The following is a 228497-nucleotide window of genomic DNA, read 5'->3' as shown; positions in this document are numbered from 1 at the left end:
ATACCTCTTCCTTTTATGAGCTATGGTAGAACATCTTTGGTGATTAATTTTATATCTATTGGATTCGTATTATCTATACTGAAACGCTCTAGATCATTAAGAAATTGATGAAATCAAAAATTACTATAAAAAAAATTCAAGACCTTTTAATTAAAGGATTTCAAACTATAAATGTCGATGATGATACCTCTAGAAGAATGTGGTGGGCCTCTTTAGAAGTAATTCAAAAAGAGTTTCTTTCTCAGAATTGTCAACAGGGAGGTATTTGGGTTGCCTCTCCTTTGCCAGCTCTAAATGATAAAAAATTTTTTAATCAACTTCATGGCTGGTTGTGGTCACCAGAGGGTTTTCCATATTTTCAAAAAGATAATGCAGGTTTTTTACCAGGTAATAACCAAGCCAAGGTAAAAAAAGATTTTGATTTCATTAGTAATTACAAAGTCTTAAATCTCAGTCAAAAAGATGGATATGAACCTTTTTTGATGATAATTACCCCAAATTTTCAATGTATATTATCAATCGTAGGAGAAAAAGATAAGAAAATCCTATTAATGAAATGTGATGAAGAAAGCTTAAAAATTTCAATTGAATTAATGCATGCGAAATTAAAGCAAGAAAATTATGAGGAAGGAGTTAAATTTCGTAATGCAATCAATAATTTAGGTAATCTTAATATTAATAATCATTTTGAGAAAAATTTTTGGCCAATATTATCGGCAAAATTGGCAAATTTGGGACCAAACCATAACATAAAGAATTCTGAAAGAAACGATAAAAAAAATGTACAAATAACCGAAGCAAAATTGTTAAGTGCCATTTCTCATGAAGTAAGAACCCCCTTAGCCACTATAAGAACATTAATAAGTTCTACTTTAAAGAAATACAATATGGATGAATCAATGAGAAATCGTTTAATTCAAATAGATAATGAATGTAATGAACAAATTGATAGGTTCGGTTTAATCTTTAATGCGGCAGAATTGGTAAGTAATGAAGTTCCTTCATTAAATAACTTGGCAAAAATTAATTTAGCCGAAATTTTTAAAAAACTTGCTCCTGTATGGAATCAACAATTAAATCGACGTGGTATTTCTTTAAAGATCGACATTCCCAGTCAACTCCCCCAAATCTTAAGTGATTCTGAAAAATTAGAATTAATGTTAAGAGGTTTAATTGATAAAAATACTAGAGGGTTGAAAGAGGGTAGTACATTAATTTTAGAATTAAGACCAGCTGGCCAAAAGCTCAAACTTCAACTAAAAGTACAAAAATTAGATAATAAGAAAAAAGAAAGACCAAGAAGAGAAGATGGTTCTGATTTAGGTCCTGTTTTAAATTGGAACCCTCAAACAGGTAGTTTACAACTCAGTCAAAATGCTACTCAAAAGTTGTTAGCTAGTTTAGGAGGCCATGTCACGCAAAGGCGTGATACGGGTTTGACAGTATTTTTCCCGATTTCAGATTCAAATTAAAACGAGAAACAAGTTTTACATTTATTAAATAATGTAGAAACTTTTCTATAAATTTTGAATTTTGTAAAATATGAATGCTAATTTCTTATTATAAATAACTCAAAATCTAGGATGACTGAAACTTTAGTTGGTCAATTTCCAAAGCATATAGGAAGTACTGGGGGTTTATTAAACTCAGCAGAAACCGAAGAAAAATATGCGATTGTATGGAATAGTTCAAAAGAACAAGCATTTGAATTACCCACCGGTGGTGCAGCTATTATGCATGAAGGTGATAATTTAATGTATTTTGCAAGAAAAGAACAATGCCTTGCACTAGGTACACAATTAAGAGCTTTTAAACCAAGAATTGAGGACTTTAAAATCTATAGAGTGTTCCCAAGTGGTGATACTGAATTCTTACATCCAAAAGATGGTGTGTTCCCTGAGAAAGTTAATGAGGGCAGAGAAAAAGTTGGCCATAACTCAAGGAGAATAGGTGAAAACCCTAATCCAGCTGGGTTGAAATTTACAACTAAGAATACTTTTGATTAAATACCTCAAAGTTGATATAAAAGAAGAATATAATTATAATTTGGGTTGACATTATTAGTATGATCAGCTCACAGAAAGATAGTTTTTACAAGTCTCACAAAGAAGGTAAGAATTTTATACCTATCACTCAAACATGGCCGGCAGATTTAGAGACTCCATTGTCGACGTGGTTAAAATTATCTGAAAAAGATTCGCATGGTGTTTTTCTTGAATCTGTTGAAGGTGGGGAAAGTTTGGGTAGATGGAGTATTGTTGCTACTAAGCCTCTTTGGGAAGCCGTTTGTTATGGAAAAGAAATAGTTAAAACCTGGAATAATGGAAAAACTGAAATATATAAAGGAGATCCCTTTAATATTTTAAGAACTTGGACAAAGGAATATAAGTCATCTATGCTTGATGACTTTCCATCAATTGGACAGTTATATGGTTCCTGGGGTTATGAATTAATTAATCGAATAGAACCAAGTGTCCCAATAAATGAAATAGAAGAAAATAATATACCTTATGGCTCCTGGATGTTTTTTGATCAGTTAGTTGTTTTTGATCAAACAAAAAGATGTATTACCGCAGTAGTTTATGCAAACACAACTGCTTCAAAAGATCTTTCTATTGAAGCAGTTTATCTAAACTCAATCTCTAAAATTAAGAAAACTAGAGATTTAATGAAAGTTCCTCTGAAAGAAAAAGAGTTTTTAGAGTGGAATGAAAATGAGAATTTGAATTTAGATATTAAAAGTAATTGGAAGAAAAAAGATTTTGAGGATGCAGTTCTCTTGGCAAAAGAATATATAAGAAAAGGAGATATCTTTCAAATCGTTATAAGTCAGAGATTTCATACTAAAGTCAATAATGATCCCTTTAATTTATACAGAAGCTTAAGGATGGTTAATCCATCTCCATATATGTCATTTTTTGATTTTGGCTCATGGTATCTGATAGGTTCTAGTCCTGAAGTTATGGTTAAAGCTGAAAAGAATAAACAAAGTCAGATTGTTGCAAGCTTAAGACCAATAGCTGGTACAAGACCTAGAGGCAATGATCCTCAACAAGATCTGGAATTAGAAAAGGATTTATTAAAAGATCCAAAAGAAATAGCAGAGCATGTAATGCTTATAGATCTTGGGAGAAATGATCTTGGAAGAGTTTGTGAAATTGGTACTGTGGAGGTCAGAGATTTAATGGTTATTGAAAAATATTCACATGTTATGCATATAGTCAGTGAAGTTGAGGGAATCTTAAAAAACAATACTGATGTATGGGATTTGTTAAAGGCATGTTTCCCAGCTGGAACAGTTACTGGGGCACCAAAAATAAGAGCTATGCAATTGATTAAACACTTTGAAAAAGATGCTAGAGGACCTTATGCTGGTGTTTATGGATCGATTGATATTAATGGTGCTTTAAATACAGCAATTACAATAAGAACTATGATAGTTAAACCCTCAAAAGATGGAAAATATGAGGTATCAGTACAAGCAGGTGCTGGAATAGTTGCTGATTCTTCTCCTGAGAATGAATATCAAGAAACAATTAATAAAGCTAAGGGGATACTAAAAGCATTAGCTTGTTTGGATAAATAAATGAGTAACGTGAATCTTTATAAAGGTTTTGAAGTGGAACTTTTTACAGGTTCTTTTGATTCTCATATTGGTGTTTCAGCTGATATTGAAAAAAATTTTTCTAATTTTGTGAAAGAGCCAGATAATAGAAATGTTGAATACATAACAACTCCTGAAAAAGACTATAAGTTTTTATACGAGAAATTAATAACTCCAAGAAAAAAATTAAGACATTGGTTAAATAATAAAGGTTTAACAATCATTCCTTCATCTACGCTTTGTTTTAAACACGATATTCAATTTCAAAGATCTGATATTGATAATGTTTATCATCAATTTATACAAGATAATTATGGAATCTCTATTGCAACTTCAAGTGTCCACATAAATATAGGAATAGATGACTTAGATAAGCTTTTTGCTGCTATAAGACTTATAAGATCTGAGGCTGCTTTATATCTAGCAATAAGTGCTAGTTCGCCTTTTTTAAACAATAAAATTACTGAAAATCACTCCCAGAGATGGATTCAGTTTCCTAAAACACCAAGTAAGGTACCTTTTTTTCAAAATCATGATTCCTATATCGATTGGATCGAAGAAAATATAGCTAATAAAAACATGCAAAATATCAGGCATTTTTGGTCTTCAATTCGACCAAATGGTCCCCAAAGGCCTTTAATTCTTGATCGTTTGGAATTAAGAATTTGTGATTTTGTTCACGATATTAATTTGCTATTAGGGATAACGGCTATGCTAGAACTCAGGATTTTAAATCTTTTTGAAAATATAAATACTTTAGACCCTTTGAATGCAAGTATTTTTTCTAATGATGAATTATCAGCAATATGTGACCAAAATGAAATTAATGCTGCTAAAGATAGTCTGAATTCAGAGTTAATTCACTGGCAAGATGGCAAAAAAGTTGTTTGTAGAGAATGGATTCAAAACTTATTATCAGATTTATCAACCAGCGCAGAAAAATTTAATATGAAACATCTTTTGAAACCTATTTATAAAGTTCTTGAAGAAGGGAATCAATCTATGAAATGGATAAATCAATATGAAAAAGGTTTTTCTATTGAGCAAATAATGAAAATTTCTATCGATGATATGATCAAGAATGAAGACAAGAGTATTTGATTATTTAAACAAACATTTGATCTGAATATTTTTACTTGTGACATAATAATTATATGGAATCTTTTCAACAGATTAAAAATAATAATGTGGATCTGATCAGTAACAATGATCCACTTGATAAAAATCGTCTTTTAATAGAGGATTTATGGGAATCTGTGCTTAGGGAAGAATGCCCAGATGATCAGGCAGACAGATTGATACAGCTTAAAGAATTAAGTTATTCAAAACAAATTGATGGTGATAGTTCAAAAACTTTTAAAAATGAAATAGTTGATATTGTGAATTCTATGGATTTAGCAGAATCCATTGCAGCAGCAAGGGCTTTTTCATTATATTTTCAACTAGTGAATATTTTGGAACAAAGAGTTGAGGAAGATAGATATATTCAAAGCTTTACAAATAAGAATGTTCAAAAATCGCCCGATAATCTTGATCCTTTTGCCCCAGCATTGGCTAGGCAAAATGCTCCAGTAACTTTTAGAGAATTATTTTATAGGCTTAGAACATTAAATGTACCTCCAGGAAAATTAGAGGAGTTATTGCAGGAAATGGATATTCGTTTAGTTTTTACTGCACATCCGACTGAGATAGTAAGACATACGATTAGACATAAGCAAACTAGAGTTGCAAATTTATTGAAAACAATACAGGTTGAGCAATTTTTAACTAGCGAAGCAAAAAATTCTCTCAAAATCCAATTAAAAGAAGAAGTAAGACTTTGGTGGAGAACTGATGAATTGCATCAATTTAAACCTTCAGTTTTAGATGAAGTAGATTATGCCTTGCATTATTTTCAGCAAGTTTTATTTAATGCAATGCCTCAATTGAGAGGCAGAATCGCTGAAGCGCTCACCGAGAACTATCCAGATGTTCAGATGCCCCCAGAATCTTTTTGTAACTTCGGTTCTTGGGTCGGCTCCGATAGGGATGGTAATCCATCGGTCACTCCTGAGATAACATGGAGAACTGCTTGCTACCAAAGACAGTTGATGTTGGAAAGATATATTATTTCAGTATCTAATCTTAGAGATCAATTAAGTGTCTCAATGCAATGGAGTCAAGTGAGTTCTTCTCTATTAGAGTCATTAGAAACAGATAGGGTTAAGTTTCCAGAAATCTATGAAGCTAGGGCTACAAGATACAGATCAGAACCTTACCGACTGAAATTGAGTTATATTTTAGAAAAATTAAGGTTAACACAAGAAAGAAATAATTTATTATCTGATAGTGGGTGGAAATTTGACTTAGAGGGAGAGATGGATACTAAAAATATAGATAAAGTTGAAAACTTATATTACAAATCAGTAAACGAATTTACATATGATCTTGAACTAATTAAAAATAGCCTGATTAGTACGGATTTAACTTGTGAAGCTGTAAATACTTTACTTACTCAGGTTCATATTTTTGGATTTTCTTTAGCAAGTTTAGATATTCGTCAAGAAAGTACAAGGCATAGTGACGCAATACAAGAGCTCACAAATTATCTTGACTTACCTGTACTATATGACCAAATGTCTGAGGAAGAGAAAATTAAATGGCTTGTGGACGAATTAAATACAAAAAGGCCTTTAATTCCTTATGAAGTTAACTGGACAAAAAATACAGAAGAAACATTCTCAGTTTTTAAAATGGTTAAGAGACTGCAGCAAGAATTTGGAAGTAGAATTTGTCATTCTTATGTAATTTCAATGAGTCATAGTGCATCTGATTTGCTTGAAGTGCTCTTATTGGCAAAAGAAATGGGACTTCTTGATCAAAATTCACAAAAGTCAAAATTATTAGTCGTTCCTCTTTTCGAAACTGTTGAAGACCTTAAAAGAGCACCTGAAGTAATGGAAAAGTTGTTTAAATTAGATTTTTACAGATTATTATTGCCAAAAGTTGGAGAATCATTTAAACCTCTTCAAGAATTAATGCTTGGATATTCTGATAGTAATAAAGATTCCGGGTTTGTTTCTAGTAATTGGGAAATTCATAGAGCCCAGATAGCTCTTCAAAATCTTGCAAGTAGAAATAATATATTGCTAAGACTATTTCATGGACGAGGCGGTTCTGTAGGTAGAGGGGGAGGACCAGCCTATCAGGCAATATTGGCGCAACCAAGCGGGACTTTAAAAGGGAGAATAAAAATAACAGAACAAGGTGAAGTTTTAGCTTCAAAATATAGTCTTCCTGAACTAGCTTTGTATAACCTTGAAACTGTCACTACAGCAGTTATTCAAAATAGTTTGGTCAATAATAGACTTGATGCTACTCCAGAATGGAATCAATTAATGTCTAGGCTGGCAGAAACATCAAGGGCTCACTATAGAAAATTAGTGCATGAGAATCCTGATTTGTTGAATTTCTTTCAAGAGGTCACGCCAATAGAAGAGATAAGTAAATTACAAATATCTAGCAGGCCTGCGAGAAGAAAGAAAGGTGCGAAAGATTTGTCAAGTTTAAGAGCTATTCCATGGGTATTTGGATGGACACAAAGTAGATTTCTTTTGCCAAGTTGGTTTGGAGTAGGTACTGCATTATCATCTGAATTAAATTCAGACCCACAACAAATTGAATTATTACGAGTTCTCCATCAAAGATGGCCATTTTTTAGAATGCTTATATCCAAGGTAGAAATGACATTATCTAAAGTGGATTTGGAAGTTGCTAAATATTATGTTGACACTCTTGGTAGTGAAGAAAAGAAAGATTCTTTTGATGTTATTTTTGAAGTAATTTCTAAAGAATATAATCTTACAAAATCTTTAATACTTGAAATAACTGGTAAAAATCAGCTCCTTGAATCTGATAGAGACTTGAAATCATCAGTAAGCTTGAGAAATAAGACAATCATCCCATTGGGATTTTTGCAGGTTTCACTTTTAAGAAGACTGAGAGACCAAACAAGACAACCCCCAATTAGCGAATTTCTTATTGATAAAGATGAATCTAGAAGAGCTTATAGTAGAAGTGAGCTATTGAGGGGGGCACTTTTAACTATTAATGGAATAGCAGCTGGCATGAGAAATACAGGTTGATAATTGCAATATTTTTCTACAAAAAAACTTGTTATTCCAGAGGGTTATTTTGTAAACTCTTCTCAGATTCCATTAGCTAAAGAAGTTAACAGACTTTTAGCTAATTGTGGTTGTGAGACATTTCCAATAAAACCCCTGTCTGAGGCTATTCAGAAAAGTAATTTCTTTTTTACCATACAAAATGAATCAAATAATAAATTATATGGCTTTGTAAGGGTTACATCCGATAAGGGATTGAATGCTAATTTATGGAATTTAAGTGCAGCACCAGGTAATAATCAGAAACTTTATTATTCAATATTGCTTCAATTAACTCTTGAGAAAATAAATAGAGAAATGCCTGGATGCAGTATTTCTGTACAGGCTCCATTGTCTTCATTTAAAAGTTTAGAAGAAAGTGGATTTATACTAGATCCAAATGGAATAAGAGTAATGGGATATAAACTTTAAAAATGATGATACGAGCATGGAGGGATTCGAACCCCCGACTCTCAGAACCGGAATCTGATGCTCTATCCAACTGAGCTACATGCCCTTTAATTTTTCAATTTCTTTAAAGAAAATCTAAATATTTTAAACTTAGCTAATTTAATTAATGAATGCATAAAAAACATTTTTTTAAATAAATTAAAAATTAAAAATTTTCGGAACCATAAAAGTTTTGAACTTGATCTAAAAGAGCAAAGAACAATTGTTCTTGGTTGTAATGGTATTGGCAAGTCAAATTTACTTGAATCGGTTGAATTTTTAAGTCAATTAAAATCTAATAGAGCATTAAGTGATAAAGATTTAATAGAAAATGATAGTGATATGTCAGTAGTCATGGGACAAATAGATTTTAAAGATGATTTGGAGTTAAATCTATTTCGAAAAGGCCCTAAAAGAATTTATGTCAATGAATCAATCTTGAAAAAGCAGAGTGAAATAAAGAATTATATTCGGAGCGTATGTTTCTGTTCAAATGATATAGATATTGTTAGAAGTGACCCGAGTTTTCGAAGAACATGGATTGATAAAGTTGTATCTCAGCTTGAACCAGTATATTCAGAATTGATAGTTAGATTTAACAGGCTTTTAAAACAAAGAAGTCATTTTTGGCGTTCAGAAAGCTTCCTGAAAAACCAATCCTCAGACATTGTTGAAAGCTTTGATATTCAGATGTCAATAATAGGTACAAGAATTTTTAGGCGAAGAAGAAGGGCTTTATTAAAAATAAAACCATATGTTGAATACTGGCATAATCACTTAAGTAAATCTAAAGAGCAAATAGGTATAAATTATCTTTCAGGGATAAAAAATATAAGTCAAGAAGAAGAAGAAGAAAAAGTTATTAGTAAGAAAATAGCAGAACAACTATTAGAGCAGCGTTCAATCGAAGTATTGACTGGTAAATGTAATTTTGGACCTCATCGTGATGATATTGAGTTTCTAATTAATGATATTTCAGTTAGAAAATATGGTTCATCCGGTCAACAAAGAACTTTTATTTTGGCTTTAAAGATGGCTGAACTAGATTTATTAACTAAAACATTAAATGTCCCTCCAATACTTATATTGGATGATGTCTTGGCGGAACTAGATATAACTAGGCAAAATTTGTTACTAAATTCTGTTGGCAAAGATAGTCAATGTTTTATAAGTGCAACACATCTTGATAACTTTAATAAGTCTTTTTTAGGCTCTTCACAAATGATTTACTTATAATTCTAAAAGTTACGATTTTTAGCTAATCTTGTATTCATATAAATTTATTTAATGGAAGTCCCAAAAAAGAATCTAATTTTAAATTCGTTTGGTAATGAACAAAAATTAAGTCATCAAAGTAAACACCTGTTGTTGGAACTTTATAGATGTGATTACGAAAAATTAAATGATGAATCCTTTTTGCGTTGTACATTAAACAGAGCTGCCAAATTGGCAAAGGCAACAGTTCTGAATTTGATAAGTAATAAATTCGAACCTCAAGGGGTTACAGCAATTGCATTACTTTCTGAATCCCATATTTCAATCCATACTTGGCCCGAATCTAATTATTCTGCAGCCGATATCTTTACATGTGGTCAAAATATGTTGCCAGAACTTGCTAGTCAATATTTAATTGAAGCTTTGAAGGCTGAAGAACATTTCTTGCGTGTTATTGATCGAAATCCACCTGCAGCATTTCATAAACAGATGAGAACGGTTGTCTAACTTGTAATATTTATCTATTTAATTTTCCGCTTATTAGTCCTTCAAGATCTAAGCTTGTGCAATTAAATCCTAAATTCGAAAAAAATTGAACTAAATCACTAAAATTATATTTTTTAAAAAAATGCTTTAATTCATCTTGTGGAATTTCTATTCTTGCGGTTGACCCTTGGCATCTAACTCTAACCTCAGATAAACCACCTTCTTTAAGGTATTCTTCTGCTCTCTCAACCATTTTAAGCCTCTCACTGGTTATTTCATGGCCATAAGGAAATCTTGATGACAAGCAAGGCTGAGCTGGTTTATCCCACCAAGGAAAACCTAATGCTCTTGATATATCCCTAATATCTTGTTTTGAGAATTTGAATTTTGCAAGGGGAGAAACAACTCCTGCTTGTTTTGCGGCTTTTATACCTGGCCTGTAATCTTTAAGATCATCCAGATTGACTCCATCTAAAACAATCTTGTAATTAAGTTTTTTAGATAAATAGGTTGTATGTTTATGAAGCTCTTTTTTACATGCAAAGCACCTATCTTTGGGATTTTCACTATAACTTGATTGGTCTAATTCTGATGTTTGAATTTCTAAATGCTTAATTCCAATCCATTTTGCTTGACTTCTTGCTTCTTCACGAAGTGTATTGGCTAATGCAGGAGAAATACCAGTAATTGCGATAGCTTTGCTACCTAATTGCTCAAATGCTAATGATGCGATTAATGTACTGTCTACTCCTCCTGAATAAGCAATACAAACACTATCAAGATTCTTAATGTATCTTCTAATTGTATAAAGCTTTTCACTTTGTTCATCAGAGAGAATTTCTAGTTGATTGAACATGCTAATTACTTTAAAATTCAAATTACCTATTATATAGGTTGAATTTATTATTATATTTATAATAATATTCTTCACTGTATCTTAGATTAAATTCATTCACCTTGTTCAATTGACGAATATAAGTAGAAATAGAGGCATTGGAATTGTCACAGCAAGTGACAGTCAAGAGAGATCAAAAGGTCAATTACATATTTATGATGGGGAAGGTAAGGGTAAAAGTCAGGCTGCTTTGGGTGTTGTACTCAGGACAATAGGATTAGGAATATGCGAAAAAAGACAGTCAAGAGTTCTACTTCTCAGATTTTTAAAAGGTCCTGAGAGGTCATATGATGAGGATTCGGCCATAGAGGCCTTACAAAGAGGTTTTCCACATTTAATTGACCATGTAAGGACAGGAAGATCCGAATTCTTTACTGCTGAACAGGTGACAAAGTTTGATATAGGTGAGGCTGAAAGAGGTTGGAATATTGCTAAAGGAGCAATTGCTAGTTCTCTTTATTCTGTAGTTGTTCTTGATGAGTTGAATCCAGTGCTTGATTTGGGCATGCTTGATATCAAGGAAGTAGTTGATTCGCTTCAAAATCGTCCTGATGGAATGGAAATAATTATTACCGGAAGGGCAGCCCCTACTTCTTTGGTAAGAATATCGCAACTCCATTCAGAAATGAGACCACGTTCTACAGGAGACTTATCAAAAACATATGGACAAAGAAGATGCAATGGTGGAATTGAAATTTATACAGGTGAAGGAAAAGGTAAATCCACAAGTGCACTTGGCAAGGCTCTTCAAGCTATTGGTAAAGGAATATCTCAAGATAAAAGTCACAGAGTTCTAATATTGCAGTGGTTAAAAGGTGGAAATGGTTATACCGAAGATGCTGCTATAGATGCTTTGAGAGAAAGTTACCCACATTTGGTAGATCATTTGCGCTCAGGCAGAGATGCGATCGTGTGGAGAGGTCAACAACAGCCAATTGATTATGTTGAGGCTGAAAGAGCATGGGAAATTGCTAAAGCTGCTATTTTGAGTGGTTTATATAAAACAATTATTTTGGATGAATTGAATCCAACTGTTGATTTAGAGCTTTTACCTATGGAATCAATACATCAAACTCTCCTAAAGAAACCAGCAGAAACTGAAGTGGTTATTACTGGTAGATGCAAAAATGAACCTTCATACTTTGAACTCGCCGATGTTTACTCTGAAATGGTCTGTCATAAACATTACGCAAATGTTGGAGTTGATCTGAAAAGAGGTGTAGATTACTAAATATTCTTCAAATTATTAATTTCATAATATTCCTCTTCCCTTTTCAATTCCACCCTTAATTGATCTCGATTGAATTTTGAATTTAGATAAGATTTTTGAAGCTTTAGCAGATCGTTTACCCGATTGACATATGGTAAAAACATCTTTAATTAAACTTTCTTTTTGAATAAATTCTATGTAAGATTCTTCATTCAAATGATTGAGAGGGATAGATATAGAACCCTCTATAGCAAAAGTAGAAAATTCTTCATTTTCTCTAACATCAATTAATAGTATTTTATTGGGTTTTGCTTTGTATAATCTATTAAAATCATGAGCATTAATTATATCTATTGAATTACTTTGCTCAGAACATTGTTCTTCACTATAAAAGTCCTCAAACTGAGAAAGATTTTTTATTGGCTTATTTATCTGATCACTTTTTAAATGGAATTTTTTCATATTTATATTTAACAGATCAAAAATTAAAAGTTTTCCATCTAAAATATCACCTTTTTTTAGAATGATTTTGATAATTTCATTCACTTGAAGAATTCCTATTAACCCTGTTGATACACCAACAACTCCATATTCTTCACAAGTAGGGACAGCATTTTTCGCAGGTGATTCTGGAAGCAAGTCTCTTAAATTAGGACTATTTTTATGTAAATTAAAAACACTAACTTGGCCTTCAAAGCCTTGTACACTTCCAAATACTAGTGGTTTATTTAGTATTAGGCACGCATCATTTATCAAGTATCTAGTACCGAAATTATCTGAGCAATCACAAATAACATCAAATTCTCGTATTATTTTCAGGGCATTCTTAGGGTTAATTCTCTCTGCGAAGGTTAATAATTCACAATTAGGATTGAATTTTGTAATTCTTTCCCGGGCAGAATCAATTTTAAGATTCCCAATAGTATTTGTTCCATGAATTATCTGTCTTTGGAGATTAGATTTCTCAACAGAATCATTATCTGCTATTCCAATTTTCCCAATTCCTGTTGCTGCCAAGTAAATCAAAACAGATGATCCAAGACCACCTGCTCCAATACATAATACTGAACTATTTTTTAGAGCTATTTGACCCTCATAACCTATCTCTTTGAGGGTTAAATGCTTTTGATATCTTTCTTGTTCATCTGCGTTTAAGAAATTAAATTTGATATCTTTGGACATATAGATTTTTTGATTGTGCAAAATAAACTATGAAAATATAATAATTTAAATAAAAATTTTAGCCTTTTAGATTTTTTCTATTTCTGAGATTTATTAATGTTTTATTAATGTTTTTGTTAGAAGTAGATAATAATGTGAAGTTTTTATAAAGCAAATTTAAGTTTAAATATCTCCATAATCTAAATATATCAATTGATCTAAAAAATACAAAATGTTTCGGTTCGGAATTTTGCATAACAAAAAGGTAGTCAACGGGCGTTTTTTCCGATACTGTCTGGTTCATATATATAATTTGCAGCCTGAATGTTCATGAGTGACAACACTTCTGAGTCAAATCAAGACTCTGGCTCCGATACAAGCGCCGACACCAAAAGTTTTTCAGAGAAGTACTCTGATGTAATGGGCAAAGTCAACGAAACACTTGGAAATGTTGATTGGACCCAAATGGGGAAATACGGTAAAGCCGCAGGCATTATTGCCGTTGTGATTATTGCTCAAATAATAATTAAAGTTGTTATTGACACGATAAACTTTTTCCCAATTCTTCCAGGCTTACTTGAACTACTTGGAGTAATTGTTGTAGGTCAATGGAGTTGGCAGAATCTTCGTACCAGTGAAAATCGTGAAGCTGTTTTAGATAAGGTACAAAATCTTAAAAAGACATATCTAGGATAGTTGAAGATTACATATTGATTATTGCTTTTACGTAATTTTTGACTTGATTAAAATATGATCCTCCGAACATATTGGCATGATTCAATATGTGGTAAAAATTATAAATAATAATTCTCTTTTCAAAATCTTTTTGTATTGGAAAAATTTTATGGTACTCGTCATAAAATTCTTTTCTAAACCCTCCAAATAATTTTGTCATAGCTATATCGACTTCATTATCTGCCCACCAAGATGCCGGGTCAAATATTACGCCCTTACCACTGTTGTCCATTCCTGCATTTCCTGACCACAAATCACCATGAACTAGAGCATTTATTGGTTTATGATTAAGTAATTCTGATTTAATTTTTTCTTTTACTTTATTTATAGTTTCTTTCTCTAAAATCTTTGAATTAAGGATTAATAATTGAGGTATTATCCGTAAATTTAAAAAACAATCTATCCAATTATCTTCCCAGCCTTTCTTCTGACCTGTTGTTCCGATAAAACCCTCAACCGGAAACCCAAACATTTTTGGATTAGATTCAGCTGATTTTAAGTGCATTTCTCCTAAACCTTTTCCAAGCTTTTTTTGGTCAAAGTTTTGTATGTCAATCCATTCGATTAAAAGAATCTCTATGTTTTTTATATTTTTATATGCAATCACTTCAGGAATAACTAAGTTTTCTTGATTAATATACTTTCTCAAATTTTGAAGACAATATTTTTCAAATTCAAGAAATTTTTTGTTTCTAACATTTCTTTTAAGGAATAATTTTTTGTTTGAGAATTCGATTTGCCAGGCACTATGAATATCACCCCCATGTACTTGTTCAATACTTTTTGGATAGGTTTCACCTAATTCATCACAAATTTCGCTAACTTCAAGAGAGGATAATTTTTGCATTTTCATGAGAAAGTCCGAAATTGTTGTTGTTGGCGCTGGTATAGCAGGACTCACTTCTGCAGCAATTTTATCAAAACAAGGATTATCAGTGACTTTAATCGAATCTCATACTCAATCAGGAGGTTGTGCCGGTACGTTTAAAAGAAAGAATTATATTTTTGATGTTGGTGCAACTCAGGTTGCGGGTTTAGAGAAAGGAGGAATACATTCTAGGATTTTTGATTTTTTAGATATTCCATCCCCTGAAGCCACAATTTTAGATCCTGCTTGCATTGTTGATTTAAATGATGGTAGTAAAGCTATATCTATTTGGTATGAAAAAAGTAAATGGATTGCTGAACAAGAAATGCAGTTTCCTGGGAGTAGTAGATTTTGGAAACTTTGTACCCTCCTTCATCAAAGTAATTGGATATTTGCTAATAATAATCCTGTATTACCAATAAGGAATTTTTGGGATTTTTCTCAACTTCTTAAAGCACTAGTACCTTCAAACCTTGTTACAGGTCTCTTACTTAAATCTACTATCTTTGATTTATTGCGCATATGTGGATTGTCAAAGAATCAGCGCTTGATTAAATTCTTAAATCTTCAACTAAAACTTTATTCTCAAGAGGACGTTTATAATACTGCAGCATTATATGGATCTACTGTTCTTCAGATGTGTCAACAGCCACATGGTCTTTGGCATCTAAAAAAATCTATGCAGTCTTTGAGTGAAGCATTAGAAAGTTCATTGAGTAAAACTGGAGTAAAACTGATTTTTGGACAAAAAGTAAATTCTATAAATTTTGATGACCTGAATATGTGTTGGAAAGTATCTGCTAATTCGAAAAAAAATTCTTTTATTTACCAAGCAAAAGATTTGATTTATACCGCGCCTCCTCAATCTTTGCTCAAGCATTTGAAAGATCCTTTAAAAAGAAAACTAAGTTATAAAAATCGACTTAATAATTTACCTGATCCAAGTGGAGCTTTAGTTTTTTATTCAGCATTAAAAAAAGAACATATTAAAAAAACTTCCTCCAATCATTATCAATTTGTTTCGAATGAAGTTGGTTCGTTATTTGTATCAATTAGTGATGATGGTGATGGAAGAGCACCAAAAGGTGAGGTTACTTTAATAGCGAGTATTTTTACTAAGACAAAAGATTGGTTTGATCTAGATAAAAAAATTTACTTAAAACAGAAAAAGGATTTCATGAAAAAGATATCACTGGAATTGGAAAGTCAATTTGATATTGATCCTGAAAATTGGCTACATCGGGAATTGGCAACTCCATTGGGGTTTGAAAAATGGACAAATAGACCTAATGGAATGGTAGGCGGGCTTGGTCAAAATCCAAATATTTTTGGACTATTTGGATTATCAAGTAGGACTCCTTTTGAAGGTTTATGGCTTTGTGGAGACTCAATTTATCCAGGAGAGGGCACTGCAGGTGTTAGTCAGTCTGCATTAATGGTTGTAAGGCAAATTTTAGCTTCCAAAGGCATAGAAAATTTTAATTTATAAAATTTTCTCTGATTTCTTTTGCTTCAGCAAGTTTGGTAGAAAGTAACTCCCAATTTTTTCCTTTTATAAGAGATTCCAATGTATTAAGTTTATTTTTAAAGTTATTAATGGCATTTAAAACATTAATCTGATTATTCATAGCTAAATCTAGGCCTAGTTTTTCATTACCGCCGCCAACTCTCGAAGTATCAGCAAATCCTGTAGCTGCAAGCCTTTGTGTGAGATCTAATAAAGATTGATTATTTTTTGTATGTACAGTGTCAATTAGGGCAGAAGCTAAAAATATAGGCAAATGAGAAATTAGAGATACTGCTTCATCATGCTCTTTTGGTGAAGCTTGGCAAATTTCACAATTCATTGACTTTATTAACTTGGAAATAGTTCTTACTGCATTAAAATCACTATTTTGTGTAGGTGTAATAATCCATTTTGCATTTTTAAAAAGACCTTCAAAACCTGAATTAACTCCTTTTTTTTCTGTTCCTGCCATTGGATGTGATCCAATAAAGAGAGGATGTAAATTTTCCCATGTATTTACAATTGGCTCCTTAACAGAGCCTACATCAGTCACTATTGTATCTTGAGGTATTGATGCTACTAATCGTTGAGATGGATTGATCAAATCTTCGATAGGTAATGCCAAAATTATGAGCTCACATTTTTTTAATAAGCTAAGATCACAGCTAACAAAATTTGCAAGCTTTTTTTCCTTAGCTTTTTTTTCATTAAATTCATTATTTGCTATTCCATAAATTGTATGGTTTAAACTTTGGAGTTTTAATCCTAAAGAACCGCCAATTAAACCTAATCCTACTATTCCAATTTTCATAGATTGATTAATTCAAGACCCTCTTATATTGATACCAATTTTTTGTATATTAGGTTCATAAATTTTGTATGTATTGGAAATTAAATTAATTATAAATGCTTGAAATTTTAAGTCATCAATATTTGAAAAATTTTTTGAGAGATCAAAGTATTAATTGGGAACAAATATATTCTTTTGGGAGGATAATTTCCAAGTGTATTGAAAATGATTCTACATATCTAATTAATTCAGAAATTTTCTCTAGCCATGATTGGTTACCTCCAATTTTGATTTCTCTATTTTTAAAGGAAGAGGATTCAACTTTTATTTTGTCTAAAGAAAAAATTCAATTTTTAAGCAAATTTCAGATTGATTCATTGAAAAACCTAGGTTTTAATTTTATTTTAAAAAATAATCAACTTATTTTTGCAAATCATCATGTTCGCTTAATCACAATCCAAGATTTACTTAATGATCCCAATTCTCTTAATCTTAGAAACCATCGAATAGTTTATTCTGGAATTGAGGATATAAAACAGGATTTAAAAAATCATTTTAGAATTTCTTTACTTAGAAAGGATTGGACAAAAAATTCTAAAGAATTTGAATTAATCAATCGAAAATTTATAAAATTATATGATTCGTTGAAGAAAAAGTTCTTCATGAGAAAGATTTTAGGAAATAGTTATATTAATTTAGATGAAAAAGAGATTAGTTTTTTTTCAAACTTTTTTCATCAAAATTCCTTTTTTTCTGATAAATTTTCAAGCGTTAACAAAGCATTATCTCAAGGTTGGGCATGCTGGGTACAATTAAATGAAACAAATTTAGATTGGAATTTGTATTTGCAGCCAATAGATGAACTTTCTCAAATTAAAGCATTTTTTTCAAATAATAAATTTGTTTTTTTATCAGCATTGAGAAAAGATAATTTTTTCCAAATTTATCTTAAAAAGCACAGTTTAGATCTTGACTTGGTCATTAATTTTAAAAGTAATTTTGAAGAGAAAAAGATTTCATTATATATACCCTCTAAACAGTTGCTTCCTAATAATCCTCTTTTTACAAATTCAATCTTAGATAAATGCAAAAAGTTAATACTTTTTAGAAAGGGTTTAACTTTAGTATTGTCTGACGATATTTTTTTAAAAACGAACCTTGCTACAGAATTAGCCTCGACGTACGGGAAAAGGGTATTGCTAGAGACAATTCCCTCTCGTAATAATGAAATCCTTTGCTCTAGTTATGATTGGTGGATTATGAATTCTGATTTAATACAAATTCCAGAACTAATTATCATTCCTTTACTTCCGATTCCGAATATGTCAGAACCTATTAATGCAATTACAGTCTCTCATAACAAAAAGCTTTCTCAGGATTGGTTTAGAGACTTCTTTCTTCCTCAAGCCAGAATAAAACTTGAAAGAGCTATTGCTCCTTTAAGAAGAAATTCAGGTAAGTTAATAATTTTAGATGGGAGAGCAAATAAAAGAAACTGGGGAAGATTACTTTTGCAAAACATTCAACCCTCAAAACAAATTAACTATGTGCTACCTTTTGATTAGGTTATGATTCTGAAAACTAACTAAAGAAATATGGGAGAAGCAAAAAGACGTAAAACACTCGGATTACCTACAAAAAAAAATAATACTAAAACTAAATTTGATGAGTCTCCAAGATTATTTGAATGGCTTCCCTTTACAATCAATCAAAAAGATAACCTAATTAAATTAAGTATTAAGGCCAGTTGGTTTGGAATCGGAGGGTTAGTAATCTTATGGATTGTTGTGAGATTTATAGGCCCTGCTGCTGGGTGGTGGACTTTGGCTGATTCTTTATAAATCTAAGCTACCGTTTTTATATCATTAACAGCGATTGTATTATTAGGATTGGTATTTAATGCTTTCATTGAATTAGCACTGACTTCAGTACCTTCTGTTAATTTCTCTTTAACTATAGATTCTACTTTATTCCTAATTTCTAAGTTTTGATCAAGCCAAATAATTGTATTATCTCTTCCTTGTCCGATATTTTCTCCTTCATAACTATACCAAGCACCTCTCCTGATTATAATATTAGTCTCTTCTGCTAAATCTAATAAACATCCTGTTGTACTAATACCTTTTCCGAAGAGAATATCAAACTCTGCAATTCTAAATGGTGGTGCAACTTTGTTTTTTGCTACTTTCACTTTTGCTCTTATGCCATATTCTTCAGTACCTCTTTTAAGAGTTTGAATTCTTCTTATATCAAGTCTCACTGAGGCATAAAATTTTAATGCATTACCTCCTGTGGTTGTTTCAGGATTGCCGTATGTAACGCCAATTTTGAGGCGCAATTGATTCAAGAAAATTACCGTACATCCAGATTTCCCAATATTTCCTGTTATTTTTCTCATTGCTTGACTCATTAGCCTTGCTTGGCTTCCAATCACGTGATCTCCCATCTCTCCTTCTATCTCGGCTCTTGGAGTTAGTGCTGCTACCGAGTCAACAACAACAAGATCTACTGCACTCGATCTTATAAGTTGGTCAACTATTTCTAGAGCCATTTCACCAGTATCTGGTTGTGAAACTAACAAATTTTCAACATCAACTCCTAAAGAGGCTGCATAAACTGGATCGAGTGCATGCTCAGCATCTACAAATGCAGCTACTCCTCCATTTCTTTGGACTTCCGCAATCGCGTGAAGCGTTAATGTAGTTTTTCCTGAACTTTCTGGTCCGTAAACTTCTACGACTCTTCCTTTTGGATAGCCTCCTCCTAATGCTAAATCTAATGTGAGCGCTCCAGTAGATATTGTTTCTACTTTCATTCTTGAGGCGTCACCAAGTCTCATTATTGATCCCCGTCCAAAATTTCTTTCTATTTGACCTAAGACGAGACTTAATGCCTTGTCTTTTTCTTTTGATTCAGTTTTTTTCTTTTCTTCAAGACTCATTGTTTGATTTATCGGTTAAAGTTCTTGTAATTATTCTAGATTTGGAAATTTCTATTTAAACCAAACTTCATAAATACAAACTATAGTACATGCGTACTCTAACCGATTATCTTTAAATTGCAACTAATTTCTCTATGTTACCTAATTTGAGCAATTTGATTTCATTACTTAAATTATATCTATCTGATTCTTTTAAATATCCCCAATCAGCTAGGAAGCATGGAATATGAGAGGTTGCTGAATTTTGTTTAATATCAATTAGAGTTTTTTTTCTATCTTCTATAAAACCTAAAATTTCATAAGTTTGTGTAAGCTTTTCAGATATTTTAGTTTTTGTTCCGGATTCATAACCAAAAATAAATTCTGGAAAAATATTTAATTGTATAAGAATTTTTTCTGCAAATATCTTCCCTTTTGTTGTTATTATTCCGGTTTTTATTTCCTTCTTCCTTAATTCTTTCATAAAATTTATAATTTCAAAAAATGGATTGTGTAAATTCACCCAGGATTTAAAATCTTTATCAATTTGGTACTTGCGAGACTTATCTAATATTTTTTGTAAATCTTCGGCATTCCAGGAATTATCTTTTAATATCCTCTGGCAATTTTGATGATAATTATTTATGAAATCATCTTTATTAATATTTTTAATTGGATTTTCTGTTTTTATGATTTCGTGAACAATTAGAACCATTTCCCAACCATATTTAACCCAAGGCCTAATTTCTTTGAAGGTATTTGGTACTTTTTTATAAAGTTTTTGATCAAAAGAAATGTACGGTGAATTTAAATATTTTTCGCAGGCCAGCAAAGAACTATGCCAATATTCATGCATTCCATCGACTATAACTCCATCAAAATCAAATAGAAATATTTTTTGAGAAGACACCAATTGAATATTAGAACTGGGCCGCTAGGATTCGAACCTAGGAATGTCGAGACCAAAACCCGATGCCTTACCACTTGGCGACGGCCCATTGAACTTCTAGTTTAATACATCAAAAGATTTTTTTCTATCAAAAAAATACAAAGTTTTTATAAACACAGCGCAAGTTTTTAAAAATAAAAATTTTACTTGAATTAGCTAGATTTCCATGGCTCTAGAAATTTCCGAGCTTTTTTGATTGCAAAAGCCATTGTTTCAGGATACTCATAGAGTCTTTTGTTATTTTGGTGAGCAAATTCAATAAGGGGCTGCATAATTTTTCTTGCAGCACTTCCAAATGCTATTCCGTCTGGAAAATTGTTTGACTTTAAAAATTCATGAGTTTTTTCATTTGTACCTCCTGCTAATTGAATTAATCCTGGTGGAAGATCTGAACCGATTTTTTCAAACAACTTAACTGCATCTCTACTTGTTGCTGGAGCAAGATCACCAGACATTGGCCTTCCATCTAGCTGCCAAATAAGGGGAATATTAAGTTCACTCAGAATTTCATATCTTTCCCAAAGAGCTTTCAAAAGATCTTCAGGCTCTTGTGCTTTTTTGACAGATTGATTTAATCCACAACTGATAGAAATCTTGTCTAATTTCGTTTCAGAACTTTTAAGGATACTTACAACTTTTGTAAAAGAATCTAGGCGATTGATTTCTGTATGAATTTCTACTGCATTAGGCTTTATTTTTTGAAGTGTTGATGCTAAATCATCTTTTGACAAATTATATTCATATTCACTAATTAGATTTAGGGGACAGCTATTTAAACATCTTCCACATCCATAACATTTACTCTCTTTGATCCCAGAATTATCAATTGCAAAGGTGGGGCATACTTTTTCGCACGGTCTTGGACAATGAGGCGGACATTTTAATGGATCAAATTTTGCTTTACGAAAGTGGATATCATTACCATCACTAATGCTTATCATTAAACCAGGAGAGTTTTTAAAGACTTTTTTTGCCCACTCGATTCCTTTTTTTGCTGCATGAACTATTGATTCTTCTGCGGCAACATCTATGTAGTCGACACCAGCAGCAGTATAAATTGCACATAAATCTTCGATAGCAATAATATCTTCATTACTGGCACCACAAATTAACTTAATCCATTTATCTTTTTTATTCTTGGTTTTAATCAAACAATCTAACTTTCAAATTCATCCAAAATATAATCACTTAATGGCTTCCATTCAAGTTTTCTTGAACCACCCATTTCAACAACAATTGTTAGTTTGTTATCTTTAGTGCAAATTTCTATTAAGCTCTCCAATTCAGATTGAGACAATACTTGACCTTCTAACAACCAAAGTAATTTATTTTTCTCATTTTCATTAAATAACTCAGAAGCTTGTGGGATTACTTGTTGAACTTCCCCTAGCGCTCCATTTCTGCCCACGCTTAGATGTCCAAGGTGAGGTGGTCTAACGCCATGCAATTTGAGCAAGAAGACTTCTGGATCTCCAAGCCCTCTTGCTGAGGTTATAAAAGTTTTAAAGCCCTTGGCCCTCATTCTCCTTAAAAGACGAGTTTCATAACCACCTTCAAGAGGAGCAAAGATTGCAAGACATTTGTTAGTTTTTAAATCGTTATGAAACTTTTTCCCGGTGAGAAGTAATGGCATAAAAATTTCCTTTAATTCTATTTTATTTTATTTTATGGTACTTGATGATGTACAATTGTTATTCAGTGAATTTTTAAGCTCGCAAGCTAGCCGAGCCTCTACAAAATTTCACATTTTTTAGCGATTCGTTAAAAAATTCAGGTAGGTTTATCCTATGAGAAACTATCTAAGTTTTTAGATAAGTCTCAACCTTCTTAATTGTTTTTTTATTAACTTCTCCTTAATAACTGAAAGGTTTAGATAATTAAAAAATCATTACGAGCTAGCCTAATTTAGTCTTATGTCTATAGGAATTTTAGGAAAGAAATTGGGTATGTCCCAACTTTTCGACGACAAAGGTAATGCTGTACCAGTTACTCTGATTGAAGCTGGCCCTTGCCGTGTCACACAATTGAAAACTACCGCTTTGGATGGTTATACTGCTGTTCAGATAGGTTATGGTTTGTCCAAAGACAAGCATATAAGTAAACCTGAAAAGGGACATTTGTTGAAATCAGGGGAAGAACTTTTAAAGCATTTGAAAGAATATAGAGTTGAAGAAACTTCATCTTATGAAATCGGAAATCAAATAACTGTAAAAAACTTTGAGGTAGGTCAAAAAGTTGATATCAGTGGTAAATCTATGGGTAGAGGTTTTGCTGGTTACCAGAAAAGACATGGTTTTAGTAGAGGTCCTATGAGTCATGGTTCAAAAAATCATAGAGCTCCAGGTTCTACAGGAGCAGGAACAACTCCAGGCAGAATTTATCCTGGTAAAAGAATGGCAGGAAGATATGGAGGAAAACAGATAACTACGAAAGGTTTGTTAGTTCTAAAAATTGATGATCAAAAAAATTTGATTGTAGTAAAGGGTTCTGTCCCAGGTAAGCCTGGCTCAATTGTCAATATTAAGCCAAACAATGTTGTAGGCAAAAAAGGAGGTGAAAAATCATGACAACACTCGAAACTCTTAAGTGGGATGGTAAAAAATCAGGCAAAGTTACTCTTGATTTGGCAATTGCTAAAGAAACTTCTTCTGCAGACTTAATCCATAGAGCAGTTCTTAGGCAGCTAGCAAATAAAAGACAAGGCACAGCATCAACTTTGACAAGATCTGAAGTACGCGGCGGCGGTAGAAAGCCATACAAACAGAAAGGTACAGGAAGAGCTCGTCAAGGATCAATCAGGACACCCTTAAGACCTGGGGGAGGAATTATTTTTGGACCGAAGCCACGTTCTTACAATCTTGATATGAATCGTAAGGAACGTAGATTAGCTCTTAGAACAGCACTTATGTCTAGAATATCTGATGTGAAGGCTGTTGAAGATTTTGGATCTACTCTAAAGCAGCCTAAAACAAGTGATATCATCAATGGCCTTGCCCGATTAGGCATACAAAAAACTGAAAAAGTTTTGGTTATTCTTGATAGTCCGTCTGATTTAATAAAAAAATCCATAAATAATATTGAAAAAGTAAAATTAATCTCCGCCGATCAATTAAATGTATTTGATATTCTGAATGCTAATAAGTTGGTAATAGGGGAATCAGCAATAAATAAAATTCAGGAGGTTTATGCATCATGAGCAATTTATTTGATTCTCGTTTAGCTGATGTAATTCGAAAGCCAATTATTACTGAGAAAGCTACAAACGCATTAGATATTAATCAATATACTTTTGAAGTAGATCATAGAGCGGCAAAGCCAGAAATAAAGGCAGCTATTGAAGCCTTGTTCAGTGTTAAAGTCATAGGAGTTAACACGATGAATCCTCCTAGGAGAACAAGAAGAGTCGGGAAATTTTCCGGTAAACGTTCTCAGGTCAAGAAGGCAATTGTACGTCTTGCTGAAGGAGACAAAATCCAACTATTTCCAGAATCTTAAGGAGTTTTAATCATGGCAATTCGTAAATTTAAACCTTATACACCTGGCACTAGACAGAGAGTAGTTACTGATTTTAGTGAAATAACAAGTACAAAACCTGAGAGATCACTAATAGTCTCAAAACATAGAGTTAAAGGCAGGAATAATCGTGGAGTTATTACTTGTCGTCATCGTGGAGGTGGTCACAAAAGGCAATATAGATTAGTTGATTTCAGAAGAGATAAAAGAAACATTAATGCTAAAGTTGCCGCTATCCATTACGATCCTCACAGAAATGCAAGGCTTGCACTTTTATTTTATGAAGATGGAGAGAAAAGATATATTATCGCTCCAGCTGGAGTAAAAGTCGGCCAAAATGTTATTTCTGGAGAAAGTGTTCCAATTGAAGATGGAAATGCAATGCCACTCTCTGTCATGCCATTAGGATCAAGTGTTCATTGTGTTGAGTTATATGCAGGAAGAGGTGCTCAGATGGTTAGATCCGCAGGAGCTAGTGCCCAAGTTATGGCAAAAGAGGGAGATTATGTTGCTTTAAAACTACCATCTACTGAGGTAAGACTTGTTAGAAAAGAATGTTACGCAACTCTTGGAGAAGTTGGTAACTCAGAAATAAGAAATACTAGCTTAGGTAAAGCAGGAAGAAGAAGATGGCTTGGAAGAAGGCCTCAAGTAAGAGGAAGTGTAATGAACCCATGTGATCATCCACATGGAGGAGGAGAGGGAAAAGCACCAATTGGTAGAGCAGGTCCTGTTACTCCATGGGGTAAACCAGCTCTTGGGTTAAAGACACGTAAAAAGAACAAACCAAGTAATAAATTAGTAGTTCGAAGGCGTCGTCGCGTTTCTAAGAGGAGTAGAGGAGGAAGAGACTCTTGATTAATTCATTTATTAATTTCATTTCTATTTTATAAACATGGGACGTTCACTAAAAAAAGGACCTTTTATAGCAGATAGCTTGCTCAAAAAGGTAGAAAAACAAAATTCTGATAATGACAAGTCTGTTATTAAAACTTGGTCCAGATCCTCTACGATTCTACCTGTAATGATCGGTCACACAATTGCCGTACACAACGGGAAGACTCACATTCCTGTATTTATAACCGAACAAATGATTGGCCATAAACTCGGTGAATTTGCTCCTACACGCACTTACCGAGGTCACATAAGAGATAAGAAAGGAGCAAAATCATGACAAAAACACCTGAAACAACCAAAACAGCCATTGCTCATGGAAATTATGTTCGCGGATCAGCCTCTAAAGTGAGAAGAGTTTTGGATCAAATAAGGGGTAGGTCTTATAGAGATGCATTGATTATGTTGGAATTTATGCCTTACAGATCTACTGATCCTATTACTAAAGTTCTAAGATCTGCTGTTGCTAATGCAGAACATAACCTTGGAATGGATCCATCAACCTTAGTTATTTCCTCTGCATGGGCTAATAGTGGTCCAGTAATGAAAAGGTTTAGGCCTAGAGCTCAAGGTAGAGCCTTCTCTATCAAAAAACAGACTTGCCACATAAGCATTTCTGTTGAATCTGCTCCTACTCAAACTAATACGGAGGTACAAAACTAATGGGACATAAAATACATCCCTCTGGACTAAGATTAGGAATTACTCAAGAGCATCGCTCCAAATGGTTTGCTACTTCCAAGACATACCCAATTCTTCTCCAAGAAGATTATAAAATTCGTACTTTCATACAGAAAAAATATGCTTCAGCAGGAATTAGCGATGTTTTAATAGCTAGAAAAGCTGATCAGCTTGAACTGGAATTAAAAACAGCAAGACCAGGAGTGATAGTTGGAAGACAAGGTAGTGGAATTGAAGAATTAAGGTCTGGAATTCAGAAAACTATAGGTGATAGGACCAGGCAAGTTAGAATAAATGTTGTTGAGGTTGAGCGAGTTGATGCGGACGCTTTTTTACTTGCTGAATACATAGCGCAACAACTTGAAAAAAGGGTTGCTTTTAGAAGGACTATAAGGATGGCTTTACAAAGAGCTCAAAGGGCTGGAGTTTTAGGTCTTAAAATACAAGTAGGGGGAAGGTTAAATGGCGCTGAAATTGCTAGAACTGAATGGACTAGAGAGGGTAGAGTTCCTTTACATACCTTGCGAGCTGAAATTGACTATGCAATACGTGAAGCTAATACAACTTATGGTGTCCTAGGAATTAAAGTTTGGGTTTTTAAAGGTGAAGTTCTTCCTAAAGAAGAACAAAAAATCCCTGTGGGTGTAAACCCTAATAGGAAAGTTAGTCGAAGACCTCAGCAATTTGAGGATCGTTCAAATGAGAATTCATAGGAGGTATAAAAATGCTTAGTCCAAAACGTACTAAATTTCGTAAACAACACAGAGGCAGAATGAGGGGGGTAGCCTCTAAAGGGAATACTATCGCCTTCGGTCAATTTGCCCTCCAAGCTCAAGACTGTGGATGGGTAACTGCTCGGCAAATTGAGGCAAGTAGACGAGCAATGACTAGATATATCAAACGTGGAGGTCAAATCTGGATAAGAATATTTCCTGATAAACCTGTCACTATGAGGCCTGCTGAAACCAGAATGGGTTCTGGTAAAGGTAATCCTGAGTTTTGGGTTGCAGTTGTAAAACCAGGTAGGATACTTTTTGAAATGGGTGGAGAGGATATTACTGAGGAAATTGCAAAAGAAGCTATGCGTCTAGCTCAATACAAACTTCCTGTAAAAACAAAATTCATCTCGAATGATAAAAATCTAGAACTTTCCTCCCAACAAAATTCACAAAATAATAAGGAATCTCAAGAGGAGGTTAAACAATGAAAAACTCAGAGTCACTTAAAGAATTTAAAAAATTAAATTCTGATCAAATTACTGAAAAGATTGACCAATTACGAAAAGATCTTTTTGACTTGAGATTCAAACAAGCTACTAGACAGCTTAATGAAACTCATAAATTCAAAATTATTAAGAAACAAGTTGCGCAATTACTAACCCTCAGTAAAAGTCAATCTGCTTCTCAAACAACTTCTGATTAATTATTTAGTTATGGCACTTAAAGAAAGAATTGGTACTGTTGTCAGCGACAAGATGGATAAAACAGTTGTTGTTGCTGTTATTAACAGATATCCACATCCCACTTATAAGAAAATTGTAAGTAGAACCACAAGATATAAGGCACATGATCCTGAAAATACATGTGTTCTAGGTGATCGAGTTAAAATTAGAGAAACTAGACCGCTTAGTGCTCATAAAAGATGGGCAATAGAGGAGATCCTTAATAATAAAATCCAGACTAAGGAGGTTAAAAAATGATTCAACAAGAAACTTATTTAACAGTCGCTGATAATAGTGGAGCAAAAAGACTCCAGTGTATTAGGGTTTTAGGATCTAATAGAAGATACGCTCATGTTGGGGATGTAATTGTAGCAACAGTAAAAGATGCTCTTCCGAATATGGGAGTTAAGAAATCTGAAGTTGTAAAAGCTGTCATTGTTAGAACGAAAGCAACATTAAGAAGAAATACGGGTAATTCGATCAGATTTGATGATAATGCTGCCGTTTTGATTAATGAAGATAAAAATCCTAAAGGGACTAGAGTTTTTGGTCCTGTAGCTAGAGAATTGCGGGATAAAAATTACACTAAGATTGTTTCTCTTGCTCCGGAGGTGATTTAAATGTTGGATTCATTAAAACAAAAGAAAAATTTCCAAAGAATAAAAATGAGATTAAAAACTGGAGATTTAGTAAAAGTAATTAACGGAAAGGAAAAAGGCAAAACTGGCGAGGTTTTAAAAACTATCCCTCTTGAAAATAGAGTAGTTGTTAAGGGAATCAATCTTAGGACAAAACATGTAAAACCAACTCAGGAAGGTGAAACTGGAAGAATACTGACAGAAGAAGCATCTTTACATGCATCAAATGTAATGTTCTTTTCCAAGGATAAAAATCTTACAAGTAAGATTGAATACTTTATTGATAAAGAGGGAGTTAAGAAAAGAAGATTGAAGAAAACTGGTGAACTAATTGATTAATTTTTCATCAGACAAAAGATTTAAACTTTTTCTAATTTATCAATTCTGACAAAGACCAGAATTACCAAAAAATTATGACTCTAAAAAATCGCTACAAAGAATCAATTAGACCAAAACTTTTAAAGGACCTTGGTCTTAAAAATATTCATCAAGTACCTAAAGTTGTAAAAGTCAACGTTAACAGAGGTCTTGGTGAAGCCGCTTCTAATTCAAAAGCTCTAGAAGCTTCTTTAAATGAAATGGCAACAATTACAGGACAAAAGGCCTTAGTAACTAGGGCTAAGAAAGCTATCGCGGGTTTTAAAATTCGTGAAGGGATGCCAATTGGTTGTACTGTAACTTTGAGAGGAGACAGGATGTATTCCTTTTTAGAGCGATTTATAAATCTAGCTTTACCAAGAATAAGAGACTTTAGAGGCGTTAATCCAAAAAGTTTCGATGGGAGAGGTAATTACACCCTAGGAGTTAAAGAGCAATTGATTTTTCCTGAAATCTCTTTTGATAAAATAGACTCAATAAGAGGTATGGATATAACTATTGTCACAAGTGCAAGATCAGATCAAGAAGGTAAAGCTCTCTTGCAAGAGTTAGGTATGCCTTTTAGTAAGAATTAAATTACAACCATGTCAAATCACGATCCTATTTCAGATATGCTTACTCGGATTAGAAATGCGAGTCAAAAAAAGCATACAACAACAACAATCCCAAGTTCAAAAATGTCCTTAAGTATCGCCAAAGTGCTTCAAAAAGAGGGTTTCATTTCTGATATTAATGAAGAAGGTGAAGGTTATAAATCACAAATAATACTTGGACTCAAATATAGTGGTAAAAATAAATTCCCAACTATTCGATCTATGCAAAGAGTTAGTAAACCTGGTTTGAGAATTTATAAGAATACTAAAGGCTTACCAAAAGTTCTTGGAGGTCTTGGAGTTGCTATTATCTCAACTTCTAAAGGCGTTATGAGTGATCGCGATGCCAGGAAGCAAGGTATAGGTGGCGAGATCCTTTGCTATGTTTATTAAGGAGAATTAATTATGTCAAGAATCGGAAAAACACCAGTACCTATTCCAGAGAAAGTCACAGTTGATTTTGATGGGTTAACGGTTACAGTTAAAGGCCCAAAGGGTGAGTTAAAACGTCTAATGCCTGAGGGAGTTAGTTTTGATAAAAAGGATAATACTGTTGTTGTAATACCTACTACAACTAAAATACATTCCAGGCAAAGACATGGTTTATGTAGAGCCTTAATTGCAAATATGGTTGAAGGGGTTAGTCAAGGTTTTTCAAAAAAACTTGAAATTGTAGGCGTTGGATCAAGAGCACAAGTAAAAGGTAAAAATCTAATTGTGAGTGCAGGATATAGTCATCCGGTAGAAATGATCCCCCCTGATGGTATAACATACAAAGTTGAGAGTAATACAAACGTTACAGTATCTGGAATTGATAAGGAAATTGTTGGCAACGAAGCAGCAAAAATCAGATCAATTAGACCTCCAGAGCCTTATAAAGGAAAAGGAATTAAATACCATGATGAGAGAATTCTCAGAAAAGCTGGTAAATCTGGCAAAAAATAATTCCACTTAAAAAAATGACCAAACTTTCCAGGAAATTACAAACCCAAAAAAGACATAGAAGATTAAGAAGATTCTTAATTGGTGATGAAACACGTCCAAGATTGTCTGTTTTTCGCTCTAATAACCATATTTATGCACAGGTTATAGACGATAGTGTTCAAAAAACTATTTGTTCTGCTTCAACTGTTGATAAAGAACTCAGAGAAAAATCAGAGAAATTACCTTCTGATTGCAATTCTTCTTCTATTGTTGGAAAACTATTAGCAAAGAGAGCAATAAAAAAAGGTATCAAGCAAGTGATTTTTGATCGTGGAGGCAATTTGTATCACGGAAGAGTTAAGGCTCTTGCGGATGCTGCTCGTGAAGCTGGCCTAAAATTCTAACTTTAAATTTTTTACTATGACTGACACTCCACTAAAACAAGAAGCTCAATCAAACACTGATAATGTTCCTAGTGCTAACCCTAGAGATCTAAAAAAGAATAATCGTAATAATGATCGAAAAAGGAATAGAAGAGGTGATTCAAAAAATCTAGAAAGGGATTCTGATTGGCAAGAAAGGGTTGTTCAAATCAGACGTGTGTCTAAAACTGTTAAAGGTGGAAAAAAAATGAGTTTTAGAGCAATAGTTGTTGTTGGTAATGAGAAAGGTCAAGTTGGAGTTGGAGTTGGTAAAGCTGGCGACGTCATTGGTGCGGTCAGAAAGGGAGTTTCAGATGGTAAAAAGCATCTTGTTAGGGTCCCCTTAACTCCAAATAATTCAATACCAACTTTATCTAATGGTCGAGATGGTGCGGCTAATGTACTTATTAGGCCAGCCGCTCCAGGTACAGGTGTAATTGCTGGGGGTTCAATTAGAACAGTTTTAGAATTGGCGGGCATAAAAAATGTCTTAGCAAAAAGATTGGGAAGCAAAACCCCTTTGAATAATGCAAGAGCTGCTATGGTAGCTCTTGCTCAATTAAGAACACACAAATCTGCCTCTAGGGAGAGAGGAATCTCACTTGAACAGCTCTATTCTTAAAAATCATGACTTCAACATTAAATAATCTTAAATCAAACTCTGGCTCTAGAAAGAAAAAATTAAGAAAGGGTAGAGGTATTGCTGCCGGGCAGGGTGCTTCATGTGGTTTTGGAATGAGAGGACAAAAATCACGTTCTGGAAGACCCACACGTCCAGGGTTTGAAGGTGGCCAAATGCCTCTATATAGAAGAGTTCCTAAATTAAAACACTTCGAAATAATTAATCAAAAGAACTTTTCCATAATAAATTTAGATAAATTAAATGATTTCAAAGATAACGATACTGTTAACCTAGATTCACTAGTTAAGAAAGGATTGATCTTTAAGCCAAAATTCCCTTTAAAAATTCTTGGTAATGGAAAAGTGAATGTAAAGTTAACAGTGCAAGCTCATGCATTCACAAAAGTTGCAAAACAAAAGATTGAGGATGCAGGTGGATCTTGCGAGCTTATAAATAATAAATAAATTTACTAAAATATTTAGGTAAGTCTCAAAATGTTTGTTAAAAAAAGTCGAAATCCAAGCGCTTCTGAAATACTTTCCCAATTATTTTTAAATAAAGAACTAAGGAGTAGAGTTTTAACAACTTTAGGACTTCTTCTTTTAGTAAGACTTGGTATCTATATCCCCATGCCCGGGATTGATAGGGTTGCGTTTAAAAGTTTTATAGATCAAGGTGGCCAATTAATAGGTTTTTTAGATATTTTTACTGGCGGAGGAATCTCAACCCTTGGAATATTTGCATTGGGTATACTTCCTTTTATAAACGCATCAATTATTATTCAACTTCTTACAGCTTCATTGCCTGTGCTTGAAGATTTACAAAAAAATGAAGGAGAAGCTGGCAGAAGAAAAATTGCTCAAATAACAAGATATGTTTCCTTAGGATGGGGTTTTCTGCAGAGTATTATTTTTGCTTTAATTCTTAGACAATATGCAATTCAGGGGATAAGTGAAACTACATTTGTCTTGCAAACCTCTATAGCCTTAGTTACTGGCTCAATGTTAGTGATGTGGTTTAGTGAAATCATTACAGAGAAAGGAATAGGTCAAGGCGCTTCATTGGTGATTTTTCTGAATATTGTCGCGACTCTACCAAAGGCTCTGAGTTCAACCATTGAAAAAGCTCAAACTGGTGATCGGGGAGATGTTTTAGGTATAGCAGTTTTACTTGGAGTATTTTTGTTAACAATTGTTGGGATAATTTTTGTCCAAGAGGGAGCCAGAAGAATCCCTATTGTTAGTGCAAAAAGACAAATAGGAAATTCAACATTACTTCCTACAAGGCAAAGTTATTTACCCTTGAAATTAAATGCAGGAGGAGTAATGCCCATTATATTTGCATCTGCTTTAATTTTTTTACCGATAACTATTGCAAATGTTACGGGCAATCCTGTCTTAATCAAATTAGCGAGTAGTTTAAATCCTGGATCCTCAAATCCATGGCCATATGCTCTTACGTTTTTCTCCTTGATTTTGGGATTCTCATATTTTTATGCATCCCTTACAATTAATCCAGTTGATGTGGCTTCAAATTTAAAGAAAGGAGGAGTAGCAATACCAGGAGTTAGACCAGGAACTAATACAGCAAACTACCTATCAGGTATACAAAATAGGTTGACATTATTAGGAGGATTATTTCTGGGTTCAGTAGCTATAATTCCAGCTGCAGTAGAAAGAGCGACAAATGTACAGACCTTTCAAGGTTTAGGAGCAACATCATTACTAATTCTTGTGGGTGTGGCTATTGATACTGCTAAGCAAATTCAGACTTATGTTATTTCTCAAAGGTATGAGGGACTAATTAACAATTAATGAAAAAACATTTACTATTTTTAGGAGCTCCTGGAGCTGGGAAAGGCACTCAGGCGGAATTATTGAGCCAAACCAATTCTTACTTGCACCTTTCCACAGGTGAATTATTAAGAAAAGAAATTGAAATGGATACTATTCTTGGTAGACAGGTAAAGGATATTATTATCCGGGGAGAACTTGTTAGTGACGAACTTGTATTAAAAATAGTAAGGCAAAATTTAGATAAGGATAATAAAGGTTGGATTCTAGATGGATTCCCAAGAAATTTATCTCAAGCGAATTCATTGAATGAGGTCTTAATTGATATAAATCAACCTTTAGAGGTAGTTTTTTACTTAGATATTCCAGAAGAAGTTCTAATTAAGCGTTTGCTTTTAAGAGGAAGAAAAGATGATACTGAAGAGACTATTAGAACAAGAGTTGACATTTATAAAAAAACTACAGAACCATTGATTCAATATTTCAAAGATCTTTCATTGCTGGAGTATATTGATGCTGATAGAGATTTAAAAACCATTTCCTCTGATATCAAACAAAAAATGGCTTGATGATGATGTAGAATATAGTATTAACGTTTTATTTGCAAAACCCCTATGAAGGTCAGATCCTCAGTCAAAAAAATTAGTCCTGACGATCAGATCGTGAGGAGAAGAGGTAGAATCTATGTTATTAACAAGAAAAGACCTCGCAATAAACAGCGTCAGGGTTAAATTTCAACCCTTATAATTCAAACTTTTTACTTACTCAAAACACGTGGCCAGGATTGCAGGAATCGACATACCTCGCGAAAAGCGAGTTGAAATCTCACTTACATACGTCTATGGAATTGGTTTGACAAGATCAAAGCTAATTCTTGCTAATACAGGCGTAAACCCAGATACTCGTGTAAAAGATCTTTCAGATTCTGATGTACAAAAACTAAGAGGTGCAACAGAGGAATTCACTTTAGAAGGAGATTTGAGAAGAAAAGAGGGAATGGCCTTAAAACGTTTACAAGATATAGGTTGTGTGAGAGGAAGAAGGCATAGAATGAGTCTTCCAGTAAGAGGCCAAAGAACTAGAACTAATGCAAGAACAAGACGGGGTTCAAGAAAAACAGTTGCTGGAAGAAAAAAATAATTAACTAAATCTATTCACAATTTCCAGTATCAAATTAAAACATCATGGCAGCTCCAGTAAAAAAAACAGGTTCAAAGAAATCTAAACGTAATGTACCTAATGGTGTGGTACATATTCAAAGCACATTCAATAACACTATCGTTTCAATTACTGACACTTCTGGCCATGTAATTTCTTGGTCTTCTGCAGGTGCCAGTGGATTTAAAGGCGCTAGGAAAGGCACGCCATTTGCTGCTCAAACAGCAGCTGAAGCTGCGGCTAGGAGAGCACTTGATCAAGGTATGAGACAAATAGAAGTATTAGTTAGAGGACCAGGCTCAGGTAGGGAAACGGCCATAAGAGCTTTACAAGTGGCCGGTTTAGAAATAACTCTAATAAGGGATGTAACTCCATTACCTCATAATGGATGTAGAAGACCTAAACGAAGACGCGTTTAGATCTTAATCATTCTCCACCCCCCCCCCAAAAAAAAACTTTAACCTTATTTTTTTCCGTTTTGCAATACCAGATTGACAGAATCGACCATCAAATAGCAGATGATCGCTCCCAAACAGGAACTTTTTTAATTGGCCCTTTAGAAAGGGGACAAGCTACAACTTTGGGTAATTCTCTTAGAAGAGTCCTTATGGGAGGACTTGAAGGAAGTGCAGTTACTGCAGTAAGAATAGCAGGAATTAATCACGAATATGCAACTATCCCTGGAGTTAGAGAAGACGTTTTAGACATTCTTCTCAATTGTAAGCAACTATCAATTAATAGTTCTAATCCAGATCTGGAAATCGGCAGGTTAGTAGCAAGCGGTCCAATGGATGTGAAGGCAAATGATATTCAATTCTCCTCTCAAGTTGAAATTGTTGATGGCGAAAAACCGATCGCAACTATTCAGGACGGTCATAACTTAGAGTTGGAAATCCATGTCGAAAGAGGTGTTGGATATAGACCCGTTGATCGCAAGAATGAAGAGACAACTGCTATTGATTTGCTTCAAATAGATGCTGTATTTATGCCAGTCAAGAGAGTGAATTTTACGATTGATGAAACTGCTGTAGCAGAAGGCGGAGCAGGTAGAGAAAGATTAAAAATGGAAGTAGTAACAGATGGCTCAACATCTCCTGATGATGCTATTGCTGAAGCTGCAAACCAGTTAATAGAACTCTTTCAGCCTCTTGCTACTGTTACAATGGTTGAGGAAATTCCTGAGGAACCTGAACCATCTCCTGAGGCTCAAATCCCTCTTGAGGAACTAAACTTGTCCGTTAGAGCATATAATTGTTTAAAAAGAGCGCAAGTTAACTCAGTTTCGGATTTAATGGGCTTTAGCTATGAAGATCTTCTTGAAATTAAGAACTTTGGCTCTAAATCTGCAGATGAGGTTATTGAAGCTCTTGAGCGCATTGGAATTTCTATTCCACAAAGCCGAACCTCTGTTTAACAATTTTTAAGATTATGAGACACCAACTTAGAATTCCATTATTGAGTAAACCTGCTGATCAGAGGAAAGCACTTCTAAGAGGTTTGACTACACAATTAATTAAGGAAGGTAGAGTAACCACAACAAAAGCCAGAGCAAAAGCTTTAAGAAACGAAGCGGAAAGGATGATTTCTCTCGCTAAAGAGGGAAGTTTGGCTTCAAGGAGAAGGGCTATTGGATATATTTATGATAAGAAATTAGTTCATTCATTATTTGAAAAAGCAAAAGAAAGATATGGAGATAGAAAAGGGGGTTATACACGTATAGTCAGAACCGTCTCTAGAAAAGGTGATAACGCTCAGATGGCTATCATTGAACTTGTTTAAGTTAGTTAGAAAAGGGGTTTTTTATTTTGAAAAAAACTTTTGAAAAGGGTAGCATTACTAGTTCAATATAATGGATCGAACTTTTCAGGTTGGCAAAGACAAAAAAATGCAACTACTATTCAGGAAATTCTAGAGAAAGCGCTTTTTGAAATTTCCCATAATTACGTAAAGACTTTTGCCGCAGGTAGAACTGATGCAGGAGTTCATGCATCAGGTCAAGTAGTACACTTTGATATTGATTGCGTTATTCCAGGAAATCGTTATTCAGATGTACTAAATAATCTTTTACCCTCATCTATTAGAATCTTGGAATCTGTTGAGGTTAAAGATAGTTGGCATGCATGCTATTCAGCAATGTATAGACATTATCGATATGTCATTAATAATAGTAAATTCCCTAACTTGTTTATAAATAATTGGTCATGGCATAGGTACCAAAAAGATCTGGATGAAGGGTTAATGTTAAACGCATCAAAAAATATGGAAGGAGAGCATGACTTTTTTGCTTTTCAGAAAAGTGGAAGCAACAGGACAACCTCTATTACAAAAATAAAAAATATAGATATTAAAAGAGTAGAGGATTTGATTTTAGTAGATATTAAAGCGACTGGTTTTCTCTATGGAATGGTCCGTTTAATTGTTGGTCAACTAGTTTTAGTTGGAGAGAAAAAAATATCGCCAGAAATCTTTAAAGATAGATGGGTCAATAAAAAGAAAAATGATGTTAAGGAATCTGCTCCAGCTAAGGGGTTATGTTTTGTAAATGCTGTTTATGAAGAAAATGTGTTTAAAATGATCAATAACAACGATTTTTTTCCAGTTTTTTTAATTAAAGGTTTTTCTTAATTAAATTTTATTAAAGCTAGTTATTTGTGTGAATAATCCAAAATTTATTGTTTAATACTCCTCTAATAAGGTAGAATTTTAGAACTGAATTTAAATTTATTTGCAGAAATTTGCTAAATGAATAAAACAATTACACCGTCTTTGGAAACTATTGAAAGAAATTGGTTTTTAGTTGACGCAAAAGATAAGACGCTTGGGAGACTTGCTACAGAAATTGCAACTGTTTTAAGAGGAAAAAATAAACCAACATTCACTCCTCATTTAGATACAGGTGATTTTGTCATTGTTGTAAATGCCGAAAAAGTTGAGGTAACAGGTAAAAAAGCATCACAAAAATTATATAGAAGACATTCTGGTAGACCTGGAGGAATGAAAATTGAGAAATTTGAGTCTCTTCAAGAAAGAATTCCTGAAAGAATTATCGAGCAAGCTGTTAAGGGTATGCTTCCACATAATTCTTTAGGAAGACAGCAATTTAAAAAACTAAAAGTTTATAAAGGGGCTGATCATCCTCATGCAGCACAGAATCCTGTATTATTGAATAGTTAATTTATAAAAATGAATAGTCAAATAAAAAACAAAGCTGTTTATTGGGGAACTGGAAGAAGGAAAACTTCAGTCGCTAGGGTACGCTTGATTCCTGGAAATGGACAAATTAAAATTAATGGGCGTTCCGGTGATGATTACTTAAACTTTAATCCTCTGCATTTAAATTCAATTAAAGCACCTTTGCATACTTTAGGCCTAGAAAATTCTTATGATATTTTCGTGAATGTTCATGGTGGTGGATTGACAGGCCAAGCAGACGCTATTAAACAAGGGGCAGCAAGAGCCCTTTGCGAATTATCTTCAGACAACCGAAAACCACTAAAAACTGAAGGCCATCTCAGTAGAGACCCAAGAGCAAAGGAAAGAAGAAAATATGGTCTTAAGAAAGCAAGAAAAGCCCCACAATTCTCTAAACGTTAAAGGAATTTAATTATGCCAAAATCAGAAATCCACCCAAAATGGTATCCAGATGCAAAAGTTATTTGTAATGGAGAAGTTGTAATGACGACAGGCTCTACTCAGCCTGAACTACATGTCGATGTATGGAGTGGTAATCATCCTTTCTTTACTGGAACTCAAAAAATTCTTGATACAGAAGGTAGAGTTGATAGGTTTATGAAAAAATATGGAATGGGTTCAGCTAATTCAGCTACATCAAAAGAGAAAAAAGAAGAAAAAGATTCTAATAAATAGAATTTTCAAAAATTAAGCATAATTTCAATTGGAATACTCAACACTAATTGCAAGGTTGAAAACTGCTTCAGATAGTTTTGAAAATTTGGAAGTGCAGCTTGCAGATCCTGACATAGCAAATGATCCTAAAAAATTAGAATCAATAGCAAGAGAAAGGTCAAAGTTGGAACCTTTAGTAATTGATTTTAATAAGTTGCTTGATACTGATAAGGAAATTAAAGATTCGAAAAATTTATTGAAAGAGAATAAAAATGATAAAGAGATGGAATCATTAATAAATGAGGAGTTAATTAATCTAGAGGAATTTAAGAATGAACTAATTCATAAAACCACAATCGCCTTATTACCTAAAGATCCAAGAGATGAGAGAAGTGTAATGTTAGAAATTAGAGCCGGTGCTGGAGGTAACGAGGCTTGTATTTGGGCGGGTGATTTAGCAAGAATGTATGAAAGATATGGACAAAAAATTGGATGGTCTGTAAAACCTGTTAGTGCTTCTGAGTCAGATATGGGAGGATTCAAAGAATTAGTTATCTCCGTTAAGGGAGATTCTGTATATAGTCAACTTAAATTCGAAGCTGGTGTACATAGAGTCCAAAGAGTTCCAGCTACTGAATCTCAAGGTAGAGTTCACACTTCTACGGCTACAGTTGCGGTCATGCCTGAAGCTGATCCTGTTGAGGTTAAGATTGATCCAACCGATTTAGAGGTTGGTACAGCAAGATCAGGAGGAGCCGGGGGGCAAAATGTTAATAAGGTGGAGACTGCTATTGATCTTCTTCACAAGCCCACAGGGATAAGAGTTTTTTGTACTCAAGAGAGATCACAATTGCAGAATCGTGAACGAGCAATGGAAATTTTGAGAGCTAAATTATATGAAATTCAATTAAAAGAAGCTAATGCCAAAGAGAGATCACAAAGGCTTTCACAGGTGGGAACAGGGGATAGGAGCGAAAAAATTAGAACTTATAATTTTAAAGATAACAGGACAACTGATCATAGATTGGGAACCAATTTTTCACTAGAACCTATTCTCGCTGGTCAATTGGACGAAGTTATTGATGCATGTGTAGCTCAAGAACAAAAGAGAATGATGGAAGATTTTAATAACGAAGGCAATTGAGATTTTGATTTTTAGATTGCAACGCCTATTACGTATTTACTCCATTCTTTATGCCTGCCAGAGTCAATTTGTCTTGTAGCCTCAAAATTAAGATTACTTAGTGGTCGGTAGGGACTTCGTTTTAAAGGCATATTTGCTTCTTCAGGGGTTCGGTTACCTTTTGCTACATTGCATCTAAGACATGCTGTAGTGACATTTTCCCAGTTATCAGTTCCACCTCTACTTCTCGGTAAAACATGATCTATTGATAAATCACTACCTCGGTAGTTACAGTATTGGCAACAATTATTATCTCTGAGAAGTATATTTTTTCTCGTTAGAGAAACTTCCCTAAATGGAATTTTCACATAATAACGAAGTCTTATAACTGTAGGTAATTTTCTGCCGCAATGTATTGAATAAGATTTATCCTCCTCTAAGCTTTCTGCTTTACCTTTGATCATTAAAATAACAGCCCTTCTCCAAGAAGTGATGTTTAAAGGTTCATAAGAAGCATTTAAAACTAGAGTCTGGCTCATGCCAAAATACTATTTACATGTCATGCTAACTGTATATTTAAATAAGCGCATATAATTGCGCAAAGTTAATGCAAATTCGGCAAACAAATCAGGGATTTAATTTTGATACATATCCAACTTTTGAAAAAGATATAGATCCAAAACAAAGAGCATGGATTGAAGTTAGAGCGAAAGCAATAGAAACAAATGTAAGGCAGTTAAGATCCAAATTAAGTAAAAGTTGTGAATTTATGGCAGTTGTTAAAGCTGATGGATATGGACATGATGCGAAATTAGTATCTGAATATGCTATCAAAGGTGGAGCTTCGCAATTAGGAGTTGCCACATTAAAAGAAGGGATTAAGCTTCGTTCTTCAGCGGTTAAAAAACCAATTCTTATCCTCGGAAATCTATATTCGAAAAGGGATTTAATAATATGTTTTAAAAATGATCTTATGCCAACTATCAGTAGTATAAGAGAATGTTTAATTTGCAATAATATTGGGAAGCACTTTGGGTTGAAATTTGCTTTACATCTTAAAGTTGATACTGGAATGTCAAGATTAGGATTTGAAATTAATAAATTTGTTCAGCAATTTGCAAAAATAAAATCTTTTGAAAATATTTCTATAGAAGGAATATATAGTCATTTATCATCTGCAGATGAACATAACTCATTAGATCCTAAAAGTAGGACACAATTACAGAGGCAGAAGTTTCAGGAATTATTAAATCAAATTAACGTTGATAGAAATTACAAAATCAAGATTCATTTGGCTAATTCTGCGGGCATGCTTCTTACTAAAGATTTTCATTTCGATATGGTACGTGTTGGGCTATCTATGTATGGATATAGTCCTATAGTAAAACTTGATAAAAATTTATCGCTTAAACCAGCTTTGTTTTTGAAGGTCAAAGTAGCTTTTATAAGAATTATTGATGAAGGAGTAAGTGTAAGTTACGGAGGAAAATTTGTAAGTAGTAGAAAAACTAAGTTAGCTGTATTAAGTATTGGTTATGCAGATGGAGTCCCAAGAAATCTTTCAGGCAAGATACACGTTATACATAATAAAAAACTTTATCCCCAAGTTGGATCTATTACTATGGATCAAATGATGGTGGACATAACAGATTCAAATGAAATTGAAATTGGTAGTACCATGGTATTACTAGGATCTGATGGAGACAAAACAATTTCTCCTGTTGATTGGGCAAGAGAATCTAACACTATCCCGTGGGAAATTCTTTGTTCTTTTAAAAATAGATTGCCAAGAGTTCAAGTTGATTAGACATTGCGATAAAATAAAAAATTTTGAATATTTGCAAAAAAATTGATAATGTATAAGAACTGGAGAGGTGGCTGAGTGGTTGAAAGCGGCTCCCTGCTAAGGAGTTACAGGAGGTAACTTTTGTCGAGGGTTCGAATCCCTCCCTCTCCGTAGAATTAGAAGTTCAAGTAGTCCAATATTGTCCAAAAACAGATGAAATTCCCAAAAATAGGGGATTTTTTTCCTAGAGGTATTCATATCGTCCCATATGAAAATTAAATTAGGGGTAACGGTTAGGGTCACGGAATACGTAATTTCACCAAAAAATTGCTTTAGAAGTGTAAATAAGTAATTTAGAAGAGTAGAGGTTATTTATTTAGGTTCATTGTCTTTTTCCCGACTTATTTCTTAGTGGTAACTAATATTACCTTTTAGGTATATTTTAAGATTTATTTTAATTATATAAATTTACTTCTGCTAAAGTTATCAAAAAAAATTATGGTTAATCTCGTAATTACTAAAGATTAATTAATAAAAGATTTTGTTTTAATGCAGGAGAAAGCATTTACTAATTTGAAAATTCTATTAATTGTTTTAGATGAAAAATTTTACAAGTAATAATTTTAAAATAATAACTGGAACTACAATAGTTCTTTTAGGTTTTCTTTTTGATACGAACCTTGTAGTTAAAGCTAATACTTGTCAGGAAAATCCAGATACTTTTCCAAGTAGTTGTATGAAAACGCCAGTAATTTATAAAACCAGAATTTATGAACTTGGATTATGTACTGATGACCCTCTATCAGGTACAACAGGAAGCGGCAACAATATTACATCAGATTATGAAATTGATTTATCAACTTGTGCTAAAACATTTGAGGCAGAGAATGGAACCTTGGTTGACCTCTCAACAATAGGAGCTCCACAAGCTCTTATTGGCAAGGATACAAGACCACCTGTTGGAAATTATCCATATGCATATGTAAAATTAAGTAATACCTTTGTTCTTAAAGGTAGTCAATTAATAAATGATGTACCCTTTTATTCTAGTTCAGATGGAACTGCAACTAAAGTTCTTTCAGAATATACAGAATGGGGTAATAAAGTAATAGATTTTGAAAAAGGGGTAGAATGTGAACCCCTTGCAAATAATAGGAAAATGGCTTCAGTGGATACTTATACTTCTGGTGATGTGGTAGGAACAGTGAAAGCTGTTCTTTCTCATATAACTAGTGGAAATTTTGTGGCTACTACTCCAGAACAATGTGGAACTTCTAATCGAGTTTTTGGTAGTTTTAAACCTACAAATCCAGTAATAATAACTACCTCAACTAAAGGGTTAGAAGTAAGCTTTACTATCAAAAACAAAGGGTTAGCCGTTGTACCGTGGAGCGGTATGGATGATAGTGAAGTGGGATATTTTAGTACAGGTCCATTTTTACCTTCTTTTACTACATTTGAATAAATAATCATCTTTGATATATAACTTTTAAGTCTGAAATCATCAACTTTTGAAGTCATATTAAGGGTAACGAATGGGGTAACAGAACCTCTAAATTTCTAAAAAATCGCACTATCTTGTCCCATTTCATCCCATTTTGTCCAAAACAGACAGGCTTCCCTTCACTCCCTCTCCGTATTTTATTAGTTTCAGATAACGTCAGAAAGGGTCAAAATAATTGCAGTTAAAAGAATTAGAGCAACTTATGATTTGTTTTTTATAGGTTAGATTGTTAATCCAAACCCAAATTTGTTGTCGGAAATGTTATCGGAAAAAAATTTGCACAAAAAACCCCACTACAGACGCAGTAGTGTGGTGTCCAGATTTAATTGCAAAAAGTTCGATATTTAGATTTTCAAAAAAAATCTCACAAAGTTGAAGTGCAAATTGTTATGCGTTATAAAAGAATTGAGAACTTAAGTGATCATCTACAAAGCAATTTTCACAAATAAGAATGACATTATTTAATAAATTCTCGATTAACGAGATCTTACTCTCAAGCAAAGAGGCATATCAAAAGGAACTCAATAACAAAGATGTGGTTTCACAAATAGGAAAGTCATTATTTAATAAATTCTCGATTAACGAGATCTTACTCTCAAGCAAAGAGGCATATCAAAAGGAACTCAATAACAAAGATGTGGTTTCACAAATAGGAAAGTCATTATTTAATAAATTCTCGATTAACGAGATCTTACTCTCAAGCAAAGAGGCATATCAAAAGGAACTCAATAACAAAGGTGTGGGTTCACAAATAGGAAAGTAATTAGATTGCCTCCTTAAAGAATGGTTCAAGTGTTGTCGGAAAAATGTTATTTTCTCTATCTTCTATTATGACTATCCTTGCAATACCTAGACATAGAGGTGTTCGCATAATCCATCCCTCTCCGTAATTAATTTAGAAGAATTTCTTAATTTATTTTTTACAATAAGTCAAGATTAATATTTTTAAGGTCATTAATAGAACTTAAAATTATGTCAGCACCAGCTTTTTCTAGATTTTTTTCGTATAAATTACGTTCTTTTGATAGGGTTTTTAAATGTAAATGAGGGGGAGATATGCCAATACTTATGAATTTCTGAGATGGTATTTCCTTTCTAGCGTTTATAACTGTATTTATATCTGCAATAGTATCTCCTACATATGCAATGGGAATATTAGATGCGCCAAGTTTATCTCCAAGAAGCTTTTTTGATAAATTAATAAAACCTCTTGGATCAGGCTTATCAGGGGCATCTCCCATAGAGATTAATGGTGGTGATTTAAGTCCAAGTCTTTTTTCTAAAACAAATTTTGCTGAAGCAGACTCTGCACCACTCACAAAACCCCAAATTATTCCATTGCTTTCTAATAAATCAAAAAACTTTTTATCTACTAATAACTCCTCATTCGTTATAAATCCAGACCAATACTTACTATCTTTATTTGGATCTCCTCCAAAGTAAAACTTTTCAAAACATTTAACGATTTCTTCTCTTGGGGGTATTTCAAGGTTTAAATTCTCCTTTCTTTTACATCTTTTTATAAGCTCTAAACTTAAATCCCAGTCATTATTCCAAATCCCTTCATTTTTGGCATTATCAATATCTACATAACTTGGCTCCCACCCAGAAAATTTGTAAACTGTTTTTTTTAATGCAAGTCTATAACTATTCTCAACGCTGCGTATAACACCATCTATGTCAAATAAAATTAAACCAATATTTTTCAATGAATTTTTATTCCTTTTTATAAAAGATTAGTATTCTTATTAAAAAAAAGCAAAAACAAATGTTTAGCTAATTTACTTTTTATCTAAACTTAATTTTGTAAATATCCTCTGGGAGTGAGAAATATTTCATCTACTAACTTAGTTTGAGAATTGCCAATAATAATGATTGATAACATATCAACCTCTTTAAAAGGAATTCTGTTTAAAGTAAAAAATTTTTTGGATTGGTTTTCTCTCCCAACTTGTCTAGCTATTAAAACAGGAGTATCCTCATGCCTAGATTTCAAACATATATCTATTACACTTTTTAGCTGCCAATTTCTTTCAATAGATTGAGGATTAAATAAAGCTATTACAAAGTCACCTACCAGAGCTCCTTCAATTCTTTTTTCTATTAACGACCATGGAGTTAATTTATCACTTAAGCTTATTGAACAAAAGTCATTCATTAGTGGTGCTCCACTAAGAGCAGCCGCTAATTGAACGCTACTTATACCAGGATGTACTTCAAAGTAAGGTCTATATTCTTTTTTGATTTTTTGAAGTAACTCCAAAAGTAAACCAGCCATTCCATAGAATCCCGATTCACCTGACGAAATTAAAGCTACTTTTATTCCTTCCTCGGCTAATGTAATTGCTTTAACGCATCTTTCCTTTTCCTGAGTAAGTTTACTTTCAACTAAAACTTGGTCACTCCTTTTTAAGGGTTTAATCAAATCTAAATACATCTTATATCCAATCCAAACAGTACATCTTGAAAGTGCTTTTCTTGCATTATTGGTTATGAAGGAGATATCTCCAGGCCCACTTCCAATAATATGAATTTCGCCATTTGTTGGATAATATTGATTTTTTGATTCTGCTACAGCGATAGTTACTGCACCTGATTTAATTGTTGGAAAATCTTTACCTTTAAAGATTCTTTTTTCTTCTAGTAATTTTGATTCTCCTCCTGCTGCCAGTAAGCAAGAAGCTTCTGCTACAGAAGGGGTGCCAATTTCATTTTGCACAACAATTGAAGGATTTGGAACAATTATTTTTGAAAGATCTTCTTTAGAAAAAAACTTGATAGGTAACTTATTTTCCTCAGCAAGTTCTAAAATTCCTTTCTCATCTTTTTTAATATCAACAGTTGCAAATCCCGCAATTGAATGCCGTGATAAATTTCTTGACTTCAAGAAATTATTTAATGAACTTGCTATTAATTCTTTGCTGGTATTTCTCTCACAACCAATGCCAATCCATAATACGGGAGGATGCCAAGTCGTTTCATGATTTTCAAATATGCTCACATGAAATGTAGAATCTGGTTTTTCGGCTTCTTTTATACAAATTTGATTAATAGTCTCTCCTGATTCTGAAGTTTTCCATAAATTATTACCAGATAATTGTTCGCAAAATATTTCTTCGTTCTTAGCTTGATTTATTACTAGTTTTGACCAGTCCTGTATTTTCCCTGATCTTTTCCAACCCCATTGATTCCCAAATGAATCAAGACTTAAGAAGCTTTGATCATTTGAATTATTAGTTTCAATAATTTGGCCCCCAAATAAATTAGAAATTTGATCCGCGATATTTTTTGTATTTGATTGATGAGAACCAATTAAAGGGACTATCTTAGAACATTTGTTATCTATGACGATCACGCCCGGATCTTGCTCTTTAGAGGTTAAAAAAGAATTTATTAAACGTATTGATGCACCAATTGAGCCTATGAAAATTATTAAATCTAGTTCTGGCCATTTTTTAAGTAAAATTTCCTTAGGCTTTTGTATTTTTACAAGATCATTTTCTATATCATCATTTTTTGAAGAGCTTGCTATATATATCTCGTTAACAAATTCGGTTTTTTGAAGTCTTTTTAAAATTTCTTTTGAATTACTAGATAGACCTATTGCGATTCCTTTCAAATCAGAAATTATTGTTTGTTATGTTGCAATTATATACTGTCAATGTATTTGAAAAATTTTATGAGAAATATAAAAAAAAAATTAAGAAATTTATATAAAATCTGAGTAGCAATACTCATATTTCACTCATAGAAAAGAATTTAACAAAATATTCATATAGTAACAATCATTAGAACATTTGTTACGTTAATGCATAACGAAAGATCTTTGGCTTATTATTTTTGAAACGAATATCTAAAGTTCCGAATGATTTCGTTTTCTTGAACCTTATTATTAAAAATAAGTGCAAGAATCAATCTATCGGCTTTAATGTCAATTATTTTCGAGGTGCTAGATGACCATCAGCCCACCAGAAAGTGGAGAAAAAAACAAGAAAGTTTTGGAAGATCCTGTAAAGGCTGACCCAAGACCTATTGATTTTGCCAAATTAGATAAGCCAGGTTTCTGGTCAACTAAATTATCTAAGGGTCCAAAAACCACAACTTGGATCTGGAATTTACATGCAGATGCACATGATTTTGATGTGCATACAGGCGATGCTGAAGAAGCAACAAGAAAAATCTTTTCAGCTCACTTTGGACATCTTGCAATCATTTTTATATGGATGAGTGCTTCTTTTTTCCATGGAGCAAGATTTTCAAATTACACAGGCTGGTTAGCTGATCCAACTCATGTTAAACCAGGCGCTCAGCAAGTTTGGGCAGTTGTTGGCCAAGAAATGCTTAACGGTAATCTTGGTGCGGACTACAACGGGATCCAAATAAGCTCTGGAATTTTCCATATGTGGAGAGCTTGGGGTATTACTAACGAAAGTGAGTTAATGGCTCTAGCTATTGGTGCAGTAATAATGGCTGCTCTTATGCTTCATGGAGGAATCTATCATTATCATAAGGCGGCACCAAAAATGGAATGGTTCCAAAATGTTGAGTCAATGCTTAATCATCATATTGCAGGTTTGGTTGGGCTTGGATCATTAGCTTGGGCAGGTCATTGTATTCATATTGGCGCCCCAACAGCCGCATTGCTTGATGCGATTGACGCTGGATCTCCTCTAGTCATTAATGGTAAAGAGATAGCAACTATTGCTGATATGCCAATGCCTCACCAGCTTTGTGATCCACAAATAATTGGTCAGATTTTTCCTGGTTTAGCTAGTGGAGTTGGTAATTTCTTTAGTCTTAATTGGTTCGCTTTCTCAGATTTCTTAACTTTCAAAGGTGGTTTGAACCCTGTTACTGGAAGTTTGTGGATGACTGATATTGCACATCATCATTTAGCTTTTGGTGTAATTGCGATAATTGGAGGTCATTTATATAGAACTAACTATGGAATTGGTTCAAGTATGAAAGAGATATTAGAAGCTCATCAAGGAGATCCAATATTATTCCCGGCACCAAAAGGTCATCAAGGTCTTTTTGAGTTTATGGCTGAAAGTAGACATGCACAGCTATCTGTAAACCTTGCAGCTCTAGGTTCTCTTAGCATCTTGATTTCTCATCATATGTATGCGATGCCTCCATATCCTTATATAGCGACTGATTATATGACAGTCCTAGGTTTATTCACACATCATATGTGGATAGGAGCTTTATTTATAGTTGGAGCTGGAGCGCATGCTGGCATAGCGATGGTTAGAGATTATGATCCAGCAAAACATATTGATAACGTTTTAGATAGAATTTTAAAAGCTAGAGATGCCTTAATCAGTCATCTTAACTGGGTTTGTATGTGGCTAGGTTTCCATAGTTTTGGACTTTATATTCATAACGATACTATGAGAGCTTTAGGTAGACCTCAGGATATGTTTAGTGATACTGCAATTCAACTTCAACCAATATTTGCTCAATGGATTCAAAGTATTCAAGCTTCTGCTGTAGGAACTTCAATCTTAGCTGGTACTCCTGAGGGACTACCTCAAAAAGCTTTAAGTGAAGTTTTCAACGGAAGTTTAGTTGAAGTAGGTGGAAAAGTAGCAATAGCTCCAATTCAACTTGGCACTGCTGATTTGATGATCCATCATATTCATGCTTTCCAAATACATGTAACCGTTTTAATACTACTTAAAGGAGTACTTTACGCAAGAAGTTCAAGACTCATCCCTGATAAGGCTTCGCTTGGATTTAGATTTCCTTGTGATGGACCTGGAAGAGGTGGTACATGTCAAGTCTCATCTTGGGATCATGTATTCTTAGCTCTTTTCTGGATGTATAACTGCATATCAATAGTTATATTCCACTTCTCTTGGAAAATGCAAAGCGATGTTTGGGGACTAACAGGAGGAAACTTCTCTCAAAGTGCTATTACTATTAATGGCTGGTTAAGAGATTTCCTATGGGCTCAATCATCTCAGGTACTTACTAGTTATGGTGAAGCTATTAGCATGTATGGATTGATGTTCTTAGCAGCACACTTCATATGGGCATTTAGCTTAATGTTCTTATTCAGTGGAAGAGGTTATTGGCAAGAATTATTTGAATCAATAGTATGGGCTCATAACAAGCTTAAAGTTGCCCCAACAATACAACCAAGAGCTCTTTCAATTACTCAAGGTAGAGCTGTTGGTGTAGCTCACTTCCTTCTCGGAGGTATAGCAACTACTTGGGCTTTCTTCCATGCACGACTATTTGGCTTAGGCTAAATAACCTGAACTTCACCTTTTTAATTCAATGGCAACAAAATTTCCATCATTTAACCAGGGTCTAGCTCAGGACCCTACAACCCGCCGAATATGGTACGGAATAGCAACAGCTCATGACTTTGAGAGTCATGATGGAATGACCGAAGAAAAGCTTTATCAAAAGCTTTTCTCAACACATTTTGGTCATCTGGCAATTATTGCCCTTTGGGTAGCTGGTAACCTATTCCATGTAGCTTGGCAGGGTAACTTTGAGCAATTTGTACTTGATCCAACTCATGTCCGTCCAATTGCCCATGCAATTTGGGATCCTCATTTTGGAGCAGGAATAACTGAAGCAATGACACAAGCTGGAGCTAATGGCCCAGTTAACATAGCTTACTCAGGCCTTTACCATTGGTGGTACACAATAGGTATGAGAACTAACGAGCAACTTTTCCAAGCTTCAATCTTTATGAGCATTTTAGCTTGTTGGGTTTTATTTGCTGGTTGGTTACATTTACAACCTAAATTCAGACCTACACTTGCTTGGTTTAAAAACGCTGAGGCCCAGTTAAACCATCATTTATCTGTTTTATTTGGTTTTAGTAGTATTGCTTGGACAGGACATTTAGTTCATGTAGCTATTCCTGAATCAAGAGGACAGCATGTTGGTTGGGATAATTGGTTAACAGTTCTTCCTCATCCTGCAGGCTTGGCTCCTTTCTTTACACTTAATTGGGGAGCATATGCCCAAAATCCTGATTCTTTAAATCAAGTATTTGGAACTTCAGAAGGTGCTGGAACCGCAATCTTTACTTTCTTAGGAGGACTACATCCTCAAAGCGAAGCTTTATGGCTTACTGATATTGCACATCACCATATTGCAATTGGTTGTGTTTTTGTAATTGCAGGCCATATGTATAGAAATACTTTTGGAATAGGACACAGCCTCAAAGAAATTACTGAAGCTCATAATACTAGACACCCAAATGACCCTCATAAAGGTAGTTTTGGAATTAGTCATGATGGAATTTATGAGACAGTAAATAACTCCCTACACTTTCAATTAGGTTTAGCTTTAGCATCTCTTGGTGTTGCCACTTCTCTAGTTGCTCAACATATGGGAGCTCTTCCTTCATATGCTTTTATTGCGAGAGATTACACTACACAGTCAGCTCTATATACTCACCATCAATACATAGCTATGTTCTTAATGGTTGGAGCTTTTGCTCATGGAGCTATTTTCTTTGTACGTGATTATGATCCAGAATTAAACAAAGATAATGTTTTAGCTAGGGTTTTAGGAACCAAAGAAGCACTAATAAGTCACTTAAGTTGGGTAACAATGTTGCTAGGATTCCATACTCTTGGAATTTATGTTCATAACGATGTAGTTGTAGCTTTTGGAAATCCAGAAAAACAAATTCTAATTGAACCTGTTTTTGCTCAGTTTGTTCAAGCTGCTCAAGGTAAAATGATGTATGGCTTCGATGCTTTATTATCTGATCCTACGAGTTCTGCAACAATAGCAGCAAACTCTATGCCAGGAAATCACTATTGGATGGATCTAATTAATAGACAAGATGCTTTAAGTTCTTTCTTACCAATTGGTCCAGCTGATTTCTTAGTTCATCACGCTATTGCACTCGGACTACATACAACAGCACTAATACTCATTAAAGGAGCATTAGATGCTAGAGGTACAAAATTAATTCCTGATAAAAAGGATTTAGGATATGCTTTCCCTTGCGATGGTCCTGGAAGAGGAGGTACTTGTGATAGCTCTTCATGGGATGCTATGTACCTAGCAATGTTCTGGGCATTAAATCTCATGGCATGGGTCACTTTCTACTGGCATTGGAAGCACCTAACAATTTGGCAAGGTAATGTGGCTCAATTTAATGAATCAGGGACCTACTTAATGGGTTGGTTTAGAGATTATCTATGGCTCAATTCCTCACAGTTAATTAATGGATATAATCCATTTGGAGTTAATTCATTATCTCCTTGGGCCTGGATGTTCCTATTCGGCCACCTAGTTTGGGCTACAGGATTTATGTTCTTGATCTCATGGCGTGGTTATTGGCAAGAATTAATTGAAACATTAGTTTGGGCTCATCAGCGCACACCGATAGCAAACCTTGTTGGATGGAGAGATAAGCCAGTTGCTCTATCAATTGTTCAGGCAAGATTAGTAGGCTTAGCTCATTTCACGATTGGAAACATACTTACATTTGGTGCATTTGTAATTGCATCAACTTCAGGTAAGTTTGGTTAAAATCTCTTTAAATAATACAAATCACCACATTTGTGGTGATTTTTTTTTGTTTATTTTCTTTTTCTAAATTAAGTTAAAATTATAGAATTATTATCAAATAAATATGTCAAAAATAAACCAATTCATCTCTATTATTATTCCCGTTTTCAATGAAAGTGAGAGTATTGTTTTTTTATTGGATGAAGTTAAAAGTGTAATGGCAACTAATAAATTAAATTTTGAATTGATTGTTGTAAATGATGGTTCTCAAGACAATACTCAAAGAGTATTAGAAGAACTAACTCTAAAAATCAAAGAATTATCAGTTATTTGTCTTCGCAAAAATTATGGACAAACTGCAGCAATGGCTGCAGGTTTTGATAATTCTAAGGGTGATATTGTCCTTACTTTAGATGGTGACTTACAAAATGATCCAAATGATATTCCTAAATTGATTGCTGAAATTAATTTAGGCTACGATTTGATATGTGGATGGAGGTTTGACCGAAAGGATAAATTGCTTAATAGGAAGATCCCATCAAAAATAGCAAATAAATTAATAGCTAAGGTAACAGGTTTAAAGTTGCATGATTATGGATGTTCATTAAAAGCTTTTAAAAAAGAAATAATAGATGATATTAAACTATATGGTGAACTTCATAGGTTTTTACCAGTTTTAGCAAATATTGAAGGAGCTAGAATTAAAGAAATTAAGGTTAATCACAGAAGTCGAAAATATGGATCTAGTAAATATGGAATTGATAGAACTTTCAGAGTTTTAATGGATTTATTAACTGTTTGGTTTATGACTAAATTTTTGACTAGACCTATGTATGGATTTGGTTTTGTTGGAATTATAAGTATTTTTATAAGTCTTTCAATGACTTCTTACTTGTTAATTATAAAAATATTGGGAGATGACATTGGAAATCGCCCTATGCTTATGTTTGCACTCATATTAGGAATTGCTGGGGTTCAGTTATTTAGCTTTGGATTATTAAGTGAACTTTTAATAAGAACATATCATGAAAGTCAAGATAGACCAATTTACAGAATTAGAGAAATTCAAGGTAAAACTAAAAATGCAACTCTTACTTAAAATTTCTTATTAAGTTAGCTGAAATCTCAACTACTTCAGGAGAAGTATCTTTTAAACCTCTTCTAAGAATAGGCAATATTGATTTGTCATCTAATTTCTCTGCAATTTTTAAAGCTTTTAATTTATCTTCTTTATGGCTTTGAAAAAGTTTAAACATTGTATTTCTTAGAGCCTTTTTATCAAATGCTGAGTATATGTTATCTTCACGCTTGTAAGAAAAACTATTCTTTTTAGATATATTATTTTTATTATTATTTATAAGTTTATTTGAAGATAAGTTTTTAAAATTTATTGCATTTTTAAACTGTCTTTTTTTAAAAATTAATAGTAAAAATACAATAAAAATAATGAGTAATATTGCGAAAAAATTTAACATGTAAAAAGTTAATAATTTTTATATCATCCAGTAATAAAATTAACACTATTTATCAGATAAATACTAAAGTGTTTAAAGATGTTAAACGAATTATGTCATCTGAATTTTCAAATCTTCTGCCTTCGGTCTTTGTCCCCATGATTGGCTTGGTAGCACCTGCTATTTTTATTGTTTTAATAGGCAGATTTATAACGGCTACTGAATAAAAATTAATTATCACATTATCCTTTTTTTAAAATGAGCGATTCACAAACACCATTAGGAGCCAATCCTAAATTTCCAGAAAAATATATAGATCAAAGTGTCCTGCCTACAGATATTGGTATCGCAGAACAATGGGCTGTTAAAACTGTTGCTGATCCGTTTGTTGGGAATTTGGCTACCCCAGTTAATAGTGGTTATTTTACCAAAGTTTTTATAAATAATTTACCTTTTTATAGAGAAGGTATTTCTCCAAATTTTAGAGGTTTAGAAACTGGAGCAGCTTTAGGTTATCTCTTATATGGTCCATTTACTATGACTGGTCCTTTAAGAAATTCTGATTTCGCATTAACCGCAGGATTACTTGCTGCTATAGGCGCGGTTCATATTTTGACAGCACTTTTAGTTCTTTATAACGCCCCAGGTAAAGCACCTAATGTGCAACCTCCTGATGCTACTGTTAATAACCCTCCTGCAGATTTATTTACTAGAGCAGGGTGGGCTGACTTTACAAGTGGATTTTGGCTAGGCGGTTGCGGTGGTGCAGTTTTTGCATGGCTTCTTGTAGGAACACTGCATTTAAACAACATCATGCAATTAATTCAAAATATTTGGACTACTGGTTAATTTGAAAATTTAAAAGAAGCTATTATATTTAATATTTTAATTTGATAAACAGACTGCTATCTAATAGTTCTATCCCATCTATATCTTCTTACTACTCTTCCTGCTGATATTAGTTTGGATTGATAATGTAATGAAATTGGATCATTTGTATCTTTTATGGCATCTAATCCTATTCCATTTCTTCCAAACTCTTTCCCAGAGCTGTGATAATATAATCCATCTCCTTTGTAGATTCCAACGTGATCACATTTTTTCTTGGTTCCGAAGAACAAGAGGTCTCCTGGTTGAAGTTTTCTGTTAAATTCTTTGAAATAAAAAAGGTGTTTACAAAAACTTTTTATTTGATAAGAGTCTCTAGGTATATGAATATGATGCGTGAAAAAAGCAGTCTGAATTAAGCCGGAACAATCAAAATTTGGTCCTAATGTACCTCCCCAAAGATATTCATTAGTTAACTTAGATTGATCTTGGATCCATTTTAGAATTAAGGGAACTTTTTGTTTTATAAAGGAGTATTCATGGTTTATATTCTCAGATTTTCTTAATTCGCATTTCTCAATAATTAATCCATCTAAATTTATCCAACAGACGTAACCATCTTCATATAGTTGAACTAGGATCCTTGATATTTTTTTGTTTTCTTGATGAATATTTGGATAAAGCAGCTTAAAAATTCTATTTTTACAAATTTCAGTTACTAATTTATTTTCTGTTTCATTTTGATATCCAGAAATGTTAACTTTTAATTTCCACCAAATAGTCTTTGAAAAATTAGTTTGTTTAAATAGTGAGGTAGGGTCTTTATAATTTTCCATAAAATGTCCTTCTACTATTTAAATAAAGAGATGGGTCTAGCCTTAAATGAAATTTTAGGGAGAGTATGCACTCATAATAAATATTTTTCAAGAGAAGATATTGCCATAACTTGGATTAATTACAAAAGTGAAAATAAGGTCGTATTTAAAGGTTTTGGATCAGGGATTAATAATAAGAAAATGTTTTATCCTGCCAGCGTAGTCAAATTAGTTTATGCTCTTGCTGCATATCATTGGCTTAAAAAAGGAAGTTTATTATTATCAGATGAGATAATTGATGCTGTGAGGAAAATGTTATCTTTCTCGAGTAATAATGCTACAAGCTTTTTAATTGATTTACTTACTGGAACCACAAGTGGACCATGTATTGAGGGAGAATTATGGAAAATTTGGAAATATCAACGAGGGATAATAAACGATTGGCTGCATGATTTAAATTGGGAGGAACTGATTGGTATAAATTGCTGTCAGAAGACCTGGGATGATGTACCATTTGGTCGTGAAAAAGAATTTTATGGATATGAAAATAAAAATAGGAATGCAATGACTACTGATTCAGCTGCAAGGGTTTTGGAGGAAATTATGATTCATATTGATTATCAAAAAAATGACTTAAATTTAAGAAGTTTTTTAAAAAGAAATTTAAATAAAGTTGTTCTTAAAAACGATTCTATTAATCAAATAGATGGCTTTTTAGGTGCAGGATTACCAGAAAGCATTAATTTATGGAGTAAAGCAGGCTTAATGTCTGAAGTTAGACATGATTCTGCTTGGTGGATTAATAGTCAATCTCTACAAACTTTATTAGTCGTTTTTTGTAATGGAGAAAAATATTCCAAAGATACTTCCTTCTTACCATTAATAGCAAAAGAAGTATATGAATTTAATAAGAAATATACTATTGAGGACTACAGTTAATCATCTAAGAAATTAAAATCTAATTTATCAGTATAGGCTTCATAAGGTAACATCATTACTTCTTTAGAATTTAAATCATTCATAATCCATTCTCTATATTCTGCTAATAAACTTTTTCTATCTTCATTCTCTAATTCATAAATACGCAATGCTGTATCTTTAAGATTTTCTTTAATTAAATTTTCAATTTCTTTATCCCTCATTTTAGGTTAATTTTCCCTCCAAAATTATTCTTCTTATTGTTGACAATGCAATTCCTGTTTGTGATCTGATTGATCGATATGAATATCCCTCATTACGCAATCTGATAACTAGAGATTCTTTTAAAGTACTTATCTTGGGCCTTCCTCCCAGATTATTTCCAGATAATTTTCTACGTAATAGTTTTTCTTTTTTTCTTTCATCTAAACTGCTGTCTTCTAAATTATCTAATTCATATAAAATCTTAAAAATTGAAGAATTTTTGTTAGAAGATGCATTAGCCGCGAAAAAACCAGTCAAAGTACGCAATTTAATATCATTATTAATGAGTTTATTTATTGTGACCAAACATTCTTTTTTATTTTTAAATGCTCGATCAAGCTGAGTTATTATTAATTCATCGCCTTTAGATAAACAATTTATAGCTTTATTGAGTTGAGGTTTGATTCCTTCATCTAAACTTATAAATTCAGAAAATATTACACTGCAACCCTCTTCCTTTAATTTTTTTATTTGCTCCTCTAAATATTCAAATTCATTATGAGTAGCTCTAGCATATCCAATGGATTTAGAGTTTTTATTTTTTTTAGATAGTAAAAGCCGTTTTCTTTTGAATTTAAAAGTCAATGTTTTATTACATATATTTTTTACTGTACCAATAAATAAATAAAAAAACACTTTTTAGTACAAAAATCTTTAATTATAACAATGATTTATTAATCACGTGTTTAATTAATATGTCCTGATATCAGTATTAAAAATAACGTTCTAAATACTGTTTTATGTTTAGTTGATAGAACAGAAATATTTTGTAATTAGTAACTTGAATTAGGATTTTTTAAATTTTCAATGGACTATTTAAATTCATTTATTTTTTGACTTCTTTTGAATAGGCTTCATTTTTGAAATTATTAATAGTTAATTCAAATTGTTTTTAGTAAAATAAAATTACAGGCCAGAACAATTAATTTGACTAATAATCCTAATATTTTAATTTCAAAACCTGATTGGTTAAGAGTAAAAGCTCCGCAAGTTGAGAGAATTGGGAATACTGCAAATTTGTTAAATGATTTAAATCTCAATACTGTATGTCAAGAAGCAAGCTGTCCAAATATTGGTGAATGTTTTGCTAGTGGAACAGCCACTTTCCTAATAATGGGTCCTGGCTGTACTAGGGCATGTCCATATTGCGATATTGATTTTGATAAATCTACAAGAGAATTAGATCCAACAGAATCATATCGTCTAGCAGAAGCCGTTTATAGAATGAAGCTTAAACATGTTGTAATCACATCAGTTAATAGAGATGATCTTGAGGATGGTGGTGCATCTCAATTTTTTGAATGTGTTTATCAAGTAAGAAAAAAATCTCCTGAAACTACTATTGAGCTTTTAATTCCTGATTTTTGTGGTAACTGGAAAGCTCTTGAAAAAGTTCTTGATTCAAATCCAAACGTTTTAAACCATAATATTGAGACTGTGACTTCGCTATATAAAAAAGTTAGACCTCAGGGTAAATATGAGAGAAGTCTTGAGTTACTTAAAAGAACCAGAGAATATTCTCCCAAAGTTTATACAAAGTCAGGCTTTATGCTTGGTTTAGGGGAAAAAGATGAGGAGGTCTTAAGTCTTCTTAAGGATTTAAAAAGTAATTTTGTTGATATTGTTACTATTGGTCAATATTTATCTCCTGGCCCTAATCATTTACCTGTTCAAAGATTTGTGAGTCCCTCAAAATTTAATTACTTTAAAGTTTTCGGGGAAAAAGATTTGGACTTTATGCAAGTAGTTAGTTCTCCTTTAACTCGAAGCAGTTACCATGCTGAAGAGATTCAAAAACTTATGAAAAAGTATCCAAGATAATTATTTTCATTTATTTGAGTCTATCCACTGATTTAATTTCCATTCAACTAGATCATTTTTAATCATTGGATCATTCTTAATGATTTTTAGTGCATTTTTATAATTATTCATCTCAAGAATTAGTAATCCTCCTTCACCTGGCCTATTTAACTCATCTACCAAAAAACCACTTTTTATATTAATTCCCTCTTTTTTTAATTTTTTTATCCAATCAATATGTTCGTTAATTATTTTTCGTTTTAAATCATTATTAATTAAGTATTCTTTTTTTATAATTTCAGTTTTTACAAAGAAAGGCATTTACATTTTCTTTATGCCAAGCATCTCTTCTTCGCTTGGGGGAACAATTAATTTGAAAGTACTCTTGAAATGAGACCAATTTTCAATTATTTTGGCAGCCTTTAAGCTATTTGTTTTTGCTCGATATTCTCTAATAATGTCAAATAAGATATCTTCCTGCTTTGATGAAGTTATTTTATGAATGCTAACTATTTCCTTATTAACTTTATTACTTAAATCATTATTCTCATCGATTATAAAAGCTATTCCACCAGTCATTCCCGCACCAATATTTCTTCCTGTGGAACCTAGAATAACTACTTTCCCACCAGTCATGTATTCACAACAATGATCACCTGCTCCCTCTGTTACTGCTGTGGCACCACTATTTCTTACCGCAAATCTTTCTCCCGATTTTCCTAATGCAAATAATTTCCCACCTGTTGCTCCATAAAGGCAAGTATTTCCCAGGATGACTTGTTCGGAGGAGGTTTTATCTATTTTTGGTGGAATTATTGTGAGTATTCCTCCATTCATTCCTTTACAAACATAATCATTAGCTTCTCCGATTAGTTGAACATTCATTCCCTTCAATAAAAAGGCACCAAAGCTTTGTCCTGCATATCCTTTGAAATTTAAGTTGAGTTCGCCATTGAAGCCAGTGTTGCCATGAATCTCTGCAATTTCGCCAGCTATTTTCGCACAAACACTTCTATCTGTATTTTTTATCTCAATTTCTTTGGTTAATTTTTCATGATTTTTAATTGAATCTATAAATTCAGTATCAGACAAAAACTCATCTTCTAATACAGAACCATTACTATGAGCATTTTTTGAATGTTTTAACCATGATCTATCAGTGGTTGGTTGTTTATTATTTACTAAAGAAGAAAGATCGATATTAGAAGTTTTTGGAAGAGAGATATTTCTTGCAGAAAGGAATTCTTGATTACCAATCAGTTCTTCCATATTAGAAACACCGATACTACTCATTATCTGTCTTACTTCTTCAGCAATATACAAGAAAAAATTGACAACATTTTCTGGAATACCTTTAAATCTTTTTCTTAATTCTTCTTTTTGAGTGGCAACTCCAACAGGACACTTGTTTGTATGACAAACCCGAGCCATTATGCATCCTTCAGCAATCATCGCTACAGAACCGAAACCGTATTCTTCAGCACCAAGTAAAGCTGCAATAACTACATCCCATCCTGTTTTAAGACCTCCATCAGTTCTCAAAATTACTCTTTCACGTAAGTTATTCTCTAAGAGAGATTTATGAACCTCAGCAACACCTAGTTCCCATGGTAAACCTGCATGTTTAATAGAACTTAGTGGTGAAGCACCTGTACCTCCGTCATGGCCTGAAATTTGAATTACATCTGCATTAGCTTTGCTTACTCCGGCAGCAATAGTGCCTATCCCAATTTCAGAAACAAGTTTAACGCTCACTTTTGCTTTTGGATGAACTTGGTGTAAGTCATGGATAAGTTGAGCTAAATCTTCAATTGAATAAATATCATGATGCGGGGGAGGAGATATTAGAGCTACTCCAGGTTTACTATTTCTTAGTTTTGCGATGTAAGAATCAACTTTTGGACCAGGCAATTGTCCCCCTTCTCCAGGTTTTGCACCTTGAGCCATTTTAATTTCGAGTTGTTTACCACTTCTTAGATATTCAGGTGTAACTCCAAATCTACCTGATGCTATTTGTTTAATAGCTGAGCATGCGGTGTCTCCATTTTCTAGACCTTTAATAAAGGGCAATGTCGCTGATTGAGTATTTTCATCGATATCATTTAAAACATTAAAACGAGCTGGATCTTCTCCCCCTTCTCCACTATTACTTTTTCCACCAATTCTATTCATTGCAACTGCTAACACTTCATGTGCTTCTCTTGATAAAGCACCCAAACTCATTCCTCCAGTACAGAACCTTTTGCAAATTGATTCAACACTTTCAACTTCCTCTAATGGAATGCTTTTTCTTTTTGAATTAATTGTTAGTAAATCTCTTAGAGATGTTGTGGGTCTATTACTAATGAGTTTTTTGTAAGTTTCAAAATGATCGTATCCTGGTCCTTGTTTTACAGCTGAATGTAAAACTTTGGACATCTCCGGGTTATTGGAATGATATTCTCCATTATTTCTAAATTGTACAAATCCTAAGAATTCTAATTTCTTTAAATCGATCTCTGGGTAGGCTTTAGTATGTATTGAAAGTGTTTCATTAGTTAATTCTTTTAATGTTATGCCAGCGATACGGCTTGTTGTACCATCAAAAGCAATTCTTATTAAATCTGATCCAAGGCCTACAGCTTCAAAAATTTGTGCGCCATGGTAACTAGATAAAAGTGAAATACCTATTTTTGAAAGAATTTTTCTTAGACCGTCTTCTAAAGCTTTTTTAATATTTTCTTGAACGTTAATTATTGATAATGGATTTATTTTTTTGCTATCAATGAGTTTTTGTGTTTTTGGATGTTTTAACCAGTGTCTACCTGCTTCGAAGGTCAACCAAGGGCAAACAGCGCTTGCACCATAACCAATCAAACAAGCCAAGTGATGTGTACTCCAACATTGACCTGTTTCAATAATTAGTGAAGCTTTTAGCCTGATTTCTTTTTTTAGAAGATAATGATGAATTGCTCCAACAGCAAGTAAAGGAGGAATAAAAGTCTTTTTAGGATTAATTCCCTTATCAGAAATAATAATTAAAGAGCAACCTTCTTTTATAGAGAGCTCACTCTGTTTACAAATTGCTTTTAATTGCTTCTCTAAGCCTTGAACACCTTCCTCAATATCAAACAAACTTGAAATTTTTTGAGATTTAATTTTTGATTTTTCAATGGAAATGAGTTCTTCCTCATTGAGTATTGGACTTTGTAAATGAACAAAAGGTTTAGGATCTTTAATCTCAAATGGTGTACATCTTTCTCCAAGATGCATCTCTAAACTCATTACCAGTTTTTCTCTCAGAGGGTCAATAGGAGGATTTGTGACTTGCGCAAATCTTTGCTTGAAATAGTCATATAAAATATGTGGCTTTGAAGAAAGCACTGCTAATGGAATATCGTCGCCCATGCAATAGGTAGGCTCTTTGGCTAATGAAGACATTGAATCTAAGATAAGATCATTATCTTCTGCTGAAAAACCGTACGCAGTTTGTTGTTGTAACAACTCAAGGTCTTTTAGTTTGCAGTCTTTAAACCATTCACTATTCTCAATTTTTATAGTCCTATTACTTAGTAAATTTTTATAATCATGCCTTTGAGCTGCTTCAGATTTTACCTCCCAATTTCTTAGGATTTTATTTTTATGAAAATCAACTGCCAACATTTGTCCCGGTCCTAATCGACCTTTTTCTATGATTCTTTCCTCTTCAATATCTACTACTCCTGTTTCAGAACCCATTATTACAAAACCATCATTTGTGATTGAATATCTTGCTGGTCTTAGGCCATTCCTATCAAGTGTTGCTCCTACAAAATTTCCATCAGCAAATACAAGGAGTGCGGGGCCATCCCACGCTTCTTGTAGGCTTGCAGAATATTCATAAAAAGCTTTTATATCTCCTCTCTGTTCAAGTTCTGGTTGATCTCTAAATGCTTCAGGAACAAGTTTTAATAATGAATCAGTGATTGGTTGGCCTGATCGAATATTGATTTCAAGGGTTGCATCAAGATTTGATGAATCACTTTTATTTATATCTACGATTGGTTTAATTTCGTTAGATAACTCTCCCCAAAAATCATCTATGTGTGTTTCTGAAGCTTTAGCCCAGTTGATATTACCTAAGAGAGTATTAATTTCTCCGTTATGACCTAAGAATCTCATCGGCTGAGCTAGTGGCCATTTTGGAAGTGTATTAGTACTAAACCTCCTATGGTAAACGGAAAATGAGACTTTAAAACTCTCTTCTTTTAAGTCTTGATAAAACTCAGATAATATTTCAGAACGAACCATACCTTTGTATACAACTGTTTGAGAACTTAGTGAGGCAAAATAAAATTCACAATCCCCAACATGGTTTTTAAAACTTTCTCTTATCTTTTTCTCAATTCTTTTCCTTAATTGAAATAAAAGCCTTTCAATATCATTGTTATCTTTTTTATCTATGAATAAAATCCACTGACTTATGAATGGGGCATTTGCTTTAGCTAAAGGACCTAATATTTCATTATTAACAGGTACTGTTCTCCAAGATGTATTGCTGAAGCTTAATTTTTTTGCTTCCTCCTCACATATTGATTTACATTCTTCAATTTTCTCTTTTTTATTAGGCATAAAAACCATGCCTAAACCTCTATAACAGTCTTGTTTATTTTTAATATTCATTTCTTCTTCTAACAATTTCCATGGAATTGAACATAAAATGCCTGCTCCATCTCCTGAATCACTATCTCCTCCACAACCTCCTCTATGCTCCATGCAGTTAAGGCCCTTCAGGGATTGTTTAAGGATCCAGTTGCTTTCTATCCCTTTAACATTTGCTATGAAACCAACTCCACAGGCATCTTTCTCACCAATTATTCCATTTGGGGAATAACTATCTTTATATGGTCCAACGATTCTTTTGATACCCTCTCCCATAGATTATTAAATTCTATTTAGTTATTTACATATTTCCATTATAAAAATAAATATGAAAATAAATCTAAAGATAATGAATATTTACCAAAGAATTTTAATTTCACAAATTTTAAAAAAAATATGATTAAAAACTTTAAGTTTGTGCTCGTAAAAGGTTATGATGAATAAATGTTTATTTTTATCTAAATATAATAGATGCCCACCATCTCACAATTAATAGGTTCAGAAAGGAAACGTCTGACTAGGAAAACAAAATCACCTGCATTAAAAGCCTGCCCTGAGAGGAGAGGGGTATGTACAAGAGTTTATACATCAACACCCAAAAAACCTAATTCAGCTCTAAGAAAAGTTGCAAGGGTAAGATTAACTTCCGGTTTTGAAGTAACGGCTTATATTCCGGGAATTGGACATAATTTGCAAGAACACTCTGTAGTACTACTTAGGGGTGGAAGAGTTAAGGATTTACCAGGAGTTAGATATCATATAATAAGAGGAACTTTAGATACGGCTGGAGTCAAAGATAGACGTCAATCCAGATCTAAGTATGGAGCAAAAGCTCCAAAAGATTAATTTGTAAACAGCACTTTTTAAAAACATGTCACGTCGTAATGCAGCAGTAAAAAGACCAGTTCTTCCAGATCCTCAATTTAATAGTCGCTTAGCTTCAATGATGATTTCTCGATTGATGAAACATGGTAAAAAATCTACAGCTCAAAGAATATTGTCTGATGCTTTTTCTATAATAAGCGAGAGAACTGGCGCGAATGCAGTCGAATTATTTGAAACAGCTGTTAAAAATGCTACTCCCCTTGTCGAAGTAAGAGCTAGAAGAGTTGGTGGTGCCACATATCAAGTACCTATGGAAGTACGCCAAGAGAGGGGTACAGCTATGGCATTAAGATGGCTTGTTACATTCTCACGTGCAAGAAATGGCAAAAGTATGTCCCAGAAACTTGCTGGTGAGTTGATGGATGCAGCAAATGAAACTGGTAGTGCTGTTAAAAAAAGAGAAGACACTCATAAAATGGCTGAAGCTAATAAAGCTTTTGCACATTACAGATATTAATTTCGTCAAAAAGGTACTTAAGTAGTTTATTATTATAAAAGTTTACTTTTAGGGTGAACTATAATTATCTAAAAATTATTTTATTTGGAGTTTTAAAATTGGCACGCGACTTTCCCCTACAGCGAGTAAGGAATATAGGTATAGCCGCTCATATTGATGCAGGTAAGACAACAACTACTGAAAGAATCTTGTTTTATTCAGGTGTCGTCCACAAGATAGGAGAGGTTCATGATGGTGCTGCCGTAACAGATTGGATGGCTCAAGAAAGAGAAAGAGGAATAACTATTACTGCTGCTGCAATATCTACTAGTTGGCAAGATCACAGAATTAATATTATAGATACTCCAGGGCACGTTGACTTTACCATTGAAGTAGAAAGATCAATGCGCGTCTTGGATGGAGTCATAGCTGTATTTTGCGCGGTAGGTGGAGTGCAGCCTCAATCTGAAACAGTTTGGCGTCAGGCAGATAGATACTCTGTCCCAAGAATGGTTTTTGTTAACAAAATGGACAGAACTGGCGCAGATTTTTTAAAAGTTAATAAGCAAATTAAAGATCGACTAAAGGCAAATGCACTCCCAATTCAGCTACCTATTGGAGCTGAAGGTGATCTCACAGGCATTATTGATTTAGTTGCTAACAAAGCATATCTTTACAAAAATGACTTGGGTACTGATATTGAAGAGGCACCAATTCCATCTGAAATGGAGGAGGAAGCTGCTGAATGGAGAAATAAGTTGATGGAGAGTGTTGCAGAAAATGATGAAGATTTAATTGAAATATTTCTCGAAACAGGAGAATTATCTGAAGAACAACTTAAAAAAGGTATAAGGGAAGGGGTTTTAAAACATGGATTGGTACCTGTATTGTGTGGGTCGGCTTTTAAGAATAAAGGTGTTCAACTTGTTTTAGACGCTGTTGTTGATTACTTGCCAGCCCCAGTTGATGTAAAGCCAATACAAGGTGTTTTACCAAGTGGTAAAGAAGATGTTAGACCTTCAGATGACAATGCTCCTTTCAGTGCATTAGCTTTCAAAGTAATGTCAGATCCCTATGGGAAATTAACATTTGTGAGAATGTATTCAGGCGTTCTTTCAAAAGGAAGTTATGTCATGAATTCTACTAAAGACGCTAAAGAGAGAATTTCTAGATTAGTTATTCTAAAAGCTGATGAAAGAGAGGAGGTTGACGAATTGAGGGCTGGAGATTTAGGAGCTGTATTAGGTCTTAAGAACACAACAACTGGTGACACTTTATGTAATACAGAAGATCCTATAGTCTTGGAGACATTGTTTATTCCAGAACCAGTTATATCCGTGGCAGTTGAGCCAAAAACTAAAGGTGATATGGAAAAATTATCAAAAGCTTTAACAGCTTTATCTGAAGAGGATCCAACCTTTAGGGTAAGTACAGATCCAGAGACAAATCAAACTGTAATCGCTGGTATGGGAGAGTTGCACCTAGAGATCCTTGTTGACAGAATGTTAAGGGAATTTAAAGTTGAGGCTAATATTGGTGCTCCTCAAGTTTCTTATAGAGAAACTATTAGGTCTAGTTCTAAAGGTGAAGGTAAATATGCGAGACAAACTGGAGGAAAAGGTCAATATGGTCATGTAATAATTGAAATGGAACCTGCTGAAGTTGGTAAAGGTTTTGAATTTGTTAACAAAATTGTTGGTGGAGCTGTACCGAAAGAGTATATTGGTCCTGCATCTAATGGAATGAAAGAAACTTGTGAATCAGGTGTTCTTGCCGGTTATCCACTCATTGATGTAAAAGTAACACTAGTCGATGGTTCATTCCACGATGTAGACTCATCTGAAATGGCCTTCAAAATTGCAGGTTCCATGGCTTTTAAAGATGGGGTTAAAAAATGCAATCCTGTCCTCTTAGAGCCTATGATGAAAGTTGAGGTCGAAAGTCCTGACGACTTTCTTGGATCTGTAATTGGTGATCTCTCTTCTAGAAGGGGTCAAGTAGAAGGACAATCTGTTGATGATGGATTGTCTAAGGTACAGGCCAAAGTGCCATTAGCCGAAATGTTCGGCTATGCCACTCAACTCCGATCAATGACTCAAGGTCGGGGTATATTTTCAATGGAGTTCGCAAATTATGAGGAAGTTCCTCGTAACGTTGCTGAAGCTATCATTTCCAAGAATCAGGGCAACTCCTGATCTCTAAACTAAAACACTCTTAAACCCTCGATTCTTTAATTCAAAATGGCTCGCGAGAAGTTCGAAAGGAACAAACCACATGTCAACATAGGTACTATTGGCCATGTTGATCATGGAAAAACAACACTTACTGCTGCTATTACAAACGTACTAGCAAAAAAAGGTCAAGCTCAAGCTCAAGACTACGGAGACATTGATGGTGCTCCTGAGGAAAGAGAGCGCGGCATTACTATTAATACGGCTCACGTCGAATATGAGACTGAAGGCAGACATTATGCTCATGTCGATTGCCCTGGACATGCTGATTATGTAAAAAACATGATTACAGGAGCAGCTCAAATGGACGGAGCAATTCTAGTTTGCGCAGCTACAGACGGTCCTATGGCGCAAACAAAAGAGCATATTCTTTTAGCGAAACAGGTCGGAGTCCCTGCTCTTGTAGTAGCTCTAAATAAATGCGATATGGTCGACGATGAAGAAATTATTGAACTTGTTGAAATGGAAATCAGAGAACTATTAGATAGTTATGACTTCCCTGGAGATGATATTCCTATAGTTCAAGTTTCTGGTTTAAAAGCTCTCGAAGGTGATTCTACTTGGGAATCAAAAATTGAAGAACTAATGAAAGCAGTTGATGCTAGCATTCCTGAACCAGAAAGAGAAGTCGACAAACCATTCTTGATGGCAATTGAAGATGTTTTCTCAATTACTGGTAGAGGTACTGTTGCTACTGGAAGAATTGAGAGAGGTAAAGTTAAGGTTGGAGAAGAAGTGGAAATAGTTGGAATAAGAGACACAAGATTAACAACTGTTACTGGAGTTGAAATGTTCCGCAAACTACTTGATGAAGGTATGGCTGGCGATAATGTTGGTTTGCTTTTACGTGGTGTTCAGAAAGAAGATATTGAGAGAGGAATGGTACTAGTTAAGAAAGGATCTATTACTCCTCATACTCAGTTTGAAGGAGAAGTTTATGTTCTAAAGAAAGAAGAGGGCGGCAGACATACGCCTTTCTTCGCAGGATATAGACCACAATTTTATATCAGGACAACTGACGTGACAGGTCAAATTACAGCATTTACATCTGATGATGGCTCTAATGTTGAAATGGTTATGCCAGGCGACAGAATCAAAATGACTGGAGAATTAATTTGTCCAGTGGCTATTGAACAAGGTATGAGATTCGCAATACGTGAAGGAGGACGTACTATTGGTGCTGGAGTTGTCTCTAAAATTCTCAAATAATATTTTTTGAATTTTAAGAATTTAACCTCAATCACTTAATATAGGTTAATTGATTCGGGTCATTGTTAATCAATGGCCCCCAACTAGAAGTTATTTTGAAATTATGACTGCATCAATTGCACAACAAAAAATAAGAATTAGACTCAAAGCGTTTGATAGAAGAATGCTTGATTTGTCTTGCGATAAAATAATCCAAACTGCCGATACTACTTCTGCTTCAGCCATAGGCCCAATACCTTTACCAACAAAAAGGAAAATTTATTGTGTTCTAAGGTCACCACATGTTGATAAAGACTCTAGAGAGCATTTTGAAACAAGAACTCATAGAAGAATAATTGATATTTATAGTCCCTCGGCAAAAACTATTGATGCTTTAATGAAATTAGATCTTCCTAGTGGTGTCGATATAGAAGTTAAACTATAAGTAATCCCAAAAACGACTTAAATTGATTAATATAAAAAGATGTAAATGAGGTTTAAATGGGAGAGCTCTCAGTAAGGGAATTACCTTTATTTCCTTTGCCGGAGGTAGTTCTTTTCCCTCAAGAGGTATTGCCTTTACACATTTTTGAATCTAGATACAGAATTATGCTTCAATCTGTTCTAGAATCTGATTCTATGTTTGGAGTTATAAAGTGGGATTCAAGTACTAAAAGTATGGCAAATGTTGGATGCTGTGCCCAAATAATAAAACATCAAACTGCGGAGGATGGGAGAAGTAATATTATCACTCTTGGACAACAAAGATTTCAAGTCTTAGAAGTTATTCGTTCAACTCCATTTTGTTCAGCTATGGTAAGTTGGATTAGCGATGATAATATTGATAACCTTCAAAAACTAGATTCTTTAAAAGACTTAGTCACAGAGGCACTTAATGATGTTATTAATCTTACAAGTAAATTGACAAATACCAAGAAAACCCTACCTGATAAATTGCCTGATAATCCTATGGAATTATCATTTTGGATAGGGGCTCATTTGGGTGGTCCTGTTGCGCAGGAACAGCAAAGACTGCTAGAGGAAAGAAATACTTATACCCGTTTGCAAAGGGAATATGAAATGCTTGATCATACAAGAAAACAACTTGCAGCAAGAACTGCCTTGAAAGAAAGTTTTCCTGATATAAAAGAAAATTAAATGTTTCAATTATTATTGCCTTTTTTCTTACTGGCTTTATCCCTTATAGCTTTATCTATCATCTGGAGAATTAATGCTAGAAAATATATTTCTTCTAGTACAGTGGCATCTGCATATGATGCTTGGACTCAAGATAAATTACTTGAGAGATTGTGGGGAGAACATATACATTTGGGCTTTTATCCAACAGTGAAAAATAGGATTGATTTTAGGAAGGCTAAAGTACAGTTTGTCCATGAGTTAGTCAAGTGGAGCGGTTTAGATAAATTACCAAAAGGGTCCAGAATACTTGACGTAGGTTGCGGAATAGGAGGAAGTTCTAGGATTCTTGCAAAATATTATGGATTAAATGTTACTGGAATTACAATTAGCCCTGCTCAAGTAAAAAGAGCAAGAGAACTTACTCCTGATGGACTTAATTGCAACTTTCAAGTTATGGATGCATTGGATTTAAAATTCGAGGATGGATCATTTGATGGAGTTTGGAGTGTTGAGGCTGGTGCACATATGAATGATAAAACTAAGTTTGCAGATGAAATGCTTAGAACTTTGAGACCTGGAGGGTATTTGGCATTAGCTGATTGGAACTCAAGAGATCTCAGGGAATATCCGCCATCATTTTTTGAGGATTTAGTTATGAAACAATTGCTTGAACAATGGGTACATCCTAATTTTATTAGCATTAACGAATTCGGTGATATTCTTAGAACTAATAAAAATAGTTCAGGAAGAGTTATTTCTGAAAATTGGAATTCCTATACTAATCCTTCCTGGTACGACTCAATTATTGAAGGCATTCGAAGACCTTTCGCAATTTTGTCCCTGGGCCCATTTGCGATAGTGAAGTCAATTAGAGAGATTCCAACAATACTTCTCATGAATTGGGCATTTAGAAAAGGTTTAATGCAGTTTGGAGTTTACAAATGTAGAGGATAAATTAATCTAGTTCAACATTTTCAGAAAAATAACTTCCAAAATCTACAAAATTCTTACAAATTGGCTTTAGCTTATTTTTTAATTGAAGAAAATTTTCAATGTTATTTTTATTATTTATTTCTAGGTCAATGTAAATTATATATTCGCCTAACTCTCTTTTAGAAGGTCTTGATTCTATCTTACTCATATTAAATCCAAAATCTGCAATATTATTTATAGCTTTAAGCAAAGCACCAGGTTTATTTGATATTAATGAGAAAGCAAAACTGGCAATATTAGCTAAATTTGAATTTGATTCCTTGCTCAATAAGACAAATCGAGTGCAATTACCTGGAACATCATTAATAGGAAAGGCTAATTCTTTCAGTCCTTCGATCTGAATTAATGATTTTGAACCGATAGCAGCTCTGAATTTACTCCCCTTAACCATATTGACAGCTTCTGATGTTGAATTTGTTGGCAGAGGGATTGCATGTGGAATATTTTCAGATAACCATTCTGAACATTGAGCTAATGCTTGAGGATGAGATAATACTTCTGAAATATTTGAAAGTTCTCCATCACTTATTAGTGCATGTTTTATGGGTAAAACAATTGCTTTATTAATATATATATCGGGAAATTTCCAGAGGGCATCTAGAGTAGCCGTAACTCCCCCTTCTACTGAATTTTCTATGGGAACTACAGCAGCATCACAATTGTTGTAAGCTATTGATTTAATGACCGAATGTAACCCATTACATGGTACAAATATAGGTGTCTGAAAATTGGCAAGCTTTGATAATATATGAGCTGCTTTTTCTGCGTATGTTCCTTTAGGACCTAAATATGCAACTTGTTTGCGCATGATTAATCGTAAAAAAAAAAGAGATCAAATAAGCATTGGAGGAATATAGAACATGCTATTGTCTTTTGATGCTAAACAGAAACTAAAGCTTTCTGTAACGCGTAATAAAGAATATCTTTCTAAATATCTTTTGGAAGAAGAAAGAGTTGTTGGAGCAATGCTTGACTCCAACAAATTAGTACCAGAAGGAGAAGGTAGGTATAAGTATACAGTAACAAGTTTTAAGGTTTTTCAATTAGATATTAACCCTGTTGTCTCAATTGCGGTAGAAAATAAAGATGGAATTTTAAAAATGAGTGCCCTTGAAAGTACTTTGGATGGTTTGGGGATAATTGATGATTTTAATCTTATTTTGAAAGCGAATTTGGAAGCAACTGATATTGGATTAGAAGGCGAGGCGCTGCTTGGGGTATCTGTAAGCCAACCCCCTCTACTGAAGCTGGTACCAAAGAAAATTTTGGAATCTACTGGTCATTCGGTATTAAATGGGATTCTATTGGGTATAAAGTCAAGAGTTCAACAGCAATTAGTTAAAGATTTTTTAGATTGGTGTGAATTAAACAAGATTTGATTTTCTTAAAAAACTTTTCCTATGAAGATTAGTTATGCCATTTTTTTTGATAAATGAAATATGCTCTCTGGTTCCGTAACCTTTATTTTTAAATATTAAGTACCCTGAGTATTTTTTTTCTAATCTTTCCATTAATTGGTCGCGAGATACTTTTGCAACTATGCTTGCTGAGGCTATTGCGGTAAATTTCAAGTCTCCTGATATAATATTTTTTTGAATTCCTTTCCATGGCCTTAATAATAAGGGGCCATCAATTATTATTTCAGATGGTTTCTCTTTTAATTTTTTTAAAGCTCTTATCATTGAAAGTTCAGTTGCAACCCTAATACCGAGCTGATCTATTTCTCTGGCCGAGGATTGCCCAATTCCATAATCTGAAGAAAGTAATAAGATTTTCGGTAAAAGTAATTTTCTTTTTCTGGGAGTTAATTTTTTACTATCTATTACACCAAATCGTTTTAAAGTTAATTTATTTTTTTCAGTTAATACTACAACTGCTGAGAAAACTGGACCAAAAACTGCTCCCCGTCCAACTTCATCTATTCCAACTTCGGATACTTTATTCAATACTTGCTGAAGATCTTCTTCTTGTTTTTCTTGCATTATTTATCTCATCTGTTATTTCAGTTGCATCATTCTTATTTAGCAATACTACTTCTTCATTCTCATTAGTTTTTTTGGTTGATTTAACTTTGGAATTCGCGTTTTCTTCAATATTAAGCTCACTATTGTTTGCTTCTTTAGATTTAGAGATTTTTTTTACTTGTTTTGCGTTCGTTTTTTCATTATCTAAAATTTTTTCTTTTTCATTACTTTCGTCCTTTATTCGTACAAAATTATTGCTAGTGAGATATTCCTTACCTAACTTTAATAGTGGATTAATACCTAATTGACTGAAAACAATTTTTTCATCATTAGTAAGATCAACAGTTACTATATTTTTTTCTTTTGCATTTATTATGTTGTAATCATCTTTATCATTTTCTTTTTTATTAGAAGAGTCCTCCTTATTTAGGTTCTTGTGGGTAAGAAATTCCTTCTCAATTATTTTATCCTGCTTATCAGATGATTTAGAGTAATCTATATCTATTGGTTTTATACTTTTTGGCCTATCAGTTTTTTCTTCAATATTTTTAGTTTGTAGATTAGAAATTTCATAATTCAATTGATTTTCGATATAGCCTGTTCCATTGCACGAGGAACATTTTTTACCGAATAATTCATATAAATTTTGACCTTGTCTTTTTCTGGTTAACTCAACTAAACCTAATTCAGTAAGTTGAGCTATCTGAGGCCTAGCAGAATCATCTTTGATTGCTGAAGTAAAGTGCTCAAGCAACTGGAATTGATCTCTTCTAGATTCCATATCAATAAAATCTACTACGACAACCCCACCAATATTTCTTAATTTCATTTGTCTTGAAATTTCAACTGCTGCTTCGCAATTCGTCCACAAAACAGTTTGTCTTGAGTTGGCGGATCTAGTAAATGATCCAGAGTTTACATCAATTACTGTTAAAGCTTCTGTTGGTTCAATAATTATGTACCCACCGGAAGGAAGATCTACTCTCGGTTGAAGAGCATTTTGAATTGTTTTCTTAATTTCGTACTTTTCTAAAATATGTTGGTTTAAATCGTTATCGTGGAATTCAATATCTAAATTAGATTCATAATTTGTTAAAAAATCTTTTGCCCTTTCAACTGAAAATTTACTATCGATAATTATTTTTTTAGTTGAAGATTTAATATGATCTCTCAAAATCTTAAGAGAGAAATCATCATCTCTTTTAATTAAATGTGGTGGATTAGAAGTCTCAGAAATCTTTAAAATATTTTCCCATTGTTGAATTAAATTTTCAAGATCTTCAATAATTAGCTCTTCTTTTATCTTTTCAGCTTCTGTTCTAAATAGTAAACCTGTGCTAGGTGGTTTTATTAATACTCCAAGAGCTTTTAAACGGCTTCTTTCCGTTTCTGTATTGATTTTTCTGGAAATATTTACTCCTTGACCATATGGCTGTAATATCAAGTACTTCCCAGGTATTGAAATACTTCCTGTGAGTCTAGGTCCTTTAGATCCTGTGGGTTCCTTCATTACCTGTACTAAACCTTTTTGTTTTGGTTCTAGTAATTCAGTTATTCCAAATATTCCTTTTTTGAGTCTTAATGGACCTAGATCTGATACATGGATGAATCCATTTTTATCACTTTCACCAATATTTATGAAAGCGGCGTCAATGCCAGGTAGAACATTTTCAACTGTTCCTAAAAAAATATCGCCAATTTGATATTGACCTTGTGCGACGATTAATTCATCAACTCGATCATCTGTGAGTAGAGCTGCAATTCGAGCCTGCTCAGCGATGATAATTTGCTGACACATATAATTGATTCTGAATGGTTTGTATTTTGAAAATAATCTAAAGTAGAAATTAAATTTTTTAACTTTTAAGAAAGCAATTTTTTATAGCTAGTATTTATTTACTTTTTAAATTAAACTTAATAGCAATTAGATTGTGCTATGTATAAAGCTTTAGACGACTTTCAAATTATTTGAAATTGAATTCATAAGCTATGATTTTTTCTTGATTTAATCATAACTACAATAATATTAACATCTAATCACCACTAAAGCACGTTGATCCATTATCCTTATAATGGTTAAATTTTATCTAAAGTGGTACAAGTAAACGAAGATTATTTGAAACTTAAAGCAGGCTATTTATTTCCTGAAATTGCTAAAAGGGTAAAAATATATTCTCACTCTAATAAGAGTTCTGACATTATAAAACTTGGTATAGGAGACGTTACAGAGCCATTACCTAAGGCTTGCATAGATGCTATGGGTAAAGCTTTAAATGATATGGGGACAACTGAAGGTTTTAAGGGTTATGGACCAGAACAAGGTTATTCTTGGCTAAGAGAGAAAATATCTGAGAATGATTTTATTGCAAGGGGGTGCAAAATTTTACCTGAAGAAATATTTGTTTCCGATGGTTCGAAGTGCGACAGTAGCAATATTTTAGATATCCTTGGCAAGGATAATTCAATTGCTGTAACTGATCCTGTTTACCCTGTTTATGTAGATAGTAACGTTATGACGGGAAGAACTGGAGATGCTCTTGAAAATGGTACTTATCAAGGGTTGACATATTTAGCGATAAATGAGGAAAATAACTTTTTGCCAGAACTACCTAAAAATAAAGTTGATATTATATATCTTTGTTTTCCAAATAATCCAACTGGAGCTACGATAACTAAAGAAGAATTGAAAAAGTGGGTTGACTATGCTCTTCAAAACAAATCTTTAATACTTTTTGATGCAGCTTATGAAGCATTTATTCAAAATAAGGATATTCCGCACTCAATATATGAGATTGAAGGAGCTAAGCATTGTGCTATAGAATTTAGATCTTTTTCTAAGAATGCAGGATTCACAGGAGTAAGATGTGCTTATACAGTAATACCTAAAAATCTCTCAGGTTTTAGCTCAACAAGCGAGGAAATAGACTTATGGCCTCTATGGAATAGACGACAATCTACAAAATTCAATGGAGTAAGTTATGTCGTTCAGAGAGGGGCAGAGGCTGTATATTCTCTTGAAGGTAAGAAAGAGGTGAGAGGTTTAATTGATTTTTATATGGAAAATGCAAAAATTATGAAAAATAAACTTCAGACTGCAGGATATAAAGTTTATGGTGGAGATAATGCTCCTTATATCTGGATCAAAGTTCCCGATCAAATGACATCTTGGGATTTTTTTGATTTTCTTCTTCAAAAAGTTAGTGTCGTAGGAACACCTGGAAGCGGATTTGGATTATCAGGAGAGGGTTATTTTCGTTTGTCAGCATTTAACTCACGATCAAATGTCATTGATGCAATGGAAAGAATAATTAATATATAATAAAAGATATTATTTAGATTCTAAAAAAGTTAATGCTATCCATAAAGTTAGAAAAAAGTATAAGTAATACTTCAGCAGTGATTGAAAAGAAACCTGCTGAGTTGAAAAATAAATCTCCAAAATATAAGGTTTTACTTCATAATGATCCAGTTAATTCTATGGAGTATGTCACCCTTTCACTAAGAGAAGTTGTTCCTCAATTAAGCGAGCAAGATGCTATTGCAATAATGTTAGAGGCACACAATACAGGGGTTGGATTGGTAATTATTTGTGATCTAGAGCCAGCAGAATTTTATTCAGAATCATTAAAATCCAAAGGAATTTCTAGTTCAATTGAGAAAGAAGATTAATAACGGTTGAGTTTATTATTTTGAATAAACTAATTTTCTTTCTGATAGAGGACGAACTTTCAGAGATTCTTGTAAGGAGGACTTACCATATTCTCTCTCAAGAATGTTGATAACTGTTTTACCAAATTCATCTTCTTTATTATCAAAAGCTTCTAAGCAAACTTGACCAAGTTTTTTTCCTAAGGAGCCTGGATTCCATAAAAGTTTTCTGGCTGTCCAGGGCATCATGCTCATCGGATTATAATTCGGCTTCAAAATTTTTTGATCTAAGGCGTATTTCTCAAGAAGAGTATGAGGTTGTAAACCTATAAAAAATATAGCAGGGTCAACTAATCCTTTCCCAAAAATTTTTTCTAATTCTCTGTGGTAAGCAATAGTTTGTCTTATGGTACTTGGCGTTTCATCAAAAACATTAAATGAATAGTTGACTGAAACATGATTTTTGAAACCTGATTTGACTAGCATTCTGCAATTATTTAATACCGTTTTAAGGTCATATGCTAACCTCATTTTTCTAACTAATTCTTGCGATCCTGAAGTGATACCTATTTCAAAATAACTCATCCCTGTATCAACCATAAGCTGAGCTAGCTCAGCATCAATATTATCTGCTCTAATGTATGCAGCCCAATTAATGTCGTCCCAGCCTTGATCCTTAATAGCTTGCAAAAGAGTTTTTGCATCCTCAATATGTTTTTTGGATGGAATAAACTGTGCATCTGTGAACCAAAATCCCCTGACTCCGAGATCATATAATTGCTTCATTTCTTTGATAACTTCGTTAACAGGATTAACACGCACCTGCTTGCCCTCTACAACCGTATAAACACAGAAACAACAATTATGAGGACAACCTCTTTTTGTTTGGACTCCTACATAGTAATCTCTACCTTCGATATACCAATTGAATTCCGGCCATATTGTTTTAATGTATTTATAGTTGCAGGAAGTTTTAATAGTTCCTAAAGGTTGTTCATGAATTAGTTTGTTGCGGGGTTTTTGTCCAGCAAGGTAACATCTTTCTTCCTCTATTGAATCGCCCTTAATAATTTTCTCTATAAGATTTTCTCCCTCTCCAACAGAAACAACAGTTCCTTTTGGAAGTAGATTTCCTAATTGTTCATAGAAAACACTAACAGCTCCACCTCCTAAAATTACTTTTACATCTTTGTTGTATTTTTCTGCTCTTTTAAGTCCCATCTTTACTAAAGAAGTATTTCTATAGATTTCTCCATAATGAGATGCAATTAATTTTAATCCTCCCCAAGAACCTCTAATTTTTTTAAGGATATTTTTTGAGTAGAAAACCTCAAAAGAGTTTTGTAAGGGATTTCCACTTCTGCCATCGACAGGTGCATAAATTTGTATATCTCTCCATGAAAAAATAATTAAATGTGGTCTAAATTCATCAATTTTTCTACATAAATATTTGGAAACTTTATTAGATGGAATTATTGCTAGATCAATAAATTGCTGCTCTATCTTTGGAAAACATTTATGAATATGATCAGCTAAATAAATAGGCCCTATTGGAAATATTGGATTACATGGAAGCCTTACAGTAAGAATTTTCCCATAGTGCTTTCTGTTGAAATTTTTTTTATTTAATTTTTTGAACTCGAAATTAAAATTCATGCCAAGAAATTTTAATGAATTTATATTCATTAAGAATCTAACTACTTTATTACTAATTTGGCGAAATTAAAAATCTTTGGAAAAATACTTCTGAAAATTTATATAAATTCAAATATCGGAAATCATATAAATCCAACATACTTTGAGTAGTTTAAATCCATCAATCCATCTAGATATATTTGGTGCTCCAGATTTTCTAGCGTAATATCTAACAGGATAATTAAGTATTTTAATGTTATTGTTTGCTGCTTCAAATATTATTGTGAAGTCTCCAAAAGGGTCAGACTTAGAATCCCAAATCCCATTGCCTTTCATAAGTTTATAGAATTTCCTTGAGAAAACTTTTGTTCCACAAAGTGAATCTGATACGGGCTTATTTATGAGAATTGATAAAAATATTGCAAAGAGTCTATTTCCTATATAGTTAGCCCATCTCATTGCATCTTTTTCCATTGGGAAAGTTGTGCGGGCACAATTAATTAAAATATTTTCATTTTTAGTTGATTCCATAATTGCTGCAATACTGTCATCAATATCTACAGTGAAATCACTATCAACTATTGCGAGGGTTTCACCTTTAGAAATATTAAATCCTTCTACTACTGCATTTTTCTTTCCTTTAGAAGTTTGTTTTAAAAGAGATATCTTGAAGAATTCTGAGTAATTTTCTTTTAAATCTTGCAGCATTTCATATGTTTTATCATTGCTATGCCCTTCAACAAATATAATTTCTAATTTATTGGGTATTTTTTTGAATTTATTTAAAGCGTTTATTAAAAGTTCTTTATTACCAGCTTCATTTCTTGCAGGGATTACGATTGATATTAAATGGTCTGAAGCATTTTCATTATATTTATAAAAATATATTTCTAGTTCATAGGCAAGTTGTTTTATTATGGGAACTTTGCGAAAAATATTTTTTAAAGATTTTGGAATGAGTTTGGTTGGCAAAGGTGTTAATTTTTTTGCTTTCCATCTAATAGATCTATAATTATAAATTTCTGCCAGAGATTCAATATCGCATAAAGTTATTCTTGCTTTGCTAGTAGTTTCTCTGAAAACTCTTGAATCTAATTTTAGCCATCTAGTTATAGGCTCCCAAGTATTACCCCTAACTTTAATTGCAATAAATTCGTTATTATCTTTGAATAATTGATGAAGTTTATTATTTGTTAAATTCCAAGTATTAAAAGATTTCATTTCTTTATGAAATTTGATAAATATACTTTAGTACATAGGGATTATTTATTTTTTTAGTATTAATTTCCATGGCTTCAAAATATCGTTTTCATATATAACTTCATAAGAATCATTATTATTTTTTATTTCTTTAAACTCAGTTGTCCATGCCAATTCTGACTTCTTTAACTGATCAATTCTCTCTAAACCTTCACCTAGTATCGGAGTTGATAAACCAATTCTTATGATTTTTGAGTTAGATTGAGAACTGTTCATTCCACTTTTATCAACCTTTATTGGTTGATTTTTAACGATATCAAGAGATGATACATATTCCATTTTTTCTCTTAGTTCTCTTGATCTATCAGTGAATAATCCTGATTGCAAAATAAATGATGTGAATAGGTAAGGACCAATTATGAGAGTTATTAATATTTCTTTAAATGAGTTTTTAGTTTTTATAAATGACCATGATAGTCCAAAAAACAACAATCCAAGACTTAGAAATGTATTCTCCCTAAAGTTAAAGTTGCTTATATTTTTAAATACAAAATAATATGTGAAGGTTAAAGAGACTAAAAATAATGGAACTATTTTTGAAGTGATAAATATAAAAATTAGTTTATATCTTTTGGAATTAAATAAATATTTTATTCCTACATAAGTATTAAGTGTAAAGATTGCTGAGATTTGTAGAGTATAGTAGGGCGTTTTCGTAGAAAAAATACTAAGAATTCCTACCAAAATTAAAGGGAAAAAGGAAAGTAAATATTTTTTCTCTTTACTGGCATATAAATTCAAAATTGTGCCAATAATGGCAAATATACTCCAAGGAAGGAATGTTGCTGGTATATTCCAAAAATAATAATAGAACGGATTCGTAAAAGTATTTTTATTAGAGAGACTATTAAACTTTTCAAACAAATAAAAAATAATATTTTTCTCTAAATAAGGATTAATAGATAATGCCCATACTAAATACGGAATAAATCCAATGATTAGTCCAAGCCAAAAGAATTTACTGAATAAAAGATTCTTTTTTATATATAAATATGGTGATAGTGATAATAGAGGTACAAATACTAGGAAAGTTTTCATCATAAAAGATAAACCAATCCAAACACCAAAAAGAATAATATAGAATTTGTTTTCTTTACTTTTAATTTTGACTAAAGAAAATACTCCAATAGTTACTAAACATGAATAAATGATATCTTGAGTTGCTAAGTGTGAGTAGTCAAACCACAGATATGTAGTAGAAAGTATTAGTGGAGATATAATTGCATATTTTTTATTAAAAAATTCTTCGTGTAATTTGTAAGTTATGAATAGCATAAATATTGCAGCAGCAGTTGTTGGTAGATATGCGAAAAAAATATTTCTTCCAAATATTTCTTGTGACTTTGCAATTAAAAACTGTAAACCTATTGTTCTATCTAAAACATAATTATCCCACCAAAGAGGAATTGTCCAGTTACCTTTATCCAATATCCATCTAGCTTGTAGTGCATAAAACCCTTCATCAAAAGCAATATAACTTCTTTTGCCAAAATAAAATATGAGAGGAATAAAAATAAGTATTTGAAAAAAATATTTTAATTTTTTAATTCTATTAATCATTCTTGTTTTTAATTTGATTTCGAAATGCCGATAATTGGAATTGAACCAATGACCTACTGTTTACGAGACAGTTGCTCTACCTCTGAGCTATATCGGCAATATTAAAATATTGATATTTTCATATAGACTTAATTTTATAATTTAAAGAATTTATGTCAAAAATAGATCCTGAATTAAAAAAGAAATTATTAAATGAATCCCAGGCTCCTTTCAAGGGATTAAGGAGAATATTGTGGATAGCTTTTAGTGGTTCGGCATTCTTGGGACTTTTAATAATGCTTTCCAAAATCGCAAGTGGAAGTGAATTACAACAGAATAACCTTCTCATACAACTTTGTGCGTGTATACTATTTCCTACTTTATTATTCCTTGAAAGGAATAAAGATTAATAAGTTAAATATTTTCTTATTGTGTTAATGTTCTTTTTTTAGTAACAAATTTGAAGGCTTGGATTATGTCTCCTTCAATCCAAGAAGAGAATTTATCGCAGCCAACTCCACATTCAAATCCTGTATTTACTTCTTTTACATCATCTTTAGACCTTTTTAGAGAGTCTAAATTACCCTCAAAAATTACTTTATCTGATCTCATAACTCTTAGAGAACAATTCCGTTGTAACTTGCCAGTTTGTATATAACAGCCTGCAATAGCTCCTTTCCCAACTGCGAAAGTTGCTCGAACTTCGGCTTTACCTAGTGATTCTTCTACAAGATCAGGTTCAAGTAGACCTTCCATAGCCAACTGAATATCTTCTAAGAGTTTATAGATTACTTCATATTCTCTTATATCAACATCATTAGCATCAGCGGCTCTTTTTGCTCCAGATGCCAATGAGGTGTTAAACCCAATAATTACTGAACCTGATGCAGCTGCGAGATCTATATCTGTCTCAGTAATTTCTCCAGGAGCAGAGAGTAGAACTCTGACTTGAACTTCATTTTTTGGTAATTGTTCTAATGATCCCAATATCGCTTCAACACTACCTTGAACATCCGCCTTAAGAATTAAGTTCAACTCTTTTAATTCTCCATCATTTGCTTGAGTTGATAGGGAGGATAAACTAACTCTTTTAGAGGCCATTTGCTGAGCTAATTTGGTGGCTCTAGCATCTGTCGCTCTATCTCCGACAATAGCTCGAGCAGTTTTTTCATCAGAGTAAACTTCGAATTCATCGCCTGCTGTTGGCACTTCACTGAATCCTAGTGCTTCCACTGGGAATGATGGTCCTGCTTCTTTAATTCTATTGCCATGTTCATCAACCATTGCTCTAATTTTCCCAAGGACTGAGCCTGCAGCTAAAACATCCCCAGATTTTAAGGTACCGTTTTGTACTAATAAAGTTGCTACAGGACCTTTGGCTTTATCCAGGTGGGCTTCAATAACAGTGCCTTTTGCGAATCTGTCAGGGTTGGCTTGTAGATCTTCAACTTCTGAAACTAATAGGATCATTTCGAGTAATTTATCAATATTTTGCTTTTTGATTGCACTTACTGGAACCATTACAGTATCTCCTCCCCAATCTTCAGCAATTAAATCCTTTTCTGAAAGTTCCTGCTTTACTCTTTCTGGAGATGCCCCTTCTTTATCAATTTTATTAATTGCAACAATAATTGGTACCTTGGCAGCTCTTGCATGACTAATGGCTTCCAGTGTTTGAGGTCTGCAACCATCATCTGCTGCAACTACAAGAACAGCCACATCAGTAACTTTTGTACCCCTTGCTCTCATTGCTGTAAACGCTTCATGCCCAGGAGTATCAAGAAAAGTTAATTTTTTCTTTTTAGAATCATGTTCAAATTCAACTTGATAAGCTCCTATATGTTGAGTTATCCCCCCTGCTTCTCCCGAAGCTACTCTTGATTCTCTGATGGAGTCTAAAAGACTTGTTTTGCCATGATCTACATGACCCATTACAGTAATAACAGGTGGCCTTTTTATTAGACTATCAATATCATCAGATTCAATCATATCAACTGTTTTCTCAGCGGCTTCTTGGATATCATCTTGCAAAACAGGCACTCCAAATTCTTCCGCTACTGTTTCGATAGTCGCTAAGTCAAGAGATTGAGTTACAGTTGCAGTTATTCCTTTAAAGAAAAGAGATTTAATTATTTCAGAACTTTCAAGACTTAATTTATCAGCCAATTCTTGAACTGTTAAATTATCTTCGGGAACTACTATCATCTCTGGTCTTACTTGTTTAGCTTCTTTAGCAGCCTTTAATTCCATAGCTCTTCTTTTCTGCCTTTGCCTGGTGGTCTCTTTTTTCTTCTTCTTGAATTGCTTTATAGATTTTTGAGATTTAGTTTCATCAGATTTTTCTTTCTTTGGACGTGCCAAACTAGCGGATAATATTGAAATTTTCTCGCCAGAGTAGCCACTTGTTTCAGATGTTAATGAATCATCATTCTCACCGATAATGTGAACTTTCTGCCTTTGTTTTTGGGGATTTTTATTTCTTAATGCTTCTAGTTTTGCACTATCGTCCCAATCCTTCCTTCCTGGTTTTCTTGAACTATTTGAAAATGCTCTATGAGGTGTTTTTTTCGCACTCGGGGCGGCATTTAGACGGCTATTAGGAGCTTTTACCTTTTGTTTAGGTGATTCAATATTTTGTTTTTCTTTATTCTTTATACCAAGGTTGTCTTTCTCAGGTTTATTAGTTTTTTGAAGTTGTAAAAGTTCATTAGGTGAGACTGGTTTCCTAATCCCAGACGACCTTTGGCCATTAAATTTAGCACCAGGCCTGTTGGGCATGCCAGGTCTGTTGGGCATACCAGGTCTGTTGGGCATACCAGGTCTGTTGGGCATACCAGGTCTGTTGGGCATACCAGGTCTGTTGGGAGCAGCAGCTCTATTTGGATTGGCTTGTCTATTAAATGAGCCAGATCGCCCTTGATCTGATGGTTTGTTTCTTAATCCCGGCCTATTGGGCATACCAGGTCTGTTGGGAGCAGCAGCTCTATTGGGATTGGCTTGTCTATTAAACGAGCCAGGTCTGCCTTGATCTGATGGTTTGTTTCTTAATCCCGGCCTATCGGGCATGCCAGGTCTGTTGGGAGTATTTTGTTTAAAAGAAATATTTTTATTATTATTATTTTGCTTACTAGTATTGTCTCTTCTTATCGGAGCTCCTACGAGCTCAGGGGTGTTTAATCTATTATTCAAATTTTTTGTTTTAAGTTTATTCGAATTTTGATCAGGTTTGTTTGTTATTAGTCTTTTGTCCCCTGAATTGTTGATATTCTTGGAAGATTCATTAGATTTGACATTATTATTTATATTTTTAGGCTTTGCAATTAGTTGAATAGGCGGTTTTGCGGGACTTTTGATAGGTGGGATTGTGTTATTTCGGAAAGTTTTTTTATCTTGGTTGGAATTTTGTGAGTGCTTACTCTGTATATTTTGTTTCGTAAGATTTTCTTGAGATTGTGAACTGTTAATAATATTGGGTTTATTGTGATTTTTAGGTTGATTTGAATGTATTTTTAAACTCTCAGGCTTATTAAGAGGTTTTATCAATAATGGCTTTTTGTTTGAATTATCCTTGAGAGGTATTCCTTTTACAGAAGAAATAACAGGAGATTTATCTCCTTTGTTCTGTTTGGAATTATCTTTTTTAATTGAAGGTTTATTAATGGAAAGAATTTTTTTATCTGAATTCTTTTTATCAGAATTCTTTTTATTAATAAGATTTTTTATTTTTTTTGCGTCTTCTGCACTAATAGAACTGCTATGACTTTTTACTGTAATTGATAGTTTTTGAGCGGCATCCAATATATCTTTATTTTCCAGATTTAAGTCTCTGGAAAGTTCGTAAATTCTGATTTTATCGCTGATAGTCATTTAATCTGAATTGTACTCTTTTTAAATAAAAGAGGATTTAAGTTAATTATATTCCCTTATTGGGATAGTCATTGTAGCTTGTAATTTCTTTTTCAAAAATATCAATAAATTCAGGTTCTAAAAATGTTTTTAAAGCTTTTTGAAGCTTTTTTTTTATCTTGGAATCTGAGTAACATATTTTTGACTTGCAAATGTAAGCTGATCGCCCCATTCCCTTTTGAAACATGATCCCTTGCTGATGATCTTTGGTAATCTTTAAAAGATGTTTCCTGTCATATGTTTTTCTACATGAAATGCATATGCGCATAACAGGGGTTTGTTGTATCACCGTTTTCTCTCCTCTTTGGCGGATAGTTGACTATCTTGAATAGTCTCTATTTCATTATTATCTGAAAAGTCTTCTTCTTGGTATTGTTCTTCTCCATATTCTTGATCATCCTCAGGAAGCGGATAAAGCTCTCTTAATCTTGCATCTTCTGCAGCACGCTCAGCTTGTTCTGCTTCTACTCTTAGCTCAGCTTCTCTTTGGAGCTTCTCTTCATCTTCCCTTTGAATGATTAATTCAGAGACTGCAGCATCTTCTGATTCCTGATCATATTCATGTGAATTTTTAACATCAATCTTCCAACCAGTTAATCTTGCGGCAAGTCTTACATTTTGACCTTCTCTACCAATTGCCAGACTCAATTGATCAGGAGGAACTAGTACGTGCGCATGTTGCCCTTCTGGGTCAACTAGTCTTACTTGATCGACTTTCGCAGGACTTAAAGAGTTTAAAATATACTGTATTGGATCAGATGACCATTTAATAACATCAATTTTTTCTCCTCTTAATTCATTAACTACTTGTTGAATTCTTGCTCCTCTAGCTCCAATACAGGCGCCTACAGGGTCCACTTCTTGTTCAACACTGTCAACAGCTACTTTTGTTCTTGGACCAACTGCTCTTGAAGGAGGGTTTGCTTCTCTTGAAACAGCAACTATTTTTACTGTACCTTCTTGTATCTCTGGCACTTCATTTTCAAATAAATAAACTACCAAACCTGCATTTGCTCTACTTACAAAAAGTTGTGGTCCTTTTCTAGCTATTTCGCTAACTTCTTTCAAAAATACTTTGAAAGTTGCATTTGCTCTGTAGTTATCATTTGGTAATTGATCTCTCTTGGGAAGTTCTGCCTCTACTTCAGGTCTGCCAATGCCAGAACTAACACCCATAATGACTGATTGCCTTTCAAATCTTATAACTCTTGCAGTTAAAACAGGATCCTCCAGATCTGCAAATTCTTCTTGGATCATTTTTCGCTGCTGATCTCTTAACTTTTGGGCTAAAACTTGCTTTGTTGTTGAAGCAGCCATTCGCCCAAAGTCCTCTTTTTCAGGAGTGACGTCTAAAACTACTGTGTCACCTATTTGAGCATCATCAGCTACTTGCTTGACTTCCAAAAGAGATATTTGATGATCATCGCTCTCAACTTCTTCAACGATTATTTTACTTGATAATATTCTGTAACCTTCTTCATCAAGATCTAATCCAACATCAAAATTACTAAAATATTCTTCATCAAATGGATCTTCGTTAACTCCAATGTAAAAAGTTCTTCTATATTTTTCGTATCCTTTTAACAAAGCTTCGCGCAAGGCTAATTCTACGATATTAGGAGGTAACTTCTTTTCCTCACTAATGTCTTCAATGAGATTGTTTAAACCGGGGAGAATAACTAATGCCATCTATGATGGGAAATTGAATAATGGTGGAAAAATAATTAATCTTTTAATGTGCAAAGACTAATCTTTAGTACTTCATCAAAAGGTATTTTTTTTATCTTACCTTTTATGTTAATGGCTAAATAATCTTTAGACTTTTCATAAAGCAAACCATTCAGAAATTTTAATTTTGAACTCTTTTGGTTTAACTCAACATTAACTGGAAAACCCTTAAAAGTTTTGAAGTCTCTTTCTGAGGTTAATTCATCACTGACCCCTTGACTACTAATTTCTAAGACATATGAACAATTTAAAAGATTTGATTTTTCTATTTCATCAGATGCTGGAGTATTAAAAAGCGCACAATCATCTAATGAAATGTCATCCCCATTAGCTTTTTTTAAAATTATTTCGATAACAATTGGATTTTTATTAGTTTGTATATTTAAACTACAGATTTCGAAAGCAAAAGCATTAGCAACTATTTTTATTAAGTTTTCCAGTTTAAGTTTGTTTTCTTTATTCAAGTTGAATTACAGAAATATCTAATTAAATTTATTTTCACACATAAAAAAGTTTTTAAAAAAATTTTTCGGAAATTTGTATTTTAAGGATGTAAACAAAAATTCAACAATTATATAAATCTTCAATTAGATTTATTTGATAAATAAAAAACTTATAAATAAATGAAATTTCTTAAGATTAAATTTACTAATTTAATCCAAATATTCATTATTGCTTGTTTAGTTAATTTTTCTCAACAAGCTGAGGTTTTAGCTTTAATTTCATCCGAAAATCATAATTTTGTATCAACTGCGATTAAAAATGTTGCCCCTGCGGTTGTAAAAATTGATACTGAGCGATTGGTAGAAAGGCAACAATTTGATCCAACTTTACTAGACCCTTTATTGAGGGATTTACTTGGGGAGCCTGGAATTGGACCTGATAGAGAAAGAGGCCAAGGTTCTGGTGTCATTATTAATGAGAATGGTTTAGTTCTTACAAATGCTCATGTAGTAGAAAGAGTTGATGATGTTTCAGTAACTTTGGCAGACGGAACTGTTTGCGATGGTCAAGTTTTGGGTACAGATGTAGTCACAGATCTAGCTTTAGTGAAAATTAAAGAGTCTACTTATTCTCATTTTGCACCACTTGGAAATTCTGAAGATCTTGAAGTTGGAGATTGGGCAATTGCTCTGGGTACCCCCTATGGTTTAGAGAAAACCGTTACCTTAGGTATAGTAAGTAGCCTGCATAGGGATATAAATAGTCTAGGCTTTTCAGATAAAAGGCTTGATCTAATTCAGACTGATGCCGCAATAAATCCAGGAAATTCTGGAGGGCCACTTATTAATTCAAGTGGTGAGGTAATCGGAATCAATTCATTGGTAAGAAGTGGTCCTGGAGCTGGTCTAGGTTTCGCAATTCCTATAAATTTGGCTAAAAATGTTTCTGATCAGCTTCTTAAAAACGGAGAAGTTATTCATCCATACCTAGGAGTTCAATTGATTTCTTTGAATCCTAGAATGGCTAAGGAACATAATCATGACCCTAATTCAATTGTTCAACTACCTGAAAGAAACGGAGCTTTAATTCAATCAGTCATACCTAATAGTCCTGCTGAAAAAGCTGGTTTAAGAAGAGGCGATTTAGTAATAGCAGCCGAAAATGTTTCTATAGAAGAACCTAAAGCTCTCCTTGATCAAGTAGAAAAAGCTCAAATAGGTAAAGTATTTCTTCTGAATGTTTTAAGAGATAATAAAGAGATACAGATAAATATCAAACCAGAACCTCTCCCGGGTTTGACATAAATCACCCATTGAAATTTAATAATCTATAAACTTAGAAAAAAAGATCTTGGATTCACAAACTCAAATGAAACAAATAGTTGCTGATGCAGCAATTAAAGAAGTAAAGAGCGACATGATACTCGGATTAGGATCTGGATCTACAGCTGCGCTTATGATAAAAAGCCTCGCACATGAAATTAACTCTGGAAAATTGCAAAACATAAGAGGTGTTGCAACTTCCTTTCAGTCAGAAGTTTTAGCACTCGAACTTAATATCCCTCTTATTGATTTAGCTTCTGTCTCTCATATCGATTTAGCTATTGATGGAGCAGATGAAGTTGATCCAGGATTTCAACTAATTAAAGGTGGAGGAGCCTGTCATGTAAGAGAAAAGTTAGTAGCATCTAAGGCTAATCAATTGTTAATTGTTGTTGACGAAAGTAAAATGGTACAAAGTTTAAATCAATCTTTTCCTTTACCTGTAGAGGTCCTTCCAAATGCTTGGAAGCAAGTTCAGGACATCATCTCAGAAATGAATGCCAGTTCTTCTTTAAGAATGGCTACAAAAAAAGCTGGCCCAGTAGTTACTGACCAAGGCAACTTGATTTTAGACGTGTTGTTTAATGATGGTATTAAGGATCCAAAGGGCATTGAAATGAGTATTAATAATATTCCAGGAGTATTAGAAAACGGATTATTTGTTGATCTTACAGATAATGTATTGGTTGGTAAAATTGAGAAAAATGTTCCAGTTGTTTACTCCCCTCAAAAATTGGCTAATCTTTAAATCTTATTTTTATTGAATTAGCGTGACTATGTAATCCCTCACTTTTAGCAAGGTTAATGATATCAAGACTATTAACTTTTAAACTTGCTTCATTAAATTCTATTATTGAAGTGTTTTTCATAAAAGTTTCAACTCCTAAAGAACCGCTAAATCTGGAATTTCCTGATGTAGGTAAAGTATGATTTGGTCCAGCCAAGTAATCTCCAACAGCTTCCGGCGTCCATTTTCCTAAAAATATTGCTCCTGCATTTTCTATACCTTCAAGAATCTTGTTTGGATCACAAGTTAAAATTTCTAAGTGCTCAGGAGCAAAGTTATTGCTTAGTTCAATACAGGTTTCATCATTTTCGCAAATAACAATTAATCCCCAATTTTTTATTGATTGCCTACAAATTTCTTTTCTTGGATGATCATCAATTATTTTGTTAAGTTCTTCTAAAACTTCGTTGGCCTGTTTATTTGAAGTGGTCAGAAGTATTGAAGAAGCTAAAGGATCATGTTCTGCTTGTGCTAATAAATCAGATGCTATATGTGTACTTTCAGCGGTTTCATCTGCAATGATTAATATTTCACTTGGACCCGCTAAGGAATCTATTCCTGTAGAGCCATAAATTAGTTTTTTGGCAGTAGTTACATAGATATTCCCGGGACCTGAAATAACATCAACTTTATCTATTTGATTAGTGCCAAAAGCTAAAGCGCCAATTGCTTGAGCTCCTCCAATTCTATAAACTTTATTGATTCCCGATAAGTGAGCTGCAGCTAAAACAGTTTTATTTATTGCACCTTCTCTATTCCCAGGAGATACCATTATAATTTCTTTCACTCCGGCTACTTTTGCAGGGATCGCATTCATTAATACAGTGCTTGGATAAGAAGCTCTACCTCCAGGGACATAAATACCTGCATTTTTTACTGGTCTCCATTTTCTTTGGACTTTATCACCATGTTCACCTTCTAAAGTGAAAGATGATGGAATTTCTTGTTCATGGAATTTTTTAATTCTTTTATGTGCTACTTCAAGTGAGTTTTTTAAATTGCTATCAATCTCATCCCATGCCTCCTTTAAATCATTCGGGCTAACTTGCATAGGTTTAGGGTTGAAACCATCAAATTTTCTTGTATATTTTTCTACAGCTAAATCGCCAGAAGTTTTTACCTCTTGAAGAATTTCTTCGACAATTGCATTGATCTTGTTATTGTTTTCTGAATTAGTTCTAGTAGAAATCCTTTTTAATTCTTGGATAGCATCTTTGTTATTTTTTATAATGTTCATATTCTTAATTTTTTCAAATTGAAGGACTCAAGATCCAATTAAATAACCTATTAAAATTATATATGATTGATTAGTAGTCGATTTATTTGTTATGATTAAAGCTACTATTATGTACACCCTCTGTGGCCAATAACAAATCAGCAAAAAAGAGAATACAAATTGCCGAAAGAAATCGTTTAATCAATAAATCATATAAATCTACACTCAGAACTTTTACTAAAAAAACCTTAGAAAACTGTGAAAAATATAAAAAAGAACCTAATGAGGATAATAAAAATTTAGTGAAAACAAGTCTGAATAAAGCTTTTAGTTTAATTGATAAGGCAGTTAAAAAAAATGTCCTACATAAGAATAATGGCGCAAATAAAAAATCAAAAATCAACACTGTTGTAAAAAATACTCTCACCACAAAGTAAAAAAACAGAGCATAATTATGAGCGATATTGCACTCATAGACTCACACTGTCATTTAATATTTGAAAACTTTGAAAAAGATCTTGAAGATGTTGTCCTAAGATTACGTTCAATAGGTGTAAAGAAATTAGTACATGCTTGTTGCGAATTAACAGAAATTCCCAAGTTAAAAAAAATATCCCATAAATTTAATGAAATTTATTATTCAGTAGGTTTGCATCCTCTAGAAGCAAAAAAATGGGAACCAAGTTCCAAATCTATTTTAAGAAGGTCAGCTCAAGAAGATAGAAGAGTTGTAGCGATTGGCGAATTAGGCTTGGATTTTTTTAAAAGTGAAAATAAAACTCAGCAAATTGAGGCTTTGATTCCACAAATGGAGTTAGCTTGGGAACTTGAACTGCCTGTAATTATCCATTGCAGAGATGCTGCAAATGAAATGATCGAGATATGTAACGATTTCTCTAAAAAAGGTAAATGCCCCAAAGGGGTACTGCATTGTTGGACCGGAACCCCAAAAGAAATGGAGAAATTCTTGGAGTTTGGTTTTTACATCAGTTTTAGTGGAATAGTTACTTTCCCAAAAGCACATGAGATTCATGAATGTGCAAAAATAGTCCCTAATGATAAATACTTAATTGAAACTGACTCACCTTTTTTAGCTCCTGTGCCATATAGGGGTAAAAGAAATGAACCTGCATTTGTTGAAAATGTTGCCAAATTCATGGCAGATTTGAGATCTACAGAATTAATTACAATTGCCCAAGAGTCATCTAAGAATGCTGAAGATTTGTTTAAATTTGACTTGTTAAGTTGACACAGCAGCTGCTAATATTAAGAATTACTGTAAATTTTTCTTTATTTTTTTGCTTTGACTTTCTCAGTTAATGGTTTTGTGGCCATTAATCTCAATTTTTTAGTTATTTATTAAATTGATTTTTTGTTGAAATCGAGATGTAATGCTTGATTTCAAGTTAAAAGAAAAGTTAAACAGCTTAATATTGGGTAAATTTAAAGTAAATGATAAATCTCACATAATCGAAGGATTTCTTGGATGAGCAGTAGCGCTTTACAGGTAGCAAAAACAGCTACTTATCTACCGGATTTAGTTGAAGTACAAAGAGCAAGCTTTAAATGGTTTTTGGAAAAGGGTTTAATCGAGGAATTACAAAACTTTTCTCCAATTTCTGATTACACAGGTAAATTAGAATTACATTTTGTTGGTGAAGAGTATCGATTAAAAAGACCTAGGCATGACGTTGAAGAAGCAAAAAGAAGAGATGCAACATTTGCTTCTCAAATGTATGTAACTTGCAGATTAATCAATAAAGAGACAGGAGAAATTAAAGAACAAGAAGTATTTATTGGGGAATTACCATTAATGACTGAAAGAGGAACTTTCATCATTAATGGTGCAGAAAGAGTAATTGTTAATCAAATTGTTAGAAGTCCAGGGGTATATTTCAAAGATGAACAGGATAAAAATGGTCGAAGAACATACAACGCAAGCGTTATCCCTAATAGAGGTGCATGGTTAAAATTTGAAACTGACAAAAATAATTTACTTTATGTAAGAGTTGACAAAACTAGAAAAATTAATGCTCATGTTCTCATGAGAGCTATGGGTCTATCTGATAATGATGTGGTCGATAAATTAAGACATCCTGAGTTTTATCAAAACTCTATTGATTCAGCAAATGATGAGGGTATCAATTCAGAAGATCAGGCATTACTAGAGCTCTATAAGAAGCTTCGTCCAGGAGAACCCCCCTCTGTTTCTGGAGGACAACAGCTTTTACATAGTAGATTTTTTGATCCTAAAAGATACGATTTAGGCCGAGTTGGTAGATATAAAATAAATAAAAAATTGAGGCTTACCGTACCAGATGATGTGAGAACACTTACTCATGAAGATGTGCTCTCTACAATTGATTATCTAATTAACTTAGAATTGGATATTGGTGGTGCGAGTTTGGATGATATAGACCACCTTGGTAATAGAAGGGTTAGATCTGTGGGAGAGCTTCTTCAAAATCAAGTAAGGGTAGGACTTAACCGTTTAGAAAGAATTATTAAGGAAAGAATGACTGTTGGAGAAACAGATTCCCTTACTCCAGCTCAACTAGTTAATCCTAAACCTTTGGTTGCTGCAATTAAGGAGTTTTTTGGATCCAGTCAATTAAGTCAATTTATGGATCAAACTAATCCTCTGGCTGAGTTAACACACAAGAGAAGAATCTCGGCTTTAGGTCCTGGAGGTTTAACACGAGAAAGAGCAGGCTTTGCAGTAAGAGATATTCATCCTTCTCATTATGGGAGATTATGTCCTATTGAGACTCCTGAAGGTCCTAATGCAGGTCTTATAAACTCTCTAGCTACTCACGCAAGAGTAAATGAGTATGGTTTTATTGAAACTCCTTTTTGGGAAGTTAAAAACGGTAAAGTTAACAAAGAAGGAAATCCTGTTTATCTTTCTGCTGATTTAGAAGATGAGTGCAGGGTGGCTCCAGGAGATGTTGCAACTGATAAGGATGGAAATATACTTGCCAATCTAATACCAGTAAGGTACAGACAAGATTTTGAAAAAGTACCTCCCCATCAAGTTGATTATGTTCAGCTTTCCCCAGTGCAAGTAATTTCAGTTGCGACTTCACTTATTCCTTTTTTGGAACACGATGATGCAAATAGAGCTCTGATGGGATCGAATATGCAACGCCAAGCCGTTCCATTGCTCAGGCCAGAACGACCTTTAGTTGGTACAGGTTTAGAGTCTCAAGTTGCTAGAGATTCTGGGATGGTTCCAATAACAAAAGTTAATGGGATTATATCTTATGTAGACGCTAATGAGATTGTTGTTAAAGATGAGGATGGTAATGAACATTTTCATTATCTTCAGAAATATCAAAGATCAAATCAAGATACCTGCCTCAACCAAAGACCTATAGTAAAAATTGGAGATCAAGTTATTTCTGGGCAGGTGTTAGCAGATGGATCTGCATGTGAAGGAGGTGAAATTGCACTAGGACAGAATGTCTTAATTGCATATATGCCATGGGAGGGGTACAACTATGAAGATGCAATTCTTGTAAGCGAGAGAATGGTAACTGATGATTTATATACATCGGTACATATTGAAAAATATGAAATTGAGGCAAGACAAACAAAGTTAGGACCTGAAGAAATTACAAGAGAGATTCCCAATATCTCTGAAGAAAGTTTGAATAATCTAGATGAAATGGGAATAATTAGGATTGGGGCCTTTGTGGAGAGTGGAGATATTCTTGTAGGGAAAGTGACTCCAAAAGGGGAATCAGACCAACCACCTGAAGAAAAACTGTTGAGAGCAATTTTTGGTGAAAAGGCTCGAGATGTTAGAGATAATTCTTTGAGGGTCCCTAAGACTGAAAAAGGGAGGGTTTTGGATGTTCGCATTTACACAAGAGAGCAAGGAGATGAGTTGCCTCCAGGAGCTAATATGGTTGTTAGAGTTTATGTAGCCCAGAGAAGGAAGATTCAAGTAGGTGACAAAATGGCTGGAAGGCATGGTAATAAAGGAATTATTAGTAGAATCTTGCCCAGAGAAGATATGCCTTATCTGCCTGATGGAACCCCTGTAGACATAGTTCTTAATCCTCTTGGAGTTCCAAGTAGAATGAATGTAGGGCAAGTTTTCGAATTATTGATGGGATGGGCAGCCTCCAACTTAAATTGCCGGGTTAAAGTTGTCCCATTTGATGAAATGTATGGTGCTGAAAAATCACATCAGACTGTTCAAGCATTTCTAGAAGAGGCTTCAAAACAGCCAGGTAAATCATGGGTTTATAATTCTGATGATCCAGGAAAGTTATTACTCAAGGATGGTAGAACAGGCGAACCATTTGATCAGCCAGTTGCTGTTGGATACTCTCACTTCCTTAAGTTAGTGCATTTGGTGGATGACAAAATTCACGCCAGGTCTACAGGACCTTACTCCTTGGTTACACAACAACCATTGGGTGGTAAAGCTCAGCAAGGCGGACAAAGGCTTGGAGAAATGGAAGTGTGGGCTCTTGAGGCTTATGGTGCAGCCTATACTCTTCAAGAATTATTAACAGTTAAATCTGATGATATGCAAGGAAGAAATGAAGCTCTAAATGCAATTGTAAAAGGTAAACCAATCCCTAGGCCTGGCACTCCTGAATCATTTAAAGTTCTTATGAGAGAACTACAATCTCTAGGTCTAGATATTGGGGTTTATACAGATGAGGGAAAAGAGGTAGATTTAATGCAAGATATAAATCCGAGAAGGAATACTCCATCGAGGCCAACATACGAATCCCTAGGAACCTCTGAATATGAAGAAGATTAAATATTCAATTAAAAACTTTTAATTTAAATTCCCAAAAATGACAAACAGCAACTTAAGAACTGAAAATCACTTTGATTACGTCAAAATTTCAATAGCTTCTCCACAAAGAATAATGGATTGGGGACAGAGGACATTGCCTAATGGACAAGTGGTGGGTGAAGTTACGAAACCTGAAACTATCAATTACAGAACACTTAAACCAGAAATGGATGGATTGTTTTGCGAAAAGATTTTTGGGCCCTCTAAAGATTGGGAATGTCATTGTGGTAAGTACAAAAGAGTTAGACATAGAGGGATTGTTTGCGAGAGATGTGGGGTCGAAGTAACTGAAAGTAGAGTTAGAAGACATAGGATGGGTTATATAAAACTTGCTGCACCAGTTTCCCATGTTTGGTATTTGAAAGGAATTCCTAGTTACGTTGCAATTCTTTTGGATATTCCACTTAGAGATGTTGAACAAATAGTTTATTTTAATTGTTATGTTGTTTTAGATCCTGGTGATCATAAAGAACTCAAATACAAGCAATTACTTACTGAGGATGAATGGCTGGAAATTGAAGATGAAATCTATGCTGAAGATTCAACTATTGAAAATGAACCTTTTGTTGGTATTGGTGCTGAGGCCCTGAAACAATTACTTGAGGACCTTGATTTGAATCAGGTTGCTGAGGAGCTTAGAGAAGAAATTACAAATAGTAAGGGTCAGAAAAGGGCAAAACTGATAAAAAGGATAAGAGTTATTGATAATTTCATTGCAACTAATGCAAAACCAGAATGGATGGTCTTAGATGCAATTCCCGTTATACCTCCAGATCTTAGACCTATGGTTCAACTTGATGGGGGAAGATTCGCAACTTCGGATTTAAATGATCTTTACAGAAGAGTGATAAATAGAAATAATAGATTAGCAAGACTTCAAGAAATCTTAGCTCCTGAAATTATTGTTAGAAATGAAAAAAGAATGCTTCAGGAGGCAGTAGATGCTCTTATAGATAATGGAAGGAGGGGAAGGACTGTTGTTGGAGCCAACAATAGAGCTCTTAAGTCACTTAGTGACATCATTGAAGGAAAACAAGGAAGATTTAGACAGAATCTTCTCGGTAAGCGTGTTGATTATTCAGGAAGATCTGTAATAGTTGTGGGGCCCAAATTAAAAATGCATCAGTGTGGTCTCCCAAAGGAAATGGCTATTGAGCTCTTTCAGCCTTTTGTAATTCATAGATTAATAAGGCAAAATATTGTAAACAATATTAAAGCTGCAAAAAAGTTAATACAAAAAGCTGATGATGAAGTTATGCAGGTACTTCAAGAAGTGATTGAAGGTCACCCAATTCTTTTAAACAGAGCACCTACATTGCACCGGTTAGGAATTCAAGCTTTCGAACCTAAGTTAGTTGGAGGAAGAGCAATACAACTCCATCCTTTAGTTTGTCCTGCATTTAATGCTGACTTTGATGGAGATCAAATGGCAGTTCATGTTCCTTTAGCGTTAGAGGCACAAACTGAAGCACGTATGCTTATGTTAGCGAGTAATAATATTCTTTCTCCAGCTACTGGGGAACCCATTGTTACTCCATCACAAGATATGGTTTTGGGATCTTATTATCTGACGGCTTTGCAACCAAATTATCAAAAACCTGATTTTGGAGATAATAAGAGTACATTTGCTTCACTGGAAGATGTAATTTTTGCTTTTGAAGATAAAAGAATCAGCTTACATGAATGGGTTTGGGTTAGATTTAATGGAGAAGTTGAAGATGAGGACGAAATGATTAATCCACAAAAAACTGAAGAGCTAGAAGACGGCTCAAGGTTAGAAACCTGGAATTTAAGAAGAGATAGATTTGACTCTCAGAATAACTTAATAAGCAGATTTGTTTTGACAACAGTTGGGAGAGTAGTAATGAACTATACCATTATTGATTCTATATCTAAAACGTAATCTCTAAAAAAATTTTTCATTCATTTAAAAATCATGACATCATCCAAATCTAAAAAAACTTCTAGAGTACGTAAAACTACTAAGAACTCAAAAAAGAATAATCCAGTTACAATGCCTGCTTTAGCTAAAACGCCGCCATCATTCAAGAATAAAGTAGTTGACAAGAAAGCCTTAAAAAATTTAGTCTCTTGGGCTTATAAAACTCATGGCACTGCTATAACTGCAGCTATGGCTGATAATTTAAAGGACTTAGGATTTAAATATGCTACCCAAGCTGCTGTTTCTATTTCAGTAGATGACTTAAAAGTTCCTGAAGCTAAACAAGATTTGATAGGACAAGCTGAAGAACAAATATCTGCTACAGAAGAATGCTACAGACTCGGTGAAATTACAGAAGTTGAGAGACACACAAAAGTTATTGATACATGGACTGAAACTAATGAGAGATTAGTAGATGCTGTTAAAAATAATTTCAATCAAAATGATCCTCTGAATTCCGTTTGGATGATGGCGAATTCAGGAGCGAGAGGAAACATGTCTCAGGTAAGACAACTTGTTGGTATGAGAGGATTAATGGCTAATCCTCAAGGAGAAATCATTGACCTGCCAATAAGAACAAACTTTAGAGAAGGACTCACTGTTACTGAATATGTAATTTCCTCTTATGGAGCAAGGAAAGGTTTGGTAGACACTGCATTAAGAACTGCGGATTCTGGCTATTTGACTCGAAGATTAGTTGATGTTGCTCAAGATGTAATTGTCAGAGAAGAAGACTGTGGAACAGAACGATCAATAGTTGTTGAAGCTGAAGATGGTAAATTTGGAGCAAGGCTTCTTGGAAGACTCACAGCTGAGGACATATTAGATTCTGAAAACAACTTAATTATTCCTCATAATACTGCAATTGATCCTGTATTTTCAGAAAAAATTGAGAAAGCATCAATTACAAATGTAAAAATAAGATCCCCTTTAACATGTGAAGCAAATAGATCCGTTTGTCGGAGATGTTATGGATGGGCTTTGGCTCATAATCATCTTGTTGACTTAGGTGAAGCAGTAGGAATCATTGCTGCTCAATCTATTGGAGAACCAGGAACCCAATTGACAATGAGAACTTTCCATACTGGAGGTGTCTCAACGGCTGAAAGTGGAGTTGTAAGATCAAAGATTTCTGGCAAAGTAGAATTTAGCTCAAAAGCAAAGGTTAGAGGTTATAGAACTCCTCATGGCGTAGAAGCTAAACAAGCGGAAGTTGATTTCATATTAAAAATAGTTCCTCAAGCAAATAACTCTAACAAAGCTCAAAAAATTGAAGTTTCTAGTGGATCGCTTTTATTCGTAGATGATGGTGAAGAAATTAATTCTGACATAACTGTTGCTCAGATAACTGCTGGGGCTGTTAAAAAGAGCGTTGAAAAAGCAACAAAAGATGTTATTTGTGACTTAGCTGGTCAAGTCAAGTACGACAAGGTTATTCAACCAAAGGAGGTTACAGATAGGCAGGGAAATATTACTTTAAAAGCTCAAAGATTAGGCAGGTTATGGGTCTTAGCTGGAGATGTTTATAACTTACCACCTAATGCAAAACCAGTTGTTTCATCTGAAGATTTTGTAGATGAAGGAACTGTTTTAGCAGAGGCAAGTCAATCAAGTGAGTTTGGCGGACAAGTTAGATTAAGAGAATCAATAGGAGATTCAAGGGAAGTTCAGATTGTTACTACTTCAATGTCTTTAATTAATTATAAATTAATTGAAGAATCTACCCACTCAGGTCAAACATATCATTTGGAATCTAGCGATGGAACCTCCTATCGTTTGAACACTTCCCCTCAGAGTAAAATAAGTAATGGTGAGGTCATAGCAGATTTAACGGATGAAAGGTTCCGTACAAAAACTGGAGGGTTAGTAAAATATTCGCCTGGATTAAGTGTCAAAAAAGCAAGATCATCTAAAAATGGTTTTGAAGTTAGTCAAGGGGGAACATTGCTTTGGATTCCCCAAGAGACACATGAAATAAACAAGGATATATCCCTTCTAATGATTGAAGATATGAAATGGATTGAAGCAGGGACAGAAGTTGTAAAAGATATTTTTAGTCAAACATCAGGAATTGTTACGGTGACTCAGAAAAATGATATTCTCCGTGAAATAACTGTAAGAAATGGAACTTTTCATGAGTGCAAAGATGAAGAAGTTTTAAATAGATTTACCGAAGAAGGAAATCTAGTAAATCCAGGAGAAAAGATTTTGGATGGTATTGATAATAAAGAAATTCTATTTGTGCAAAAGTTAGAAACTCCTAAATGTAAAGGCTTACTATTAAGAACTGTAGAAGAATTTACTATTCCTGATCAAGCAGAATTACCCCAATTATCTCACGTTAAGCAGGAAAAAGGACCACATTTAGGCTTAAAAGCCATCCAAAGGCTTACTTATAAAGACGGTGAATTGATAAAATCAGTTGAAGGAGTTGAATTACTTAGAACCCATTTAAGCATTGAAAGTTTTGATGCTACTCCTCAAATGACTATTGATGTCGAGTCGATTGAAGATAAAAATGATGCATCAATTAATAGATTAAATTTAGTAATATTAGAGTCTATCCTAGTGAGAAGAGATACTATATCAGACTCAAGTCATGGCTCAACACATACAGAATTGCAAGTTAATAATAATCAAATAGTTAAAGCAGGAGATGTAATAGCTACTACTCAAATTCTTTGTAAGGAAAAGGGATTGGTTCAATTACCAAATGTTATAGACGATGAGCCCATAAGAAGGTTAATCGTTGAAAGGGAGGAAGATAAAATTCAAATTAAGATTAGTAAGAAAGCAGTCGTTAAAGTCGGTGATCGCGTAGTTGATGGTGATCCTATTAGTGAATCTGATAAATCTACTTCTTGTGGAGAAATTGAAGCAATTTCTAGTAGTTCAGTAACCTTAAGACTTGGAAGGCCTTATATGGTTTCTCCTGATTCAGTTTTACATGTTAAAGATGGCGATTTAGTTCTGAGGGGAGATGGTTTAGCTTTACTTGTTTTTGAGCGGCAGAAAACTGGAGATATTGTTCAAGGATTACCTAGAATTGAAGAGTTGTTAGAAGCTAGGAGACCCCGAGATTCTGCGATTTTGTGTAAAAAATCTGGAATTGTTCAGATTAAAGAAGGTAATGATGAAGAATCAGTTTCTTTATCCGTTATTGAAAAAGATGATTTGGTTAACGAATATCAACTCTTAATTGGACAAAATATAATGGTTAGTGATGGACAACAAGTTACAGGTGGAGAAATTTTAACTGATGGTCCAATTAACCCGCATGAATTATTAGATTGTTACTTCATTGATTTAAAAGATCAAAAACCTCTAATGGAGGCAGCTCGAGAATCTATATCAAAACTACAAAGAAGTATGGTAAATGAAGTCCAAAACGTCTATAAGTCTCAGGGTGTTGCAATCGATGATAAGCATATTGAGGTTATTGTCAGACAAATGACAAGTAAAGTCCGCATTGAGGATGCTGGGGATACTACTCTCTTGCCTGGTGAACTTATAGAATTGAGGCAAGTAGAGGATACTAATCAAGCAATGGCAATTACAGGAGGGGCTCCAGCAGAGTTTACTCCGGTTTTATTGGGTATAACTAAAGCCTCCCTAAATACAGATAGCTTTATATCAGCAGCTTCATTCCAAGAAACTACTAGGGTTCTGACTGAAGCTGCAATTGAAGGTAAATCTGATTGGTTAAGAGGTTTAAAAGAAAATGTTATTATCGGTAGGTTAATACCTGCAGGTACTGGGTTTAGTGGATTTGTTGAGGAATTGGCTTCAGAGGCGGGCCCCCATCCTGATATCCTTGCGGAAGAATCTGGTGGATATAGAAGAGCGCAGAACTTAAGGCCAGATTATACAGTTGATATGCCACAAACACCTGCCGTAAGCTCTACTGCAATACTTGATGATCCTAGTGATGAAGATTTGGAGACTACGAGGAACCGACATGGAATCGACCCCACTTCCAGTAATTTTGCTGCCTTTGCAAGACCTAGTGCTGAAAATCAATTTTCTGAAGATCAATTACCAGATCCTGCTGCATTGGAAGGATTACAAGAAGAAGGCCTTTTGTCTGATGAATAAATATTATCTATTTTCATTTTTATTGACTAGAATTAATTCTTTAATTTGTAAGTGATGATTAAGCCAGAGATTCTCCCAAAAAGAAAATTACCTCGTTACGGTTTCCATTTCTATAATGAAAGACTTAATGGCAGAATGGCCATGCTTGGATTTGTTGCGCTAATTCTTACAGAATTTTTCCTAAAACACGGTTTGCTGTTATGGTGAGAATAGTTCTTAAATAAAGACACAATAAGTTGAAAAATCTTCTTGGAAGTAGTGTTGAGGAATTAGAAAATTTAGCTTTAAATTATGGTCAAGCTGCTTTCAGAGGTCGCCAAATCTATAATTGGATTTATAACTATAGAAATAAGAAGAAAAATATTGAGCAAATAGAAGTATTACCTTTGGACTTTAGAAAAAAGTTACGGGTTGATGGTTTTAAAGTGAGCGAACTTAGTTTTCAAGAAAAGAACTTGGCTAATGATGGCACCCTAAAGTTGTTACTTTCTACAGTTGACGAAGAAAGTATTGAGTGCGTTGGCATACCAACTGAAAAAAGACTTACTGCATGTCTTTCAACTCAAGTTGGATGCCCTATGGACTGTAAATTTTGTGCAACTGGGAAAGAGGGTTTGAAGCGATCTTTAAAATCTAGTGAAATATTAGATCAAATTTTATTTATTGAAAATGAAATGAATAGAAAAGTGACTAATATTGTTTTTATGGGCATGGGTGAACCTTTATTGAATATTGATGAATTGCTTTTGTCAATTAGATCTATAAATGAGGATTTTCAGATTAGTCAGAGAAAGATAACTGTAAGTACAGTTGCTGTTCCAAAAATGATTAATAAATTATCAGAAAAGTCTTTTCAGCTTTTAGGCAAGTGTCAATTTACATTAGCAATAAGCCTACATGCTTCAAATCAAAAAATAAGAGAAATGATAATACCAAGTGCAAAAAATTATGATATCAAAAATATAATTGAAGATTGTAGGAAATTTGTAAGAGATACTGGTCGGAGGGTAAGTTTTGAATATTTAATGCTAAGTGGTGTTAATGATACTTTAGACAATGCTAGTGAATTGAGTAATTTGCTAAGAGGCTTTCAATGTCATGTAAATTTAATACAGTACAACTCAATTGATGAGGTCGAATTTAAACGAGCTTCTCTAAAAAATCTTGAATTATTTCAATCTAGACTTTTTAATCATGGCATTGCTGTTAGCTTTCGGAAAAGTAGAGGACTTGATAAAAATGCTGCATGTGGTCAGTTAAGACAAAATGCAAGAAATAAATAAGGTCATCTAAAATTACTTTTTAAAAGTCTCTTAAAAAGGTTATTATTGACTTAACTCATATTAAATCTTTGGGTTTTATTAAGACAAAAATTTTACCTTTCGCTATTGTCGTACTTTTTGGGATTGCCTTCTTTGCCGTTAGTGCAAGAATTTGGTTGCCAGGAGATATGATGTCACCTGCTCCTTTGAATTAATATTTTTAGTTTTTGAAATGACAAAAAATAAGGATCCTAATAAAGAAAGCTTAGCTGAAATTGCTGTTGATCCAGATGTTTTAGCTAGGGAATTGGCTTTAGAGCTTGAAATGGATCCTTTAGAACAAATTGATAAGGATGCCTTTTCAAAAGGTTTAAATATAACTCAAGAATGCAATGAAGCTTTAAAAATGCTTAAAGGCAACAGAGAAGAAAGAATTCAAGGCCTAAGAGTATTTTGTGAGTATAGAGATCAAAGATCTTTCCCCTTCTTGTTACCATTACTTGACCAACCCTGTCCTGTTGAAAGAATGAGTGCTGTATATGCTTTAGGTCGTAATCCATGCCCTAGCGCAGTCCAGAAACTTGTCAGTCTTTTGGAAACTGATGATAATGCTTATGTCAGAAGAGCTACTGCATGGAGTTTAGCTAATTATGATAATCAAATTGTTTTAGAGCCATTAATAAATGCTTTAAAGAATGATGTGGCTGCAGTAAGGTTATGGTCATCCAGTTCTTTAGCCGAAATTGGGAATGTTTCTTTTGAAAATGCTCAATTAGCAGCAGAACAACTTTTAATAAGTTTAAAAATTGATAATGAGTCAGGAGTTAGAAGTAATTGTATTTGGTCATTGTCTAGGTTGTACGAAAAATTAAACAATTCATTTCAAGAGATTTTTATTGATGAATGTACCAAGATAGCCCTTTTTGATAAAGAGCCCTCAGTCATGGAAGAAGCAAAAACTGCCTTGGATTCTATGGGCATGCAAGGTTTTTATAATTAAATTTCTTTATTTTTTTAACTAATACGCAACCTAAGAAAAATTATTTATTAGATATTAAATATAAAAATTAAAAATTAATTAATTTGTACCAACAGAAACAAAAAAATTTCGTTATTCTATGTAAATTATAAGTACAAAGTACTTGAATTTAATGCCTCAAAAAACATTGAGATTCAAAATTCATCAAGACGGAAGAGTTGAAGAGACTGTCGAAGGATTCACTGGTAATTCATGTAATGAAGCTACAAAAAATCTTGAAGATGCTCTAGGTAAAGTAACAGTCAAGAATAAAACATCTGATGCTTTCATCTCTGATCAAAATGAAAACTTAAACCAACTTAATACCGAATCTAATGTCACATTTTAGTACGATTAAAACGCAGCTCAAAGAAGCGGAGCCATTAATTAAGGCCTTAAATAATCTTGGTTATAATATTAATCAAGAACAAAAGTTTGTTAAAGGCTATAGGGGTAAATTTACAGCTGTTGATATAAGTCTGAATTTAGCTGGGGATACTAAAGTTGGATTTAAATGGGACAATAATTCAAATGCATATGAATTAGTTACTGATCTTGATCTATGGAAATTTGAGCTGCCAGTAGAAAGATTTATTTCTAAAGTTACTCAAATGTATGCTTACCAAACAATTATTTCCAAAACACAAGAGGACGGTTATCAAATTGTGGAACAAAAAAACAAAAATGATGGTTCTATTGAATTGGTTTTAACCAAGTGGGATAACTAATGTCAGATTATGGATTTTCCTGATCCATTTGATAATTTTGAGGAAAATGTCGAGATTACAGGCTGGGAGCCTGTTTTAGGTGGTCAGTTAGCCGAAAAAGCTGTATGGGTTGATGAGGCTAAATGTATTGGTTGTAAATACTGCGTACACGTTGCTTCAAACACTTTCATGGTTGATGAATTTCATGGAAGAAGTCGAGCTATTAGACAAGATGGAGATAGTGTTGATGTTATACAAGAAGCAATAGACACATGCCCTGTTGACTGCATTAATTGGGTGAAGTTTGAAGAATTAGATGATTTAGAGAATAGTCTCGATAGGGATATGTTTCAATCATTTGGAAAACCACCAAGAATGAATAAGCATTAATATCAAAAAGATGAAATATCGTAGATTTGGTCGAACCAATCTGAAGATTCCTGTTTTATCTCTGGGTGGTATGAGATTTCAAAAAAGTTGGGATCAATTAGACTCTTCTGAGATTTCATATGAAGAACAAAATAAAGTAGAAATTATATTAAATCAGGCAAACAAATATGGCTTCAGTCATATAGAAACTGCTAAGTACTATGGTACTTCTGAGGTGCAATTAGGGATGGGTTTTAAGAATATGAAGAAAATCCCAAACATTATTCAAACAAAGATTCCTCCAAATAGTAATCCGGAAATCTTTGAGAGAGATGTTTTGACAAGTATTGAAAAATTGAAAGTTAAAAAAATTGATTTATTAGCAATACATGGCATTAATACCGCTGAACATTTACATCAAGCTATTAGATATGGAGGTTGTATTGACATTTTGAGGAATTTGCAAAAAGAAAATTTAATTGGATCTATTGGATTTTCGACCCATGGAAAATCTTCACTCATAGAGAAGGCCATATCAACAAACTTATTTGATTATGTGAATTTGCACTGGTATTTCATCAATCAAGAAAATACAACAGTTATCGATTTAGCAAATAAGTATGATCTTGGGGTTTTCATAATTAGTCCTACTGATAAAGGGGGACATCTTCATACTCCCTCAACAAAAATGTTGGAACTTTGTAGTCCACTTCATCCTATTGTTTTTAATGATCTTTTTTGCTTAAGGAATAAAAACGTCCATACTCTTAGTGTGGGCATTGCAAAAGAGGCAGATTTTGATCTTCATTTAGAGGCGGTCTCTTTGTTATCAGAATCTGAGTATTATATTCCAAATATAATAAACAGATTAATGCAGGAATCAATTAATACTTTAGGTTTAGAGTGGTATCAAAATTGGAATATAAATTTACCTAGTTGGGAACAAGTACCAGGAAATATTAATATTCGCGTTCTGCTTTGGCTTTCAAATTTAATAGATTGGTTAGATATGGAAGGATTCGCAAGAGCTAGATATCAATTGCTTGGTAATGGAAGTCACTGGTTCCCAGGATGTAATGCTAATTTAATAGACGTGGATGTTTCTGAAGGACAATTATTGAAAGTTTTAGAAGGCCATATAAATCCAAAAAAAGTTATAAAAAAATTAAGAACTTTAAAAGAAAAGTTTGGAGATAATGTCACTGAAAGATTGTCAAAAAAATAACCTCATAATGGATTCTTCTCTGGTTTGCCAACTTTTCTTGGATAAATTTCAGGGCAAAAGTTTTTTGGCTGAATAAGAATAACATTTCGGGTGCCTTTACTTCTTGGTAACAAAATCATCTTTTTTTCTTTAACTTTACCTTCTAATATTTCTAAAGTTTTATCCAGATTTTTACTTTCTTCTTCATTCCATTTGCCACAATATAAAATTCCTAACCCTTCTTTTTTTAACATTGGTAGTATGTATTCTGAAACTGTTGATGGATTACTAACCGCTCTAGTGGTAGCTATATTGAAACTATTTCTCATCAAAGATTGATGGGCTAAGTTTTCAATACGGTCATTGATTACATGAATATTGTTTCTCAAATTAATTGATTTTATTAAGATTTTTAGTGCATCCGTTTTCTTTTTTGAAGAATCAATCAGGAATATTTCTGATCTTGGATGAGTTATGGCATAAGCTAAACCAGGGAAGCCACAGCCAGAACCAATATCTAAAAATTTTTTATTATCAAAGTTAATATCGTTAATTATTTTAAACGGCCAAATGCTGTCAAAAACTTGAGATATCCAATAATCATCCCCATCAATTAATCTTGTTAAATTGGTTTTATTATTTAATTCGTCAATTTTTATTTGTAATTCTTGAAAGATAATTATTTCTTCTTCAGTTATTAAGGAAGATATTTCTTCAGGGATTTTTGTTTTTCTCATTTCATTATAGATTTACGATTTTACTATTAATTAAATATATTCTATTAAGTAAAAATTTATTAGAATTACATTATCAATAAAAGATTATTTTGAAAGGAGAAATTTCCTATTACAAAATATTAGGTGTAAATGAAAATGCTTCAAATCATGAATTGAGAAAGGCATTTTGTAAACTTTCTATTGAATTACATCCTGATACAACTTCTTTAGAAATAGACGATGCCAAAAGTAAATTTCAAGAAGTTTTGGAAGCTTATGAAAATTTGAATAATAGTAATTTGAGAAAAATATATGATGATAAACTAAAGGAAAAATCTAGAATTATAAATAATAATAAAGTTTTAAATAATTTAATAATCGATTCAAATAATCAAAATTTAGTAGGGAATAGAAGACCTTTTTCAAATGGGGAATTGTTTTCGTTATTTCTTTTATTTATTATCATTTCTATTAGTTTGATTTTTTCAATTTTTATTGCATCTTTTACAGGCAAAGAATTAGAAACAATCCCAAGCTGGCTAATAAAATGATACTTGAAAAAAAGTCTGTGAATCTCCCTAAAAAACCTATTAACCAACATTCACTTCTATCATTGGAATTGTGGCTAACTGATTTAGGGGCTGTGAAAGATGTTAATAATCCATCTAAATGGTACCTGTTACTTTCTAATTGGAATGCAACTATTATTTTTGAACAAGAAGATTTAAGTGTTATCTGGGAAAGTGAAGGACAAGAAACTAAAAGACTATTTTCCTATTGCATTAATAGAGAAGATGTGGAAAATGCAATACTGCAGGGACCTTAAATTTCTATCTAAAGATTGTCTAAGATTTGCTTTATTATCCAGTAACTTTTTTCTAATTGATCATTGGTTATACACAGAGGCGGCAAGAGGTAAATAACATTCCCGAGGGGCCTAATAAATAAACCTTGCTCCATTGCAAGACTCTTTATTTCTTTCCCAATATTATTGAAATAACCTTTTTTGTTACCAATATCTAAATCGAAGGCAGCAATTGTGCCTGATACCCTTACCTTTTTTATATAAGGTAAGTTCTTAAATTTAATTAAATGAGATAAATGTTTTTCTTCAAATGAAAGGTATTTTTGTGGTTCTTTTTCTAATAGATCAAGGCTAGCGTTTGCTGCAGCACAACCTAAAGGATTAGCAGTAAAACTATGTCCATGCCAAAAAGTTTTTCTTGGGGAATCATCAATAAAGGATTGAAAAATTTTTTCTTTACATAAAGTTATTCCCATCGGTAAAAATCCACCAGTTAAACCTTTTGAAATACTTATTAAATCAGGAATGATTTTTGCCTTTTGAAACGCAAAAAGGCTTCCACATCTTCCAAACCCAGTCAATACTTCATCGGCAATTAACAAAGAATTATTATTTTTTATAATTTCTGAAACTTTTTTTATAAACTGAGGCCTAACCATATTCATCCCACCTGCTCCTTGAACAAGTGGTTCAAGGATTACTGCAACTGTGGGAGTTTTAAGTAGAGTTTCTAATTTTTGGATCGCCTCATTTTCTTTATTTTCTACTTCTTCATCGTTCATCCAAGTTGAAGGCCATGGGACTCTTCTAACTGGGAACATAAGATTATCGAAATTCTCATTAAAAATATTTCTTTCACCTAAAGCCATTGCTCCAAATGTATCACCATGATAGGCGCCATCAAAAGCTACTATTTGAGTTCTTGTCTCTCCTCTATTTTGCCATGATTGGAAGGCAATTTTTAAAGCGACTTCCACTGCAGTAGAACCGTTATCAGAAAAGAATAATCTTTCTAGTTTTGTTAATTCACTAAGTCTTTCCGCTAATTTTTTTGCCTGTGGATGTAAGAAATCAGCAAATATAACTTGCTCAAGTTTTTTTGATTGATCGAAAATCGCATCCGCAATATATTCGTTACTATGACCATGAAGAGTTACCCACCAACTACTAATTGCATCTATTAGATCTTTCTTAGGATCTTTAGTAAATAGGAGGGCATCTTTACCATGAGTAACTTCTATTTGCGGTTTGCTGTTATTGATTTGTGTAAAAGGTGGCCAAATATTTGGATGCCAATCTTGATTTAGAGTTTTTGAATCCAAAGATTTCATTTAACTTATTTTTGAATTTAAAATTGAGATCAACTTATTTTTGATGTCTAGTTCTTTCCATAGTATATCTAAATTATTTGAGTCCATTTTTTTGATGTAAGGAAATTCAGCAATTAAGGGAATACCACTAAAATCAACTAGAGTTTTTGGATTATCTAGGTGTTTTTCGCCATTGACTACTAAACCTACAATCTCAATATTTCTTCTTTTTAATGCCTCAATACTAAGCAGTGTATGGTTAAGAGTGCCAAGTGAGCTCTTACATACAAGTATTACCGGAAGATTCCATTGTTTTATTTGATCTATTTGCAAAAAATCGCGTGTTATTGGAACCATTAATCCACCTGCAGTTTCTACAATTAATGAGCCTTGCACTTTTGGCAATTTCAACTTGTCAAAGTTAATAGTTTTTTGATCTATTTCAGCAGCCCAATGAGGAGATAGAGGTTTTGTAAAGACATAAGCTTCTTTAATGATTTTCTCTTTACTTACTTGTGCAAGTTTTTTAACAGTTTGACTATCGGTTTGCGATTCAATACCACTTTGAATAGGCTTCCAATAAAAGGAATTTAATCCTTTAACGAAAAAAGAGCTTATTAAAGTTTTTCCAATATCAGTATCTGTTCCACAAATTATAAATTTGACAATACTATCCTGACTCCTCATAATTTCTTTATGATTTGAATTTCAATTTGCCATGAAAGGTTCACTGTATTATTGTAATTCTTTGGCCAAAACTTTTGAATTTCTTTTAACTCTTTCACTGTTTTGCGTTTACAATTTGTTGATTGTGCCCCTACATTTTTAATGCTTCTAAAAAGCTTATATACATCTTTAAAATTTTCAAGATAATTAAACTTTTCTGAATAATGTATTTCAGTTGATTTGAAATCTTTTAATAATTCTTTAGAGCAAAGGAAATTAAGACCACTATATTCAATATCAACTTTTTTACAGGTAAATTTCCATTCAGGAAAACAATCTTTTGTTGGATATGAAATGATTAAATAACCTCCAGGTATTAATTTACTAAACCAATTTTTTATTATCTTTTCTGGGTTGTTTAACCAATGTATGCAAAAGTTAGATGTTAATAGAGAACAATTATTGACTTCAGGAGGTAAATAATTATTCAAATTCCATAAAATTTTTTTACTAGATAATTTATTCTCAAGAAGCATTTTTTTGCTGAAATCAATTCTGGATACTTTTTGGGGAGATAATTTTTTTTCTATTTCATCAGCTAATAGTCCTGGTCCTGATCCTAGATCTATCCATTCACCTTTTTTTTGAGGATTTAATTCTTTGATAAATTTAACAATCTTTTCTGCAAAAAACTTTTGAATATTTGAATACTCTAAATACCGATATGCAGCATCATTGAAATTATTTTTTATTTTCTCATTCCATTGTTTATTATCCATTTCAATCATTAAATCTATTAAATAAGATCTCGTATAAATTTAAATTATTCAAGCAATGACCTTGCTGAGCTAATTTAATTAAATTTGGCTTCCTATCAAGTTTTTTATTTAAGGAATCTAAAAAGTTGTTATTTGATTCATTGTCAAGAATCAAATCATTTTCTGATTTTATAAAAATAATTTTGCAATCTTTTTTTAAAAATACTGGAAAATCTCTATTAATGTAAAGTTGTTTTAAATCACTTAAAAGAAGAGTTTTATTTAAACTCTCTAAACTTTTATAAAAGATATTTTTAAAATTATTATTAATATCATTTGGCATAAATGATCTATGTATAAATTCTTTCAACATATCCTTAGGTTCATCTTTTTTAATTTTTGTTTCCATTCTTTTTAGAGACCTCAAAATCAAGTTTCTCTTATTACTTTCAGGAAGAAAATTATTAAAAGAATTGATAAGAACAATATGAGACGCTTCTTTTAAAATTGTTTTTTGCATTAAATGAAAACCATATGAATGGCATAAAGTCATTCTGATTTCTTTTTTAGAGTCGCTTTTAATCCATTTTGCTTGATAATTATTTTTCGAAAAATAGCCTCTTTCATTATCTTGCCAATGCCAATTATTATTTAAAAAATCAACTTTATAATCGTCCCAGAAATGTTTATTTAGTCCCCATCCATGTTGAGTAATAATTTGTTTCATTTAAACTCTTTTAATACTGCAATGAAATTCTTTAGCAGATTAAAATCTAAGTTTCTTCTTATTGTTATTCTAATTCTAGATTGCCCCACTGGTACAGTTGGAGGTCTTATAGCAATTGCTAAAAAACCATTTTCTTCAAGATATTTTTGTAGATAAATTGCCTTCTCTTCTTGGCCAACAATAATTGATAAAATGTGAGAATCTCCTTGAACTGGAAAACTAAAATTTTTAATAATTTCGTCTTTCCATACCTTCGCAGAAGATAACAAATCATTACCCCATTCTTTATTTTCTAAAATTTTTTTCAAACCTTCTAATGCCCCAGCAGCTAAAGATGGAGCAAGCGCGGTTGTATACCTAAATGCACCACTTGTTTGTATAATGTATTCACCAACTTCTGAATTGGAAGCTATGAAAGCTCCACCGCTTCCAAATGCTTTTCCGAAAGTTCCAGTAATCATAGTTATATCCGAACGGTAATTAAAACTTAAACCCCTGCCTTCAGGGCCCAAGATCCCAATTGCATGAGCTTCGTCAACTAATAATTGAACACTATTTTTTTTGCAAATTTCTGTTATTTCTTTGAGCGGAGTAATTGATCCCTCCATGCTATAAAGAGATTCAACAACAACTAAAATGGAATTTTTTGTAGGGTGAGATTTAATAATTTTATCTTCTAAATCTTTTAAATTATTGTGTGAAAATCGAACCAGTTTTGCTTGAGCAGCTTTGACTCCAACCAATAAGGAGTTATGGATCAATTTATCTGCTATTACGATACTATTTCTGTTTGCTAAAGCCTGGATAGCGGCGATATTTGCTTGAAATCCGCTTGGGAAAAGTAATACTTTTTGTTGATCAAGCCACTCGGCAAGTTCTTTCTCTAATAATTTATGTATTGGTCTTGAACCCGTAATAAACATAGAGCTTCCTGCACCAATACCTTCTAAAAGGCTTATTTCGAAAGCAGCCTTTATTAAATCCTTGTCCCTACTTAATCCAAAATAATCATTGCTGCATAAGTCTATAAGTTTTTTATTATGCGAATTTAAACTTAGAAGTTCGAATGGTTTTTTACCTAATGAAAATGTTTTTAGTTTACGGATTCTATTTTTTGGAATTTTTATTTTTTTCATTTTGGCAAAATAAAATATAGTGGATTTAATTAAAAAGATTTAGATTTACTATTAAAGTTTGCAAGGTATTTTTTGTTTATTAATATTTATATAGATCATATATTAAGAAGTTAACTCATCCTCTCTTCAATCACAATTATTGCTTAATTTAGAGGAATATTTCCCCTTTCCGCTAGATGATTTTCAATTAGAGGCAATACAAGCTATTAATAGCGGAAATTCTGTTGTTTTAACGGCACCAACAGGTTCGGGTAAAACATTGATAGGTGAATTTGCTATATATAGAGGCTTATCTCATGACAGCAGAGTTTTTTATACAACACCTTTAAAAGCCCTATCAAACCAAAAGTTTAGGGATTTTGCTAATCAATATGGTGAGAATAAAGTTGGTCTTTTAACTGGAGACATAAGTATAAATAGAGAAGCACCAATCTTAGTCATGACGACTGAGATTTTTAGGAACATGCTTTATGGCGAATTTGATGAATTTGATGATCCATTAGAAAATTTAGAATCTGTGATTCTTGATGAATGTCATTATATGAATGACCCCCAAAGAGGCACTGTTTGGGAAGAAACCATAATCCATTGTCCTACTAGAACTCAAATAATAGCTTTATCAGCAACAATAGCCAATGCAGATCAACTACAAAATTGGATAGAAAAAGTTCATGGGCCCACAGTACTAATTAATAGTGATAAGAGACCAGTACCACTTGATTTTATTTTTTGTAGTGTTAAAGGCCTCCATCCACTTTTAAATAATAAGGGTAATGGAATTCATCCAAATTGTAAGATTTGGAGAGCTCCTAAAGGGCAAAAAATAAGAGGAAAAGTGGGCAGGATAATGCAACCAAAGTCTCCCTCAATTGGCTTTGTGATCTCGAAACTAGCTGAACGAAATATGCTGCCAGCTATTTATTTTATTTTTAGTAGAAGAGGGTGTGACAAGGCTATTGAGAATATAAAAGATTTAACTTTAGTAAGTTATTCAGAAGCAAGTAAGATATCCCAAAAATTAGATGTTTATCTTAAAAATAATCAGGAAGCAATTAAAGATAAATCTCAATGCGAGGCATTGAAACGCGGTATTGCATCTCATCATGCTGGATTATTGCCTGCATGGAAAGAATTGGTTGAGGAATTATTTCAGCAAGGCTTAATAAAAGTTGTTTTTGCAACTGAAACTCTTGCTGCAGGAATAAATATGCCTGCAAGAACAACTGTTATTTCTTCTTTATCAAAAAGGACAGAAGATGGTCATAGATTATTATTTAGCAGTGAATTTTTGCAAATGTCAGGAAGAGCTGGAAGAAGAGGAAAAGATACCCAGGGATATGTTGTTACATTACAAACAAGATTCGAAGGTGCCAAAGAAGCAAGTGCACTGGCTATTAGCAAACCAAATTCTTTAGAAAGTCAATTCACTCCTAGCTATGGAATGGTACTTAATCTTTTACAAAGTTATACTTTAGAGAAGTCTAAAGAATTAATTAAAAGAAGTTTTGGTAGTTTTTTATATATAGGTCAATCATCAGGCGAGAATATAATTCTTGAAAATTTAGATAAGGATTTAATTGAATTAAAAAAAATTACATCTAACGTTTCATGGAAAGATTTTGATGCATACGAAAAGTTAAAAAAACGTCTTAAAGAAGAGAGAAGAATCTTCAAAATTTTAGAAAAACAAGCAGCAGAAAAATTATCAGAAGAGATAACTAATGCACTCCCATATATTAAAGAGGGAAGCTTGATTTCAATCAAGGCTCCTCAAATTAAAAGAAAAATTGTTCCAGGATTAATTTGTGAGAAAATATATGAATCCCAAAAAATTAAGAGTTTATTGTGTTTAACAATTGATAATTTATTTATTCTTATAAAACCCTCATACATAGTAAGTATTTTTAATGATTTGGATGCAATTGATGTCTTAGGACTTGAAGTACCAAAGATGTATTTTTCTGGAGAGTTATTTAGGGGAGATGATATGTCGCAGTTTTATGCGGATCGAATTTTAGAAGTTTCTAAAAAAAATGATTTACAAACTCCACAATATGATTTGACAATGGAAGTTATGGCACAACAGCAACAAATCAAAAATTTAGAAGAAACAGTTCATGATCATCCCGCACATCGATTTGGAGATTCCAAGAAATTAAAGAAATATAGAAAAAAAATTATTGATGTTGAACAAGAAATAAATATTAGAAAAAAACTACTTGAGGATAAAGAAAATCATAACTGGAGAACTTTTACCGATTTGATTAAAATTTTGAATCACTTTGGTTGTTTAAATGATTTGGAATTGACAGAAGTTGGACAAACAGTTGGTGCAATAAGAAGTGAAAATGAATTATGGATTGGTCTTGTTTTAGTTAGTGGTTATTTAGACGATTTAGATCCGCCTGAATTAGCTGCAATTATTCAAGCTATATGTGTTGATGTAAGGAGGCCTAATCTTTGGTGTAATTTCAAACCTTCTTCAAAGGTAATAGATGTATTTAATGAATTAGATGGTTTAAGAAAATTAGTATCTTTTCAACAAAATAAGTTTCATATTGAAATTCCTATCTATTTAGAAACAGAGTTAACTGGAATTATTTCTGAATGGGCAAGAGGAAAAAAATGGAAAGATTTGGTTTTTAATACTTCATTAGACGAAGGTGATGTAGTGCGGATTATTAGAAGATCAATTGATGTCCTTTCTCAAGTGCAATACTGTATTGGTGTTAGTAATAAATTAAAAAGCAAAGCAAAGCTAGCATTAAAATCTATTAATCGTTTTCCTGTTTCTGAATCTAATGATCTTATAAAAGTCTCTGAAGATATTAATCCTGCAACAAAAAGAATTGACAATAATTCTTAAAATTTTTTAATCAAATCATTGAATTGATATTCATTGCTTCATCAAATTCATCTTCGTTTAAATAACCTAATTTAAGTGTTGCCTCTTTTAAATTTAATGATTCTTTGAAGGCAAGGTTTGCAATTTCAGCTGCTTTTTCATAACCAACTTTTGGCACTATGGCTGTTACCAACATTAGTGAATTTTCTAAATTTAACTTCATTTTCTTTTGATTAGGTTCCATCCCATCAACTAATTTTATTCTGAAGTTTTCTATTACATTTTTAAGTAATTTTAAACTTGTGAGAATATTAAATCCAATAAGAGGCTTATATTCATTCATCTGTAAAGTGCCGCTAGAATTTGCCATTGAAACTGCATATTCAAGGCCCATTATCTGAGTGCAAACCATTGATAAGGCTTCGCATTGAGTTGGATTCACTTTACCCGGCATGATAGAACTTCCAGGTTCATTTTGAGGAATAATTAGTTCATATATTCCTGATCTTGGACCAGAAGATAGAATTTTTATATCATTTGAAATTTTAAATAATGCCCCTGCTAATATTTTTATCTGACTCATTACTTGAGCTAGACGATCATGCGAGGCCATGATAGAAAAATTATTTTTTGATTTATAGAACATTAGATTAGTATCATCGGAAATTGATTTTATAGACTCTTCACAAAATCCTTTTGGACAATTAATCCCTGTACCAACTGCAGTTCCTCCCAGGGGTAAGAAATACAATTCATTCAGACTCATAATAATTGCATTCTCAGCATCTTTAAGTTGCTCTGACCATCCTGATATTTCTTGCCCAAAAGTAAGGGGAACTGCATCTTGAAAATGGGTTCTTCCAATCTTTATAAGGTCTTTCCATTCTTCACTTTTTTTATCAAGGATCTTAGTAAGTTCTCTGATCGTTGGAACTAAATTTTTGATTATTTCATTAACAACAGATATTTGAATAGCAGCAGGAAAAGTGTCATTAGTTGACTGAGATTTATTGACATCATCATTCGGATGAATTGGTTTATGACTACCAAGCTCTGAATTAGTTTTTAATGCTGCAATATTTGAAATTACCTCATTAACATTCATATTTGTTTGCGTGCCACTACCTGTTTGCCAAACCTTTAAGGGAAACTGTGAATCGTGAAGCCCATCAAGTATTTCCGTACATGCCTCTACAATCAAATCTTTTTTCCTTTTATCTATTAAACCTAAATTGAAATTCGCAATTGAAGCAGCTTTTTTTATGAGGGTGAGTGAATAAATTAACTCAATTGGAATTAATTCTTCTCCAATAGAAAAATTTATTATCGATCTTTGTGTTTGAGCACCCCACAAAGCTTCAATGGGAACCTCTATTGTTCCCATACTATCTTTTTCAATCCTAAAGTTTTTTGTCATTATTCCTCTGAAAACACTGGTTTAACTTAGATAAGGTTTTCAGTAATCCTAGATACCTAACTTCTCCCATATTACACTTAAATTATTGAGATGAATTGAAGGATTAAAACATTCTTCTAAGTCACTTTGATCAATAAAATCCATTATCTCATTATCTCTCTCTATATTTTGTTTGAAATTTCCATTCTGAGTATTCCAGGCCTGATGGGCATTTTTTTGTACTAAGCTATAAGCTTTTTCTCTAGACAAGCCCTTCTCTACAAGCAAAAGTAAAACTTTCTGACTGAAGATTACACCACCATATATATTTAAATTTTTGAGCATATTTTTTGGATAAACTTCCAAATTGCTTACTATATTTTGCATTTCCCTGAGCATAAAATGCAAGCAGATTGATACGTCAGGTAGCATGATACGTTCATTTGAACTATGGCTTATATCTCTTTCGTGCCAAAGTGGAACATTTTCCAGTGCTGTTAAGACGTAACTTCTCAAAATTCTTGCTAAACCGCTTACTCTTTCACTTCGAATAGGATTTCTTTTATGAGGCATTGCCGAACTTCCTTTCTGCCCTTTTGTAAATCCCTCCTCAACTTCTAAAACATCAGTTCTCTGTAAATTTCTTATTTCAGTTGCGAATCTATCTAAAGAAGCGCCAACTAGTGCAATAGTTTGCACATATTCTGCATGTCTGTCTCTCGATATAACCTGTGTACTTGCTGTATCTGGTTTTAAGCCTAGTAAATCACAAGTTATTTGTTCTACTTTGGGATTCGTATTAGCGTAAGTTCCCATTGCACCACTTATTTGTCCAATTGCTACGGATTCTTTAAGTGTTAACAATCTTTTTTTGTTCCTTATTATTTCTGCTAACCATCCAGCAAGTTTAAAACCGAAGGAAATTGGCTCCCCATGAATCGCATGTGATCTGCCAATCATTAATGTATTTTTATGCTTCCTTGCTAATAATCTGACTTCATTTTCTAATTTCTCAATTTCTTCTAATAACAATTCGCAAGAGTCTTTTAACTGAAGAGATAAGCCAGTATCAAGTACATCACTACTGGTCATACCAACATGTATGTATCTTCCAGAATCTCCTACAAATTCATTAACGCTTGTAAGAAATGCTATGACATCATGTTTAACTTCCTTCTCAATTTCTGTAATTCTAGATTCATCAAACTTTGCATTTGAACGTATATCTTTCATAGCATTCTCAGGAATTTTCCCGAGGGAAAAATTTGCTTCACATGCAGCTATTTCAACCCTAAGCCAACTCTGGAATTTTGCGCTTTCAGTCCAGATTTTCCCCATTTCGGGTAATGTGTAACGCTCGATCACAATTTTTATTAATTATCAATTTAAACTTTATAACCAAAATCGAATTATTGCTCTATACCTTAAAGATGTACTTGCCATTGAACATATTTGCCTGGCTATTATTTTCTTCTGTAACATTTTTCTGGCTTATTAAGAAAGCTTAAATATAAAAATGGTTGCATTTATTCCTTTCGTTAATAGTGGGTAATTTTTTAGTTCTTATTTAAAATTGGAAGGTATTAAAGAATTTGGATCTTAATCTTGTAGAAGTTCATTATTCAGTCTTTTTTTATTGATTAATAGATGATTAAAAAAAGTAGATTAGACCTTTATCTTCTAAAAACTGGTTTATGTGAAACTCGTCAAAAAGCCCAAGGTTTAATTCTTGCGGGCAAGGTTAGAGATATCAATGGAAAAGTATGGGATAAACCTGGACTACAAGTATTCATTGGATCTGAATTTTCTATTGATTCCGAACCTATGTTTGTATCAAGGGGCGGCGAAAAATTATTGGAGGCATTTAAAAAACTTGAAATTAAAGTAAAAGACAAAATATGTATTGACGCAGGAATCTCTACTGGGGGATTTACTGATTGCTTATTGCAACAAGGAGCAAAGTTAGTTTATGGGATAGATGTTGGTTATGGACAAACTGCATGGAAGATTAGAAATAACCCAAAAGTCATACTTTTTGAACGAACTAATATTCGATATTTGAAACCTAATGATCTTTTATCTAGAAGTGATGAATTACCAAATTTTGTTGTTGCTGATTTGTCTTTTATTTCATTAAAGTTAGTTTTTAAATCTATTAGTAATTTATTAGATGGAGATAGTATAGAGGGAATATTCTTAATTAAACCCCAATTTGAGGTGGGTAAAGACAAAGTCAGCAAAGGTGGCGTTGTTCGTAATCCTAAATTCCATATTGAGGCTATAGAGTCTGTTATTTATGCTGCTAAGGCTTTCCAATGGAATATAAAGAATTTGATAGCTTCTCCTTTAGTAGGTCCTGCTGGAAATCATGAATATTTAGCTTGGATGACCTTAGGAAGTCAATCAAATAAAAGGATTAATAGTGAATATATACAGAATTTAGTAAATGAAACTCTTTGAATTAGAGAGCTTCTTCATCTTTGTCGCCAGTTCTAATTCTCACAACAGAATCAATTGATGTGATGAATATTTTTCCGTCCCCGATTTCTCCAGTTTTTGCTGCTTCAGCAATTGCATCTATAACTGAATTGACTTTTTCATCTTCTACGACAACTTCTACTTTGAGTTTTTGAAGGAATTCAACAGTAAATTCGGATCCTCTATATCTTTCAACTTGTCCTTTTTGCCTTCCAAAACCTCTTACTTCACTAACTGTCATTCCAACAATGCCAGAGTTTACTAATGCAATTTTTACATCCTCCAGTTTAAATGGACGTATGATCGCCTCAATTTTCTTCATGATTAGAGATTGAATATTATTATTTTAATTGTTTTTTGGGAAAACATCCAACATTGAAATATCGGAAAAACATTTAATATCAAGGCCTGCATTCGTGGCGTCTTCAATTAATAATTTTGAGTTTTCCTCAGAAATAATTACTGTACTATTTGATAATGCTTCCCACTGATCATTTTCGAAGTGTGTTTGCAGCCATAACATTCCAATTGCACTTTTTGGTTCAAGGGATTTATTTAAGTTGTTATCGATAGTTATCAAACAAATGTCCATTAATTTTTCTTTGAACTAAACACATATAACCCTTTAGAATGGCATTATGAATGTTACAGTTGATACAGAAATAAGATTTAACAGCTTTTGACTTAGTTAATTGTAATACTTAAGCTTTTTGAGATTTTGCGGATTTTGATCTTTTTATATAGGTTTAGTAAATAAGTTCTACTAAAAATGAGTACAGCTAAATTAGATGATTCGACACAAAGACCACTATACGGTGAAAGAATTATTGAAGAATCAAAAATAATTTGTTTCGAGAATCCAAATAAGAAAAGAATTTATGAAATTTCTATCCAGTTACCTGAATTCACATGTAAGTGCCCCTTTTCTGGTTATCCAGATTTTGCAAAGCTAAATATTATTTATCAACCTAATTTGAGAGTCTATGAGTTGAAGTCTTTAAAGCTTTATATTAATTCTTTCAGAGATGTGAAAATATCGCACGAGGAAGTTGTTAATAGAATTATGGATGATTTATTGATTGCAGGCTCACCGCACTGGATACATTTAAATGCTGCATTTAACCCCAGAGGTAATGTTTCTATGCAGTTAGATATTTTTAGTGGACAGAAAAGAAATTAAATTTTTTTAATTTCTTCTGATAATTTAAGAAATTCTTTTTTAAAACCAACTAGATTTTTATTGCTAAGGCCTCCAATAGATAACTTTTGTGATTCTTTATTTACCAGAATCCATAATTGGTTAGTTGGTATAAGACTTATTATTGTTCCAAAAATTATTAAAATAAAAGAAAAGTAAATAAATGGTATAGACGGATCATTTTTAATTATTAAACCACTGCTTGGGATTATTTTTTTCAGAGATACTTTTGAAGAATTAACTTCTAAAGGATTATCATTGATATAGAAATTATTCCCGGAAAAATTTTCTATATTAGAAATTTTAAGTGGACCATTTTCATTATCTATTGTTAAAAGGAAATTTTTTTTAGTCTCCGATCCTAATTCAATTAAAACTCCCCAAACTTGATTACCGATTTCGGGAATCTCCTTTAATTGTAATTGATAAAGGATATTATCTATTTCTAAAACAACATTTGATATCGCCCAATCTGCTTGATAAATAGTTAATCCTTTAAACCTGATTGGGTGATTAACTTTGGTGGTTTTTATTTCATTTAGATTTAGATCTTCAGAAGAAAAATTTAATTTTGAAATAAACTGTTTGGGTACACCATCACTTTCTCGTTCTATAGAAAAATCGACTAATTTTACATTGGCTTTTGAGTTTGTGCTCTCATTAACAAGATCCAAAGTTTCTCCAGGCAGTAAATATTGTTCTTTTGATTGACTTGTAAAACTTCCATATGCTGAGCCTATAAGTAAGACTATTAATCCGATATGTACAACTAAAGGACCGATTTTTCCAATTAAACCCCTTCTTGCAGAAATATGACTTTTAAATTTGTATGTTTTCCATCCTCTTTTTTTAAGTAATAAATCTACTTTTGAAATATGTTCTCCATCTTGATTGATTTGCTGACTCGTAGTTAGTTGCAGTTGGCTAAATTTTTTTTCGCTCTTGTATTCAATCCATTTTAATGAAGCTTTTAATGAAGGGATTTGCCTCCTGAAACTACAAGCTGCTAGAGAAATGCAAAGAAGAATTAATGTAAATAAAAACCAAAAGCTTGTATATATATGATCCAATTGAAGTTTTAAGACTTTTTCTCCATCTAAAAATCCAAAAATGGGAGCACTATCGAAATTATCAATATAAAATTTATTACTACTACCTTGAGGTATAAAAGTACCTATGCCGCTTGTAATAGCTATGAAGATTATCAGTGATATGGCGAATCTTAAACTTGATATTTTTAATATTAGATTCTTAAAAATAATCATTTAAATCCAATTTGATATTAAATTTAATAACCCTAGGGAAACTAAAAATATCCCACTTAAAGTCGGAATTATTTGACTAAATTTTCTAAGCGCTAAAAATTGTTTTAAGTTTTCTGCAGTAGCTCCTGCAACGATTAATGGGGTTACTTGGCCTATCCCAAAGAAAAATAAAAAAATAATAGATATTGTTGGATTTTTAGCTTGCGATACCCAAGCTAGAAGGGTTGCTAAAACTGGAGTAATACAAGGTGAAGAGGCTAGTCCAAAAGTAGTTCCTATTGCAAAAGGAGCTATAAATGTTGGTATTTTATCTTCAATTATTTTTAAATCAGGTCCATTAGGTAACTGAAACTTTAGAATTCCTAATAAATTTAAACCCATTATTATTGCTATCAAGGCAACGACCGAAGTGTAATAAGATGGGATTTGCCCGTATATCTTTCCTAAAAATCCACTAGCAGCTCCTAATATAACGAGTGAAAAAACAACCCCTCCTGAAAAACTAATAAGTTTAAATTGATTTTTCTCTGTTCCTCCTATATAAGCAATAGTGATTGGTAGTAATGATAATGAGCATGGGCCAAGACTCGTTAAAAGTCCTGCGCTGAAAACCAAAAATATAGTAAATGGGCCAGGATTATTAAGGCCATTCTGCATAAGCAGATTACCCTTTTGAGATAATTCTGAAATAACTAAATTAAATGATTCGATAGCTTGACTTAAATCTTATAAATTCTAACTAATTAAGAGTCTTTCGTGAACTAATAATACCTATAAATCCTGTTGATTCTAATGAACATCTCAATAACATTCCTGCAATAAAAAAAGATGCGATTAATGAATTACCACCATAACTAATAAAAGGTAATGGTAAGCCGGTTGTAGGCATTGAACCTGTTGCTACAGCGATATGCATTATTGATTGACCTGTTAACAATACACCACATCCGATAGCAACTAATTTTGTATAATTATTCCTGCACTTAAGAGCAATTCTTAAACTTATATAAGAGAAAACTGCTAGAAAACCTAGGAATAAAGTACACCCTAACAAACCAAATTCTTCAGCAAAAATGGCAAAAATAAAATCTGTGTACATAAAAGGTAGGTACTGTAATTTTTGTATAGACAAGCCAAAACCTTGACCAAATAAACCACCTGAACCTATGGCTAATAAACTTTGAACCAATTGAAATCCACTTTCCTGTTGATCTTCCCAAGGATTAATAAATGAAGTAACTCTAAGTTTTTGATATTCGTTATTGAGGATACTAATACATCCAGTAATAAATCCTAATGAGGCAAATGAGCAGAGCGAACTTAGTTTTACACCTCCACATAAACCCATTACCCAAAAAAGAATTCCAGTTAATGATGCAGTACTTAAATTAGGCTGCTTTAGTATTAAAAAAATTAATAATCCAAAAGAGAATATTGAAATTAATTTTTTATCATTCTTAATCAGATTCCAATGAGCGAAAAGGTTAGAAGCCTCAAGAATTAGAAAAGGTTTTATTAATTCAGATGGTTGCAATCGTAAATTTCCTATTACTAACCATCTTGAAGATCCATTTACTGTAATTCCAGTAATATTAGTTAGGAAAATTAAAAAGAATAAAACATAAAAAATAATCCTTGAAAATTTCAAAAGATTTCTGATGTTTGTATTAAGAACGAAATAAAATAGACCAATGCCTGGAATTGTCCAAATAATTTGTTTTTTAAAAAAGTAAGCCCAGTTTCCCATTTCCCTACTAGCAACCCACCAACTTGATGATCCTAGAATACATATTCCTAGTATTGACCAAATTCCAATAATGATTATGAGGATTTTTGCCTCATAAGGCCATATCGTCCAAGGTAAAGGAAATATTGATTCTCTTAAATTGTTTGGATTCTTTTTGTAATTTGAACTAATGTTTTTTTTTCTTTTAGAAATTCTTTTATATTTAATTTTTTCTTGACTTATCTCCAATTGTTTAGCTCTATATGTACTATTGAGACGTTAAATTGAGATTTTGCCAAGTCTTTTATTAACGTTTTAAAGCGTAAACCACTTAAAAAGATGACCCTATATATTTTTTATTCATAAAATTAAACAAAAACATGGTTGATAGATTCATCACAAATCTTAAGAATTAATTTTTTATAAAAAAAAACTAGCTAAAAGGACCCTCTCCATGATAGATTCCGTGGGTTTATATACTTACTTCAAACCATTCAAAGGGGGTTTCTAAAGTATGTTCACATCAGTGGACTCAAATAGAAAAAAACTTGAACATCCTTCTAGTGAGAATGTTCCAATTTCACAATCCTTAGACAATCCGATCATCAATGAGAGTAAATCAGTCATTGCCAGTCAATTAGACAATTTGCTTTCTAAAAATGATGAATATACACAATTACAACTAACAATTTTTGGAATTACTTTTATTGTTTCTATTTTAGTTGCATCAATAACTGGAATTTTTCTCGGATTTACTTTTGGTTTTAGTATTTTTATTGGTGCAATTGCTGGTATTTTTTACTTACGTTTGCTTGCTAAAAGTGTAGGAAAATTGGGTAAGGAATCATCAGGTGTATCAAAATTGCAACTATTAGTTCCAGTTTGCCTCTTTATTTTTGCGAGCAAGCTAGGATCATTGGATATTTTTCCTGCAATGATAGGTTTTTTCATTTATAAACCTTCACTCATTTTTTATTTTTCACGTTCTTAAGTAAATTTTTTATTCAAATCAAATGTTATTTAATTCCTTGCTAACAAATTTTGCAGCATTAGAAGTTGGTCAACATCTTTATTGGCAAATTGGAAATATCAGACTTCATGGGCAGGTATTTTTGACATCTTGGATTTTATTAGGAGCGTTATTAGTTTTTATTTCTTTAGGAACTAAAAAAATGGAAAATGATCCTAAAGGGCTTCAAAACTTGCTTGAGTTTCTTTGGGATTACATAAGAGATCTTGCTAGGACTCAAATAGGTGAAAAAGTCTATAGAGATTGGATGCCATTCATAGGTACTTTATTTTTATTTGTATTTGTAAGCAATTGGGGAGGTGCTTTAATTCCTTGGAGATTGATTAAGTTACCCAGTGGAGAGTTGGGAGCACCTACCGCAGATATCAATACAACAATAGCCTTGGCTCTATTAGTTTCACTATCTTATTTCTATGCAGGTTTAAGTAATAAGGGTTGGAGATACTTCGAATACTATGTTCACCCAACTCCGATAATGCTTCCTTTTAAAATTCTAGAGGACTTTACTAAACCTTTATCACTATCTTTCAGGCTTTTCGGAAATATTTTGGCTGATGAACTTGTTGTTGGTGTTTTAGTCTTTTTAGTACCTCTAATTCTACCAATACCAGTTATGTTTCTAGGATTGTTTACTAGTGCAATTCAGGCATTGATTTTTGCAACCCTAGCGGCCTACTACATTGGAGAAGCTGTTGAAGAACATCATTAGCTTTCTTCTAATTTATTCAAACCCTTTTACAAAGGGTCTGTAATCTGGCAAAATATCTAATCGCGTAGGTCTGAAAATATCAGGCCCATTCTTAAATTACAAGGATGTCCAAGCGTGTATGACAAAAAAGATTTATCACAAGTATTAAGCTCTTTATTTCAAAATTATGGATTCGATTACTTCCGCTGCATCAGTTGTAGCTGCTGGTTTAGCAGTTGGCCTAGGTGCTATTGGCCCAGGTCTTGGACAAGGTAACGCAGCTCAAGGCGCTGTTGAGGGTATAGCCCGTCAACCAGAAGCTGAAGGTAAAATCAGAGGAACTCTTCTTTTATCATTCGCTTTCATGGAGTCATTAACAATCTATGGATTAGTTGTGGCTTTAGTACTACTTTTTGCGAATCCTTTTTCCTAAAAGTTAATATTGCTTCTATCTCCTTGATTAGCAATATTTAAATTTAATTTTTTAACTTCAACTGAATCATATGTTGGCCTTTAATTTTTTTGGTGCTACAGAAGGTGGATTATTTGATATAAATGCCACTTTGCCACTAATGGCGATCCAAGTAGTTGCTCTTACATATATATTAAATTCTCTCTTTTTTAAGCCAGTTGGCAATGTTGTTGAAAAAAGAGAAAAGTTTGTAAGTAACAACATTATTGAGGCCAAAAATAAACTTTCAGAGGTTAAAAAATTAGAAGCTGATTTATTAACTCAGCTTCAAAGTGCTCGTTCTGAAGCCCAAAGAATTGTGAGCGAAGCCGAGAATGAGTCTGACAAGCTTTATAAAGAAGCACTAGAACTTGCTAACAATGAAGCAAATGCTTCAAAAGAAAAAGCAAGACTAGAAATTGAAAGTCAGACATCTGCTGCTCGTGATCAACTTTCTAAACAAGCTGATGATTTAAGCGAACTTATTGTTAATAGATTGATTCTAAAAAAATGAATTTAACTCTTTTAGCTACAGAAGGTTTTGGATTAAATTTGAATTTATTCGAAACTAATATCCTTAATTGGGCTGTAGTGGTCTTTGGCCTTTATAAATTTTTGCCTGGTTTTCTAGGTAAAATGCTTCAAAAAAGAAGAGAAGGAATTCTTCTTGAATTAAAAGATGCTGAAGATCGACTCATGAATGCTACTAAAGCTCTAGAGAAGGCAAAGAAAGACTTATCTTCAGCAGAAGAGAAAGCTAGTAAAATTAAAGCAGATTCCCTTAAAAGATCTGAATCAATCAGAATGGAAAGTGAGAAAAAAGCAATTGAAGAGATGGCACAAATTAAACAAAGTGCAATCTCTGATGAAAGCTCTGAAGCATCCAGAGCAATTTCTCAACTTCGAAAAGAGGCTGTTGAACTGGCAATTAAAAAAGCTTTAGATTCTCTCCCAAATCGACTTGATTCAGCAACACAAGAAAATTTGGTAACTCAATCAATTAACAATATTGAGGTGAATTAATGCCACTTTTAAATTCAGTTACCACACCATATGCTGAGGCATTACTTCAAGTTGTAAATGAAAATTCGCAAATTGAAGAGATGGTTTTAGAGGTTAAAGAACTTCTAGAATTATTAAATGATTCCCCTGAATTGGAGAAGGCACTATCTTCGCCAATTTTAGAAACAGAAGCTAAGAAGAAAATCATTATTGAAATCTTTTCAAATAAGGTTAATTCTTCATTACTAAATTTCTTAAAATTATTGGCTGATAGGCAAAGAATTGGAATTCTTACATCTATTCTTAATAGATTTTTAGAGATTTACCGAGAAAATAGTAATATTGCTTTAGCAACTGTTACTTCTGCAGTCGAGCTTACTGATGAACAGAAAGGTTTAATTACCCAAAAGATCGTCAATATCGCTGGAACTGAAAAATTAGAACTTGTAACTAAAATCGACCCATCGCTTATTGGTGGTTTCGTCGCAAGTGTAGGATCTAAAGTAATTGATGCTTCTCTTGCTTCACAAATTAGAAAACTTGGTTTGTCACTATCCAAGTAACTTTTAAATCAACCTTAAATTCTTAAATCCATGGTATCTATACGACCTGACGAAATCAGTTCAATCTTAAAACAGCAAATAACTGATTATGACCAATCTGTAAGTGTTAGCAATGTAGGAACTGTTCTGCAAATAGGTGATGGCATTGCAAGAATATATGGCTTAGATCAGGTCATGGCTGGTGAGTTATTGGAATTTGAGGATGGTACCGAAGGTATAGCTTTAAACCTTGAAGATGATAATGTTGGAGCCGTTTTAATGGGTGAAGCACTGGGCGTTCAAGAAGGAAGTAATGTAAAATCTACTGGTAAAATAGCATCTGTTCCTGTTGGCGAGGCAATGCAAGGAAGAGTAGTTAATCCTCTAGGACAGCCAATAGATGGTAAGGGCGAAATTCCAACAAGTGATACGAGATTGATAGAGGAAATGGCTCCTGGGATTATCAAGAGAAGATCAGTACATGAACCAATGCAAACCGGCATAACGTCTATTGATGCAATGATTCCTGTGGGAAGAGGTCAAAGGGAACTTATAATTGGTGACAGACAAACTGGAAAGTCTGCAATTGCAATTGATACAATAATCAACCAAAAAGGTCAAGATGTCGTATGTGTTTATGTTGCTATTGGTCAGAAATCAGCTTCTGTAGCAAATGTGGTTGAGGTCTTAAGAGAAAAAGGAGCCCTTGATTATACGATTGTTGTTAGTGCAGGAGCATCTGAAGCCGCAGCTTTACAATACTTGGCTCCATATACTGGTGCTGCAATAGCTGAGCACTTTATGTACCAAGGTAAAGCAACACTAGTTATTTATGATGATTTAACTAAGCAAGCTCAAGCTTATAGACAAATGTCTCTCCTTTTGAGAAGGCCACCAGGAAGAGAAGCTTATCCTGGAGATGTTTTTTATTGTCATAGCAGATTACTTGAAAGGGCAGCAAAATTATCTGATGATATGGGCGGTGGTTCAATGACAGCATTACCAATTATTGAAACCCAAGCTGGTGATGTTTCTGCGTATATTCCAACAAATGTTATTTCAATTACTGATGGACAAATATTCTTGAGTGCAGATTTATTCAACTCAGGATTAAGACCAGCCATTAATGTAGGTATTTCAGTTAGCAGAGTTGGAGGAGCTGCTCAAACAAAGGCAATTAAGAAAATTGCTGGAACACTTAAATTAGAATTAGCTCAATTTGATGAATTAGCTGCATTTTCTCAATTCGCTTCTGATCTTGATGAGGCTACTCAACAACAACTAGAAAGAGGGAAAAGATTAAGAGAGTTACTAAAACAAGCACAATTCTCACCATTAAATCTTGCTGAACAAGTTGCAGTTGTGTATGCAGGGGTTAAAGGACTTATTGACGAAGTTCCAGTTGAAGACGTAACTAAGTTTGCTGCTGAACTTAGAGAATATCTTAAGTTGAATAAAGCAGAATTTATTGAGGAGATTCTTAAAGAGAAGAAATTAAATGATGGCTTAGAAGCAACACTCAAAGAGGTAATAAAAGAAGTTAAATCTTCAATGCTTGCCACAGTTTAAATTTATTTAAGGAAATATCATGGCAAATCTTAAAGAAATTAGAGATCGAATTGTTTCTGTTAAAAACACACGAAAAATAACAGAAGCTATGAGATTAGTTGCAGCTGCAAAAGTTAGGAGGGCACAAGATCAAGTTCTTAAGAGTAGACCTTTCGCGGATAAACTTGCTCGAGTTTTAGAAAATATTCAATCTAGAGTTCAGTTTGAATCTGTAGATTCTCCTCTTTTATCAAAAAGAGATGTAAAAACAATTTCTTTGGTATGCATAACTGCTGATAGAGGATTATGTGGAGGATATAATACCAACATAATAAAGAAGGTAGAAATTAGGTATGCAGAGTTGATTAAACAAGGTTATGAACCAAATTTGATCTTAGTTGGGAAAAAGGCAATAGGTTACTTCCAAAATAGGAAAGATAGATACACAATTAAAAGCATATTTAAAGAGCTAGAACAGGTACCAACTGCAAAAGACTCTGAAGGAATAACTAATGAAGTGTTAGCTGAATTTTTATCCGAAAATGCTGATAGGGTAGAGATTATTTATACTAAATTCATCACTCTTGTAAGCTGTGCGCCAGTAGTCCAAACATTGTTGCCACTAGACCCTCAAGGTATTGCAGATGAAAATGATGAAATTTTTAGGTTAACAACTAAAGATAGTAAGTTACTCGTTGAAAAATCAAATATTGAAAAAAGTGATTCAGAGAAGTTGCCTTCAGATATTGTCTTTGAACAAAGTCCTGATCAATTATTAGATTCCCTATTACCACTATATTTACAGAATCAGGTACTCAGAGCTCTTCAAGAGTCGGCAGCTTCAGAGCTTGCATGTAGGATGACTGCCATGAATAATGCGAGTGATAATGCCAAAGAATTAGCAAGTAGCTTGAATCTAACCTATAACAAAGCTAGACAAGCTGCTATTACGCAAGAAATATTAGAAGTTGTAGGAGGTTCAGCAGTTTAGCGAGAAGATTACAATATGCCTGAATACAATATCAAGGTGCAATTTGAGCAAAAAACTTTTAGTTTTTTATGTCCTGAAGATCAAGATGTGATTTCAGCAGCAAAAATAAATGGAATAGATTTACCAAGTAGTTGTTGTTCAGGAGTTTGTACAAGTTGCGCAGCAATAATTTCAGAAGGATCTGTTAAGCAAGAAGATGCTATGGGATTAAATGATGATTTGAGAGAAAAGGGTTTTGCTCTGTTGTGTGTGGCATATCCAGAGTCAGATTTGCATGTTGTTATTGGTGATCAAGTTGAAGATGATTTATATAATGATCAATTTGGTAAATATCAAAAATGAAATTAAGTTTGGTTGATTTTTATATGGATTGGCCAGTTTCAATAAAATTAAAAAATTTAAGGGAATATATTATTTCAAATTTAGAAAAAAAAGGTGATGTAATTAGATGGTCAATTGTTGATATTCAAAATTCTATTGACTCTTATGGTGCTAAAAAACTTAAAATTAGAGCTGTCTTAGCTAATTAAATAAGAATATAATTTGAAAAATTTTATTTTATGGAAATTTCACCAACAATATTCATTATTCCAACTGGCATAGGTTGCGAGATTGGAGGTTTTGCTGGGGATGCACTTCCTACCGCCAAATTATTAGCATCGGCAAGTGGATGTTTAATTACTCATCCAAATGTTATGAATGGTGGGAATCTTGCTGAAAAAGAGCAAAATATTTTTTATGTTGAGGGTTATAGTTTAGATCGACTTGCTAAAGGAGAAATTGCTTTAAAAATTGTAAAGGAACAGAAAATTGGGATAATTTTTGATTCAGGCATTGAAAATGAAATATTAGTAAGACATATACAAGTTGCTGATGCGTGTGTTTCTACTTTAGGTATTAACGTTCATTCTTATGTGGTTACAAAACAACCTTTAAGCATAGTTATTGATTCTGACTCGTCAAAAATTAGTGGTGGCATAATTGAAAATCCTGATACTTTAATTGATGCTGGTAAATGTTTAATAGAAAAAGGAGTAACCGCAATAGCAATAGTGGCAAGGTTTCCTGATGATTCAGATTCTCCAGAAACAAATATTTATCGAGAGGGAAAAGGGGTTGATCCTATCTCTGGAGTTGAAGCGGTTATAAGTCATTTGATAAGCAAATTCTTAAAAGTTCCCTGTGCTCACGCACCCGCTTTAAATCCAATTGAGTTGAATGAAAATTTAGATCCTCGCGCTGCAGCAGAAGAGATAGGATATACCTTTTTACCATCAGTATTGATTGGTTTAAGCAATGCTCCTGACATTGTTGAATTACCTAATAATAATGAATTAATCTCATTACACCCTAATCAAATTGAATCTATTGTCGTTCCTAACGGGGCACTAGGAGGCGAAGCAGTACTAGCAGGGATTGAAAAAGGCTTAAATATTATCTCTGTAAAAAATCAAAATACATTAAAAGTGACGAATGAGTTTTATGATTATCCCAATCTTTTTGAAGTGGATAATTATTTAGAAGCTGCAGGTATAATTCTTGCTATCAAAAAAGGTATCAACCTTAGGTCAATTAAACGGCCTTTGAAAAAAATCCAAGAATGTTTTCATCCCATAAATAACATGAAGTAAGTTTGGGTTGCTATAAAGAAATTGCTATTGGAACTCTCCAGTCACTTCCTAATGATTGACTGCTAAGTTTTAGAATTGGAGGAGCCTGCTTTCTTTTGAATTCCGCTTTTTTTATAAGTGAGATTATTTTTAAAATTAATTCTTTTTTATAACCATCTACTTCAAGTTGTTTTAAATCTTTTTTCTCTTCAATAATTCCTTTAAGAATATTATCTAAAATGGAATATTCTGGGAGAGAATCAGTATCTAATTGATCAGGGCCCAATTCAGCACTTGGAGCTTTCCTACGAATATTTTCTCCAATTATATTTACATTAGTATCTAACATATATGATTTTCTATGATTAATTGAATCTTTACTATCCAGCCAATTACATAATCTAAAAACATTAGTTTTATATAAATCCCCAATTACAGATAACCCTCCATTCATATCACCATAAAGTGTGCAATATCCTACGGCTAGTTCCGATTTATTACCTGTTGAAAGTAATAAATGCTTTTCTTGATTTGCTAAAGCCATCAGAAGCGTCCCTCTTATCCTTGATTGAATATTTTGATTTGTTATTTCAGCCATCTCGAAATCTATGCTTTTTATAAAAGATTCTTCAAATGAGTTCATCAGGTTTTCAATTGGGATGGTATTGAAATTTATCTTTAATCTTTTCGCTATATCTTTAGCATCACTTTTTGAATGAGATGAGCTCCATTTAGAAGGCATTGAGACACAATAAACATTATTACTGCCAAGAGCAGCTGTCGCAATTGCCGAAACTATTGCTGAATCAATGCCGCCACTTAGTCCAATTAAAGCCGTTTTAAATCCACATTTTTTAGCATAATCTTTAACACCAAGGACTAATGCATCAAAAATTGATGACATCTCAGAGTTTTTAAATATATTTTTTTCAGGTTTTATATGCTCAATTTCCCAACTAAAGAGATCTTCTGAAAAAGATTTTAATTGCTTAATTTTAGATCCATTCTTATCAAGAATAAAACTATTACCATCAAAAATTAAATTATCATTTGCTCCAATCTGGTTTACATATATAAGCGGTACTTGAAGATATTGGGCAGCAAAACTGGAAACTTTGGATCTTAGTTCTAACTTTTTGAAAGTATATGGTGAGGCCGATAAATTCACTAAAATATCAACTTTTTTTTTCTTTAAATCAACAATGGGATTTTTTTTATGAATACCTCTACCTTCTATATCTTTGTTGACCCATAAATCCTCACATATAGTAAAGCCAATTCGCAAAGTTTTATTTTTAATTTTTTTTATCAATATGGAAACTTTTTCTTCTGATCTAAAGTATCTTTTCTCATCAAATACTTCATAGGTGGGAAGAATAATTTTACGAGCAATTATTTTCCATTCACCCCGCTCAAGCAATGCAATAGAATTATAAAGATTTGGGAAAAAAGAATCATTTATTATCTCAGCTATCCCTACTGTGATACTCAAGTTCCCATATTTTTTATTAATATCTAAAGCTAATTGGTCAAGAATTTGATATTGATTTTTGATTAAATTTTTTTTTAGAAGTAGGTCATTTGCTGGATATCCCCATAATGATAATTCTGGAGTGAGAACTAAATCAGCAGAAGTTGAGCTAGCTTTCGAAGCAACATCAAGTATTTTTTTTGCATTGCCCTGTAAATCTCCAACAATTGGATTAATTTGAGCAAGGAAAAACTTCATTCAACTAATTTAGTGGAGCTATATAAATTATTCTTCTTAACTATATCTATTAATGACGTTGGTAAATTAGAAGAATTAAAATTTAATCTAAAATTAGAACTTGAAGAGTCTGGGATTTTGATGTTTGAAATCTTAAATTTCACTTTATAAGTTTCAAGCATTTTAAGAGTATTTGATTCAACAGGATATCCCTCTCTTAAAATTATAAAAAAACTTACCGCCTCAATAATTTCATTAAAATTTTTCCAGTAGAAAATATCATTCATTAAATCACTCCCAATAACAAAATCTAAATTATTAAATTCATAAATTTTTTTACATTTTTTGATTGACTCTATTGACCATTGGCTACTAACACTTTGATTAAATAAAATTTTAGGATTATCTAAATCTTCGATAAGAGTTTTTAATAAATAACTACGAATTGAGATATCCTCTTTGTGCTTTTTGTTGGGGTTGTTGCTCACATAACCAATGGTAAAAGTATAAATTTTGGATAATTCTTCAAGTATCTTTTTATGACCTATGGTAGGTGGATCTGCACTAGTTCCAAATAATGCAATACTTTTTCCCATGTTAATTTTTAAGGCAGAGAACTAACAAAATTATTATTTAAATTTCTATTTGATAAATAAATATTTATGTGCTTAAAAATCTCTGGTTCATTAAAAGTTATATTTTGAATCATTATAGAGGGATCCATAAACGAAACTTTGCTTCTTATAAATATCTCTTTGGCTGCTAATTTCCCAAGGATTTTTGTAGAATGCACTGCGATTCCTGCTTGAATAATTGCTATAGGTCCATAGGGTAATAAGGAAAGCCCGTTAGTGAAAGGTACTGTTAATAAAATTACTTTTTTAATAAGGTTGAAAGATGTGTTAACACCTACTTGAGTGAATCCCAAAAATAAATTATTAATGGATATTTGTTTAAATATTTTTCTTGTAGATTCACCCTTCAAATTCAAGCCGTAAATCTTACTTAATTCGCTAATCAATGCTGTATCTATTGCAAAACTACCAGCAACATCAAACAAAATAAAAGGATTAAGAGCTACTGCTGATGCCTTTATGGTTGAAAATTTACCAATGGCTGACTGAGCTAATTTTTGCCTTCTTTTTAATCTTTGCCCTTTTATCTGTAGAAACAATCTGTCAGCAAATTGAAGAGAATTAAGTGTTAATAAAATTTCTCCATGTTGAGTTAATATTTTTGAAATGTAGTTTTTAAGATTGTTTTCATGATTAATAATTATTGGAATATTTAAATTTTTTGGTAGCTTAAATTTTATATTTTCTATTATTTCTTTTAATTCATTTTTTTTAAAAAGATCAATTTTATTTAAAATTACAATAATTTTTTTTCCATCTTTAATAAAGGAGCTGATTTCACTCACTTCATTTCTATTGATATCTCCTGCAACTACAAATAAAATAAGATCTGAATGATTTATACGAGAGTAGATTTTATCTGGGAATTTAATATCGCAGAAATCAAATCCTGGGGAATCTAGTAACTCTATACTTTTGAGAGTTTGATCTTTAAGGGGCCATTCTTCTGCCTGTATTTCTCTTGTAGAACCATTGATAATATCTGTTTTGAATACGTCTTTATTTAATAAAAAATTTAAAACAGAGGATTTACCTACTCCTGATTTACCATAGATGCCAATTCTTATTTTTTTTTCTTTAAGCCTAAAAAGTTGCTGATTAAAAGCAATTATTTGTTTATTAAAAAAACTTTTCTCATAGTTGCTAAGATCTAAAGTCTCCCACCAATTTTTTAAAATTAAATAATTTTTATTCATTTTTAATTGTTTCATAATTTATTTTTCCACCAACCAGCCAATACAGATAACACAGCTTCTGCCCCGATAATTCCCACGAATCCACCAAATTCATCTACTACTACTTTCACTCCTTTATGGTCCTTGTCAAATCTTGTTAATAATTGATCTGCCTTAATCATTTCGGGAATGTAGTCCACAGGCTCGCAAATTTCTGATAATAATTTTTTATTTTCCCCATTAATTAATTCTGATAACATATTTTCACGTTTTACTACCCCTTGTATTTTGTCAACTTTATCTCCCAAAATAACCCACCATGGGGACTCATTTGACATTATGAGTTTTGAAATGTCATCAAGATTAGAAGACCCATCAAGACAAGGTGCTGATACTCTGGGGATCATTAAATCTTTAGCTTTTAAATCATTTAATTGAAAAACCTTAAATATCATTGCTGCCTCATCGGCCTCTATAAAACCTTTCTGACTTCCAATTTTTGCCATTTGTCTTATTTCTTCTTCATCAGTTGAAATTTCATTTTCTGCAGTAATTACTGGAAATATTTGCTCTATTAATATTAAGAAAGGCCGCATCAAAGTATTTAATATTCTCAGGATTGGAACGGATAATAATGCTATTTGTACTGAAAATCTTGTGCCAAGAGCTTTGGGTAGTACTTCTCCAACTAAAACAACTAATATATAAAAAACAATTGAAAAAAGAGTTAAGCCATAATTACTATTAATTACCCATGCTCCATATACTCCTAAAATAAGACTGCCAATTATGTTGAATCCATTATTAGTAATTGTAATTACAGTTAATGTTCTACCAAGATGTTTTCTAAGTTTAAGGAGTTGATTCGCAGAACTTTTAGGCTTCTGTTTTGAGGCTATTTCTAAAATCCTAATTGAATTTACAGCTAAAAAAGCCGCTTCTACTCCCGAACAACATGCTGACCCAATTAAAATAATAACTATAAGTAAAATTAAACCGTAAACACTTGGTTCCATTAAGATAGATTAAATACTACATCTGTTTAATTCATTCTTCCATTTTTTTTTTAAACACGCCAATACACAATTTATGTTTAAACCTAACAATAAAGTTTTTGAAGAAAGAAGAGAAATTTTCCTAGAAAAATTAGCTGGAAAAGCTGCTATTATACCCGGGGCTAACCTTGTTAAACATCATGCAGATTGTGAATATCCTTTTAGACAAGATAGTAATTTTTGGTATTTAACTGGTTTTGATGAGCCGGATGCAGTCGCTCTTTTCTTATCGCATAAGCCAAAGGGAGAGAGATTTATTTTGTTTGTTGCTCCTAAAGATGTTACAAGCGAAGTTTGGCATGGCTTTAGATGGGGTTTAGAAGGCGCCGAAAAAGAGTTTAAGGCTGATAAGGCTCACTCAATAAATGAACTAAGAGATTTACTACCAGGTTATGTAAATGGTTCTGATGAACTTGTTTTTTCAATTGGTAAGAACCCATTAATTGAGAAAATAGTACTGGATTTATTTTCACAACAACTTGAAAATCTTTCAAGATTGGGGATTGGTGCAAATTCTATAAAATCTCCAGAAATTTATTTAAATGAGATGAGATTAATTAAAAGTGAATTTGAAATTAAGAGAATGAGAGAGGCTATACAAATTTCAGCAGAAGCTCATGAACTAGTTAGAGAATCTATCTCATCTAAGAAAAATGAAAGACAAATTCAGGGTCTTATAGAGGGTTTCTTTCTGGAAAAAGGGGCGAGAGGACCGGCTTATAATTCTATTGTTGCTTCAGGAGATAACTCTTGTATTTTGCATTACACTAAAAATAACTCACCCTTGAACAAGGAAGATTTATTATTGGTAGATGCTGGCTGCTCACTAACTGATTATTACAATGGTGATATTACAAGAACTATTCCAATTGGCGGCAAATTTTCTAAAGAGCAAAAAATTATTTATGAAATTGTATTGCGTGCACAGAAAAATGCTATTAAAAGTGCTGTAACTGGATCAAATTCTAGTACTGTTCATAATGTCGCTTTAACAATTCTGATAGAAGGATTAAAAGAAATTAGTTTATTATCGGGGAGTACTGAGGAGATAATTGAGAATCAATCATACAAACATCTTTATATGCATAGAACAGGACATTGGCTAGGCTTAGATGTTCATGATGTTGGAGCATACAGAATGGGAGACTATGAAGTTCCATTACAGAATGGAATGATTCTTACGGTAGAACCTGGTATTTATATAAGTGACAGGATCCCAGTGCCTGAGGGACAACCTAATATTGATCAGAAATGGAAAGGCATTGGTATAAGAATTGAAGATGATGTTCTTGTTAAAGATAAAAACCCAGAAGTTTTAAGTATTGCTGCACTTAAAGAAATTTCTGATTTAGAATTTTAAAATTTGACTTATCTAGTTAATAGATTTATTTTTTATAAAGCTTAAAGTTTACAAATGAATAAGTCAGATTCATATGATTCGAAACTCTCTCAAGCAAGAGGTTTGGCTAGTCAGCTTGGAATGTTTGCGGAAGAAAACGATATCCCTAAAGATCTTTGGGATTCACTGGAAGCTACAATTTATGATTTTTATAAAGTTTCTCATGATAGATAAAAATTCTGTTTAGAAAGTATCAATAACTAAAATCAAGAAATTTTGAATAAATCAATCAAAATGTGACCATAAACTGATAAATTATTTATTGAACATAAATAATTGAATGACCTCATCAGATAAGTTAAATCAAAATTCAACAGAAAAAAAAGAAAAAAACAGTGATGACACAAAATCTAAAAGTTCTTCTCCTAATTCAGGAATGATGGGTGCTTCAGCTGTATTAGCAGCAGCCACAATTGATGAAGATGGCGTACCTAGTGGTTATACCCCTAAACCTGATGAAGGAAGGTTTATTATTAAAGTGTTGTGGTTACCTGATAATGTTGCTTTAGCTGTTGATCAAATAGTAGGGGGAGGCCCAAGCCCTCTCACGGCTTATTATTTTTGGCCAAGAGATGATGCTTGGGAAAAGTTGAAAAGTGAACTAGAGAATAAAGGTTGGATTACAGATAATGAAAGGGTTGAAATATTGAATAAAGCTACAGAAGTAATAAATTATTGGCAAGAAGAAGGTAAAACAAAGAAATTAGAAGAAGTCAAGTTAAAGTTTCCCGAAGTAACTTTTTGTGGAACTGCTTAAAAGTTAGTTCTTTGCAGCTTGAATCCTTGCCTCGGCCTTTGAAATCTCTTTCAAGGCTTTGATCTTTTCAGGATTTTTTTCATTTCCTGAGATCTTACTAATTGCTAATTTTGCTTCTTTAAGATCTTGTTCAGCATTTTGAACATTAATTTCAGATCCAATTTCTGCATTATTTACTAAAACTATTACTTCATCTGATTCAATTTCAGCAAAGCCCCCCATTAAAGCTATTGATTTCCACTGAGAATTCATTCTTAGCCTTAAAACACCAATATCTATAGCCGTAACTAAAGAAATATGTCCTGGAAGTACCCCAAGTTGCCCAGTTGTACTTGGAAGGATTACTTCTTCAGCTTCACCTTGATAAACATTCTTATTAGGAGCTAAAACTTTAAGAGAAATTGCCATAAATCTAAAATTATTAAAGGTTTAAATATTAAATATATATATTTATTTTTCTGACTTTATTTTTTCAGCCTTTGCTTTGACTTCATCAATGTTACCAACTAAGTAAAATGCCTGTTCGGGTAAATCATCTAATTCACCTGACAAAATCATGTTGAAACCAGCTATGGTATCTTCTAATTTTACGTATTTACCAGACATTCCTGTAAATATTTCTGCTACGAAGAAAGGTTGGGAAAGGAATTTTTCAATTTTTCTAGCCCTATCTACTGTTAATCTATCTTCTTCAGAAAGTTCATCTAAACCTAGAATTGCAATAATATCTTGAAGTTCTTTGTATCTTTGTAAAGTTGATTGAACAGCTCTAGCGGTTTTGTAATGCTCGTCGCCAACAACCGATGGTTGAAGCATAGTACTTGTTGAGTCTAATGGGTCAACTGCTGGATAAATTCCCTTAGCTGCAAGAGCTCTAGCAAGCACAGTAGTAGCATCTAAATGGGCAAAGGTTGTTGCTGGAGCAGGGTCAGTTAGGTCATCAGCAGGCACGTAAACAGCCTGAATTGAGGTTATTGATCCTTCTAATGTAGATGTAATTCTCTCTTGCAATTCACCAACATCAGTTCCAAGAGTTGGTTGGTATCCAACTGCCGAAGGCATTCTTCCAAGTAAAGCGGATACTTCAGAGCCAGCTTGAACAAATCTAAAAATGTTATCAACAAAAAGTAAAACGTCTTGTTTATTTACATCTCTAAAATGTTCAGCCATTGTAAGTGCAGATAAACCTACTCTCATTCTTGCACCAGGTGGCTCATTCATCTGTCCAAAACATAAGGCAACTTTTGATTGAGTTAAATCATCTGCATTAATAACCCCAGATTCTTTAAATTCTTCATATAAATCATTCCCTTCTCTGGTTCTTTCTCCTACACCTCCAAAAACAGAAACTCCACCATGTTCCTTCGCAATATTATTAATTAACTCTTGAATAAGAACCGTCTTCCCAACACCAGCTCCTCCAAATAATCCAACTTTACCTCCTTGTCTATATGGAGCTAAAAGATCGATAACTTTAATTCCTGTTTCAAAAACTTTTGGCTTGGTTTCTAGGTCAGTTAATTTTGGAGCAGCTCTATGAATTGGTGCTGTATCTTTAGTATTTACTGGCCCTTGTTCGTCTACTGGTTCTCCTAAAACATTAAATATTCTTCCTAAAGTTGCTTCTCCTACAGGTACTGATATTGGTGCGCCTGTGTCCATTGCCTCCATGCCTCTTACAAGGCCGTCTGTGCCACTCATTGCTACTGCTCTGACTCTATGATCACCTAAGAGTTGTTGAACCTCTGCAGTGAGCGCTATTTCTTGTCCAGCAGGATTTTTTGCTTCAATTCTTAAAGCATTTAATATTTTAGGTAATTTTCCGGCTGGGAATTCTACATCTAGAACTGGGCCAATTACCTGACGAACTACGCCTTTTGTTTTTGAAGAAGTTGATGGAGTTGCTACCATTTTTTATTGATTGGTGATAAATAGCTGATTTTAAACAGCTCATAATCCGAAAATACTACCATCTTATGGGTAGATTCGTTAAATGGGTTCGGCCACCCGCACAGTTAAAGTATGGTTTAATTGCTGCTTAGCGGATTATGTTGTTGAAGATACGGATAGAGAATTTCTCTTTCCATTTTTTATGACGCAAAGCGTCTCAATCATGATCCTCCATTAATCTATGGCAGCTGTTTCACTTACAGTCTCTACAGTTAAACCACTGGGAGATAGAATATTTATTAAAGTTTCCGCATCTGAGGAAAAAACTGCTGGGGGCATTCTTTTGCCTGATACAGCTAAAGAAAAACCACAGGTGGGAGAAGTTGCTCAGGTAGGTCCTGGGAAACTTAATGACGATGGTTCTCGACAAACTCCTGAAGTGAGTATTGGCGATAAAGTCTTGTACAGCAAATATGCTGGAACAGACATCAAATTGGGAGGAGATGAATATGTCTTGCTCTCGGAAAAAGATATTTTAGCTGTAGTCGGCTAAAATATTTGTTTCAAAAATTATTAAAACTTATTACTAAATTGCTGCCTAAACATGGCTAAAAGAATTATTTACAATGAGCAAGCTCGTAGAGCGCTCGAGAGAGGGATTGATATCCTTGCTGAGTCTGTGGCTGTAACGCTTGGACCAAAAGGAAGAAATGTTGTTTTAGAGAAAAAATTTGGTGCTCCACAAATCATTAATGATGGTGTAACAATCGCTAAAGAGATTGAACTTGAAGACCACATTGAGAACACAGGTGTTGCACTAATCAGACAAGCCGCATCAAAAACAAATGATGCTGCTGGAGATGGCACTACAACTGCCACTGTTTTAGCGCATGCAATGGTTAAAGCAGGTTTGAGAAATGTTGCTGCGGGAGCTAATGCAATTACCCTAAAAAAAGGAATTGATAAAGCTACTGAGTTTCTTGTTGGTAAAATTCAGCAAAATTCTAAACCTATCAGCGATAGTAATGCCATTGCTCAATGCGGAACAATTGCTGCTGGGAATGACGAAGAAGTTGGTCAAATGATTGCTAATGCAATGGACAAAGTTGGTAAAGAAGGCGTAATTTCCTTAGAAGAGGGAAAATCAATGACCACTGAATTAGAAGTTACTGAGGGCATGCGCTTTGATAAAGGCTACATTTCACCTTACTTCGCAACAGATACAGAGAGAATGGAGGCTGTTTTAGATGAACCATATATTCTTCTGACTGATAAAAAAATTGGCTTAGTACAAGATTTAGTTCCTGTTTTGGAACAAATAGCTAAAACTGGTAAGCCACTAGTCATTATTGCAGAAGATATAGAAAAAGAGGCTTTAGCCACTCTTGTTGTTAATAGACTAAGAGGTGTCTTAAATGTTGCGGCAGTAAAAGCTCCTGGATTTGGTGATAGAAGAAAAGCCATGCTTGAAGATATGGCTGTTCTAACTAATGGTCAACTCATTACTGAGGATGCAGGCTTGAAACTAGAAAATGCTACTTTGGATATGCTTGGAACTGGTAGAAGAATAACTATCAACAAAGAGACTACAACTATAGTTGCCGAAGGAAATGAGCAAGCAGTTAATGCTAGATGTGATCAAATTAAGAAGCAAATGGATGAAACAGATTCCTCATACGATAAAGAAAAGCTTCAAGAACGTCTAGCAAAATTAGCTGGAGGAGTAGCTGTGATTAAGGTTGGAGCTGCAACTGAAACTGAGATGAAGGATAAAAAACTTCGTCTTGAAGATGCTATTAACGCTACAAAAGCTGCTGTTGAAGAAGGAATTGTACCTGGCGGAGGAACAACTCTTGCTCATTTATCTCCAATTTTAAAAGATTGGGCTGATAAAAATTTAGAGGGAGAGGAATTAATTGGAGCCAACATTGTTGAAGCTTCACTCACTGCTCCTCTTATGAGAATTGCAGAGAATGCAGGCTCCAATGGTGCTGTGATTGCTGAAAATGTTAAATCTAAGCCATTTAATGATGGATTTAACGCTGCTACTGGAGAATATGTAGATATGTCATCAGCTGGCATAGTTGATCCTGCAAAAGTTACTCGTTCAGGATTACAAAATGCATCTTCCATAGCCGGAATGGTTCTAACAACTGAATGCATAGTTGCAGATTTACCTGAGAAAAAAGATTCATCGGCTCCTACAGGAGCTCCAGGTATGGGCGGTGACTTTGATTATTAACTAAAAAATAGTTAATAAATTAATCTTTTAACTTAAGGGATCATTGAAAATGATCCCTTTTTTTTAACTTTATGAAATCCAGCCAGCGCTAAGAATAATTGCGAGACTCAAAAATATAACTAAAAAAGTCCATGTTATTTTGTTAAGAGATGCCTCTGCACTACTTGCGCTGTTGAACATTGAGCTTCCACTGGCAGCTATTCCTCCCATTCCATCACCTTTGGGACTATGAAGTAAAACTAAAAGTATCAGGAGAAGTCCAGAAAATACCCATATCCAACTAAAAATTTGAATCATTGCTTAAAAGACTTGTATAAACTTTAAACGTGTTGTACTACCTTATTATAACCCTTTAACTCGATCCCTTTAATTAGAGACTTTCCTGTCATTTCTTTTGGGATTGGTAGATTTAATAACTGTAATAAAGTGGGTGCAATATCTGCTAACCCAGCATTCTCCCTTAAATAAATCTCATTTCCCATATTTGGGATTTTTCTTTTCTCACCCTCAATAAAAATTAATGGAACTCTATTGATAGTGTGTGCCGTCCATGGTTCTCCTGCAGGGCCTTTCATTACCTCAGCGTTACCATGATCTGCTGTTATAAGAATACTACCACCCATTTCGCCAGTAGCATTAACTATTTGACCTATACATTTATCTACTTTTTCAATAGCTTTAATTGTTGCATCCATATTGCCTGTATGCCCCACCATGTCAGGATTAGCAAAATTGATTACAACAAAAGCATATTCTCCACTTTTAATTGCTTTAGAGCAACTAATAGTTAATTCTTCCGCAGACATTTCGGGTTCCATATCATAAGTTGCGACTCTTGGAGATGGAATTAAATGTCTCTCTTCTCCAGGTAAAGGAATTTCTACCCCCCCATTGAAAAAATATGTTACGTGAGGATATTTTTCTGTTTCTGCAGTTCTGTATTGCTTGAGTCCGTTTTCTGAAACTATTTGTCCGATAAAATTATTGAGAGATTCAGGAGGAAATGCAACTTTAACGGGGAAGTTTGGGTCATATTGAGTAAAAGTAACTAAATCTAGATCTGGAAAACTTACTCTTTCAAAGTCTGAGAATTCCTTGTTTGAGAGGGATTTGATTATTTGTCTTGCTCTGTCTGGACGGAAGTTAAAGCAAATTAAACTATCCCCATCCTTAAGATAATTTTCAGACAGTCTTATGGGTTCTATAAATTCATCGGTGATGTTTTTTTTATAACTATTTTTTATGTGCTCATGAGGAGAAATAATTGTTGTTTTTATATTTGGATCAGTCAAATTAGTATACGCTTTTTCTGTTCTATCCCATAAAAGATTTCTATCCATTATCCAGTATCTTCCGCAAATAGAGGCTATCTCACCAGTATTGAATTTTTTTATGCATGACTCTATTTGATTTAGATATTTAGAGGCACTTTTTGCGGGCGTATCTCTTCCATCGGTAATAATATGAATTGCAACTTTTTTGATTCCATTATCAGATGCCCATTTTATTAAACCTAATAAATGATCAATATGACTATGTACTCCTCCATCAGAGCATAATCCAGTGATATGCAAAGTAGAATTGTGTTTCTTTAATGAATGAGCCATCTCTTTTAACTCATTAACCAAGCCTAACTGATTATTTTTTACGACATTTGAAATCCTTACAAGTTCTTGTTGGATTATTCTCCCAGAACCAATGGTAAGGTGCCCCACCTCTGAATTACCCATTTGACCATCTGGTAGGCCTACATCTGATCCACTAGCACTTATTAAAGTGTGAGGATATCCATGCCATAATGAATCCATGATAGGCGTATTGGCACTTTTTATAGCATTGTCGGATATATCTTCTCTATGCCCCCATCCATCTAGTATTGCAAGAACTACAGGGCTCTGAGGAACACTTAATCTATTTATATTTTTGCTGCTAATCTTTGGCATATTTAGATCAAATTCATTGTTAAGTTGTCGAATCTTAAATTTAGCTTTAAACGCTACTCTTTAACAATTTATATTTAATATAGTTAGCTTTTGCTAATTTGTGAAAAGTATTGAACAAATTTTATTTATTGATAAATCATGACCAATAAATCAAAAAGGGTTGTAATACTTAATGAAAATGAGCTTAGAAAAACCCTTTCACGTTTAACTTCCGAAATTATTGAAAAAGTAAAAAACCTAGACAACCTTCTTTTGGTTGGTATTCCTACTAGAGGCATAGATCTAGCAGAAGTTCTCGTTAAAGAATTATGCTTAAATACCGGAGTAACAATAAAAAAAGGAACAATTGATCCAACTTTTTATAGAGACGATCAAAATAGAATTGGAACTCGCCAAATTAAAGTAACTGATATCCCAACTCCTATTGAGAAACAAGAAATTCTTTTGATTGATGATGTCATATATACAGGGCGAACAATTAGAGCTGCAATGGATGCTCTATATTCATGGGGCAGACCTCAAAGAGTGATGTTATTAGTAATGGTAGATAGAGGTCATAGAGAATTACCTATTCAACCTGATTTTTGTGGGAAAAAGATTACAACGAGTAAAAATGAAAGTATTAGTTTACGTCTAAATAGTGTTGATAATGAAGAAGGAGTTTTCCTTGAATAACTTTTTTAGAAGATATTTCCTAAATTACATTCTCCTAAAAATTCATCCTTTATATCGAAACAATTAACTAATAAATCGGCTTTTTTTGTGATTTTGAAGAAAAGTGTTAAGTTATCTTCTCCAATATTAGCTGTATTTTTTAGTACGATTCTGAATGGCTTTTTGTCCCATTTTATAATTTCTTCCTCACTTTGAAATTCTGATAATTTTGGCAGTCCATTTTCAAAAATCACATCATATTCTCTTTCTTTTTTTGTTTCTCCAATAATTATTTCAAATATTTTCTGATTACTTTTACTTGCTTGAAGGATCAGTTTAAATGGATTTTCAGTGGGCCATGTTTGACCTTTGCAAAAAATAGGATGCCAGAAGTGTTTTTGTTCTCTTCTATTAAATAATCTGATAGATAATCCTTTATTTAATATGTCTTTGATTTTTACCCCTGGGGTCATTGCTAAAGCTCCTAAAGCTATTGATTCAATAGGAGGTGGAGACTTTATTTGAATGTTTGAAATATTTTTTGTTATCCATTCTTTAATTAATGGGATTTGAGTTCCCCCTCCAACCAAAATAATTGCATTTAAGTCATCTACTGTACAAAATTTGCCTCTTGCTTCATTTAATAACTCTTTTAGTAATGAGTTTAGGTGATTAAGCAAATTATTCTCGATAATAATGTTCTCAAATATTTCTTTACTTAGGAAAAATTCTTTTTCTTGGAATCCTTCAGTTAATAATTTTGTTGGATATTTTTCTTCATATTTTATAGTAGATGAGCTGAGTTTACATTTTATTTCTTCTGCCTTTAAAAGATTAATTGAATATTTATTATCTGGAATAAAGTAATCAACGATCCATTGATCTATATCTTTACCACCAATTTTTGAGCCTGTTTTACTTATTATCTCTGCACACCTTATTTTTTGTTTTGAAATTGAGCTAACATCTTTTCCTTGAAATTTTAAAAGTTCAGCTATTGGACTAGATTTACCTTCTCCTCCTTCTATTTTGACTATATTCATATCGATTGTGCTTCCTCCAATATCTAATGTCATAATTTTTGAGCCAAATGGTACATTAATCCCTAAACTTGCTGCAGTAGGCTCATCAACTAGCGCTATTTCATCTACAGATATTTTCTCGCAAAGGTTAACTAACCATTCTCTATAACCCTTGTATGTATCAATTGGTGCAGTTAAAACAAGTCTCTTAATTTCATATTTTTGAGGAATGCTTGCCCACAAATATTTAAAAAATTTTTCACCACATTCAGTAGGGCTTAAAATATTTTTTTGATCAATTTTTTCAATGGGATTTCCAATTAATCTTTTAAAATTAGAATGAAAAAATAAATCCGAATTAATGTTATCTCTCATCTTTAAAGCACTAATACCAATTTTAGGAGTTTTTGAAGCCTCTTCGAACCAAACGGCTGTGGGGATAACTCCTGGAGATGATGTAATATTTGGTATTTCAACTAAAACGGAATTTATATCTTTTTGATCTTGAAAAGCTACTACAGTATTAGTATTTCCTAAATCAACAGCAATCGTTCCAGATAAGATTTTTTCCATAATAAATTTTTTATGAATCAATTAAGTTCGTTTTGTGATTTATGTTTTGAATCTGTCCATTAAATTGTAAAATATTTATAGTAAAAAAAAATTTAATGAACATATCAAATAATGCGGGGATTGACTCTACTGACCTTGCTAAAAGAGGTGAGAGTTTAATAAGAAAGTCAACAAATAGATATTTAACCACTGTGAGAATCGCTTTCAGAGCTAAACAAAGGCGTTTTGATGATTTTGATGGACTATTAGAGGAGTCAACTATTAAACCTGTTCAAAGGTCAATTATTGAACTAAGCGATGAACAAGACCAGCCAGATTTACTTCCTGGTTAATTTTGTTACAAGACCATAAAAGATGGAGAGTACTTAGGGATTTTAAAAAAGGCAAATTTTGTTTTTTGATTGGTGTTGATAATTGGTCAATTGAGTTACAAAAAAGTGAATTTAATTCACTTTATTTTTTACTTTTAAGAATTAATGAACAACTATTAGGTATCGAGAATGAATTAATGGATGAAGAGTCTATTTCTCTAGAATTAGAACAACTTCCTTGGTATATAGTTTTAGAAGGGAAAAAGAATGAATGGAGTTTACGGTTTGTGTTTGAAAGTCAAGACCAAACTAGATCTTTCGAAATGTATTGGCCGATACAAATAGCACAAAATTTATTTTATGAAATAAAAAAAATGTGGGAATCAATGGATTAAAAGATAAATAAAATTGGAAATTTTGGAAAATATTTCCCCTTATCCAAAAAATTTTTTCACAACTTTTCCACAACTATTTTTAAAAAAATATCTAAAGACCTAAAGTATGTGGAAAAATTCTGATTTTAAATAATTCTTTATATTTTAGTAAGATTTCTTTTTCGAATATTAATTTCCATGCTCCACCCTCTTATGACTGAATTCTCATTATTCTATTTCCTGAGACTTACTCTTATTAATACTTGTTGACGATTTTGCGATTTTGAAGAAAACTAGTTTTTGTAGATTTAATTTTAATAAATTTTTTTAATATGCAAGATTTAAATTTTGATGTAAATCCAATAGTCTCAAATCAGAAAGATGAAGTAATTAGTTTCAAATGTGAACTTCAAGAAAATCTTCAAAAGGCTATGAAAGAATTTGTTGAGAAACATCCTAATTGGGATCAATACAGAATACTACAGGCTGCCATAGCAGGATTTTTGATGCAGAAAGGATTTCAAAATAGGGATTTAACGAGACTTTATATTGGAAATATGTTTTCTATGAATTTTAAGGACTAATTAATAATTTCTTTTAATTTTATCAAGTAGTATTTTTGCTACATCATTACTTACAGGTAATATAGATAACCTATTTCCTCTTTTTACAACTAATAGCTCATCCTCACTAAATAAAACCTTTAATTCAGGTAAACTTACAATCTTATTTGCCTTAGAAATATATTTTACTTTTACACAATCCCATCTCGGATTATTAGGTTGCGATTTTGGATCATAATATTTTGAATCTTTATCAAATTGCGTAGGATCAACAATATTTAGATCTATTACCTCCATAAGTCCAACAATACCTGGGGGTTTGCAGTTTGAATGATAGAAAAAAACTGTATCTCCCTTATTCATATTTCTCATGAAATTTCGAGCTTGATAATTTCGTATACCGTCCCATAAAGTAACGCCATCGTTTTTTAAAGAATCTATACTGTAGGCATCTGGTTCACTTTTCATTAGCCAAAAATTTTCTTCAGTCATATCAAGGGATCTCAGCGAATTTTAAAGCTTGAAACAAGGTTTACTCAAACTTTTTTGGGTATAAATTTATTATCCATCAAAGTTTCTATTTAGGAAAGAGAAGGTCATTATGGACTTATTTTCCTAACCCATGAGTTGCACATGGCATCCATAAATCACCCATTTTATGAATTCCTTTGCATCCAAGTTTTTTGGCTTCTTCAATAGCTTTGGCTTTTGTCGGATATGCATAAATATTCATTGAATCTGAAGAATTATTTTGTTTAATGCTTTGTTCAATGTTAGGTCCTATGGGAGTCCAAACTTTTAATCCCATAGTGGTGATTCCAGCAGAGAAAACCCCCATTCCAACTATCGAGGCATTTATTACCCCCATTGCAACTACACCAAGAGAGACTACTCCCATTGGCACAATCCCAATGGTGACAATGCCCATGGGGACTATTCCAATTGATATATATCCAAGAGGAGCTATTCCAATTGCAATCTTTTTTGGCTTACTGCCGCAATGTGCAGGAGCATCATTTTTATTTTGATTGGTATTTTCTGAATCCTTCATTTAAGAATTAATGATGATGGTGGTGATTGTGATCCTTTTTGTTCTTTTCATGAGAACTTTCATGAGATTCATGAGTTGCGCAAGGCATCCACTTATTCCCCATTTTATGAGCTCCAGTGCAATTAAAACTTTTAGCAGCTTTTTCAGCCTCTTTTCTGGTTTCAAAAAGTGCAGGGATTTTTGTTTCTTCAACTTTTGAAGTGCAGCCAAGACTAAATAGGAAAGTTATTAAGAAAAATGGAGTAAGGATTAATGTTTGTTTCAAAGGAATTGTAAAAATTTATACCAATCTTAATATGTAATTACTAGTTAATCTAGATACCCTAGGAATTATTTTAATGAAGCTTTCTCCTCAGAAATTATTTGCACCTGCTTTTGTTGGAACAATTATGCCTATTGCTATTCATGCAGGAGGAATGAATCATCATGATCATCATTTGCATGATGATTCGCATATGAATATGACTGATTCGTTTCCATCAACAATGTTTATGGGAAAGAGTACGTTTGTTTTGGGAGGTGTTGATGGTGTGACAGGGAAAGAGGCTGTGACTTTTAATTACGACTTAAAGTTAATGGGTATGACTAGCTTTACAGGAGAAGACATGTTGATGACTGCTATTCGTGCTGGAAATTTCAATATGATGGCTCCTTTTGGAATGATGGGAGCTTCTAGGCTAGATACAGCATTTAATAGTAGTGATAATCTTGAAGTTCATAAGCTTTTTTATAAGTTTCCTGTAAGTGATAGTTTCACAGTCACTTTGGGGCCTAAACTTCGTCAAGATGATTTACTTGGTGTTAAGCCTACTTCTTATCCAGATGGTGAAGGTACTTTATTTGTTTTAAATCAGACGGGTGCTAATGACACCTATTCAAAAAAAATGGGAGCGGGAGCAGGTGTTACCTATTCTAAAGATAAATTCATAGCAAGCACTGTACTTCTTTCAGAAAATGCTGCCTCTAATAAAGGGATTTTAACTAAAGAAGGAAGTGATATTATTACTTCTCAGCTTGGATTGGTGGATGACTCATATTCGATTGTCTTTGCTTATACTTACGCGGATGGTGGTAATACCGATAATAGTTCTGATGCTAATGATTATTCATCCTATGGAATTCATGGGACTTATAATTTTTTAAATCAAAAAGATATGTTCCCTTCTTCAATAACTGCTGGTTTTGGATGGAAGAATCCAGATAATGATGATAATCCTGATACGGCTTCGAATTCTGTTGAGGATGGTAATACATGGACAATTGGTATTCTTTGGAACGATGTAATTAAGGAAGGAAATAACCTAGGATTTGCTATTGGAACAGCGGAAACTCATAGGGATGATGATGGTTATGATGAACCCTTAGCATGGGAGACTTTTTACAAGATGCAAATCAATGACAGTATTTCAATAACTCCCGCAATCTTTTCAGTGCAGAAGGATGGAGCTGATGATGTAACAGGAGCGATAGTGAAAACTAGCTTTAAATTCTAAAAAAAGAAGAAAATATTCTGAATATTTTGACAAGTTTGTAAGTGTAAAAATGATTATATTTTGACAGTCTTTAATAATGGATAATTTGGTTATTATATGATTGATTAGTTATTTTTTAGTTGATTTTTCGATGAAAAGGACTCAACTTAATATTAATATTGATCCAAATCTTTTAAAAGAAATAAAAACTAGTGCAAGAAAGGAAGGTAAATCTTTAGTTGAGTATGTAAATGATTTTTTCAAAAAACATCTAAATAACGATGCTTCAGATGATGTAGAAATAAGATTAAGTAATCATGAAAATAGATTGAAGTTGATTGAAGAAAATATTGGTTTAGCTATAAAACAAAAGAAAAAGTTTCCTGATTTTACGCCTCAAGAAGCAGCTAACTTTAATGATTTTGTTAAAGCTATTTTCCAAAAAGAAGTTAAGAGAAAAAAATATAATTCAACTAAAGATGCATGTAATGACCTAATTAGTCATTTGAATTGCTTTGATAAATGGAATGAAAAATGTTCACTTAGATTAAAAGAGATTCTGTTTATCGATCATGGAGATTCACTTGATTGTGATGAAATGAATTCTCTTAAGGATAGTCAAATGTGTCCTTCTCCTCTAAGAACTGGAATAATTAATTGGATTAACAATTCAGAAAAAGGAAAATGTTCTTGTTCGAATAGTAATTTTCCTTCAGAGCAAATTATCCGCGCAAAAGGAGCTGAGTTGATTAGTGATCTAGATATTTAGGACAGTTCTCTTTAAATCCATACTTTATTGACTTTGAAGTTAGATATTTATCTAGTAATGACTAATAGCCATATTAGGTTGACTTTCAATCACTAGAAAGTTCGAATGAGGTTCGAATAGAATTTTTTGTAAAAAATAAAACTCTTGCTATGACAAGCAAAATGCATCCAGCTCCTTTTTCATTAGCCAAAACTTTTCTTCAGTCATATCAAGTGATTTAGAGGAATTAATCTGCTAGAATTTTGCTAGAATCAGAATTTCATTTATATGTTTATTATCTATTAAAGTTCCTATTTAGGAAAGTGATTTGTGGTATGGGGTCATCTCCGTTGCTGTCGATCTATATAAACTAACTAAGAGAATCTAAATCTCTTCTTTTAAGTATTTTCTACGTTGTTTTTATTTGAGATTCTGATTTGAATTAGAAAAGCTATAGATATTCCTATGGAAAAATCATTTGTAAATTTCATTTATTGGATCTTAGTAAAGTCAGCTGAAAGTTACTATGGCGATGCAACTAAAACAGAAGTACCATACACTCCTTATTTTTAAATCTCCAATGTTTTGTTAAATAAGATTTAGAAAAGGTATTTGATCATATTGTCTTCTCAAATAGATATTACTAATTTTTAAATCCAAAGCAGTTTGTGCATAATTCCTAAAGTATTTAACTTATATCTATACATATATGTAACATAAATGTTTAAGAATACTCCTATAGCCTGAAATATAGGCTAATTTCTTTACATTGGTTAATACTTATGTTATATTTCTTTACATAATAATTTTTTTAATCATGACTCCAGAAGCAGAAAGATTTAATGGTTGGGCGGCAATGCTTGGCTTCGTAGCAGCTGTTGGTGCTTACGTAACAACTGGTCAAATCATCCCAGGTTGGTTCTAATGGCAAATTCTTCATACATAACAACTGAATCTGATGGAAGACAAAATATGTTTCCTTCAGAAACTCGTCCATACATAGATGAGTCTGTTTCATATGAGGGTTACCCTCAAAATGCTGAAAAAGTTAATGGTCGTTGGGCAATGGTTGGTTTCGTTTCACTGCTAGGTGCATACGTAACAACTGGTCAAATTATTCCAGGTATTTTTTAATGAGCACATTAGCAAGTTTTTTGATTTTAATAGTCTCATTAACTGCTTTAGTCGTCGCTTATTTAACTAAACAATTTCAAAAAGAAAATTTAATTTATTTAAACCAAAATCAAATGAAAAATTCAAAAACAAACTCAAAAACAATTGAAAAAGAAAAAGTAGTTGCAGAAACTATCAATGGTAGATTCGCAATGCTTGGTCTTATGGCTGCTATTGGCGCTTATCTAACAACAGGTCAAATTATTCCTGGCTTTGTGTAATGCTTGAGGCAGGAATTAACACTTGGATTAACACTATACTTTTTCCTTTTATGCCAGTCATAACAGTATTTATTGTTAGTGCATTAATGTTGAGTGATTTGCCATGGAATGATGATGATGACGATGATGATGGCAGCGGATTAATCTCCCCGGTGTATAACTACGTTCCTCAAGGGGCTTAGAGGATATACATCAAAATGATTTTCATCTCATCTTTATTTAACTCAGTCCCTTCAAGTGCTAAAGACCTTTTAGAGTTTGGTTTCTTTCTTACTGTGGGTTTTACAGTAGGAAAAGTAGGACTCTTATAAAAACATATCTAAATGCCATATCACTATTTGGCATTGCAATAATAACTACTGCGATAGCACTAAGTATTGCTTACGCACTATAAAAATTTAATCATTCTTATTAATGAACATTTAAAAAATGGAAAACTCAAAACCAACTTATTGGCAAAATGCCGAGAGAACCAATGGAAGAATGGCAATGATGGGTTTATTCGCATTGGTAGTAAACTACGGTCTTTTTGGCTGGATCATTCCAGGTATTTTTTAAAATGAATTTAGACATTTTCTTAATCTCTTTCTTTACATATCTATTAGTACCAGTGGTAATGATAGCTAAAGGAAAAAAGCAACTAATTAAATAAATGAATTTAGGAATTCTCTTTCTCAAAGTTAATACAACTGGAGTAATAACTTTATCTGAATTGGATTGGATTACAAATCATCAATCACAATTTTCAAGGTTAGATATGGCAATAGTTTTAAAAATTGGTCGCTTAATGGATGAAGGAATAATAGAAGTAGATTGTAGATTGCCGGTATAAATATTTAAAAATTAAATAGTCATGAGAGCTTGCTTTTAGGGATATAGGCAAGCTTTTTTTGTTTTCTAATCATTGTTATGGCACTGGTACGAGGTCTCTAGAGTGCTGAAAAGCTAGTTATATGTTGATCGGCCCCTCTTTTTTGGGAGCTAAAGTTATAGGTGTAAAGCTTCTTTGTAAATCAATGTTAGGCAATCTTTTTTTTGTATTGATTGATGCCTTTCCCTTAAGCCAGCAAGATAGAGAAGTCATAGTTATGTCTAGCTCATTTGCTAGGACTTTTAGTGCTTTCAAGTCTGCTCCATAACCTGCTCTTTCTATCCAACTAGCCATTAGCGCAATATCGTGCTCAATGAAATTCATAAGTTTGCGTGGGACCATTGAATAGCGGACTGAAGAAAATTCCTTAGGATTTATTTTTTGCCATAGAGCTGCCATTTCCTGCCCTGTCATCTCTTCTCCAGCAATATTCATTGATTCTCCCCAAAACCTTTTGGGATGTTCAAAAACTGCCCTTGTCCATAGTCCAACATCATCAACTGCGATGGTTTGCCAAACTTTGTTTTTGTGGACAATCCCGGGGAAAATTGATTCGGAAATCTTCACACCAGGAAGATCACTATCGAAATTCTCGAAGTAGCTAACAGGTCGAAGAATTGTCGACAGTTTTTTCAACCCATTAATCAGGATGTATTCCTCAATATTCCACTTGCTTGTAAAATGTCCTGGTGCGGGCTCATTCTTTAGAGGGTCCTTGGGCTTGCAAATCGAACTAAAAACAAAGTGCTTTAATGTACCTAAGTCAGCAAGTTGCTTTACAACGTCAACTAGGTTTCTCCCTTGCTCTATTTCATATTCACGAACCATGCTTCCACGGCCCAATAGCCACCCTTTTGTGGGCGTCGTATTGCCAAATATTCCGTAAACCCCTGAAAAAACTCTTTTTAAGCTTTCTGGTTCAAGGAGATCTCCTTGAACAATTTCGACATTTGGTAAGTTGGCCAAAACCTTGGCCCGCTTACTATAGGGAGAACGAGTAATAGCTCGAATCTGAAAAATACCACTTTGGGACAAATGTCTTACTACTGAAGACCCCTGTCGACTAGAGGCCATTGTCACTGCAATAACAGGCCTAGAGTTTTTTTGATTAAGTTCCTCATAACTAGATAAATCGCCGTGAGAAAGATCAACCTGAGGAGATAAGTCCAATTGCTAAGAAAAATTACATTTACTGTTACGAAATGTAAAGCATTTTCTTCTTAATCGTGAGTATGTTTTGGGAGCACTAGGTCTGAGTTTGGAATCTTTTCACCCCTTATCAATCATAAAAAAATAGCTAATTGCTCCTCATCCTATATCGACTGTAAATCAAAAAAGTGTGAATAAAGTGTGAATAAAGTGTGAAAAAAAGTTTGAACAACTTTGTTATTTTGATTAATTATCCTTCCAAGTATCTATTTAGGAAAGTAAGAGTTGATATATATCTTTTCGAACAATTGCCATAGCAGTATGCATATTTATTATAAAAATAATTTGTTAGTATATTCGATAATAGTAATTAACTAATGAAAGCAATAGTAAAGTCAGTAAATAAATTATTACCCGTTGGTAAAAAAGCAAAAAAGTATTTACCTTTTTTTATTGGATTTAAATTATTAACCTTGACTGGGTTTCTTACTTTTATAATGAATCGTTAGATGTTGTTACCTTCACCACAAATTGCAATTGCTTTACTACTCATTAGTATTGGATTGGTAGTTACTTTTGATATAAGATTTGATCGATTAAAAGATAAAAAATAAAATTAATTTATATTAGAACTAGTGAATAAAGAGGAGAGAACAAAAAAATTCAAGTTAATGTCAAGTGTTGAAAGGCAAGAATTAATTTTAAAGAAAATGAAAGCTAAAGGTATTGAAGTAGGAAGTGGAGTTCAAGATAAAAAATATGATAGTAAAGAGGTTTATGAGTTAATCCATATTGCTAATTGCTTTCCCGAATTAAGAGAAAAAGATAATTAATGGAAGAATTTACTTTGATAAATAAGCAAAGAAATCGAATAAAAATATTTAAGCCATTTAAGGATATTAGTAATCCATCTCCAACTATTGATGCAATGTCAATTCTATATGCATGTGTTTATAAAAGATCGAGTAAACCAATTATTAAAGGTTCAAGGGTTGAATCTATAGAAGATGCAAGAAAGGAATATAAGCAGTTATTGGAAGAGGGTTGGAAGAAGACCAGTATTTATAGAAGTTATTTTTAAGGATAAAAGTCTACTTTTCAACGCATTACGCAATAAATTAGGGCTATATATCTATTGTAATTCAAAAACTTAAATATTTTTTATAGCGAAATGGTGAAAACCAGCATCATTGAAAAATACCCAACCAAAATAGATATTAAATGCAGTTTCAACAAACGCAGCATATTGAAGCCAATGCGCTCCAGACTTATCAACACCATTTTGATCAAAATTTGAATTACTCATTTAAAGGATTGGATATGCTATCCAACCAAATAAAGTGTAGTTAATAATAACAGCCATGAAGCCTATCATTGCCAACCTGCCATTTGTTCTTTCCGCTATAAACCAATAGCTATTTGGCCATTCAAAAAATTCCCCCATATTGGATATTTGATCTTCTGATAGTGGAGTCTTTTTAGGAGTATTGTCCTGATCAAGATAATATTTACTATCTGGGTAATAGCTTTCGCTTCGAACATTCTCTTCTTTTTTAATCATTATTATTAGAAATTTGAATTAAATATATCTTAAAAACAAAAAAGGCTAAATAGGGTAAAAATCGTTTCTAAACAAGAAGTAGATTTTTATTTCAAGTCAAAAATACTTGTATAAATTCATTACTCATAAAACTCTCTATTTAGGAAAGGGATGGGTGTTATGGGTTCAGCTGAGTGACTGTGTAACTAATATTAAAGCCAAGAGAAATTTATAATATTTTTTGGAATTTTTTAATTTGATAAATCCATCTTTAAAGTTTAGGAGTTCGCTAATCGCGAAATATAGGTTTCAAGATTACCTGCATTGATCCAACCGGTTGCGATAGTTTTAAAAGCCTTATGATTGACTTTACCGCGATGAATATGAGAAATCCCTGCGGGAAAGATAATAAGTTTTCCTCTTTCAGCTTTCTCATGATGATTCTGCCAATGAAATTCTGTTCCGCCAGAAGTAACATCATTACAATAAAGAATCCAAGCTAATACTCTGTGAGCAGGTTCTGTAGATTCATTACTAATAGTCCAATCGCAATGCCATTTCTTAAATCCTTCTCCCGGAGCATAACGTTGTAAATTAAATATCGGGTTAACAAATAAAGATTGTTCTGGGCAACATTCCTTCACTAGTGGCCGATCTTCTAGATATTTTTTTAGTGCAGCATTAACTCCTCTAATTATAACTTCAGAGATTGCAAAGGCTTCTGGATCTGAACGATCAATAGAAACAAGACTAATATCAGTTGAAACTTTGTATGGATCAGAATTCAAAGAGATGTTTTGACCAAAAGCGATACCATTAGTATGTAAGTCTTTACGGCGATCAAAGAAAGAAATAACACCATCAGCTACAGCCTCGAATCCTGAATTCTTATATTTCCCAATTAGTTCCATAAAAAAGATGGTTTTATCCCTCTAATTTTAGATCGAATGTCAATTAGGTTGATTTATTCTTCAGGATTCAAAGTAGGGACACCTTCTGCTGAAGCCACAGCAACCCACATAACTGCTGAAGAATTACCACTATTAGCCATTGTATGAGCAGGAGTATTTGCTGAGAGAACAAATGAATCTCCTTCCTTAAAGGTTTTACTAATACCTGTCTTTTCATCAAGAGTTAATTCACCACTTTCAATATGACCTAGTAAAGGTACAGGATGAGAATGCATTGGTATAGTTGCTCCATTTTGAACTTCTACTCTAATCAAACGCATTTCAGCTTTTCCTTTTGGATACTTAAAATTATCCCCATCAATGTTTTCTGAAGAGGTGAAGATTTCTTGTACATCAACAGGTGATTCTGCAGCTATAGAAATGCTTGGGTTTATAAGCATTAATGAAAAAGCTAATGCTATTAAAAAATTCTTAATCATGAATTTGAATTTCTAGAAAATTATCTAAACTCATGGTATAAATTTTAAAAATATTTGTCATTACTTGATTTAACTTTTTAAGTTTTTATCAGTCGACTTTCAAGACTAATAGCAAAGAACGCTATCCGCTTTAATCGACTCTTCAATTAGTACATTGGGCATTACAAATTCTGCCTTATATCCATTAAGAAGCGTCTTATCGTAACCCCTAGATTTAGCAGACATTTCTGAGACATATATGGTAACCTTTGAATTTTTTAAATTTTCAAGATGATCGTGTAAATCTCCAGTACCCTTACCAACTATTTCACCAGCTGTTTTGCAATTTAGTATGTTTACTCCATTTCCCTCCAGAAAAAGAGTTACTTGATGCCCTTCGTTTTCAGCCGTAAGGGCAGCCATTAAACCTAAAGTTACTTTGTTTTTGGATTTTAAACCGCTGTAAATATTAACTAATACTTTATTGTCGGCAATGATTGACATTTAATTCTGCTTAAAATTTACTTTTGTAATCTAGGTTTTTCTTTTAACTTTTTCAACCATCTAATCTATCAACATAATCTCTTAAAATTTTTGACATTTTATGAGGTGGGATTTCTTCTTGATATTCTCTTAATAAATCAAAACATTTATCCAGGCAATCTTTTATTGAAGAGGAAATAAAAAAAAATGGTTTTATATCTCTATGTTAGATCTATTGTTAATCAACAAAAAGTTAAAAAGAGAATTAATAGCTATTAATAAATAAAGGATATTAATGAACCTAAAAATCAATATAAATTTTTTAGAAAAATATTTAGCTAATTTAGTAAATGATATTGAATATAAAAGGATTACAAAAAAATTAAAGGAATATGATTTAATGGCGGACGTTGACGATCAAAGATTTCATCATTTTTGTTATTGAATTAATGAGTCACACCAGCATCCATGATTGTGATATTTGTATCGATTGAGTTCGCCCATCGTAAATTGCTTAGTTCCTTATATTCAGCACTATTGTAAGCATCAATAGCAGCTTGCTTTGATTGGAACTCAAAAATTACTGATAATTTACCACCCTTTCCTTCTACAGTTTTACTATCTAGATCCTTTGCAAAAACAGAACCTCCTACTGAATCTATCCAGGGTTGAAATGCTTCAACATATTCAGCAAAAGCTTGATTTGTAACTGTAGTAGTGACGAGCCAAAATCCTTTAGACATTAAATTAAAAAAAAAATTCTTAAAACTTTAATATCAAATAGCAGTACAAGTAGTAAGCGTTTCATTTCTTTCATTCACTTTCAATTATTTCAGCAGAATCAGAACAGATATTAACGCTAAACCACTCCATTGCCGACCAAGTACTTTCTTGGTAAGTACCAGCAGCAATACTTACAAAACAATCATTTTCATACCAACTTCTATAACTGGGATTTACTCCAGTTCCTTTTAATCGATTTTCTAAACCCTTCCCATATTTTTGGATAACAAGATTTACAGCTTTATACTCAATTTCTCTATGTCTATCATTGGCAAAAGATCCGAAAGGTAAAAAAAAAAAGAGTGATGAGAATGCTAAGATTTTCATCTAATTTGAGACCCAACTTGTGATTTTTGTTGTGCTATATATATGACCTAAAGCCTCTATATTCTTTATTGTTTCTGGATCTGAAAATACATGCTTAGCTACGCCTTCTTCAGCTTGATGAATAACAATAACTTCTTTAGGATCAATTAAACTTTTGCCTCGATAGAGAGGAGTTAGTCCTACTGTTTTATGAAATGCATCTATCTCAGGACTATCAAACATTTTTACCCACTCTTCAAATGTATTTGAAAGTTTAAAAGTGAAGACAGTAGTTTCAATAGTCATAAAGAAAGAAGCTAATTGCTACTCATTTTAGATCGAAATGTCAATCAATATCAGACTAAATCATCTATTAGTTATCGAATTTGGTTTTTCTCCAACCTTGAGAAAGTAATCTTTCATAAATTTCTCTAGCTAAATCTATTTCTACAGAGACTGTTGTTGTTATGATTGGAGGTTCTTTCCCTAATACTCCAACTATTTTCCCAGAGTCAATAAACATATACTCGAAGACTCCTTCAATACTCTTATCGTTCTTTATAAATCTTTTAACTTCTGATCTATTGGAATTTATTAGCCAGTATTCCATTATTTATTTATAAATATATAAGCGGAATATAAATAAACTAAGAAAGCACCAATAGCAAAAACACTCCCATAGATAAGAAAATTCCAAATCCTAAATAATTTAGGCTTTTCGTATTCTGTTTCTTCTTTTTTAGTAATCATTTAATTTCTTGCTTTTTTCTGGCTGCGTTACCTCTAGCTCTTGGTACCAGTGTTATAGTCAGGCAGAACTTAGTATTCCAGTATCTATTAATAAGTTAGGAGAAATATTCATTAGCCAATAAGATCAAGCGAATAGACGGTTTCCTTACAATTATATTTTTTATCTAATTCTTTAGCAAATGGATCTTCCATGGCTTCTCCTGAATTTTCTAAATCAGTAAAGTTCATTTCCTAGAGATTAAAGAAATAGCTAGACGGGTGTACTTTCTTATTATCAAACAATTCATTTAATTCATATGAATCGATTGGGAGTAAATCATGAATTGCGAATTAATCGTTAACTTATATTTATTTGATTTGATTTGATTTGATTTGATTTTATAAATTTATTATCCATCAAAGTTCCTTTTTAGGAAGGTAAACGGTGTATGGGTTATTTGAAATTAATATTTTGAACTGCTGAAAAATTTTTTATTAAGTTCCAAGCCTCATTTGCTGTATTAGCGTATTGAAAAATCGATAAATCATTTTCTCCAATTAAACCCATATCAGATAGGAATTGAAAATTAATTACCTTTTCCCAGTAGCTTCTGCCAAATAAAATTATTGGAATATTCTTCTTCATCCCGGTCTGCCTTAATGTTAATAATTCAAATAATTCATCTAACGTTCCAAATCCTCCAGGAAAAAAAACAGCAGCAGCAGATCTCATAACAAAATGAAATTTCCTCATTGCAAAATAATTAAATTTAAAACATAATCCTGGCGTAATAAAAGAATTAGGGTGTTGCTCATTGGGCAGGCTTATATTCAATCCAATCGATTTACATCCAGCATCAAAAGCTCCTCTATTAGCTGCCTCCATAATCCCGGGTCCACCGCCAGTAACTATTACATGAGAATGAGGATTTTTTGTTTTGCTATCCAGCGAGATTAATTTAGATAATTCTCTTGCTTCAGAGTAATAATGTGAGAGAGAGTGCAAATTTTTTAATCTCTCGATATTTATCTTTGAAGATTTAGATTTAGGATTACTTGCAAGAAGTTTTTCTGCATCATCTAGCCTTCTTTTGGATGTAATTTCCTCTGATATGTGGACTCCTCCAAAGACGATGACAGTTGAAATTATATTTTCTTTTTCAATAACCTGCTCAGGCTTTGTAATTTCAAGGAGCATCCTAACCCCTCTCATTTCATCAGTATTCAATAAGTCAATATCTTCGTGAGCAAGTTTATAAGTACTAGATTTTAAAATTGCTTCTAAATTACTAGCCACTAATTCAACCTCGTTACTTCTTTCTTGTTCAAAATCACATTTAAATTTGTCATTCATATTGTTCTCCATTTTGTTATTTTCTGTATGAATATTTTAAGCCTTTTTCTATAAAAGATCAGCCGCTAATTCTGCTAAATCACTTCTTTCTCCTTGAGATAAAGTTATGTGTCCAATTATTTTCTGACCATGCAATTTTTTAGCTAACCAAGTCAATCCATTACTATCAGAATCAAGATATGGATGATCTATTTGATTTGGATCTCCTGTAAAAACAATTTTTGTTCCTTCTCCAGCTCTCGTAACGATAGTTTTTACTTCTAAAGGTGTTAAATTTTGGGCTTCATCAATAAGAATAAATTGATGAGGTATTGATCTTCCTCTAATGTAGTTTATTGCCTCTACTTCCAAGAGACCCATGCCTCTTAAGTCTTCCCATGAATTTTTAGAGTTAATATCTCTTTCTTTTTGATTAACTCTTGCTCCATTTTTATTGGAATTTGGACTTGTTAAATAATCTAAATTATCAATTATTGGCTTCATCCAAGGAGCTAATTTTTCATCAAGACTACCTGGGAGATAGCCTAATTCTTTGCCCAAAGGGATTGGTGGCCTGGATACTAATAATCTTTCGTATAAATTTTCGTCTGCAACTTGATGCAATCCTACTGCCAAAGCAAGTAAAGTTTTACCTGTTCCAGCCTTTCCTATAAGACTTACTAATTGAACTTTGGGATCTAGGAGTAAATCTAAAGCAAAACTTTGTTCTAGATTCTTAGGTCTTACTTTGCCTAAATTTGATCTTCTTAAAAAATTTAGACCTACTAACTTTTTCTCAGATGGATCATATCTTGTTAAATAAGTATGATTATCTTTTAAATTATCTCGCAAGATTACACCCTCATTACTCACTAAAGGGGGTTCAAATTTTGATTTAATATCTCTTAAATAAATAAACCCATCTTTTTGAACCTTATTCATCTCATCTGAATTTGAACTTATTTCCCTAAAACCCTTATCTAAATTATCTAAAGAAACCTTATCTTTAGTAAAATCTTCAGCTTTAAGACCAACAGCATCCGCTTTGATTCTTAAATTTGTATCTTTTGAAATAAGTACAACTTCAGGAAAGTCTGATAAGATTTTGGTATTTTTTTCTTCAAGAGCGACAGCTAAAATCTTATTATCTCCACTACTGTCACTAAGCTCTGAGGGTAATCTATCAGTAGTCTCTTTTCTGCAAAATGCAACTTTTATGGTCCCTTCAGATTTATTATTAATTTTTACGCCCGATGATAGATTACCTTTTTCTCGGAGACTATCTAGTAATCTTGAAACTCTTCTGGCATTACGTCCCTTCTCGCCAGGATCCCGTTTGAATCTATCAACCTCTTCAACTACTTGAATTGGAATTACAACATTTTCATTAGCAAAATGAAGAGGTGAATCGGGATCATGTAATAAAACATTCGTATCAAGAACAATAACTCTTTTTTTCATGATTAAGGTCCTCTTTAAATTAAGTGTGAAGTGAGTTTGAGTTTTAATATCAATTTGAATTTGCAGTTTTTTTAACTAAAGGATTAAACATTAATCTTTTGATTTGATTATTTTCCCAAATCCAATAAACGGGTGGACTTTTTCTGGCCTTAATAAGGCTTAATTTGTTTAGTTTTTGCGGAACAAATTCTTTTTTTGGGTCAAAAAATTCATCTCTGATAGGTTGATTTAAAACAATGCTCCCTTCTTTTCCAGAGATTGACCTGTGATAAGTTCCAATAGGAATTTCAAGTGCTCCCATAGATCTTTTTAGATAAATCACATGATGTGGCTCGTCCCAAGTTGGATTTATCAAAATAAATTTCCGCTCACCACTAATAACTAAATTGTGATCAATTTGATGATTGTGTAAGTAGTACTGTTCATACTCAAATTCATCTGGAGGCGATATAGCCTCTCCTGAATGCATAACTACATCACAACCATTAGTTGACTCTATGCCTGCATCAAAAAAAGTTACTTTGGGAGTTTCTCTAAAAATAGTTGTAGGGCAGAATTTTAACTTCATAATTCAACCTCTCTGCTAGTGAATTAACAAATACGAGTAGAATTTATTTGCAAAAAATAATTATTTTTTGATACTTAGTTGCAACAAACTAAACAATCTTCCTCAGATGGATAATCCATACAACTTTGTTTTAGAGTTTTTTCTAAAGTTTGCATTTTCCTGACGTAATCAAGATCTCGCAAATCTTTTTTAGGAACAGTGAATTGCGTTTGTAATTTCATTTTTTTCACCTAATTAATACTGCTTTTTAAAGCCATCCCAGGTTTGAGAAAATCTTAATGCTATATAAGCAATCAAAATCGCCCAAAATAGAATCTCTATACTTAAATTAGTCATTTACTTTTTCCTCCTTTATTACTAACTGAGCTTTAGTACGGTTGATATATAAAAATCAAGCGTAACAATACCTAAAAAAGATCCAATATTAATCACAATAAATTTTGCAATGACTATTGGTAGGATGCGCTATGCATTCTTTATACCAATATTCTTTCTCTTCTTTTTTTGGTAATTGATAATTTAAATCATGCATTCTCAACTTTTCTGAAGTTGCATTTCTGATAGGATTAAACATAGTCTTGAGTTTCATAAGACCTCCTTTCTCTATACTCCTTTATTATCATCCTTTTGACCTGAAATTAATAGGGTATTTCTACCCGAGTAGAAGTGCTTTGTGGTAGTCACGAATATCTTTACTGATTTAGTTGGATTAGAAATAATTCAGGATTCACAAGCACTTCATCGACTTTATTGACAGCGAGGTGCATACGACTCGAAGAGGGCAAATAAATGCCCTCTTATTTTTAGGTATTACCACTCTTGATTTTTCTATGTAAGAGATACTAAATAATTACTAGCCCAAAGGAGGTTCTTTAAATGACCAACTTAGGATTAGAGCTTCTTATATTGACTGTTTTATTAATTTATTTTGGTGTTTTTATGACACAAAATTTTTATCAGCAAGGTATTAGAGCTCATCTACGCAAAAACATTTTTTGCGTTAAATCACAAAGTAATCCCTATTGCATAACTGAGTAGTGGTGGATTAATAATTTCAAAAAAGGAGGCTAATTATGTCTTGCGGAAATCCTTATAAGCATATGATGCAGAATACTTATACACCTTTTATTGATGCGATGTCGTCAGAAAAGAATTTAAGTTATGAAAAATTGGAGTGTATGCAATTTGGTATATGCGACTATAGACCAGAACAAGTAGAAGAAGTTCCCTTTTTTCATTACTAATTAAAGTACCAAATTTATTATTAGATTGGCAGAAGAGGTTGTTTTATAGTTAAGTAACCTCTTCTTTTAATTATTGTGTTCAGATTTTCCGAGGATTTTGATTAGATAAATTCCTATGAGAAGGATGAAATCTAAGTTTATTTCTATAATTCTCATCTCCCCAATAGTGATCTTCGTAAAATGAAAAAACAGACATAGCTACGCCAGCTGTTAGTAGTCCCCCAATAATTAAAACAAAATATATAAGGTAATCTGAAGGCACCCAATTACTAATTCCAAAAATAATTACAAAAGACATAATGTTTAGAAAGATTAGATTTTTATATAACTATTTTCACTAAGTAAAACAATTTTTACTACCTGAAATAAATACCCAATTTTTAAGAACTTAAAATCTGAATCTTTCATTTAAGATTAATGATTATGTTTATTTGTTAACTGATAATATGAATGAAATTACTATTCAATTTTTTGGTAGATTTATCTAAGCTTAAAAATCTTTCACCGTTATATTCTTATTGGCATTCAGACCAAAATGATTTGGATGAAAGGAATAGGTTGTTAATTGCTAATAAAGATAGTCCAGCTTTATATCTGTTTGAGAAAGAACCCTACAAGTGGGAGATATTATTTCAAAGCATTATAAGAGAAATAATAAATGGAGATTTATCTTCATTAAGAGGCTTGCAAGTGCTTTTAAGTAGTCTCTCTCTTGAAGTAAGAAAAAAAGTTTTAAAGGACTTACTAGTACATGAAATTATTAATAAGGATTGTTTTGCCGAACTTAAAAAGCCAATTGATATGAAATCACAAACAAAAAGTAATTTGCTTAGATTTATAAGAATCTTATTGGCTATATTTACAAATCCTTATGGTATTCAATTAAGAAGAAAAAAAATTCATATTTATGAGAAAACGGGTTTTTTATTTAACTATTTAAAGAATCTTTATTCTAAATAAATATTTGTATCAGACACTTAAACTTATTTGTAAGAATTGATATTTTAAAAGATCATTATTTAAATTAAAATTTATTATGGCTAAAAAAGAAGGAAATGAACTTGCGACGGTAAAGGTTTATTTAAACACCAGCATTATTGCTATTTTATTAGGAGTTGGCTTTTTAGCATCAACACTTATATTTGGTGTACTTTTTATAGCTTTAAAATAGAAAAATATATTAGTTTGGTTTAGTCAGAATATATCGACTTTTAATTATTAATAAGTAATTAATACATTGCATTATCCATACCTTTCATACTATTTTTTTATTAGTTTTTAATACAATGATTAAAAATCTCCTTGATAATGATGAAAACAAAAAAGATAAGTTACTTAAATTAAGCTTCAGAGAAATACGTCTAGAAGCAAAAAAATTATCACTTCACTTATATAGTCGTAAAACTAAAAAAGAATTGGTCGAATTACTTTTGAAAGACCAAAAGAAATTGTTGATTGAAAACAAATCTAATGATGATGTCGTTGCAGAAGAAGATAGGCTAGCTATAGAGAAAGCTAAAGAAGAAGATAGGCTAGCTATAGAGAAAGCTAAAGAAGAAGATAGGCTAGCTATAGAGAAAGCTAAAGAAGAAGATAGGCTAGCTATAGAGAAAGCTAAAGAAGAAGATAGGCTAGCTATAGAGAAAGCTAAAGAAGAAGATAGGCTAGCTATAGAGAAAGCTAAAGAAGAAGATAGGCTAGCTATAGAGAAAGCTAAAGAAGAAGAGAGGATTGCTTTTTTGAAGAAGTTGCAACTGATCAAGATAGAGAAAACTAATGCTAAAGAAAATGAATATATAATCTCAAACAAAAACAAAAATTTGAAAAGATTATTATCTCACTCATTTCCAGATAAAAAAATAATCGTAACAGATAACAAAGATGGATCTCAAACAATTCTTATAAACTAATTTTTTTAAAATCAATTGCAGCTTAATTGGATGGGAACCTAAAAATTACTGCAAATTTACAACCTTTACGTTCCTAATTTTGACAATCTATATCTTTTGCAAATACATAACAAACTACTGATTCGATACAAGCTTGAAATGCTTCAAAATATTCAGCAAACGCTGGATTTGGAACTATGGTAGTAAAGAGCCAAAATCCTTGACATGTTATAGAAATAAATTTTTAGGACTTTAACATAAATTAGTGGTGTAAGTAGTAAGCTTTTTAGAGCCAATCTGAAACTTCTATTGTTGAAATCTTAACCCCATGATTAGCTATCCAAGAGCCATATTTTTCAAAAAACTTTTGCATATTCCCTTCAGGACTTTGATGTATGACAATAACTCTTTTAGGATCTTTTTTGCATTGACCTCTAAATAGAGGCTTAATATCGAATTCAGAAAGTCTTTTATTCGAATCCTTGCTATCAAAAAATGATAGCCATTCATCAAAATTAATTTCAAGTTCGAATGTGAAAACTGTGGTTATATTAATTGGCATAATTAAAGATTATGTCTAAGTGAACCTTTTGAAGAATATTACTAGTAATTTTCTTATTTGCTAGGTTTTAATCCAATTTCATAATATATTTGAAAATATTTGAAAAAACTTTGAATTTATTTGAATAACTCTTTAGTATTGAAGTACTAAGATATTACTTTTGACTAAGCGAACTCAGCTAAATATAAATATTGATGAACCCTTGCTAAAAGAATTAAAGAAACTTGCTCTAAGTCAAAATTTACCTTTGAGCGTTTTTATAAGAAATTCTTTGAGGGATATTGTTTCTGGGAATACAGAAGAAACTATATCTTTAAAAAGCCCTTTTACAGATAAGCAGGCATATAACTGTACAAGTTTTATGAGGGCAATATTTGAAAAGATGCGTCTTAAAAAAACATTTAAAAATGATTTAGACGAATTTAGTGATCTTTTAAAACATATAGAAAGTTCTAAGCAATGGAATGATGTTTATACAAAGCGCTTGAAAGAAGTTTTGCTTGATGAATTTGCAACACCTTTTAAAGCAGAAGAATTAAATGAGATTTCTAGGCAAAGAAAATGTGAATGCCCAATATATTTAGGATTAAAAGAATGGACTGGTTGTATCGAGTATCCAACTCAAGATTTGATTTGTAACTTAGGAGGTTCCCTGGTGCCGCTTATAGAAAATCAAATTTAATTATAAATTTACTTAATAAATACATTTCTAATAAATTTTTATTACTAAACATTCATGACAGAAAGGGAATTGCACACTAAAGCTTGAACTCTAGTGAATTACTAGTAACATGGTTTTATTCTATGAAATCAATAGTGTGAGGCTATTTTTATGAAACTATTTCAAAAACTATTAATTGCTCCTGCAGTATTAGGACTTTTTGCTCCTATTTCAGCTTCAGCTAATGAGCTTAGCTTGGATGAGATGTCTGGTTATTCTTCTAAAGACAAAGTCGAAAGCATTACTGAATTTAATCCTGCTAAAGAAATTGCAAAAACTAATAGTCGCGTAGATGGCTTAGAAGCTAAATTAAATAATTTTGAAGCTGGTTCTTTCTCAGAAACAACTACAATGAGCGGATCTGCTTCTTTCCAAGTTGGTGGTGTTGATGGGTCTGGAATAACCGAAGCATTGACAGCTACTTACTCTTACGATATTGACTTGAATACTTCTTTTACAGGAGACGATAATCTTTATGTCGGAATTGAAACTGGAAACTCTTCAACGTCTGTAGATTTTACTTTAGATAGTTCTGGTGATGGAGCAGATACTTTAAGTGTGACTTCAATGTATTATGAATTTCCTATTGGAGATTATTACATAGCTGTAGGTCCAAAATTAGATAGTGATGACTTAATGCCTACAACGACATCAAAATATTCTGATTCATTTTTCTTTGCAAGCCAATATAGTTTAGATTCTAATTATTTTACGAGTCAAGGTACAGGAGCTGGTGTGGCAGTGGGAAGAACTTTTGATAGTGGATTAAATGCTTCTGCAAGTATTATTGGTACTGATGCATCTACTACAAGTGGAATTCTTACTGAAGAAGGTATTGATATTACTACTCTTTCATTAGGCTATGACGCTGATAATTATGGTGGAGGAATTGTTTATCAAAGTTCTGATTCACTTTGTTCTCTTGCTGATAAATATGCTATTTCCGTTTGTGATGATTACGGAATATCTGCAATATTGGATGAAGGCTATAGTGCTACTACCTTTGGAGCATATTACAGCCCAAACGAAAAAACAACTTTAAGCGCTACTTCAAGTTTTGTTGATGCAGATATCAGTGGAGCAAATATTGATACATTTAATGATTTTCAGTTATCAGTTGATAGAGAATTAGGAGCTGGAACTTTATCTGCTTCTTATAAAACTTTTCCTTTCTTCAAAATTCCTGACTTAAATGGTACTGAGATTGAGAATGATGATTTGGGAAGTTTTATCGAGGTTTATTACACTTATGATGTTAATGATTCCTTGACGATTACACCAGGCTTTGCGTTTACTATGAGAAATCAGGATTCTGCTGATCTTGTCGCTGAAAATAATGATTTAGCTTTCTATCTATATGATCGTACCGTTATTGGTGTAGATGCTACTTTCAAGTTCTAAAACCAATTTAAAATAATTAGAAGCCCAATCCTCTAATAGGTTTGGGCTTCTAAAGCAGCCCACTCCTCACACTTAGGGCTGCTTTTTTTATTCTTTTTTTAAAGTTTGAATAAAGTTTGAATAAAGTTTGGATAAAGTTTGGATAACTTTCTAAAATATAAATTCATTATCCATCAAATTTTCTATTACGGAAAGTGTGAGGTGGTATGGGTTTATTTATGACTTATTAATTTTATTCCTATCATGCTTCTGGTAAAAGTTCATTAATAGAGAATTTTAATTTCTTAACTAGCTGCTCACCTCTCCTAGTTAAAAACAATCTGCTGCGATGAGTTTAAATTTTATTTATCAAACTTATTGCGTTTTTTATTAATGGGTCCTTTTCTTTGTTCAGCCTCATTGACCCTTATCTCTCTTCCCATCCATTCAACATCTTGAAGATCGTCAATAGCTTTTTTCTCAGAATTTTGATCATTTAAATCTACAAATGCAAAACCTCTTTTTCTGCCTGTTTCTCTATCAAGAGGTAAATAACATTTCTTTACTACTCCATAATTACTAAAAAGTTGTTCAAGATCTTGAACTTCAGTTTCCCAAGATAAATTTCCAATAAAAATAGTCATTTCTGTAAAGTCTTTTAGTGAATGTAAGAATAGTTGCTTTGGACTAGTGAAGTTATCTCCAATCAAATGCTTCCATTGTTCTTACTCTAACTCTTTATTCGCTACATATCGAGTAGAAAAATTTAGATATATCTTACATACCCATTGCTCTTCTTAGCTTTGCAGCTTCATCTAAACCTTCCATAATTGTGAATGTAGAATTTTCAGTAGCTTCTTGTCTTAGTTTTGAAAGTTCTCTATATTCTTCAGATTCATAAGCTTCAACCGCTGCTCTCATGGTAGGAAATTCACAAATAACGGCTAAATTGGCATCCTCGGTCCTCTCCTTTCCTTGAGGATCTGTATCTTTTGCAAAAACTTGTCCGCCAACCTCTTTTAGCCATGGACCAACTTTATTTACATATTCATCAAATAAATCCTGATTAATTATTCTTGCCGTTGATATCCAGTAACCTTTAGCTCCTCTTTTATCCATGATGCATTTATGTTTCTAATATTAAATTTAGATTAACTGTTGATCTAATGGAATTTAGTTCTCATAATCGCAACCTAGTTTATTCTGAAGCTTAGCTGCCTTATGCAATAAACCTACAAATTCTTTTCTCCCCGTTGCAATAGATGCCTGATGTAATAATTCAGCATACTTTTTGTTTATTTTTTTCATAGGTTTAATTTTTAAATGTGATATAAACAGGCTTAATAAGTAAGTTTAATCTTATCCTTTCCATAGTAGATAGATCAAAAAACTTGATTATCAGAAAGTATTTGATTCTTGCAGTTCGCAACCTTTTTCAGGAATTCTTTAGCTGGGCAATATTGCTTCCCCTTATCTCTGCCTGAGATTTACCAATTATATCATGAACTACAAAATAAATTCTTTAGGTAAGCTTCAATTTCTTATGCCTTAATAGCGTATGAAAGGTTTTTTGTATCCAAATTCATCTCTTGTAAAGTCATTGTGTCGTTTAGTGCCATAAGACTTAACTCTTGACTTTACTCATGTTCTAATTCATTTGAATAGTTAATCTCAATTTTTATATTTGCGTTTATATGTGCAAAATTGTACGGATTAGGGATCAAGATAAATCTCAAATTAAAAATAATTACCAGGACAATATATTCAAAACGTTAATTTTAAGTTAAAAAATAAGGATAAAGTTTGGATAGAAATTATCTTCCTTTATATTCTTTCTAAGATCAGTCAGTATTCTTCATCCATCTAATCTATCTGCGTATTCTCTTAAAACTTCAGCCATCTTTTGAGGTGGAATTTCTTTTTGATATTCTCTACATAAATCAAAAAATTTATTCAAGAAATCTTTCATTGAAGAGGACATAAAATTAAATTAGCGTTTCATTCTAAAAGTAATGTAAGCAAACCAACCAAACAATAAAACACTGAGCATTCCATAAGTAATTGCTATACCATAAATGTGCGTCATTTATTTATAAAGATATAATTGCAATATAAATAATCTAATTAAATTCCTTTAGCAACAGAACTTAAATTAATAATAAAGTTCCAAAATTTAAATAATTTAGTTTTATAAAATTCTTGTTCGTCTTATTTTAGTAATCATTTACTTTCTTCTTCTTTTCTAGCATCATTACCTTTAGCTCTTAATAGCAAAGTTATTGTAAGGGCAGCGCTTAGTATCACAGCATCAATTAATAGGTGTGGGGAGATATTCATCAGATGATAAGAGAAATAAGAAGAGTTATTATCTTTTCAACAATAAATCTTTTATCCATTAAAAAATATGGGTTTATCCCTCTAAGTTTATATCGACAATTAATCACTGTCTATTTTAGATTTTCAGCTTCTCTTACTAAACAATTATTTTATTTAGCTAGAACAAGAGAAGGCACTTACAAGAATATTTTTAAAAATATCTTAGTGAAGAAGGGGTCAGAAATTGACCCCTCTTGGTGAAACTCTTCCAAAGAAACACCATAGAAATTTTACCTTGAAAGATGCAAAGTTAATTAAATTAACAAAATGGAGATTAAAAATTTAACCTGCTAATCCCATTTTCTGCTCATATGCTATTAATGAGCTAACTAATTTTTTGCTGAACAATTTTTTCTTCATAAGTCATTACTGGCTTGATATCAAAATCTATATCAACTTTAACTTTCCAAGAAGCAAAGTGTTATGTCATTTTTATAGCTGCTGAAGCCTGTAAAATAATATAAAAATTATTTGAGTAAGATGCATCATGATATCTCCTCTAAACTTTAAATCCATCAAACTCATCATTTAAAGTTCCATCATCAAAAACCTTTAAACAAAATCGTAAGCTGCTCCATTAAGAGCAACATTTTTAAAAGCATTGATTTAGATAGAATTTTAATCAATAAAAAGTGATAATTAGGAGTTAATAAAGAATTCTGAATCCATGAGAGATAATTTATAGATTTAAGCAGTTTAATTTACATTAGCGAAAGAAATTTTTCTATGGAGGACAATTTATCTTGGCGAAAATATGCGGAAAATTATATTGTTTATAATTTATGAAAGATCTCCAACTTGCTTTTAAAAATTAAGCTGCCTTTTTAAAAGGGTTCATATTCTTTAAAAAGTTATTACTTTTGTTGTCACTCATTTGTCTATATCTTTGATTTATTCCCAGGATATATTTTCTAGCTTTTTTGTCACTTTCAATTTTCTGTTTTCGAAGACGTAAAGACCTTAAATCTTCTATTGACATGAGGCTATCATCTTGGTTGGATTTAAAATGATCAAATTGCATCAGTTTAAGAAATTAATTATCTTCTTTATGTGCCAGATTAACAATCTTGTAGTTATTTGCAATAGATATAATTGACTAATTTGATTTCAATAAGGTGATTGATTTTTAGTGGGCAATAAATTTAAATATTAAAACCTTCAAATAAATATTTTTTAAAATCAAGAAAAACTTTTGAGCGAATTAGATTGAACTTCTACTGATACCATTGATTCGCCGTAATGTGATTTGGCTGATTTTATTAGTAACCATTAAAAAAATTTAACTAAAGCTTTATCCACGAGAATTTATAAACTAATCTAAATAACCTAATAAATTTTGTAATAGCGATATACAAAACAAATTTATTAAGCAATCAAGATATTTATATGAAAAACAGTATAGATTTATATTCATCAAGAAAGATTAACACCTTTGGCAGCGGACTTAACCCTCTTTGAGTATTGGACTTTAGCCCGCGCTCTCTTTGAAGTAAACGAAAAATGGTACTTTAAGGGTGTTGATAAATAAAGAATCCAAGTTTGAATTGAAGTTTAGTTTCACTTAAGGGTTGACAATTGAGTATAAATACTTTATTAATAGAGTGTAGCAAATGTTACAAAATCGTCCGATCTGCCTTTAAGATAGACCGCAGTACGACTCAAGCCATAGGACGGGGACTTGAGCAAGCTCAGGAGCTGCATCATGGTAAACATGTATTTCAATGGAAAGTCATTCGTATATTGTAAGAAGCAGGAAGAGAAGATAATAAAACTTACTTATAGAGGATCTAGTTACTTAAGATAAGAGTTCTAATTTATTTTAAATATCTAATAAAAAATTTATTTAAGAGGTACTACTAATTAAATTAACTTTTAAAAAGTTTTGGCATGTATTTAAGTTATTTATAAACCAGTATTTATTTATACTTTATAAGAAAAACTTATGGTTAAAATAGTTTTTTCCTATTTTTAAAGTTATTTATTCGTATATCTTGTAACGAGAAATTTATCTAGATATTATTAATTTGTAATCAGATTTTACCAGCTTTATGCAACCTATTTCTGAAGAACTTTACAGAAAAATAGTTGAGAGTTCAAAAAAATGAGTAAGTTACTAATTGCTTTATTAGCTTTAGATATAGGCGTTAATCTTTCTAAAGTTTATATTTTTACCTGACAATAAATAACACTAGAAAACAAGAACTAATTAAAGTTTTTGAAGATAGTCTATAAGTATTAGGGTTCCATTGTTTTTTTAGAGTTTCATTTTATAAAATAAATAATTAAACCAATAAAGGAGCTACTAACAATTAGTAATACCATTAATAGGGCTATTAACTTTGCTAATCCCATAAAGATAAATCTGAATCTCCTGTCGATCGTTGCATCCAATGTATTTTCCAAATGTTGTCTACTTTTTTGAAAATAGAAGTAACTGTTGGTAAATCATCATTAGGTTTACCTTTGTAGCTAAATTTTGAACCAAGAGTAAAAATGCACATTACTATATTTGCACTTAAAAATTCGAATCGGTGTATTTTAGTTATTTCTGTCTTGTCTTGAATGACATCACCAGAAGTCATCATTTTTTCAAATCCTGCTGCATCTATAGGATTACCACTAGGTCTGATTAACAAAAAATCTGAAGTCGCATTTTTAACAAAAAAAGAACCCATTTCTTCTGGAGTGGCAAGCTCATTTAATAATGAAATTATTTTTTCTTTATCAGTCATAAGAATAACGGTTTATTGTCTTTAGTTTAGATCGACAATTTCAACTGTACAAATTTTAACTGAGATAATTTAAAAATATTTCGTTAAAATATTCAAAGTTACTAGATTAGTAACGCAAGCAATATTTAAGCTATTAAACCAATTATTACACAGTTGAAAAAACTCAAAAAATATCTGTCTTTTTTATTGGATTTAAATTACTTACATTTACTGGATTTCTTACCTATAGTCTGAATCGGTAATGATATTATCTTCACATAAAACGTAATTAAAGAAAGATCTGGTGAATAATAAAGAACTAATAAAACGATTCAAGTGTATTTCTCTTAGTGAAAGACAAGAATTGATCTTAAAGAAGATGAAGCTAAAGGAATAGAAGAACGAAGCGGAATTATTAATAAAAAATATGATATTAAAGAGTTTTATGAATTAATTCATATTGCAAATTGTTTCCAGAATTTAATAGATAAAAAATAAAAAAATATTTAGGTTTATTTATTTAAGCTATTTATTTTGGTTCCCTTAAGGCAGTAATAACTAATCCACCGATCAATCCGAGATTAATAAACACTGCTCTTTGATGGAAAGGGAATACATGAAAAATTATTGTTGTTGGAATAATAAAAAGTAATAAAAAAACTGACCCAATTTTTTGATTTTCTCCAAATATAAAAAATCCCGAACCCAAGATAAGACATATAATCGCCCCCACTAGAAGAATAGATGAAATTGGATCAGGAATACCTTTGGAAGAAATATATTCAACTGTTTTATTAAAACCATTTATTTTTCCTGGTATGGCTGAGATAAATATTGCGGAGATTGCTAATCTAGACAAAAAGTCTAAAACAGATTTGATACCTTTATTTCTAAAAAAAATATTTTTCATAATCTTATTATAAGAAAAAATATTATTTGTTTTATAAATAATTAATTAGGAATTAAAATTTTAAACTGTTTTTCTAAATAGGTTAGCCTTGAGAAAGTTTTTTATATGAATGTGAAGCTTTTAAAGGGAATTAAGATTACTTTTTGAAGTGTATTTTTATTTTTATGTAATAATGAATTTAACTTAAATTAAAAATGTTTAATAAATTACTTTTAACTTTTTTTTTACTTTTTAGTACCTTGATAACTATTTATCCTTCAAAAAAAGAAAATACTAATTTGTTCAATTATTGTTATTCTCTTGAAAAAATACTTTCTAGAAATTCGTTAGAAAAAAGTAAAAATATATCAAAGAAGTTTAAGCCTTTTGCAAAAGATATTACTTTATTTGGTACGAAAAAAACTAAAGGAGCTTTAGCTAACAAGATGATTGATCAATATAAAACTTCTAAAAAATTATTTATTATAAATTTTGTGCCTAATCAAATTTATTGTTTGGGAGGATATTGGATTGAGAAGGTAAATCCAGGAACGTTTAGATCAATTTTCCTTGAGAAAAGTAAACAAAAAATAAAAGAATATAGAGATATTAAAAAGGAGGTCGATGAATTTATAAATGACATTAATTCAGAATATAAAAATCTAAAAATTGAAGTTAACGATCTCTTTTAGAAAACTAAAATTCTTTTTCTAGACTAAATGATTTATTAGTTATATTTGGTTCACTTTTTCTAGATTGTGATACAAAAAACATTAGAAATCCAAAAATTAATACAAAGCCAAAGATTGATAAAGAATAAATTAGTTGTTTTGTGATATTAAATTTAAGTTTGCTTTTGGTAAATTTTTTAAAGAGATTAAATGTTTTATTAGATGAGGGAGAATAACTTTCTGAAATATTATCAAGATAATTTTTAATAATTAGTTCTTTTTTATTTGATTTTTTATCTAATTTCATATTATTTTCAGATGCCCCAACTTTGTAATTGGATTGCTTATAAAAAAATTCATGTATATTAGAAATGTTTTTTATTTTTTTATTTTGAACCTCAAATTTGGTTTTTTCAAAATCATCATCAAACCATTCGTCATAGATTATAAAGTTGGGTTTAGCAAAATAAGACAAAATTCTTTATACAAAAAAGTACATTCAAAAGATAAGTTAAATAAAAAAAGAAAGTTATTTTTGTTGGTAAATTTTATAAACTATATTTCTAAATCCTCATTAATTGTTAAGTCCTTATTTAATTCAACTTTATCACTTTTCAATTTTTAATTATTTCATTACTTTTGAAGGTTAGTTGGATGGATTATTTTATAATTTTTACTTTCTTTTTCCTGAATAAGAATATTTACTCTCTTTTGAAATAATATGCCTAGATTAATTTTAATAAAAAATGCACTCTTCATCTCCTGAAGCAAAGCAGTGGCATTGGCGAGTGCAGATTTTATGTTACTAAATAATTTCTTGATGAGACTTTTAAAATTTTATAAATTTATTTTTTTAATTAATTTCTTATAGATTCAATTTTGTAAATAAATAAAATGTACTCTACTATACATCCAAAGAAGAAATCTAAAAAGAAACCCACAGATTAATAGAAAACGTTCTTATCATTAAAACGATTAGATTAATACTATGAACATTTACTTATTTTGGATATTATTTTTAGCTTTATGTGGAATAGTCCCACTAATGATTATTAAAGGTAAGCCAGATGATTCTACAAAATTGAAAACAGCTTCAGATATAAAAACAAAAAAGAAAGGTTGGTTTAATTAATTTTTTAATAATTAGTTTATAAAATCATTGCAAGTCTTTAATAAATTTATTATTTAGTTATTATCTTTTCAATAAGTAATTTTAAAGATTAAATAAATCCATGTTAAAAATCCTTTTTAATTATCTTTTTATTTAATGTTTAAAAATGAGGTCTATCTTTACCTAGTTGTAATTGGTGGAAGACTACCAAAGGCGAATATTGAATTACATGACGTCAGATGGGTTCTTGGTTCAAAAATTGAAGACACATTTGGTGATTTAAGAAAAGGTTGGTTTGGATCTATTGATGGTTTACATATTGATAGTTATAAGAAAATATATTCAGTGGACGGTTATAAGATAAAACTCAAAAAATCGCAAAATAAGAAATCAAAAATTAATCTTATTAAAAAAACTAAGGATTCTAAAAAATTATGGTTCATTAATCTAGGTGGATATGATCCAAAATCTATGCAAGAAAAACATGAATTTGGTCTTGTGGTAGCTTCAAATGCATCAGATGCAAAAAAATTGGCTAAATCAAAATGGCTTAATGGCTTTAAAAAAAAACATAATGATGATATAGATTGTTTGCAAAGATTTTCTGATGTTGATGATTGTAAGTTAATAAAAAATATAAATAATTGGGAAATAGAACTAATGCCTAAAGATGTAAAAGTTGTAGAAACCAATTATCCAGATTGGTTTGGATATTTAAGAATAGATAATAAATAGTATGTTATTTATTTTTATTTAATATTGGATAAGAAGTATTATCTGCATAATTAAATACAGCCCTGGCAAGGAAAATAATCTAAACTAATTGCTTAATAGCCACCCTATGTAAGGATGTTTTTATTCTTTATCTAATCATAGTAAACCATAAAATACACATACATTAGAATTCATAATTTTATGTTTGTTTATAGGCGGGATTTTTAACTTCTTTGATTATTGATTATTGATAATTGTTTAAGGCATTTACTTTGAATTTATTAATTTTTAGAATAAAGTCTATTATTAATACTAAATATGAATTTAATAAAGACACCTTGGGGTTCTATATCCTCAAATGTAAGCTTATTCCCAATATATTATTTGATTTTCATATATGGCTTTGTTTACATCCTGCCTTTTGGAGAAAAGATAGTCGGATTACCTTGGTTTTATTATTTAAAGAAAGAAGATGGGATATTAGAGTCTTTACAATGTATTCAATACTTAGTTTCTTCAGTAATTGGAGTATTCATTTATTTTAGAATTAAAAAAAAGAAATCTTTAAATTCTTTTATTTGGTTGATTTTAAGTTTTTTATGTTTTCTCATAGCTGGAGAAGAAATAAGTTGGGGGGAAAGATTAACAGGCTTTAGCGTGAATTCAATCGTAGATTTAAGTATTCAAGGTGAAACTAACTTACATAATCTACCCTTTTTTCATAACTATTTTCTTGATCCTGCATTACAAGCAATTTGTATTTTTTTTGGCTGGATCGGCTGGAGAAAATATCCCTTTTTATCATCTTTACCTAGCAAAAAACTAAGCTTATTTTTTTTATTAGTATCTTTATTTTTTGCATATTATGATCTCTCTTGGGCATCTACTATTGAACATATTAGAGATGATACAGAAATTTTTGAGTTTTTATTATCTACCGGAATATTTTTACATTTTTGGGATAATATAAATTTATCCAAAATTCAGTGAATTTATATAACTAGTAATTTTTTTGTTTTTACATAAATAAAAATTTAATTGTCTATTTAGTGAAGTTTATTTTTGTTTATATTTAAATGTTATTTAAATAAAGTAATGTAGCATAAAAAAAAAATTATATCTTTTGAAAAAAAAGGAAAATAAAAGAATAATTTCTATAGTTATTCCAACTTTTAATGAAAAAAGTAATATTTATAAGATAATAAACCAATTATTAAAGTTGGATGTTGTTTATGAAGTAGAAATAATTGTTGTTGACGATAATTCATGTGATGGGACAGCAAAACTTGTTAGAGAATACGCTAAAGCAGATAGACGTGTCCGTTTAATTAGCAGATTAGGAAGATCTGGTTTATCTAGTGCTATTAAAGAAGGTTGTCTATGCGCAACTGGTGACATTATTGCTGTTATGGATGCTGATGGACAGCATGATCCTTCGTATATAGAATTGGCTTTGGAAAAAATAGAACTTAAAAAAGTTGATATTGTTTTAGTTAGTAGATTTGCTGAGGGGGCGATAATTAAAGGTTTGACTCATAAAAGGAAAAGTAGTTCTTCGATAGCTAATAGTTTGGCTCGTATGAGTTTATATGGATCCTATAATTATTTAACAGACTATATGAGTGGATTTTTTGTATTTAAAAGAAATGTTTGTATTGAAATCATAGAGAAAATAGATGTTCAAGGTTTTAAGTTTTTCTATGAGTTACTCTCTATAAGTAGAGGTAAATTTAAAGTTTTTGAAATACCTTTTATTTTTAAAGAGAGAATGCATGGTAATTCAAAGCTTGACTTACCCGTAGTTTGGGATTTTTTAATTTCACTTATCCATTCTTTTAGTGGAAGAATAATTCCTAGAAAAGCCGTAAGTTTTGCCTTAGTGGGTTCAACAGGAGTTTTTATTCAACTTTTGACTATTTATTTTTTACTAGCAATAACAAAATTTAATTTTGAAACAGTTTTACCAGTAGGAGTTATTATTGCGGCTAGTTCAAATTTCATAATAAATAATATTCTTACTTTTAGATCTAATAAATTGTTAGGAAAGAAATTCTATGTTGGTTTGGTTAAGTTCCTTTTGGTTTCTTCACTACCCATAATTGCAAATGTTGGAGTTACTAATCTTTTTTATACTCAATTTTCAACTAATACACTTCTTTCCCAGTTTGTAGGAATTTTTGTTGTCTTTATATGGAATTATGCTGCTTCTTCAAAAGTAGTTTGGAACAATTAAGCGAATAAAAATTTAAAATAGAAAATAATATTCTTTATTCCAAAGCCTATAGGATTTGAAACGATATATCTCCCAATCGACCAACAACAATGTGGTAAACCAATTGACAATAAAAATATGTTGTAAGTTTTGTTTGAGGCGAATGTAGGTATTATTTTTTTTAAAAATCTTGCTCCTTTAAAGCCATCCGTATGAAATAGAATCTTTTTAATACCAAAAACTTTTATTAAAAAAGCAAATAATAAAGCAGAAGATGATAGCCACATGTAAATCCATCTTCCTATATCTACAAATAAAAATAAAGGTAAAAAAGCAATAAGTTGTAGACAAACTATTGATCTCTTAGCTGATTTAAAAGGATCATGTTTTTTGCCTATAAAAAGTCGCAAAACTATATACATAGTTAATAGCCACATACCTGGATGCCAAAAAATAAATAAATTAAATTGTGAAAATAAACTGCTTGTATAAATTTGAGATGTTCCCCATCCTATTGCTGCTATAGCTCCATAAGGCTTGCTTTCATTTAAAGTCCATATTGAAGGAAGAATATCTTTTAGATTTTGCCAGCTTTCATGAATAAGTAGAGCTTGTTGGACGTCCCCTTTGAAAATCCAACAAAAAGCAAAGGATATTATTGAAGGGATTAAGTAAAATAGAGCAAATAAAATGGATCGAAAAATTCCTTTTTTAATACCTCTATTTAGTAAATAAAAAATAACTATTAAACTTGGTAATCCCCAAATGCCATATGCCTCATGGGATAAAATTCCAATAATTGAAAATAAATTTACAAATAAAATGCAAGAAAATTTACTTATTTTTTCTTGATTAAATTTTTTAATTACTAGCAATGATAGTCCATAAAGTAAAACTAAAAGAGTATCTTTTCTAATTAAATAGTTTTCAGATATCGGAGCCAAAAGTATTACTTGAGACAATAAAAAAGATTTATCGAATAAATCCTTGCAGAAATGAAGTAAAAGAATAGCCAAAGATATGAAAGCTAAAACGCTAAATATCCAAACTAGTAATATTGGAGAAATAAGATATTCATTTGAAATATGATGAATAATTTGTCCAGGTAAACCTCTCCTGACAAATCCTCCAGCATAAGATATAAGCCATTCTCCAACAGTCCAAGAACTATCGTAAAACCTATTTTTGTATAAATTCAGAGGAATTCCCAATAATATTAAAATAATAAAAAAATTATCAAGAGAGGGTTTTAAGTTAGTTAATTTTTGGATTAAAAATTGTGTTGTTAATCTTTTCATACTAAATTAATAGATATTAATAATTTATTTAAATAAAAAATTATCTTTTCTATGAATATCGTTATAAACTACATTTATCAAGATGATTTCTAAATATATTTTTAAAATCTTTCCAACAATTTTTAGGAATATTCCAATAATTGATAGGTGGTTATTGGGACAAATTCTGCCTCCTTTAATATTTGCAATTTCAGCTTTTACAGTTGTATCTCTTTCTGTAGGTGTGATGATTGATTTAATACGGAAGGTTGTGGAATATGGTTTACCATTCCAACTTGCTTTGCAAATAATGTTTTTGAAATTACCTTCATTTTTGGTACTTTCTTTCCCAATGTCAGTTCTTTTGTCAACTTTATTAGCATATAGTAAATTGTCATCTAATTCTGAAATATTGGCATTAAGAAGTTTGGGTATTAAAAATACGAGAATTATTATTCCAGCTTTAGTCCTTTCAATATTTATGACAGGATTAACCTTTTATTTTAATAATAGTTTAGTTCCATTATCCAATAAATATTCTGAGGTATTGCTTAGAGGAGGTTTAAGTAAATCAGTGTCTATAGAAAAAGGTACTGATATATTTTTTAAAGGTTACGGGTCTTTTACCGACCCAGAAACAAATGTATCGACCAAGAGGAAAACCTTTAGAAATAAAATATTTTTTGCAAGAGAGGTTGAAAATAATGTAATGAAAAATGTAACTATAATAGATTTCTCAAAAATAGGTTATAAGCAAATTATTTCTGCAGATGAGGGAATATTTGATAGTAATAAATCAGAATGGATATTTAGAAATGGAAGAATGATTACCTTAGATAAAGGGGGTAATACAACAAGCATAGGTTTCGAGAAGTATTTTTACCCGTTGGGAGATGGTCCTTTAAAAGTTTCAAAAATACCAGATGATGCAAATGAGATGACTTTGAGTCAAGCTTTTGAAGCTAGAAAAATATATAAAGAAATTGGAGATGTAAAAGAAGCTAGGAAAATGTCAGTCAGAATACATGAAAAATTTACTCTACCTTGTGCTTGTTTAGTCTTTGGTTTGATAGGTAGTAGTTTAGGTTCTAAACCTAATTTGAGATCCTCAAAGAGTCAGGGGTTTGGTTTGAGCGTTATACTAATACTTTTCTATTATATTTTATCTTTTGTCTCTAGCTCACTTGGAGTAAAAGGGACTTTTACCCCTTTTTTATCAGCTTGGCTTCCAGTTTTTATATCATTATCAATTGGAATTTATTTATTAAAAAAGGCTTCTGTATGAAAATTAGTTCCTTTTAAATTAATGTACTTTTTAAAGTTATACTAAAATTATTAAAAGACTTGCAGAATTAAAAAATATTTGTTTATTTGAAAAATACAACAGCAAGTTAATGACTACTAAAACAATTTTGATAGATTGTAAGTGCATTCATTGCCAAAAGAAATTAGAGCAAATTAGTAATTCACGATCATATTGGAGCAAATTAACTTTAAGAAAACTTTAGATAAATTTCTCTTGTAAACTATCTTAAATAGATATCTAATTTTAAACTAGTCAATTTTTTTTAAGATTTATTCTGAATAGATAAACAATTAAGTTGATATAGCTTGTCTTTATATTCTCTTGTGAGATTATTAAATTACTTAGCTTTTTGATTCCCTTTGTAGATTCTATTTTCTCTATTTAAAAGAAAAAGTATAATTAAAATACAAGAAGGAATGAGAATAAAATCTAAAGACATAAGTTTTATTAAGCCTATTATTTTTTTAGCAATAAAATAAAATTTTGACAGTATGTTAATACTCTTCCTTTAAGGCTTTTTATTTAATAGGAAAAAGATCGTATAATTAGTTATATTTTTTGCTTGATTTTAAAATTTAAAAAAGCTTGCAAGTATCCCACCGGCAAGCTCATGACGACCTAGTTAAATTCAGATTTTCTGTTGTTAACCAGCTAAGCACTTCCTAAATGCTAATAATATCTTACTGAGTAAAATTACTTATCGTGAGTATAAATGCTTATTTTTAGTAATTTATTTATAAATTAAATTAAAAAATAATTTAATTAAAAAGTTCTCAAGCAACAAAATTTTTTAACCAACATACAGATATCTACTCATAATTCCTTGACGCCAAATCTTCGCCGCCTTTGGTTTACATAAGTTAATATTTATGTTACATTTGTTAATAATTTTATTCTTATTAATGTCAAATTCAGGAGTTACAACAGAATCAGGAGGAAGACAAAATATGTTTCCATCCGAAACTAGACCTTATATTGATGAATCTGTATCTTACGTCGATTACCCTCAAAATGCTGAAAAAGTTAATGGTAGATGGGCTATGGTTGGTTTCATTGCACTACTAGGTGCTTATATAACAACTGGACAGATTATTCCAGGAATTTTTTAAAAATATTTTTATTAACTTCATATCTTTTTGATTTTTAAGAAATATTCTAAATAATTTAATAACTAATAAATTCAAAAAATAAATTTTAAATCGATTTACTTCCTACTTAATATATTAAAAAATCGATTTAATTAAATTTTGAGAATAAAAAAAACCAAATAAACGTTATTGCATTAAGAATAAATATTATTCCAAGAAATATATATGCAAATTTTTTGCCAATAAATGCTGTCTCAGGTTCTAGCTTTACTCTCATAAAAATCTCGATTTATAATAATTAAAATAGCATCATTTCTTAAATTAATTTAAGTATTACAGAAGAAAAAGTATGAATTTAATGTTTTTTGTTTTTAGTCTTTTTTTATTTTAATTTAATAATTCTGTACTTTCCTAAACTTTTTCGTCAGGGAGATTTTTTTAATATTGTTTTTTAAAACCTTTTTTAGGTTGTGTTAGTATTGCGCAAATGTAAACTATTAAAGTTAGCCAAAATAGTAATTCTAATGTTATGTTAACAATGTGATTTTAACTTCAATTACTAAAACAAATCTAATTCTATTTTTATTATTAAGGTAGAGTTTTATACTGATTCTCTTTTATATATTTTCTTTATATAAGAATATTCAAATCTACAAAAATTCAAAAAATCTAATATCCATTATAAAAATAAAACTTTCATAAACCCAAAAAACCAAATTTAAATTTGATGTTTAATAAATTTTAAGTGTTTCTCTAGATAAAACCTGGGATTATTTGGCCTGTTGATAGGTACGCTCCAACAAGTGCGATGAAACCAAGCATTGCGAACCTTCCATTAAGCTTCTCAGCTACTATTTTTTCTTTTTCTATAATTTTGGGTTCAGTGTTTTTCATTAGAACCTCCCTGGAATAATCTGGCCAGTTGTTACATATGCACCAACTGCCGCAACAAATCCTAGCATTGCTGCCCAACCATTAAAACGTTCTGCTTCTGGAGTCATTTTTTTAATTATATTTGTAAACAAATATAACATATTTGTTGATTTATGTAAAGAAACTAATGTTATTTTGTCTATTATGCTCCATGAATTCAATATATGCGACAAATCTGTATCAGATTATACTCTGATAGTAATTTAGCTTTTCGCTCCGATACTTATAAATTTGAAAGAGTATATATAAGCTGGAAGCCTTTACTTCTTAGGAGTAAATCCTTATAAAGAGGTAATTTAAATTAATATATATTGAAGAGTTAGCTAGTAGGGATACAGGCTGACTCTTTTTAATTAGAATTTTTAGTTTTAAGAAAAATTAGTTTTTAGAATTCAAATAATTGCTATTAATAAATTAGATATATATAAATTAATGTCATTCACAACCTATTACATGCATTTTATTTTTGCAAAAATTCCTTCTCTAATAAGCTCTGATTTAATACTCTATCTCTTGCCTGCTCTTACAATTTCAATATTATTCTTCAGCTTTAAAATAATGTTTTTTAAGACACCGAAATTGAGAAAAGTTAAATAATCCAGGATCTCAGAATACTTATTTTTAATGCATTTTCCAATTTTCTTAATTTTGGAAAATAGACTTTTTTAGATTACTAAAGGAAATATAGACTTCATTGGAGATGTACTATCCAGAATCATAAAAAAGATGTTTTAATATTTTAAATTGGAAGTGGCAGTGGTGAGAATGGAGTAGGTTTTCAAAAACGCTTTCCTAAAATAAGTTAGCAAAAAAGTGATCCCGATTTGCAGCATAGAAAAAGTATAATTTTTTTGATTGAGTCTGAAGACTTAAATAAGAAAATGCCCCAACCTCTTGAGCTTGATTTAGACAATATTCGTTGGAAAATTATAGTGGAGTTAACTCATGCTTTGAAAGGTATGATTCCCATAAATCAGATTAATGTAGCTTAATGGAAATGTTCCATAGTAAGGGGGCAGGAAAATTAATTAGGAAGGGATTTTGTGATATTGTATGGGCTATTTAAAATTGGTAAGAAGTATAAAAGTCAAAGTAATTATTTTGTTGATTTTTCATTAACAATGCAAAATGATCTTTGGTGTATTAGAAATATCTAGGAGTTCCTGAGGAAGCTAAAAAATGGTTTGTTTCAAGAAGATATCGTGAGTATGCCAGAAAATAATTTTTCAAAAATTTATATAAAATTTTCGTGTTAAATGAAATTAAAATATCAATAAATTATGAAAGAGTATTTTAATAAATGATCATCCTGAGAGCTTTCTGCTCCACTCTTTATGCTTTTCATCTAAATCTGCAGCTTTCTCTCCTAAACTCAACTGTCTTTCTAATAATTCCACTTTTGTAAGTGTTATTTTTTCTGAATAAAATTTAATAGGCTGTTTGCCATGCAAGTTGTCACCACTCATAAATATCCTAGAAAATTCAATTATCTTTTTTAAGATGAAAATTACGATATCGCTAATTCTTTTATATTCTTTTCAGATTTGCGTAAATTAATGTGATAAAAAATTTATATTTATTATTTTTAAATACTCTTTTTATTATATGAAGTTTCCCAGATATATCTTCCTTCTTTAATGTCTGACTTAACTGCAACACAATTGCAGGCGATATTCCAAAGTGCTTTGGGTATAGGATCAGGATTAAAAAGATATGCCTTTTTAAAGGCTTTTTTAATCAAGACGGTAGCCTTTTTAGCATGATAATGAGGAATGGTTGGACATACATGATGAACTACATGGCTCGAACCTATATTATGATGCAGAAAATTAAGGATTTTACCGTAAGGCCTGTCAATAGATAGAAAGGCTCCTCTCATAAATGAAAATTCTGTATTTGAAAGATGCGGTACATCTGAATCTGTATGATGAAGCCATGTATAAACTACTAACCAACTATTAACTACTAATAAAGGACCAATATACATTGCAATTACTGGAAATAATCCATACTTAAAAACAAAGAAAAAAATACCCAATAACGTTAAAGCTACACCAATATCTGATATCCAAACTTTCTTAGTCCATATTGATGGCCATAATGCTTTGGAAAATGGTTTGATTGGCCAAAAATGATTTGAAGTCCCATATTTTATACCTCCTGTACTACCTGTTAGTAAATAAGCAGGCCAGCCAAATATCAGATGTAAAACAAGTTGAAGAATTCCGTAATTTTTCTTACCTATGGAATTTGAAAAATGTAATTCTTTTTCTCCTCCAACCTTTTCTGTAACTCCATTTCCCTCAATGACTAAAGGAACGTGAGTTTCTCCATTGGTTACATTATTTGTGAATCGATGATGAACTGCATGAGAACGCTGCCAAGAGAAATAAGGAACTAGTAGTAATGAATGTAGTAAATATCCAGTTATAGTTTCCAAAGTTTTGTTTTCAGAAAATGCTCCATGTCCACATTCATGGGCAATTACCCAGAATCCCATCGCAGTGGTACCTGAAAGTAATGAGTAAATGATCCAAATTGGGATCATATTGGGACTAAATGGAATAGATAACCCTATGCCTACTACTAGTAATTGAATTAAAGCTGATTGTAAAAGATACCTCGAAGAAGTTTTCGTATTGCACTTAAAATAGTGATCTGGGATAACATCCTTAAATTCTTTTATGCTTGGAATATCTTTATTATCTATTACAAGCGCTTGGCCTTTAAGACCTGAAAATTTTATATTACTCAAATTTTTGTTAGGTAAGAATTTAGTTAAATAAAAATCAATTTACATATTCTATTATCCAACACAGCCTCTTAATTATGAAAATAATGTATCATTTTTATTTCTCAATAGAATTTATAAAAACTAAAATTTTGTCTTCACATAAATCAATTTGAGTAGAAAATTTTTGATTTTATTTTTTTGTGGAATCTCTTGATTTATCTATTCAATTAGTTTTTTACAAAGCCTGTCTTTGTTCTTATTTAAAGCATGCTTAATTTAAAGACCGCGTATATACCTCTTTGGGAGAACTGATTGTTTACGGGGTTTTACTAAAATAGGTAAAACAATTACTCCTACAGTAAAAAGACAGATCGGAGCTACTACCATTAATATAGATTCTAATGACATAAAAAAATTTTAGAATTTATTAATACATAGCAGGATTTTTTTTTAAAGTCATGCGTATTTATATCTATTTAGTGAGAATCGCTTCGAAATATATGCAAATTATTAAGCAAAAAAGAAAAAAAGATTAAAAAAGATCAATTTCCTCATAATTCATCCTAATAAATTATCCATGTAGTTTTCTTAATTGGAGGGTTTATTGCTAATGGATGAAGAAAAAAAATGGATGCTAATGACTTATTATTGTCCAACTCATGGCGATTTAGGTAAAGTCAAGCCGATTGAAATAACAAAAAAAGAAATTAGTAAAACATTCTTAAAAAAAGGCAGTACTTCTAAAAATTAATTATTCAAAATAATTTTATTTAGATATTCGTTTTTAATTTATTTGCTTAATTAATAATTTATTAATTTAATAAAGTTCTAGTATTAATAATTTTTAAATTTGATCTGAATCGCATGTCAATTCACATTGATTAAGATCACTGGATGATATTTTCTCTAAAATTCTTAACATATCAATTTCTGAAAGCTCTCCATTGGAGTTCCACTTTAAAGTTGTTTTCCTTTGTGGGGAAATTTTTTTATTCATTTTGATTCCCTCCCTTTAAATGAATTTCTAAACAACGAGTAATACATTCTTGATGACCATCCACAATACTGCATTCAGTAATACATTCAAAATATGAATTAATAGAATCTATTTCTGTATTTTGGTTATTAGAAACAAATGAATCATTCATGAATTTGTTAGATTTAATTGGAATAGAGATATAGCACGAAATTGTGGCTCATAATTTAATTTATTAAGTGAATTAGAAAAAATAAGTATTATTTACTAAATTAATATTTCAAGTGATTTAACTTAAGAAAGTTAGTAATAATTTTCTATTAAAAGAATAAAAAACAAGAATTCTGAGTATTTAATCTTAATTCTTTATAAAGGATGCTTTCAAAAAAAATCAGCATAAAGACTGATTTACTTTGCAGTAATTTAGTTAGATGATAAAAAAGTACACTTTTAGATTTTCAAATGAAATCAGTAATTAGTTGGCTTTCAAAAATTTTAGAGAGTATGGCAAATGCTTTTATGCATCCTCTCAAGAATGAATTACCCCCATCTATTGGTACTCATGCATATAGCACAATTCCTGTCAAAAGAAAATTGAGAAGAAGGTTTAATTAGGCATTAACTTATTCGGATTAGTTCTTCATTTTTATTATCCCAAATAATATATTTGAAGCAGTTTGGAAAATCGCTTAATTTTAAGAACTTTGATTGGTGAAGTAAATGAATATTTGCTTTATGACAAGCCTTTAAATTGTAATTTGGGATGCTCTCACAAAGATGATGAATGCTATGGAATGATATGTCTGCTAAAAACCAATTAAGCCAATCAGGTATATTTAAATTACTACTACCTAAAATCGCTCCATCGACGATATTCCAATTTTTTGTGTCTTTAGCATATGCATTTTTATAGTTATGTTGGACGAAAAAAACACATATTAGAATGGCGGCTGATAGGGTTGATACTAAGGAATAAAATGATAAGAAAAAAACTAATCCAAACCATTTGCACATAAAAATCCAGCCAATTATTACTACTAAGTTATTTATTATTAATTCAAATAGTTCACTAAAATTATCTCCATAATCAGAAAAAGGTGGTTTGACTCTTGAATTAATAGCTAAAAATCCAGAAAATTCTCTGTTTTTTATTTTGATAAAAGTCTCTTTAAATATATCTTTAGTGAAATTAAAAATAATAATAATAAGTCCTAATCTAGGTTTTAAAACTAAGTAATAAAAGCCACCGGGGAAAAGCATTATCCAATTTCGAGTGACTTTATAGAATATTTGTTCTCTTTTGGAGAGGGAATTATAATCTTCAAGACTTAAAACATCTATCGGACCTTTGTAAACTTCCCAATTCCCATTATTTCTATGATGAAATGCATGATCAATTGACCATGATTTCTGAGGAATCCCATTTACCAAACCAAGTAAAAATCCAAAAAAGCGGTTTAATTTACGTTTTGTAAAAAGAGAATTATGACCACAGTCATGCATTAATGAGAATGTTCTAGAAGAAAATAGAGTTAGAAGACAAATAATAGGTATCAATAAGAAACCTTTTATTAATATTGAAAAAGAATGATTTACTATTTGGTAAACAATTAACCAAATAGAAATTATTGGGATTATGGTAGAAATAATTTGATAGAGAGCTCTAAAATTATTTCTTTTTAGAAATGGCCTGATTAAAAAATCACTTCTTTTTACCGCGAGCATATTCCCTAACCTTTTTAATGAACATAACAAATTTTAAAAAGTTTTGATTATTAACTATAAAAAATCTATTTTATTTTAAAATTCCTAAAGAATAAATTCTTTAGACATAGTTCTCAATTGATCTAGATTTAATCTCTTTAAGTAATTCTTAAAATCACTAAGAGTTTTAGTTGATTCAGAATCATTACTCTTGCAAAGAAGACTATTAGAAATTAATTCAACAAGATGATCTTTATCCATAACTTCTTATAGTCCATAATTCCTGTTTAAAAAATTAAGGTCTTGAATTCGAGATCATTAAATCATTATTGAAAAAGTTATTTTTAAGAAATTGTATGATTTAAATTGTTAATCTCATAAATTTTTTAAATCTTTTTCAATTTTTTCTAATCTTTCATTTAATTCTTTTTTTTCCTTACTTAAGGCTTTTTTCTTTTTTGCAATCTCTTTGTTCAAAGGTGAATTGAAATATTTTTGATATGCGACAAAAAAAACTGCTATTGCTACTGTTATACCGAGAGCACCAATGATTAAAATTGGAGATGAAGGGAAGTCGTAAAATGGGATTGACACTGTTCTTTATTAAAGTTCTACTTTAGCTATCTCAAACAATAAAGAATGAGTAATAAATACTTATTATCGAATAAATTTTATAGTTCATTATTTTTCTATTATGCACATCTAAGAAATTAAGGTTTATCTTTAATTGAATATATAAAAATGAGTAATTGTACAGCTGCCAAAGAATGTATAACTCATAATGATTAAATTAGTAAAAATTATTTCATGAAGAAAATCATAAATAAAAAATATAATAAAAATGAACCATGGTTTAATTGGTTAACTAGAGAACTTAATTCTTATGAGGCTTTTCAGGATTTTGCCTCAGGTAAAAATCCAGAAGATGTTGCGGAGGATTTTATCTCTAATAACAGCATTGCTATCTCAGAAGTTTTCGATAATTTTGATGAAGAAGATAAATATACACTAGATCAGTTTCTTAAATTAACTGAATGCGAATGGCATGTTTTTAGAATTCTTGCAAAGCAAATAGCAATAAGAAACAAAATAAGATTTGTAGATTTTAAAAAAAGAAAAAAATGAAGAGTAAATTTTATATAAACTTAAACTATAAATATTTTTTAGTTACTGGTTAATGAACTTAATTTAATTTCTCTTTATTAGTGAATTAAAAAAAATATTGTTTTTTAACAAGATCAATTTATTTCATAATAAGAAAGGATTTAGTTTATTTTTTAGAGTTTTTTATTTCTAAACAAAAATTTTATTTTTACCATCACCTGTCTTTCCGAATCCTAACCATATAAACCATAATATCCACCCGAGTATTGGGACTATATTAATAAAGATCCATTTCCAATCCTTTCCAAAATCTTTAATTCTTCTTATATCAATAGCTATTTGAGGAATAATGCAAACAATTCCATAAGCATTGAAACCAAACATCTTTAAAAATATTGGGATTGTTAACAAAGAAATAATAAGATTAGCTAATTGAACCAACCACCAGTTCGATCTCGATGTGCATCCTTTGAAGTCTGTAGCTTTAACCCAAAACTCTTGATATGCATTTAAAAAGTCTTTAAGCATAAATTTAAATTCAAAGAATTCAACAATATCAATTTAATCTTCAATTTATGAAAATGTTTTTTCTATTAAATAGGATCAAATAAATTCATATTATTTTCAGCTTGTTTTGGGATCTCTTTTTGATTTGGTAATGAGCAGAATCCATCTTTGCAAATTATGTTTTCGTTCGCAATATTTGTAGTTTCTGAGTATGAATTTTTATTGTGGTTATTTGAGGATTCTTTAATCATTTATATAAAAAAATTAGAACCAATATTAAATTAATAACTTAATTTATTTTTATAGGCAACAAATTTAATATTAATTATTTATTTACTTTTTTTGATTCGGTAAGTCTCTCCAAAATAATGCCATTATATAAATGAATAAAAATATAAAACAAATATAAAGTAAAGAATTGAGATGCATTTTTATTAATTACATATTTATTTTGAATCCTGATTTATTTCTTTTAAGGCTTTTCTACCTTCTTTTAAGGTTCTTAAGACTAGCCAAGAGATAGATGAGATAATTACAACAGAGAGTATAATCAAGGAGAAAAAAGTTGTATCAATATAGTTTTGCATTAAATTAAAAACTTTTGGGATTAAAAAATTTAAATTTCCGAAAAGGGTCTATGCGTTAGATTTTGAGTAAGCAGGTATTAACATTCCACCATCTTGATCATCATTATTATCGTCATCAAACCCTCCTCCTAGTAGTAAATCTATGATTACAAGTACAGCTACTGGATAAAAACACCAGAGTATTGCTGTTAAAGGACTTATTGAAGAAGTAGTTGAATACAAGTCTGTCATAAATAGATAATAATCAAAAGAAAAGTGAATTGTGGATTCTTTGGAGAGCGGTGTTCTAGATTTTTATAAATATTCTTTAAAACTTTTTTCTTTCATACGAATTAATCTTAGGGATATATTGCTATTTTTATACTTAAATATCAAGTTGTATAAGAATTTATTTCTACCTACTAAATCAGTAATAAATACATAATGAGTCGTCTAATTGTTATTTTTTATACTTAAGAATAATTGTACAATTTTAATTCAAAAACTATTATTTATCTTGATTTTATAAATTCTATGTTTTCTTTCACTTTTGATCCTTTGGCTGCGATATTTGGTATATCAGGAATTTTAGGCTTCTATTTCTTCTTTTCTGCTGCCAGGGGAACTTCAAGTATTAATAATAATCCAACAAAGGAATAAGATTAAAACCAGTTTATTCTGAAAAATAAATTGAGAGTTTAATTAGACTATTCTTAAAGGGTGTGTTTATTATCACTGATTCCATTGTCGAGAAATAAATTCAAGAAAATTTTTTAGATCATCTTCAGGACAATTTGTTTGTTTTTGTAAATTAATGCAAATTTGCTTAATATTTTCATAAGCTTCTTTTACTGTTTCGTTTTTCTCGATAACTTCGAAATATTCTTGATCAGTAAAAGGCATAATATTGGTCCCCCTTTTAAAAATGATGTATTAAGTATATTTTATCTACATTGACTTAATAATAAAACAAGAAAAATTTTTTTTCTTACATTTAACTGCCCAACCGATAATGTTTTTTAATACTCTTGGTTACCTCCCACTCGCAGTAAAGCCCAGCAGGAAACTCAACTAAATCTCCAGCTTTAATTACATAAATTTCCCCTTTTTGGGTACTTATAGTCGCTTGGCCTTCAATTATTAAGCAAATTTCCTTATCATCGTAACTCCATTGAAATTTGCTTGGTTCACATTCCCAAATAGGCCAACTTTTTATTCCATACTGAATTATTACGCTTGCACTACAAGGAGAAGTAATTAGAACTTTCACGAAATAGTTTTGATATATTTTCCTTTTATTTTACAAATAAATGAAATTTTTATTTTCGAGAATGTGTATTTGTTTACTGTCTTTTAATTCTTTTCGATTATTATTAAAAAAATTTTAAATTTATGGATGAGCTTTCTGTTTTATCAATCTCTTTATCTATAGCTTCTGTTGGGATATTTTTTTTATTTTTTGCTTCAAATGATGATGATGACCAAGATGGAGGTAAGTTGATTAAATCAGTCCAAAGAATCAATTAATATCAAGTAAATAAAACGTTCAATAGAGATTTATAACCTATAAAGCCTGCATATATGCAACTTAGAAAAACAAAATAAACTTCAAGACTACCAAGGTTTTTTTTCTTTAGAATTTTCATTGTTTTGAGTATTTATAGGATAATTTTATTTAATGTGATTTCCATTAACATGAGTATTTATTACATTAACTCCGAAATTAAAGAATAATTAATGTCAAGCCAAAAAATAAAAAACAAGTAAAAAAAATTATATTTTTTGTAATTTCTCTTTCCTCATTCTTAGCAAAAAATAAAGAAATAACTGGAGATGTACTTAATAAAGCCCATCCCATTCCTATGGGAAGAGTTTTAAATACAATTTGTTGGAGCAATATCCCTACATTGGTTCCAAGAAGTATTGAAAGCAAAAATCTTTTCTGTTGATTTTTCTCTACATTTTTTAAGAAAAAATTAATCTTAAATCTTTTTAAAGTAATCAAAAAAATTATTGCACCTAATAATCTAATCTCAGTTGTAAGGAAAGGAGATAAATTACTTTGAAGGAAAACCATCCTTGAAAAAAGACCTCCTAAAACAGCACATAAAACTGATAAAAAAGGAAATGCAAAAATTTTAAAGTTATTTTTTTCTGAGAAAGGTGAGTTTGCCTCTTTAAAATTATTCCCTTTTTTGAGAATTATGAAAAGCGAAATTGATACTATGATTATTCCAATCCAAGATTTTGGTGTTAAATTTTCATTAATAAAAATTTCTCCCGACAAAGCAGCTATTAAAGGAGAAAGAGTTTCTGCAGATAGAGTTTTTCTTGTGCCAATTGTTTGTAATGACTTTAGGTAGAAGGTATCACCTAAACCAATACCTATGATTCCGCTAAATAATAGTATAAATATGTATTTCAATTCAGTTGCAGAACTGAGATTGATGAAAGCAGGAATAAAAACTATAAAAGCTATTATATTTTTTATTAAGTTGATATCTATTGATTTATATTTTTCAGCTTGCGCTCGCCAAATAAAGCATGCATAAGTCCAAGATGTAGCAGCTCCAAAAGCAGAAAGGATTCCAATCAAAACGAATAATTTTTAGAAAATTTTATTTTATAAATTGAGATAATGCTAAAAAAAATACATAAAAAAGAATCAAGATCCCTGGCAAGTACTGAATTAAAGATTTTAAATTATTTGTTTTCATATTTACTATAAAAATAATCTATTTATTTTAAACTGTTTTTTTTCTAATAGGGTATAGACTTTCTAATTTTTTTCTTCTTTGAACTTTTGCATTAATTCTTTCATCTTTTTCTTTTTTCTTGATCTCATCATTTATCTTATTTTGCCTGTATCCAAACCAAAGTAAAACCCAAATAATAGAGGTAATTAAAAGAAGAGCGGTGTATTGGCCAGTCATAGGAAAGCTGGCCTCAGAATATTTAACGTAAGAAAATATTTGACTCATTTAATTAAAATAGAGCATAAAAATAACGACTGCGTTGATTTTTTAAAAAAATTCAAGACATTAGTTAATTGAAGCTATTTATTATGGATTTAATTATGTTTTTTATATATTTTTTATAGTTTTTTGGAATAATTTTTCTTGGGATCTCCTTGCTATTATTAGATTAGGAAATATTGCAGGATAAGTTTTGGAACCTTTTGATTTAGCAGTTATAGGAGGTGGTGCTGCTGGTTTTATGACGGCAATAACAGCTGCTGAAAATGGAGTCAAAAGAATAATAATTTTAGAAGGGACTTCAAAACTTATGGAGAAAATAAGGATTAGTGGAGGTGGAAGATGTAACGTTACTAATGCAACATGGATACCAAATGAACTAGTTGAGAATTATCCCAGAGGTGGTATTCAGTTATTGGAATCATTTAACCGTTTTGCTTCAGGAGATGTATTTGATTGGTTTGAGAAAAAAGGTTTGAAATTAAAAATTGAAGAAGATCTAAGAGTATTCCCAGTGTCAAATTCTTCTTCAGATGTTATTGAGTGCTTGAGAAACAGTGCTTTATCAAAAAATGTAGAGATATTAACAAAATGTTTTGTGAAGGAAATTTTAAAAACTCCAGATAATATATTTAAAATTTTTAGTCTTAAAGAAGAAACGGTAATTACAAAAAGTATTATTCTTTCTACTGGAGGTAACCCCTGCGGGTATAAATTGGCTCAAAATCTTGGCCACAGTATTGTTAAACCAGTACCATCACTTTTTACTTTTTCCACAAAAGAACCAAATTTAGATGAATGTAGTGGCGTATCGATAAAAGGTATAGATATTGAAATTAAATTAAATAACAAGACCTTTCAAAACAGAGGCGATTTACTTATTACTCATTGGGGTTTTAGTGGACCAGCGGTGTTAAAACTTTCATCAATTGCAGCAAGGGAACTTTTTAGCCAAAAATATAAATTCAACCTAATCATTAAATGGTCAGTTTTAAGTTATGAGGAGTTGAAAGAAAAAATTAATTTTTTAAGATTAAATAAAGGTAAGGTGAATTTAATAAATAGTAGACCGGTTTCATTATTAACAAAAAGATTATGGATTTTTTTATTAAATAAAATAGGCATTGATAAAGAGAAAAAGTGGGCTGATTTAATGGCTTATGAAAGAGACAAAATGATAAATACTCTCATGCGGGATAAATATATAATTTCGGGTAAAGGACCATTTGGAGAGGAATTTGTTACTTCTGGAGGAGTAAAAATTAATGAAGTTAATTTTAAAACTATGGAGAGCTTAATTTGCCCAGGATTATATTTTTCTGGAGAAGTTTTAGATGTTGATGGGATTACAGGTGGATTTAATTTTCAACATTGTTGGACAAGTGGATGGATCGCTGGGATGGCAGTCTCAAAGTTAAATCAATAAGTAACAAATTAATTAAGTAACAAATCAATAAGTTTATCTTTTTTTTATTAAGTATTAGATGGAAAAAATTTTTTGAAGAAACTTTAATTTTAAAGTTTTAATTAATTGGTTAAGATTAATGCAGAATCTTGTATCAAAAAAAGAAGAAGAGGAAAGAAGATTAAAAGCTCTAGCAGAATATAGAATTTTGGGAACCAGGCCAGAATCATGTTATGACGATATTACAAAAATTGCTGCTGCAACTTGTAATGTGCCTATTTCTTTAATGACTTTGGTTGACAAAGATAGACAATGGTTTAAGTCCAAAGTTGGACTTCAAATATCAGAAACTAGAAGAGATTGGTCTTTTTGTACCCATGCAATAAAAGAAAATAGTCCACTAATTATTCATGATGCTTTCCAAGATGAAAGATTTATAAATAATCCATTGGTAACAGGAGACCCAAAGATTCGTTTTTATGCAGGTTTTCCCCTTAAAACTAGTGATGGTAATAAGCTTGGAACTCTTTGTGTAATAGACAGAAAGCCAGGAAATCTAACTACGCAACAATTTAATATTATGGAATTATTATCCAAGCAAATAGTTTCATTCTTAGAGCTTAGAAAAAAGTCATTAAACTTGCTAGATGCATTGTCTAATTTGCATAAACAGGAAGGGATTTTATCTGTATGTTCATATTGCAGAGAAGTAAAAAATAAGGAGGGAGATTGGATGCATTTGGAAAAATATCTTTCGAAAATTAGTGATATTAGATTTAGTCATGGGGTGTGTGATAATTGTATGGAAAAACATTTCCCAGATGTAATAGAAGTATGGAATAAAAAGGATTTTTTTGAAGATGGTCAAAAAAGGTTTTTAGAGTCTTAGATTCAATACCTTGCTTTTAAGTTATTAATCTATTTCTAAACAAATTCTTTATTTGGTGGTTAGTATTGTATAAATTTTGACTAGAAAATGTTATTAGGAACTTTATTAACAGGCGAAATAGCTAAAAGTGCATTGGTAGCATATGTTCATTATTTAGGAATTATTTTGTGTTTCGGATCTCTATTGTTTGAAAGATTGACTCTCAAAGTTGATCTTAATAGAAATGATACAATCTCAATGATTATTGCAGATGTAGTTTATGGTTTGGCAGGAGTTGCAATATTGGTTACTGGTATATTGCGTGTTAAGTACTTTGGCCAAGGAGGTGATTTTTATACAGGCAACCCTGTGTTTTGGATAAAGGTCTCTCTTTATATTTTGGTAGGACTTCTTTCTCTGTACCCAACAACGACCTATATCTTATGGGCAATTCCACTAAGTAAGAATAAATTACCTCAAATTTCAGAGAACCTTGTTAAGAGGTTTAGACTTATCATTACTACAGAATTAGTGGGCTTTGCTGCTATACCATTATTCGCAACTCTTATGGCCAGAGGTGTAGGTTTAGGTTGAAAATTTTTTTGCTTGATAGAAATTGTCTAATAAGCGCGAACAAATTATATAGATGGAGTTTAATTTGTGAGATTTCTAAATCTACAAAAGAAATAATTTTTATTGGCTTAAACCCTTCATTATCAGATTCATCTTTCTTAGATAATACAACAAAAAAGATAATCAAAATTTCGAAAAAACATGACTATGGCAAAGTAAAGTTAATCAATCTATTTGCTCTTATTTCAAGTAATCCAGAAAAACTTTTTAATCACAAAAACCCAGTTGGTTATCTAAACAATAATTATATTTATAAAAACTTAAAACATTGGTCTGAAAATAAAAATTGTGATTTATGGTTAGGTTGGGGTAACAAAGGGAAATTTCTAAATAGAAATAAAAAAATATCAAAAAAAATAATGCAATATAATTCAATTAGGAAAAATAATTTTGATAAACCTCTTGGACCGCTTCTTATTAAGAAAACAATTAAAGATAATCCAATACATCCTCTATACTGTTCCGATGATTCCATCCTTCAATCTTATGTTTGGTAACAAGGCTGAAATGCAATCTATTATTTTTAGCTATTCCATCAAATATGTGTTAACTTCTAATTGTTAATTTAAACTTTATATGAAAGTTTCAAAGCAAATAAATAAACTGAAAAACTTAAATCTTGAGGCAGAAAAATGTTCTACAAGAGAAGAAGCCAAAAAAATAATATATAAAGCAAATAAAGCACAAAGTAAAATTAACCAATAAATAAAATTACTTATACTTATTTGTAATTGATTATCCCTCCAAATATATTTATCTAACTAATAATCTAAATATTTATTTCTAAGCATATGTGTCTTTGAAAATTATTAAAATAAGGAGATCGCAAGATAGATTTAGCACAAGTAGAGAATGGCTAAGTTCGAAACATTCATTTTCTTTCGCAGAGCATAGAGATCCAAAATGGGATAATTTTGGGAATATTAGAGTTATAAACGAAGATATTATTTCTCCTAATGCGGGCTTTAATACACATTCTCATTTTAATATGGAAATAATTACTGTCGTAACAAAAGGAGCAATAACGCATAGAGACTCGTTAAACAACTTTGGAAAGATTCATGAAGATGAAGTGCAAGTTATGTCTGCAGGAACTGGGATCTCCCATAGCGAGAAGAACGAAGAAAATGAGACCTGCAAGTTGTTTCAGATCTGGATAATCCCTCAAAAAGAAAATATCAAACCTCACTATGACCAAATATCATTAAAAGAAAAGTTGTGGGATAATCTTATTTTTAATTACAAAAGCGGTCAAAATAATAAACTCTTTGTAAATCAAGATATCTCTTTATGGCGTTGTAAATATAAACCTATTAAAGAAAAAAGATTACCATTAAAAATCGATAAATATAATTGGATACAAATAATAGAGGGGAAACTTTTATTAAAAAGTAAAGACACACATTCAAATATATGTCTCTCTTCTGGAGATGGCTTGGGATTTGAAGTTATTAATTATGATGATATTTCTATAGATACTGAAAAAGAACTAGATTTTCTTTTATTTTCAATGCCTTCCTTATAGCTTATCTATTACTCCTCAAATTCTTTATTAAATGCATTTAAGGCTTGCAAAGCCATGTTAAGGTGAACTTCCATAGCACCAAGAGCAATTAAAGAATTTGGTGATTTATCTTTTAGTAAATTCTCTTTTCTTTTGGATAACTCGTTAATTAGTTTCTTAGTTGAGGCTTCCCAATTGTTTATTAACTCGTCAAATTTTCTTTTTTCGGGGCTTTCTATTTCTGCTAATTCATCAGAAAAATGAGAATCTTTTTGTGCCTTCAGCATCAAGTAACTTAATTTTTTATGACTTATTGCTTGAGGTAAATTGTTAGATTCACTCATTGTTAGTAATAAATTTATAGTTGAAATCTAACTAATTAAGTGAATATTTGCTAGGGGGGAGACGGTTGTGATGACCGACCTGATAATTACTTAATGATCTTTAAATAAAAACTCAATTAATTAACCTTTAATTTTTCAATTATTAGTTTCTTGAAATGGTCTCCTCGCTCTTCATAATTTTTAAATTGATCAAAACTTGAGCATGAAGGTGAGAATAATAATGTGTCAACTTTGTTATTTTGTAAATAATGAAAAACAAAATTTAAAAGCTCTTTGAGTTCTGGAAATTCAAAAATATCTTTTTTAAATCCTTCATTAATAAGGGCCATCTTTAGTACTTTTGAGCTTTCTCCAAAAAGAAAAACACATTTAACTTTTTGCTTTAAAACTTGTACCCAATCACTGTATTCATTGCCTTTTAATCTGCCTCCAGAAATGATTATTATTTGACCTTCAATTGAATTTATTCCTGCAATAGATGAATCAAAATTCGTAGCTTTACTATCATTAATTATTTCCAGATCATTATTTTTGTAAATTGTTTCCATCCTATGCGGTAATTGTTCGTAATTAAATAAAGAATCTTTAATCTTCTCTCCAGATAATCCAACTTTTCTTGCTGCTGCTATTACTAATAGAAGATTTTGAAGATTATGCATTCCTTTTAAAGAAAAATGTTCAAGTTTGAATAGTCTCTTTCCTCTCTCAATAATGAATGCTTGATCATCTATCCAATAATCGCATTGAATGAAATTTGATTTATCTAAACTAGTGGTTATCCAAACCCCTTTTGATAGTGAACTATAGTGATTTCTTAGATTTTCATCGTCATAATTATAAATTCTAAAATCTGATTTTTCTAGTAAGCTTTTTTTTATGTTGAAATAGTTTTCAAGTGTTTTATGTCTTTCAAGATGATCTTCTGTGAAGGTTGTCCAGATTCCAATATTAGGTTTTACTTCTGGAGATATTTCTATTTGATAACTACTTAATTCAGCTACAATCCAGTCAATTTTTTCATGTTTTTTGGAGCAAGCATATTTACATAAAGGTGTACCAATATTTCCAGCAAAAGGAGCATATAATTCATTCTCGCAGAGTATATGACTTAATAAATGAGTAACAGTAGTCTTACCATTAGTGCCAGTAATACCTATCCAATTTGTGTCTTTTAAAATTTCCCATGCAATATTAATTTCTCCAATTACTTTTATTCCCTTTTTTTTTAATTTAAAAATAGTTTCATGGTCATAAGGTATTGATGGACTTACGACAACAGATTCAATCTCTTTTACAAAGGGATTAATTTCTTTAAATACAAATTTTTTATTCAGAGAAACTAATATATTAAGTTCCTCTAATTCTTTTTTTGTTTCTAAGAATTCTTTACCATCTTTACTTTCCCAAATAATTACTCTCTTACCGATGTTGCTCAAATACTTGGCAGCCCAAAATCCAGATTTACCTAATCCAATTACAAGATTAATATTTTTTCTTTTTCTTAAATGATTATTTTCTATCATTAAATTTATAATTGCATTTATATTAAATGTGTTTGAGGGTTAATTCAATCACGAGATCAATCTTTAGTATTTATAATATTTGCCAAATAAAAGTTAATTAATGGAAGATAATACTGCAAAATATTGGTTCTCTTGGTTTTATGAAAAGTGGGAGAAAAATGCTCCAGGTGAACTAATAGAAAAGGGTTTAACCCCATCTCAGATTGCTGAACGCTTTGTTAATGAAAACCATGATAGTTTTATTCAATTATCAAAAAAAATTGATGAAAAAAATTATGATGCCTTAATAGAATTTATGAAACTCTCAGAGAGTGAGTTACATATCTTGAAGTATTTTCTGAAGTTAGTAAAAATGAAAAACTTATAAGAAATTATTCAGTATTTCAAGGCTTTTTTCCCATAAATTTTTTCTTTCTTTTTTATTGTTGGCAAAAGGAGAAGTAGGGGATAGTTTTGGATAGCCTCTGAAATTAAATTTAGGACCATAATGATCACCGCCTCTTGCCTCTGGAGAAGTAGCTGCAAAAAGTTGAGGTAAAGCACCCATCTCAGCGGATTGAAAAATGGGGCTAAATAATTCCATGGAGAATGTTTCTATTGGACTAGGTTTAGGTTTTTGTGCAGTAAAAAGATTTGTTTTTGCGATTCCTGGGTGAGCAGCTAAAGAAAGTATATTTTTATGCTTTAAGTTCTCATTTAGTTCCAAAGCGAACATTACATTTGCCAATTTGCTATTGGAGTAAGATTCCCATTTGTTGTAATATTTCTCTGCTCTCAGATTTTTCCAGCCAACTTTACCAAAAAATTGTGCACCAGAAGTAACCGTTACTATTCTCGATTCCTCTTTTTTTTCAATAATTGGAAGAAGCTTTAGGGTCAAAAGCATATGAGCTAAATGATTAACTGCAAATTGTATTTCATATCCCTGGGCACTAAGTGTTTTAGGCGGGTGCATTATGCCTGCATTATTGATTAGTAAATCCAGATTTTCAAAATCATCAAAAATTTTGGGTTGAACTTCAACAACATTATTTAAATCTGATAAATCTAATTCGAGTGGTGAAAATATTCCTTCAGAATTTGAAGCTCTAAGCCTTTTAATAGATTGAGTAGCTTTTTCAAGCGATCTACATGCAACGATTACATGGGCATTTTTTTCGGCTAAGGCTTTTGCCGTGGAATATCCAAGGCCACTATTTGCGCCAGTAATAAGTGCAGTTTTTCCAGTAAGATCAGGAATATCAGATGTTTCCCAATTAGACAACGTAGGTCTAGAAATAGTGGCAGTCATTTAGTAATCCTGCATATTGTTTTGAAATTTAATTAAAACTTCTTTTATTTAATTACTGTAAATAATTGAATTCAGTATCGTGAGAGAAATTTAACCTCTAATTTTTGAAATTTCTTTCAATCAACAAAAAATATTTTTATAGTTATCAAAAAAATGTCATTTTTATTAGAAGCACAAAAAGTTTGGGACAATTTTGCAAAATACAAAATTAATGATTATGCAAAGTTAAGAAATTTCGATTTTGGGCCAAATAATCAAGGTTCCGTTTCGAAATTATCACCATTTGTTACCCATAGAATATTATTGGAATACGACCTGATAAATGATATTAAAAGTAAATACAAAGTCAAAAATTCAAATAAGTTTATTGAAGAAATATTTTGGAGAGTTTACTGGAAAGGCTGGATGGAAAATAGGCCGAAAGTTTGGCAAAATTTTATTTCAGATATAAATTTTAATTATGATTATGAGCTTTATGAAAGTGCAATTAAAGGTAATACAGAATTAGATTTTTTTAACTCTTGGGTGCTTGAATTGAAGCAGTATAACTATTTGCATAATCATACAAGAATGTGGTTTGCGAGTACTTGGATATTTAATTTGGGCCTTCCATGGCAGTTAGGAGCAAAGTTTTTCTTTAAATATCTCTTTGATGGTGATGCTGCATCTAATCTTCTTAGTTGGAGATGGGTTGCAGGATTACAAACTAAAGGGAAGCAATATCTTTTTTCATCTTCAAACCTCAGAAAATTTTCAAATAATAGATTTAATGTAGGAAAAATAATTAACAAACAAATTTCTATTGAGGAATCGAATCAAATTCCAATAGAAGATCAGATTTGTAAAAATAATATGGATCCTAAATCAGATAATTTGATTTTGTTTGAAAATGATCTGAACGTTGCAACTTTTAAGAATTTACTTCCAAGCTATAAAAAGGTATTCATTATTCTTCTAAATAATGAACAAAGACAAATTAAATTGTCTGAATCTGTTTTGAAATTTAAACAAGAATTGGTCTCTGAATTTGCAGAGCAATTTGATAATGTTGAACAGATTGATCCTAATTCACTAGAACTTACTTTTAAAAATATTAATCAAATAGATATTATTTATCCTGGGGTGGGAGAAAATTATGACTTTATAATTAAGTTCAAAAATTTACACAATAAGAAAATATTTAATCTAGTTAGGGATGTAGATTTATTCGCATGGCAGTTTGCCAAAAAAGGCTTTTTTAAATTTAAAGAAAACATTCCCAAAATAAATCAAAGAATATTAGAAAATTATTCAAAAAATAAATTTTAACTTCGGTAAATTCTTAACCAGAAAATAATTCCTTAGGGGCCTAAGTATAAATACTTAATTAGGTATGACTTTTGCTGTTTAATCCACGATGGATTCTGTGACTAGTTATTTTTACTTAAGGATAAATTTTTATAGTGATTTCAACAATTCTCACAAAGTCGTTTAGCAAAGATACAGCTTTATTAATTCTTAGAGTTATTACTGGTACTGTTCTTATTCACCACGGTTATGAAAAATTAGCAAATATAGAAAATTTTGCTGATGCATTTGTAAGACCATTACATCTTCCATTTCCAATATTTTTATCATATATAGCAGCATTTTCGGAGATAGGTGGTAGTTGGTTATTAATTATCGGTTTAGCTACAAGATTTGGAGCCTTAGCTATTGTTGGAACAATTTCAGTAGCTATATATCATGCACTAGTAACTTCAGGATTTAATATTTACCTTTTAGAGCTTTTACTGCTGTATTTTGCTTCAGCAACTTCAATTGCCTTGACTGGACCTGGTAATTTTTCTTTGGATGAAGTTATTATTAGAATCCTTAAATCAGAAGATCCAGAAGAAAGCATATCTTCAACAAAAGTAAAACCTTCTTCTAAGGAGTCTGCTATAAAAGAGGAAACTAATAAAGGTGGATTTTTTCAATTTCTCAAAGCAAATATCCTCTCAGATATTTAAGCTAATTTTTTAGGGTAAAGACTTTCAATCAGTTTTATCCTTTTACGATAATTGTTTCTCTTCTCGAGTTTTATCTTAATCGTTGCTTCAGAAAGACTAATTAAAAGACCCATAGCAGTTACCCAAGATAAAAAGATAAAAGGGTTCTCTGGAATTTCTGAGAAATTCATATCAAAAAATACTTCTTTTTTAAAATTGACCGATCAATATATCTTTTTCAACCTAACTGTACAATTTAGAAATATTTAAGGATTGATTTCTGTTTTTTCCCATTTCTTAATCTTTTCCCATAGATATCTTTTATGAATAGGCTGTTCTAATTTAAGAAGATCTACTGAATCGATTTCAAAATTTAGAACTACAAAATTTTCTGATTTAGGTAGATTAGATAATATTTCATAATCAGATTGCAATTTTGGATTTATTCTCTCTCCAGGTGATCGCCAGAACCAAGATGATTTTGATTTTTCAGATAATGTATCCCAATAATTTTTGTCATCACTTAATTCACTTATTTTTCCTTTGAATCTATATTGTGATTTGGTTTTCAAAAAAAACCATAATATTTCTGCATAAGGATTAGATTTTAAATGCTCAATTTTTTCACTTCTTCTATCTGTAAAAATAATCATTGAACTATCTTTATGCCATCCTCTGAAAACAACTGTTCTTAACCTTGGCTGATTTTTTTTGCTAACTGTAGCAAGCTGAATCCATTTATTAGAAGGTGATTTACCCTCTTTTTTTCTAGAAGATTTTAAATCTTGTCTCCAACTTGGTAAGTTGCTTTCAAGCATTTAATTTAGGTAAAAAAAGACCAGTTTTTTTCTTGTATTCTTCGAATGATTTGTATTTTGTTAGTGATTTATCTTTTTTTATCATTCTTGGTAGAAAAACTATAAAGAAAAATATTGCAAGAATTGCGAATGGAATAAAACTCATTGAAAGGATGGAGAATGATAGATAAATTAGTATTTCTCCTAGATAATTTGTATTCCTTATGTTTTTGAAAAATCCTTCTTTAATTAAATCTTTTTTTAATTTCAGAGAAAAATATTTTTGAGCATCACTAGCAAAGTGTAAAAATACTCCAATTATATTTATGGATATAGATGCAGCTATTACTATATTTGGAACAGACTTCTGAGATGAAATAAGAATATATGGCGCTACCCAGTAAGTTCCAAGGAAAATAAAACCAGTAAGTGCACTTAAAAAACTTATTTTTTCTTTAAAATAAGGATCTGGAAATATCTTTTCTTTTAGTAGCCAAAGTAGTCCATAAGTCCCATGCAGAGCTAAGTAAACAAAAGGAGCGACTGTAAAATTATTATAAAATATCATAAGTCCTACAACTACAAAGGCAGTAAGCCCCTTATGAAGATTAATTATTTGATTAAGTTTCATCTTTTTTAATAATCTAAAAAATGAAATTATTTTCTGTGGCTATAAACAAAGTTTTAAAAATTTTGATGGGCGATACTGGATTCGAACCAGTGGCCACTACCGTGTCGAGGTAGTGCTCTACCACTGAGCTAATCGCCCCTAATCGAGAATTTTTTAATCCCCCTTATAAGAAAATAGCAGGTTGAGTTTCATTTTCTAAGTAATTTAACTTTCCATCTTTCTCTTTTGGTGATTTCTAAATTTAGAATTTCGATAAATCCTTTGTTTTCAAGTTGCAGTTTGTCGCCAATTTTAAGATTAATATTTGGCTTATTAACTTTGTTCCCATTTAATCTAAGCATTCCATTTTCTATCCTTTCAATAATTTTAGTTCGTGATATCCTAAACCCTGCTGAAGCTATAGAGTCTAATCTTGTTGAAGCTTCTACTGTGTTAATAAGTTTTTTTGACCTTCCAGTAGGTATTTGTAATTCATCTAAACCAACTACACTAAATTTTACTTTTACGTCTCTCAAATAAAAAAACTTTTCATTTAGGTACTCAATATCTAAATCATCAATTATCCCTTGTGCCCCCCTATCGCCAATAGTCCATATATCTCCTACTTTTGTTTCAGATACCCCATTCCCAATTAAGAGTGATCTGAAGTCATCTTGTGTAGCATTATCAAATAAAAAGTTGCCATTAATTTTTATTCCTTTTGCTGGAAAATTGCTGATAAGAGATTTCTTATCAGCAAAATTATCTTCTCTGAAGCAAGCAATTCTTGATCTTTGAGCAGAGGAAAATCCTCCATAAACAAAAAATTTGAAATCATTTAAATTTTCAAATTCTTTTAAAATCTCTTCGCAAATATAAGTGGAGTTAAATCCAGTCCAATAAGTCTCCCAGTGTTTAAAAGCTAAGTTTGCAATATTTATTAATTCCCCAGTTTCTTTTTTATAGTTTGAATTTATTAAAATTTCTTTTAAGTCAATCATTTAGCCTTCAATAAAAATTATGTCCTTTGGGTCTGATTGTTTTATTAAATTCCAAGGTAATTCAGTGCCAATTTGATTTTCAAGCATTACAAGCCATTTACCCTCTTTATTTAAGTTAAAAATTGATCTCAATTCTTTATTTCTATTTAGATTTATACTTGCTGAAGAAACAACGCTTCCTAAATATCCTGAACCCATTCCTAAGAGACCTCCTATTAACGTTTCACCTATGTCATTTAATCCAAGAAAGCTGAAAGTAGATAAGTTAGTCATATTATTAAAAGCTATACCAGCGATAAAACCAAATGGCATGAGCCATCTACTCATATCTTTTTGCCTTAGTTTCCGATCAAGCTTAGGATTGAGGATTCTTATCTCTTCAATTAATTGAGATTTAATTAAATTATTGCCTGATTCGTTTAGCAATTTAGTTTGATCAGGGGAGATTTTCGGATTTGATGGCGGTATTAATATAGCTTCTTGGAGCAATACTGACTTTTCTTTGAAAACATTAAATAGTTGGATACATTTTTCAAGGTCTTCAAATATCACTATACTTTTAGTCAAATTTCATTCCTCAAATGTTTGTGTTTTATTCAAATTAATAAAATAAGATACAACTACTATAGATTAAGTTAAAGTAAAAGATTAAAGAACAACTCATAAATGACAAAAGTTCTCATTACAGATCCAATTGATCAAACAGGAATTGATATTCTTTCACAAGTAGCGCAAGTAGATCAGCGAATAGGAATTTCAAACTCTGAATTAGCTTCAATTATCAAAGATTATGATGCTTTAATGATACGCTCTGGGACTCAAGTGACAAAGGAGATTATTAATTCTTCCAATAAACTCAGAATAATAGGAAGGGCAGGTGTTGGAGTAGATAATGTAGATGTTAAAGCTGCAACTCAAAAAGGAGTACTTGTTGTTAATTCACCTGGCGGTAATACCATAGCTGCTGCTGAACATACGATAGCGATGATGTTGGCATTATCAAGAAATATCGCAATTGCTAGTAGTAGTACTTTCTTAGGTAAATGGGAACGAAAGAAATTTGTGGGTAATGAGCTTTTCGGGAAAAAATTAGGTGTAGTAGGTTTAGGCAAAATTGGCACTCATGTAGCTAAAGTGGCTAATGCGCTTGGAATGGATGTTTATGGATATGACCCATTTGTTTCAACAGAAAGAGCGCAACAATTACAAGTAAAACTATCTGAATTAGAAGTCTTGTTTCAACAATCTGATTATGTAACTTTGCATTTACCTCGCACACCTGAGACGGAAAATTTGGTTGATATGAAGGTTTTAAAAAGTATGAAAAATAATGCAAAACTAATAAATTGTGCTCGTGGAGGAATAATTGATGAAGAAGCTTTAGCAGAAGCATTAAATAAATCATTAATTGGTGGAGCAGCTATAGATGTTTTCTCAGAAGAACCCTTGGGATCTAATTCACCCCTTTTGAAGGTAGAAAACAATCTTATTCTCACTCCTCACTTAGGAGCCTCTACAAAAGAAGCGCAAGTAAATGTAGCTGTTGACGTAGCTGAACAAATAAGAGATGTCTTGCTTGGGTTGTCTGCTAGAACTGCCGTTAATATTCCTGGTTTAAGTCCTGACATTATGGATAGTCTGAAGCCTCATTTACAGTTAGCAGAGACAATGGGCCTTCTTATTAGTCAGCTTTCGGGGGGACAGATCCAAAAGTTAGAGGTAAAGCTTCAAGGTGAATTTGTTCAACATCCTTCCCAACCATTAATAATAGCCAGTCTAAAAGGCCTTCTAAGTAAAGCTTTGGGAGATAGGATCAATTATGTGAATGCTTCTCTAGAAGCAAATTCAAGAGGTATTTCAGTGGTCGAGAGTAAAGATGAGGCAAGACCTGAATTTGCTAGTGGATCGCTTCAGTTAACCACCTATGGAGATAACGGCGACCATAGCGTAGCAGGAAGCATTTTTGCTGATGGAGAATTAAGAATTATTAGTATTGATCAATATCCAGTTAACGTATCCCCAAGCAGATATATGTTGGTTACTAGGCATAGAGATATGCCGGGTATTATTGGCAAGCTAGGGTCTTTATTAGGTAGCAACAATGTAAATATTGCCTCTATGCAAGTTGGGCGAAAAATTGTTAGAGGAGAAGCTGTTATGGTTCTAAGTATTGATGATCCAATACCTAATAAGTTGCTTGACACTATTATTGAAGTAGAGGGAATTACTAGTGCTAATCCAGTTACTTTATAAATATTTTTGCTCTATATAATGGCAAATAAAAATTGGTATAAATTAACCTTTCAAATAGAAAGTGATTCGGAAGAAATTATTATTTGGAAATTAAATGAGCTAGGAATTTTTAGTTTTTCATTTGAATATTTGATAAAAACTGATAATAAAAAAGAAGTAAATATATGGCTTCCAATTGAGGAATGGGACGAGAGTTCAATAAGTGATTTTGAACAAATAATTAGCAAACTTCTAAACATTAATGACTCTAAGAATCAATTTTTTGACTGGAGTATTATTAAAGAGGAGGATTGGTTAACAAGCTGGAAGAAATATTGGGGCCCTGAATTAATAGGAAATCATTTTTTAATATTGCCTTGTTGGATAAATTCGGATGATAAATTTAAAGATAAAAAAATCATAAAGATTGATCCAGGGGCAGCCTTTGGTACTGGAAGTCACCCCTCCACCTATTTATGTTTAGAAAAAATGGAGAATATTTCATTCTCTAAAAAAAGAGTATTAGATATTGGGAGTGGTAGCGGGATTTTGAGCATTGCTGCAAGATTACTGGGAGCCAAAGAGGTTTATGCAGTTGATAATGATTATCTAGCTATAAATTCTACTAACTCTAATTTTCAACTAAATTTCGGTAACTCAAAAAGCCTAAAGACATATTTAGGATCTTTTAATGAGATAATTTTCAAATATCAATTCAAAAAATTTGATTTTGTTTTGTGTAATATTCTTGCTGAAGTAATAAAAGAAATGATCCCAAATATTTATCATTGTTTGAGAAATGATGCGGAAGTTGTTTTTAGTGGAATTCTTAATTCACAAAAAGATGAAATTATCAAAATATTAATTCAAAATAACTTGAAATTATTGGATATATCTTCTAAAAAAGATTGGACTTGTATTTCGGCTCAAAAAGGCAGTTAACTCACCTAAATATAAGTTTTTCTTATAGATAATCTTGAATACATTTTATTGTGTCATTTTTTACTTCAAAATCACACATATCGACTCAATCAATGTTAAAAATGTATTTGATAGGTATTAATTACCCAACAATTATTTATTTAAATGGCTTCTTACAAAGTTACACTCATCAGCGAAGGTGAAGGACTCAATTCAACCATTGAAGTACCTGATGATCAATATATTCTAGATGCTGCTGAAGAGCAGGGAATTGATCTCCCATATTCTTGTAGAGCTGGAGCTTGTTCAACATGCGCAGGCAAGGTTACTTCAGGAAGTGTTGATCAATCTGATCAGAGTTTCTTGGATGATGATCAATTGGAAGCTGGTTTTGTACTTACTTGTGTAGCTTATCCAACATCTGATGTAACAATTACAACTCATGCTGAGGAAGAATTGTACTAATTATAAAAATTAACTTATTAAAGTTGATATTTTATTATTTCTCTGCCACCCTCTATTAAGGTGGCTTTTTTGTTCATAATGAATAAATTTGAATTTTTTAAAAATGGAAGTGTTCAATCAAGTTATGGAGGCCAGTACAGTTATAAAGTTATCGGACCATGTTGCAGACTATATGATAGGGAAGAGTTACCTTGGCCCTGTTCAAGGTTGGCATGGCGTAGCAAGGAACCAAGCTGGAGGAGAATTGGTTCTAGGTTCGTAGCAGATATGGCTTCAAGAAAATGTCCCTCTTACTCTGTTCAGATTCTGGAGCCTGGATCAAAACCTGTTGAAACAGTAATTACTCTTTTCTCAAAGAGATTTTCTTCTGATATACAAGAATGGTGGTACAGCAAAAAACCAGGCTCTAAAGAGCCTGGTAATTGTTTACCCAAATTAAATTAGTTTATAATTAAGCTTCTGGTGTCGCCGGAATATAACCTCTTAAGCCTGAACATTCAAGACTATCTACTGTATCCACTCCAGTTTTTGAGTTAGTACCTGTTGCTCTTTCACATAATGATTTCCTTTGAGGAAGATCAAGAGTTGCATCAGTAAAGTCTGCTCCATCTATAGTTGCCCCATCAAAAACACTTTTCATCAGCTCACCATTAGTAAGATTTGCATCAGATAAATCAGCATTATCAAAACGTACAGCATATGCAATAAGATCTTTCATGTTGGCGCTTTTGAAACTAGAATTTGCTGCAGTTGTTACACTCATATAGGCGCCTTGTAGATTTGCCTCTCCTAAATCTTGATTAGATAAATCATATTTTACAAATTCATTGTTTTGAAGATCTGCACCATGAAGATCTCCTTTCAATCCATCTACTGATGAAGGATCACTAGGATAGAGTGCATTTGCTGAAATTGGATTAAGAAGTAAACCAATAATCAATGGAAGAAAAATTAAAAGTCTTTTCAGAGACTTATTTAGGAACGAAAAAAAAGTAACCATTTCGATCAACATCAAATATAAAAACCTATGACTATTATTTCATGGGTTGGTCATTTACAACGCTCCTGCTAACGAACTGTTGCAGTTTATTTAATTTCTGCAGTTAGAAAATCTTTGGCGAGGTGAGTATTTGGAAAAACTTTTTGTGCCTCTTTAAGCAAATCGCTTGGTGTAATTGAATTTCTATTAGTGTATCTTGGACTTAAATGAGTAATAATTAATTTTTTTGTATTAGATAATAATGCTGTTTTCGCAGCCATAATTGTTGTGGAATGTAATTTTTCATAGGCCATGCTCTCATCCTCCTGAGAAAATGTCGATTCATGTACAAGTAAATCGACATTTTTTGATAATGATACTGCTGATTCGCTAAAGACAGTATCTGTGCAATAAACAAAACTTTCACCCTTTCTAGGAGGCCCGCAGAACTCTTTCCCATCAAAAGTTCTTCCATCTGCTAATACGACTTTTTTACCTTGTTGTAGTTTTGAATAAATTGGCCCAGGAGCTATTTTCATAGACTTTGCCTTTTCGATATCAAATATACCTGGCTTGTCTTTTTCATTCACTCGATAACCATATGCAGGTATTTTATGTTTAAGGCAGGCGCAATTTACTTTTATTTTGTTGTTTTCAAATAAAATTTTATTTTCTGATGCAAAATTTTCAACTTCCACAAAATGCAATGGAAACGACAATTTACAAAAACTACTACTTAGCGCAGAATTTATAAAACTTCGTAATTCTGAAGGACCATAAATTTCGATACCATTACTATTGCCTGATAAACCTAAGGTAGCCAAAAGGCCAGGTAAACCATAAATATGGTCTCCATGCATATGAGTAACAAATATTTTTTTTATTTGCGATGATTTAATATTGCTTTTCATTATTTGATGCTGTGTTCCCTCTCCACAGTCAAAAAGCCAAACTTCTGAAGATTGTGATAATTTAAGAGCTAATGAAGAAACATTTCTTGTTAAGGAAGGGACACCTGAACTCGTTCCTAAGAAGGTTATATTCACTTAATATGATATTTTTATTTGATATCTGGATTAAATCTAGACTTATAGTCAGACTTAGGCAAATTAAGAATTTGTTTTTTAAACAAAGTGATACTTAAATTAAAAGAAAAATATAGTAAATTTTGTCTGATTAGTATTTTATTTTGTTGTGTTTTTCAGAGTGAAACTGTTTTTGCATTTAGAGAACCAATAATTAGAGTTTTGATATCAAAAAATAACAATATAAGGATTAGATCAGATAAATCAATTCCTTTAATCATAGAAGGAAAGTTTCTCTCAAATAAGAAAATAAAAGGTTTAACTTTGAAAAATGAGGAAAATAGAAAAATTTTATATTTTGATAAGAATAAACAAAAAAAATATGAGTTAAAAGGTAATCAAAAATTTCAAGTTAGATCTCCTGATGGCAGAGGTATTTGGGTAGGTCAGAAAAGATTCTCAGGTAAAATTAATCTCTTTGTACTTGATTCTGAAATATTAGTAGTGAATGTTTTAGGAATTGAAAAATACCTAAGTAGTGTGGTTGGTTCAGAGATGCCAACAAAATGGCCAATGGAAGCATTAAAAGCACAAGCAATTGCCTCAAGAACTTATGCTTTAAAGCAAAAGGGAAATAGTCTATTTGATATCGATTCTACCCAGAGAAATCAAGTCTATAATGGCTTAGAGTCAAGAACTTATAAAACTATCCGAGCCGTTAAAAGTACAAGATCTTTAGTTTTGACGTATAAAAAAAAATTAATTAATGCTTTATTTCATAGTAGTTCAGGAGGGATGACAGAAAATAGTCAGGATGTTTGGAAAAATAAATATCCATATTTATCTAGTGTTAAAGATTTTGATAAGAAAAATCCAAAATTTAGATGGCAGAAAAATTTTTCTAATAAGGAATTATTAAATTTATTCCCCAAAATTGGAGGATTAAAAAATATAGAAATTTTAAATATTACTGATACTGGGAGAGTAAAAAATGTAAAGCTTTATGGTGCATATGGTTCTGATCAAATTTCCGGGGTAGATTTAAGAAAAAAATTAGGACTTCATAGTACTTTCGTTAGATTTAAATTAATTGAAGAACAAAGTAAACAATTTCCCATAGAAAAAGGTTTAGTGGTTTTTGGACAGGGATCTGGTCATGGCGTTGGAATGAGTCAATGGGGTGCAAAATATATGGCTTCTAAAGGTCAAAAAGCGGAAAAAATATTAAAGCATTTCTATAGGGGTGTGCAGATTAAACCTTTTAAAAAAGATTATCTATAAAAATCATTTTGCATTAAGGACTAATTTTGGATTTATATTAGTTTGCTCTTTATTTAAGAAGCCTATCCCAAGTAGTATTTTTCTTTTATCTATTACTTTGATGGGTTTTTTATAATCAAAAGCTTTGCTTTCCTTAAAGTAATTAATATGAACTTCAATTGCTCTTCCAGTTTGCCAAAAATTGATTTGTTCTTCTTTAGTTAAGACAAATGATGGAATGTGATTAAGAGCAGAAATTGTTGGAATAATAAAATGTGAAGCTTTGCCACCCCCCTTTTCTTTTTCTATATCAGATATTTTTATAGAGTTTTGTTCATCAAAGCCACAAGCTGAAGTTCTTTTTAGTTGTAGAAGGCAACCCTCGGAATTAAGCATTTCTCCTAAATCTCTTGCAATTGATCTTATATATGTGCCAGCTGAACATTTGATATTTATCTCTATGATTCCATTTATTTGGTCCCATTTCATTAAAATAAGTTCTTCTATTTTTACTTCTCTTGCTGCTAACTCGAAATTTTCATTCTTAAAAGATTTTTTATAAGCCCTCTCACCATTGACGTGGACACTAGATACTTTCGGAGGAATTTGTTTAATTATTCCTCTGAATTTATTTAAATATTGATCTAATTTCTCAGCACTGATTTTAGGCCAATTTTTTTGATTAATTATTTCTCCATGAATATCATCAGTGTTAGTTCTTATCCCTAATTTAATTTGTCCTATGTAAGTTTTACCCTGAGGAAGATATTGAATAAATCTTGTCGCACTGCCTATTGCTATTGGTAATGTTCCTATAACCTCTGGATCAAGAGTTCCTGTGTGCCCAACTTTTTTTATCTTTAGTAACTTCCTTATTTGTTTCACGCAATCATGTGAGGTACAGCCTTTATCTTTATTAATTACTAAGAATCCATCTTTAGTTTCCATTTTTAATTTTAATATTAAGAATACTTTGAGAAAGATTTATAACCATTCTATTATTTTTGTATTGGAAATTTAAAGTAAGAAATTGAAAAACAATAGTTTTATCTTAAAAGAGTTTTTAGATAATGCTTTTTATTTGAAATCACATTTAATGCAATTCTTTTCAATGAAAGAATGTGATTTAGATGGATTCCTTGCAAATGCAAAGATGAATTTGGCAAATTCACATCCTGGAGATTCTTTAAATGATGTTTCAGATTTTTATACTGAGATTGTTGGAGATCGGCATGTAGCTGATTTAGCCGCTTGGCATATTGCAAGTAAGGATTATATCTCGGATACTTTAAAACTTCAGCAGAGTTTTTCTAGAGATTTAGTTTTAGATTTTGGAGGAGGGATTGGAACGCATGCCTTAGCTAATGCTATGTCTTCAAAAGTTGAGCATGTTTTTTTTGTAGATATTAATGAAACAAATAGAAACTTTGTTGAATATAGGGCTAAGGAATTAGGAGTCGAAAAGAAGCTTACTTTTTGCAAGACAATTAAAGATACCCAAATATCGAAATTTGATACGATAGTTTGCCTTGATGTTTTGGAACATCTTGCCGATCCAGCTTCTCAAATTGAGATTTTTAATGAGTTTATGGATTCTAATTCTATTGCTTTATTTAATTGGTATTTCTATAAAGGAGAAAAAAATGAATATCCTTTCCATATCGACGATGTTGAAATAGTTGAAAAGTTTTTTAAGACTCTTCAATCAATGTTTTTAGAAGTTTTTCATCCTATTCTTATAACAACAAGAGCTTATAAAAAAAATTAGATAACTATATTAACTCTTTTTCTATTCCTTAAATTTCTTTTAATACTTTCGAAACTTACAGTACCTTCTTTTAGTGCAAAAAGAGTGTCATCTTTGCCTTTGCCAACATTGATTCCAGGCAAAAAGGATGTACCTCTTTGGCGGATTAAAATTGATCCAGCAGTTACTTTTTCTCCACCATAAGCTTTTACGCCAAGTCTTTTGGAATTTGAATCTCTACCGTTCCTTGTAGAACCTGTTCCTTTTTTATGTGCCATTAGAAAATTTTAATTTGTAGATTTTTCAGATTTTGGTTTAGATTCCTTTTGAACAGTTTCCTTCTTTGAAGAAGACTTAGGAGCACTTTTACCTGTTGATATAGATTTTACCATAACTCTTGTAAGTTCTTGTCTATGACCCATCTTTCTTCTTGTCTTTTTTTTAGGACGCATCTTGTATACAAGAATTTTTTTATCTCTCTTGTGTGAAACGACTTCTAATTCAATTTTTGCATTTTCAATATAAGGTTTACCAATAGTGATCGAGTTTTTATCCTTTAAAAGTAAAACTTTATCTAATGTTATCTTTTCTTTTTCTTTTGCATTTAACCTGTCTATGTCATAGTATCTGTTAACTTCGAACCAAAATTGTTGTCCTGAAGTTTCTGCTATTGCATACAACTCATTTCTTTTAGAAGAATTGTTTGAAGAGTTTTTAGAATTTGTCATATCTTAAAGACGCTATTAGGCTCAAATTTTTAATTTGATTAAGCCAAATAAGCAATCATATATAGTTTGTTTATTTTCTTATTTTGTAGTGTAATAAGTCAAGGGTTGTTTTAAATCTTTTGTATCAATTTCAGGAATCAAAACAATGGCAGTAAGAAAAACATATATTTTAAAACTCTATGTTGCTGGAAATACTCCTAATTCAATGAGAGCTTTGAATACTTTAAGAGGAATTTTAGAAAATGAATTTAAAGGGGTTTATGCTTTGAAGGTTATCGATGTACTTAAAGAACCCCAACTTGCAGAGGAAGATAAGATTTTAGCTACCCCAACCTTATCTAAAATTTTACCTCCACCAGTTCGAAAAATAATTGGTGACCTCTCTGATAGAGAGAAAGTTTTAATTGGTTTAGATCTACTTTTTGATGAATTAACAGAAACTGAATATAGTGGAGATAAATAATATATAGAAACCTTTTTTAATTAAAAATAAATTTAATTTTTATTTTTTATTGAAAATTTTCTGAAAAAACCATGAAAAATAAGAAATTTGGTAAATCAAATAAAATGCAGGTACAAAAATTACCTACCGGTATTGAAGGCTTTGATGATGTTTGTAGAGGTGGCCTGCCTGTATCTAGAAGTACTCTCATTAGCGGCACATCAGGGACTGGTAAAACTGTTTTTTCGCTTCAATACTTACACCATGGAATTTGCAATTTTGATGAGCCTGGGATATTCGTTACATTCGAAGAATCACCTTTAGACATAATAAGAAACGCTGCTAGCTTCGGATGGGATTTACAAGAATTAATTGATCAAAATAAATTATTTATATTGGATGCCTCTCCAGATCCTGACGGCCAAGATGTTGCGGGTAATTTTGACTTGTCTGGTCTTATTGAGAGAATTAGCTACGCAATAAGAAAATATAAAGCAAAAAGAGTTGCGATAGATTCAATAACTGCAGTTTTTCAACAATATGATGCCATTTACGTTGTGAGAAGAGAAATCTTCAGACTAATAGCAAGATTAAAAGAAATAGGAGTTACAACAGTTATGACTACAGAAAGGGTTGATGATTACGGCCCTATTGCTAGATATGGAGTAGAAGAATTTGTTTCTGATAATGTTGTCTTATTAAGGAATGTTCTAGAGTCAGAGAAGAGAAGAAGAACTTTAGAAGTTTTGAAGTTAAGAGGGACTGTACATATGAAAGGGGAATTCCCATTCACTATGGGTATAGATGGGATAAGTGTGTTTGCTCTTGGGGCAATGAGACTTACGCAAAGATCTTCAAATATTAGAATTAGTTCTGGAGTTAAAGATCTTGATGATATGTGTGGAGGAGGTTATTTTCAAGATTCCATTATCCTCGCCACAGGAGCTACTGGTACTGGTAAGACAATGCTTGTATCAAAGTTTGTAGAAGATGCTTATGACAACAATGAAAGAGCAATACTTTTCGCATATGAAGAATCTAGGGCTCAATTGCTTAGGAATGCAACTAGTTGGGGCATAGACTTTGAAAAGATGGAAAGTGATGGGTTATTAAAAATCATTTGTGCATATCCTGAATCAACTGGTTTGGAAGATCACTTGCAAATTATAAAAACGCAAATTAATCAATTTAAACCAAAGAGAATGGCAATAGATTCTCTATCCGCATTGGCCAGAGGTGTAAGTTTGAACGCATTTAGACAGTTTGTAATTGCAGTAACTGGTTATACAAAACAAGAAGAGATAGCTGGTTTTTTTACTAATACTGCAGAAGAATTTATGGGAAGTCATTCTATTACTGATTCTCACATATCAACCATTACAGATACTATCTTGTTACTTCAATATGTGGAAATAAAAGGAGAGATGGCTAGAGCTTTAAATGTTTTTAAAATGCGGGGATCATGGCATGATAAACGAATAAGAGAATTTATTATTACAAATCGAGGACCTGAAATAAAAGATTCTTTCTCTAACTTTGAACAGATATTTAGTGGTGCCCCTCATAGAATTGTGCCTGATCAAAATATTCAAAATGTTTTTAAAGGGTTAGATAATAATTAGATAATTTCGCTGATTTCAGAGCTTGAAAAGTTATCTGTATTGTTAATAGTTTGAGTCAACAATTCATCTTTATCAGATTGTGCCAAGGATAAGTCAAACCAAAAGGTTGTTCCAACTCCTATTTCACTAGCCATACGAATTTCTCCGCCATGTTTTTCAATTATCCCTCTCACTATAGATAAACCTAAACCAGTTCCTTGCTCAGTATGAACGGAATTCTCGACCCTATAAAAACGATCAAATATCTTTTCTTGATCAGCTTGAGATATTCCTGATCCTGTATCAGCAATTTCAATTCTTACTTTTGGTAATGGTGAAACTAACTCACATTGTGGAGCTCCATTATCTCTTTTATTTGGGGGTAAGGCAGGACAGGAATCTGGCCAAGTATATGCTCTTATCATTAGGTTGCTGTTTTTTGGACTAAATTTCAATCCATTACCCAGCAAATTATCAAAAACTTGTAAAAGTAAATCAAAATTCCCAAGTATTGAAGGGATAGTTTCTTCTATATCATGTGCCAATGAAACATTTTTTTCTGTAGCATTAAGTCTATAGTTTCTGAGAGTCTGTTCTATTGCTGACTTTATATCCATTTCCTCCAGTTTAATTATTTTCCCTGACTCCAATCTTGATAAATCTAATACATCATTCACAAGTCTTGTTAATCTATCAGTCTCTGAATTGGCAATACCCAGAAATTCGAGTTGTTCTTCATTAGATAGCTGATCTTTTAAATCATATAAGGTCTCTACGTAACTCTTAATGTTAAAAAGTGGTGTCCTTAGTTCATGCGAAACATTACTAATAAATCTGTTTTGTGCCGCATTTAGTTCTACCTCTCTTGTTAAATCTTGAATTGTGACGGCAATGCCTTTTAATTCAACTTTGTTTGTATCTAATACTGATTGTAAGACAATTCTTAAAGTTCTAGCCGGTTCTCCTAAGCTAAACCTTAAATCATCATTCTCCTTTTCTCTGTTTAGGATAGATTCTATATTTGTGTGTAGGTCATTAGATAAAATTTCGGGGATCTCATTTAAAAAATATTTCCCTTCTAAGAATCTTCCTTCCCAACGGAATAGTCTTTTTGCTGTTGGATTAGTAAGTACTATCTTCCCTTTGGCATCAAGTAATATTGCCCCATCAGCCATAGTGGCTATTAGTGATTGCTGCTTTATTTGAGCGGCTTTAAGTTCTTCAATGTTTGCTTCGTCATAATTTTCTAACTGAGTGGCCATTCGGTTAAATCCATTTAAAAGTTCTCCTAAATCTCCTGTCATAGGTATAGAAATTCTGGATTTGAAATTCCCTTTTGAAATTTCCCTAACACCTCTTACTAATTCCCTTACTGGTCTTGTAATTGTCAGTGCATTGAATACAGCTCCAAGTATTACTAAAACCCAAATAGAGATAAAAACTGCTATTGTCACCTCTCTTGTTAGTGCGGCACTGGCTAGGGCTTTTTTATTAGGTGTAACTCCTAAAGCTAAAGTTCCAAGATATTTCCCTTTCCAAAGCATTGGAACAAATACATCTGTTACTTGACCCTGAGGTGTAACATGCTGCCTAACTAGTGGGAATTGTGGTCTTTTCTTTAATTCTGATGGTAGTTTTAATCTTCTAGTGAGCTGAAACTGACTTTCTGAGCTTGTTGGAGTGGCACTAATCGGTATTCCAAGTTGAACTATGTCTTCAGCATCAGTAAAAAATATGTAACGTAGATTTCGACTTGATCTCCAAAACTTTTCAGCTACATTTGAAATCTCTTTTTTTTGGTTATTAGCAACTAATTCTGTGATATTTCCGGATAACAATAATCCAAGATCTCGAGCATATCTAGTATCATTCATTCCAGCATCTCTTTGAATGCTATTTAGTGCAAAAAAAGTTATTCCTGTCATTAGTAGGCTTACCACGAGAGTTGCTATTGCTAACAATTTAGTTCTTAAACTAAACCCACTCCACCAAGAAAAAAGGCTATTAATCCAATCGTTATTATTAATATCTTCATTATCGGCGTTGTTATATTGTCTACTTTCTCGATTATTGGTATCTACCACAAGCTTAATTCTCCTTAGAAAAGTTTTTTCTTACTTGATGACCTATATCTTTTCTAAAGTAAATACCATCAAAATTTATTTCTTTTAAATTCTTGTATGCTTTATTAAAAACCATATCAAAATCTTTATCTTGACAGACAATACTTAAGACTCTTCCTCCATCAGTTAGTAATTCCCCATTTTTACTTAGAGAAGTACCTGAGTCGAAAATCTGACAATCAGTTGAGTCAATTTTTCCTATTTTTATTGGAAAGCCAATTTTATATTCGTTAGGGTAACCCTTTGAGGTCGCTATTACACAACCACTAACCTTATCATGACGATCAATTTTTTCTTGCCCAGTTAAATTTCCCATCGAGCATTTTTCTAAAAGAAATAAAAAATCTTGATCCATCAAAGGCATGATTGTTTGGCATTCTGGATCACCAAATCTGCAATTATATTCTATAACTTTGGGTCCAGAAGTTGTGAGCATCAATCCAAAATAAATTACGCCTTTATAATCAATATTTCTTTTATTTAGTTCATTTATTGTGGGTTCAATGATCTCTTTGATGATTCTGTTAAGGGAATCTTCTGTTAATAGTGGGGCAGGAGAGTAAGCTCCCATCCCTCCAGTATTTGGACCTTTATCTTTCTCATTGAGGCGTTTATGATCTTGTGCAGTTGGAAGTAATATGTATCTCTGTCCATCACAAAGAGCAAAAACTGAAACTTCTGGACCCTGAATTTTTTCTTCTAAAACAACCACGTTACCAGAGTTTCCAAACTTACCATTGAAGATTGATTCTGCTGCTTTAAAACATTCATCTTTTGAATGGGGAATAAAAACACCTTTACCTGAAGCCAGACCATCCGCTTTCACTACTAGAGGAAAAGGTGATGAATGGATAATTTTTTTTGCTTCTTCTAGAGAATTGACTTTCCAAAAGTTTGCGGTTGGAATATTTGCGTTTTGCATAAATTCCTTTGCCCAAGATTTGCTATATTCTAATTTTGCTCCATCTTTACCAGGGCCAAACACTTTAAAGTCTTTTTTGCGAAGAAAGTCAGCTAATCCATTCGCTAAAGGTATTTCTGGTCCTATTACAATTAAATCTATTTTTAAAAAAGCAAGCTTTTTAACCAATTCAGTTTTATTGTTTATGTCAATTTTTATTCTTTCACATTTTTTTATTCTTTCTGATCCAGCGTTACCAGGTATTAAATAAACTTTTCTGACTGATTCATTTTTTTGAATAGCCCAAGCCAAAGAATTTTCTCTCCCACCATTGCCAATTATTAAAATATTTTTTAACCTACTGATGGTCTTAGAACTTTTTGAATTAATACTCATAAGTTTGTTTTTGAAGGTTATGAGGTTTCGATAAATAATCAGTTAAAATAAATTAAACTGTTTTTTAAAAATGTATCTCCAATAAATATGTTAATTAAAAATCGTACTTTTAGTGATCAAATGAGGTCTTAAATTAATGAATAATAAATATGAATTGCTTTACGAAGGGAAAGCAAAAAAAGTATTTTCTCATGATGATGCAGATAAAGTAATAATTGAATTTAAAGATGATGCTACGGCTTTTAATGCGATGAAAAAAGCTAAATTTGAAGGGAAGGGTAAACTGAATTGCCAAATAAGTGCAAGAATTTTTGAACTACTTGTGAATAATAATATTCCAACTCATTTTCTTGAACTTAAAAATCAAAATACAATGATTGCACAAAAAATAAAAGTAATTCCCTTAGAAATTGTTCTTAGAAATACTGCCTATGGTTCTTTGTGTAAACAAACGACTATTAAATCCGGGACTGCCCTTGAAAAACCATTAATTGATATTTACCTTAAAAATGATGAACTTAATGATCCGCTAATTACAAAAGATAGAATTGAATTAATGAACATACTAAGCTCCAACGATTTGGATTTAATAATAGAATTAACTTTAAAAATTAATGGGATCCTGAAAAGTTTTTTTAAAAATATTCAGCTTCAACTTGTAGATTTTAAGTTGGAGTTTGGTTATGATTTTAAAAAAAATATTCTTCTTGGGGACGAAATAAGCCCCGATAATTGTAGATTGTGGGATCTCAATCAGAAAAATGATATAATTGTAAGTCTAGACAAAGACATATTTAGGAATGATTTAGGTGGTCTAATTGAAGCTTATAGTGAAATTAACAGAAGAATAAATGATTTCATTTAACTCAATTCAATTAATAATGTTTTATTTACTTTAATCAAAAATTCTATGCCAAAACATTTTTTAAAATTTAGAAAGGTTTTTACAAATATTGCTTGTTCACCCTTAATTTTGTTATCAAATAATTCAGAACTAGCTGCCAAGTATTCGCAAAATGAAGATGAACAATCGATATCAATATTGGAAATAAACAATATTAACAATGTTTTATTTCAAGGATTTGATATTAAACAAGAGAAAAATTTCTTTGTTGCAGAAAATCAAAAAAACATTAATCAAGAAAGAGTTCTTATCTCAGAAATAATTATCGAAGGTTGGGAAAATCATCCTGAGGGTAGAAAACTTGAATTGGCTGCATATGATTCTATGAGTATCAAACCAGGAAGTATTGTTGATAATCAAATCTTAAAAAAAGACCTAAATTCAATATATGCTAGTGGTTGGTTTTCAGGAGTCAAAATAAAGTCTCAAGATGGACCATTAGGAGTGATGCTAATTGTAAATGTAGTGCCAAATCCAATTTTGACGAAAGTTCAACTTAATCCAATAAATTCTGTAATACCTAATTCATACGTAGATGAGATTTTTAGTAATTTTTATGGCACAACTCTTAACCTAAATGAATTACAAAATAAGATAGAAATAATAAAAAAGCGTTATGAAAGTGAAGGTTATTCTTTAGCTAGAATAAATGGCCCAGATAGAATCTCTGAAAACGGGATAGTAACATTAAATGTTTCTGAGGGTATTATATCTGATATAAAATTAAGATTTCCAGGATCTGATGGTGAATCTATTATCGATGGAAAACCTAGAAAAGGGAAAACAAAAGACTGGGTGATAAAAAGAGAGTTAAAAACGCAACCAGGCACTATATTTAATAGAAAAACTTTGGAAGCAGATATCAAAAGGCTATATGCCACATCATTATTTGATGATGTCAAGGTATCTCTTGGTCCAGATAATCTCAATCCTGGCCAAGTCATGATTTTTTTAGATTTAAGCGAGCAAAGAACAGGATCATTAACAGGTGGCCTTGGTTATAGTAATAGTTCAGGTATCTTTGCCTCAATTGGTTTGCAGGAGACTAATACACTAGGTAGAGCATGGTCTACAAATATCAACCTAAATTTTGGAGAATATTCAACAACCTATAATTTTTCTTTATCTGATCCATGGATTAAAGGAGATAAACATAAAACTTCTTTTAGAACAAATGTTTTTCTAAGTAGAGATTATCCACAAGAATTTAAAAGTGAAAATAATGGGCGTATATACGCTGTAGATGATACAAATACTTCAACTTCTGATACTTTTTCATCAATAGTTTTGGAAAAAACTGGGGGTGGATTTTCTTTCTCAAGACCTCTTAATGGTGGAGATCCATTCAAGGCGGCTAAATGGAGAGTTCTTGCTGGTATGAATTTTAAGAAAGTAAAGATGATTGATGGCAGTGGGAATAAAAAACCTTATGGTGATTTAACCCCAACTACAGGTAATGTAAGCGATATTATCTGCATCGGATTTAACCCAAATGATGGTTCATGCCCTGCGGAAAACACATTAGTAAGTTTTATCGCAAGCACATCTAGAAACAATTTGAATAATTCTATAAACCCAACTTCAGGAAATAAATTAAGCTTTGGCACTGAACAGTTTGTTTCAATGGGTGAAAACTCTCCAACTTTCAATAGAATGAGAGCCTCATTTTCACATTTTATACCAACAAAATTGATAAATTTAACCAAAGGATGTAGGTCTAGTAATGCGACTAGTGAAGATTGTCCACAAGCTATAGGTTTTCAATTTAAGGCTGGAACTATTATTGGAGAACTACCTCCTTATGAAGCATTTTGTATGGGAGGAACATCATCTGTAAGGGGTTGGGGATCTTGTGATTTGGCTGTAAGTAAAAGTTTTGTTGAGGGCACAGCAGAATATAGATTCCCTGTTTGGCGAATGCTATCAGGAGCTTTATTCGTTGATGCAGGAAGTGATTTAGGCTCTCAAGAGGATGTCCCAGGAAAACCTGGTAAGTTATTGCAGAAATCTGGTTCTGGTTATTCAGTAGGTGGGGGAGTCGGAATAAAAACCCCAATTGGTCCATTAAGATTAGATGTTGCCAGTAAGGACCTAAGTGGAGATTGGAGATATACACTTGGAGTTGGATGGAAGTTTTAAGTGTTTTCTTGGTCAACTAATTATGATTATTGCTATACCCTGGCTGGTGTTATCTCCAGGGAAGGTGTAGGCCTTCATAGTGGAGAGAAAACAAGCGTTACAATTTCTTCTTATGAAAAAGAAGGATTTCATATCTCTTTTAGGGACAAGCCTAAAAAGATTTTTAAGCTAACACAAGATTTAATTGGAAGTACGATGCTTTGTACGGCAATTAAATTAGGAAGTAGAAATTTATATACTGTCGAACATTTATTAGCTTCATTGGCTGGATGTGGTTTAAGTTATATTCATATTGAGGTTGATGGCAAAGAGATCCCGCTTTTAGATGGATCCGCAATACAGTGGGTTAGAGCTTTTGAAGAAGTAGGAATAAAAAAGGTACCTAAACCAGATAATTTTTTTCTAGAGATTAATAAATCAATAATTTTAAATAGAGAAGGCTCAGTTATAGCTGCTACACCCTCTGAAAAAACTACAATTATATCTACTATCAGTTTTCCCTATAAAGCAATTGGAAATCAAACTTATGTGATTGATTTAAATCCAAAAAGTTTCGTTGAAATGATTGCTCCAGCAAGAACATTTGGTTTTAAAGATCAATTCCAAGAATTAAGTGAACTTGGATTGATAAAAGGAGGAAGTTTAGAAAATGCTCTTGTTTGTAATGGTGATGAATGGGTTAATCCACCATTAAGATTTGATAATGAACCAATAAGACATAAAATTTTAGACCTTATTGGGGACTTGGCTTTGGTAGGGTTACCTAAGGCACAAATTTTAGTTTATAAAGGATCACATTCTTTAAATGCTTTATTGGCCTCATCGCTAAAAAATTAACTTTATCTTTAATTGTTTTGGAAAAGAAATTATCCAGTGAAAATAATCAACTTTCCTCTGAGAAAATACTAGGTTTATTACCTCATAGGTATCCTTTTGCTCTTGTGGATAAAGTAATAGAGCATATTCCTGGGGAGAGGGCTGTTGCAGTAAAAAATGTAACTATAAATGAGCCTCAATTTCAAGGACATTTTCCTGAAAGGCCTATAATGCCAGGTGTTCTTATTGTTGAATCAATGGCTCAAGTTGGAGGAATAATAGTAACGCAAATGGCCGATCTCCCTAAAGGACTTTTCGTCTTTGCGGGAATAAATAATGTTAAATTCAGAAAACCTGTTGTGCCTGGAGATCAATTGATAATTACTTGTGAATTACTGAGTATTAAAAGACAAAGATTTGGAAAGATTAAAGGTGAGGCCAACGTAGATGGGAAGTTGGTTTGCGCTGGTGAATTAATGTTCTCATTAGTTGATTAGTTATATGGAGAATCAAAATACTGAATTACAGTCAAGCTTTAGTGGTGTAAAAGTTCACCCTAATGCTTTTGTTGATCCAAGTGCCGAATTACATGATGGAGTTATTATCTCTCAAGGAGCTATTGTCGGTCCTAATGTGATAATTGGGAAAGGAACAGAAATAGGACCAAATGCTGTTATTACTGGAAGAACTCAACTTGGTATTAAAAATAAAGTTTTCCCAAATGTGTGCATAGGTCTGGATCCTCAAGATCTTAAATATAAAGGGGCTCCTACTGAAGTAATTATTGGAGATAATAATACTTTTAGAGAATGCGTAACTATTAATAAGGCGACCGATGAAGGAGAAAAAACTATTATTGGCAATAATAATTTGTTAATGGCATACACTCACATAGGCCATAATTGTGAACTTGGGAATAGGATAGTTTTATCAAATAGTGTTCAAGTTGCAGGCCATGTAAAGGTTGAAGACAAAGCTATTATTGGTGGTTGTTTAGGTATTCATCAATTTGTACATATTGGATATTTAGCAATGATTGGAGGGATGACGAGAGTTGATAGAGACGTACCGCCTTTTTGTTTAGCCGAAGGACATCCAGGAAGATTGAGAGGTTTGAATAGGATTGGAATTAAAAGAAGTGGTTTGATGGAAAATAAGGACTTCGATTTAAAACTTTTGCAAAGTACTTGGAATTTACTTTTTAAGTCCAATAACGTAATTGCTGACGCATTGGATATGGCAATAAAATGCAAATTAGATCTTTCTTCAACAAAATTATGTGATTTTTTAAAAGATTCAATATCAAAAGAAAGACGCGGGCCAATGCCTTTTATAAATTAATGAATAAAAAGATATTTATCAGTACCGGGGAAGTCTCTGGAGATTTACATGGCAGTTTATTGTCAAAAGCATTATTTGATGAAGCTAGAAAATATGCAATTAACTTAGAGATCTATGGACTAGGCGGCGAAAAGATGAAGAATGAAGGAGTTCAAATTATTCAAGATACTACATCAATAAGTGCGATAGGAATATGGGAGATTTTACCTCTAATTCTTCCTATGATGAAAGTTCAGAAAAAATTTTATAAATCCATAAAGAAGTTACGTCCAAATTGTTTAATATTGATCGACTATATGGGACCTAATATTAAAATTGGGTCAAAATTAAAAAGATCGAGAAATAATTTTCCTATTTACTATTATATTGCTCCTCAAGAATGGGCATGGAGATTTGGTAACAATAGCACTACAAATTTAATTAATTTTTCAGATAAAATTTTTGCGATTTTTAAGCAGGAAGCAAACTTTTATAAGAGGCGGGGAGGAAATGTTTTTTGGGTTGGACATCCAATGATTGATTTGACGAAAAAACTACCTTCGAAGAAAGATTCGAGAACAATTTTGGAACTTCGACCAAATCAGAATATCTTACTTTTAATGCCTGCATCAAGACCCCAAGAGTTGAGATATATATTACCTACCTTCTTGAAAACTGCAAAACAATTACAATTAAGATATCCAACCCTTGTTGTATACATACCATCCTGTAGGAGAGTTTTTGATAAAAGATTTAGAAATGGTTTGGATAAATATAAAATCAAAGGAAAGGTTATTTCTCAAAAAGATAATTCCGAATTGATGCTTTATATTTATGCATTAACAAAACTAGCATTATGTAAATCTGGCACAGTTAATATGGAATTGGCTTTATATGGAATACCACAGATTGTTGGATATAGAGTGAGTAGAGTTACCGCTTTTATTGCAAAAAAAATTCTCAATTTTAAGGTGAGGTTTATTTCTCCTGTGAATCTTTTAGTTAAGAAATTAGTAATACCAGAGTTTGTCCAGAAAAATTTTAATGAAAAGAAAATTTTTTATAAAGCTTGCAGGATTATCGATCTGAAATCAGAAAAAGCAAAAATCAAAAAAGGTTATACTCTTTTGAAAAAAGAATTAGGGGATGAAGGAGTAGTTGAAAGAGCAGCCAAAGAAATTATTAATTCCATAATTTGAACTTTATAATAAAAAAATGAAATATTTTTTACCTTTAATAATTGTTTTTTCAATATTAATTAACCCTTTAAATACTTTTGCAGAAGAATTGATTCTTGCCGGGGGTTGTTTTTGGTGTTTAGAGCATGATTTAGAGTCCCTAAATGGGATAAATTTTGTAAAAAGTGGCTATTCAGGAGGGGATTTACAAAATCCTACCTACGAAAATCATGATGGCCATCAGGAAGTGGTTTTAGTTGAATATGACTCTAACTTAGTAAGTTTACCTGAGATACTTAGGCTTTATTTGAGAAATATTGATCCTCTTGACGGTAATGGTCAATTTTGTGATCGTGGAGATTCTTACAGGCCTGTGATTTTTTACAAAGATACAACCGAGGAAAGTTATGCAAAAAATGCAATTATTTCGGCTTCTAGTGAATTGCGAGTGCCATTAGAAAAAATATCTGTAGAACTAAAATCAAAAGGTCAATTTTGGTTAGCTGAAGAATATCATCAAAATTTTGCTGAGAGAAATGAATTAAAATATAAGTTCTATAGATTCTCATGTGGCAGAGATCAGAGGTTGGATAAGTTATGGGGGGATAACGCTAGATCAACAAATCTTTGGACTGAATGATTTTAAATATAATTATTTATTTTTAATCCATTGAACAAGAGTTTTAACTCCAAAACCGGTTGCACCTGATGGATTAATCCCCTTATTCTTATCTGTCCAACAAGTCCCAGCTATATCGATATGAGCCCATTTAATATGTTTATCAAAGAATTCCTCTAAAAACAAAGCAGCAGTTATTGACCCACCCGCTCTAGGACCTGTATTTTTCATATCAGCTATATGAGACTTTAACCCTTCTTTATAAGATTTTTGTAAAGGCATTTGCCATAATTCTTCTCCAGCCTGTACTGATGCAGCTTTTATATCATTTGCTAGATCATTATTATTGCTCCAGAATCCAGCTACATCATTCCCTAATGCAACAACAATAGCTCCTGTTAAAGTGGCGAGATCTATTATTGAATCTGGTTTTAAATTGGATGCGTAAGTTAAAGCATCAGCTAATGTGAGCCTACCCTCTGCATCAGTGTTATTAATTTCAATTGTCTTACCATTAGATGCCTCAACTACATCTCCAGGATGTACTGCAGATCCATTTATCATGTTTTCGCAAGCTGCCACAATAAAATGTATTTCTAATCCCTTTGGTTTTATTGCTCCAAGTGCTTTTGCTGCTCCTAAAACTGCAGCGCTTCCCCCCATATCATATTTCATCATTTCAATTTGAGAGGCTCCTACTTTCAGGTTGTATCCTCCAGAATCAAAGGTTAAACCCTTCCCAACAAGCGCAATCTTTTCTTTTATAGGCCCCTCTGACTTCAAAGTAAGATGTATAAATTTAGGATCTAGATCAGAACCTTTTGCTACAGCTAAATATGCACCCATCCCTAAATCTTCACATTCTTTTGCCTCTAAAATTTTTACTCCCAATCCATGATCTTGAGCTATTTGAGAGGCTTGCATAGACATTTCGTGGGGCGTAAGACTGTTTGGAGGTGCGGCTACAAGTCTCCTGGCTAGTTCTACACCTTCACATATTTTTTCGGTCTCTTCAAAGCTAATATTCTCAAATTCTTTTAAATTCAAAAACTCTATTTCTTTAAGCACTTTATTTTCATCTTTTTTCTTATTGAATCTATTATCCTTATAAGCAGATAATCTGACTGACTCTGCTAATTGATTTATTTCTAGTTGTGAATTTATTAATTCCCAAGGTAGAAAGATGCTGATTTTTTCATTTTTATCAACTGTTTTTCTAATTAGATTTCCAATGGAGTTTTCTATATCACTTTTATTTAGGTTTTTTGATTTGCCAAGACCAACTATGATTAAAGTTTCTAATTTTTGATCTAAAAATTCAAAGCTTAAAGTTTTTCCTTTTTCTCCTTTGAATTTTTTCTGAGTAACTTTTTTTAGTAATAATTTTGGTTCAACAACAAATTTTATGTTTTCAAGTTGGCTTGCAATTTCTTCCTCTAAAACTCCAAAAATTAATGAAGCACCTTGCCAGTTATCTAGATTTTTTTGAAATGTGGAAAATTGCATTTGTAAAATGGATTTAATTAACTTTTAGTTGTTTGTGAAAGTAGTTGCCCACCTATCTCGGGTTTCTTTATTAAAAGGTGGTAACCATAAATATATCAGTTGCTGTTCTAATTTACGTCTTAATTTTACTTCTTTCGGCACATCTAAGAAGAAACGAATATCTTGGTCACTTGAGAGATTGTTATAAGCTAAGGCTTCTTTATAGTTCATGAGGTAATTTTTACAGTCATGTTCTCCCTTCCATCTTTTATTTGCTGAATTTGTTTCACCTATATAAAGGATTATTTTAGAACTATCCATCGAGTCAATTACAAAATACATTGCTGGACCATTGTGTATATATTGATTGGTTCTCCAAAAGTTCAATGATAATGGCTGCAGCGAAAAAGGATCAATTTTTCTTTCATTGGAAATTGTATTTATAGGAAGACTTGTTTGGTGCAAAGTTTTATTGTGAGTATCTTTTGAAATCTTGAATTGGTGATTATGGATTCTATCTCTCCATTCAGTTAAGATTTCGCCTTTGATTTTTAGATTATTTGAGTTTTGAAAATTAATTGATGTATTTACATTTGCACCAAATAATTCAAATTGTCTATTTTGTTTTGGAATATTATTTATGTTGAATTTTTCCAATATTTATGAAATATGTCTACTAAATTTAATTCTGAAAAAATATAAATCAAAGAATTATTTATAAACTAAAATTTATTAATGTTCTAATCAATTTAAAAGATTCTTGTCATTTTGTAATTGAGCTTTAATCTTGCGAAGTAAAAAAATAGAAATGGGATTTTTTGAGCAGGAAAAAATGCAAGAAAAGATATTTTTATTTTTTAGTTTTAAAGAGCCCATGAAAAACTTTTCATAAGCTTGAGTTTTTGAATATTTTTAAATATGAATTATATTTTTTATATAAAGATATAAACGAAAGATCAAAAGCAAAACAATATCTAAAAGAAGCATTAGATCATTATTCAAAAGCAATTTCTATAGCTCCTTAACAAGAAGAGGTTGAAAATTTGGAATTAGATAGGGATCTCGATCTGATAAGCCCTGCTGATGTTTATAGAGCCAGAGGTGACGTATATAATTTTATGAATAATAAGTGGAAGAAAGCTTGTAGTGATTCGAAGGTTGCTAAAAAACTTGGTGATGAGGGAGCTCGAGATAATTTCAGAATCTTTAAATGTTGATATTGTGTATGCTGAAAAAATTAATGAATCAAACAATCATTTTTTTGATGTAAAATAGATTATATTAAAAATTCAAGTTTTAATTTGAACTTTCTTTGAACTTTTTTTAAAATGTCAGTAATCATCACAGTTCAAAATTTAGAAGTTCAAACTTTGAACTATATGAAATCAATCAGAAGCATTGCAAATAAAGGAGTTTACTAGTATGGGATTCTTTGAGTCAGACATCGTTCAAGAAGAAGCTAAAAAGCTTTTTACTGATTACCAAGAACTTATGAAACTTGGCTCTGATTATGGAAAATTTGACAGAGAAGGTAAAAAAATGTTTATAAAAAAAATGGAATCTCTAATGGACCGTTATAAGGTTTTTATGAAGAGATTTGAATTGTCTGAGGATTTTCAAGCAAAAATGACAGTAGAACAATTAAAAACACAATTAAGCCAATTTGGTATTACTCCTGATCAAATGTTTGATCAAATGAATAAAACCTTAATAAGAATGAAGGATGAACTTGATAAAACTTCTTAAATTTAACAGTTAAAGCTACATGTCTGATCAATTAATATTGCCATCATGGCTGACAAGAGGAATAGAAGAATACTTTCCAATTAAGGGTACTGATAATACTTTTTCGGAGATAATTGATAATGCGAAAAAAAATAATAAAAAATTAAGGGTTAAACTCGGAATCGATCCAACTGGAACCGATATCCACCTCGGGCATAGCATATTGTTTAAAAAACTTAGGGCATTCCAAGATAATGGACATATTGCAGTT

Annotated in this window: 275 protein-coding genes, 5 tRNA genes and 1 pseudogene (2 of these 281 running past the window's edge); 164 read left to right on the top strand and 117 right to left on the bottom strand. The window is 31.9% G+C overall.

Annotated elements, in window-relative coordinates; translation table 11 throughout:
- The 7 genes from rodA to HA146_RS08770 form a co-directional block, all read left to right on the top strand.
- Positions 1-108: the 3' end of a rod shape-determining protein RodA gene (gene rodA / locus HA146_RS08800; RefSeq protein ID WP_209109164.1), read on the top strand. It extends 1161 nt beyond the left edge of the window; 108 of the gene's 1269 nt are visible here — the last part of the coding sequence; its start codon lies beyond the left edge, outside the window; its stop codon occupies positions 106-108.
- Positions 108-1472, top strand: a complete 1365-nt coding sequence (locus tag HA146_RS08795; RefSeq protein WP_209109163.1) for a sensor histidine kinase — start codon at positions 108-110, stop codon at positions 1470-1472. The genes rodA and HA146_RS08795 overlap by 1 nt, the downstream gene beginning before the upstream one ends.
- Before the next feature lie 111 nt (positions 1473-1583).
- Positions 1584-2006, top strand: coding sequence for a photosystem I reaction center subunit II PsaD (locus HA146_RS08790; protein WP_209109162.1), 423 nt, complete (start codon positions 1584-1586; stop codon positions 2004-2006).
- Positions 2007-2065: 59 nt separating this feature from the next.
- A complete protein-coding gene (locus HA146_RS08785) occupies positions 2066-3586 on the top strand; it encodes an anthranilate synthase component I family protein (protein ID WP_209109161.1) in 1521 nt (506 codons plus the stop codon).
- Positions 3587-4705 carry a glutamate--cysteine ligase gene (gshA, locus tag HA146_RS08780; RefSeq protein ID WP_209109160.1) on the top strand — a complete coding sequence of 373 codons (1119 nt, stop codon included), beginning with the start codon at positions 3587-3589 and terminating at the stop codon, positions 4703-4705.
- A gap of 53 nt (positions 4706-4758) precedes the next feature.
- On the top strand, positions 4759-7728 hold the full coding sequence (gene ppc, locus HA146_RS08775) for a phosphoenolpyruvate carboxylase (RefSeq protein ID WP_209109159.1): 2970 nt from the start codon (positions 4759-4761) through the stop codon (positions 7726-7728).
- A gap of 3 nt (positions 7729-7731) precedes the next feature.
- A complete protein-coding gene (locus HA146_RS08770) occupies positions 7732-8178 on the top strand; it encodes an N-acetyltransferase (protein ID WP_209109158.1) in 447 nt (148 codons plus the stop codon).
- An 11-nt stretch (positions 8179-8189) separates the two neighbouring features.
- Here HA146_RS08770 and HA146_RS08765 read toward each other — a convergent pair.
- Positions 8190-8263, bottom strand: a tRNA-Arg gene (locus tag HA146_RS08765).
- A 35-nt stretch (positions 8264-8298) separates the two neighbouring features.
- On the opposite strand from HA146_RS08765, the gene recF reads away from it, so the two are divergent.
- Positions 8299-9432: a DNA replication/repair protein RecF gene (gene recF, locus HA146_RS08760; protein WP_348535298.1), complete on the top strand. Its 1134-nt coding sequence runs from the start codon at positions 8299-8301 to the stop codon at positions 9430-9432.
- A 51-nt stretch (positions 9433-9483) separates the two neighbouring features.
- Complete coding sequence (gene speD, locus HA146_RS08755; RefSeq protein WP_209109157.1) at positions 9484-9918, top strand: adenosylmethionine decarboxylase; 435 nt, start codon at positions 9484-9486, stop codon at positions 9916-9918.
- Between the two features lie 10 nt (positions 9919-9928).
- Here the strand turns inward: speD and larE are convergent, their stop codons facing one another.
- On the bottom strand, positions 9929-10753 hold the full coding sequence (gene larE / locus HA146_RS08750; RefSeq protein WP_209109156.1) for an ATP-dependent sacrificial sulfur transferase LarE: 825 nt from the start codon (positions 10751-10753) through the stop codon (positions 9929-9931).
- 109 nt (positions 10754-10862) lie between these two features.
- Between larE and HA146_RS08745 the strand changes: the two genes are divergently transcribed.
- Positions 10863-12023: a cob(I)yrinic acid a,c-diamide adenosyltransferase gene (locus HA146_RS08745; RefSeq protein WP_209109155.1), complete on the top strand. Its 1161-nt coding sequence runs from the start codon at positions 10863-10865 to the stop codon at positions 12021-12023.
- A gap of 21 nt (positions 12024-12044) precedes the next feature.
- Here the strand turns inward: HA146_RS08745 and HA146_RS08740 are convergent, their stop codons facing one another.
- Entirely contained in the window at positions 12045-13184 is a 1140-nt protein-coding gene (locus HA146_RS08740) for a ThiF family adenylyltransferase (protein ID WP_209109154.1), read from the bottom strand.
- A gap of 309 nt (positions 13185-13493) precedes the next feature.
- Here HA146_RS08740 and HA146_RS08735 point away from each other — a divergent pair, with 309 nt between their 5' ends.
- On the top strand, positions 13494-13859 hold the full coding sequence (locus tag HA146_RS08735) for a CAAD domain-containing protein (RefSeq protein ID WP_209109153.1): 366 nt from the start codon (positions 13494-13496) through the stop codon (positions 13857-13859).
- Positions 13860-13866: 7 nt separating this feature from the next.
- Here HA146_RS08735 and HA146_RS08730 read toward each other — a convergent pair whose 3' ends face one another.
- Positions 13867-14745 (bottom strand): fructosamine kinase family protein, encoded by an 879-nt coding sequence (locus HA146_RS08730; protein WP_209109152.1) that lies wholly within the window; start codon positions 14743-14745, stop codon positions 13867-13869.
- A 4-nt stretch (positions 14746-14749) separates the two neighbouring features.
- On the opposite strand from HA146_RS08730, the gene crtD reads away from it, so the two are divergent.
- Positions 14750-16255, top strand: coding sequence for a C-3',4' desaturase CrtD (gene crtD, locus HA146_RS08725; protein ID WP_209109151.1), 1506 nt, complete (start codon positions 14750-14752; stop codon positions 16253-16255).
- On the opposite strand, the gene HA146_RS08720 is transcribed toward crtD, so the two are convergent.
- Positions 16245-17084, bottom strand: a complete 840-nt coding sequence (locus HA146_RS08720; protein WP_209109150.1) for a prephenate/arogenate dehydrogenase — start codon at positions 17082-17084, stop codon at positions 16245-16247. The two genes, crtD and HA146_RS08720, sit on opposite strands and share 11 nt — an antisense overlap.
- A 95-nt stretch (positions 17085-17179) precedes the next feature.
- Here HA146_RS08720 and HA146_RS08715 point away from each other — a divergent pair, with 95 nt between their 5' ends.
- Both HA146_RS08715 and HA146_RS08710 read left to right on the top strand, forming a co-directional pair.
- Entirely contained in the window at positions 17180-18628 is a 1449-nt protein-coding gene (locus tag HA146_RS08715) for a DNA helicase (RefSeq protein WP_209109149.1), read from the top strand.
- A gap of 30 nt (positions 18629-18658) precedes the next feature.
- Positions 18659-18904, top strand: a complete 246-nt coding sequence (locus HA146_RS08710; protein ID WP_209109148.1) for a DUF2839 domain-containing protein — start codon at positions 18659-18661, stop codon at positions 18902-18904.
- Between the two features lie 2 nt (positions 18905-18906).
- Here the strand turns inward: HA146_RS08710 and recA are convergent, their stop codons facing one another.
- The 5 genes from recA to ndhN all read right to left on the bottom strand — a co-directional run bounded on the left by recA (position 18907) and on the right by ndhN (position 22565).
- Complete coding sequence (gene recA / locus HA146_RS08705; protein ID WP_209109147.1) at positions 18907-20004, bottom strand: recombinase RecA; 1098 nt, start codon at positions 20002-20004, stop codon at positions 18907-18909.
- 112 nt (positions 20005-20116) lie between these two features.
- On the bottom strand, positions 20117-20893 hold the full coding sequence (locus HA146_RS08700) for an HAD family hydrolase (RefSeq protein ID WP_209109146.1): 777 nt from the start codon (positions 20891-20893) through the stop codon (positions 20117-20119).
- A 16-nt stretch (positions 20894-20909) separates the two neighbouring features.
- Positions 20910-20981: transfer RNA gene (locus HA146_RS08695), tRNA-Gln, on the bottom strand.
- A gap of 103 nt (positions 20982-21084) precedes the next feature.
- Positions 21085-22083, bottom strand: a complete 999-nt coding sequence (locus HA146_RS08690; protein ID WP_209109145.1) for an LdpA C-terminal domain-containing domain — start codon at positions 22081-22083, stop codon at positions 21085-21087.
- Positions 22084-22088: 5 nt separating this feature from the next.
- Positions 22089-22565 (bottom strand): NAD(P)H-quinone oxidoreductase subunit N, encoded by a 477-nt coding sequence (gene ndhN / locus HA146_RS08685; protein ID WP_209109144.1) that lies wholly within the window; start codon positions 22563-22565, stop codon positions 22089-22091.
- A gap of 280 nt (positions 22566-22845) precedes the next feature.
- On the opposite strand from ndhN, the gene rplC reads away from it, so the two are divergent.
- From rplC to prfA, 30 genes are all read left to right on the top strand, one after another.
- Positions 22846-23499 (top strand): 50S ribosomal protein L3, encoded by a 654-nt coding sequence (rplC, locus tag HA146_RS08680; protein WP_209109143.1) that lies wholly within the window; start codon positions 22846-22848, stop codon positions 23497-23499.
- Complete coding sequence (rplD, locus tag HA146_RS08675) at positions 23496-24128, top strand: 50S ribosomal protein L4 (protein ID WP_209109142.1); 633 nt, start codon at positions 23496-23498, stop codon at positions 24126-24128. The genes rplC and rplD overlap by 4 nt, the downstream gene beginning before the upstream one ends.
- Entirely contained in the window at positions 24125-24427 is a 303-nt protein-coding gene (locus tag HA146_RS08670) for a 50S ribosomal protein L23 (protein ID WP_209109141.1), read from the top strand. Before rplD ends, HA146_RS08670 begins: the two co-directional genes overlap by 4 nt.
- Positions 24428-24439: 12 nt before the next feature.
- Entirely contained in the window at positions 24440-25303 is an 864-nt protein-coding gene (gene rplB / locus HA146_RS08665; RefSeq protein WP_209109140.1) for a 50S ribosomal protein L2, read from the top strand.
- Positions 25304-25340: 37 nt separating this feature from the next.
- The gene (gene rpsS / locus HA146_RS08660; RefSeq protein ID WP_209109139.1) at positions 25341-25619 is read left to right on the top strand and encodes a 30S ribosomal protein S19; all 279 of its coding nucleotides are present in this window, start codon (positions 25341-25343) and stop codon (positions 25617-25619) included.
- The gene (gene rplV / locus HA146_RS08655) at positions 25616-26002 is read left to right on the top strand and encodes a 50S ribosomal protein L22 (protein WP_209109138.1); all 387 of its coding nucleotides are present in this window, start codon (positions 25616-25618) and stop codon (positions 26000-26002) included. The genes rpsS and rplV overlap by 4 nt, the downstream gene beginning before the upstream one ends.
- Positions 26002-26733: a 30S ribosomal protein S3 gene (gene rpsC, locus HA146_RS08650; RefSeq protein WP_209109137.1), complete on the top strand. Its 732-nt coding sequence runs from the start codon at positions 26002-26004 to the stop codon at positions 26731-26733. Before rplV ends, rpsC begins: the two co-directional genes overlap by 1 nt.
- Positions 26734-26744: 11 nt before the next feature.
- Positions 26745-27227, top strand: a complete 483-nt coding sequence (gene rplP, locus HA146_RS08645; RefSeq protein ID WP_209109136.1) for a 50S ribosomal protein L16 — start codon at positions 26745-26747, stop codon at positions 27225-27227.
- Positions 27224-27442, top strand: coding sequence for a 50S ribosomal protein L29 (gene rpmC, locus HA146_RS08640; RefSeq protein ID WP_012008440.1), 219 nt, complete (start codon positions 27224-27226; stop codon positions 27440-27442). The genes rplP and rpmC overlap by 4 nt, the downstream gene beginning before the upstream one ends.
- Positions 27443-27452: 10 nt before the next feature.
- Positions 27453-27719 carry a 30S ribosomal protein S17 gene (gene rpsQ / locus HA146_RS08635; protein ID WP_209109135.1) on the top strand — a complete coding sequence of 89 codons (267 nt, stop codon included), beginning with the start codon at positions 27453-27455 and terminating at the stop codon, positions 27717-27719.
- A complete protein-coding gene (rplN, locus tag HA146_RS08630; protein ID WP_002807235.1) occupies positions 27716-28081 on the top strand; it encodes a 50S ribosomal protein L14 in 366 nt (121 codons plus the stop codon). The genes rpsQ and rplN overlap by 4 nt, the downstream gene beginning before the upstream one ends.
- Complete coding sequence (rplX, locus tag HA146_RS08625) at positions 28082-28438, top strand: 50S ribosomal protein L24 (RefSeq protein ID WP_209109134.1); 357 nt, start codon at positions 28082-28084, stop codon at positions 28436-28438. It abuts the gene before it with no gap.
- A gap of 74 nt (positions 28439-28512) precedes the next feature.
- Complete coding sequence (gene rplE, locus HA146_RS08620) at positions 28513-29052, top strand: 50S ribosomal protein L5 (protein ID WP_209109133.1); 540 nt, start codon at positions 28513-28515, stop codon at positions 29050-29052.
- A gap of 9 nt (positions 29053-29061) precedes the next feature.
- Complete coding sequence (gene rpsH / locus HA146_RS08615) at positions 29062-29463, top strand: 30S ribosomal protein S8 (RefSeq protein WP_209109132.1); 402 nt, start codon at positions 29062-29064, stop codon at positions 29461-29463.
- Positions 29464-29475: 12 nt separating this feature from the next.
- Entirely contained in the window at positions 29476-30015 is a 540-nt protein-coding gene (rplF, locus tag HA146_RS08610) for a 50S ribosomal protein L6 (protein ID WP_209109131.1), read from the top strand.
- 14 nt (positions 30016-30029) lie between these two features.
- Positions 30030-30398, top strand: a complete 369-nt coding sequence (rplR, locus tag HA146_RS08605) for a 50S ribosomal protein L18 (protein ID WP_209109130.1) — start codon at positions 30030-30032, stop codon at positions 30396-30398.
- A 16-nt stretch (positions 30399-30414) separates the two neighbouring features.
- Positions 30415-31038 (top strand): 30S ribosomal protein S5, encoded by a 624-nt coding sequence (gene rpsE / locus HA146_RS08600; protein ID WP_209109129.1) that lies wholly within the window; start codon positions 30415-30417, stop codon positions 31036-31038.
- Between the two features lie 5 nt (positions 31039-31043).
- Complete coding sequence (rplO, locus tag HA146_RS08595) at positions 31044-31502, top strand: 50S ribosomal protein L15 (RefSeq protein WP_209109128.1); 459 nt, start codon at positions 31044-31046, stop codon at positions 31500-31502.
- A 30-nt stretch (positions 31503-31532) separates the two neighbouring features.
- On the top strand, positions 31533-32852 hold the full coding sequence (gene secY / locus HA146_RS08590) for a preprotein translocase subunit SecY (RefSeq protein ID WP_209109127.1): 1320 nt from the start codon (positions 31533-31535) through the stop codon (positions 32850-32852).
- A complete protein-coding gene (locus HA146_RS08585; RefSeq protein ID WP_209109126.1) occupies positions 32852-33400 on the top strand; it encodes an adenylate kinase in 549 nt (182 codons plus the stop codon). The genes secY and HA146_RS08585 overlap by 1 nt, the downstream gene beginning before the upstream one ends.
- 45 nt (positions 33401-33445) lie before the next feature.
- Positions 33446-33562: a 50S ribosomal protein L36 gene (rpmJ, locus tag HA146_RS08580; RefSeq protein WP_011295453.1), complete on the top strand. Its 117-nt coding sequence runs from the start codon at positions 33446-33448 to the stop codon at positions 33560-33562.
- A 43-nt stretch (positions 33563-33605) separates the two neighbouring features.
- Complete coding sequence (gene rpsM, locus HA146_RS08575; RefSeq protein ID WP_209109125.1) at positions 33606-33971, top strand: 30S ribosomal protein S13; 366 nt, start codon at positions 33606-33608, stop codon at positions 33969-33971.
- 44 nt (positions 33972-34015) lie between these two features.
- The gene (rpsK, locus tag HA146_RS08570; protein WP_209109124.1) at positions 34016-34408 is read left to right on the top strand and encodes a 30S ribosomal protein S11; all 393 of its coding nucleotides are present in this window, start codon (positions 34016-34018) and stop codon (positions 34406-34408) included.
- A 59-nt stretch (positions 34409-34467) separates the two neighbouring features.
- Positions 34468-35403: a DNA-directed RNA polymerase subunit alpha gene (locus HA146_RS08565; protein WP_209109123.1), complete on the top strand. Its 936-nt coding sequence runs from the start codon at positions 34468-34470 to the stop codon at positions 35401-35403.
- A gap of 14 nt (positions 35404-35417) precedes the next feature.
- Positions 35418-35768, top strand: a complete 351-nt coding sequence (gene rplQ / locus HA146_RS08560) for a 50S ribosomal protein L17 (RefSeq protein ID WP_209109122.1) — start codon at positions 35418-35420, stop codon at positions 35766-35768.
- A 39-nt stretch (positions 35769-35807) separates the two neighbouring features.
- Positions 35808-36614 carry a tRNA pseudouridine(38-40) synthase TruA gene (truA, locus tag HA146_RS08555; protein ID WP_209109121.1) on the top strand — a complete coding sequence of 269 codons (807 nt, stop codon included), beginning with the start codon at positions 35808-35810 and terminating at the stop codon, positions 36612-36614.
- 117 nt (positions 36615-36731) lie between these two features.
- Positions 36732-37163: a 50S ribosomal protein L13 gene (gene rplM / locus HA146_RS08550; protein WP_011863640.1), complete on the top strand. Its 432-nt coding sequence runs from the start codon at positions 36732-36734 to the stop codon at positions 37161-37163.
- Between the two features lie 9 nt (positions 37164-37172).
- Complete coding sequence (gene rpsI, locus HA146_RS08545) at positions 37173-37583, top strand: 30S ribosomal protein S9 (RefSeq protein WP_209109120.1); 411 nt, start codon at positions 37173-37175, stop codon at positions 37581-37583.
- A gap of 12 nt (positions 37584-37595) precedes the next feature.
- On the top strand, positions 37596-37856 hold the full coding sequence (gene rpmE, locus HA146_RS08540; RefSeq protein ID WP_209109119.1) for a 50S ribosomal protein L31: 261 nt from the start codon (positions 37596-37598) through the stop codon (positions 37854-37856).
- Positions 37857-37884: 28 nt separating this feature from the next.
- Positions 37885-38979, top strand: coding sequence for a peptide chain release factor 1 (gene prfA, locus HA146_RS08535; protein WP_209109118.1), 1095 nt, complete (start codon positions 37885-37887; stop codon positions 38977-38979).
- Between the two features lie 11 nt (positions 38980-38990).
- Here the strand turns inward: prfA and HA146_RS08530 are convergent, their stop codons facing one another.
- Positions 38991-39497, bottom strand: coding sequence for an HNH endonuclease (locus HA146_RS08530; RefSeq protein ID WP_209109117.1), 507 nt, complete (start codon positions 39495-39497; stop codon positions 38991-38993).
- A 68-nt stretch (positions 39498-39565) separates the two neighbouring features.
- Between HA146_RS08530 and alr the strand changes: the two genes are divergently transcribed.
- The 4 genes from alr to HA146_RS08510 all read left to right on the top strand — a co-directional run bounded on the left by alr (position 39566) and on the right by HA146_RS08510 (position 43011).
- The gene (gene alr, locus HA146_RS08525; RefSeq protein ID WP_209109116.1) at positions 39566-40765 is read left to right on the top strand and encodes an alanine racemase; all 1200 of its coding nucleotides are present in this window, start codon (positions 39566-39568) and stop codon (positions 40763-40765) included.
- Positions 40766-40826: 61 nt separating this feature from the next.
- Positions 40827-40915, top strand: a tRNA-Ser gene (locus HA146_RS08520).
- A 427-nt stretch (positions 40916-41342) separates the two neighbouring features.
- On the top strand, positions 41343-42209 hold the full coding sequence (locus HA146_RS08515; protein ID WP_209109115.1) for a hypothetical protein: 867 nt from the start codon (positions 41343-41345) through the stop codon (positions 42207-42209).
- Positions 42210-42699: 490 nt separating this feature from the next.
- Positions 42700-43011: a hypothetical protein gene (locus HA146_RS08510; RefSeq protein WP_209109114.1), complete on the top strand. Its 312-nt coding sequence runs from the start codon at positions 42700-42702 to the stop codon at positions 43009-43011.
- A 157-nt stretch (positions 43012-43168) separates the two neighbouring features.
- Here the strand turns inward: HA146_RS08510 and HA146_RS08505 are convergent, their stop codons facing one another.
- Positions 43169-43957 (bottom strand): TIGR01548 family HAD-type hydrolase, encoded by a 789-nt coding sequence (locus tag HA146_RS08505; RefSeq protein WP_209109113.1) that lies wholly within the window; start codon positions 43955-43957, stop codon positions 43169-43171.
- 89 nt (positions 43958-44046) lie between these two features.
- Positions 44047-45867, bottom strand: coding sequence for a precorrin-3B C(17)-methyltransferase (gene cobJ / locus HA146_RS08500; protein WP_209109112.1), 1821 nt, complete (start codon positions 45865-45867; stop codon positions 44047-44049).
- A 334-nt stretch (positions 45868-46201) separates the two neighbouring features.
- On the opposite strand from cobJ, the gene psaA reads away from it, so the two are divergent.
- The 3 genes from psaA to HA146_RS08485 all read left to right on the top strand — a co-directional run bounded on the left by psaA (position 46202) and on the right by HA146_RS08485 (position 51840).
- Positions 46202-48505, top strand: coding sequence for a photosystem I core protein PsaA (gene psaA, locus HA146_RS08495; protein ID WP_209109111.1), 2304 nt, complete (start codon positions 46202-46204; stop codon positions 48503-48505).
- A 28-nt stretch (positions 48506-48533) separates the two neighbouring features.
- Positions 48534-50762 (top strand): photosystem I core protein PsaB, encoded by a 2229-nt coding sequence (gene psaB, locus HA146_RS08490; protein WP_209109110.1) that lies wholly within the window; start codon positions 48534-48536, stop codon positions 50760-50762.
- A gap of 103 nt (positions 50763-50865) precedes the next feature.
- A complete protein-coding gene (locus tag HA146_RS08485; RefSeq protein ID WP_209109109.1) occupies positions 50866-51840 on the top strand; it encodes a glycosyltransferase family 2 protein in 975 nt (324 codons plus the stop codon).
- On the opposite strand, the gene HA146_RS09590 is transcribed toward HA146_RS08485, so the two are convergent.
- Complete coding sequence (locus tag HA146_RS09590; protein ID WP_245211347.1) at positions 51833-51997, bottom strand: hypothetical protein; 165 nt, start codon at positions 51995-51997, stop codon at positions 51833-51835. The two genes, HA146_RS08485 and HA146_RS09590, sit on opposite strands and share 8 nt — an antisense overlap.
- A gap of 311 nt (positions 51998-52308) precedes the next feature.
- Between HA146_RS09590 and HA146_RS08475 the strand changes: the two genes are divergently transcribed.
- Together HA146_RS08475 and HA146_RS08470 are read left to right on the top strand one after the other, a co-directional pair.
- Positions 52309-52422: a photosystem I reaction center subunit VIII gene (locus HA146_RS08475; RefSeq protein ID WP_209109107.1), complete on the top strand. Its 114-nt coding sequence runs from the start codon at positions 52309-52311 to the stop codon at positions 52420-52422.
- Positions 52423-52453: 31 nt separating this feature from the next.
- Entirely contained in the window at positions 52454-53044 is a 591-nt protein-coding gene (locus HA146_RS08470) for a photosystem I reaction center protein subunit XI (protein WP_011377153.1), read from the top strand.
- A gap of 56 nt (positions 53045-53100) precedes the next feature.
- On the opposite strand, the gene HA146_RS08465 is transcribed toward HA146_RS08470, so the two are convergent.
- Positions 53101-53859 (bottom strand): C40 family peptidase, encoded by a 759-nt coding sequence (locus HA146_RS08465; protein WP_209109106.1) that lies wholly within the window; start codon positions 53857-53859, stop codon positions 53101-53103.
- A 3-nt stretch (positions 53860-53862) separates the two neighbouring features.
- Here HA146_RS08465 and HA146_RS08460 point away from each other — a divergent pair, with 3 nt between their 5' ends.
- Positions 53863-54777 (top strand): serine hydrolase, encoded by a 915-nt coding sequence (locus tag HA146_RS08460; RefSeq protein ID WP_209109105.1) that lies wholly within the window; start codon positions 53863-53865, stop codon positions 54775-54777.
- On the opposite strand, the gene HA146_RS08455 is transcribed toward HA146_RS08460, so the two are convergent.
- Entirely contained in the window at positions 54774-54980 is a 207-nt protein-coding gene (locus tag HA146_RS08455; protein WP_209109104.1) for a hypothetical protein, read from the bottom strand. The two genes, HA146_RS08460 and HA146_RS08455, sit on opposite strands and share 4 nt — an antisense overlap.
- 1 nt (position 54981) lies before the next feature.
- Positions 54982-55605: a recombinase family protein gene (locus HA146_RS08450; protein ID WP_245211346.1), complete on the bottom strand. Its 624-nt coding sequence runs from the start codon at positions 55603-55605 to the stop codon at positions 54982-54984.
- A gap of 342 nt (positions 55606-55947) precedes the next feature.
- Between HA146_RS08450 and lipA the strand changes: the two genes are divergently transcribed.
- Complete coding sequence (lipA, locus tag HA146_RS08445) at positions 55948-56841, top strand: lipoyl synthase (protein WP_209109102.1); 894 nt, start codon at positions 55948-55950, stop codon at positions 56839-56841.
- Between the two features lie 6 nt (positions 56842-56847).
- On the opposite strand, the gene HA146_RS08440 is transcribed toward lipA, so the two are convergent.
- Positions 56848-57141 carry a YciI family protein gene (locus tag HA146_RS08440; protein ID WP_209109101.1) on the bottom strand — a complete coding sequence of 98 codons (294 nt, stop codon included), beginning with the start codon at positions 57139-57141 and terminating at the stop codon, positions 56848-56850.
- Positions 57142-61716 carry a glutamate synthase large subunit gene (gene gltB / locus HA146_RS08435; protein ID WP_209109100.1) on the bottom strand — a complete coding sequence of 1525 codons (4575 nt, stop codon included), beginning with the start codon at positions 61714-61716 and terminating at the stop codon, positions 57142-57144.
- 195 nt (positions 61717-61911) lie between these two features.
- On the opposite strand from gltB, the gene rpsL reads away from it, so the two are divergent.
- From rpsL to HA146_RS08400, 7 genes are all read left to right on the top strand, one after another.
- Positions 61912-62286, top strand: coding sequence for a 30S ribosomal protein S12 (gene rpsL, locus HA146_RS08430; protein ID WP_025915119.1), 375 nt, complete (start codon positions 61912-61914; stop codon positions 62284-62286).
- Positions 62287-62311: 25 nt separating this feature from the next.
- The gene (rpsG, locus tag HA146_RS08425) at positions 62312-62782 is read left to right on the top strand and encodes a 30S ribosomal protein S7 (RefSeq protein WP_209109099.1); all 471 of its coding nucleotides are present in this window, start codon (positions 62312-62314) and stop codon (positions 62780-62782) included.
- Between the two features lie 98 nt (positions 62783-62880).
- Positions 62881-64956, top strand: coding sequence for an elongation factor G (fusA, locus tag HA146_RS08420; RefSeq protein WP_209109098.1), 2076 nt, complete (start codon positions 62881-62883; stop codon positions 64954-64956).
- A 45-nt stretch (positions 64957-65001) separates the two neighbouring features.
- Positions 65002-66201 carry an elongation factor Tu gene (tuf, locus tag HA146_RS08415; protein WP_209109097.1) on the top strand — a complete coding sequence of 400 codons (1200 nt, stop codon included), beginning with the start codon at positions 65002-65004 and terminating at the stop codon, positions 66199-66201.
- 103 nt (positions 66202-66304) lie between these two features.
- Complete coding sequence (gene rpsJ, locus HA146_RS08410; protein ID WP_002807536.1) at positions 66305-66625, top strand: 30S ribosomal protein S10; 321 nt, start codon at positions 66305-66307, stop codon at positions 66623-66625.
- 56 nt (positions 66626-66681) lie between these two features.
- On the top strand, positions 66682-67338 hold the full coding sequence (locus HA146_RS08405; protein ID WP_209109096.1) for an LON peptidase substrate-binding domain-containing protein: 657 nt from the start codon (positions 66682-66684) through the stop codon (positions 67336-67338).
- Positions 67339-68274, top strand: coding sequence for a methyltransferase domain-containing protein (locus HA146_RS08400; protein WP_209109095.1), 936 nt, complete (start codon positions 67339-67341; stop codon positions 68272-68274).
- Between the two features lies 1 nt (position 68275).
- On the opposite strand, the gene pheA is transcribed toward HA146_RS08400, so the two are convergent.
- The gene (pheA, locus tag HA146_RS08395) at positions 68276-69121 is read right to left on the bottom strand and encodes a prephenate dehydratase (protein ID WP_209109094.1); all 846 of its coding nucleotides are present in this window, start codon (positions 69119-69121) and stop codon (positions 68276-68278) included.
- A gap of 52 nt (positions 69122-69173) precedes the next feature.
- Here pheA and HA146_RS08390 point away from each other — a divergent pair, with 52 nt between their 5' ends.
- Positions 69174-69692: a DUF1997 domain-containing protein gene (locus tag HA146_RS08390; protein ID WP_209109093.1), complete on the top strand. Its 519-nt coding sequence runs from the start codon at positions 69174-69176 to the stop codon at positions 69690-69692.
- Here the strand turns inward: HA146_RS08390 and HA146_RS08385 are convergent.
- Positions 69678-70295 carry a ribonuclease HII gene (locus HA146_RS08385; protein WP_209109092.1) on the bottom strand — a complete coding sequence of 206 codons (618 nt, stop codon included), beginning with the start codon at positions 70293-70295 and terminating at the stop codon, positions 69678-69680. The genes HA146_RS08390 and HA146_RS08385 overlap by 15 nt on opposite strands.
- Positions 70252-72075 carry an Rne/Rng family ribonuclease gene (locus HA146_RS08380; RefSeq protein ID WP_209109091.1) on the bottom strand — a complete coding sequence of 608 codons (1824 nt, stop codon included), beginning with the start codon at positions 72073-72075 and terminating at the stop codon, positions 70252-70254. Before HA146_RS08380 ends, HA146_RS08385 begins: the two co-directional genes overlap by 44 nt.
- Positions 72076-72369: 294 nt before the next feature.
- On the opposite strand from HA146_RS08380, the gene HA146_RS08375 reads away from it, so the two are divergent.
- Both HA146_RS08375 and clpS read left to right on the top strand, forming a co-directional pair.
- A complete protein-coding gene (locus HA146_RS08375) occupies positions 72370-73596 on the top strand; it encodes an LL-diaminopimelate aminotransferase (RefSeq protein ID WP_209109090.1) in 1227 nt (408 codons plus the stop codon).
- A gap of 32 nt (positions 73597-73628) precedes the next feature.
- Positions 73629-73946 (top strand): ATP-dependent Clp protease adapter ClpS, encoded by a 318-nt coding sequence (gene clpS / locus HA146_RS08370; RefSeq protein WP_209109089.1) that lies wholly within the window; start codon positions 73629-73631, stop codon positions 73944-73946.
- Positions 73947-73961: 15 nt separating this feature from the next.
- On the opposite strand, the gene HA146_RS08365 is transcribed toward clpS, so the two are convergent.
- The 4 genes from HA146_RS08365 to HA146_RS08350 form a co-directional block, all read right to left on the bottom strand.
- Positions 73962-75581, bottom strand: coding sequence for a photosystem II high light acclimation radical SAM protein (locus HA146_RS08365; protein ID WP_209109298.1), 1620 nt, complete (start codon positions 75579-75581; stop codon positions 73962-73964).
- A 108-nt stretch (positions 75582-75689) separates the two neighbouring features.
- The gene (locus HA146_RS08360; RefSeq protein ID WP_209109088.1) at positions 75690-76781 is read right to left on the bottom strand and encodes a glycosyltransferase family 2 protein; all 1092 of its coding nucleotides are present in this window, start codon (positions 76779-76781) and stop codon (positions 75690-75692) included.
- Positions 76782-76826: 45 nt separating this feature from the next.
- A complete protein-coding gene (locus tag HA146_RS08355; RefSeq protein WP_209109087.1) occupies positions 76827-78380 on the bottom strand; it encodes a glycosyltransferase family 39 protein in 1554 nt (517 codons plus the stop codon).
- A 25-nt stretch (positions 78381-78405) separates the two neighbouring features.
- Positions 78406-78477, bottom strand: a tRNA-Thr gene (locus HA146_RS08350).
- A 55-nt stretch (positions 78478-78532) separates the two neighbouring features.
- Here HA146_RS08350 and HA146_RS08345 point away from each other — a divergent pair.
- Positions 78533-78769, top strand: a complete 237-nt coding sequence (locus HA146_RS08345) for a DUF3493 domain-containing protein (RefSeq protein WP_209109086.1) — start codon at positions 78533-78535, stop codon at positions 78767-78769.
- Positions 78770-78785: 16 nt separating this feature from the next.
- Here HA146_RS08345 and infB read toward each other — a convergent pair whose 3' ends face one another.
- From infB to rimP, 4 genes are read right to left on the bottom strand one after another with little or no spacing between them, the layout of a single operon-like run.
- Complete coding sequence (infB, locus tag HA146_RS08340; protein ID WP_209109085.1) at positions 78786-82226, bottom strand: translation initiation factor IF-2; 3441 nt, start codon at positions 82224-82226, stop codon at positions 78786-78788.
- Between the two features lie 46 nt (positions 82227-82272).
- A complete protein-coding gene (locus HA146_RS08335; protein ID WP_209109084.1) occupies positions 82273-82554 on the bottom strand; it encodes a YlxR family protein in 282 nt (93 codons plus the stop codon).
- Positions 82551-83954 carry a transcription termination factor NusA gene (gene nusA, locus HA146_RS08330; protein WP_209109083.1) on the bottom strand — a complete coding sequence of 468 codons (1404 nt, stop codon included), beginning with the start codon at positions 83952-83954 and terminating at the stop codon, positions 82551-82553. The genes HA146_RS08335 and nusA overlap by 4 nt, the downstream gene beginning before the upstream one ends.
- A 35-nt stretch (positions 83955-83989) precedes the next feature.
- A complete protein-coding gene (gene rimP, locus HA146_RS08325) occupies positions 83990-84457 on the bottom strand; it encodes a ribosome maturation factor RimP (protein WP_209109082.1) in 468 nt (155 codons plus the stop codon).
- Between the two features lie 159 nt (positions 84458-84616).
- Between rimP and HA146_RS08320 the strand changes: the two genes are divergently transcribed.
- Positions 84617-85741 carry a trypsin-like peptidase domain-containing protein gene (locus tag HA146_RS08320; RefSeq protein WP_209109081.1) on the top strand — a complete coding sequence of 375 codons (1125 nt, stop codon included), beginning with the start codon at positions 84617-84619 and terminating at the stop codon, positions 85739-85741.
- A 64-nt stretch (positions 85742-85805) separates the two neighbouring features.
- The gene (gene rpiA, locus HA146_RS08315; RefSeq protein ID WP_209109080.1) at positions 85806-86507 is read left to right on the top strand and encodes a ribose-5-phosphate isomerase RpiA; all 702 of its coding nucleotides are present in this window, start codon (positions 85806-85808) and stop codon (positions 86505-86507) included.
- Here the strand turns inward: rpiA and hisD are convergent.
- Entirely contained in the window at positions 86497-87783 is a 1287-nt protein-coding gene (gene hisD, locus HA146_RS08310) for a histidinol dehydrogenase (protein WP_209109079.1), read from the bottom strand. The two genes, rpiA and hisD, sit on opposite strands and share 11 nt — an antisense overlap.
- 122 nt (positions 87784-87905) lie before the next feature.
- Here hisD and rpsT point away from each other — a divergent pair, with 122 nt between their 5' ends.
- From rpsT to HA146_RS08250, 13 genes are all read left to right on the top strand, one after another.
- On the top strand, positions 87906-88199 hold the full coding sequence (gene rpsT, locus HA146_RS08305) for a 30S ribosomal protein S20 (RefSeq protein WP_209109078.1): 294 nt from the start codon (positions 87906-87908) through the stop codon (positions 88197-88199).
- A gap of 17 nt (positions 88200-88216) precedes the next feature.
- Entirely contained in the window at positions 88217-89011 is a 795-nt protein-coding gene (locus HA146_RS08300; RefSeq protein ID WP_209109077.1) for a TatD family hydrolase, read from the top strand.
- 237 nt (positions 89012-89248) lie between these two features.
- Positions 89249-92542, top strand: a complete 3294-nt coding sequence (gene rpoB / locus HA146_RS08295) for a DNA-directed RNA polymerase subunit beta (protein ID WP_209109076.1) — start codon at positions 89249-89251, stop codon at positions 92540-92542.
- Between the two features lie 37 nt (positions 92543-92579).
- Positions 92580-94484, top strand: coding sequence for a DNA-directed RNA polymerase subunit gamma (locus HA146_RS08290; RefSeq protein WP_209109075.1), 1905 nt, complete (start codon positions 92580-92582; stop codon positions 94482-94484).
- A 33-nt stretch (positions 94485-94517) separates the two neighbouring features.
- Positions 94518-98618, top strand: a complete 4101-nt coding sequence (locus HA146_RS08285; RefSeq protein WP_209109074.1) for a DNA-directed RNA polymerase subunit beta' — start codon at positions 94518-94520, stop codon at positions 98616-98618.
- A 54-nt stretch (positions 98619-98672) separates the two neighbouring features.
- Positions 98673-98825 (top strand): high light inducible protein, encoded by a 153-nt coding sequence (locus HA146_RS08280; protein ID WP_209109073.1) that lies wholly within the window; start codon positions 98673-98675, stop codon positions 98823-98825.
- 29 nt (positions 98826-98854) lie between these two features.
- A complete protein-coding gene (gene rlmN, locus HA146_RS08275; protein ID WP_209109072.1) occupies positions 98855-99901 on the top strand; it encodes a 23S rRNA (adenine(2503)-C(2))-methyltransferase RlmN in 1047 nt (348 codons plus the stop codon).
- Positions 99902-99969: 68 nt separating this feature from the next.
- Complete coding sequence (locus HA146_RS09700) at positions 99970-100095, top strand: hypothetical protein (protein ID WP_257469923.1); 126 nt, start codon at positions 99970-99972, stop codon at positions 100093-100095.
- Between the two features lie 17 nt (positions 100096-100112).
- The gene (locus tag HA146_RS08270) at positions 100113-100880 is read left to right on the top strand and encodes a HEAT repeat domain-containing protein (RefSeq protein WP_209109071.1); all 768 of its coding nucleotides are present in this window, start codon (positions 100113-100115) and stop codon (positions 100878-100880) included.
- Positions 100881-101031: 151 nt separating this feature from the next.
- Complete coding sequence (locus HA146_RS08265) at positions 101032-101247, top strand: DUF2997 domain-containing protein (RefSeq protein ID WP_209109070.1); 216 nt, start codon at positions 101032-101034, stop codon at positions 101245-101247.
- Positions 101234-101626 (top strand): DUF1257 domain-containing protein, encoded by a 393-nt coding sequence (locus HA146_RS08260; protein WP_209109069.1) that lies wholly within the window; start codon positions 101234-101236, stop codon positions 101624-101626. Before HA146_RS08265 ends, HA146_RS08260 begins: the two co-directional genes overlap by 14 nt.
- A 9-nt stretch (positions 101627-101635) precedes the next feature.
- Positions 101636-101995 carry a ferredoxin gene (locus HA146_RS08255; protein ID WP_209109068.1) on the top strand — a complete coding sequence of 120 codons (360 nt, stop codon included), beginning with the start codon at positions 101636-101638 and terminating at the stop codon, positions 101993-101995.
- Positions 101996-102005: 10 nt separating this feature from the next.
- Positions 102006-103199 carry an aldo/keto reductase gene (locus HA146_RS08250; RefSeq protein WP_209109067.1) on the top strand — a complete coding sequence of 398 codons (1194 nt, stop codon included), beginning with the start codon at positions 102006-102008 and terminating at the stop codon, positions 103197-103199.
- Between the two features lie 2 nt (positions 103200-103201).
- On the opposite strand, the gene rsmG is transcribed toward HA146_RS08250, so the two are convergent.
- A complete protein-coding gene (gene rsmG, locus HA146_RS08245; RefSeq protein WP_209109066.1) occupies positions 103202-103915 on the bottom strand; it encodes a 16S rRNA (guanine(527)-N(7))-methyltransferase RsmG in 714 nt (237 codons plus the stop codon).
- An 89-nt stretch (positions 103916-104004) separates the two neighbouring features.
- On the opposite strand from rsmG, the gene HA146_RS08240 reads away from it, so the two are divergent.
- Together HA146_RS08240 and HA146_RS08235 are read left to right on the top strand one after the other, a co-directional pair.
- Complete coding sequence (locus HA146_RS08240) at positions 104005-104445, top strand: J domain-containing protein (RefSeq protein ID WP_209109065.1); 441 nt, start codon at positions 104005-104007, stop codon at positions 104443-104445.
- Positions 104442-104720 carry a DUF3143 domain-containing protein gene (locus tag HA146_RS08235; RefSeq protein WP_245211345.1) on the top strand — a complete coding sequence of 93 codons (279 nt, stop codon included), beginning with the start codon at positions 104442-104444 and terminating at the stop codon, positions 104718-104720. Before HA146_RS08240 ends, HA146_RS08235 begins: the two co-directional genes overlap by 4 nt.
- An 8-nt stretch (positions 104721-104728) precedes the next feature.
- Here HA146_RS08235 and bioA read toward each other — a convergent pair whose 3' ends face one another.
- From bioA to HA146_RS08210, 5 genes are read right to left on the bottom strand one after another with little or no spacing between them, the layout of a single operon-like run.
- The gene (gene bioA, locus HA146_RS08230; RefSeq protein WP_209109064.1) at positions 104729-106030 is read right to left on the bottom strand and encodes an adenosylmethionine--8-amino-7-oxononanoate transaminase; all 1302 of its coding nucleotides are present in this window, start codon (positions 106028-106030) and stop codon (positions 104729-104731) included.
- Positions 106031-106696: a dethiobiotin synthase gene (gene bioD / locus HA146_RS08225; protein WP_209109063.1), complete on the bottom strand. Its 666-nt coding sequence runs from the start codon at positions 106694-106696 to the stop codon at positions 106031-106033.
- Complete coding sequence (locus tag HA146_RS08220) at positions 106693-107463, bottom strand: methyltransferase domain-containing protein (protein WP_209109062.1); 771 nt, start codon at positions 107461-107463, stop codon at positions 106693-106695. Before HA146_RS08220 ends, bioD begins: the two co-directional genes overlap by 4 nt.
- Entirely contained in the window at positions 107456-108160 is a 705-nt protein-coding gene (locus HA146_RS08215) for a hypothetical protein (protein ID WP_209109061.1), read from the bottom strand. Before HA146_RS08215 ends, HA146_RS08220 begins: the two co-directional genes overlap by 8 nt.
- A complete protein-coding gene (locus tag HA146_RS08210; RefSeq protein WP_209109060.1) occupies positions 108157-109296 on the bottom strand; it encodes an aminotransferase class I/II-fold pyridoxal phosphate-dependent enzyme in 1140 nt (379 codons plus the stop codon). Before HA146_RS08210 ends, HA146_RS08215 begins: the two co-directional genes overlap by 4 nt.
- A gap of 139 nt (positions 109297-109435) precedes the next feature.
- On the opposite strand from HA146_RS08210, the gene HA146_RS08205 reads away from it, so the two are divergent.
- Positions 109436-112162, top strand: a complete 2727-nt coding sequence (locus tag HA146_RS08205) for a DEAD/DEAH box helicase (RefSeq protein WP_209109059.1) — start codon at positions 109436-109438, stop codon at positions 112160-112162.
- A 10-nt stretch (positions 112163-112172) separates the two neighbouring features.
- Here the strand turns inward: HA146_RS08205 and HA146_RS08200 are convergent, their stop codons facing one another.
- Together HA146_RS08200 and purB are read right to left on the bottom strand one after the other, a co-directional pair.
- A complete protein-coding gene (locus HA146_RS08200) occupies positions 112173-113558 on the bottom strand; it encodes a class II fumarate hydratase (protein ID WP_209109058.1) in 1386 nt (461 codons plus the stop codon).
- A gap of 48 nt (positions 113559-113606) precedes the next feature.
- Positions 113607-114902, bottom strand: a complete 1296-nt coding sequence (purB, locus tag HA146_RS08195) for an adenylosuccinate lyase (protein ID WP_209109057.1) — start codon at positions 114900-114902, stop codon at positions 113607-113609.
- 282 nt (positions 114903-115184) lie between these two features.
- Here purB and HA146_RS08190 point away from each other — a divergent pair, with 282 nt between their 5' ends.
- Complete coding sequence (locus tag HA146_RS08190; protein WP_209109056.1) at positions 115185-115997, top strand: TlyA family RNA methyltransferase; 813 nt, start codon at positions 115185-115187, stop codon at positions 115995-115997.
- A 1-nt stretch (position 115998) separates the two neighbouring features.
- On the opposite strand, the gene HA146_RS08185 is transcribed toward HA146_RS08190, so the two are convergent.
- Positions 115999-116337: a P-II family nitrogen regulator gene (locus HA146_RS08185; RefSeq protein ID WP_011377098.1), complete on the bottom strand. Its 339-nt coding sequence runs from the start codon at positions 116335-116337 to the stop codon at positions 115999-116001.
- A gap of 24 nt (positions 116338-116361) precedes the next feature.
- Positions 116362-116607, bottom strand: coding sequence for a hypothetical protein (locus HA146_RS08180; RefSeq protein WP_209109055.1), 246 nt, complete (start codon positions 116605-116607; stop codon positions 116362-116364).
- 177 nt (positions 116608-116784) lie between these two features.
- On the opposite strand from HA146_RS08180, the gene queF reads away from it, so the two are divergent.
- Positions 116785-117195, top strand: a complete 411-nt coding sequence (gene queF, locus HA146_RS08175) for a preQ(1) synthase (RefSeq protein ID WP_209109054.1) — start codon at positions 116785-116787, stop codon at positions 117193-117195.
- On the opposite strand, the gene HA146_RS08170 is transcribed toward queF, so the two are convergent.
- The 3 genes from HA146_RS08170 to HA146_RS08160 form a co-directional block, all read right to left on the bottom strand.
- A complete protein-coding gene (locus HA146_RS08170; protein WP_209109053.1) occupies positions 117192-118478 on the bottom strand; it encodes a cytochrome c biogenesis protein ResB in 1287 nt (428 codons plus the stop codon). The genes queF and HA146_RS08170 overlap by 4 nt on opposite strands.
- Positions 118479-119135 (bottom strand): cytochrome c biogenesis CcdA family protein, encoded by a 657-nt coding sequence (locus tag HA146_RS08165; RefSeq protein WP_209109052.1) that lies wholly within the window; start codon positions 119133-119135, stop codon positions 118479-118481.
- 82 nt (positions 119136-119217) lie between these two features.
- On the bottom strand, positions 119218-120453 hold the full coding sequence (locus HA146_RS08160) for an FtsW/RodA/SpoVE family cell cycle protein (protein ID WP_209109051.1): 1236 nt from the start codon (positions 120451-120453) through the stop codon (positions 119218-119220).
- A 265-nt stretch (positions 120454-120718) separates the two neighbouring features.
- Here HA146_RS08160 and HA146_RS08155 point away from each other — a divergent pair, with 265 nt between their 5' ends.
- From HA146_RS08155 to HA146_RS08105, 11 genes are all read left to right on the top strand, one after another.
- The gene (locus tag HA146_RS08155; RefSeq protein WP_209109050.1) at positions 120719-121195 is read left to right on the top strand and encodes a hypothetical protein; all 477 of its coding nucleotides are present in this window, start codon (positions 120719-120721) and stop codon (positions 121193-121195) included.
- A gap of 22 nt (positions 121196-121217) precedes the next feature.
- Positions 121218-121943: a F0F1 ATP synthase subunit A gene (gene atpB / locus HA146_RS08150; protein ID WP_011377091.1), complete on the top strand. Its 726-nt coding sequence runs from the start codon at positions 121218-121220 to the stop codon at positions 121941-121943.
- Positions 121944-122109: 166 nt separating this feature from the next.
- Complete coding sequence (gene atpE, locus HA146_RS08145; RefSeq protein WP_002805169.1) at positions 122110-122355, top strand: ATP synthase F0 subunit C; 246 nt, start codon at positions 122110-122112, stop codon at positions 122353-122355.
- A 70-nt stretch (positions 122356-122425) separates the two neighbouring features.
- Positions 122426-122887, top strand: coding sequence for a F0F1 ATP synthase subunit B' (locus HA146_RS08140; protein ID WP_209109049.1), 462 nt, complete (start codon positions 122426-122428; stop codon positions 122885-122887).
- Positions 122884-123396, top strand: a complete 513-nt coding sequence (locus tag HA146_RS08135; RefSeq protein ID WP_209109048.1) for a F0F1 ATP synthase subunit B — start codon at positions 122884-122886, stop codon at positions 123394-123396. The genes HA146_RS08140 and HA146_RS08135 overlap by 4 nt, the downstream gene beginning before the upstream one ends.
- Complete coding sequence (gene atpH, locus HA146_RS08130) at positions 123396-123938, top strand: ATP synthase F1 subunit delta (RefSeq protein ID WP_209109047.1); 543 nt, start codon at positions 123396-123398, stop codon at positions 123936-123938. Before HA146_RS08135 ends, atpH begins: the two co-directional genes overlap by 1 nt.
- Positions 123939-123968: 30 nt before the next feature.
- Positions 123969-125486 (top strand): F0F1 ATP synthase subunit alpha, encoded by a 1518-nt coding sequence (gene atpA / locus HA146_RS08125; RefSeq protein ID WP_011377087.1) that lies wholly within the window; start codon positions 123969-123971, stop codon positions 125484-125486.
- Positions 125487-125505: 19 nt separating this feature from the next.
- Positions 125506-126456 (top strand): F0F1 ATP synthase subunit gamma, encoded by a 951-nt coding sequence (locus HA146_RS08120; protein ID WP_209109046.1) that lies wholly within the window; start codon positions 125506-125508, stop codon positions 126454-126456.
- Positions 126457-126471: 15 nt separating this feature from the next.
- Entirely contained in the window at positions 126472-126798 is a 327-nt protein-coding gene (locus HA146_RS08115) for a 2Fe-2S iron-sulfur cluster-binding protein (protein WP_209109045.1), read from the top strand.
- A complete protein-coding gene (locus HA146_RS08110; RefSeq protein ID WP_209109044.1) occupies positions 126795-126986 on the top strand; it encodes a hypothetical protein in 192 nt (63 codons plus the stop codon). Before HA146_RS08115 ends, HA146_RS08110 begins: the two co-directional genes overlap by 4 nt.
- A 30-nt stretch (positions 126987-127016) precedes the next feature.
- The gene (locus HA146_RS08105; RefSeq protein WP_209109043.1) at positions 127017-128087 is read left to right on the top strand and encodes a DUF3326 domain-containing protein; all 1071 of its coding nucleotides are present in this window, start codon (positions 127017-127019) and stop codon (positions 128085-128087) included.
- Between the two features lie 10 nt (positions 128088-128097).
- Here HA146_RS08105 and HA146_RS08100 read toward each other — a convergent pair whose 3' ends face one another.
- From HA146_RS08100 to HA146_RS08085, 4 genes are read right to left on the bottom strand one after another with little or no spacing between them, the layout of a single operon-like run.
- Entirely contained in the window at positions 128098-129795 is a 1698-nt protein-coding gene (locus HA146_RS08100; RefSeq protein WP_209109042.1) for an NAD+ synthase, read from the bottom strand.
- On the bottom strand, positions 129792-130370 hold the full coding sequence (locus HA146_RS08095; RefSeq protein ID WP_209109041.1) for a nicotinate-nucleotide adenylyltransferase: 579 nt from the start codon (positions 130368-130370) through the stop codon (positions 129792-129794). Before HA146_RS08095 ends, HA146_RS08100 begins: the two co-directional genes overlap by 4 nt.
- 8 nt (positions 130371-130378) lie before the next feature.
- Positions 130379-131620, bottom strand: a complete 1242-nt coding sequence (locus HA146_RS08090; RefSeq protein ID WP_209109040.1) for a GTP-binding protein — start codon at positions 131618-131620, stop codon at positions 130379-130381.
- A complete protein-coding gene (locus HA146_RS08085) occupies positions 131617-132600 on the bottom strand; it encodes a CNNM domain-containing protein (RefSeq protein WP_209109039.1) in 984 nt (327 codons plus the stop codon). Before HA146_RS08085 ends, HA146_RS08090 begins: the two co-directional genes overlap by 4 nt.
- A gap of 73 nt (positions 132601-132673) precedes the next feature.
- Between HA146_RS08085 and HA146_RS08080 the strand changes: the two genes are divergently transcribed.
- The 3 genes from HA146_RS08080 (at position 132674) to HA146_RS08070 (ending at position 134795) form a co-directional block, all read left to right on the top strand.
- Positions 132674-133999 (top strand): aminopeptidase P N-terminal domain-containing protein, encoded by a 1326-nt coding sequence (locus HA146_RS08080; protein ID WP_209109038.1) that lies wholly within the window; start codon positions 132674-132676, stop codon positions 133997-133999.
- 54 nt (positions 134000-134053) lie between these two features.
- Positions 134054-134212, top strand: a complete 159-nt coding sequence (locus HA146_RS08075) for a hypothetical protein (RefSeq protein ID WP_209109037.1) — start codon at positions 134054-134056, stop codon at positions 134210-134212.
- Positions 134213-134318: 106 nt separating this feature from the next.
- Entirely contained in the window at positions 134319-134795 is a 477-nt protein-coding gene (locus HA146_RS08070) for a 30S ribosomal protein PSRP-3 (protein ID WP_209109036.1), read from the top strand.
- A 3-nt stretch (positions 134796-134798) separates the two neighbouring features.
- Here the strand turns inward: HA146_RS08070 and atpC are convergent, their stop codons facing one another.
- Positions 134799-135203 (bottom strand): ATP synthase F1 subunit epsilon, encoded by a 405-nt coding sequence (atpC, locus tag HA146_RS08065; protein ID WP_209109035.1) that lies wholly within the window; start codon positions 135201-135203, stop codon positions 134799-134801.
- A 42-nt stretch (positions 135204-135245) separates the two neighbouring features.
- Complete coding sequence (gene atpD, locus HA146_RS08060; protein WP_209109034.1) at positions 135246-136706, bottom strand: F0F1 ATP synthase subunit beta; 1461 nt, start codon at positions 136704-136706, stop codon at positions 135246-135248.
- Positions 136707-136926: 220 nt separating this feature from the next.
- On the opposite strand from atpD, the gene groES reads away from it, so the two are divergent.
- Both groES and groL read left to right on the top strand, forming a co-directional pair.
- Positions 136927-137238, top strand: coding sequence for a co-chaperone GroES (gene groES, locus HA146_RS08055; RefSeq protein WP_032527362.1), 312 nt, complete (start codon positions 136927-136929; stop codon positions 137236-137238).
- A gap of 51 nt (positions 137239-137289) precedes the next feature.
- Complete coding sequence (gene groL, locus HA146_RS08050) at positions 137290-138927, top strand: chaperonin GroEL (RefSeq protein WP_209109033.1); 1638 nt, start codon at positions 137290-137292, stop codon at positions 138925-138927.
- 69 nt (positions 138928-138996) lie between these two features.
- Here groL and secG read toward each other — a convergent pair whose 3' ends face one another.
- Positions 138997-139224, bottom strand: a complete 228-nt coding sequence (gene secG, locus HA146_RS08045) for a preprotein translocase subunit SecG (protein WP_032513304.1) — start codon at positions 139222-139224, stop codon at positions 138997-138999.
- A gap of 23 nt (positions 139225-139247) precedes the next feature.
- The gene (gene gpmI / locus HA146_RS08040; protein ID WP_209109032.1) at positions 139248-140870 is read right to left on the bottom strand and encodes a 2,3-bisphosphoglycerate-independent phosphoglycerate mutase; all 1623 of its coding nucleotides are present in this window, start codon (positions 140868-140870) and stop codon (positions 139248-139250) included.
- A gap of 138 nt (positions 140871-141008) precedes the next feature.
- On the opposite strand from gpmI, the gene pyrR reads away from it, so the two are divergent.
- Entirely contained in the window at positions 141009-141545 is a 537-nt protein-coding gene (gene pyrR, locus HA146_RS08035; protein ID WP_209109031.1) for a bifunctional pyr operon transcriptional regulator/uracil phosphoribosyltransferase PyrR, read from the top strand.
- Between the two features lie 5 nt (positions 141546-141550).
- Here pyrR and HA146_RS08030 read toward each other — a convergent pair whose 3' ends face one another.
- On the bottom strand, positions 141551-143119 hold the full coding sequence (locus HA146_RS08030; RefSeq protein WP_209109030.1) for an Hsp70 family protein: 1569 nt from the start codon (positions 143117-143119) through the stop codon (positions 141551-141553).
- Between the two features lie 95 nt (positions 143120-143214).
- On the opposite strand from HA146_RS08030, the gene HA146_RS08025 reads away from it, so the two are divergent.
- The 3 genes from HA146_RS08025 (at position 143215) to HA146_RS08015 (ending at position 144388) form a co-directional block, all read left to right on the top strand.
- Positions 143215-143451 carry a DNA-directed RNA polymerase subunit omega gene (locus tag HA146_RS08025; protein WP_209109029.1) on the top strand — a complete coding sequence of 79 codons (237 nt, stop codon included), beginning with the start codon at positions 143215-143217 and terminating at the stop codon, positions 143449-143451.
- A gap of 2 nt (positions 143452-143453) precedes the next feature.
- Positions 143454-143825, top strand: coding sequence for a DUF1818 family protein (locus HA146_RS08020; protein WP_209109028.1), 372 nt, complete (start codon positions 143454-143456; stop codon positions 143823-143825).
- A 311-nt stretch (positions 143826-144136) separates the two neighbouring features.
- Positions 144137-144388 (top strand): DUF2811 domain-containing protein, encoded by a 252-nt coding sequence (locus HA146_RS08015; RefSeq protein WP_209109027.1) that lies wholly within the window; start codon positions 144137-144139, stop codon positions 144386-144388.
- On the opposite strand, the gene HA146_RS08010 is transcribed toward HA146_RS08015, so the two are convergent.
- From HA146_RS08010 to HA146_RS08000, 3 genes are all read right to left on the bottom strand, one after another.
- On the bottom strand, positions 144389-144859 hold the full coding sequence (locus HA146_RS08010; RefSeq protein WP_209109026.1) for an EVE domain-containing protein: 471 nt from the start codon (positions 144857-144859) through the stop codon (positions 144389-144391).
- 115 nt (positions 144860-144974) lie between these two features.
- Complete coding sequence (locus HA146_RS08005) at positions 144975-145418, bottom strand: GLTT repeat protein (RefSeq protein WP_042850964.1); 444 nt, start codon at positions 145416-145418, stop codon at positions 144975-144977.
- Positions 145419-145425: 7 nt separating this feature from the next.
- Positions 145426-145683, bottom strand: a complete 258-nt coding sequence (locus HA146_RS08000) for a DUF3721 domain-containing protein (RefSeq protein WP_209109025.1) — start codon at positions 145681-145683, stop codon at positions 145426-145428.
- A gap of 73 nt (positions 145684-145756) precedes the next feature.
- On the opposite strand from HA146_RS08000, the gene HA146_RS07995 reads away from it, so the two are divergent.
- The 8 genes and pseudogenes from HA146_RS07995 to HA146_RS07960 all read left to right on the top strand — a co-directional run bounded on the left by HA146_RS07995 (position 145757) and on the right by HA146_RS07960 (position 149864).
- Positions 145757-146911 carry a hypothetical protein gene (locus HA146_RS07995; RefSeq protein WP_209109024.1) on the top strand — a complete coding sequence of 385 codons (1155 nt, stop codon included), beginning with the start codon at positions 145757-145759 and terminating at the stop codon, positions 146909-146911.
- Between the two features lie 130 nt (positions 146912-147041).
- Complete coding sequence (locus tag HA146_RS07990) at positions 147042-147659, top strand: hypothetical protein (protein ID WP_209109023.1); 618 nt, start codon at positions 147042-147044, stop codon at positions 147657-147659.
- Positions 147660-148455: 796 nt separating this feature from the next.
- Complete coding sequence (locus HA146_RS07985; protein WP_011132751.1) at positions 148456-148563, top strand: high light inducible protein; 108 nt, start codon at positions 148456-148458, stop codon at positions 148561-148563.
- The gene (locus HA146_RS07980) at positions 148563-148772 is read left to right on the top strand and encodes a high light inducible protein (RefSeq protein WP_209109022.1); all 210 of its coding nucleotides are present in this window, start codon (positions 148563-148565) and stop codon (positions 148770-148772) included. The genes HA146_RS07985 and HA146_RS07980 overlap by 1 nt, the downstream gene beginning before the upstream one ends.
- A complete protein-coding gene (locus HA146_RS07975; protein WP_209109021.1) occupies positions 148772-149032 on the top strand; it encodes a high light inducible protein in 261 nt (86 codons plus the stop codon). Before HA146_RS07980 ends, HA146_RS07975 begins: the two co-directional genes overlap by 1 nt.
- Positions 149032-149214, top strand: coding sequence for a hypothetical protein (locus HA146_RS07970; RefSeq protein WP_209109020.1), 183 nt, complete (start codon positions 149032-149034; stop codon positions 149212-149214). Before HA146_RS07975 ends, HA146_RS07970 begins: the two co-directional genes overlap by 1 nt.
- A gap of 265 nt (positions 149215-149479) precedes the next feature.
- Positions 149480-149590: pseudogene (locus HA146_RS09745) on the top strand (chlorophyll a/b-binding protein); the annotation flags it as partial.
- A 94-nt stretch (positions 149591-149684) separates the two neighbouring features.
- A complete protein-coding gene (locus HA146_RS07960) occupies positions 149685-149864 on the top strand; it encodes a hypothetical protein (RefSeq protein ID WP_209109019.1) in 180 nt (59 codons plus the stop codon).
- Positions 149865-149981: 117 nt separating this feature from the next.
- Here the strand turns inward: HA146_RS07960 and HA146_RS07955 are convergent, their stop codons facing one another.
- The gene (locus HA146_RS07955) at positions 149982-151073 is read right to left on the bottom strand and encodes an NmrA/HSCARG family protein (RefSeq protein ID WP_245211344.1); all 1092 of its coding nucleotides are present in this window, start codon (positions 151071-151073) and stop codon (positions 149982-149984) included.
- Between the two features lie 650 nt (positions 151074-151723).
- On the opposite strand from HA146_RS07955, the gene HA146_RS07950 reads away from it, so the two are divergent.
- Together HA146_RS07950 and HA146_RS07945 are read left to right on the top strand one after the other, a co-directional pair.
- Positions 151724-151885: a 3-phosphoshikimate 1-carboxyvinyltransferase gene (locus HA146_RS07950; RefSeq protein WP_245211343.1), complete on the top strand. Its 162-nt coding sequence runs from the start codon at positions 151724-151726 to the stop codon at positions 151883-151885.
- Positions 151885-152133 carry a DUF1651 domain-containing protein gene (locus HA146_RS07945; RefSeq protein WP_209109017.1) on the top strand — a complete coding sequence of 83 codons (249 nt, stop codon included), beginning with the start codon at positions 151885-151887 and terminating at the stop codon, positions 152131-152133. Before HA146_RS07950 ends, HA146_RS07945 begins: the two co-directional genes overlap by 1 nt.
- 69 nt (positions 152134-152202) lie before the next feature.
- On the opposite strand, the gene HA146_RS07940 is transcribed toward HA146_RS07945, so the two are convergent.
- The 5 genes from HA146_RS07940 to HA146_RS07920 all read right to left on the bottom strand — a co-directional run bounded on the left by HA146_RS07940 (position 152203) and on the right by HA146_RS07920 (position 154465).
- Positions 152203-152358 (bottom strand): hypothetical protein, encoded by a 156-nt coding sequence (locus tag HA146_RS07940; protein ID WP_209109016.1) that lies wholly within the window; start codon positions 152356-152358, stop codon positions 152203-152205.
- Complete coding sequence (locus HA146_RS07935) at positions 152359-152613, bottom strand: high light inducible protein (protein WP_209109015.1); 255 nt, start codon at positions 152611-152613, stop codon at positions 152359-152361.
- A gap of 257 nt (positions 152614-152870) precedes the next feature.
- Entirely contained in the window at positions 152871-153503 is a 633-nt protein-coding gene (locus HA146_RS07930) for a 2OG-Fe(II) oxygenase (protein WP_209109014.1), read from the bottom strand.
- A 53-nt stretch (positions 153504-153556) separates the two neighbouring features.
- Entirely contained in the window at positions 153557-153982 is a 426-nt protein-coding gene (locus HA146_RS07925; RefSeq protein WP_209109013.1) for a cupin domain-containing protein, read from the bottom strand.
- A 105-nt stretch (positions 153983-154087) separates the two neighbouring features.
- The gene (locus HA146_RS07920) at positions 154088-154465 is read right to left on the bottom strand and encodes a DsrE family protein (protein WP_209109012.1); all 378 of its coding nucleotides are present in this window, start codon (positions 154463-154465) and stop codon (positions 154088-154090) included.
- Positions 154466-154739: 274 nt separating this feature from the next.
- Between HA146_RS07920 and HA146_RS07915 the strand changes: the two genes are divergently transcribed.
- On the top strand, positions 154740-154889 hold the full coding sequence (locus HA146_RS07915) for a hypothetical protein (RefSeq protein WP_209109011.1): 150 nt from the start codon (positions 154740-154742) through the stop codon (positions 154887-154889).
- 1 nt (position 154890) lies between these two features.
- On the opposite strand, the gene HA146_RS07910 is transcribed toward HA146_RS07915, so the two are convergent.
- From HA146_RS07910 to HA146_RS07870, 9 genes are all read right to left on the bottom strand, one after another.
- Positions 154891-155187, bottom strand: a complete 297-nt coding sequence (locus HA146_RS07910; protein ID WP_209109010.1) for a DUF1330 domain-containing protein — start codon at positions 155185-155187, stop codon at positions 154891-154893.
- Between the two features lie 70 nt (positions 155188-155257).
- Complete coding sequence (locus tag HA146_RS07905) at positions 155258-155554, bottom strand: heat-labile enterotoxin alpha chain (RefSeq protein ID WP_209109009.1); 297 nt, start codon at positions 155552-155554, stop codon at positions 155258-155260.
- Positions 155555-155839, bottom strand: a complete 285-nt coding sequence (locus tag HA146_RS07900; protein WP_209109008.1) for a DUF3764 family protein — start codon at positions 155837-155839, stop codon at positions 155555-155557.
- Between the two features lie 67 nt (positions 155840-155906).
- Positions 155907-156143 (bottom strand): DUF1651 domain-containing protein, encoded by a 237-nt coding sequence (locus HA146_RS07895; RefSeq protein ID WP_209109007.1) that lies wholly within the window; start codon positions 156141-156143, stop codon positions 155907-155909.
- 573 nt (positions 156144-156716) lie between these two features.
- Positions 156717-157628, bottom strand: coding sequence for an LOG family protein (locus HA146_RS07890; protein WP_245211342.1), 912 nt, complete (start codon positions 157626-157628; stop codon positions 156717-156719).
- Between the two features lie 36 nt (positions 157629-157664).
- Positions 157665-159056, bottom strand: a complete 1392-nt coding sequence (locus HA146_RS07885) for a PhoH family protein (protein WP_209109006.1) — start codon at positions 159054-159056, stop codon at positions 157665-157667.
- A gap of 49 nt (positions 159057-159105) precedes the next feature.
- Positions 159106-159624, bottom strand: coding sequence for a hemagglutinin (locus tag HA146_RS07880; protein WP_209109005.1), 519 nt, complete (start codon positions 159622-159624; stop codon positions 159106-159108).
- A gap of 74 nt (positions 159625-159698) precedes the next feature.
- Positions 159699-159845: a hypothetical protein gene (locus HA146_RS07875; RefSeq protein ID WP_209109004.1), complete on the bottom strand. Its 147-nt coding sequence runs from the start codon at positions 159843-159845 to the stop codon at positions 159699-159701.
- Positions 159846-160048: 203 nt separating this feature from the next.
- Positions 160049-160213 carry a hypothetical protein gene (locus HA146_RS07870; RefSeq protein ID WP_209109003.1) on the bottom strand — a complete coding sequence of 55 codons (165 nt, stop codon included), beginning with the start codon at positions 160211-160213 and terminating at the stop codon, positions 160049-160051.
- Positions 160214-160697: 484 nt separating this feature from the next.
- Between HA146_RS07870 and HA146_RS07865 the strand changes: the two genes are divergently transcribed.
- On the top strand, positions 160698-160868 hold the full coding sequence (locus tag HA146_RS07865; protein WP_209109002.1) for a hypothetical protein: 171 nt from the start codon (positions 160698-160700) through the stop codon (positions 160866-160868).
- A gap of 79 nt (positions 160869-160947) precedes the next feature.
- Here HA146_RS07865 and HA146_RS07860 read toward each other — a convergent pair whose 3' ends face one another.
- Entirely contained in the window at positions 160948-161166 is a 219-nt protein-coding gene (locus HA146_RS07860) for a hypothetical protein (RefSeq protein ID WP_245211341.1), read from the bottom strand.
- 152 nt (positions 161167-161318) lie between these two features.
- Between HA146_RS07860 and HA146_RS07855 the strand changes: the two genes are divergently transcribed.
- The 3 genes from HA146_RS07855 to HA146_RS07850 all read left to right on the top strand — a co-directional run bounded on the left by HA146_RS07855 (position 161319) and on the right by HA146_RS07850 (position 162778).
- Positions 161319-161828: a hypothetical protein gene (locus tag HA146_RS07855; protein ID WP_209109001.1), complete on the top strand. Its 510-nt coding sequence runs from the start codon at positions 161319-161321 to the stop codon at positions 161826-161828.
- A gap of 76 nt (positions 161829-161904) precedes the next feature.
- Positions 161905-162039, top strand: a complete 135-nt coding sequence (locus HA146_RS09695) for a hypothetical protein (RefSeq protein ID WP_257469922.1) — start codon at positions 161905-161907, stop codon at positions 162037-162039.
- Positions 162040-162154: 115 nt separating this feature from the next.
- The gene (locus HA146_RS07850; RefSeq protein WP_209109000.1) at positions 162155-162778 is read left to right on the top strand and encodes a hypothetical protein; all 624 of its coding nucleotides are present in this window, start codon (positions 162155-162157) and stop codon (positions 162776-162778) included.
- A 265-nt stretch (positions 162779-163043) separates the two neighbouring features.
- Here HA146_RS07850 and HA146_RS07845 read toward each other — a convergent pair whose 3' ends face one another.
- Positions 163044-163319 (bottom strand): DUF3764 family protein, encoded by a 276-nt coding sequence (locus HA146_RS07845; protein WP_209108999.1) that lies wholly within the window; start codon positions 163317-163319, stop codon positions 163044-163046.
- A gap of 160 nt (positions 163320-163479) precedes the next feature.
- Here HA146_RS07845 and HA146_RS07840 point away from each other — a divergent pair, with 160 nt between their 5' ends.
- Both HA146_RS07840 and HA146_RS07835 read left to right on the top strand, forming a co-directional pair.
- A complete protein-coding gene (locus tag HA146_RS07840) occupies positions 163480-164001 on the top strand; it encodes a hypothetical protein (RefSeq protein WP_209108998.1) in 522 nt (173 codons plus the stop codon).
- Between the two features lie 150 nt (positions 164002-164151).
- Positions 164152-165441 carry a porin gene (locus tag HA146_RS07835; protein ID WP_209108997.1) on the top strand — a complete coding sequence of 430 codons (1290 nt, stop codon included), beginning with the start codon at positions 164152-164154 and terminating at the stop codon, positions 165439-165441.
- 341 nt (positions 165442-165782) lie between these two features.
- On the opposite strand, the gene HA146_RS07830 is transcribed toward HA146_RS07835, so the two are convergent.
- The 7 genes from HA146_RS07830 to HA146_RS07810 all read right to left on the bottom strand — a co-directional run bounded on the left by HA146_RS07830 (position 165783) and on the right by HA146_RS07810 (position 171417).
- Positions 165783-166130, bottom strand: coding sequence for an RNA recognition motif domain-containing protein (locus HA146_RS07830; protein WP_245211340.1), 348 nt, complete (start codon positions 166128-166130; stop codon positions 165783-165785).
- Between the two features lie 67 nt (positions 166131-166197).
- On the bottom strand, positions 166198-166539 hold the full coding sequence (locus HA146_RS07825; RefSeq protein ID WP_209108996.1) for a DUF1330 domain-containing protein: 342 nt from the start codon (positions 166537-166539) through the stop codon (positions 166198-166200).
- Between the two features lie 54 nt (positions 166540-166593).
- Positions 166594-166728 (bottom strand): hypothetical protein, encoded by a 135-nt coding sequence (locus HA146_RS09690; RefSeq protein WP_257469921.1) that lies wholly within the window; start codon positions 166726-166728, stop codon positions 166594-166596.
- A 547-nt stretch (positions 166729-167275) separates the two neighbouring features.
- The gene (locus HA146_RS09685; RefSeq protein ID WP_257469920.1) at positions 167276-167401 is read right to left on the bottom strand and encodes a hypothetical protein; all 126 of its coding nucleotides are present in this window, start codon (positions 167399-167401) and stop codon (positions 167276-167278) included.
- Positions 167402-168607: 1206 nt separating this feature from the next.
- Positions 168608-168817, bottom strand: coding sequence for a hypothetical protein (locus tag HA146_RS07820; RefSeq protein ID WP_209108995.1), 210 nt, complete (start codon positions 168815-168817; stop codon positions 168608-168610).
- Between the two features lie 1321 nt (positions 168818-170138).
- Positions 170139-170528, bottom strand: a complete 390-nt coding sequence (locus HA146_RS07815; protein ID WP_209108994.1) for a DUF3804 family protein — start codon at positions 170526-170528, stop codon at positions 170139-170141.
- 508 nt (positions 170529-171036) lie between these two features.
- Positions 171037-171417, bottom strand: a complete 381-nt coding sequence (locus tag HA146_RS07810; RefSeq protein WP_209108993.1) for a DoxX family protein — start codon at positions 171415-171417, stop codon at positions 171037-171039.
- A gap of 194 nt (positions 171418-171611) precedes the next feature.
- On the opposite strand from HA146_RS07810, the gene HA146_RS07805 reads away from it, so the two are divergent.
- Positions 171612-172088: a carbon storage regulator CsrA gene (locus tag HA146_RS07805; protein WP_209108992.1), complete on the top strand. Its 477-nt coding sequence runs from the start codon at positions 171612-171614 to the stop codon at positions 172086-172088.
- 4 nt (positions 172089-172092) lie between these two features.
- On the opposite strand, the gene HA146_RS07800 is transcribed toward HA146_RS07805, so the two are convergent.
- On the bottom strand, positions 172093-172542 hold the full coding sequence (locus tag HA146_RS07800) for a hypothetical protein (protein WP_209108991.1): 450 nt from the start codon (positions 172540-172542) through the stop codon (positions 172093-172095).
- Between the two features lie 513 nt (positions 172543-173055).
- Between HA146_RS07800 and HA146_RS07795 the strand changes: the two genes are divergently transcribed.
- The 4 genes from HA146_RS07795 to HA146_RS07780 all read left to right on the top strand — a co-directional run bounded on the left by HA146_RS07795 (position 173056) and on the right by HA146_RS07780 (position 176125).
- Entirely contained in the window at positions 173056-173199 is a 144-nt protein-coding gene (locus tag HA146_RS07795) for a hypothetical protein (protein ID WP_209108990.1), read from the top strand.
- Positions 173200-173334: 135 nt separating this feature from the next.
- Positions 173335-173913, top strand: a complete 579-nt coding sequence (locus tag HA146_RS07790; RefSeq protein WP_209108989.1) for a DUF1543 domain-containing protein — start codon at positions 173335-173337, stop codon at positions 173911-173913.
- A gap of 297 nt (positions 173914-174210) precedes the next feature.
- Entirely contained in the window at positions 174211-174882 is a 672-nt protein-coding gene (locus HA146_RS07785) for a pectate lyase (RefSeq protein ID WP_209108988.1), read from the top strand.
- Positions 174883-175015: 133 nt separating this feature from the next.
- Entirely contained in the window at positions 175016-176125 is a 1110-nt protein-coding gene (locus HA146_RS07780; protein ID WP_209108987.1) for a glycosyltransferase, read from the top strand.
- Here the strand turns inward: HA146_RS07780 and HA146_RS07775 are convergent.
- Positions 176122-177402, bottom strand: a complete 1281-nt coding sequence (locus tag HA146_RS07775) for a hypothetical protein (protein WP_209108986.1) — start codon at positions 177400-177402, stop codon at positions 176122-176124. The two genes, HA146_RS07780 and HA146_RS07775, sit on opposite strands and share 4 nt — an antisense overlap.
- 82 nt (positions 177403-177484) lie before the next feature.
- Between HA146_RS07775 and HA146_RS07770 the strand changes: the two genes are divergently transcribed.
- Positions 177485-178666 carry an LptF/LptG family permease gene (locus HA146_RS07770; RefSeq protein ID WP_209108985.1) on the top strand — a complete coding sequence of 394 codons (1182 nt, stop codon included), beginning with the start codon at positions 177485-177487 and terminating at the stop codon, positions 178664-178666.
- A 923-nt stretch (positions 178667-179589) separates the two neighbouring features.
- Positions 179590-179796, top strand: coding sequence for a high light inducible protein (locus tag HA146_RS07765; RefSeq protein ID WP_209108984.1), 207 nt, complete (start codon positions 179590-179592; stop codon positions 179794-179796).
- Positions 179797-180528: 732 nt separating this feature from the next.
- Here HA146_RS07765 and HA146_RS07760 read toward each other — a convergent pair.
- Together HA146_RS07760 and HA146_RS07755 are read right to left on the bottom strand one after the other, a co-directional pair.
- Complete coding sequence (locus HA146_RS07760; RefSeq protein ID WP_209108983.1) at positions 180529-180669, bottom strand: high light inducible protein; 141 nt, start codon at positions 180667-180669, stop codon at positions 180529-180531.
- Positions 180669-180776, bottom strand: a complete 108-nt coding sequence (locus tag HA146_RS07755) for a high light inducible protein (protein WP_209108982.1) — start codon at positions 180774-180776, stop codon at positions 180669-180671. The genes HA146_RS07760 and HA146_RS07755 overlap by 1 nt, the downstream gene beginning before the upstream one ends.
- A gap of 783 nt (positions 180777-181559) precedes the next feature.
- On the opposite strand from HA146_RS07755, the gene HA146_RS09585 reads away from it, so the two are divergent.
- Positions 181560-181700: a hypothetical protein gene (locus HA146_RS09585; RefSeq protein WP_245211339.1), complete on the top strand. Its 141-nt coding sequence runs from the start codon at positions 181560-181562 to the stop codon at positions 181698-181700.
- A gap of 312 nt (positions 181701-182012) precedes the next feature.
- Here the strand turns inward: HA146_RS09585 and HA146_RS07745 are convergent, their stop codons facing one another.
- Together HA146_RS07745 and HA146_RS07740 are read right to left on the bottom strand one after the other, a co-directional pair.
- Positions 182013-182174, bottom strand: coding sequence for a hypothetical protein (locus tag HA146_RS07745; RefSeq protein ID WP_209108981.1), 162 nt, complete (start codon positions 182172-182174; stop codon positions 182013-182015).
- 119 nt (positions 182175-182293) lie between these two features.
- Entirely contained in the window at positions 182294-183463 is a 1170-nt protein-coding gene (locus HA146_RS07740; protein ID WP_209108980.1) for a fatty acid desaturase, read from the bottom strand.
- Positions 183464-184052: 589 nt separating this feature from the next.
- Between HA146_RS07740 and HA146_RS07735 the strand changes: the two genes are divergently transcribed.
- Positions 184053-184193, top strand: a complete 141-nt coding sequence (locus HA146_RS07735) for a hypothetical protein (protein ID WP_209108979.1) — start codon at positions 184053-184055, stop codon at positions 184191-184193.
- 93 nt (positions 184194-184286) lie between these two features.
- Here HA146_RS07735 and HA146_RS07730 read toward each other — a convergent pair whose 3' ends face one another.
- On the bottom strand, positions 184287-184439 hold the full coding sequence (locus HA146_RS07730; protein ID WP_209108978.1) for a hypothetical protein: 153 nt from the start codon (positions 184437-184439) through the stop codon (positions 184287-184289).
- Positions 184432-184590, bottom strand: coding sequence for a hypothetical protein (locus tag HA146_RS07725; protein WP_209108977.1), 159 nt, complete (start codon positions 184588-184590; stop codon positions 184432-184434). The genes HA146_RS07730 and HA146_RS07725 overlap by 8 nt, the downstream gene beginning before the upstream one ends.
- Positions 184591-184880: 290 nt before the next feature.
- Here HA146_RS07725 and HA146_RS07720 point away from each other — a divergent pair, with 290 nt between their 5' ends.
- Positions 184881-185033 carry a hypothetical protein gene (locus HA146_RS07720; protein ID WP_209108976.1) on the top strand — a complete coding sequence of 51 codons (153 nt, stop codon included), beginning with the start codon at positions 184881-184883 and terminating at the stop codon, positions 185031-185033.
- A 3-nt stretch (positions 185034-185036) separates the two neighbouring features.
- On the opposite strand, the gene HA146_RS07715 is transcribed toward HA146_RS07720, so the two are convergent.
- From HA146_RS07715 to HA146_RS07705, 3 genes are all read right to left on the bottom strand, one after another.
- Positions 185037-186143: a fatty acid desaturase gene (locus HA146_RS07715; protein ID WP_209108975.1), complete on the bottom strand. Its 1107-nt coding sequence runs from the start codon at positions 186141-186143 to the stop codon at positions 185037-185039.
- 84 nt (positions 186144-186227) lie between these two features.
- Positions 186228-186383: a hypothetical protein gene (locus HA146_RS07710; protein ID WP_209108974.1), complete on the bottom strand. Its 156-nt coding sequence runs from the start codon at positions 186381-186383 to the stop codon at positions 186228-186230.
- A gap of 114 nt (positions 186384-186497) precedes the next feature.
- Positions 186498-186716, bottom strand: coding sequence for a M protein (locus HA146_RS07705; protein ID WP_209108973.1), 219 nt, complete (start codon positions 186714-186716; stop codon positions 186498-186500).
- 213 nt (positions 186717-186929) lie between these two features.
- Between HA146_RS07705 and HA146_RS07700 the strand changes: the two genes are divergently transcribed.
- On the top strand, positions 186930-187247 hold the full coding sequence (locus HA146_RS07700; protein ID WP_209108972.1) for a restriction endonuclease subunit S: 318 nt from the start codon (positions 186930-186932) through the stop codon (positions 187245-187247).
- A gap of 168 nt (positions 187248-187415) precedes the next feature.
- On the opposite strand, the gene HA146_RS07695 is transcribed toward HA146_RS07700, so the two are convergent.
- The 4 genes from HA146_RS07695 to HA146_RS07680 all read right to left on the bottom strand — a co-directional run bounded on the left by HA146_RS07695 (position 187416) and on the right by HA146_RS07680 (position 188551).
- Positions 187416-187754, bottom strand: coding sequence for a DUF805 domain-containing protein (locus HA146_RS07695; protein ID WP_209108971.1), 339 nt, complete (start codon positions 187752-187754; stop codon positions 187416-187418).
- A gap of 65 nt (positions 187755-187819) precedes the next feature.
- Positions 187820-187984 (bottom strand): hypothetical protein, encoded by a 165-nt coding sequence (locus HA146_RS07690; RefSeq protein WP_209108970.1) that lies wholly within the window; start codon positions 187982-187984, stop codon positions 187820-187822.
- Between the two features lie 195 nt (positions 187985-188179).
- On the bottom strand, positions 188180-188320 hold the full coding sequence (locus HA146_RS07685; RefSeq protein ID WP_209108969.1) for a hypothetical protein: 141 nt from the start codon (positions 188318-188320) through the stop codon (positions 188180-188182).
- A gap of 48 nt (positions 188321-188368) precedes the next feature.
- Positions 188369-188551: a hypothetical protein gene (locus HA146_RS07680; RefSeq protein WP_209108968.1), complete on the bottom strand. Its 183-nt coding sequence runs from the start codon at positions 188549-188551 to the stop codon at positions 188369-188371.
- Between the two features lie 282 nt (positions 188552-188833).
- Here HA146_RS07680 and HA146_RS09680 point away from each other — a divergent pair, with 282 nt between their 5' ends.
- The gene (locus HA146_RS09680) at positions 188834-188959 is read left to right on the top strand and encodes a hypothetical protein (protein ID WP_257469919.1); all 126 of its coding nucleotides are present in this window, start codon (positions 188834-188836) and stop codon (positions 188957-188959) included.
- Between the two features lie 72 nt (positions 188960-189031).
- On the opposite strand, the gene HA146_RS07675 is transcribed toward HA146_RS09680, so the two are convergent.
- Both HA146_RS07675 and HA146_RS07670 read right to left on the bottom strand, forming a co-directional pair.
- A complete protein-coding gene (locus HA146_RS07675) occupies positions 189032-189202 on the bottom strand; it encodes a hypothetical protein (protein WP_209108967.1) in 171 nt (56 codons plus the stop codon).
- Positions 189203-189293: 91 nt separating this feature from the next.
- Positions 189294-189569 carry a cupin domain-containing protein gene (locus HA146_RS07670; RefSeq protein WP_209108966.1) on the bottom strand — a complete coding sequence of 92 codons (276 nt, stop codon included), beginning with the start codon at positions 189567-189569 and terminating at the stop codon, positions 189294-189296.
- Positions 189570-189691: 122 nt separating this feature from the next.
- Between HA146_RS07670 and HA146_RS09675 the strand changes: the two genes are divergently transcribed.
- Positions 189692-189826, top strand: coding sequence for a hypothetical protein (locus HA146_RS09675; protein ID WP_257469918.1), 135 nt, complete (start codon positions 189692-189694; stop codon positions 189824-189826).
- Between the two features lie 196 nt (positions 189827-190022).
- On the opposite strand, the gene HA146_RS07665 is transcribed toward HA146_RS09675, so the two are convergent.
- A complete protein-coding gene (locus HA146_RS07665; RefSeq protein WP_209108965.1) occupies positions 190023-190895 on the bottom strand; it encodes a DMT family transporter in 873 nt (290 codons plus the stop codon).
- A gap of 148 nt (positions 190896-191043) precedes the next feature.
- Positions 191044-191280: a hypothetical protein gene (locus HA146_RS07660; protein ID WP_209108964.1), complete on the bottom strand. Its 237-nt coding sequence runs from the start codon at positions 191278-191280 to the stop codon at positions 191044-191046.
- Between the two features lie 187 nt (positions 191281-191467).
- Here HA146_RS07660 and HA146_RS07655 point away from each other — a divergent pair, with 187 nt between their 5' ends.
- From HA146_RS07655 to HA146_RS07635, 6 genes are all read left to right on the top strand, one after another.
- Positions 191468-192700: an NAD(P)/FAD-dependent oxidoreductase gene (locus HA146_RS07655; RefSeq protein ID WP_209108963.1), complete on the top strand. Its 1233-nt coding sequence runs from the start codon at positions 191468-191470 to the stop codon at positions 192698-192700.
- 118 nt (positions 192701-192818) lie between these two features.
- The gene (locus tag HA146_RS07650) at positions 192819-193568 is read left to right on the top strand and encodes a GAF domain-containing protein (protein ID WP_209108962.1); all 750 of its coding nucleotides are present in this window, start codon (positions 192819-192821) and stop codon (positions 193566-193568) included.
- Between the two features lie 87 nt (positions 193569-193655).
- Positions 193656-194141: a DUF2214 family protein gene (locus HA146_RS07645; RefSeq protein ID WP_209108961.1), complete on the top strand. Its 486-nt coding sequence runs from the start codon at positions 193656-193658 to the stop codon at positions 194139-194141.
- Positions 194138-194677, top strand: coding sequence for a DUF1643 domain-containing protein (locus HA146_RS07640; protein ID WP_209108960.1), 540 nt, complete (start codon positions 194138-194140; stop codon positions 194675-194677). Before HA146_RS07645 ends, HA146_RS07640 begins: the two co-directional genes overlap by 4 nt.
- Before the next feature lie 79 nt (positions 194678-194756).
- Positions 194757-194885 (top strand): hypothetical protein, encoded by a 129-nt coding sequence (locus HA146_RS09670; RefSeq protein WP_257469917.1) that lies wholly within the window; start codon positions 194757-194759, stop codon positions 194883-194885.
- 88 nt (positions 194886-194973) lie between these two features.
- On the top strand, positions 194974-195705 hold the full coding sequence (locus HA146_RS07635) for a pirin family protein (protein ID WP_209108959.1): 732 nt from the start codon (positions 194974-194976) through the stop codon (positions 195703-195705).
- 8 nt (positions 195706-195713) lie between these two features.
- Here the strand turns inward: HA146_RS07635 and HA146_RS07630 are convergent, their stop codons facing one another.
- Together HA146_RS07630 and murD are read right to left on the bottom strand one after the other, a co-directional pair.
- Entirely contained in the window at positions 195714-196028 is a 315-nt protein-coding gene (locus HA146_RS07630; protein ID WP_209108958.1) for an MATH domain-containing protein, read from the bottom strand.
- A 116-nt stretch (positions 196029-196144) separates the two neighbouring features.
- On the bottom strand, positions 196145-197551 hold the full coding sequence (murD, locus tag HA146_RS07625) for a UDP-N-acetylmuramoyl-L-alanine--D-glutamate ligase (RefSeq protein WP_209108957.1): 1407 nt from the start codon (positions 197549-197551) through the stop codon (positions 196145-196147).
- A 100-nt stretch (positions 197552-197651) separates the two neighbouring features.
- On the opposite strand from murD, the gene HA146_RS07620 reads away from it, so the two are divergent.
- Complete coding sequence (locus HA146_RS07620; RefSeq protein WP_209108956.1) at positions 197652-197918, top strand: hypothetical protein; 267 nt, start codon at positions 197652-197654, stop codon at positions 197916-197918.
- Here the strand turns inward: HA146_RS07620 and HA146_RS07615 are convergent.
- The gene (locus tag HA146_RS07615) at positions 197913-198842 is read right to left on the bottom strand and encodes an oxidoreductase (RefSeq protein WP_209108955.1); all 930 of its coding nucleotides are present in this window, start codon (positions 198840-198842) and stop codon (positions 197913-197915) included. The two genes, HA146_RS07620 and HA146_RS07615, sit on opposite strands and share 6 nt — an antisense overlap.
- Positions 198843-198995: 153 nt before the next feature.
- Between HA146_RS07615 and HA146_RS07610 the strand changes: the two genes are divergently transcribed.
- Together HA146_RS07610 and HA146_RS07605 are read left to right on the top strand one after the other, a co-directional pair.
- The gene (locus HA146_RS07610) at positions 198996-200150 is read left to right on the top strand and encodes an FAD-binding domain-containing protein (protein ID WP_209108954.1); all 1155 of its coding nucleotides are present in this window, start codon (positions 198996-198998) and stop codon (positions 200148-200150) included.
- Between the two features lie 134 nt (positions 200151-200284).
- Positions 200285-200833, top strand: coding sequence for a DoxX family protein (locus tag HA146_RS07605; RefSeq protein ID WP_209108953.1), 549 nt, complete (start codon positions 200285-200287; stop codon positions 200831-200833).
- On the opposite strand, the gene HA146_RS07600 is transcribed toward HA146_RS07605, so the two are convergent.
- From HA146_RS07600 to HA146_RS07575, 6 genes are all read right to left on the bottom strand, one after another.
- Positions 200830-201003 carry a hypothetical protein gene (locus tag HA146_RS07600; RefSeq protein ID WP_209108952.1) on the bottom strand — a complete coding sequence of 58 codons (174 nt, stop codon included), beginning with the start codon at positions 201001-201003 and terminating at the stop codon, positions 200830-200832. The genes HA146_RS07605 and HA146_RS07600 overlap by 4 nt on opposite strands.
- 75 nt (positions 201004-201078) lie before the next feature.
- Entirely contained in the window at positions 201079-201630 is a 552-nt protein-coding gene (locus tag HA146_RS07595) for a pyridoxamine 5'-phosphate oxidase family protein (protein ID WP_209108951.1), read from the bottom strand.
- Positions 201623-202240 (bottom strand): methyltransferase family protein, encoded by a 618-nt coding sequence (locus tag HA146_RS07590; protein ID WP_209108950.1) that lies wholly within the window; start codon positions 202238-202240, stop codon positions 201623-201625. The genes HA146_RS07595 and HA146_RS07590 overlap by 8 nt, the downstream gene beginning before the upstream one ends.
- A gap of 66 nt (positions 202241-202306) precedes the next feature.
- A tRNA-Val gene (locus HA146_RS07585) sits at positions 202307-202378 on the bottom strand.
- Between the two features lie 50 nt (positions 202379-202428).
- Positions 202429-203220: a photosystem II S4 domain protein gene (locus HA146_RS07580; protein ID WP_209108949.1), complete on the bottom strand. Its 792-nt coding sequence runs from the start codon at positions 203218-203220 to the stop codon at positions 202429-202431.
- On the bottom strand, positions 203221-203787 hold the full coding sequence (locus tag HA146_RS07575; protein ID WP_209108948.1) for a hypothetical protein: 567 nt from the start codon (positions 203785-203787) through the stop codon (positions 203221-203223). It abuts the gene before it with no gap.
- Positions 203788-203886: 99 nt separating this feature from the next.
- Between HA146_RS07575 and serA the strand changes: the two genes are divergently transcribed.
- From serA to HA146_RS07555, 4 genes are all read left to right on the top strand, one after another.
- Complete coding sequence (gene serA / locus HA146_RS07570; protein ID WP_209108947.1) at positions 203887-205473, top strand: phosphoglycerate dehydrogenase; 1587 nt, start codon at positions 203887-203889, stop codon at positions 205471-205473.
- Between the two features lie 18 nt (positions 205474-205491).
- Entirely contained in the window at positions 205492-206394 is a 903-nt protein-coding gene (prmA, locus tag HA146_RS07565; protein ID WP_209108946.1) for a 50S ribosomal protein L11 methyltransferase, read from the top strand.
- A 144-nt stretch (positions 206395-206538) separates the two neighbouring features.
- Positions 206539-206838 (top strand): ferredoxin, encoded by a 300-nt coding sequence (locus HA146_RS07560; RefSeq protein ID WP_011376994.1) that lies wholly within the window; start codon positions 206539-206541, stop codon positions 206836-206838.
- 78 nt (positions 206839-206916) lie between these two features.
- Complete coding sequence (locus tag HA146_RS07555; RefSeq protein ID WP_209108945.1) at positions 206917-207282, top strand: hypothetical protein; 366 nt, start codon at positions 206917-206919, stop codon at positions 207280-207282.
- A 7-nt stretch (positions 207283-207289) separates the two neighbouring features.
- Here HA146_RS07555 and HA146_RS07550 read toward each other — a convergent pair whose 3' ends face one another.
- The gene (locus HA146_RS07550; protein ID WP_245211337.1) at positions 207290-207838 is read right to left on the bottom strand and encodes a pentapeptide repeat-containing protein; all 549 of its coding nucleotides are present in this window, start codon (positions 207836-207838) and stop codon (positions 207290-207292) included.
- An 86-nt stretch (positions 207839-207924) separates the two neighbouring features.
- Complete coding sequence (gene rnz, locus HA146_RS07545) at positions 207925-208863, bottom strand: ribonuclease Z (protein WP_209108943.1); 939 nt, start codon at positions 208861-208863, stop codon at positions 207925-207927.
- An 87-nt stretch (positions 208864-208950) separates the two neighbouring features.
- On the opposite strand from rnz, the gene HA146_RS07540 reads away from it, so the two are divergent.
- Positions 208951-210123: a SpoIID/LytB domain-containing protein gene (locus tag HA146_RS07540; RefSeq protein ID WP_209108942.1), complete on the top strand. Its 1173-nt coding sequence runs from the start codon at positions 208951-208953 to the stop codon at positions 210121-210123.
- Between the two features lie 3 nt (positions 210124-210126).
- Here HA146_RS07540 and truB read toward each other — a convergent pair whose 3' ends face one another.
- A complete protein-coding gene (gene truB / locus HA146_RS07535; protein WP_209108941.1) occupies positions 210127-211050 on the bottom strand; it encodes a tRNA pseudouridine(55) synthase TruB in 924 nt (307 codons plus the stop codon).
- A gap of 148 nt (positions 211051-211198) precedes the next feature.
- Here truB and HA146_RS07530 point away from each other — a divergent pair, with 148 nt between their 5' ends.
- Positions 211199-211870 carry a class I SAM-dependent methyltransferase gene (locus tag HA146_RS07530; RefSeq protein ID WP_209109292.1) on the top strand — a complete coding sequence of 224 codons (672 nt, stop codon included), beginning with the start codon at positions 211199-211201 and terminating at the stop codon, positions 211868-211870.
- On the opposite strand, the gene rpmA is transcribed toward HA146_RS07530, so the two are convergent.
- A complete protein-coding gene (rpmA, locus tag HA146_RS07525) occupies positions 211867-212127 on the bottom strand; it encodes a 50S ribosomal protein L27 (RefSeq protein ID WP_011863458.1) in 261 nt (86 codons plus the stop codon). The two genes, HA146_RS07530 and rpmA, sit on opposite strands and share 4 nt — an antisense overlap.
- 9 nt (positions 212128-212136) lie before the next feature.
- Positions 212137-212577 carry a 50S ribosomal protein L21 gene (gene rplU / locus HA146_RS07520; protein ID WP_209108940.1) on the bottom strand — a complete coding sequence of 147 codons (441 nt, stop codon included), beginning with the start codon at positions 212575-212577 and terminating at the stop codon, positions 212137-212139.
- A 145-nt stretch (positions 212578-212722) separates the two neighbouring features.
- On the opposite strand from rplU, the gene kaiB reads away from it, so the two are divergent.
- Together kaiB and kaiC are read left to right on the top strand one after the other, a co-directional pair.
- A complete protein-coding gene (kaiB, locus tag HA146_RS07515) occupies positions 212723-213040 on the top strand; it encodes a circadian clock protein KaiB (protein ID WP_209108939.1) in 318 nt (105 codons plus the stop codon).
- Positions 213041-213111: 71 nt separating this feature from the next.
- Positions 213112-214641, top strand: coding sequence for a circadian clock protein KaiC (gene kaiC / locus HA146_RS07510; protein WP_209108938.1), 1530 nt, complete (start codon positions 213112-213114; stop codon positions 214639-214641).
- Here the strand turns inward: kaiC and HA146_RS07505 are convergent.
- A complete protein-coding gene (locus tag HA146_RS07505) occupies positions 214638-216704 on the bottom strand; it encodes a HAMP domain-containing sensor histidine kinase (protein ID WP_209108937.1) in 2067 nt (688 codons plus the stop codon). The genes kaiC and HA146_RS07505 overlap by 4 nt on opposite strands.
- Before the next feature lie 4 nt (positions 216705-216708).
- On the bottom strand, positions 216709-218040 hold the full coding sequence (purD, locus tag HA146_RS07500; RefSeq protein ID WP_209108936.1) for a phosphoribosylamine--glycine ligase: 1332 nt from the start codon (positions 218038-218040) through the stop codon (positions 216709-216711).
- 136 nt (positions 218041-218176) lie between these two features.
- Here purD and purC point away from each other — a divergent pair, with 136 nt between their 5' ends.
- The 7 genes from purC to msrA are packed head-to-tail and all read left to right on the top strand — an operon-like array spanning position 218177 to position 225037.
- Positions 218177-218905, top strand: a complete 729-nt coding sequence (purC, locus tag HA146_RS07495; RefSeq protein WP_209108935.1) for a phosphoribosylaminoimidazolesuccinocarboxamide synthase — start codon at positions 218177-218179, stop codon at positions 218903-218905.
- A 45-nt stretch (positions 218906-218950) separates the two neighbouring features.
- On the top strand, positions 218951-221083 hold the full coding sequence (locus HA146_RS07490) for a BamA/TamA family outer membrane protein (RefSeq protein WP_209108934.1): 2133 nt from the start codon (positions 218951-218953) through the stop codon (positions 221081-221083).
- Complete coding sequence (gene lpxC, locus HA146_RS07485; RefSeq protein WP_209108933.1) at positions 221084-221920, top strand: UDP-3-O-acyl-N-acetylglucosamine deacetylase; 837 nt, start codon at positions 221084-221086, stop codon at positions 221918-221920.
- Positions 221921-221937: 17 nt separating this feature from the next.
- Positions 221938-222396 carry a 3-hydroxyacyl-ACP dehydratase FabZ gene (fabZ, locus tag HA146_RS07480; RefSeq protein ID WP_209108932.1) on the top strand — a complete coding sequence of 153 codons (459 nt, stop codon included), beginning with the start codon at positions 221938-221940 and terminating at the stop codon, positions 222394-222396.
- A 4-nt stretch (positions 222397-222400) separates the two neighbouring features.
- Complete coding sequence (gene lpxA / locus HA146_RS07475) at positions 222401-223240, top strand: acyl-ACP--UDP-N-acetylglucosamine O-acyltransferase (RefSeq protein ID WP_209108931.1); 840 nt, start codon at positions 222401-222403, stop codon at positions 223238-223240.
- Entirely contained in the window at positions 223240-224418 is a 1179-nt protein-coding gene (gene lpxB, locus HA146_RS07470) for a lipid-A-disaccharide synthase (RefSeq protein ID WP_209108930.1), read from the top strand. Before lpxA ends, lpxB begins: the two co-directional genes overlap by 1 nt.
- A gap of 16 nt (positions 224419-224434) precedes the next feature.
- On the top strand, positions 224435-225037 hold the full coding sequence (gene msrA / locus HA146_RS07465) for a peptide-methionine (S)-S-oxide reductase MsrA (protein WP_209108929.1): 603 nt from the start codon (positions 224435-224437) through the stop codon (positions 225035-225037).
- 12 nt (positions 225038-225049) lie between these two features.
- Here msrA and HA146_RS07460 read toward each other — a convergent pair whose 3' ends face one another.
- Both HA146_RS07460 and HA146_RS07455 read right to left on the bottom strand, forming a co-directional pair.
- Positions 225050-226522 carry a leucyl aminopeptidase gene (locus tag HA146_RS07460; RefSeq protein ID WP_209108928.1) on the bottom strand — a complete coding sequence of 491 codons (1473 nt, stop codon included), beginning with the start codon at positions 226520-226522 and terminating at the stop codon, positions 225050-225052.
- A gap of 24 nt (positions 226523-226546) precedes the next feature.
- Complete coding sequence (locus HA146_RS07455) at positions 226547-227158, bottom strand: hypothetical protein (protein ID WP_209108927.1); 612 nt, start codon at positions 227156-227158, stop codon at positions 226547-226549.
- Positions 227159-227403: 245 nt separating this feature from the next.
- Here HA146_RS07455 and HA146_RS09665 point away from each other — a divergent pair, with 245 nt between their 5' ends.
- The 4 genes from HA146_RS09665 to tyrS all read left to right on the top strand — a co-directional run.
- Entirely contained in the window at positions 227404-227526 is a 123-nt protein-coding gene (locus HA146_RS09665) for a hypothetical protein (protein WP_257469915.1), read from the top strand.
- An 18-nt stretch (positions 227527-227544) separates the two neighbouring features.
- Positions 227545-227718: a hypothetical protein gene (locus tag HA146_RS07450; protein WP_209108926.1), complete on the top strand. Its 174-nt coding sequence runs from the start codon at positions 227545-227547 to the stop codon at positions 227716-227718.
- Positions 227719-227923: 205 nt separating this feature from the next.
- Positions 227924-228247: a DUF1825 family protein gene (locus tag HA146_RS07445; protein WP_002807348.1), complete on the top strand. Its 324-nt coding sequence runs from the start codon at positions 227924-227926 to the stop codon at positions 228245-228247.
- Between the two features lie 19 nt (positions 228248-228266).
- On the top strand, positions 228267-228497 hold the start of the coding sequence (gene tyrS, locus HA146_RS07440) for a tyrosine--tRNA ligase (protein WP_209108925.1). Its footprint extends 1008 nt past the window's final position; 231 of the gene's 1239 nt are visible here — the first part of the coding sequence; the start codon lies at positions 228267-228269; the stop codon falls past the right edge of the window.

Origin of the sequence: Prochlorococcus marinus CUG1416 (assembly GCF_017695965.1) — a bacterium.
Taxonomy (GTDB): domain Bacteria; phylum Cyanobacteriota; class Cyanobacteriia; order PCC-6307; family Cyanobiaceae; genus Prochlorococcus_A.
This window is presented reverse-complemented; position numbering and strand designations above follow the sequence as displayed.

Coding starts and splice junctions, on each gene's coding strand:
- HA146_RS08795 (WP_209109163.1), top strand. CDS start 108: ATGAAATCAAAAATTACTATAAAAAAAATTCAAGACCTTTTAATTAAA.
- HA146_RS08790 (WP_209109162.1), top strand. CDS start 1,584: ATGACTGAAACTTTAGTTGGTCAATTTCCAAAGCATATAGGAAGTACT.
- HA146_RS08785 (WP_209109161.1), top strand. CDS start 2,066: ATGATCAGCTCACAGAAAGATAGTTTTTACAAGTCTCACAAAGAAGGT.
- gshA (WP_209109160.1), top strand. CDS start 3,587: ATGAGTAACGTGAATCTTTATAAAGGTTTTGAAGTGGAACTTTTTACA.
- ppc (WP_209109159.1), top strand. CDS start 4,759: ATGGAATCTTTTCAACAGATTAAAAATAATAATGTGGATCTGATCAGT.
- speD (WP_209109157.1), top strand. CDS start 9,484: ATGGAAGTCCCAAAAAAGAATCTAATTTTAAATTCGTTTGGTAATGAA.
- larE (WP_209109156.1), bottom strand. CDS start 10,753: ATGTTCAATCAACTAGAAATTCTCTCTGATGAACAAAGTGAAAAGCTT.
- HA146_RS08740 (WP_209109154.1), bottom strand. CDS start 13,184: ATGTCCAAAGATATCAAATTTAATTTCTTAAACGCAGATGAACAAGAA.
- HA146_RS08735 (WP_209109153.1), top strand. CDS start 13,494: ATGAGTGACAACACTTCTGAGTCAAATCAAGACTCTGGCTCCGATACA.
- HA146_RS08730 (WP_209109152.1), bottom strand. CDS start 14,745: ATGCAAAAATTATCCTCTCTTGAAGTTAGCGAAATTTGTGATGAATTA.
- crtD (WP_209109151.1), top strand. CDS start 14,750: ATGAGAAAGTCCGAAATTGTTGTTGTTGGCGCTGGTATAGCAGGACTC.
- HA146_RS08720 (WP_209109150.1), bottom strand. CDS start 17,084: ATGAAAATTGGAATAGTAGGATTAGGTTTAATTGGCGGTTCTTTAGGA.
- HA146_RS08715 (WP_209109149.1), top strand. CDS start 17,180: ATGCTTGAAATTTTAAGTCATCAATATTTGAAAAATTTTTTGAGAGAT.
- HA146_RS08710 (WP_209109148.1), top strand. CDS start 18,659: ATGGGAGAAGCAAAAAGACGTAAAACACTCGGATTACCTACAAAAAAA.
- recA (WP_209109147.1), bottom strand. CDS start 20,004: ATGAGTCTTGAAGAAAAGAAAAAAACTGAATCAAAAGAAAAAGACAAG.
- ndhN (WP_209109144.1), bottom strand. CDS start 22,565: ATGCCATTACTTCTCACCGGGAAAAAGTTTCATAACGATTTAAAAACT.
- rplC (WP_209109143.1), top strand. CDS start 22,846: ATGTCTATAGGAATTTTAGGAAAGAAATTGGGTATGTCCCAACTTTTC.
- rplD (WP_209109142.1), top strand. CDS start 23,496: ATGACAACACTCGAAACTCTTAAGTGGGATGGTAAAAAATCAGGCAAA.
- HA146_RS08670 (WP_209109141.1), top strand. CDS start 24,125: ATGAGCAATTTATTTGATTCTCGTTTAGCTGATGTAATTCGAAAGCCA.
- rplB (WP_209109140.1), top strand. CDS start 24,440: ATGGCAATTCGTAAATTTAAACCTTATACACCTGGCACTAGACAGAGA.
- rpsS (WP_209109139.1), top strand. CDS start 25,341: ATGGGACGTTCACTAAAAAAAGGACCTTTTATAGCAGATAGCTTGCTC.
- rplV (WP_209109138.1), top strand. CDS start 25,616: ATGACAAAAACACCTGAAACAACCAAAACAGCCATTGCTCATGGAAAT.
- rpsC (WP_209109137.1), top strand. CDS start 26,002: ATGGGACATAAAATACATCCCTCTGGACTAAGATTAGGAATTACTCAA.
- rplP (WP_209109136.1), top strand. CDS start 26,745: ATGCTTAGTCCAAAACGTACTAAATTTCGTAAACAACACAGAGGCAGA.
- rpmC (WP_012008440.1), top strand. CDS start 27,224: ATGAAAAACTCAGAGTCACTTAAAGAATTTAAAAAATTAAATTCTGAT.
- rpsQ (WP_209109135.1), top strand. CDS start 27,453: ATGGCACTTAAAGAAAGAATTGGTACTGTTGTCAGCGACAAGATGGAT.
- rplN (WP_002807235.1), top strand. CDS start 27,716: ATGATTCAACAAGAAACTTATTTAACAGTCGCTGATAATAGTGGAGCA.
- rplX (WP_209109134.1), top strand. CDS start 28,082: ATGTTGGATTCATTAAAACAAAAGAAAAATTTCCAAAGAATAAAAATG.
- rplE (WP_209109133.1), top strand. CDS start 28,513: ATGACTCTAAAAAATCGCTACAAAGAATCAATTAGACCAAAACTTTTA.
- rpsH (WP_209109132.1), top strand. CDS start 29,062: ATGTCAAATCACGATCCTATTTCAGATATGCTTACTCGGATTAGAAAT.
- rplF (WP_209109131.1), top strand. CDS start 29,476: ATGTCAAGAATCGGAAAAACACCAGTACCTATTCCAGAGAAAGTCACA.
- rplR (WP_209109130.1), top strand. CDS start 30,030: ATGACCAAACTTTCCAGGAAATTACAAACCCAAAAAAGACATAGAAGA.
- rpsE (WP_209109129.1), top strand. CDS start 30,415: ATGACTGACACTCCACTAAAACAAGAAGCTCAATCAAACACTGATAAT.
- rplO (WP_209109128.1), top strand. CDS start 31,044: ATGACTTCAACATTAAATAATCTTAAATCAAACTCTGGCTCTAGAAAG.
- secY (WP_209109127.1), top strand. CDS start 31,533: ATGTTTGTTAAAAAAAGTCGAAATCCAAGCGCTTCTGAAATACTTTCC.
- HA146_RS08585 (WP_209109126.1), top strand. CDS start 32,852: ATGAAAAAACATTTACTATTTTTAGGAGCTCCTGGAGCTGGGAAAGGC.
- rpmJ (WP_011295453.1), top strand. CDS start 33,446: ATGAAGGTCAGATCCTCAGTCAAAAAAATTAGTCCTGACGATCAGATC.
- rpsK (WP_209109124.1), top strand. CDS start 34,016: ATGGCAGCTCCAGTAAAAAAAACAGGTTCAAAGAAATCTAAACGTAAT.
- rplQ (WP_209109122.1), top strand. CDS start 35,418: ATGAGACACCAACTTAGAATTCCATTATTGAGTAAACCTGCTGATCAG.
- rplM (WP_011863640.1), top strand. CDS start 36,732: ATGAATAAAACAATTACACCGTCTTTGGAAACTATTGAAAGAAATTGG.
- rpsI (WP_209109120.1), top strand. CDS start 37,173: ATGAATAGTCAAATAAAAAACAAAGCTGTTTATTGGGGAACTGGAAGA.
- rpmE (WP_209109119.1), top strand. CDS start 37,596: ATGCCAAAATCAGAAATCCACCCAAAATGGTATCCAGATGCAAAAGTT.
- HA146_RS08530 (WP_209109117.1), bottom strand. CDS start 39,497: ATGAGCCAGACTCTAGTTTTAAATGCTTCTTATGAACCTTTAAACATC.
- alr (WP_209109116.1), top strand. CDS start 39,566: ATGCAAATTCGGCAAACAAATCAGGGATTTAATTTTGATACATATCCA.
- HA146_RS08515 (WP_209109115.1), top strand. CDS start 41,343: ATGAAAAATTTTACAAGTAATAATTTTAAAATAATAACTGGAACTACA.
- HA146_RS08510 (WP_209109114.1), top strand. CDS start 42,700: ATGACATTATTTAATAAATTCTCGATTAACGAGATCTTACTCTCAAGC.
- psaA (WP_209109111.1), top strand. CDS start 46,202: ATGACCATCAGCCCACCAGAAAGTGGAGAAAAAAACAAGAAAGTTTTG.
- psaB (WP_209109110.1), top strand. CDS start 48,534: ATGGCAACAAAATTTCCATCATTTAACCAGGGTCTAGCTCAGGACCCT.
- HA146_RS08485 (WP_209109109.1), top strand. CDS start 50,866: ATGTCAAAAATAAACCAATTCATCTCTATTATTATTCCCGTTTTCAAT.
- HA146_RS09590 (WP_245211347.1), bottom strand. CDS start 51,997: ATGTTTAAACTTTTTCAAAGCCATAAAGAAGATAAATTAAAAGCTTTA.
- HA146_RS08475 (WP_209109107.1), top strand. CDS start 52,309: ATGTCATCTGAATTTTCAAATCTTCTGCCTTCGGTCTTTGTCCCCATG.
- HA146_RS08470 (WP_011377153.1), top strand. CDS start 52,454: ATGAGCGATTCACAAACACCATTAGGAGCCAATCCTAAATTTCCAGAA.
- HA146_RS08465 (WP_209109106.1), bottom strand. CDS start 53,859: ATGGAAAATTATAAAGACCCTACCTCACTATTTAAACAAACTAATTTT.
- HA146_RS08460 (WP_209109105.1), top strand. CDS start 53,863: ATGTCCTTCTACTATTTAAATAAAGAGATGGGTCTAGCCTTAAATGAA.
- HA146_RS08455 (WP_209109104.1), bottom strand. CDS start 54,980: ATGAGGGATAAAGAAATTGAAAATTTAATTAAAGAAAATCTTAAAGAT.
- HA146_RS08440 (WP_209109101.1), bottom strand. CDS start 57,141: ATGCCTTTCTTTGTAAAAACTGAAATTATAAAAAAAGAATACTTAATT.
- gltB (WP_209109100.1), bottom strand. CDS start 61,716: ATGGGAGAGGGTATCAAAAGAATCGTTGGACCATATAAAGATAGTTAT.
- rpsL (WP_025915119.1), top strand. CDS start 61,912: ATGCCCACCATCTCACAATTAATAGGTTCAGAAAGGAAACGTCTGACT.
- rpsG (WP_209109099.1), top strand. CDS start 62,312: ATGTCACGTCGTAATGCAGCAGTAAAAAGACCAGTTCTTCCAGATCCT.
- tuf (WP_209109097.1), top strand. CDS start 65,002: ATGGCTCGCGAGAAGTTCGAAAGGAACAAACCACATGTCAACATAGGT.
- rpsJ (WP_002807536.1), top strand. CDS start 66,305: ATGACTGCATCAATTGCACAACAAAAAATAAGAATTAGACTCAAAGCG.
- HA146_RS08405 (WP_209109096.1), top strand. CDS start 66,682: ATGGGAGAGCTCTCAGTAAGGGAATTACCTTTATTTCCTTTGCCGGAG.
- HA146_RS08400 (WP_209109095.1), top strand. CDS start 67,339: ATGTTTCAATTATTATTGCCTTTTTTCTTACTGGCTTTATCCCTTATA.
- pheA (WP_209109094.1), bottom strand. CDS start 69,121: ATGCGCAAACAAGTTGCATATTTAGGTCCTAAAGGAACATACGCAGAA.
- HA146_RS08390 (WP_209109093.1), top strand. CDS start 69,174: ATGCTATTGTCTTTTGATGCTAAACAGAAACTAAAGCTTTCTGTAACG.
- HA146_RS08385 (WP_209109092.1), bottom strand. CDS start 70,295: ATGCAAGAAAAACAAGAAGAAGATCTTCAGCAAGTATTGAATAAAGTA.
- HA146_RS08380 (WP_209109091.1), bottom strand. CDS start 72,075: ATGTGTCAGCAAATTATCATCGCTGAGCAGGCTCGAATTGCAGCTCTA.
- clpS (WP_209109089.1), top strand. CDS start 73,629: ATGCTATCCATAAAGTTAGAAAAAAGTATAAGTAATACTTCAGCAGTG.
- HA146_RS08365 (WP_209109298.1), bottom strand. CDS start 75,581: ATGAATTTTAATTTCGAGTTCAAAAAATTAAATAAAAAAAATTTCAAC.
- HA146_RS08360 (WP_209109088.1), bottom strand. CDS start 76,781: ATGAAATCTTTTAATACTTGGAATTTAACAAATAATAAACTTCATCAA.
- HA146_RS08355 (WP_209109087.1), bottom strand. CDS start 78,380: ATGATTAATAGAATTAAAAAATTAAAATATTTTTTTCAAATACTTATT.
- HA146_RS08345 (WP_209109086.1), top strand. CDS start 78,533: ATGTCAAAAATAGATCCTGAATTAAAAAAGAAATTATTAAATGAATCC.
- infB (WP_209109085.1), bottom strand. CDS start 82,226: ATGACTATCAGCGATAAAATCAGAATTTACGAACTTTCCAGAGACTTA.
- nusA (WP_209109083.1), bottom strand. CDS start 83,954: ATGGCATTAGTTATTCTCCCCGGTTTAAACAATCTCATTGAAGACATT.
- HA146_RS08320 (WP_209109081.1), top strand. CDS start 84,617: ATGAAATTTCTTAAGATTAAATTTACTAATTTAATCCAAATATTCATT.
- rpiA (WP_209109080.1), top strand. CDS start 85,806: ATGAAACAAATAGTTGCTGATGCAGCAATTAAAGAAGTAAAGAGCGAC.
- hisD (WP_209109079.1), bottom strand. CDS start 87,783: ATGAACATTATAAAAAATAACAAAGATGCTATCCAAGAATTAAAAAGG.
- HA146_RS08300 (WP_209109077.1), top strand. CDS start 88,217: ATGAGCGATATTGCACTCATAGACTCACACTGTCATTTAATATTTGAA.
- rpoB (WP_209109076.1), top strand. CDS start 89,249: ATGAGCAGTAGCGCTTTACAGGTAGCAAAAACAGCTACTTATCTACCG.
- HA146_RS08290 (WP_209109075.1), top strand. CDS start 92,580: ATGACAAACAGCAACTTAAGAACTGAAAATCACTTTGATTACGTCAAA.
- HA146_RS08285 (WP_209109074.1), top strand. CDS start 94,518: ATGACATCATCCAAATCTAAAAAAACTTCTAGAGTACGTAAAACTACT.
- HA146_RS08280 (WP_209109073.1), top strand. CDS start 98,673: ATGATTAAGCCAGAGATTCTCCCAAAAAGAAAATTACCTCGTTACGGT.
- HA146_RS08270 (WP_209109071.1), top strand. CDS start 100,113: ATGACAAAAAATAAGGATCCTAATAAAGAAAGCTTAGCTGAAATTGCT.
- HA146_RS08265 (WP_209109070.1), top strand. CDS start 101,032: ATGCCTCAAAAAACATTGAGATTCAAAATTCATCAAGACGGAAGAGTT.
- HA146_RS08260 (WP_209109069.1), top strand. CDS start 101,234: ATGTCACATTTTAGTACGATTAAAACGCAGCTCAAAGAAGCGGAGCCA.
- HA146_RS08255 (WP_209109068.1), top strand. CDS start 101,636: ATGGATTTTCCTGATCCATTTGATAATTTTGAGGAAAATGTCGAGATT.
- HA146_RS08250 (WP_209109067.1), top strand. CDS start 102,006: ATGAAATATCGTAGATTTGGTCGAACCAATCTGAAGATTCCTGTTTTA.
- rsmG (WP_209109066.1), bottom strand. CDS start 103,915: ATGAGAAAAACAAAAATCCCTGAAGAAATATCTTCCTTAATAACTGAA.
- HA146_RS08235 (WP_245211345.1), top strand. CDS start 104,442: ATGATACTTGAAAAAAAGTCTGTGAATCTCCCTAAAAAACCTATTAAC.
- bioA (WP_209109064.1), bottom strand. CDS start 106,030: ATGAAATCTTTGGATTCAAAAACTCTAAATCAAGATTGGCATCCAAAT.
- bioD (WP_209109063.1), bottom strand. CDS start 106,696: ATGAGGAGTCAGGATAGTATTGTCAAATTTATAATTTGTGGAACAGAT.
- HA146_RS08220 (WP_209109062.1), bottom strand. CDS start 107,463: ATGATTGAAATGGATAATAAACAATGGAATGAGAAAATAAAAAATAAT.
- HA146_RS08215 (WP_209109061.1), bottom strand. CDS start 108,160: ATGAAACAAATTATTACTCAACATGGATGGGGACTAAATAAACATTTC.
- HA146_RS08210 (WP_209109060.1), bottom strand. CDS start 109,296: ATGAAAAAAATAAAAATTCCAAAAAATAGAATCCGTAAACTAAAAACA.
- HA146_RS08200 (WP_209109058.1), bottom strand. CDS start 113,558: ATGACAAAAAACTTTAGGATTGAAAAAGATAGTATGGGAACAATAGAG.
- HA146_RS08190 (WP_209109056.1), top strand. CDS start 115,185: ATGATTAAAAAAAGTAGATTAGACCTTTATCTTCTAAAAACTGGTTTA.
- HA146_RS08185 (WP_011377098.1), bottom strand. CDS start 116,337: ATGAAGAAAATTGAGGCGATCATACGTCCATTTAAACTGGAGGATGTA.
- HA146_RS08180 (WP_209109055.1), bottom strand. CDS start 116,607: ATGGACATTTGTTTGATAACTATCGATAACAACTTAAATAAATCCCTT.
- queF (WP_209109054.1), top strand. CDS start 116,785: ATGAGTACAGCTAAATTAGATGATTCGACACAAAGACCACTATACGGT.
- HA146_RS08170 (WP_209109053.1), bottom strand. CDS start 118,478: ATGATTATTTTTAAGAATCTAATATTAAAAATATCAAGTTTAAGATTC.
- HA146_RS08165 (WP_209109052.1), bottom strand. CDS start 119,135: ATGCAGAATGGCCTTAATAATCCTGGCCCATTTACTATATTTTTGGTT.
- HA146_RS08155 (WP_209109050.1), top strand. CDS start 120,719: ATGTTCACATCAGTGGACTCAAATAGAAAAAAACTTGAACATCCTTCT.
- atpB (WP_011377091.1), top strand. CDS start 121,218: ATGTTATTTAATTCCTTGCTAACAAATTTTGCAGCATTAGAAGTTGGT.
- atpE (WP_002805169.1), top strand. CDS start 122,110: ATGGATTCGATTACTTCCGCTGCATCAGTTGTAGCTGCTGGTTTAGCA.
- HA146_RS08140 (WP_209109049.1), top strand. CDS start 122,426: ATGTTGGCCTTTAATTTTTTTGGTGCTACAGAAGGTGGATTATTTGAT.
- HA146_RS08135 (WP_209109048.1), top strand. CDS start 122,884: ATGAATTTAACTCTTTTAGCTACAGAAGGTTTTGGATTAAATTTGAAT.
- atpH (WP_209109047.1), top strand. CDS start 123,396: ATGCCACTTTTAAATTCAGTTACCACACCATATGCTGAGGCATTACTT.
- atpA (WP_011377087.1), top strand. CDS start 123,969: ATGGTATCTATACGACCTGACGAAATCAGTTCAATCTTAAAACAGCAA.
- HA146_RS08120 (WP_209109046.1), top strand. CDS start 125,506: ATGGCAAATCTTAAAGAAATTAGAGATCGAATTGTTTCTGTTAAAAAC.
- HA146_RS08115 (WP_209109045.1), top strand. CDS start 126,472: ATGCCTGAATACAATATCAAGGTGCAATTTGAGCAAAAAACTTTTAGT.
- HA146_RS08110 (WP_209109044.1), top strand. CDS start 126,795: ATGAAATTAAGTTTGGTTGATTTTTATATGGATTGGCCAGTTTCAATA.
- HA146_RS08105 (WP_209109043.1), top strand. CDS start 127,017: ATGGAAATTTCACCAACAATATTCATTATTCCAACTGGCATAGGTTGC.
- HA146_RS08100 (WP_209109042.1), bottom strand. CDS start 129,795: ATGAAGTTTTTCCTTGCTCAAATTAATCCAATTGTTGGAGATTTACAG.
- HA146_RS08095 (WP_209109041.1), bottom strand. CDS start 130,370: ATGGGAAAAAGTATTGCATTATTTGGAACTAGTGCAGATCCACCTACC.
- HA146_RS08090 (WP_209109040.1), bottom strand. CDS start 131,620: ATGAAACAATTAAAAATGAATAAAAATTATTTAATTTTAAAAAATTGG.
- HA146_RS08085 (WP_209109039.1), bottom strand. CDS start 132,600: ATGGAACCAAGTGTTTACGGTTTAATTTTACTTATAGTTATTATTTTA.
- HA146_RS08080 (WP_209109038.1), top strand. CDS start 132,674: ATGTTTAAACCTAACAATAAAGTTTTTGAAGAAAGAAGAGAAATTTTC.
- HA146_RS08075 (WP_209109037.1), top strand. CDS start 134,054: ATGAATAAGTCAGATTCATATGATTCGAAACTCTCTCAAGCAAGAGGT.
- HA146_RS08070 (WP_209109036.1), top strand. CDS start 134,319: ATGACCTCATCAGATAAGTTAAATCAAAATTCAACAGAAAAAAAAGAA.
- atpC (WP_209109035.1), bottom strand. CDS start 135,203: ATGGCAATTTCTCTTAAAGTTTTAGCTCCTAATAAGAATGTTTATCAA.
- atpD (WP_209109034.1), bottom strand. CDS start 136,706: ATGGTAGCAACTCCATCAACTTCTTCAAAAACAAAAGGCGTAGTTCGT.
- groES (WP_032527362.1), top strand. CDS start 136,927: ATGGCAGCTGTTTCACTTACAGTCTCTACAGTTAAACCACTGGGAGAT.
- groL (WP_209109033.1), top strand. CDS start 137,290: ATGGCTAAAAGAATTATTTACAATGAGCAAGCTCGTAGAGCGCTCGAG.
- secG (WP_032513304.1), bottom strand. CDS start 139,224: ATGATTCAAATTTTTAGTTGGATATGGGTATTTTCTGGACTTCTCCTG.
- gpmI (WP_209109032.1), bottom strand. CDS start 140,870: ATGCCAAAGATTAGCAGCAAAAATATAAATAGATTAAGTGTTCCTCAG.
- pyrR (WP_209109031.1), top strand. CDS start 141,009: ATGACCAATAAATCAAAAAGGGTTGTAATACTTAATGAAAATGAGCTT.
- HA146_RS08030 (WP_209109030.1), bottom strand. CDS start 143,119: ATGGAAAAAATCTTATCTGGAACGATTGCTGTTGATTTAGGAAATACT.
- HA146_RS08025 (WP_209109029.1), top strand. CDS start 143,215: ATGAACATATCAAATAATGCGGGGATTGACTCTACTGACCTTGCTAAA.
- HA146_RS08015 (WP_209109027.1), top strand. CDS start 144,137: ATGCAAGATTTAAATTTTGATGTAAATCCAATAGTCTCAAATCAGAAA.
- HA146_RS08010 (WP_209109026.1), bottom strand. CDS start 144,859: ATGACTGAAGAAAATTTTTGGCTAATGAAAAGTGAACCAGATGCCTAC.
- HA146_RS08005 (WP_042850964.1), bottom strand. CDS start 145,418: ATGAAGGATTCAGAAAATACCAATCAAAATAAAAATGATGCTCCTGCA.
- HA146_RS07995 (WP_209109024.1), top strand. CDS start 145,757: ATGAAGCTTTCTCCTCAGAAATTATTTGCACCTGCTTTTGTTGGAACA.
- HA146_RS07990 (WP_209109023.1), top strand. CDS start 147,042: ATGAAAAGGACTCAACTTAATATTAATATTGATCCAAATCTTTTAAAA.
- HA146_RS07985 (WP_011132751.1), top strand. CDS start 148,456: ATGACTCCAGAAGCAGAAAGATTTAATGGTTGGGCGGCAATGCTTGGC.
- HA146_RS07980 (WP_209109022.1), top strand. CDS start 148,563: ATGGCAAATTCTTCATACATAACAACTGAATCTGATGGAAGACAAAAT.
- HA146_RS07975 (WP_209109021.1), top strand. CDS start 148,772: ATGAGCACATTAGCAAGTTTTTTGATTTTAATAGTCTCATTAACTGCT.
- HA146_RS07970 (WP_209109020.1), top strand. CDS start 149,032: ATGCTTGAGGCAGGAATTAACACTTGGATTAACACTATACTTTTTCCT.
- HA146_RS07960 (WP_209109019.1), top strand. CDS start 149,685: ATGAATTTAGGAATTCTCTTTCTCAAAGTTAATACAACTGGAGTAATA.
- HA146_RS07950 (WP_245211343.1), top strand. CDS start 151,724: ATGTCAAGTGTTGAAAGGCAAGAATTAATTTTAAAGAAAATGAAAGCT.
- HA146_RS07945 (WP_209109017.1), top strand. CDS start 151,885: ATGGAAGAATTTACTTTGATAAATAAGCAAAGAAATCGAATAAAAATA.
- HA146_RS07940 (WP_209109016.1), bottom strand. CDS start 152,358: ATGAGTAATTCAAATTTTGATCAAAATGGTGTTGATAAGTCTGGAGCG.
- HA146_RS07935 (WP_209109015.1), bottom strand. CDS start 152,613: ATGATTAAAAAAGAAGAGAATGTTCGAAGCGAAAGCTATTACCCAGAT.
- HA146_RS07930 (WP_209109014.1), bottom strand. CDS start 153,503: ATGGAACTAATTGGGAAATATAAGAATTCAGGATTCGAGGCTGTAGCT.
- HA146_RS07925 (WP_209109013.1), bottom strand. CDS start 153,982: ATGATTAAGAATTTTTTAATAGCATTAGCTTTTTCATTAATGCTTATA.
- HA146_RS07920 (WP_209109012.1), bottom strand. CDS start 154,465: ATGTCAATCATTGCCGACAATAAAGTATTAGTTAATATTTACAGCGGT.
- HA146_RS07915 (WP_209109011.1), top strand. CDS start 154,740: ATGAACCTAAAAATCAATATAAATTTTTTAGAAAAATATTTAGCTAAT.
- HA146_RS07910 (WP_209109010.1), bottom strand. CDS start 155,187: ATGTCTAAAGGATTTTGGCTCGTCACTACTACAGTTACAAATCAAGCT.
- HA146_RS07905 (WP_209109009.1), bottom strand. CDS start 155,554: ATGAAAATCTTAGCATTCTCATCACTCTTTTTTTTTTTACCTTTCGGA.
- HA146_RS07900 (WP_209109008.1), bottom strand. CDS start 155,839: ATGACTATTGAAACTACTGTCTTCACTTTTAAACTTTCAAATACATTT.
- HA146_RS07895 (WP_209109007.1), bottom strand. CDS start 156,143: ATGGAATACTGGCTAATAAATTCCAATAGATCAGAAGTTAAAAGATTT.
- HA146_RS07890 (WP_245211342.1), bottom strand. CDS start 157,628: ATGGAGAACAATATGAATGACAAATTTAAATGTGATTTTGAACAAGAA.
- HA146_RS07885 (WP_209109006.1), bottom strand. CDS start 159,056: ATGAAAAAAAGAGTTATTGTTCTTGATACGAATGTTTTATTACATGAT.
- HA146_RS07880 (WP_209109005.1), bottom strand. CDS start 159,624: ATGAAGTTAAAATTCTGCCCTACAACTATTTTTAGAGAAACTCCCAAA.
- HA146_RS07875 (WP_209109004.1), bottom strand. CDS start 159,845: ATGAAATTACAAACGCAATTCACTGTTCCTAAAAAAGATTTGCGAGAT.
- HA146_RS07870 (WP_209109003.1), bottom strand. CDS start 160,213: ATGAAACTCAAGACTATGTTTAATCCTATCAGAAATGCAACTTCAGAA.
- HA146_RS07865 (WP_209109002.1), top strand. CDS start 160,698: ATGTCTTGCGGAAATCCTTATAAGCATATGATGCAGAATACTTATACA.
- HA146_RS07860 (WP_245211341.1), bottom strand. CDS start 161,166: ATGTCTTTTGTAATTATTTTTGGAATTAGTAATTGGGTGCCTTCAGAT.
- HA146_RS07855 (WP_209109001.1), top strand. CDS start 161,319: ATGAAATTACTATTCAATTTTTTGGTAGATTTATCTAAGCTTAAAAAT.
- HA146_RS09695 (WP_257469922.1), top strand. CDS start 161,905: ATGGCTAAAAAAGAAGGAAATGAACTTGCGACGGTAAAGGTTTATTTA.
- HA146_RS07850 (WP_209109000.1), top strand. CDS start 162,155: ATGATTAAAAATCTCCTTGATAATGATGAAAACAAAAAAGATAAGTTA.
- HA146_RS07845 (WP_209108999.1), bottom strand. CDS start 163,319: ATGCCAATTAATATAACCACAGTTTTCACATTCGAACTTGAAATTAAT.
- HA146_RS07835 (WP_209108997.1), top strand. CDS start 164,152: ATGAAACTATTTCAAAAACTATTAATTGCTCCTGCAGTATTAGGACTT.
- HA146_RS07825 (WP_209108996.1), bottom strand. CDS start 166,539: ATGGATAAAAGAGGAGCTAAAGGTTACTGGATATCAACGGCAAGAATA.
- HA146_RS09690 (WP_257469921.1), bottom strand. CDS start 166,728: ATGAAAAAAATAAACAAAAAGTATGCTGAATTATTACATCAGGCATCT.
- HA146_RS09685 (WP_257469920.1), bottom strand. CDS start 167,401: ATGTCCTCTTCAATGAAAGATTTCTTGAATAAATTTTTTGATTTATGT.
- HA146_RS07820 (WP_209108995.1), bottom strand. CDS start 168,817: ATGCAATTTGATCATTTTAAATCCAACCAAGATGATAGCCTCATGTCA.
- HA146_RS07815 (WP_209108994.1), bottom strand. CDS start 170,528: ATGACTGATAAAGAAAAAATAATTTCATTATTAAATGAGCTTGCCACT.
- HA146_RS07810 (WP_209108993.1), bottom strand. CDS start 171,417: ATGAAAAATATTTTTTTTAGAAATAAAGGTATCAAATCTGTTTTAGAC.
- HA146_RS07805 (WP_209108992.1), top strand. CDS start 171,612: ATGTTTAATAAATTACTTTTAACTTTTTTTTTACTTTTTAGTACCTTG.
- HA146_RS07795 (WP_209108990.1), top strand. CDS start 173,056: ATGAACATTTACTTATTTTGGATATTATTTTTAGCTTTATGTGGAATA.
- HA146_RS07790 (WP_209108989.1), top strand. CDS start 173,335: ATGTTTAAAAATGAGGTCTATCTTTACCTAGTTGTAATTGGTGGAAGA.
- HA146_RS07785 (WP_209108988.1), top strand. CDS start 174,211: ATGAATTTAATAAAGACACCTTGGGGTTCTATATCCTCAAATGTAAGC.
- HA146_RS07775 (WP_209108986.1), bottom strand. CDS start 177,402: ATGAAAAGATTAACAACACAATTTTTAATCCAAAAATTAACTAACTTA.
- HA146_RS07770 (WP_209108985.1), top strand. CDS start 177,485: ATGATTTCTAAATATATTTTTAAAATCTTTCCAACAATTTTTAGGAAT.
- HA146_RS07765 (WP_209108984.1), top strand. CDS start 179,590: ATGTCAAATTCAGGAGTTACAACAGAATCAGGAGGAAGACAAAATATG.
- HA146_RS07760 (WP_209108983.1), bottom strand. CDS start 180,669: ATGAAAAACACTGAACCCAAAATTATAGAAAAAGAAAAAATAGTAGCT.
- HA146_RS07755 (WP_209108982.1), bottom strand. CDS start 180,776: ATGACTCCAGAAGCAGAACGTTTTAATGGTTGGGCAGCAATGCTAGGA.
- HA146_RS07745 (WP_209108981.1), bottom strand. CDS start 182,174: ATGAGTGGTGACAACTTGCATGGCAAACAGCCTATTAAATTTTATTCA.
- HA146_RS07735 (WP_209108979.1), top strand. CDS start 184,053: ATGGATGAAGAAAAAAAATGGATGCTAATGACTTATTATTGTCCAACT.
- HA146_RS07730 (WP_209108978.1), bottom strand. CDS start 184,439: ATGAATAAAAAAATTTCCCCACAAAGGAAAACAACTTTAAAGTGGAAC.
- HA146_RS07725 (WP_209108977.1), bottom strand. CDS start 184,590: ATGAATGATTCATTTGTTTCTAATAACCAAAATACAGAAATAGATTCT.
- HA146_RS07720 (WP_209108976.1), top strand. CDS start 184,881: ATGAAATCAGTAATTAGTTGGCTTTCAAAAATTTTAGAGAGTATGGCA.
- HA146_RS07715 (WP_209108975.1), bottom strand. CDS start 186,143: ATGCTCGCGGTAAAAAGAAGTGATTTTTTAATCAGGCCATTTCTAAAA.
- HA146_RS07710 (WP_209108974.1), bottom strand. CDS start 186,383: ATGGATAAAGATCATCTTGTTGAATTAATTTCTAATAGTCTTCTTTGC.
- HA146_RS07700 (WP_209108972.1), top strand. CDS start 186,930: ATGAAGAAAATCATAAATAAAAAATATAATAAAAATGAACCATGGTTT.
- HA146_RS07695 (WP_209108971.1), bottom strand. CDS start 187,754: ATGCTTAAAGACTTTTTAAATGCATATCAAGAGTTTTGGGTTAAAGCT.
- HA146_RS07690 (WP_209108970.1), bottom strand. CDS start 187,984: ATGATTAAAGAATCCTCAAATAACCACAATAAAAATTCATACTCAGAA.
- HA146_RS07685 (WP_209108969.1), bottom strand. CDS start 188,320: ATGCAAAACTATATTGATACAACTTTTTTCTCCTTGATTATACTCTCT.
- HA146_RS07680 (WP_209108968.1), bottom strand. CDS start 188,551: ATGACAGACTTGTATTCAACTACTTCTTCAATAAGTCCTTTAACAGCA.
- HA146_RS09680 (WP_257469919.1), top strand. CDS start 188,834: ATGTTTTCTTTCACTTTTGATCCTTTGGCTGCGATATTTGGTATATCA.
- HA146_RS07675 (WP_209108967.1), bottom strand. CDS start 189,202: ATGCCTTTTACTGATCAAGAATATTTCGAAGTTATCGAGAAAAACGAA.
- HA146_RS09675 (WP_257469918.1), top strand. CDS start 189,692: ATGGATGAGCTTTCTGTTTTATCAATCTCTTTATCTATAGCTTCTGTT.
- HA146_RS07660 (WP_209108964.1), bottom strand. CDS start 191,280: ATGAGTCAAATATTTTCTTACGTTAAATATTCTGAGGCCAGCTTTCCT.
- HA146_RS07650 (WP_209108962.1), top strand. CDS start 192,819: ATGCAGAATCTTGTATCAAAAAAAGAAGAAGAGGAAAGAAGATTAAAA.
- HA146_RS07645 (WP_209108961.1), top strand. CDS start 193,656: ATGTTATTAGGAACTTTATTAACAGGCGAAATAGCTAAAAGTGCATTG.
- HA146_RS09670 (WP_257469917.1), top strand. CDS start 194,757: ATGAAAGTTTCAAAGCAAATAAATAAACTGAAAAACTTAAATCTTGAG.
- HA146_RS07630 (WP_209108958.1), bottom strand. CDS start 196,028: ATGAGTGAATCTAACAATTTACCTCAAGCAATAAGTCATAAAAAATTA.
- murD (WP_209108957.1), bottom strand. CDS start 197,551: ATGATAGAAAATAATCATTTAAGAAAAAGAAAAAATATTAATCTTGTA.
- HA146_RS07620 (WP_209108956.1), top strand. CDS start 197,652: ATGGAAGATAATACTGCAAAATATTGGTTCTCTTGGTTTTATGAAAAG.
- HA146_RS07615 (WP_209108955.1), bottom strand. CDS start 198,842: ATGACTGCCACTATTTCTAGACCTACGTTGTCTAATTGGGAAACATCT.
- HA146_RS07610 (WP_209108954.1), top strand. CDS start 198,996: ATGTCATTTTTATTAGAAGCACAAAAAGTTTGGGACAATTTTGCAAAA.
- HA146_RS07600 (WP_209108952.1), bottom strand. CDS start 201,003: ATGAATTTCTCAGAAATTCCAGAGAACCCTTTTATCTTTTTATCTTGG.
- HA146_RS07595 (WP_209108951.1), bottom strand. CDS start 201,630: ATGCTTGAAAGCAACTTACCAAGTTGGAGACAAGATTTAAAATCTTCT.
- HA146_RS07590 (WP_209108950.1), bottom strand. CDS start 202,240: ATGAAACTTAATCAAATAATTAATCTTCATAAGGGGCTTACTGCCTTT.
- HA146_RS07580 (WP_209108949.1), bottom strand. CDS start 203,220: ATGATTGACTTAAAAGAAATTTTAATAAATTCAAACTATAAAAAAGAA.
- serA (WP_209108947.1), top strand. CDS start 203,887: ATGACAAAAGTTCTCATTACAGATCCAATTGATCAAACAGGAATTGAT.
- prmA (WP_209108946.1), top strand. CDS start 205,492: ATGGCAAATAAAAATTGGTATAAATTAACCTTTCAAATAGAAAGTGAT.
- HA146_RS07560 (WP_011376994.1), top strand. CDS start 206,539: ATGGCTTCTTACAAAGTTACACTCATCAGCGAAGGTGAAGGACTCAAT.
- HA146_RS07555 (WP_209108945.1), top strand. CDS start 206,917: ATGAATAAATTTGAATTTTTTAAAAATGGAAGTGTTCAATCAAGTTAT.
- HA146_RS07550 (WP_245211337.1), bottom strand. CDS start 207,838: ATGGTTACTTTTTTTTCGTTCCTAAATAAGTCTCTGAAAAGACTTTTA.
- truB (WP_209108941.1), bottom strand. CDS start 211,050: ATGGAAACTAAAGATGGATTCTTAGTAATTAATAAAGATAAAGGCTGT.
- HA146_RS07530 (WP_209109292.1), top strand. CDS start 211,199: ATGCAATTCTTTTCAATGAAAGAATGTGATTTAGATGGATTCCTTGCA.
- rpmA (WP_011863458.1), bottom strand. CDS start 212,127: ATGGCACATAAAAAAGGAACAGGTTCTACAAGGAACGGTAGAGATTCA.
- rplU (WP_209108940.1), bottom strand. CDS start 212,577: ATGACAAATTCTAAAAACTCTTCAAACAATTCTTCTAAAAGAAATGAG.
- kaiB (WP_209108939.1), top strand. CDS start 212,723: ATGGCAGTAAGAAAAACATATATTTTAAAACTCTATGTTGCTGGAAAT.
- kaiC (WP_209108938.1), top strand. CDS start 213,112: ATGAAAAATAAGAAATTTGGTAAATCAAATAAAATGCAGGTACAAAAA.
- purD (WP_209108936.1), bottom strand. CDS start 218,040: ATGAGTATTAATTCAAAAAGTTCTAAGACCATCAGTAGGTTAAAAAAT.
- purC (WP_209108935.1), top strand. CDS start 218,177: ATGAATAATAAATATGAATTGCTTTACGAAGGGAAAGCAAAAAAAGTA.
- HA146_RS07490 (WP_209108934.1), top strand. CDS start 218,951: ATGCCAAAACATTTTTTAAAATTTAGAAAGGTTTTTACAAATATTGCT.
- lpxA (WP_209108931.1), top strand. CDS start 222,401: ATGGAGAATCAAAATACTGAATTACAGTCAAGCTTTAGTGGTGTAAAA.
- lpxB (WP_209108930.1), top strand. CDS start 223,240: ATGAATAAAAAGATATTTATCAGTACCGGGGAAGTCTCTGGAGATTTA.
- msrA (WP_209108929.1), top strand. CDS start 224,435: ATGAAATATTTTTTACCTTTAATAATTGTTTTTTCAATATTAATTAAC.
- HA146_RS07460 (WP_209108928.1), bottom strand. CDS start 226,522: ATGCAATTTTCCACATTTCAAAAAAATCTAGATAACTGGCAAGGTGCT.
- HA146_RS07445 (WP_002807348.1), top strand. CDS start 227,924: ATGGGATTCTTTGAGTCAGACATCGTTCAAGAAGAAGCTAAAAAGCTT.